At 66.6% G+C, this 230686-nt stretch carries 152 protein-coding genes and 11 pseudogenes (1 of these 163 cut by a window edge); 75 read left to right on the top strand and 88 right to left on the bottom strand.

The window, feature by feature from the left end:
• The 9 genes in view from HWX31_RS08785 to HWX31_RS08745 are tightly spaced (at most 53 nt apart) and all read left to right on the top strand, a layout consistent with a single transcriptional unit that may run on beyond the window.
• Positions 1-11283: the 3' portion of a non-ribosomal peptide synthetase/type I polyketide synthase gene (locus HWX31_RS08785; RefSeq protein ID WP_174959118.1), read on the top strand. The gene continues 2124 nt to the left of window position 1, outside the view; the window shows 11283 of its 13407 coding nt (coding positions 2125-13407); the start codon falls outside the window, past its left edge; its stop codon occupies positions 11281-11283.
• A gap of 10 nt (positions 11284-11293) precedes the next feature.
• Positions 11294-12910 carry an MBL fold metallo-hydrolase gene (locus HWX31_RS08780; RefSeq protein ID WP_174959121.1) on the top strand — a complete coding sequence of 539 codons (1617 nt, stop codon included), beginning with the start codon at positions 11294-11296 and terminating at the stop codon, positions 12908-12910.
• Positions 12898-16812, top strand: coding sequence for a non-ribosomal peptide synthetase (locus HWX31_RS08775; protein WP_174959123.1), 3915 nt, complete (start codon positions 12898-12900; stop codon positions 16810-16812). The genes HWX31_RS08780 and HWX31_RS08775 overlap by 13 nt, the downstream gene beginning before the upstream one ends.
• Positions 16809-25883, top strand: coding sequence for a non-ribosomal peptide synthetase (locus HWX31_RS08770; RefSeq protein ID WP_174959125.1), 9075 nt, complete (start codon positions 16809-16811; stop codon positions 25881-25883). The genes HWX31_RS08775 and HWX31_RS08770 overlap by 4 nt, the downstream gene beginning before the upstream one ends.
• Before the next feature lie 24 nt (positions 25884-25907).
• A complete protein-coding gene (locus HWX31_RS08765) occupies positions 25908-35402 on the top strand; it encodes a non-ribosomal peptide synthetase (protein WP_174959127.1) in 9495 nt (3164 codons plus the stop codon).
• A complete protein-coding gene (locus HWX31_RS08760) occupies positions 35399-36055 on the top strand; it encodes a glycosyltransferase family 25 protein (protein WP_059772559.1) in 657 nt (218 codons plus the stop codon). The genes HWX31_RS08765 and HWX31_RS08760 overlap by 4 nt, the downstream gene beginning before the upstream one ends.
• A gap of 53 nt (positions 36056-36108) precedes the next feature.
• On the top strand, positions 36109-36588 hold the full coding sequence (locus tag HWX31_RS08755) for a hypothetical protein (protein WP_244143689.1): 480 nt from the start codon (positions 36109-36111) through the stop codon (positions 36586-36588).
• A gap of 49 nt (positions 36589-36637) precedes the next feature.
• Positions 36638-37168 carry a YbaK/EbsC family protein gene (locus HWX31_RS08750; protein ID WP_174959131.1) on the top strand — a complete coding sequence of 177 codons (531 nt, stop codon included), beginning with the start codon at positions 36638-36640 and terminating at the stop codon, positions 37166-37168.
• A gap of 13 nt (positions 37169-37181) precedes the next feature.
• Positions 37182-38885 (top strand): cyclic peptide export ABC transporter, encoded by a 1704-nt coding sequence (locus HWX31_RS08745; RefSeq protein ID WP_174959133.1) that lies wholly within the window; start codon positions 37182-37184, stop codon positions 38883-38885.
• Positions 38886-38898: 13 nt separating this feature from the next.
• On the opposite strand, the gene HWX31_RS08740 is transcribed toward HWX31_RS08745, so the two are convergent.
• Positions 38899-39636, bottom strand: a complete 738-nt coding sequence (locus tag HWX31_RS08740) for a BON domain-containing protein (protein WP_174959136.1) — start codon at positions 39634-39636, stop codon at positions 38899-38901.
• A gap of 377 nt (positions 39637-40013) precedes the next feature.
• Here HWX31_RS08740 and HWX31_RS08735 point away from each other — a divergent pair, with 377 nt between their 5' ends.
• Complete coding sequence (locus tag HWX31_RS08735; protein WP_174959139.1) at positions 40014-40274, top strand: hypothetical protein; 261 nt, start codon at positions 40014-40016, stop codon at positions 40272-40274.
• A gap of 203 nt (positions 40275-40477) precedes the next feature.
• Here HWX31_RS08735 and HWX31_RS08730 read toward each other — a convergent pair whose 3' ends face one another.
• The gene (locus tag HWX31_RS08730; RefSeq protein ID WP_244143688.1) at positions 40478-41185 is read right to left on the bottom strand and encodes a hypothetical protein; all 708 of its coding nucleotides are present in this window, start codon (positions 41183-41185) and stop codon (positions 40478-40480) included.
• A gap of 428 nt (positions 41186-41613) precedes the next feature.
• On the opposite strand from HWX31_RS08730, the gene HWX31_RS08725 reads away from it, so the two are divergent.
• Positions 41614-41874 carry a hypothetical protein gene (locus HWX31_RS08725; RefSeq protein ID WP_174959145.1) on the top strand — a complete coding sequence of 87 codons (261 nt, stop codon included), beginning with the start codon at positions 41614-41616 and terminating at the stop codon, positions 41872-41874.
• A gap of 89 nt (positions 41875-41963) precedes the next feature.
• Here the strand turns inward: HWX31_RS08725 and HWX31_RS08720 are convergent, their stop codons facing one another.
• From HWX31_RS08720 to HWX31_RS08700, 5 genes are all read right to left on the bottom strand, one after another.
• Positions 41964-42128 carry a hypothetical protein gene (locus tag HWX31_RS08720; protein WP_174959148.1) on the bottom strand — a complete coding sequence of 55 codons (165 nt, stop codon included), beginning with the start codon at positions 42126-42128 and terminating at the stop codon, positions 41964-41966.
• 115 nt (positions 42129-42243) lie between these two features.
• On the bottom strand, positions 42244-43356 hold the full coding sequence (locus HWX31_RS08715; protein WP_174959151.1) for a Rieske 2Fe-2S domain-containing protein: 1113 nt from the start codon (positions 43354-43356) through the stop codon (positions 42244-42246).
• Between the two features lie 24 nt (positions 43357-43380).
• The gene (locus HWX31_RS08710; RefSeq protein ID WP_174959153.1) at positions 43381-45081 is read right to left on the bottom strand and encodes an NAD(P)/FAD-dependent oxidoreductase; all 1701 of its coding nucleotides are present in this window, start codon (positions 45079-45081) and stop codon (positions 43381-43383) included.
• Between the two features lie 57 nt (positions 45082-45138).
• Positions 45139-46224 (bottom strand): monodechloroaminopyrrolnitrin synthase PrnB family protein, encoded by a 1086-nt coding sequence (locus HWX31_RS08705; RefSeq protein ID WP_174959155.1) that lies wholly within the window; start codon positions 46222-46224, stop codon positions 45139-45141.
• Positions 46224-47840: a tryptophan halogenase family protein gene (locus HWX31_RS08700; RefSeq protein WP_174959156.1), complete on the bottom strand. Its 1617-nt coding sequence runs from the start codon at positions 47838-47840 to the stop codon at positions 46224-46226. The genes HWX31_RS08705 and HWX31_RS08700 overlap by 1 nt, the downstream gene beginning before the upstream one ends.
• A gap of 500 nt (positions 47841-48340) precedes the next feature.
• On the opposite strand from HWX31_RS08700, the pseudogene HWX31_RS08695 reads away from it, so the two are divergent.
• Positions 48341-48482 (top strand): annotated as a pseudogene (locus HWX31_RS08695) (IS5/IS1182 family transposase); the annotation flags it as partial.
• A gap of 76 nt (positions 48483-48558) precedes the next feature.
• Positions 48559-49506: a GlxA family transcriptional regulator gene (locus HWX31_RS08690; RefSeq protein ID WP_174959347.1), complete on the top strand. Its 948-nt coding sequence runs from the start codon at positions 48559-48561 to the stop codon at positions 49504-49506.
• A 63-nt stretch (positions 49507-49569) separates the two neighbouring features.
• Here the strand turns inward: HWX31_RS08690 and HWX31_RS08685 are convergent, their stop codons facing one another.
• The 3 genes from HWX31_RS08685 to HWX31_RS08675 form a co-directional block, all read right to left on the bottom strand.
• Complete coding sequence (locus HWX31_RS08685) at positions 49570-50052, bottom strand: YybH family protein (RefSeq protein ID WP_174959158.1); 483 nt, start codon at positions 50050-50052, stop codon at positions 49570-49572.
• Positions 50053-50099: 47 nt separating this feature from the next.
• Positions 50100-50954 carry a DJ-1/PfpI family protein gene (locus HWX31_RS08680; RefSeq protein WP_174959160.1) on the bottom strand — a complete coding sequence of 285 codons (855 nt, stop codon included), beginning with the start codon at positions 50952-50954 and terminating at the stop codon, positions 50100-50102.
• Between the two features lie 109 nt (positions 50955-51063).
• Complete coding sequence (locus HWX31_RS08675) at positions 51064-51810, bottom strand: SDR family oxidoreductase (protein ID WP_174959162.1); 747 nt, start codon at positions 51808-51810, stop codon at positions 51064-51066.
• 340 nt (positions 51811-52150) lie between these two features.
• Between HWX31_RS08675 and HWX31_RS08670 the strand changes: the two genes are divergently transcribed.
• Positions 52151-54535, top strand: a complete 2385-nt coding sequence (locus tag HWX31_RS08670) for a xanthine dehydrogenase family protein molybdopterin-binding subunit (RefSeq protein ID WP_174959164.1) — start codon at positions 52151-52153, stop codon at positions 54533-54535.
• Complete coding sequence (locus HWX31_RS08665) at positions 54463-54921, top strand: (2Fe-2S)-binding protein (RefSeq protein WP_174959166.1); 459 nt, start codon at positions 54463-54465, stop codon at positions 54919-54921. Before HWX31_RS08670 ends, HWX31_RS08665 begins: the two co-directional genes overlap by 73 nt.
• A gap of 19 nt (positions 54922-54940) precedes the next feature.
• Here the strand turns inward: HWX31_RS08665 and HWX31_RS08660 are convergent, their stop codons facing one another.
• The gene (locus HWX31_RS08660) at positions 54941-57031 is read right to left on the bottom strand and encodes a serine/threonine protein kinase (protein WP_174959168.1); all 2091 of its coding nucleotides are present in this window, start codon (positions 57029-57031) and stop codon (positions 54941-54943) included.
• A 296-nt stretch (positions 57032-57327) separates the two neighbouring features.
• Here HWX31_RS08660 and HWX31_RS08655 point away from each other — a divergent pair, with 296 nt between their 5' ends.
• Positions 57328-57546, top strand: coding sequence for a hypothetical protein (locus HWX31_RS08655; protein ID WP_174959069.1), 219 nt, complete (start codon positions 57328-57330; stop codon positions 57544-57546).
• Positions 57547-57576: 30 nt separating this feature from the next.
• Here HWX31_RS08655 and HWX31_RS08650 read toward each other — a convergent pair whose 3' ends face one another.
• Positions 57577-57819: a hypothetical protein gene (locus HWX31_RS08650; protein ID WP_059615470.1), complete on the bottom strand. Its 243-nt coding sequence runs from the start codon at positions 57817-57819 to the stop codon at positions 57577-57579.
• A 42-nt stretch (positions 57820-57861) separates the two neighbouring features.
• Entirely contained in the window at positions 57862-58332 is a 471-nt protein-coding gene (locus HWX31_RS08645; protein WP_174959170.1) for a lecithin retinol acyltransferase family protein, read from the bottom strand.
• Between the two features lie 555 nt (positions 58333-58887).
• Here HWX31_RS08645 and HWX31_RS08640 point away from each other — a divergent pair.
• Entirely contained in the window at positions 58888-59172 is a 285-nt protein-coding gene (locus tag HWX31_RS08640; RefSeq protein ID WP_042585400.1) for a hypothetical protein, read from the top strand.
• 34 nt (positions 59173-59206) lie between these two features.
• Positions 59207-59977: a PP2C family protein-serine/threonine phosphatase gene (locus HWX31_RS08635; protein WP_174959172.1), complete on the top strand. Its 771-nt coding sequence runs from the start codon at positions 59207-59209 to the stop codon at positions 59975-59977.
• Between the two features lie 25 nt (positions 59978-60002).
• Here HWX31_RS08635 and HWX31_RS08630 read toward each other — a convergent pair whose 3' ends face one another.
• The 8 genes from HWX31_RS08630 to HWX31_RS08595 form a co-directional block, all read right to left on the bottom strand.
• Positions 60003-61334: a sigma-54 interaction domain-containing protein gene (locus HWX31_RS08630; RefSeq protein WP_174959174.1), complete on the bottom strand. Its 1332-nt coding sequence runs from the start codon at positions 61332-61334 to the stop codon at positions 60003-60005.
• Positions 61331-64402, bottom strand: a complete 3072-nt coding sequence (locus HWX31_RS08625; protein ID WP_174959176.1) for a peptidase domain-containing ABC transporter — start codon at positions 64400-64402, stop codon at positions 61331-61333. Before HWX31_RS08625 ends, HWX31_RS08630 begins: the two co-directional genes overlap by 4 nt.
• 18 nt (positions 64403-64420) lie before the next feature.
• Positions 64421-65173: a peptidylprolyl isomerase gene (locus tag HWX31_RS08620; protein ID WP_059657389.1), complete on the bottom strand. Its 753-nt coding sequence runs from the start codon at positions 65171-65173 to the stop codon at positions 64421-64423.
• Positions 65174-65204: 31 nt separating this feature from the next.
• On the bottom strand, positions 65205-66614 hold the full coding sequence (locus HWX31_RS08615; RefSeq protein WP_244143687.1) for a beta-barrel domain-containing protein: 1410 nt from the start codon (positions 66612-66614) through the stop codon (positions 65205-65207).
• Entirely contained in the window at positions 66592-68460 is a 1869-nt protein-coding gene (locus HWX31_RS35155) for an FHA domain-containing protein (RefSeq protein WP_174959178.1), read from the bottom strand. Before HWX31_RS35155 ends, HWX31_RS08615 begins: the two co-directional genes overlap by 23 nt.
• 191 nt (positions 68461-68651) lie before the next feature.
• Positions 68652-70079, bottom strand: coding sequence for an efflux transporter outer membrane subunit (locus tag HWX31_RS08605; RefSeq protein ID WP_174959351.1), 1428 nt, complete (start codon positions 70077-70079; stop codon positions 68652-68654).
• Between the two features lie 326 nt (positions 70080-70405).
• Positions 70406-70831, bottom strand: coding sequence for a DUF4399 domain-containing protein (locus HWX31_RS08600; RefSeq protein WP_059657421.1), 426 nt, complete (start codon positions 70829-70831; stop codon positions 70406-70408).
• Positions 70832-70873: 42 nt separating this feature from the next.
• On the bottom strand, positions 70874-71302 hold the full coding sequence (locus HWX31_RS08595; protein WP_059615484.1) for a DUF4399 domain-containing protein: 429 nt from the start codon (positions 71300-71302) through the stop codon (positions 70874-70876).
• A gap of 253 nt (positions 71303-71555) precedes the next feature.
• Here HWX31_RS08595 and HWX31_RS35345 point away from each other — a divergent pair.
• Positions 71556-72266: pseudogene (locus HWX31_RS35345) on the top strand (caspase family protein); the annotation flags it as partial.
• 3 nt (positions 72267-72269) lie between these two features.
• Positions 72270-73511, top strand: coding sequence for a formylglycine-generating enzyme family protein (locus tag HWX31_RS08590; RefSeq protein WP_425129506.1), 1242 nt, complete (start codon positions 72270-72272; stop codon positions 73509-73511).
• Positions 73512-73556: 45 nt separating this feature from the next.
• Here the strand turns inward: HWX31_RS08590 and HWX31_RS08585 are convergent, their stop codons facing one another.
• The 8 genes from HWX31_RS08585 to HWX31_RS08550 all read right to left on the bottom strand — a co-directional run bounded on the left by HWX31_RS08585 (position 73557) and on the right by HWX31_RS08550 (position 81958).
• Positions 73557-74786: a hypothetical protein gene (locus HWX31_RS08585; RefSeq protein WP_174959182.1), complete on the bottom strand. Its 1230-nt coding sequence runs from the start codon at positions 74784-74786 to the stop codon at positions 73557-73559.
• A gap of 245 nt (positions 74787-75031) precedes the next feature.
• Complete coding sequence (locus HWX31_RS08580; protein WP_174959184.1) at positions 75032-76228, bottom strand: glycosyltransferase family 2 protein; 1197 nt, start codon at positions 76226-76228, stop codon at positions 75032-75034.
• A gap of 6 nt (positions 76229-76234) precedes the next feature.
• Positions 76235-76756 (bottom strand): phosphoribosyltransferase, encoded by a 522-nt coding sequence (locus HWX31_RS08575; protein ID WP_174959185.1) that lies wholly within the window; start codon positions 76754-76756, stop codon positions 76235-76237.
• Complete coding sequence (locus HWX31_RS08570; RefSeq protein ID WP_174959186.1) at positions 76753-77892, bottom strand: radical SAM protein; 1140 nt, start codon at positions 77890-77892, stop codon at positions 76753-76755. Before HWX31_RS08570 ends, HWX31_RS08575 begins: the two co-directional genes overlap by 4 nt.
• A gap of 385 nt (positions 77893-78277) precedes the next feature.
• Positions 78278-78670, bottom strand: a complete 393-nt coding sequence (locus tag HWX31_RS08565) for a GIY-YIG nuclease family protein (protein WP_174959187.1) — start codon at positions 78668-78670, stop codon at positions 78278-78280.
• Between the two features lie 228 nt (positions 78671-78898).
• Positions 78899-79753: a hypothetical protein gene (locus HWX31_RS08560; protein ID WP_174959353.1), complete on the bottom strand. Its 855-nt coding sequence runs from the start codon at positions 79751-79753 to the stop codon at positions 78899-78901.
• Between the two features lie 118 nt (positions 79754-79871).
• Entirely contained in the window at positions 79872-80195 is a 324-nt protein-coding gene (locus HWX31_RS08555) for a TfoX/Sxy family protein (protein WP_174959189.1), read from the bottom strand.
• Between the two features lie 59 nt (positions 80196-80254).
• On the bottom strand, positions 80255-81958 hold the full coding sequence (locus tag HWX31_RS08550; protein ID WP_174959191.1) for a site-specific integrase: 1704 nt from the start codon (positions 81956-81958) through the stop codon (positions 80255-80257).
• Positions 81959-82000: 42 nt separating this feature from the next.
• Here HWX31_RS08550 and HWX31_RS34890 point away from each other — a divergent pair.
• From HWX31_RS34890 to HWX31_RS08540, 3 genes and pseudogenes are all read left to right on the top strand, one after another.
• Positions 82001-82161: pseudogene (locus HWX31_RS34890) on the top strand (IS66 family transposase); the annotation flags it as partial.
• A 106-nt stretch (positions 82162-82267) separates the two neighbouring features.
• Positions 82268-82864, top strand: coding sequence for a flavin reductase family protein (locus tag HWX31_RS08545; RefSeq protein WP_059681604.1), 597 nt, complete (start codon positions 82268-82270; stop codon positions 82862-82864).
• 1022 nt (positions 82865-83886) lie between these two features.
• Complete coding sequence (locus HWX31_RS08540; RefSeq protein ID WP_174959355.1) at positions 83887-84360, top strand: sodium:proline symporter; 474 nt, start codon at positions 83887-83889, stop codon at positions 84358-84360.
• A 53-nt stretch (positions 84361-84413) separates the two neighbouring features.
• Here the strand turns inward: HWX31_RS08540 and HWX31_RS08535 are convergent.
• The 6 genes and pseudogenes from HWX31_RS08535 to HWX31_RS08515 all read right to left on the bottom strand — a co-directional run.
• Positions 84414-89933 (bottom strand): annotated as a pseudogene (locus HWX31_RS08535) (YadA-like family protein); the annotation flags it as partial.
• A 42-nt stretch (positions 89934-89975) separates the two neighbouring features.
• Positions 89976-90863, bottom strand: a pseudogene (locus HWX31_RS35340) (ESPR-type extended signal peptide-containing protein); the annotation flags it as partial.
• Positions 90864-91434: 571 nt separating this feature from the next.
• Positions 91435-91728: an H-NS histone family protein gene (locus HWX31_RS08530; protein WP_174959193.1), complete on the bottom strand. Its 294-nt coding sequence runs from the start codon at positions 91726-91728 to the stop codon at positions 91435-91437.
• Between the two features lie 31 nt (positions 91729-91759).
• On the bottom strand, positions 91760-92518 hold the full coding sequence (locus HWX31_RS08525; protein WP_174959195.1) for an IclR family transcriptional regulator: 759 nt from the start codon (positions 92516-92518) through the stop codon (positions 91760-91762).
• A gap of 73 nt (positions 92519-92591) precedes the next feature.
• A complete protein-coding gene (locus tag HWX31_RS08520) occupies positions 92592-92954 on the bottom strand; it encodes a hypothetical protein (protein ID WP_174959197.1) in 363 nt (120 codons plus the stop codon).
• 256 nt (positions 92955-93210) lie between these two features.
• Positions 93211-93579, bottom strand: a complete 369-nt coding sequence (locus tag HWX31_RS08515; RefSeq protein WP_174959199.1) for a hypothetical protein — start codon at positions 93577-93579, stop codon at positions 93211-93213.
• On the opposite strand from HWX31_RS08515, the gene HWX31_RS08510 reads away from it, so the two are divergent.
• Positions 93578-94048 carry a YbhB/YbcL family Raf kinase inhibitor-like protein gene (locus tag HWX31_RS08510; RefSeq protein ID WP_174959201.1) on the top strand — a complete coding sequence of 157 codons (471 nt, stop codon included), beginning with the start codon at positions 93578-93580 and terminating at the stop codon, positions 94046-94048. The genes HWX31_RS08515 and HWX31_RS08510 overlap by 2 nt on opposite strands.
• Before the next feature lie 96 nt (positions 94049-94144).
• Here the strand turns inward: HWX31_RS08510 and valS are convergent, their stop codons facing one another.
• Both valS and HWX31_RS08500 read right to left on the bottom strand, forming a co-directional pair.
• A complete protein-coding gene (gene valS / locus HWX31_RS08505) occupies positions 94145-96709 on the bottom strand; it encodes a valine--tRNA ligase (protein WP_174959203.1) in 2565 nt (854 codons plus the stop codon).
• A 108-nt stretch (positions 96710-96817) separates the two neighbouring features.
• A complete protein-coding gene (locus tag HWX31_RS08500) occupies positions 96818-97237 on the bottom strand; it encodes a hypothetical protein (RefSeq protein ID WP_174959205.1) in 420 nt (139 codons plus the stop codon).
• Positions 97238-97383: 146 nt separating this feature from the next.
• Here HWX31_RS08500 and HWX31_RS08495 point away from each other — a divergent pair, with 146 nt between their 5' ends.
• On the top strand, positions 97384-97863 hold the full coding sequence (locus HWX31_RS08495) for a RidA family protein (protein WP_059617558.1): 480 nt from the start codon (positions 97384-97386) through the stop codon (positions 97861-97863).
• Positions 97864-97910: 47 nt separating this feature from the next.
• On the opposite strand, the gene HWX31_RS08490 is transcribed toward HWX31_RS08495, so the two are convergent.
• Positions 97911-98837 carry an ATP adenylyltransferase family protein gene (locus HWX31_RS08490; protein ID WP_174959207.1) on the bottom strand — a complete coding sequence of 309 codons (927 nt, stop codon included), beginning with the start codon at positions 98835-98837 and terminating at the stop codon, positions 97911-97913.
• A gap of 235 nt (positions 98838-99072) precedes the next feature.
• Between HWX31_RS08490 and HWX31_RS08485 the strand changes: the two genes are divergently transcribed.
• Positions 99073-100260, top strand: a complete 1188-nt coding sequence (locus HWX31_RS08485) for a TIGR03118 family protein (RefSeq protein WP_174959210.1) — start codon at positions 99073-99075, stop codon at positions 100258-100260.
• 111 nt (positions 100261-100371) lie between these two features.
• On the opposite strand, the gene HWX31_RS08480 is transcribed toward HWX31_RS08485, so the two are convergent.
• The 4 genes and pseudogenes from HWX31_RS08480 to HWX31_RS08465 all read right to left on the bottom strand — a co-directional run.
• Entirely contained in the window at positions 100372-101631 is a 1260-nt protein-coding gene (locus HWX31_RS08480) for a porin (protein ID WP_244143686.1), read from the bottom strand.
• 288 nt (positions 101632-101919) lie between these two features.
• Positions 101920-102333, bottom strand: coding sequence for a DoxX family protein (locus HWX31_RS08475; protein WP_059592680.1), 414 nt, complete (start codon positions 102331-102333; stop codon positions 101920-101922).
• 266 nt (positions 102334-102599) lie between these two features.
• The gene (panE, locus tag HWX31_RS08470) at positions 102600-103544 is read right to left on the bottom strand and encodes a 2-dehydropantoate 2-reductase (RefSeq protein ID WP_174959212.1); all 945 of its coding nucleotides are present in this window, start codon (positions 103542-103544) and stop codon (positions 102600-102602) included.
• Positions 103545-103776: 232 nt separating this feature from the next.
• A pseudogene (locus tag HWX31_RS08465) lies at positions 103777-103977 on the bottom strand (multidrug transporter); the annotation flags it as partial.
• A 537-nt stretch (positions 103978-104514) separates the two neighbouring features.
• Here HWX31_RS08465 and HWX31_RS08460 point away from each other — a divergent pair.
• Positions 104515-105186: a T6SS immunity protein Tli3 family protein gene (locus HWX31_RS08460; protein WP_174959215.1), complete on the top strand. Its 672-nt coding sequence runs from the start codon at positions 104515-104517 to the stop codon at positions 105184-105186.
• 20 nt (positions 105187-105206) lie between these two features.
• A complete protein-coding gene (locus HWX31_RS08455) occupies positions 105207-107183 on the top strand; it encodes a T6SS effector phospholipase Tle3 domain-containing protein (RefSeq protein ID WP_174959217.1) in 1977 nt (658 codons plus the stop codon).
• Between the two features lie 113 nt (positions 107184-107296).
• Here the strand turns inward: HWX31_RS08455 and HWX31_RS08450 are convergent, their stop codons facing one another.
• Genes HWX31_RS08450 through HWX31_RS08440 form a run of 3 tightly spaced genes read right to left on the bottom strand, consistent with a single transcriptional unit; the run spans position 107297 to position 113241 of the window.
• The gene (locus HWX31_RS08450) at positions 107297-108835 is read right to left on the bottom strand and encodes an efflux transporter outer membrane subunit (RefSeq protein WP_174959220.1); all 1539 of its coding nucleotides are present in this window, start codon (positions 108833-108835) and stop codon (positions 107297-107299) included.
• Complete coding sequence (locus HWX31_RS08445; RefSeq protein ID WP_175933893.1) at positions 108835-112035, bottom strand: efflux RND transporter permease subunit; 3201 nt, start codon at positions 112033-112035, stop codon at positions 108835-108837. The genes HWX31_RS08450 and HWX31_RS08445 overlap by 1 nt, the downstream gene beginning before the upstream one ends.
• Positions 112036-112050: 15 nt before the next feature.
• Positions 112051-113241, bottom strand: coding sequence for an efflux RND transporter periplasmic adaptor subunit (locus HWX31_RS08440; RefSeq protein ID WP_174959224.1), 1191 nt, complete (start codon positions 113239-113241; stop codon positions 112051-112053).
• Positions 113242-113963: 722 nt separating this feature from the next.
• Between HWX31_RS08440 and HWX31_RS08435 the strand changes: the two genes are divergently transcribed.
• Positions 113964-116021: an insecticidal delta-endotoxin Cry8Ea1 family protein gene (locus HWX31_RS08435; protein WP_175933892.1), complete on the top strand. Its 2058-nt coding sequence runs from the start codon at positions 113964-113966 to the stop codon at positions 116019-116021.
• Between the two features lie 15 nt (positions 116022-116036).
• On the opposite strand, the gene HWX31_RS08430 is transcribed toward HWX31_RS08435, so the two are convergent.
• Positions 116037-116927 carry a LysR family transcriptional regulator gene (locus HWX31_RS08430; protein WP_059751345.1) on the bottom strand — a complete coding sequence of 297 codons (891 nt, stop codon included), beginning with the start codon at positions 116925-116927 and terminating at the stop codon, positions 116037-116039.
• A 128-nt stretch (positions 116928-117055) separates the two neighbouring features.
• On the opposite strand from HWX31_RS08430, the gene HWX31_RS08425 reads away from it, so the two are divergent.
• A complete protein-coding gene (locus tag HWX31_RS08425) occupies positions 117056-117781 on the top strand; it encodes a pirin family protein (protein ID WP_059491146.1) in 726 nt (241 codons plus the stop codon).
• 234 nt (positions 117782-118015) lie between these two features.
• Here the strand turns inward: HWX31_RS08425 and HWX31_RS08420 are convergent, their stop codons facing one another.
• Both HWX31_RS08420 and HWX31_RS08415 read right to left on the bottom strand, forming a co-directional pair.
• Positions 118016-118786, bottom strand: coding sequence for an SDR family NAD(P)-dependent oxidoreductase (locus HWX31_RS08420; protein ID WP_174959228.1), 771 nt, complete (start codon positions 118784-118786; stop codon positions 118016-118018).
• Positions 118787-118833: 47 nt separating this feature from the next.
• Positions 118834-120249, bottom strand: coding sequence for a CoA transferase (locus tag HWX31_RS08415; protein ID WP_174959230.1), 1416 nt, complete (start codon positions 120247-120249; stop codon positions 118834-118836).
• A gap of 1079 nt (positions 120250-121328) precedes the next feature.
• Between HWX31_RS08415 and HWX31_RS08410 the strand changes: the two genes are divergently transcribed.
• Positions 121329-122369, top strand: a complete 1041-nt coding sequence (locus HWX31_RS08410) for an iron-containing redox enzyme family protein (protein ID WP_174959232.1) — start codon at positions 121329-121331, stop codon at positions 122367-122369.
• Positions 122370-122408: 39 nt separating this feature from the next.
• Here the strand turns inward: HWX31_RS08410 and HWX31_RS08405 are convergent, their stop codons facing one another.
• From HWX31_RS08405 to HWX31_RS08390, 4 genes are all read right to left on the bottom strand, one after another.
• Entirely contained in the window at positions 122409-123158 is a 750-nt protein-coding gene (locus tag HWX31_RS08405; RefSeq protein WP_244143684.1) for a TetR/AcrR family transcriptional regulator, read from the bottom strand.
• Positions 123159-123169: 11 nt separating this feature from the next.
• On the bottom strand, positions 123170-123481 hold the full coding sequence (locus tag HWX31_RS08400; protein WP_174959234.1) for a hypothetical protein: 312 nt from the start codon (positions 123479-123481) through the stop codon (positions 123170-123172).
• A 185-nt stretch (positions 123482-123666) separates the two neighbouring features.
• Positions 123667-124326, bottom strand: coding sequence for an HAD family hydrolase (locus HWX31_RS08395; protein ID WP_174959236.1), 660 nt, complete (start codon positions 124324-124326; stop codon positions 123667-123669).
• Between the two features lie 46 nt (positions 124327-124372).
• Complete coding sequence (locus HWX31_RS08390; RefSeq protein WP_174959238.1) at positions 124373-124969, bottom strand: TetR/AcrR family transcriptional regulator; 597 nt, start codon at positions 124967-124969, stop codon at positions 124373-124375.
• A 108-nt stretch (positions 124970-125077) separates the two neighbouring features.
• Between HWX31_RS08390 and HWX31_RS08385 the strand changes: the two genes are divergently transcribed.
• From HWX31_RS08385 to HWX31_RS08375, 3 genes are all read left to right on the top strand, one after another.
• Positions 125078-126106, top strand: coding sequence for an alpha/beta hydrolase family protein (locus HWX31_RS08385; RefSeq protein ID WP_174959240.1), 1029 nt, complete (start codon positions 125078-125080; stop codon positions 126104-126106).
• 166 nt (positions 126107-126272) lie between these two features.
• Positions 126273-128117, top strand: coding sequence for an ABC transporter ATP-binding protein (locus HWX31_RS08380; protein ID WP_174959242.1), 1845 nt, complete (start codon positions 126273-126275; stop codon positions 128115-128117).
• Positions 128118-128269: 152 nt separating this feature from the next.
• Positions 128270-129445 carry a porin gene (locus HWX31_RS08375; protein WP_174959244.1) on the top strand — a complete coding sequence of 392 codons (1176 nt, stop codon included), beginning with the start codon at positions 128270-128272 and terminating at the stop codon, positions 129443-129445.
• A gap of 138 nt (positions 129446-129583) precedes the next feature.
• Here the strand turns inward: HWX31_RS08375 and HWX31_RS08370 are convergent, their stop codons facing one another.
• Complete coding sequence (locus HWX31_RS08370) at positions 129584-131869, bottom strand: NADP-dependent malic enzyme (RefSeq protein WP_174959246.1); 2286 nt, start codon at positions 131867-131869, stop codon at positions 129584-129586.
• 135 nt (positions 131870-132004) lie between these two features.
• Between HWX31_RS08370 and HWX31_RS08365 the strand changes: the two genes are divergently transcribed.
• The 15 genes and pseudogenes from HWX31_RS08365 to HWX31_RS08295 all read left to right on the top strand — a co-directional run bounded on the left by HWX31_RS08365 (position 132005) and on the right by HWX31_RS08295 (position 144157).
• Positions 132005-132973 (top strand): LysR family transcriptional regulator, encoded by a 969-nt coding sequence (locus HWX31_RS08365; RefSeq protein WP_059616710.1) that lies wholly within the window; start codon positions 132005-132007, stop codon positions 132971-132973.
• Between the two features lie 62 nt (positions 132974-133035).
• Positions 133036-133863, top strand: coding sequence for an AraC family transcriptional regulator (locus HWX31_RS08360; RefSeq protein WP_174959248.1), 828 nt, complete (start codon positions 133036-133038; stop codon positions 133861-133863).
• An 86-nt stretch (positions 133864-133949) separates the two neighbouring features.
• Positions 133950-134351 carry a cupin domain-containing protein gene (locus HWX31_RS08355; protein ID WP_174959251.1) on the top strand — a complete coding sequence of 134 codons (402 nt, stop codon included), beginning with the start codon at positions 133950-133952 and terminating at the stop codon, positions 134349-134351.
• An 8-nt stretch (positions 134352-134359) separates the two neighbouring features.
• Positions 134360-134836 carry a GNAT family N-acetyltransferase gene (locus HWX31_RS08350; RefSeq protein WP_174959363.1) on the top strand — a complete coding sequence of 159 codons (477 nt, stop codon included), beginning with the start codon at positions 134360-134362 and terminating at the stop codon, positions 134834-134836.
• Between the two features lie 171 nt (positions 134837-135007).
• Positions 135008-136717, top strand: a complete 1710-nt coding sequence (locus HWX31_RS08345) for a tetratricopeptide repeat protein (protein WP_244143683.1) — start codon at positions 135008-135010, stop codon at positions 136715-136717.
• A 73-nt stretch (positions 136718-136790) separates the two neighbouring features.
• Positions 136791-137087, top strand: a complete 297-nt coding sequence (locus HWX31_RS08340; protein ID WP_174959254.1) for a hypothetical protein — start codon at positions 136791-136793, stop codon at positions 137085-137087.
• A gap of 208 nt (positions 137088-137295) precedes the next feature.
• Positions 137296-137418 (top strand): annotated as a pseudogene (locus HWX31_RS34885) (MarR family transcriptional regulator); the annotation flags it as partial.
• Positions 137419-137447: 29 nt separating this feature from the next.
• A complete protein-coding gene (locus tag HWX31_RS08330) occupies positions 137448-139571 on the top strand; it encodes an FUSC family protein (protein ID WP_174959258.1) in 2124 nt (707 codons plus the stop codon).
• Positions 139572-139605: 34 nt separating this feature from the next.
• Positions 139606-139818: a DUF1656 domain-containing protein gene (locus HWX31_RS08325; RefSeq protein WP_059616722.1), complete on the top strand. Its 213-nt coding sequence runs from the start codon at positions 139606-139608 to the stop codon at positions 139816-139818.
• 1 nt (position 139819) lies between these two features.
• Positions 139820-140776 (top strand): efflux RND transporter periplasmic adaptor subunit, encoded by a 957-nt coding sequence (locus HWX31_RS08320; RefSeq protein ID WP_174959260.1) that lies wholly within the window; start codon positions 139820-139822, stop codon positions 140774-140776.
• Positions 140773-142272 carry an efflux transporter outer membrane subunit gene (locus HWX31_RS08315; protein WP_174959261.1) on the top strand — a complete coding sequence of 500 codons (1500 nt, stop codon included), beginning with the start codon at positions 140773-140775 and terminating at the stop codon, positions 142270-142272. The genes HWX31_RS08320 and HWX31_RS08315 overlap by 4 nt, the downstream gene beginning before the upstream one ends.
• A 167-nt stretch (positions 142273-142439) precedes the next feature.
• Positions 142440-142865: a TOBE domain-containing protein gene (locus HWX31_RS08310; RefSeq protein WP_174959262.1), complete on the top strand. Its 426-nt coding sequence runs from the start codon at positions 142440-142442 to the stop codon at positions 142863-142865.
• A gap of 125 nt (positions 142866-142990) precedes the next feature.
• Positions 142991-143116 (top strand): hypothetical protein, encoded by a 126-nt coding sequence (locus tag HWX31_RS35150; protein ID WP_279613143.1) that lies wholly within the window; start codon positions 142991-142993, stop codon positions 143114-143116.
• Positions 143116-143721: a nitrogen fixation protein NifQ gene (locus HWX31_RS08300; protein WP_415493178.1), complete on the top strand. Its 606-nt coding sequence runs from the start codon at positions 143116-143118 to the stop codon at positions 143719-143721. Before HWX31_RS35150 ends, HWX31_RS08300 begins: the two co-directional genes overlap by 1 nt.
• 112 nt (positions 143722-143833) lie before the next feature.
• Positions 143834-144157 carry a winged helix-turn-helix domain-containing protein gene (locus HWX31_RS08295; RefSeq protein WP_059619565.1) on the top strand — a complete coding sequence of 108 codons (324 nt, stop codon included), beginning with the start codon at positions 143834-143836 and terminating at the stop codon, positions 144155-144157.
• A gap of 15 nt (positions 144158-144172) precedes the next feature.
• Here HWX31_RS08295 and HWX31_RS08290 read toward each other — a convergent pair whose 3' ends face one another.
• Both HWX31_RS08290 and HWX31_RS08285 read right to left on the bottom strand, forming a co-directional pair.
• Positions 144173-145504, bottom strand: a complete 1332-nt coding sequence (locus HWX31_RS08290) for a DUF2325 domain-containing protein (protein WP_174959263.1) — start codon at positions 145502-145504, stop codon at positions 144173-144175.
• 24 nt (positions 145505-145528) lie between these two features.
• Entirely contained in the window at positions 145529-146056 is a 528-nt protein-coding gene (locus HWX31_RS08285; RefSeq protein WP_174959264.1) for a hypothetical protein, read from the bottom strand.
• Between the two features lie 307 nt (positions 146057-146363).
• On the opposite strand from HWX31_RS08285, the gene HWX31_RS08280 reads away from it, so the two are divergent.
• Entirely contained in the window at positions 146364-146780 is a 417-nt protein-coding gene (locus tag HWX31_RS08280; protein ID WP_174959265.1) for a plastocyanin/azurin family copper-binding protein, read from the top strand.
• Between the two features lie 40 nt (positions 146781-146820).
• Here HWX31_RS08280 and HWX31_RS08275 read toward each other — a convergent pair whose 3' ends face one another.
• On the bottom strand, positions 146821-147882 hold the full coding sequence (locus HWX31_RS08275) for a DMT family transporter (protein ID WP_174959267.1): 1062 nt from the start codon (positions 147880-147882) through the stop codon (positions 146821-146823).
• A 77-nt stretch (positions 147883-147959) separates the two neighbouring features.
• Between HWX31_RS08275 and HWX31_RS35335 the strand changes: the two are divergent.
• Together HWX31_RS35335 and HWX31_RS08270 are read left to right on the top strand one after the other, a co-directional pair.
• Positions 147960-148082: pseudogene (locus HWX31_RS35335) on the top strand (arsenical-resistance protein); the annotation flags it as partial.
• Positions 148083-148290: 208 nt separating this feature from the next.
• Positions 148291-148998: an SDR family NAD(P)-dependent oxidoreductase gene (locus tag HWX31_RS08270; RefSeq protein WP_174959269.1), complete on the top strand. Its 708-nt coding sequence runs from the start codon at positions 148291-148293 to the stop codon at positions 148996-148998.
• Positions 148999-149039: 41 nt separating this feature from the next.
• Here HWX31_RS08270 and HWX31_RS08265 read toward each other — a convergent pair whose 3' ends face one another.
• A complete protein-coding gene (locus HWX31_RS08265) occupies positions 149040-149975 on the bottom strand; it encodes a LysR family transcriptional regulator (protein ID WP_174959271.1) in 936 nt (311 codons plus the stop codon).
• 213 nt (positions 149976-150188) lie between these two features.
• Here HWX31_RS08265 and HWX31_RS08260 point away from each other — a divergent pair, with 213 nt between their 5' ends.
• A complete protein-coding gene (locus tag HWX31_RS08260) occupies positions 150189-150653 on the top strand; it encodes a RidA family protein (RefSeq protein WP_059663364.1) in 465 nt (154 codons plus the stop codon).
• 385 nt (positions 150654-151038) lie between these two features.
• On the opposite strand, the gene HWX31_RS08255 is transcribed toward HWX31_RS08260, so the two are convergent.
• The 3 genes from HWX31_RS08255 to HWX31_RS08245 form a co-directional block, all read right to left on the bottom strand.
• Positions 151039-152142 carry an NAD(P)H-dependent flavin oxidoreductase gene (locus tag HWX31_RS08255; protein WP_059663367.1) on the bottom strand — a complete coding sequence of 368 codons (1104 nt, stop codon included), beginning with the start codon at positions 152140-152142 and terminating at the stop codon, positions 151039-151041.
• Positions 152143-152308: 166 nt separating this feature from the next.
• Positions 152309-153565 (bottom strand): MFS transporter, encoded by a 1257-nt coding sequence (locus tag HWX31_RS08250; protein WP_174959273.1) that lies wholly within the window; start codon positions 153563-153565, stop codon positions 152309-152311.
• A 224-nt stretch (positions 153566-153789) separates the two neighbouring features.
• Positions 153790-154716: a LysR family transcriptional regulator gene (locus tag HWX31_RS08245; RefSeq protein WP_059616751.1), complete on the bottom strand. Its 927-nt coding sequence runs from the start codon at positions 154714-154716 to the stop codon at positions 153790-153792.
• A 355-nt stretch (positions 154717-155071) separates the two neighbouring features.
• Here HWX31_RS08245 and HWX31_RS08240 point away from each other — a divergent pair, with 355 nt between their 5' ends.
• The 3 genes and pseudogenes from HWX31_RS08240 to HWX31_RS08230 all read left to right on the top strand — a co-directional run.
• Positions 155072-155386 (top strand): hypothetical protein, encoded by a 315-nt coding sequence (locus HWX31_RS08240; protein ID WP_174959275.1) that lies wholly within the window; start codon positions 155072-155074, stop codon positions 155384-155386.
• Positions 155383-157587 carry a glucosidase family protein gene (locus HWX31_RS08235; protein ID WP_174959277.1) on the top strand — a complete coding sequence of 735 codons (2205 nt, stop codon included), beginning with the start codon at positions 155383-155385 and terminating at the stop codon, positions 157585-157587. Before HWX31_RS08240 ends, HWX31_RS08235 begins: the two co-directional genes overlap by 4 nt.
• Positions 157586-157840: pseudogene (locus HWX31_RS08230) on the top strand (ferritin-like domain-containing protein); the annotation flags it as partial. The gene HWX31_RS08235 and the pseudogene HWX31_RS08230, both read left to right, overlap by 2 nt.
• Here HWX31_RS08230 and HWX31_RS08225 read toward each other — a convergent pair.
• Positions 157753-159702, bottom strand: coding sequence for a TonB-dependent receptor (locus tag HWX31_RS08225; RefSeq protein WP_244143681.1), 1950 nt, complete (start codon positions 159700-159702; stop codon positions 157753-157755). The pseudogene HWX31_RS08230 and the gene HWX31_RS08225 sit on opposite strands and share 88 nt — an antisense overlap.
• Between HWX31_RS08225 and HWX31_RS34880 the strand changes: the two genes are divergently transcribed.
• A complete protein-coding gene (locus HWX31_RS34880; protein WP_232427644.1) occupies positions 159701-159982 on the top strand; it encodes a hypothetical protein in 282 nt (93 codons plus the stop codon). The two genes, HWX31_RS08225 and HWX31_RS34880, sit on opposite strands and share 2 nt — an antisense overlap.
• 163 nt (positions 159983-160145) lie before the next feature.
• Here the strand turns inward: HWX31_RS34880 and HWX31_RS08220 are convergent, their stop codons facing one another.
• From HWX31_RS08220 to HWX31_RS08195, 6 genes are all read right to left on the bottom strand, one after another.
• Positions 160146-160337 carry a DUF1289 domain-containing protein gene (locus HWX31_RS08220; protein WP_042585350.1) on the bottom strand — a complete coding sequence of 64 codons (192 nt, stop codon included), beginning with the start codon at positions 160335-160337 and terminating at the stop codon, positions 160146-160148.
• A gap of 3 nt (positions 160338-160340) precedes the next feature.
• Positions 160341-161396 carry a CDF family Co(II)/Ni(II) efflux transporter DmeF gene (gene dmeF, locus HWX31_RS08215; RefSeq protein ID WP_174959281.1) on the bottom strand — a complete coding sequence of 352 codons (1056 nt, stop codon included), beginning with the start codon at positions 161394-161396 and terminating at the stop codon, positions 160341-160343.
• A gap of 8 nt (positions 161397-161404) precedes the next feature.
• Positions 161405-161683, bottom strand: a complete 279-nt coding sequence (locus HWX31_RS08210) for a metal/formaldehyde-sensitive transcriptional repressor (RefSeq protein ID WP_059970674.1) — start codon at positions 161681-161683, stop codon at positions 161405-161407.
• Between the two features lie 538 nt (positions 161684-162221).
• Positions 162222-162920: a ProQ/FinO family protein gene (locus HWX31_RS08205; RefSeq protein WP_174959368.1), complete on the bottom strand. Its 699-nt coding sequence runs from the start codon at positions 162918-162920 to the stop codon at positions 162222-162224.
• Between the two features lie 388 nt (positions 162921-163308).
• Positions 163309-163800, bottom strand: a complete 492-nt coding sequence (locus tag HWX31_RS08200; protein WP_174959283.1) for a flavodoxin family protein — start codon at positions 163798-163800, stop codon at positions 163309-163311.
• Positions 163801-163962: 162 nt separating this feature from the next.
• On the bottom strand, positions 163963-164607 hold the full coding sequence (locus tag HWX31_RS08195) for a TetR/AcrR family transcriptional regulator (protein WP_174959285.1): 645 nt from the start codon (positions 164605-164607) through the stop codon (positions 163963-163965).
• An 81-nt stretch (positions 164608-164688) separates the two neighbouring features.
• Here HWX31_RS08195 and HWX31_RS08190 point away from each other — a divergent pair, with 81 nt between their 5' ends.
• The 3 genes from HWX31_RS08190 to HWX31_RS08180 all read left to right on the top strand — a co-directional run bounded on the left by HWX31_RS08190 (position 164689) and on the right by HWX31_RS08180 (position 169725).
• The gene (locus HWX31_RS08190; RefSeq protein ID WP_174959287.1) at positions 164689-165807 is read left to right on the top strand and encodes an MBL fold metallo-hydrolase; all 1119 of its coding nucleotides are present in this window, start codon (positions 164689-164691) and stop codon (positions 165805-165807) included.
• A 2204-nt stretch (positions 165808-168011) separates the two neighbouring features.
• The gene (locus HWX31_RS08185; RefSeq protein WP_059616760.1) at positions 168012-168707 is read left to right on the top strand and encodes a ParA family protein; all 696 of its coding nucleotides are present in this window, start codon (positions 168012-168014) and stop codon (positions 168705-168707) included.
• Positions 168700-169725, top strand: coding sequence for a ParB/RepB/Spo0J family partition protein (locus HWX31_RS08180; RefSeq protein WP_174959289.1), 1026 nt, complete (start codon positions 168700-168702; stop codon positions 169723-169725). The genes HWX31_RS08185 and HWX31_RS08180 overlap by 8 nt, the downstream gene beginning before the upstream one ends.
• A 45-nt stretch (positions 169726-169770) precedes the next feature.
• On the opposite strand, the gene HWX31_RS08175 is transcribed toward HWX31_RS08180, so the two are convergent.
• A complete protein-coding gene (locus tag HWX31_RS08175) occupies positions 169771-171087 on the bottom strand; it encodes a replication initiation protein (protein WP_059616764.1) in 1317 nt (438 codons plus the stop codon).
• Positions 171088-172927: 1840 nt separating this feature from the next.
• Here HWX31_RS08175 and HWX31_RS08170 point away from each other — a divergent pair.
• Complete coding sequence (locus HWX31_RS08170; RefSeq protein ID WP_059616766.1) at positions 172928-173251, top strand: hypothetical protein; 324 nt, start codon at positions 172928-172930, stop codon at positions 173249-173251.
• 111 nt (positions 173252-173362) lie between these two features.
• On the opposite strand, the gene gcvA is transcribed toward HWX31_RS08170, so the two are convergent.
• Positions 173363-174265 carry a transcriptional regulator GcvA gene (gcvA, locus tag HWX31_RS08165; protein WP_174959291.1) on the bottom strand — a complete coding sequence of 301 codons (903 nt, stop codon included), beginning with the start codon at positions 174263-174265 and terminating at the stop codon, positions 173363-173365.
• Between the two features lie 140 nt (positions 174266-174405).
• Here gcvA and HWX31_RS08160 point away from each other — a divergent pair, with 140 nt between their 5' ends.
• A complete protein-coding gene (locus HWX31_RS08160) occupies positions 174406-175704 on the top strand; it encodes an adenylosuccinate synthase (RefSeq protein WP_174959293.1) in 1299 nt (432 codons plus the stop codon).
• A gap of 365 nt (positions 175705-176069) precedes the next feature.
• Complete coding sequence (locus HWX31_RS08155; RefSeq protein ID WP_174959295.1) at positions 176070-177011, top strand: LysR family transcriptional regulator; 942 nt, start codon at positions 176070-176072, stop codon at positions 177009-177011.
• Positions 177012-177117: 106 nt separating this feature from the next.
• Here HWX31_RS08155 and HWX31_RS08150 read toward each other — a convergent pair whose 3' ends face one another.
• The gene (locus HWX31_RS08150) at positions 177118-177834 is read right to left on the bottom strand and encodes a dienelactone hydrolase family protein (RefSeq protein WP_174959297.1); all 717 of its coding nucleotides are present in this window, start codon (positions 177832-177834) and stop codon (positions 177118-177120) included.
• Positions 177835-178268: 434 nt separating this feature from the next.
• Positions 178269-178577 carry a DUF4148 domain-containing protein gene (locus HWX31_RS08145; RefSeq protein WP_174959299.1) on the bottom strand — a complete coding sequence of 103 codons (309 nt, stop codon included), beginning with the start codon at positions 178575-178577 and terminating at the stop codon, positions 178269-178271.
• A gap of 311 nt (positions 178578-178888) precedes the next feature.
• Between HWX31_RS08145 and parS the strand changes: the two genes are divergently transcribed.
• From parS to HWX31_RS08120, 5 genes are all read left to right on the top strand, one after another.
• Entirely contained in the window at positions 178889-179344 is a 456-nt protein-coding gene (gene parS, locus HWX31_RS08140; protein ID WP_059616777.1) for a type II RES/Xre toxin-antitoxin system antitoxin, read from the top strand.
• Positions 179341-179820 carry an RES family NAD+ phosphorylase gene (locus HWX31_RS08135; protein WP_059655672.1) on the top strand — a complete coding sequence of 160 codons (480 nt, stop codon included), beginning with the start codon at positions 179341-179343 and terminating at the stop codon, positions 179818-179820. Before parS ends, HWX31_RS08135 begins: the two co-directional genes overlap by 4 nt.
• A 209-nt stretch (positions 179821-180029) precedes the next feature.
• Positions 180030-183470, top strand: coding sequence for an adenylate/guanylate cyclase domain-containing protein (locus HWX31_RS08130; RefSeq protein ID WP_174959301.1), 3441 nt, complete (start codon positions 180030-180032; stop codon positions 183468-183470).
• Between the two features lie 52 nt (positions 183471-183522).
• The gene (locus HWX31_RS08125) at positions 183523-184572 is read left to right on the top strand and encodes a patatin-like phospholipase family protein (RefSeq protein ID WP_174959303.1); all 1050 of its coding nucleotides are present in this window, start codon (positions 183523-183525) and stop codon (positions 184570-184572) included.
• A 28-nt stretch (positions 184573-184600) separates the two neighbouring features.
• On the top strand, positions 184601-185212 hold the full coding sequence (locus HWX31_RS08120) for an HD domain-containing protein (RefSeq protein ID WP_059619539.1): 612 nt from the start codon (positions 184601-184603) through the stop codon (positions 185210-185212).
• A gap of 31 nt (positions 185213-185243) precedes the next feature.
• Here the strand turns inward: HWX31_RS08120 and HWX31_RS08115 are convergent, their stop codons facing one another.
• The gene (locus HWX31_RS08115) at positions 185244-186629 is read right to left on the bottom strand and encodes a GSCFA domain-containing protein (RefSeq protein WP_244143680.1); all 1386 of its coding nucleotides are present in this window, start codon (positions 186627-186629) and stop codon (positions 185244-185246) included.
• Between the two features lie 308 nt (positions 186630-186937).
• Here HWX31_RS08115 and HWX31_RS08110 point away from each other — a divergent pair, with 308 nt between their 5' ends.
• From HWX31_RS08110 to HWX31_RS08080, 7 genes are all read left to right on the top strand, one after another.
• Positions 186938-187702, top strand: a complete 765-nt coding sequence (locus HWX31_RS08110) for a hypothetical protein (protein ID WP_174959370.1) — start codon at positions 186938-186940, stop codon at positions 187700-187702.
• The gene (locus HWX31_RS08105; protein WP_174959307.1) at positions 187699-187854 is read left to right on the top strand and encodes a CbrC family protein; all 156 of its coding nucleotides are present in this window, start codon (positions 187699-187701) and stop codon (positions 187852-187854) included. The genes HWX31_RS08110 and HWX31_RS08105 overlap by 4 nt, the downstream gene beginning before the upstream one ends.
• A gap of 130 nt (positions 187855-187984) precedes the next feature.
• Positions 187985-189235 carry a metallophosphoesterase family protein gene (locus HWX31_RS08100; protein ID WP_174959309.1) on the top strand — a complete coding sequence of 417 codons (1251 nt, stop codon included), beginning with the start codon at positions 187985-187987 and terminating at the stop codon, positions 189233-189235.
• A 3-nt stretch (positions 189236-189238) separates the two neighbouring features.
• Positions 189239-192706, top strand: coding sequence for an ATP-binding protein (locus HWX31_RS08095; RefSeq protein WP_174959311.1), 3468 nt, complete (start codon positions 189239-189241; stop codon positions 192704-192706).
• A 31-nt stretch (positions 192707-192737) separates the two neighbouring features.
• Positions 192738-193262 (top strand): HD domain-containing protein, encoded by a 525-nt coding sequence (locus HWX31_RS08090; RefSeq protein WP_174959313.1) that lies wholly within the window; start codon positions 192738-192740, stop codon positions 193260-193262.
• Positions 193259-193909 carry a DUF429 domain-containing protein gene (locus HWX31_RS08085; RefSeq protein ID WP_174959315.1) on the top strand — a complete coding sequence of 217 codons (651 nt, stop codon included), beginning with the start codon at positions 193259-193261 and terminating at the stop codon, positions 193907-193909. Before HWX31_RS08090 ends, HWX31_RS08085 begins: the two co-directional genes overlap by 4 nt.
• Positions 193910-193947: 38 nt before the next feature.
• Positions 193948-194640, top strand: a complete 693-nt coding sequence (locus tag HWX31_RS08080) for a LuxR C-terminal-related transcriptional regulator (protein WP_174959318.1) — start codon at positions 193948-193950, stop codon at positions 194638-194640.
• A gap of 3 nt (positions 194641-194643) precedes the next feature.
• Here HWX31_RS08080 and HWX31_RS08075 read toward each other — a convergent pair whose 3' ends face one another.
• From HWX31_RS08075 to HWX31_RS08005, 16 genes and pseudogenes are all read right to left on the bottom strand, one after another.
• Positions 194644-195537, bottom strand: a complete 894-nt coding sequence (locus tag HWX31_RS08075) for an AEC family transporter (RefSeq protein WP_174959319.1) — start codon at positions 195535-195537, stop codon at positions 194644-194646.
• 160 nt (positions 195538-195697) lie between these two features.
• The gene (locus HWX31_RS08070; RefSeq protein ID WP_174959321.1) at positions 195698-197545 is read right to left on the bottom strand and encodes a fatty acyl-AMP ligase; all 1848 of its coding nucleotides are present in this window, start codon (positions 197543-197545) and stop codon (positions 195698-195700) included.
• Positions 197546-197561: 16 nt separating this feature from the next.
• Positions 197562-198452: an ACP S-malonyltransferase gene (gene fabD / locus HWX31_RS08065; protein WP_174959323.1), complete on the bottom strand. Its 891-nt coding sequence runs from the start codon at positions 198450-198452 to the stop codon at positions 197562-197564.
• 3 nt (positions 198453-198455) lie between these two features.
• Positions 198456-198887, bottom strand: coding sequence for a hypothetical protein (locus HWX31_RS08060; protein ID WP_174959325.1), 432 nt, complete (start codon positions 198885-198887; stop codon positions 198456-198458).
• A 10-nt stretch (positions 198888-198897) separates the two neighbouring features.
• The gene (locus HWX31_RS08055; protein WP_174959327.1) at positions 198898-200793 is read right to left on the bottom strand and encodes an AMP-binding protein; all 1896 of its coding nucleotides are present in this window, start codon (positions 200791-200793) and stop codon (positions 198898-198900) included.
• A gap of 29 nt (positions 200794-200822) precedes the next feature.
• Complete coding sequence (locus tag HWX31_RS08050; RefSeq protein ID WP_174959329.1) at positions 200823-202079, bottom strand: type III PLP-dependent enzyme domain-containing protein; 1257 nt, start codon at positions 202077-202079, stop codon at positions 200823-200825.
• Positions 202076-203299 (bottom strand): fkbH domain protein, encoded by a 1224-nt coding sequence (locus HWX31_RS08045; RefSeq protein WP_174959331.1) that lies wholly within the window; start codon positions 203297-203299, stop codon positions 202076-202078. Before HWX31_RS08045 ends, HWX31_RS08050 begins: the two co-directional genes overlap by 4 nt.
• The gene (locus tag HWX31_RS08040) at positions 203296-204357 is read right to left on the bottom strand and encodes an NAD(P)-binding domain-containing protein (RefSeq protein WP_174959333.1); all 1062 of its coding nucleotides are present in this window, start codon (positions 204355-204357) and stop codon (positions 203296-203298) included. The genes HWX31_RS08045 and HWX31_RS08040 overlap by 4 nt, the downstream gene beginning before the upstream one ends.
• A 5-nt stretch (positions 204358-204362) precedes the next feature.
• A pseudogene (locus HWX31_RS08035) lies at positions 204363-215684 on the bottom strand (thioester reductase domain-containing protein); the annotation flags it as partial.
• A 201-nt stretch (positions 215685-215885) separates the two neighbouring features.
• Positions 215886-216071, bottom strand: a pseudogene (locus tag HWX31_RS35330) (hypothetical protein); the annotation flags it as partial.
• Between the two features lie 56 nt (positions 216072-216127).
• The gene (locus HWX31_RS08030) at positions 216128-217540 is read right to left on the bottom strand and encodes a gamma-aminobutyraldehyde dehydrogenase (protein WP_174959337.1); all 1413 of its coding nucleotides are present in this window, start codon (positions 217538-217540) and stop codon (positions 216128-216130) included.
• Entirely contained in the window at positions 217534-218955 is a 1422-nt protein-coding gene (locus HWX31_RS08025) for an aminotransferase (protein WP_174959339.1), read from the bottom strand. The genes HWX31_RS08030 and HWX31_RS08025 overlap by 7 nt, the downstream gene beginning before the upstream one ends.
• 8 nt (positions 218956-218963) lie before the next feature.
• The gene (locus HWX31_RS08020; protein WP_174959341.1) at positions 218964-219989 is read right to left on the bottom strand and encodes a TauD/TfdA family dioxygenase; all 1026 of its coding nucleotides are present in this window, start codon (positions 219987-219989) and stop codon (positions 218964-218966) included.
• Positions 219990-220039: 50 nt separating this feature from the next.
• Positions 220040-220558, bottom strand: coding sequence for an SET domain-containing protein-lysine N-methyltransferase (locus HWX31_RS08015; protein WP_174959343.1), 519 nt, complete (start codon positions 220556-220558; stop codon positions 220040-220042).
• A gap of 98 nt (positions 220559-220656) precedes the next feature.
• Positions 220657-228672 (bottom strand): type I polyketide synthase, encoded by an 8016-nt coding sequence (locus HWX31_RS08010; protein ID WP_175933891.1) that lies wholly within the window; start codon positions 228670-228672, stop codon positions 220657-220659.
• Positions 228673-229794: 1122 nt separating this feature from the next.
• Complete coding sequence (locus HWX31_RS08005) at positions 229795-230232, bottom strand: ATPase (RefSeq protein WP_174966120.1); 438 nt, start codon at positions 230230-230232, stop codon at positions 229795-229797.
• Positions 230233-230686: the final 454 nt, after the last annotated feature.

Here is a 230686-nt window from a genome sequence, read left to right as displayed (position 1 = left end):
CTCGCGGCCCTGTACGTGCAGGGTTGGCAGTTCGACTGGAACGCGTTGTTCCCGGCGTCCGCCCAGCCCGCCACGACCTTGCCGAACTACCCGTTCGAGCGGCAGCGCTTCAGTCTCGATAAGACCCGGTCGCCCGTCGTCGGCATGGATGCCGGCAGCATCGAGGCAGCGTCGCGACGCCTCAGGACGTCCGGCAAGTATTCGGACGAGGTGCTGAACGCATTCCCGGAACTGCTTCAGGCCGCGTTCGCCCCCGCTGAAACCGCCGCCCCGAACGCGAACCCGCTCTATCACGTGGTGTGGGAGCAGCAAGCCGCGTTGCCGTCGGCCCCGATCGCCGCCGACGCGTCGCCGTGGCTGATCTTCGCGGACGAGAGCGGCGTCGGCGACCGGTTCGCCGCCCTGCTGCGCGCGCGCGGCGCATCCTGCGCGCTCGTCCGCGCCGGCCTCGACTATGCCGCACCCGCTGAAGCAGACGCAGCCTGGCAAGTCGCGCCCGAGCAGCCGGACCATTTCGTCCGCTTGCTGAAGGAAGCCGCCGCTCCCGGGCAGCGCATCGTCTTCTTGTGGGCGCTGGACGAAGCCGTCGGCGCGTCGCGCATGTCCACGGCGCTGCTGCATCTCGTGCGCGCGCTGGGCAGCGGCGAGCGCGACTGGGCGGCGTCGGCCCGGCCCAGGATCTGGGTGGTCACGCGCGACGCGGTGGAAGCCGGCGCAGCGCCCCGTGTGTCGGGACTCGCGCAGGCTGCGCTGGCGGGCCTGGCGCGGGGGGCGATGATCGAGCATCCGGAATGGTTCGGCACCGCGATCGATCTCGATCCGGCCGCGCCGGAGGACGAGACGCAGGCCCTGCTTCAGGAGGTGCTCGGCGAGAGCCGCGAAGAACAGGTGGCCTTGCGGCAAGGCGCGCGCTACGTCGCGCGCCTGAGCCCGCTCGCGCCAGCCGAAACGGCCGCGCTGCCGGTCGACCCGGATGCGGCCTACCTGATCACCGGCGGGTTCGGCGCGCTCGGGCTGCACACCGCCAGGTGGCTCGCGGCGCACGGCGCCGGCACGCTGATCCTGGTCGGCAGGCAAGGGGCCGCGAGCGAGGAAAGCCAGCAGGCGATCGCCGAGCTGCGCGACCGGAACGTGACCGTCCGTTGCGAGCGCCTCGACATCACCGATCCGGCGGCGGTCGCGGATTTCTTCGCCGCGCTCCGGCGCGAAGACGTGCCGCTGCGGGGCATCGTGCATGCGGCCGGCATCGTCGGCTACAAGCCGATCATGCAGGTCGAGCGCGGCGAGCTGGAAGCCGTCCTGCAACCCAAGGTCGCCGGCGCATGGCTGCTTCATCAGCATAGCGAACCGTTCCCGCTCGACTTCTTCATCCTGTTTTCGTCGATCGCGTCCGCGTGGGGCTCGCGCGACCAGGCGCACTACAGCGCCGCGAACCGCTTCCTCGACGCGCTCGCGCATCATCGCCGCCACCTGGGCCTGCCGGCCTCGAGCGTGAACTGGGGGCCGTGGGCGCAAGGCGGCATGACGTTCCCCGAGGCCGAAGCGCTGCTGCGGCGCGTCGGCATCCGGTCGCTGGCGGCGGAGCGCGCGCTCGACGTGCTCGATCATCTCCCCGCCGTGCCCCAGGTGGCGGTCGTCGACATCGACCTGGCGCTGTTCCAAGGCTCCTACGAGGCGCGCGGACCGAAGCCCTTCCTCGACCATGTGCGGGTTGACGCAACCCCGCCGAGCGCGCCGACGATGCCCGCGTTGAACGACAAATCGCCCCGCGAGCGCAAGCGCCTGCTGGCGGACACCATCGACCGCGCGGTTGCCCAGGTGCTCGGCTTCGGATCGGCGACGCCGGACCGCGACCGCGGGTTCTTCGAGATGGGCATGGATTCGCTGATGGCGGTGGACCTGCGCGCGCACCTCGAAAAAGCGCTCGGCGCGCCGTTGTCGGTCGCGCTGCTGTTCGATCATCCGACGGTCAACGCGCTCGCGGATTTCCTGGTGGAGCAGTCGTCCGCCACGGCGACGGACGCGCCCGCTGCACCCACGGCACCGGCGCAAGCCGCATCGCCGCGGCCGGCCGCGCCCGCCGTTGCGACACGCGAGGCGGGCACACCGGAGCCGATCGCGATCGTCGGCATGAGCTGCCGCTTTCCGGGCGCCGCGCACGATCTCGACGCCTATTGGCAGTTGCTGAACGACGGGGTGGACGCGATTTCCGAAGTGCCGCGCGAGCGCTGGGATATCGACGCGTACTACGATCCCGATCCGGAAGCGCCGGGCCGGATGTATTGCCGCTTCGGCGGCTTTCTCGACGGCGTCGACCAGTTCGATCCGGCGTTCTTCCGCATCACGCCGCGCGAAGCGGCCGCGATGGACCCGCAGCAGCGCCTGCTGCTCGAAGTCAGTCACGAAGCGCTGGAGCATGCCGGCATTCCCGTCGACAGCCTGAAGGGCAGCCGGACCGGCGTGTTCGTCGGCATCACCACCAACGATTACGCGAACCTGCAGCTTCGCAACGGCGGCGGCAGCGGCATCGACGGCTATTTCTTCACCGGCAATCCGCTCAACACGGCGGCCGGCCGCATCTCCTACGGGCTCGGTCTGCAAGGCCCGAGCATGGCGATCGACACCGCCTGCTCGTCGTCGCTCACCGCGATCCATACCGCCAGCCAGAACCTGCGCAGCGGCGAATGCGATCTCGCCATCGCGGGCGGCGTCAACCTGATTCTTTCGCCGGACAACTCGATCGCCGTGTCGCGCACGCGGGCGCTGGCCCCGGACGGCCGCTGCAAGACCTTCGACGCGGCGGCGGACGGCTTCGTGCGCAGCGAAGGCTGCGGCGCAATCGTGCTCAAGCGCCTGTCCGATGCGCTCGCCTCAGGCGATCGCGTGCTGGCCGTGCTGCGCGGTTCGGCCGTCAACCACGACGGTGCGTCGAGCGGCTTTACCGCGCCGAACGGACGCGCGCAGGAAGAAGTCATCCGCAACGCGTTGGGCGGGATTCCCGCTGCGTCCGTCGATTACGTGGAAGCGCACGGCACCGGCACCGCGCTCGGCGATCCGATCGAGGTGCAGGCGCTCGCGACGGTGTTCGGCGCCGGCCGCGACGCGGGCAGGCGGCTGCGCGTCGGCTCGGTGAAAACCAACATCGGCCACACGGAATCCGCCGCCGGCATCGCGGGGGTCATCAAGGTCGTGCTGTCGCTCAACCACGAGCGCATTCCCGCCCACCTGCATTTCCGCCACCCGAGCCCGCTGGTGCGCTGGAACGAGCTGCCCATCGAGATCTGCGCCGAGGCGAGCGCCTGGCCGCGCGGCGCGCAGCCGCGGCGAGCCGGCGTCAGCGCGTTCGGCGCGAGCGGCACCAACGCGCACCTGGTGCTGGAGGAAGCGCCCGCGCCGGCGCGGCAGGCGACGCCGTCGAAGCACAGCGTGCATCCGCTGGTCCTGTCGGCCAAGACGCCGGCGGCATTGCGCGAGCTTGGCCGACGCTATCAGCGGCGGCTCGAAGCCGAACCCGGTCTCGATATCGCGGCCGTGGCGTTTTCGGCATCGACCGGCCGCTCGCATTTCTCGCATCGGCTCGCGCTGCCGGTGTCGTCGCTCGAGGACGCCATCGAAAAGCTGCGCGCGTTCCACGCGAAAGAACCCGTCGGCGCGACGCAGCCCGCGCCCCGCGTGAAGATGGCGTTCCTGTTCACCGGCCAGGGTTCGCAATACGCGGGCATGGGCCGCCGCCTGTACGACGCCTATCCGGTGTTCCGCGACGCGATCGACCGCTGCCGCGCGGTGGCCGACCCGCTGCTCGACAAGCCATTGCTCGAAGTACTGTCCGCCCGCAACGAGGACATTCACCAGACCGGCTACAGCCAGCCGGCGCTGTTCTCGCTGCAGTACGCGCTCACCACGTTGCTGGCGTCGTTCGGCGTGACGCCCGACGCCGTGATGGGACACAGCGTCGGCGAATACGCGGCGGCCTGCGCGGCCGGCATCTTCTCGCCGGAAGACGGCTTGCGGCTGATCGCCGAACGCGGCCGGCTGATGCAGGCGCTGCCCCGCGACGGCGAGATGGCGGCCGTCTTCGCGGACCTCGCCACGGTCGAGCGCGCGATCGAAGCCTGTCCGCGCGAGGTGGCGGTGGCCGCCGTCAACGGCCCGGCCAGCATCGTGATCTCCGGCAAGCGCGAGCGCATCGCGCTGCTCGTCGACGCGTTCGCCGCGCAAGACATCCGCTCGGTGCCGCTCAATACGTCGCACGCGTTCCACTCGCCGCTGCTCGAACCGATGCTGGACGACTTCCAGGCCGCGGCGAAAGCGGTGCGCGCGGCGCGCCCGGCGATCCCGTTCTATTCCAATCTCACGGGCGCCGTGATGGACGAAGCGCCCACCGACGAATACTGGCGCCGTCACTGCCGGGAGCCGGTGCAGTTCGCGAGCAGCGTCGAGCGCCTTGCGGAAGCCGGGTTCAACCTGCTGGTCGAAATCGGCCCCAAGCCGGTGCTCGTCAACCTGGCCCGCGCCTGCTGCGCGCCGGACGCCGGCATCCAGTTCCTCGCCTTGCAGCGCCCGCAAGTGGAGCAGCAAGCCCTGGTCGAAGCGCTGTCGAGTCTTTACGCCCACGGCGTCGACGTCGATTGGGCCTCAACCGAAACACCCGCGCTCACGCGCGTCGCATTGCCGTCCTATCCCTTCCAACGCAGTCGTACCTGGTTCCAGAAAGCGGACACGTCCATGACCCAGACAAGCGCACTTCCCATCGCCGCCACGCCGACGCACAACCGTAGCGGCGAGGTTCTCGAATGGCTTCGCGGCAAGATCGGCGAATTGATCCAGGCCGATCCCTCCACCATCAACATCGACCTGCCCTTCCTGGAAATGGGCGCCGACTCGATCGTGCTGATCGAGGCGATCCGGCACATCGAGAAGCAGTACGGCGTGAAGCTGGTCATGCGCCGCTTCTTCGAAGACCTGGCGACGGTGCAGGCGCTGGCCGAGTACGTCGCCGACAACCTGCCGGTGGAGGCCGCGCCGGTCACGGCGGCGGCCGAACCGTCCGCAGCGGCAGCCGCGCCGCTCGTCACGGCGGTGCCTGCGCCGCTCGCCGCCGCCCCGGCGGCCCCGGCGGAATGGGTCGCGGTCGAAGGCGGCTCCACGGTCGAGCGGGTGTTGCGCGAACAGAATCAACTGCTGTCCCAAGTCATGAGCCAGCAGATGGAGCTGCTGCGCACGTCGCTGACCGGCCATGCCGACGTTCGGCAGACGGTCGCCGCGCAAGCCGTCGCGAGCGTCGCGCCGAAGGCCGCTGTCGCGATCCATGCAGTTGCGTCCGCAACCAAGCCGGCCCCTGCTGCCGCTACTGCGCCTGCGCCCGCCGCAGACAATCAGCCCCGCAAGCCGATGATGCCCTGGGGCAGCCCGGTCGAACAACGCGCGCGCGGGCTGTCCGCCGTGCAGCAGGAGCATCTCGAAGCGCTGATCGTGCGCTACACCACGCGCACCCGGAAATCGAAGGACTCGGTGCAGGCTTCGCGCCCGGTGCTGGCCGACAGCCGCGCCACGGTCGGCTTCCGCTTTTCGACCAAGGAGATGCTGTATCCGATCGTCGGCGATCGCGCGGCCGGTTCGCGGCTGTGGGATATCGACGGCAACGAGTACATCGATTTCACGATGGGCTTCGGCGTGCACCTGTTCGGCCACACGCCGGAGTTCATCCAGCAGCAGGTCACCCGCGAATGGCAGCGTCCGCTCGAACTGGGCGCGCGCTCCAGCCTCGTCGGCGAAGTGGCCGCGCGCTTCGCCCGCGTCACGGGCCTCGATCGCGTCGCGTTCTCGAACACCGGCACCGAGGCGGTGATGACCGCGATGCGGCTCGCGCGCGCCGTGACCGGGCGCGACAAGATCGTGATGTTCACGCATTCGTATCACGGCCATGCCGACGGCACGCTCGCCGCGGCGAACGCGGAAGGCGTGACGGAAGCGATGGCCCCCGGCGTGCCGTTCGGCTCGGTCGAGAACATGGTCCTGCTCGACTACGGCAGCGACGCCGCGCTCGAAGCCATCCGCGGCATGGCGTCGACGATCGCCGCCGTGCTGGTGGAGCCGGTGCAGAGCCGCAACCCGTCGCTGCAGCCCGTCGCATTTCTGAAGGAGCTGCGCCGCATCACCGAGGAGGCCGGGGCCGCGCTGATCTTCGACGAGATGATCACCGGCTTCCGCGTCCATCCGGGCGGCTCCCAGGCCATGTTCGGCATTCGGGCCGATCTCGCGACGTACGGCAAGATCATCGGCGGCGGCCTGCCGCTGGGCGTCATCGCCGGCACCCGACGCTTCATGGACGCCATCGACGGCGGCATGTGGACCTACGGCGACCACTCGTTCCCCGCCGCGGACCGCACCGCGTTCGGCGGCACCTTCTGCCAGTATCCGCTCGCCATGTCGGCCGCGCTGGCCGTGCTGGAGAAGATCGAGCAGGAAGGTCCGGCGCTGCAGGCCGCGCTCAACGAACGGACCGCGCAGATCGCCGCCACGCTGAATGCGTTCTTCGCGGAGGCCGAGGCGCCGATCAAGGTCACGTGGTTCGGCTCGATGTTCCGCTTCGAATTCACCGAGAACCTCGACCTGTTCTTCTATCACATGCTCGAAAAGGGCATCTACATCTGGGAATGGCGCACCTGCTTCCTGTCCACCGCGCATACGGACGCCGACGTCGACCGGTTCATCCGCGCGGTGAAGGACAGTGTCGCCGACCTGCGCCGGGGCGGTTTCATCCGGCCTCACTCGAAGCACGGCACGGTTGCCGCGCTGAGCGAAGCGCAACGGCAATTGTGGGTCCTGTCGGAAGTCGATCCTGAAGGGTCGCTGGCCTACAACGTCAACACCACGCTCGAACTGAACGGCCGGCTCGACGAGGCCGCGATGCGCGCGGCCGTCCAGGGCCTGGTCGACCGGCACGAGGCGCTGCGCACCACGCTGACGCCGGACGGGTCGGGCCAGATCGTGCATCCGTCGCTGACGCTCCAGATTCCATTGATCGACACGGACCAGGACGCGTGGCGCGACCAGGAAAGCCGCCAGCCGTTCGACCTCGTGAACGGCCCGCTCTTTCGCGCCGCGCTCGTGCGCCTGAGCAGCGAGCGGCACCTGCTGGTGATGACGGCCCATCACATCATCTGCGACGGCTCCACGTTCGGCATCCTGCTCGAGGATCTCGCGCGGGCTTATGCCGGCGCGGCGCCGGCCGCGGCGCCGCTGCAGTTCCGCGAGTACCTGAAGCAGATCGACGGCCAGCGCCACAGTCCGGAAGCGAAGGCGAATCGCGAGTACTGGCTCGCGCAATGCGCGGGCCACGCCGATCCGCTGAATCTTCCGGTGGACTATCCCCGGCCCGCGGTGAAGACGTTTCACGGCGAGCGCGTGTCGCTGCATCTGGATGCTGAGGAGGCCGCATCGCTGCGCACCGCCGCCCGTCAGAACGGCTGCACGCTCTACATGATGCTGCTCGCGGGCTTCAATCTGTTCCTGCACCGCATCGCCGGCCAGCAGGAGATCGTCACCGGCATCCCCGTGACCGGCCGCTCGGTGACCGGCAGCGACCGCCTCGCCGGCTACTGCACGCATCTGCTGCCGCTGCGCTCCACGCTGCCGGACGCGGCCACCGTGGCGAGCTTCCTGTCCGGCACCCGCCAGAACCTGCTCGACGCGCTCGAGCATCAGGATTTTCCGTTCGCCGAGCTGGTCCGCGAAATCGGTGCGCAGCGCGATCTCAACGCCGCCCCGCTGGTATCGGCGGTCTTCAATCTGGAACCCGTGTCGGCGCTGCCCGAACTGCCCGGCCTGAAGGTCGGCCTGGTCGCGCCGCTGATCCGCCATACCGCGTTCGATCTGAACGTCAACGTGCTCGACGCGGGGCAGGAACTCCTGATCGATTGCGACTACAACACCGATCTGTTCGACGAGAGCACGGTGCAGCGCTTCCTCGGGATCTACCGGAAACTGCTGACGAGTCTCGCGGGCGATGCATCGGCCGCCGTTGCCCGGCTGCCGCTGCTGAGCGATGCGGAGCGGGACACGCTGATCGTCGAGTGGAACCGGACCGACACGGATTTCGGCGCCGCCGCCGAACAGCCGCTGCACCGGCTGTTCGAGCAGCAGGCCGAGCGCACGCCCGACGCCGTCGCCGCCGTTTCTGACGACGCATCGCTCACCTACGCCGAACTCAACCTGCGCGCCAACCGCCTCGCCCACCACCTCATCGCGCTCGGCGTCGCACCCGATTCCCTCGTCGGCGTCGCCATGGAGCGCTCGCTCGACATGATCGTCGCGCTGCTCGCCATCCTCAAGGCCGGCGGCGCTTACGTCCCCGTCGATCCCGACTACCCCGCCGAGCGCGTGCGCTTCATGATCGACAACGCTCAGTTGCGCTGGCTCCTCACCCAGCAGCATCTGCTTGCCGCGCTGCCCGACACCGAAGCACGCCTGATCGCCGTCGATCGCGACGCCGACGACTTCGCCGCCGCGCCCGCGTCCAACCCCGCGCCTGCGCTGAACGGCGACAACCTCGCCTACATGATCTACACCTCCGGCTCGACCGGCAGGCCCAAGGGCGCGCTCAACACGCATCGCGCCGCGACCAACCGCATCCTCTGGATGCAGCAGGCCTACGCACTCGGCACTGACGACGCCGTCCTGCAGAAGACCCCGTTCAGCTTCGACGTCTCGGTCTGGGAATTCTTCTGGCCGCTCGTCACCGGCGCGCGCCTCGTGTTCGCCCGGCCCGGCGGACAGCGCGAGACCGACTACCTCGTCGATCTCATCGCGCGCGAAGGAATCACCACCGTCCATTTCGTGCCCTCGATGCTGCGCGCCTTCCTCGACCATCCGGACCTCGACGCGCACTGCGCGTCGCTGCGCCGCGTCGTGTGCAGCGGCGAGGCCCTGCCCTACGACCTGCAGCAGCGCTTCTTCGAGCGTCTGGACGCCAAGCTGTACAACCTCTACGGCCCGACCGAGGCCGCCGTCGACGTGACCGCCTGGGAATGCCGGCGCGACGACCCGCACCGCAACGTCCCGATCGGCCGGCCGATCGCCAATACCCGCCTCTATATCGTCGACGCGCAGATGCAGCCCGTGCCGGTCGGCGTGGCCGGCGAGCTGCTGATCGGCGGCACGCCGGTCGGACGCGGCTACCATGGCGAACCCGAACTGAGCGCCGAGAAGTTCATCGCCGATCCGTTCTCCGCCGATCCGAACGCTCGCCTCTACCGCACCGGCGATCTCGCGCGCTACCGTGCCGACGGCAACATCGAGTTCCTCGGCCGCATCGACCATCAGGTCAAGCTGCGCGGCCTGCGCATCGAACTCGGTGAAATCGAGGCCACGCTGGCATCGCACCCGTGGGTCGACGCAGCCGTCGTGGCGCTGCGCGGTGTGGACGATGGCGCGAGACTCGTCGCGTGGCTGCTTTCGTCGCACCCCGAAGCCGAACTGATCGAAGCGGTACGCGGGCACCTTCAGCAGCGGCTGCCGGATTACATGGTGCCGTCCGCGTTCGTCGTCCTGACCGCGTTCGCGCATCTGCCCAACGGCAAGCTCGATCGCGCCAGCCTGCCCGAACCCGGCGACGGCATGGACCACGTCGAGCCCGGCAACGCGCTCGAAGCGCAGCTGGCGGCCATCTGGCAGGAAGTGCTCGGCAAGAACCGGATCAGCACGACCGCCAATTTCTTCGAGCTGGGCGGCAATTCGCTGTCCGCGACGAAGGTCGCCGCGCGCATCCGCCGCGATCTGCAGGTGAAGCTGGAAATCCGCAGCCTGTTCTCGCACCCCACCATTTCGAGCCTCGCGAAACGCATCGCCGATACGCAGCCGATCGACTACGCGCCGGTGACGCCGCTGCCCGCGCAGCCGCAATACGAACTCTCTCCCGCGCAGACGCGGCTCTGGGTGCAGGATCGCCTCAATGCGTCGCAAGCCGGCGGGCCGCTGCCGACGTCGCTGCTGTTCGAGGGCGTGCTGGACGTGGATGCACTCGTGCGCGCGTTCCGGGCGTTGAGCGAACGTCACGAGATCCTGCGCACGCGCTTCGTGCCGGTCGGCAATCAGCCGTTCCAGCAAGTGCTGCCTCCCGGCGAAGCCGCGTTCCCGGTCGAGATCGTGGACCTGCAGGACGCCGACGACCGCGATGCGCAGGCCGCGTCGATCGAAGCCCGCGAACGGCTCGCGCCGATGGATCTCGCCGCCGGCCCGCTGTTCCGCGTCAAGCTGCTCAGGCTCTCCGAAGTCCGTCACGTCTGCATCTGCACGATGCATCACATCGTGACCGACGGCTGGTCCACGGAGGTGCTGCTCGACGACCTGTCGCAAATCTATAACGCGTTCATCGAGCGTCGCGACAATCCGCTGCCCGCGCTCGCGATCCAGTACAAGGATTACGCCGGCTGGCTGAACCGCCTGCTCGCCGGGCCGGAAGGCGCCCGCATGAAGGATTACTGGCTGAACAAGCTGGGCGGCGGCCTGCGCGCGCTGGCACTGCCGGGCGACGTCGAGCAGCCGGCCGCGCCGAGCTGGAACACCTGGCGCTTCGAACTGCCCGCCGCCGCGACGACGGCGCTGGAATCGCTCGGCAAGCGCCATGGCGCGACCTTGTTCATCGCGCTGCTGTCGGCCATCAAGGCGCTGTTCTACCGCCGTTCCGGCCAGGAGGACATCGTCGTCGGCACGCCGGTCGCGGGCCGCGAGCTTCCCGAGCTCGAATCGCAGGTCGGCCCCTATCTGAACGTGCTGGCGCTGCGCGACCGCGTCGCCGGCGACGATCGTTTCGACACGCTGCTGACCCGGGTGCGCGACACCACCATCGAAGCGTTCTCCCACCCGCTTTATCCGCTGGATCGCCTGCTCGACGAGCTGCACGTCAAACGCGTTCCGGGACGCAATCCGCTCTTCGACATCGGCCTGACGCTGCAGAACCAGCGGCAAGGCGCGATCGAACGCTATGCGGGGCAAGTGCGCATTTCGGAGCTGCCGGATCACAACCCGCAAGGCGCCGACGCGGAAGCCGCGACCGACTTCTGGTTCCTGGCCGAGCCGCGCGACGAGGGTCTCGCGATCAGCGTCGTCTATCACGCCGGGCGGTTCAGCGAAGCGCTGGTGCGAGGCCTCGCCGACGAACTGACGTCCGTGATCGGCGAGATTCTGGCCAACCCGGGCGTACGCATCCGGAACCTGACGCTGGGACAGCGCGCGCTGCGCGCCGACACCCGCCAGCCCGCCGTCGAACTCAGCGCATTCTAAGGAGCCTTCGTTGACTATCTCGTCCAGCACGCAAGTCTACCTGCGGCAAAACATTCAGTTCGAACCGCTGATCAACGGCTGGTACGCGTGGTTTCACACGCTTCCGCCGTTGACCGCCGCGCTCAACGTGGCCGAGCGGTTCCTGCCGATCATGAAGTCCTATGCCGCATCGCCGATGATGCACGTGGCCGCATGCAACGACCCGGCGATGCGCGGCGGCCCGTTCATCGACCTGGGCGGCCAGCGCGTCGACGAAATCCGCGCGCTGATCGCGCAGACCACCGCGCGCGCCACCCTGCAACTGGAACTGGCGAAGGCTTACAAGGCGTTCTCCACGCTGCTGCTGGAACAGGCGAAGGGGATGGCTTCGGACCCGATCTACGCCGAGATTCCGGAGGTGCTGAAAGGCTATGTCGAGATCTATTACGACCTGAATCACAACCCGTCCTTCCGGGTCTTCGAGAGCCTGCTGTACGCGAGCCCGTTCTACGCGCGCGACGCGCAGAGCATCGCGCTGTCGGCGATCGACGAGAACACGCCCCGGCCGTTCATTCTCAGCACGCCGCGGCTCAAGGACGAGCGCACGCTGTTCCGCAACATGGCCTTCGACGAGCCCGCGCTCGACACGCTGTTCCGCATGCGCGACACGCCGGGCAGCTACGCGAAAATCGTCGACCTGATGCGCGTGGAGGAGAAGGACGAGCCGCTGTTCCGCTCGTTCTTCGTCGAGGAGGCACCGGAGCCGAAGCCGGATCGTTCGTTCGACGGCGACGACATCCGCATCCGCTATTTCGGCCATGCCTGCCTGCTGATCCAGAGCCGGGGCGTGAGCATCCTGCTCGATCCGCTGATCAGCTACGGCTACGACACCAGCCTGCCGCGCTATACCTTCGCCGACCTGCCGGACCAGATCGACTACGTGCTGCTTACGCACAGCCATCACGATCACATCGTCCTCGAAACGCTGCTGCAGCTTCGCCACAAGATCAAGACCGTGGTGGTGGGCCGGAATTTCGACGGCTTTCCGCAAGATCCGTCGCTGGAGCTGGCATTGCGCAAGCTCGGCTTCGACGACGTGCTGGAAGTCAGGGATGCTCAGGAAATCAAGCTGCCCAACGGGGCCATCACCGCGATTCCGTTCCTCGGCGAACACAACGACCTGGCGATCCAGAGCAAGCAGGCGTTCATGATCCGCTTCGGCAATCGTTCGGTGCTGAGCGTGGCCGACTCGTGCAACCTGGACCCCGTCCTCTACGAGCACGTGTTCCGCCTCGCCGGCAAGCCGGACACCCTGTTCGTCGGGATGGAAACCGAGGGCGCGCCGCCGTCATGGGTGTATGGCCCGCTGTTTCCCAAGGCGCTGCCGCGCGACATCGACCAGTCGCGCCGCGCGCGCGGCTGCAAGATCGACGAGGCCGCGTCGCTGGTGGATCGCTTCGCCTTCAACGCGGCGTATGTCTATGCGATGGGTCAGGAGCCGTGGCTGAACCACCTGCTCGACAACACGTTCGACGAAAACTCGCCGAGCCACATCCAGTCCACCCAGTTTGTCGCGCACTGCAAGGCCAAGGGCATCACTTCCGAAGTGCTGTACGCAACGAAGGAGATCGTGCTTTGTCAGAACTGAATCTGAACGCGCTCTCGACCAGCGGCCAATACCAGGAGCATCTGGCGTTCTGGAATGACGCGCTCGGTCGCATCGACGAAGACTTCCGCCTTCAGCAGGCGTGGCAGGCGTATGCGCTGCCGCTCGGCCCCGCGCCGGTGCATGCGTTCGAGCTCGACGGCGACGCGGCGCGGGTGCTGGAGAAGCTCGCCGCCGGCAACGAGCTGGGCGCGTTCGTCGTGCTGCTCGCGGCCCTGTTCCGTGTCCTCGGGCGCTACGACGCCACGGCCGGGCTGTTCGTGGATTCGCCGCCGCTGATCGTCGAATCCGCGGCCGGCTCCGCCGGCCCCGTCCCGCTCATCGACGCCACCCGGCCCGGCGCGACGGTTCGCGAGTACCTGAACCAGGTTCGCGACACGGTGCAGCGAAGCTATTCGTTTCAGGACTTTCCGATCGCCGCCCTCGCGCACAAGCTGCATGGCGAAACCCGCGCGACCAACGTGGCCGTCCGCTTCGACGGGCTTCACGAAGCCTGGGCGTCGGCGGACTACGACCTGTCGATCGAGATCCGCCATCGCGAGCGCTACGAGATCGTGCTGACGGGCCGGCCGACGGTCTTCACGCTGCACTATCTCCAGCATGTCGCGCGGCACCTGCGCAACGTCGTGGCCGGCTTCGACGCGCTGCACGCGCCGCTCGACACGGTCTCGCTGCTCGACGACGACGAACGCGCGCGCCTTCGCGCGCATGCCGAGCCCGTTGCGGTGCATGGCACGTTCCTCGAGCAGTTCGCACAGCGCGCGGCGTCCGCGCCGGACAGCATCGCCGTCGCGACCGCCGAAGCGTCGCTGACCTATGCCGAACTGGACGATCAGTCGTCCCGGCTGGCGAGCTTCCTGCTCGCGGAATACGCGATCGAACGCGGCGACGTGGTGGGCGTGGTGGCCGACCGTTCCGAGCGCTGGATCGTCGGCATGCTCGGCGTGCTCAAGGCGGGCGCGGTGTATCTGCCGCTCGACCCGGAGTTTCCGCAGGAGCGCCTGCGCTTCATGATCGAGGACGCGAAAGTCAAGGCGCTGCTGACGCACTCGGAGCACCTGCCGCTGCTCGCCGATTTCTGGGCGATCCCGATGTTCGCGCTCGACTTCCAGCTCGACACGCTGGAGCCCGCATCCGCGTCCGCACAGGTCGAGGTCCGGCCGGACGACGCCGCGTACATCATCTACACGTCCGGCTCCACGGGCGCGCCGAAGGGCGTCGTGCTCGAGCACGCGGGCCTGCTGAACATGGCGCAATACCATGTGGACGCGTTCGGCTTCGATGCCGCCGACCGCTTCGTGCAGTTCTACTCGCCGGGCTTCGACGGCTCGATCATGGAGATTTTCGTCACGCTGCTCGCGGGCGCGCGCCTCGTGCTGGCGAAAACGTCGGTGATCCGCGATGCGCCGCGTTTCGTCGAATACCTCGCGCAGCAGGGCGTCACCACCATCAACGCGACGCCGGCCTATCTCGCCGCGCTCGACTGGGACGCGCTCGGCGCCGTGAAACGGGTCATCAGCGCGGGCGACAACGCCCGCGTGGCGGATCTCTGCAAGCTGGCGCGGACGCGCTCGTGCCACAACTCCTATGGCCCCACCGAGGCAACCGTCTGCATCACCGACTACGTGGTCGACGCCGCAACCGCGTACGGCGCCCGCCTGCCGGTCGGCCGCCCGATCCGCAATGCGCACCTGTACCTGCTCGACGAGCACGGGGCGCTGGCGCCCGAGGGCTGCACGGGCGAGATCTGCGTGTCCGGCATCGCACTCGCGCGCGGTTACGTCGGCCGCGACGACCTGACCGCCGCCGCGTTCGTCGCCCACCCGTTCGAGCCGGGCGAGCGCCTCTACCGCACCGGCGACCTCGGCGTCTGGCTGCCGGACGGCAATCTGGAAATCACCGGGCGCCGCGACACGCAGGTGAAGATTCGCGGCTATCGCATCGAGACGGGAGAAATCGAAGCGGCGCTCCGGCAGCACGCCGGCGTCACCGACGCGCTCGTGTTCGTGCGCGAAGACGCGCAGCAGCACAAGCAGCTGGTGGCCTGCGTCGCGACGGCGACGGCCAGCGTCGCGAGCCTGCGCGAACACCTGCAGGCGCGCCTGCCCGAGTTCATGGTGCCGGGGTCGATCGTGACGCTCGAACGCATGCCGCTGACGCCCAACGGCAAGCCGGACCGCAAGGCGCTCGCCGCGCTGGAACTGGCGCCGGCCCCGAGCGAAACCGTGTATACCGCGCCGACCAACGAGGTCGAGGCGCGCCTCGGCAAGATCTGGTGCGAGGTGCTGGGCCGCGAGCAGATCGGCATCCGCGACAATTTCTTCGAGCTGGGCGGCGACTCGATCCTGATCATCCAGGTGATGTCGCTCGCGCAGCAAGTCGGCCTCAAGTTCAGCGCCGATCAGTTCTTCGCGCATCCGACCATCGCCGAGCTCGCCCGGGTTGCCGTGCATGCGCCGTCGATGACGATCCCGCAGGAGCCGGCGGTCGGGCCCGCCCCGCTGACGCCGATCCAGCACTGGTTCTTCGCGCAGGACGTGGCGGACCCGCATCACTACAACCAGTCGACGATGATCGAGGTGCCCGCGTCGCTGCGGCCGGGCGTGATCGAGCAGGCGCTGGCGGCCGTCGCGACGCATCACGACGCGCTGCGGCTGAGTTTCGAGCGCGTCGACGGCGCGTGGCGGCAATCGCATGCGGCGCCGCCGCTGGCGATTCCGCTCGGCGTCACGTCGCTGGCCGGCGAGGCGCCCGCCGCCGGCCAAGCCGCGATGCTCGCGACCGCCACCCGCATGCAGGAAAGCTTCACGTTGTCCGCGCCGCCGCTGCTGCGCGCCCACCTGTTCCAGTTCGGCCCGGACGCGCCGCAGCGCCTGCTCGTGGTCGCGCATCATCTGGTGATCGACGGCGTCTCGTGGCGCATCCTGTTCGAAGACCTGTACACCGCGTGCCGCCAGATCGAAGCGGGCGAAGCGGTGCGGCTCCCGGCCAGGACGACCGCGTGGCGCGACTGGGCAAACCGTCTGGCCGAACTCGGCGCGTCCAGGCTCGACGGCCTGGACTATTGGCTCCAGGGGAACGCCGACGCGCAGGCGTGCTTCGACGACATGCCGGTCGGCACCGTCGCCGAAGCCGGGTCGGCGATCGTCGAGTTCGACGCGCAGCAGACGCAAGCGCTGCTGCAGGACGTGCCGCGCGCGTTCAACACGCAGATCAACGAAGTCCTGCTGACGGCCTTGCTGCTCGCGTTCGGCGACTGGACCGGCAACGCGTCGCTGGTCGTCGATCTCGAAGGCCATGGCCGCGAGGACATCTTCGACGGCGTCGACACGTCACGCACCATCGGCTGGTTCACGTCTCACTATCCGGTGTTCCTGAATGCCGGCGACGCCGCCGTGCCGGCCGACGCGCTGCGCAACGTCAAGGAGCAGTTGCGCGCGGTGCCGATGCGCGGGCTCGGCTACGGCATCGCCCGCTACCTCGGCAAGGACGCCCGCGTCGCGGCGGAACTGGAACGGCAGCCGCCGGCGCCGGTGCGCTTCAACTATCTCGGCCAGATCGATCGCGTGCTGACCGACGACACGGGCTGGAAGCCGGTGCTCGACTTCCAGAGCCCCGAACACAGTCCGCGCGCGCGGCGCGGCCATCTCTTCGAGATCGACGGGGTGGTGTTCGACGGACGCCTGCGCCTCACCTGGCACTACAACCGCGAAGCCTGCGCACCGGGCGTCATCGAGCGGCTGACGCAGTGCTACCGCAGCCGTCTGCTGTCGATCGTCGCGGCCAGCGGCGACGGCCAGCCGGGGCTGAGCCCGTCGGACTTCCCGGCTGCGCGCATCAGCCAGGAAGCGCTGGACGCCCTCGTCTCAAGGATCAAATCGTGACATCCGCCACCATTGCCGATATCTACGAGCTCTCCCCGATGCAGGAGGCGATGCTCTTTCATGCCGTGCACTCGCCCGGCGCGAGAAGCAGCTTCAACCAGCTCGGTTGCCGGATCGTCGGCAGCCTCGATCCCGCGCTGTTTCATGCCGCATGGCAGCAGCTCGTCGATCGGCATCCGGTGATGCGCACGTCGTTCCATTGGGAAGAGTTCGACAAGCCGATGCAGGTCGTGCACGCGCACGCCACGCTGCCGTGGGTGCAGGACGACTGGCGCGACCTGCCGGAAGACCAGCAGCGCGCGCGGTGGAGCGCGCATCTCGAAAGCGACCTGGCCGAGGGCTTCGCGCTCGATCGCGCGCCGCTCGTGCGCTGCCGCCTGGTGCGCGTCGCCGACGACGCGTACCTGTTCAGCTGGAGCCACCATCACATCCTGGCCGACGGCTGGTGCCTGTCGCTCGTGATCGAGGAAATCTTCCAGGTCTACGGCGCGCTCACGCGCGGCCTGCCGCCGGCGCTGCCGCCGGTGCGCCCGTATCGCGACTACATCCAGTGGCTGCAACAGCACGAACCGCAAGCCGCGCAGCAATACTGGACGCGCTACCTCGAAGGCTTCCGCACGCCGACCCCGCTGCCCACGGCCGCGCGCGCGCAGGCGGGCGAGCGCTTCGGCGAGGGCCTCGCGCAAGTCCAGGCCGACCTGTCGGCCGACCTGAGCGCGCGCCTGCGGCAATTCGCGGCCCGGCATCACGTGACCCTCAACACCCTCGCGCAAGCGGCCTGGGCGCTCGTGCTGTCGCGTTACAGCGGGGAAACCGACGTGGTGTTCGGCGCCGTCGTCTCCGGACGGGGCGCCAACCTGCCGGGGATCGAAACCATGCTCGGCCTGTTCATCAATACGGTGCCGGTGCGGGTGCGGGTCGACCCGAGGCAGCCGCTGGCGCCCTGGCTGAAGATGATCCAGGCGCGCGTGGCCGCCCGTGCGCCGTTCGAGCACACCCCGTTGCCCGACATCCAGCGCTGCAGCGAAGTCCCGCTCACGACGCCGCTGTTCGAAAGCAACATCACGTTCATGAACTACCCGCTGGACGAGTCGCTGACGCACGGCGCGCACGGCCTGGCGGTCGACGAGGTGCAGCTCTACAACCGCGCCGACATCCCGCTCGAATTCGTCGTGACGGCGCGCGACGACTGGAAGATGGAACTGTCGTTCGATCCGCGGCGCTTCGATGAAGACGCGATGCAGCGCATGCTGGGCCACGTGGCCGCGACGCTCGACGCGTTCACGGCCGATCCGAACCGGCTGCTCGGACGCATGCCGATTCTCCCCGAGGCCGAACGTCGTCTGCTGCTGGACACCTTCAACGACACCGCCGTGCCGTTCGACGCCGCGCTCACCGTCGTGCATCGCCTGGAGCAGGCCGCAGCGGAACACCCCGAGCGGCCGGCGGTCGAGTACCGCGACATCGTCCTGAGCGCGGGCGAACTGAATGCCCGCGCGAACCGCACCGCTCATCGCCTGCTGGCCGCCGCCGAGCTGAAGCCGGATGCGCTGGTCGCGATCTGCATGCACCGGTCGGAGCGCCTGATGGAGGCGATCTTCGCCGTCTGGAAGTGCGGCGCCGCCTATATCCCGATCGACCCCGACTTTCCGGCGGCCCGCATCCGCACCATTCTCGAGGATTCCGGCGCCGACCTCGTCATTACCTGCGACGGCCTCCTGCCCGCCGAGCTGGCTACGCTCGCGCCGGTCGTGTCGCTCGACGCCGCCACCGATATCGTCGACGACACCAATCCCGGCCGCCCCGTGTCGCCCGACAGCCTCGCCTACGTGATCTACACGTCCGGCTCCACCGGCAAGCCCAAGGGGGCGATGGTCGAGCACGCGGGCATGCTGAATCACATGCTCGCCGAGATCGACGAATTTTCGATCTCGGCGTCGTCGGTGATCGCGCAAACCGCACCGCATTGCTTCGATATTTCGGTCTGGCAATTTTTCACGGCGCCGCTCGTCGGCGGCAAGACCGTGATCGTCGACGACGACCGGATTCGCGATCCCGCATGTTTCCTGGAATACCTGGAATCCACCGGAATCAGCATCCTCGAACTGGTGCCGTCCTATCTGTCCGCGCTGCTCGACCGCGCGTCGGAACGGCCGGCGCTGGTGCGGCACCTGCGGCACCTGCTCGTCACCGGCGAGATGGTCAGCCCGGCGCTGGTGAAACAGTGGTTCGACGTGTTCCCGGACATCGCGGTGGTGAACGCCTATGGCCCGGCGGAAGCGTCCGACGATGTCGCGCAGTACCGCATGGCGCACGCGCCGACCACGCCTTACGTGCCGGTCGGCAAGCCGATCCGCAACGTGCGCATCTATGTCGTCGACCCGCAGATGAACCTGTGCCCGATCGGGATTCCCGGCGAGCTTTGCGTGTCCGGCGTCGCGGTCGGCCGCGGCTATCTCAACAACGAGGCCGGCACGCGGGAAGCCTTCGTCGAGGACCCGTTCCATCCGACTCGCGGCGTGCGCATGTACCGCACCCGCGACATCGGCTGCTATCTCCCCGACGGGACGCTCGTGCTCTACGGTCGCAAGGACCACCAACTGAAGATTCGCGGCTACCGCATCGAGCTCGGGGAGATCGACAACGCGCTGGCCGCCATTCCGGAAATCCGCCAGGCGGCCGCGCTCGATTATCGCGACGACGCCGGCCGCGCCGCGCTGTGCGCGTATGTCGCGTTCCGTGACGGCGCGTCGCTGAGCGACGCCGAAATTGCCGCCGCGTTGTCCGCCACGCTGCCGGCCTACATGGTGCCGGGCATCTACGTCGTGCTCGACGCGCTGCCGTTGAGCGGCAACGGCAAGATCGACCGCAAGGCCTTGCCCCCGCTGGACCGGTCGCGGCTGTCGGCCGCGGCTCAGGAGCCGGCGCTGCCCCGCACGCCCACCGAGACGCTGCTGTGCCGCATCTGGGGCGAAGCGCTGGGCATTCCGTCGCCCGGCATCCACGACAACATTTTCGCGCTGGGCGGCGATTCGATTCTCAGCATGCGCATCGTGGCGCTGGCCGCCAAGGCGGGCCTGAAGATCACCACCCGGCTCATCTTCCAGCATCCGACGGTCGCCGAGCTCGCCGCCGTGGCCACTCGCGGCGAAGCCAAGGCGGCGGAGTTCGTCGCGTCGTCCGGCCCGCTGCCGCTGACGCCGATCCAGAAGCGTTTCTTTTCGCAGCGCAAGGACGATCAGGACCAGTACAACCAGGCGGTGCTGCTCGAGGTTCCGCCGGACCTCGATCCGGTCGCGCTGCGCCAGGCGCTCCGGCACGCGGCCAAATGGCACGATGCGCTTCGGCTGCGCTTTCGAGCGGGCGCGTCCGGCTGGATTCAGGAAGTCGTCGACGATCCGGAGATCCCCGTCGGCATGCTCGACATCCGCGCCGATCAGCTCGCGCAGCACGTCGCGCAGGCGCATGCGAGCCTGAACCTGTCGGACGGCCCCGTGTTGCGCGCGGACCTGTTCCGCATCGACGAAGGAAGATCGCTGCGTCTGCTGCTGGTCGCTCATCATCTGGTGATCGACGGCGTGTCATGGGGCGCGCTGCTCGAAACCGTGTACGACGCCTATACCCGCCTGCGCAGCGGCAAAGCGCCCGAATTCGCGGGCGGCGGCGCGTCGTGGACCGCATGGACCCGGGCCCTGTCGAACTGGGCCGGCTCCGGCGCCGCCGACGCCGATCTCGCACATTGGCAGGCTCTCGCTCGTTCGACGCTGCCCGGCCTGCCGCTCGATCGCGCCGCGACGGCCGACGCCAATACCGTGTCGTCCGCCGAAGCGATCGTGGTCGAGCTGGGCGAATCCGCGACCGCTGCGTTGCTGGGCGCCGCGCCCCGCGCCTACGACGCCCAGATCAACGACCTGCTGCTGGCCGCGCTCGCGCGTGCGGTCAGCGACTGGAGCGGATGCGCCGACGTCCTGCTGGATCTCGAAGCGCACGGGCGCGAGGAAATCGTCGCGGACCTCGACGTCTCGCGCACGGTGGGCTGGTTTACGTCCCTGTTCCCGGTCCTGCTGAAGGTCAATGCCGGCCCGCACGATCCGGCGCGGCTGGTTGCGTCGGTCAAGGCGCAGCTGCGTGCCGTGCCGGCCGCGGGCATCAGCTACGGTCTGCTGCAAGACCGGCTCGACGGACCCGCTCCGCAGCCTCAACTGCTGTTCAACTACCTCGGTCAAATCGACCAGGTGTTCACCGCCGCACGCGACTGGAAGCAGGCCGCGGAGCCGAGCGGCGACGGCCGCAATGCGAACCAGCAGCGCGAGCATCTGCTCGACATCAACGCCTACGTGACCGGCAACCGCCTGCACGTTGCGTGGGAATTCAGCCGGGCCTGCCACGAAACGGACAGCATCCGGCGCGTCGCGCAGGCCTACATCGCGGCGCTCGAATCCCTCGTTGTCGATCATGTCGACGAATCCGCTTCGAGTCTGCCGCAGGCGCTGGCCTCGGTCATCCCGGACGAGATCGACGGCGTCTACGCGCTGACGCCGACCCAGCAGGGCATGCTGTTCCACGGCCTGTACGAACCGGCGTCGGATGCGTATTTCAGCAGCCTCGATTTCCGTATCGACGGCGCACTCGACGTCGAACGGTTCCGCCGCGCGTGGGACGCGGTGATGCACCGGCACGACATCCTGCGAACCTCGTTCCACTGGGAAGAACTCGAAAGCCCCGTGCAGGTCGTGCATCGCCGCATCGACCTGCCCTGGCACGAGGAAGATCTGAGCGCGGCTTCCGCCGACGAGGCGGAACGGCGTTGGGACGCCTACCTGACGCAAGACCGCGCGCGCGGCTTCGACTTTACCCGCGCGCCGCTGATGCGCATGGGGCTGTTCCGCGTGGGCCCGCAGGCATGGCGCTTCTATTGGAGCCATCACCACATCCTGCTCGACGGGTGGAGCTCCGCCCGGCTGCTGAGCGAAGTGGCCGCCGCCTATCAGGCCGTGCCGGCCGATGCCGCCGCGCAGCGGCCCGCGCCGCCGGCCTTCCGCGATTACGTGTGCTGGCTGGAGCGTCAGGACGCCGGGGCCGCGGAACGCTTCTGGAAGACGAAGCTCGAGGATTTCCCGACGACGACCCCGCTCGTGCTCGGACGCCCCGAACTCGACGGAACGGCCGCACCGGGCGCCTATCTGGAAGAGCAGCTTCTGCTTTCCGAGCGCGATACGCAGCGGCTCATCGCGTTCGCGCAAGCCGGCCGCATCACGCTCAACACGCTCGCGCAGGGCGCGTGGGCGCAGCTGCTGGGCCGCTATAGCGGCGAAGCGGACGTCGTGTTCGGCACGATCGTTTCCGGTCGCCCGGCGTCGCTGCCTGAGTCGGACGAGATGGTCGGGCTGTTCATCAACACGCTGCCGGTGCGGGTCCGCATCGACAAGCGCCCGACGGCCGCGTGGCTGGCCCGATTGCAGATGGATCTCGCGCAGCAGGAGGAATACGCGCACTATCCGCTGGCCGACATCCAGAAATTCGCGGGCCTGCCGCCCGGCGTGCCGCTCTTCGAAAGCCTGCTCATCTTCCAGAACTATCCGGTCGAGGAAGCGCTGGCCGATGCGCTTCCGGGTCTGCGCATCGGCGCATTCCACGTGTCCGATCCGAACAACTACCCGCTGACGCTGGTCGTGACGCCGGGCAAATGCCTGTCGTTGCAGGTGCTGTACGACGACGGCCGCTTCGACCGCGAAACGATCGTCCGCCTGCTGCGCCATGTCGAAACCCTGCTCGTCGGCCTTGCGTCCGAAGACGATCGCCCGAACGGCGGCCTTCCGCTCCTCACCGCGGCCGAGCGCGACGAGATCCTGCTGGACTGGAACGACACCTTCGCGCCGGTCCCGTCCGACCGCACGCTGCCCGAACTGATCGAGGCCGCCGCCGCCGCGCACCCCGAGCGCATCGCGGTCCGCTGCGGCGCAGTGGTCCGCACCTATCGGGACCTCGTCGAAGGCGCCGACCGGATCGCCCGGCATCTGCTGCAAGCCGCGCCGATTCAGCCGGACGACCGGATCGCCGTGTGGATGCCGCGCTCGCACCTGATGCTGGAAACGATCCTGGCGATCTGGAAGTGCGGCGCGGCGTACGTGCCCGTCGATCCGGCCTATCCGGCCCGGCGGGTCGAGGCCATCCTCGCGTCAGCCCGGCCGACGGTCATCGTCGCGACGGACTGCGTGCCGCCGCCGGCGCCGTCGTCGATCCCGACGCTCGATCCGTCGCGCCTGCCCGACGATCACGACGCCGGCGCGCTGGCGCCGTCGACGCCGCGTTGCCGGCCCGCGGACCTCGCCTACGTGATCTTCACGTCGGGCTCGACCGGCCAGCCCAAGGGCGCGATGGTCGAGCATCGCGGCATGCTCAACCACGTGCTCGCGATGGCGCGCAGGGTCGGGCTCGGCGCGCACAGCGCGGTCGCCCAGACCGCTTCGCACTGCTCCGACATTTCGGTCTGGCAATGCTTCGCGGCGCTGGTGTCGGGCGGCACGACGGTGATCTATCCCGATGCCGTCATCCTCGAGCCCGCGCTGCTGATCGACAGCCTGCACCGCGACCGCATCACGGCGATGCAATTCGTCCCGTCCTATCTGGCGACCTTCCTCGTCGAGCTGGAACGGCACGCGGCGCCGGCGTTCCCGCACCTCGACACGCTGCTGACCATCGGCGAAACCCTGCAGCCCGCGTCCGTGCGAACCTGGTTCCGCCTGAATCCGGCGGTCCGGCTCGTCAACGCCTACGGGCCGACCGAAGCTTCGGACTCCGTTGCGCATTACAGCATGGCGTGCGCGCCGGACCTGCCCGCGATTCCGATCGGCCGCCCGATCGAGAACCTGCGCCTCTACGTCGTGGACGCCGACATGAATCTCTGCCCGATCGGCGTCAAAGGCGAGATCTGCATCGGGGGGGCCGGCGTCGGGCGCGGCTATCTATTCGACGAACAGCGCACCCAGGCGGTGTTCCGCGACGATCCGTTCAATCCGGCACCGGGTGCGCGCCTTTATCACACCGGCGACATCGGCTGCTTCGGGCCGGACGGCAATCTTCACTTCTTCGGCCGCCGCGACTTCCAGGTCAAGGTCCGCGGCTATCGCATCGAGCTGGGGGAAATCGAAGCCGCGCTGACCGATCTCGACGGCATCTCCAACGCCGTCGTGGTCGCCCGCGACGCTGCGGATGCCGAAACGACCCTGTGCGCGTACGCGTCGGGAACCGGCTGGACGCCCGCCAGCTTGCGCCACGCGCTGCGCGAAAAACTGCCGGCCCATATGGTGCCCGACACCGTGATGCTGCTGCCGGCGCTTCCCGTCATGCCGAACGGCAAGATCAACCGCGCCGCGCTGCCGCTCCCGGATGCCGCGTCCGCGCCCGACGGCGTGCCGGCCGAACCGCGCACGCCCACCGAAGCGGCGCTGCTGCGCATCTTCGCCGAGGTGCTCGGCCGCCAGCCGAACGGTGTCGACGACAACTTCTTCGAGCACGGCGGCCAAAGCCTCAAGGCGATCCAGATGGTCAGCCGGATTCGCCGCGAACTGAAGCTGAACGTCGCGGTCGCCGATGTTTTCCATGCGCCGACGCCGCGCGAGCTCGCGAAGAAGCTGGTGTCCACCGCCACCGCCGGCGCGGAGGAAATCATTCCGGCACTGCCTGCGCAATCGTCGTACGCGGTGTCTCGCGCACAGAAGCGGATCTGGCTCGCGAGCCGCAGCGCGGACCCGTCCACGTACAACATGGCGGGTGCGCTGCAACTGGACGGCGCCATCGATACGGCGCGCCTCGTCCGCGCGTTCGACACGCTGGTCGATCGCCACGAGAGCCTGCGCACCGTGTTCGCGATGATCGAAGGCGATCTGCGGCAACGCATCCTCACTCGCGAAGCATCCGGATTCCGGGTCGAGCAGACGGAACTCGCGGAAAATGCCGGGCCGGACGCGATCGATGCGCTGATCCGCGCGGAAAGCGAGCAGCCCTTCGATCTCGCGTCGGGACCGCTGTTTCGCGTCAAGCTGGTCCGGCTCTCGCCGCAGAAGCATCTGCTGTTGCTGAACATGCACCACGTGATATCGGATGCGTGGTCGATCCGCGTGCTGACCGACGATCTGCATGCGCTTTATGCGGGACGCGACCTGCCGCCGCTTGCGATCCAGTACCGCGACTACGCCGCCTGGCACAACGCCTGCCTGGACGATTCGCGCGCCGCCGCGCATCGCGCGTACTGGCTCGAGCAACTGGCGCCGCCGGTGCCCCGCCTGCAACTCGCGCCGGACTACCCGCGCCCCGAGCGGCTCAGCCACGCCGGGCAGACGCTCGACGTGGAACTGCCGGACCTGCACGCGGCGGAGCTCGCGAAGCTGGCCCGCGCTCACCATACGTCGCTGTACGCGGTGATCCTGTCGTCGTTCTGCGTGCTGCTGCACCGCTATACGGGGCGTGAAGACATCGTGATCGGCAGCGTATCGGCCGGGCGCGACAGCGAGCAGCTCGAAGCGCAGATCGGGGTGTTCCTCAACACCGTCGTGCTCCGTGTCCCGCTGCGGAAATCCGCGACCGTGGACGAGGTGATCGACGCCGTGGCGAAAACCTCCACGCAAGCCCTGGAGCACGCGTCCTATCCGTTCGACCTGTTGCTCGAAGATCTCAAGATCCGCACCCCGGCGAATCATTTCCCGATCTTCGACATTCAAGCGAACTACATTTCGGTGCCCGCGCCGCAGCCCGGTCTTCACATCACGGACCTGTCGCAGGCGGACACCACGGCCAAGTTCGACCTGTCCTTCCAGATCGTCGAAAGCGAAGGCCGGCACCGCATCCAGTTCATCTACAACACCCGCCTGTTCCGCCCCGCGACCATCGCCGCGATGCGCGATCGGCTGCTCGAGATACTCGAAGTCTTCGTGCGTGATCCGGGCACGCCGGTCGATCGCATCCCGCTCTCCGGCAGTGCGCCCGCCGCCGGCCCGAAGGTGCGGGTCGGCCTTCGCCTGAAGACCGCGCCCGAACCCATTGCCGACGACGCCGTCGAGGAGAACACGTGAACCAAACGTCTCAAGGAGTTTCCTGTGCAAGACAATAACGTCCTGGTCACCGACCATCGCTATGCGCAGACCGCGAGCTTCTGGCGCGAATGTCTTTCGTCGGTCACCGGCGTCTACCGCATCGCCTCGCACGCCCCCGGCCCGCAGCCGGGCGGCCTGCTTTCCCGCACGGTGGCGCTCACGCCCGCGTCGCTCGACCTGCTGCGGCGCATCAGCGACGACGCGCTCGCCGAATTCGCGGTCACGGCCGCGGGCATCGCGTTCCTGCTGTGGAGGACCTTCCGGGTCCCGGTCACGGTGCTCGGCACGCCGGGGCTTGCCGGGCATCCGCCGGCCCGTGCGGCCACCATTCCGCTGATCATCGAGGTGCGTCCCGACGAGCGCGTCGAGGACTACCTGTCGCGCGTGGCCGGAATCGTGGAAGACAGCTACGCGGAGCACCGATTCCCGCTGGAAACGCTCGTGCGCAACGAGAAGGACCTGGATCTCGCGCAGCTCACCAAGGTCAGGCTGGTGGACGATCGGGTGCACCACGCGCTGTCCGGGCAGGACGACGACATGCAGTTGCACCTGAGTCTCGCGCGCGGCGAAATCGAGATCCGCTACTCAGGCGCCATCGAACCTTTCCTCATCGACGGTTTCGCAAGCAGCCTCGGCGCGGTCCTGCAGGAATTCGAACACCTCGACAAGACGGTCGGCGACATCGAATCGATTCCGGCGGACGAGCGGCGGATGCTGGCCGCCTTCAACGAAACCGCGGCGGTCGGACCCAGCCACCCGACGGTCGTCGGCATGTTCGAAGCCCAGGTCGCCCGCACGCCCGACGCGCCGGCGCTGGTCACCGACAGCTCGCTGATGACCTACGCCGACCTGAACGCGCGAGCCAACAGCCTCGCGGATCAGCTGGTCAACCATTACGGCGTCGGGCCGGAATCGCTGGTCGGCATCATGCTCGACCGGTCCGAAGCGATGATCGTCGCGATTCTCGGCGTATTGAAAGCGGGGGCGGCGTTCGTGCCGCTGGACACGGCGTACCCGGCCGAACGCATCAATCACATCCTCGGCGATACGGGCCTGTCGCTGCTGCTGACCCAATCCAGCCAGCTGGCGCAGTGGTATGAATACTCCGGCGTGACGCTGCTGCTCGATCAGGAGCTCCCCGGCTGGACGCCGCTGCCCGACAATCCGCCGTGCCGCGCGGTGCCGGAGCACCTCGCCTACGTCATCTACACGTCGGGCTCGACCGGAAAGCCGAAAGGCTGCCTGCTCGAACACCGGAACCTCGCCCACTACATCTCGTGGGCCGCCGGGTATTACTTTCCGGAAGACTCAACCGGCAGTTTCGGCCTGTACAGCTCGCTGTGCTTCGATTTCACGCTGACCAACGTGTTCTGCCCGCTGGTGCGCGGCAAATCGCTGCGCATCTATCCGCAGTCGGAAAGCATCGACACCATCCTGGCCAGGATGTTCCAGCCCGGCAGCGGCGTCGACACGCTCAAGCTCACGCCCACCCACATTCACCTGCTCGAATACATGAACCTCGGGCGCTCCGGCGTGCGCAAGGTGATCGTCGGCGGCGAGGAGCTGACGCCCCAGCACATCGCGACGCTGCGGAAAATCGATCCCGCGATCGAGATCTACAACGAGTACGGTCCCACCGAGGCGACGGTCGGCTGCATCGTCAAGCTCGTCGAGGACGAGCCGTCCACGGTGCTGATCGGCCGGCCCATCGCCAACACGCGGGTCTACATCGTCGACGAAGCGCTGCGCCCGGTGCCCATCGGCGTGCCCGGGGAAATCTGCATCGCCGGCCACGGCCTCGCGCGCGGCTACCACAAGCGGCCCGACGTCACCGCCGCGAAATTCGTCGAGCACCCGTTGCCCGGCGAGCAGCGCATCTATCGCACCGGCGACATCGGCCGATGGCTGCCCGACGGACAGATCCAGTGCTACGGACGCGTCGACGATCAGGTCAAGATCCGTGGCTACCGCGTCGAACTCGGCGAGATCGAGGCCGCGCTCACCGCGCACGACGACGTCGTCGGCGCGGCGGTCATGCTGCGCGAAACCGCCCATGGCGTGCGCAAGCTGGCGGCCTACGTCAAGGGTTCCGCGAGCCTGAGCGTGCCGGACCTCAGGGCCTATCTGGCCGGGAAGCTGCCCGACTACATGGTCCCGTCCGACATTTTCCCGATCGCCGAATTCCCGCTCAACGCCAACGGCAAGCTGGATCGCCCGGCGCTCGTCGCGATGGAGGCCGCCGCCGCGCCCGACGATGCCGCCGATCTCGACGCCACGCCGATCCAGCGCGAGCTGGTGCGCATCTGGCGCGACGTGCTCGACAATCCGGCCATCGATCTCGCCGGCCGCTTCTTCGACTACGGCGGGGATTCGCTGCAGGCGATGCAGCTGGTCTCGCGGATCTGGAGCAGCTTCTCCGTCGAGATCGGCATCGACGCGATCTTCGAACTCCAGACCATCAGCGCGGTTTCCGACCTGATCGAGGCGTCGTCGCCGCGATCCGGCTCGATGGCCGGCACCATCACGCCCAGATCGCGCGCGAACGACCTTCCGCTGTCCTTTCCGCAGCAGCGCCTGTGGTTCCTCGCGCAACTGGAAGGCCCGTCGGCGGCCTACAACATTTCGAGCGCGCTGCGTTTCGACGGCGACCTGGACATTCCACGTCTGCGGGCCGCCGTGTCCGAAATCAGCCGGCGTCACGAGATCCTGCGCACCACGTTTCCCGCCATCGACGGCCGCGGCGTTCAACGCATCGCGCCGCCGGCGCCGGTCGCGCTTGCCGTCGTCGACGTCGCCAGCGAATCCGCCGCACTCGCGCTGCTCGCCGACGAAACCGACCGCCCGTTCGATCTCGCCGTCGGGCCGCTCTACCGTGTCGTGCTGTATCGCGTGGATGAGCGCGTGCACGTCTTCGGCGTCGTGATGCATCACATCATTTCGGATGCCTGGTCATCGGGAACCCTCATCGGCGAACTGGCCGCGCTCTATGCGGGCCAACACCTGCCGGAGCTGGCTGTCCAGTACGCGGATTACGCCGTCTGGCAGCACGAGCGCCTGGCGTCCGCCGACACGCATCGGGAGCTGGCGCTGCTGAGCGCGTCGCTGGCGGACGCGCCGGACCAGATCGAGCTTCCCACCGACCGCCCCCGACCCGCCATCCAGCGTTTCGACGGCGCGGTGCTGCCGTTTCAGCTGAACGGCGCACTCGCCGACGGCGTGCGCGCGATCGCGCACGCGTCCGGCACGAGCACGTTCATGGTCGTGCTCGCCGCGTATGCGCTGCTCCTTTCGCGCTACAGCAACCAGCAGGACATCGTCATCGGCTCCCCGATCGCCAATCGGCGCTCCAGCATGACCGAGCCGCTGATCGGCTTCTTCGCGAACATGCTGGCGCTGCGCGTGGACCTGTCGGGCAATCCGGGCTTCGGCGAACTGCTGGCGCGCGTGAAGCGCGTCGCGCTGGACGGCTACAGCCGCCAGGAGATCCCGTTCGAGCAGGTGGTGGATGCCCTCAAGCTCGAACGCAATCTGAGCCGCACGCCCGTATTCCAGGTCGTGTTCGCTTACGAGAAGGCGTCGTCCCACGCGGTGAACTTCCCCGGTCTCACGGCCACGCCGGTATCGGTGGAGACCCACACCGCCAAGTTCGACCTCACGCTCCATGTGCAGGATGCCGACCACGGCCTCGCGGGCTCGCTGGAATACAACCTGGACCTGTTCGACGCCGTCACGATCGAGCGCATGGCGGAACACTTCCGCCATCTGCTCGAAGCCGTGATCGCCGATTCAAACCGGCCGCTCGGCGAGCTTTCGCTGCTGAGCGATGCGGAGCGGGACACGCTGACCGTCGAGTGGAACCGGACCGACACGGATTTCGGCGCAGACGCAGAACAACCACTGCACCGGCTGTTCGAGCAGCAGGCCGAGCGCACCCCCGACGCCGTCGCCGCCGTTCATGACGACGCGTCGCTCACCTACGCCGAACTCAACCTGCGCGCCAACCGCCTCGCCCACCACCTCATCGCGCTCGGCGTCGCACCCGACTCCCTCGTCGGCGTCGCCATGGAGCGCTCGCTCGACATGATCGTCGCCCTGCTCGCCATCCTCAAGGCCGGCGGCGCTTACGTCCCCGTCGATCCCGACTACCCCGCCGAGCGCGTGCGCTTCATGATCGACAACGCTCAGTTGCGCTGGCTCCTCACCCAGCAGCATCTGCTTGCCGCGCTGCCCGACACCGACGCACGCCTGATCGCCGTCGATCGCGACGCGCACGACTTCGCCGCCGCGCCCGCGTCCAACCCCGCGCCTGCGCTGAACGGCGACAACCTCGCCTACATGATCTACACCTCCGGCTCGACCGGCAGGCCCAAGGGCGCGCTCAACACGCATCGCGCCGCGACCAACCGCATCCTCTGGATGCAGCAGGCCTACGCGCTCGGCACTGACGATGCCGTCCTGCAGAAGACCCCGTTCAGCTTCGACGTCTCGGTCTGGGAATTCTTCTGGCCGCTCGTCACCGGCGCGCGCCTCGTGTTCGCCCGGCCCGGCGGCCAGCGCGAGACCGACTACCTCGTCGATCTCATTGCGCGCGAAGGAATCACCACCGTCCATTTCGTGCCGTCCATGCTGCGCGCGTTTCTCGACCATCCGGACCTCGACGCGCACTGCGCGTCGCTGCGTCGCGTCGTGTGCAGCGGCGAGGCGCTGCCCTACGATCTGCAGCAGCGCTTCTTCGAGCGTCTGGACGCCAGGCTGTACAACCTCTACGGCCCGACCGAGGCCGCCGTCGACGTGACCGCCTGGGAATGCCGGCGCGACGACCCGCATCGCAACGTCCCGATCGGCCGCCCGATCGCCAATACCCGCCTCTATATCGTCGACGCGCAGATGCAGCCCGTGCCGGTCGGCGTGGCGGGCGAACTGCTGATCGGCGGCACGCCGGTCGGGCGCGGCTACCATGGCGAGCCCGAACTGAGCGCCGAGAAGTTCATCGCCGATCCGTTCTCCGCCGATCCGAACGCTCGCCTCTATCGCACCGGCGATCTAGCGCGCTACCGTGCCGACGGCAACATCGAATTCCTCGGCCGCATCGATCATCAGGTCAAGCTGCGCGGCCTGCGCATCGAACTCGGCGAAATCGAGGCCACGCTGCGCGAGCATCCGTCGGTCGCCGACTGCGTCGTGATCGCGAAAACCGACAGCGCCCGGATCTTCCTGATCGCCTATGTCGCGACCGCGTCAGCGGACGTCGCCGAACTTCGCGGCTACCTGAGCGGCCGGCTTCCGGGCTACATGGTGCCGTCGCGATTCGTCGCGCTTCCGTCCTTGCCGCTGCTGCCCAACGGCAAGATCAACCGCAAGGCGCTGCCCGTCCCGGCGGACCCCGTCGACGAAGCGCGGCCCGACGCACCTGCCGTCACGCCCCGGGAAATTCTGCTCGCGTCGATCTGGAAAGACGTGCTGCAACTGCCCTCCATCGGCATCCACGACAATTTCTTCGAGCTGGGCGGCGACTCCATCCTGAGCATCCAGGTGATCTCGCGCGCCAATCAGGCGGGACTTCGCATTACCGCGAAACAGCTGTTCCAGTATCAGACGATCGCCCAGCTCGCCGCCGCGCCCGAAGAACAGGCAGCGCTCGCGTCGACCGTCAGCCCTGTGGGAGAGGCACCGCTCACGCCGGTCCAGCACTGGTTCTTCGATCAGGATGTCGATACACCTTCGCACTACAACCAAACGGTCCTGATCCAGGTGCCGGCGGACATCGACGAATCGAGGCTCGCAGACGCGATCCGGCAAGTCTACGAACATCACGACGCGTTGCGCCTGCGTTTCTCGCGCAGCGCGGGCCGCTGGACTCAGGAAGTCGTCGCCGTCGGCGATACGCCGGCGCTCTTCGCGAAGCAGGCGATAGCCGGCGACGCCGGCGAGCGCATCGCAGCCATGCGCGCCGCCGCCGCGGAAGCAGAACGCTGCATCGACATCACGCACGGCCCGTTGCTGGCGGCCCGTCTGTTCTGCTTTGACGACGAGCCGTTCGCCCGCCTGTTCGTGGCGGTTCATCACCTCGCGGTGGACGGCGTCTCATGGCGCGTGCTCGTCGAGGACCTGCATGCCGCCTACCACGGCCAGCCGTTGTCCGCGAAGACGACTTCGTTTCGCGAATGGGCCCTTCATCTGCAGCAACTGGCCCGGTCGCCGGCCATCGGCGACGAAGCCCCGCTCTGGCAAGCGCTCCTGTCGCAGCACGTCGAGCCGATGCCGGTCGATTACCCGGCCGCGGGCGCGGGCAACCATGTCGGCGACACGGCATCCGTTTCATTCGAACTGGACGAAGCCGACACCACGGCCCTGCTGCGCCGACTGCCCCGTGCCTACGACACGCGCATCAACGACGTGCTGCTCGTCGCGCTCGCGCAGGCTTGCAGCATGGTCACGGGCAACGCCCGCACCCGGATCGATCTCGAAAGCCACGGCCGCCACGTGTCGGATGCGCCGCTCGACCTCACCAGGACGGTGGGCTGGTTCACGTCGATTTACCCCGTCGTACTCGACGTCGACGCCCTGCAAGCGCCGGAGGACGCGCTGCGCGCCGCGCGGCAGCAACTGCGCGGCATTCCGGCCGACGGCCTCGGCTATTCGCTGCTCCGCTACCTGAGCCCCGACGACGCCGTGCGCGACAGTCTCGCCGGCCTGCCGAACGCCGACATCCTCTTCAACTATCACGGGCAGCTCGATACCGTGCTGCAGCGCTCCGACGGCTGGCGCCCGGCCGCCGAAGACCTCGGTTCGCTGCGCTCCGGGCGGTCGCTGCGCACGCACCTGTTCGAGATCGTTGCCGCCGTTTCCGACGGCAGGCTTCACGTGGACTGGAGCTACAGCGAGCGCATCCACGGGCGGCAGACGGTCGAGAACCTGGCCGCGCATTTCAAGGACCGGTTGCTCGACTTCGCGGCGTCGGTCCCCGACACGGGTTGGGACAACGTAGAGGACAGCTATCCGCTCTCGTCCCTGCAGCAGGGCATTCTGTTCCACACGCTGTACGACCTGGACCCTGCCGCCTATTTCCAGCAGTTCAGCTTCGTCGTCAACGGCCCGCTCCAGGTGCCGGCGCTCCGGCAAGCCTGGGCCAATGCGCTCGAGCGCCATGCCGTGTTGCGCACCGGGTTTGCGTGGACCGATCGCGATCATCCGGTCCAGACCGTCCTGCACCGGGTCGACCTGCCGTGGACGTTCGTCGACTGGCGGTCTCGCGATGCGTCCCGCCGCGCTCAGGACTTCGATGCATTCCTCGCCGACGACCGGAAGCGCGGCTTCGATCTTCAAAAGGCGCCGCTGTTCCGCTGCACGCTGATTCAGGAAGCGGAGGACCGCCATCGCTTTTGCTGGAGCGCGCACCACATCATCCTCGACGGCTGGAGCACCGCCATCCTGATGAAGGAGGTGTTCGACGACTACCTGTCGCTCGCCCGAACCGGCGTACCCGCACTCGCCGAGCCGGCGCCGGGATACCGCAAGTACATCGACTGGCTCGCGCGCCATCCTCGCGCGGCGGACGAAGCGTGGTGGCGCGCCGAGCTGGCGGGGTTCCGTGCCGCCACGCCGATCGTGGCCGATCCGGCCCGGCCAAGCGCCGGCGACGCCGCGCGGCAGGACAAGCGCAGGGAGCAGCGTTTCCTGCTGGATGAGGCGCTGACCGCGCGGCTGCAAGCGCTCATGCGAACCCATCGCCTCACCCTCAACGTGCTGATACGCGCGGTCTGGGCGCTGGTGCTGCGGCGCTACGCCAGAACGGACGACGTCGTGTTCGGCGTCACCGTGTCCGGTCGCCCGCCGCTGCTCGACGGCGTCGAATCGATCGTGGGGCTGTTCATCAATACGCTGCCGTTTCGCGTGCGCATCGCGCCGGAGCGCCCCTTCACCGAATGGCTGGCGGAGGTCCATACGGCCCAGACGGCCATGGAGCCGCATTCGTACAGTTCGCTGGTCGACATCCAGTCATGGAGCGAACTGCCCGCGCGCGACAGCCTGTTCGACAGCCTGCTCGTGTTCGAGAACTTCCCGGTTGCGGCCGCGCCCGATCTCGGGCCGGACGGCATCGACATCGTCGACACCCGCGCGTTCGCCGAATCGAATTACCCGCTGACCCTGACCGTGCACCCGGATACGCGCGTCGCCTTCCGTATCTCGCACGATGCGCACCGCTTCGCCCCCGACGTGGTGCGGCACATGCTGGGCGCCATCCGCGAGCTGCTCGAACGATTCGCCGAAGACCCGGCCCAGCTTACGGGCCAGCTCGCCGATGCACCGGCCCTGGCCGATAGCGCGGGCAGCCAGCAGAGCGCGACGGGCGGCGCGGCCGAACCCGCCGCCGTTCCGTCCACGACGGCACGCACCGTCGCGCCGACGGCGGACGAAAGTACGTTGCTGGAAATCTGGCAGCGGATCTTCAAAAGAGACGACATCAAGCTAAGCGACAATTATTTCGAGCTCGGCGGACACTCGATCATCGCCATCCAGTTGATGGCCAATGTCGAAAAGGCATTCGATCGCCGGCTGCCCATTTCCTGCCTGTTCGAGAATCCGACGATCGAAAAGCTGGCGGCGGCGCTCGCCACGAAAGAGCCGTCGGCCCCCGCCGGCGGACTCGTGCCGATCCGGGACGGCGGTCCCGCCGCGCCGCTGTTCCTCCTTCCGGGAGCCGGCGGCAACGTGGTCTACTTCCACCCGCTCGCGAACCATCTGGCGGAGACCCACGCGATTCACGGGCTGGAAGCGCTCGGCCTCGACGGCTCGTGCCTGCCGCTCAGCCGCGTGGAAGACATCGCGGCCCGCCATATCGAACGCATCTGGCCGCTGGTGGGCGCGGGCCCCTACTACCTGGCGGGCCACTCCTTCGGTGCGAAGGTGGCGCTCGAAATGAGCCGTCAGCTCGTCGCCAAGGGCGCCGCGGTGAAACTGCTGGCGATCTTCGACGCATCCGCGCCCGTCGACAGCTCAGCCGAGACCTACTGGCAAGACTGGGACGACACCGAGTGGCTGGTCGCGATCGCCCACGAAATCGGCACCTTCCTCGGGACCGACCTTCAGGTGACGCGGGCAGACCTCGTCGATCTCGATCCCGACGGCCAGGCCGGCCTGATCCTCGAGCGCATCGGCGACCGCGGCAGCTGGTTCGCGGATGCCGGGTCCGACCGCCTGCGCGCCTATCTGCGCGTCTATCAGGCCAACTTCAAATCGCGCTACGCGCCGGAAGCCGCCCCGCTTCCCGTGCCGATCGCGTTGTTCCGCAGCACCGAGCGAGATCCCGACGACTACGATCCGTCACCCGAGGTCGCGCAGCTCCGCCTGGACCCGACCTGGGGATGGTCCCGCTTCTCGGCGCTCCCCGTCCACGTGACGGACGTACCCGGCGACCATCTGACCATGCTGCTCGATCCGCACGCCGGCGTCCTCGCTACCCATGTCAATCAGTTCCTGGAGAAGAAGGGCTCATGAAATCAACACCGACGATCGACAACACGTTCGCACGCAAGGTCTGCATCAACCTGGACCGGCGTCCCGATCGCTGGGAAGCGATGCAAAGAAAATTCGCAGAGCAGAACATCCTCACGGTGGAGCGCCTGTCCGCCGTCGATGCGAAGCTGGTGAGCGTGCCCGAGCACTTGAGCCATATGCGCCCGCAGGACTACGGCTGCACCATGAGCCATCTCGCCGCCGTGAAGCAGGCCAAGGCCGCCGGCGCGAGCGAAGTCCTGATCTTCGAGGACGACGCGTTCTTCGACGCCGACTTCACCGCGCGCTTTCCCGAATTCATCGCGCAAGTGCCGGACGACTGGCACATGCTGTTCCTGGGCGCCTATCACTTCACCCAGCCGATTCCCGTCGCGCCCAACATCGTCAAGACCATCGAGACGCTCACCGCGCACGCGTACGTCGTCAGGGACTCGCTTTACGACGCATTCATCGAGATCAACGAGAACCCGCCGGCGATCATCGACCGCAACAACCTCGTGCTGCAGCAGACGTTCAATTGCTACTGCTTCGAACCCAACCTGGTCGGACAGGAGTCCGGCTACTCCGACATCATGGAAGAAGTCATGCCGGAAAAGCCGCTGACCTATTCGTTTCCGATTCCGGACGGCTGGTAACGCCTGCGGCCGGTGCTCGCCGCGATCAACATCTCGACAGGCCATTGAAGATCATGCAAATCACCACCGTTGACCGCGAAGAAGAGTTCGTACAGTCCGTGCTCGATTCGCTCCACCGTGATGGCAAGCTCGGCGAGGCCATCTCGCTGGCTTATGGAAAATGCGAATCGCCCGCCGGCGTGATGGACCTGATTTTCCCGTTGATCACGAAGAAATTGCGGATCGATTACGTTCTCTTGTGCAGCATAGAAAGCAATCCCCGCACCCTCCTGCAATTTCTTCGACTGGCCGAATCGCGGCTCGCACAGAACGACGGCTGGACCGTCGCGTCGGTCGACGCAGCGCTGCGTCACGTGGTCGACGCGTTGAATCTCGGCTGGGACCACGCGCAGCGCCTGCTGAAGTGCTGCATCCTGTTTTCCGATTCGCCGCTGGAGATCGTGGAAAGCATCGCGTGCCTGGGCAGGCACGAAACCTCGTTCAGGTTGAGATCGGCGGCCAAGAACATCGAGCTCAGCCACCTGATCAGCTGAGCCACCCCCGGCTCGACATCTGCAGCATGCGTGATCGCGGAGAGAAATCATGTCTCAAGCCAACGAAACCGAGATCGTTCCCTGGGTGCCCGGAGACGATCCGGGATTTTCCTTCAGGCGCATCATCGATTTTCTGATCGCCGAAAAAATCAATCACCGGGTCATGGTGCATCCCCCGGAAGGGCAAACCGTTGCCGCCAGCCTGCTGCGTGGACACAGCGTCGAACAGGCCGCGAAATGCATGGTGGTGGAGGTCAAGCACGACAACGGCGAGCTGTCCTATGCGTTGGCGGTCGTATCCGGACACCGGAGAGTGGCCTTGAAAAAGGTGGCCGACTGCTTCAGAGGGGTCAAGGCCAAGCTGGCGCCGAGCCACGTGGCGTCCCAGTTGACCCGGTGCATGATGGGCGCCGTGCCGCCCATCTCTTTCGACGACCGTCTTCAGGTGGTGGTCGATCGCGACTTGCTGCCCACCCCGGAAATCGTATTCAGCGCGGGACGGCTCGACGTATCGATCGGCGTCGACACCGGCATCTATCTGAATGCGATACGTCATCAAATCGGCAGTATCTCCGAATAGCGACTAGCGACACATGAACTCCGCTCAAAACAAATCGCCGCCGTGGCATTCGGCCGTCACCCTGATGTGGCGCAGTCATCCCTGGCTGATCCTGGGCACGGTCCTGACCGGCCTCATCAGCGGCATTGCATCGATCGTGGGCGTCGGATTGATCAGCAGGGTGCTTCATGACCAGTCTGATCGACAGACGCTGTTGCTGATATTCATCGCGGTGAACGGCATTGCGGTGTTCTGCCGGAGCGCGGCTGCCGCGATGCCGTCCTACGTCTGCATGAAAGTCATGACGAGACTGCGCGTCAACCTGTGCAAGCGGATTCTCGCGACCCCACTGGACGAAATCGACCGGCGGGGCGCGCCCAACGTCCTGACCATGCTGACGCAGGACATTCCGCAGCTGAGCCAGACACTGCTCACCATCCCGACGATCATCGTTCAATCCGTCGTCCTGATATGCAGCATCGTCTATCTCGCCTATCTCTCGTGGGTCGTGTTCGCTTCGACGATGATCCTGACGATCGCCGGCCTGGTGCTCTATCTGTCTTTCTATCGAAGGGCGGTCGATTTCACCGAAAGAGTGCGCGACGAGTTCGTCCAGTTCAATGAGTACACCCATAGCCTCGTGTTCGGCATCAAGGAACTCAAGCTCAACCGGGCCAGACAACGCTGGTTTACCAAGGCGGCGATCGAATTGTCGTCGCGGCGCGTGGCGGGGTACAACTACATCGAACGCTTCTGGTTCATGAGCGGCGACAGCATCGGTCAGATCACCGTGGCGGTCCTGCTCGGGTTTCTGCTGTTCGGCGTCCCGTCTCTCGGCGTCGTCGACCCCTCGGTACTCACGGCGAGCATTCTGGCCGTTCTTTACATGATGGGGCCGTTGACCATGCTGATCAATATTCTGCCGATCATGGCCGAAGGCAAGACCGCGCTTGCCCGACTGGCGGAGTTCGGCTTCCTGATCGACGACACGCAAGACTCGCCCAAAAAGCTGCACCATCCGGTCGCAAAGGAATCCTCATCGACGGAATCATGGCAACGCATCGAGTTGAAGAATGTGAAGATGAATTACCATGACCGCGAGTCGTCGTCCGACTTCGTGCTTGGCCCCATCAACATGACGATTCATGCGGGGGAGCTCGTCTATGTCATCGGCGGAAACGGCAGCGGCAAGAGCACGTTGGCCAAGATACTCAGCGGCCTCTATGCGCCGACCGAAGGCCATATTGCCCTTGACGGGAAAGTCATCGACGACGATGCGAGGGAACCGTACCGGAATCTGTTTTCCGCCGTATTTACAGACTTCCATCTGTTCAATCGCATCATCGGGCCGGACCAGAAAAATACGCGCATCGACCTTGCGCAAAAGTACCTTGAAACCCTGAAGCTGGCCGACAAGGTCGCGATTCACGGCAAAACCTACTCGACGACCAGGGCCTTATCGACAGGGCAGCGCAAAAGACTGGCGCTGCTTAGCGCGTACATCGAGGACCGTCCGATCTACATCCTGGACGAATGGGCCGCCGATCAAGACCCGGTGTTCAAGCGATTCTTCTATGAGGTGCTGGTTCCCGATCTGAAATCCCGTAGGAAATGCGTGATCATCATTACCCACGACGATCAGTATTTCAAACTGGCGGATCGCGTCATTCGCCTGGATAGCGGCCGCATTTACTCGGATACGGCCATGTACGACGTCCGATCGACAGTCGCGGGGTGAGCCGGCGGCCGCATCACGCCCTCACTTCGATGCGATTCACGACACCCGCGATCGCATCCAGGCACCAGGCGTCCTGTTCGGCCATCAGCCGTTCCGCATCGGTCGCGACCCAGCCTGCCAGCGTGATCTGGTGATTCTTCACGCTGACGGTGATCTGGTCGGCCCTCACCCGGGGGTCCGTCTCCAGCACGAGATGCATCACTTCGGAAATCTCCTCGTCGCCGTCGGCTTCGGCGGGCACCAGTTCCAGCAGGTTCTCCACATCGCGGCAGCCGCCTGTCCACCACGCGATCACGCCTGCAAGGCGCCGGTGCGACAGGCTGATCACCTGCCCCGTCAGCCTCACGACGCCGTTTTCGACCGTCACCTCGATCGCGCCGCTGCCCTCGTTGCCCGCCTGATCCATGGTGCCGCGCAGCACCTCGAGCTGCCCTTTGACACGGGCGCAAATCACGCAGTTGCGAAAATCGACCGCCTGCGCGAGCCGCTCGCCAATGCGCGTGCGCAGCTCGCCGTCGCCCATCGGCGGATTGGCCGCCACGCGGAGCTGATCCACCAGCGGCATCCCGCCGCCATACGTGTGGGTCAGCGCGAGCAGGCGCTTCTTCGATGCGATATCCGGCACCTCGCCCGACACGGTCAACGCGTGGCCGTCAAAACTCATGTGAATGGGATGATGGTGTAGCTTCAGGTGAGATTCGTGTTCAAAGGCCGCCATCACCTGCTTCAAGACCGTATCGCTGCGTTGCATGATCTCTGCCTCGCGCAAAGGTTGAATGAAGCAGCGCCGTCGGTCCCGGACTGAACGGGTGCCTGCTGCACCCGGCGAGCGCTGTATCGTCAATTATAGAAACCGTGCCGCCGGCGCCACGCGCCATTTCTCCTGTTGGGTGGAAGGAAACAGCCGCCGGGGAAATGGTTTGGGAAAACCAGACATCGTGATTCTTCAATCCTGCCCGGCGGGCCATGCGAAACGGCGGAAACAAGAATAAATTTCGTTTGTTTTCATGAGGTTACACGACACCCATGCGCGCGTGAGCCGGCCCTGGCACGCCCCATGCGTTTGTTGCTGCGAGCGCGACGAAAAGTGCTCTTTCCCCAACTGCAGCAAACTCAAGGAGATTTATCATGTCCGCACTGATGATCAACGACCTGTCCCGTGCCCACGAACTCAGCCGCAAGGAAATGGCTGCCGTCAGCGGTGGCAGCGTGTTCCAGAACTTCGGCGTCAACGCCATCGATACCGGCGGCGGATTCTCGTTCGCCAGCCCCAATACCATTACGGCTCCGGTCACGCAGGTCGATGCATCGACGCACCTGGATCTCACCAGCGTGACCAATACGATCAACAACCTCGGCGGCAAGGTCATCGGTAAGCTGGGCCTGTAAGTTCCACCCTGCTTCGTCGCCGTGGCAGCCGTATTCGATAGCGTTGCACCGAAGCTCTCCAGACCGCCGCGGGGTTGTCCTCGCGGCGCTCGAAGCCCGCCGGCCGTTCTCGGTTGGCGGGCTTTCTTGCATGGTCGGAGACGAAGCCGGCACCAACGGGGGGATTTATTGACGATCCGCCAGCAGCGCGACCCGGCGTACGCTCAGTTCGTGCCGCCGCGCGCCGCAACAGGCGCCTTGCACAGCGCCGCGTTGTGCAGGATCGCTTTCCCCGTCGACTGGTAGTTTTCCGCGTCGCAAGGGGGCAGGCCGAACGACGCGTCGCTCTCCTTGTCGCTGTCGTCGTGATTGCGCATCGCCGTCGTCTGCGAAAGCGTCGCGAGGCATTTTGCACTCGCGCCGAGATGGTATTGCGTCAGCGCGAGGTCGCTACGCACGCGATCGATCTCGATCCAGTCCATGTCACTCGCGCACGCTCCGATCAGCGACGTGAATGCCGCTTCGGCCGCCGCGTAGTGCTTCTTCGCATACTGAGCGCGTGCCTGCGTGAGTCGCGCAGCACGCGAGCGGTCCGTGCACGCGGCGGTCGGCTGCCGATACGCGCCGTCGAACATCGCGCGTGCGCCGCAAGACGAACGGCACGCATCGGCGCCGCCGGAATCGACCTTCAGCGTACCGTGGTCGCCCGTGATCGAGATGCGGCATGTTTCGCCGCCATCACTCGCCATACCCACGTTGCCTTTGAGCGTGCCCGTGAGCGAGCAGGTGTGGCAGTTGGCGCCCATCGTATCGATCGTGAACCGGCTTCCCTTCACGACGAGCGTGCCATGCGCGTGGCCGCCTTCGACGTAGAAATACTCACCGGGCTCGACAGCCGATGCGTCCGCAACGAACGCGCCTGCCAGTCCCATGAAACTGCAAGCGCTCGCAAGCCACAGCGCAACATGCCTACCTTTCCGTAGCGACATCTTCCTTTCACCTTCCAGCGTTGAGGCCATTTGCTCCGCCCGCATTCGCGGCTGCAGCGTAAGCATCAGGGCAAGTTGACGGCAAGCGTACTACAGTTGGCCGGTGTACGGCCGCCATGCCCCGTTCATGTTGGGCGAGAGAAAACAGCTGCCACCGAAATTGTTTGGGAGAACCAGACATCGCGGTTCTTCGATCCTGCTCGGCGGGCCATGTGAAATGGCGGCATGCAGATTGAATCGTGTTTGTTTTCATCAGGTTGGATGCTCCGCTGCGCACACGAGCCGGGGCTGGCACGTCCTGTGCGTTCGTAGCAGCGAGCGCAACGAAACGTGCTCTTTCCCCAACCGAAGCAAACTCAAGGAGATTTACCATGTCCGCACTGATGCTCAACGACCTGTCCCGCACCCACGAACTCAGCCGCAAGGAAATGGCCTCCGTCAGCGGTGGCAGCGTGTTCCAGAACATCGGGATCAACAATATCGCTGCCGGCAGCGGATTCTCGTTCGCCAGCCCCAATACGATCACGGCCCCGGTCACGCAGGTCGATGCATCGACGCACCAGAATCTCGCCAGCGTGACCAATTCGATCAACAACCTTGGCGGCGAAGTTATCGCGAAGCTGGGCCTGTAAGCGTTCGCCTTGCTTCGTCGCCGTGGTAGCCGTATTCGATAACGTTGTACGGAAGCCCCCCGACCGCCGCGGGCTTGTCCTCGCGGCGGTCAAAGCCCGCCAAGGCGTTCTCCGTTGGCGGGGATAAGAACGAAGCCGGCAATCCAGATCTGGAATTCGCAGCGATCCGTCATTTCCCTGGCTCTTATGCTTGCCGTTCGTACCATCACGCGAGATTCGGCAGCCGATTCAGTCGATGTTTTGCGCATCTTCATGGACGCGCCTTCGTACACTCATCCAGCCGAAGGTCGCCCACGCTGATCGAGGAAACGGCGCGAGGCTGCAACTGCTCGAAGACGCAGCCAGGGCCGCCGACTCACGCATCGCCGCTCACTCGCGGCGGCGCGGTCGAGCGGTCGCCTCGGCGACGAGGTCGACCCAGCCCCGGTAGAACGCGCGGTACTTGAGCACGAGCTTGTCGTACTTGCTGTACGCGCCGCCGCCGTCCGGCTTCATCCCGTTCCAGATTTTGACGTCGTACCCCGCGGCCTGTCTGGTCTGCAACCCGAACAGCACGTAGTCGGTCGCGCGGCGCAGCACGCCGCCCACCTTCTTGATCGAGATGAGCATGTGCATGATGTTCTTGCCGTCGCTCACCGGCGTCACGCACTGGAGCAGCTTGTATTTGGCGTCTCCGTCCAGGGCGACGGTCATGACGCACCCGCCGGGGTAGCCGTCGAAGTGCAGGTTCATCTGCGACATGCTCAGGCCGAGCGCGCGCGACAGCATGCCGAGAGGCCCGAAGTACCGGTCCACGGTGAAGTCGATCCCGGCGCCGAACCACGCGCCCGCCCGGGCCAGCGACTCGACCTCCGGCCACGGGCGCCAATCGTCGAAGAGCTTGAGCTCGAAGGCCGAGATCGGGAGCGCGTGCACGGGGGTCGCGTGCTGCGCGTCGTAGAAGTTCTCGACGATCCGCAAGACCGCCGTCGTCGTCTCGAACGCGATGTGCAGGTGCATGAAGTCGCCGTTGTCGACGTCGGCCGCGGCGATTTCGGGCAGCGGGTGCAGCGGCTGCGGGGAGCCGTACCAGACCCACACGTAGCCGTATCGCTCGGTGGTGACCAACGTCGGCTGGCGCGCCCCGCGCGGGACGGGCTCCAGCCGGCGCACCGCCGGGCTGTGGCCGGGGATGTGAACGCACTGGCCCTGCTCGTCGTACCGCCAGTGGTGAAACGGGCACTGGATGCACCCGTCCTTGACCTGCCCGTCGGCCAGGTTCGCGCCGAGGTGCGAGCAGTGGCGGTCCATCACCACGGCCCGCCCCGTCGCGCCGCGCCATGCCACGCACGGACGGCCGAAGAGCGTCAACTCCGTCGGCTTGTCCTTGAGGTCGTCCGAGCGCATCGCGACATACCAGCTCGCGGCCAGGCGCGTGGTCGCGTCGTACACCCCCGGGGGATGCTCCCTGGCGACCGCTTCATCCAATTGAACGTCGTTCATCGTTTTCGTGCAGGTGTCGGCCGGCTACTTCAGCGCCAGGCCGATGCGGGTCGTGACGTACGCCTTGAGCAGCGCGAACATCGGGTTGTAGTCGAAGTACCTTTTCACCTCCGCCGGTGCGCTGGTTTGCGTCCAGTGCAGCAGCTTCATCGCCGGCAGCAGGCTGTACTTCGAGTTGTTGAGCTGCGGCTTGGCCCCGGTGATGCAGTATCCGAAGCCGAACATCGGCCTGGCGAAGTCTCGTTCGTCGATGAGGGCGTGAATCCGCGCCGCGGCCTCCCCGGCCGGCTTGCGCCCGGCGCTCACGGCCTCGACCTCGGCTTTCGCGTCGTTGAACAACTGGTAGTACCCCTCCATGTCCGCGCACAGGTATCCGAGGTACGGGGGGTCGTTGTCGAGGTGATCGAGGTCGCCCTCGTCACGCGACGCGCGGAACCTCGCGTGGGCCTGCACGAGCCGGAACTGCCCGAGGATCGTGCCGACCGCCCACAGCCGGTGGAACGCGTCCCACAGGCGGAAGTCCGAGAACGCCGTGTAGCAGCAGCTGACGAAGTCGTCGTTGTGATCCAGAAGCTTCTGCTGCAGGCGCTCGATGTACTCGAAGCGCTCGGGGGAGAAGTCGTCGTCGCGCAGCGCCTTGATGAGGCGCGCCGCGAGCGCGTGGATGGTCACCGCGGTGTTCTCGAGCCCCCGGGAGAAGAGCGGGTCGATGAACCCGTTTGCGTGCAGCATCAGGCAGTAGCGGTCGCCGACGCAGGCGTTCGACGAGAATTGCAGGCGGTCGGTCTTGACCCAGTCGCGCACCGGCACGGCGTCCCGGAACTGCGCCCCGATGCTCGGGAACCGCGCGAGGAACTCGTCGAATTCCTGCTGCGCGGAGATGTCCGTTTTCGGGTAGACACGCGGGTCGAGCTGCAGGCCGACGCTCACGAGGTTGTTGGTCGACCGCGGGTGGTTGTTGAACGGAATCACCCAGAGCCAGCCGCCCGCGAACATGTGGTGCAAGGTCCCCTCGTGCCAGCGCCAGCGCTGCCCCTTGACCTTGAAGATGTCGTCGAACGGCTTGACCCCGAGCATGTGCGTGTAGAGGCTGCGCGAGTGCGTCTTGAAGCGGCACGGCTCTTCGCGGAGCTTGAACTTGGTCGCGAGCGGCGCGCGGGGTCCTCCGCAGTCGATCATGTACCGGCCGGTGAACCGTTCGCCCTGGGCGGTGGTCACCGCGACGCCGTCCTTGTCGGCGTGGTATTCGGTCACGTTCGTCTTCTGGCGGACCGTGCAGCCGTATTTGATGGCGGCTTGCAACAGGTAGGCGTCGACGTCTTGCCGGTAATAATGGCTCTCCGGACCCCACGGCAGCTCGGGAATGACGCACTGCGTGAACTCCTTCGGGTCGTGCTCCTGGCCGGGCTTGTGGAACACGAAGCCGAAGTTGCGCTTGATGCCCGTGCTCGACGCGACGTAACGCTGCGTCGCGTAGAACGACGTGATGCGGTCGAGCTCCGGAATGCCGTAGCGATCGGCGATGATGCGGTTCATGAGCGACGTCTCGGGGATCGACGATTCGCCGATCGTGAACCGCGGGTGCGACGACTCCTCGATGATCAGCACGCGAAACTGCTGGTTGGCCAGGATGGCCCCCATCTGGGTGCCGGACATGCCCGAGCCGAGGATGATCACGTCGAAGTGGTTGCTGTCGCGCCCGTTCGCGGGGCTCTTCTGAGTCATGGGGCACACTCTCCTTGTGAAATGGAACACATGGCCGCACGCGTCGAGCGTCAGGTGTCAGGGCTCGTCGAGCGCGGCGCGGAGGCGGGACCGCGCGGCACGCGTGAGCGTGAGTAGATCGCCGAGCATGCTGGGCGCGTACCCCCCGCTGCCGATCGTGGGGCCGCTTCGCCCGACTTCGTACGCCCGCTCCGCCAATTTGACGTGAGGCGCGCGAAAGCGCAGCAGGATCTCGAAGACCCGGTCGAGGGCCGCCAGCCCGGCCCCGACGGGCTCGCCCCGCGCGCCGGCCGCTTGCGCCTCGTCGAGCACCCGATCGACGAGCGCCGGCTCCCCGGCGAACCGGGCGTAGATCGCCCTGAACGCGGGAAGCACGTAGGGCAGGTACGTCTCCTTGAATTCTCGATACGCGTGGTGGTTCGATTGCGAGCCCCACAGCACGTGCTCCAGCACGAAGAGAGGCATTTCCACGGCACCGGGGCCGAGGTAGCTCCGGCCCCCGACCCGAATCGGTTCGTAGTAGGGGCGAAGCTCGTCGTAGAAGACCTGCACCGAGATATAGCGGTAGGCATAAACGATCGATTCGACCATTTTGTGGAGATAGTCCGCCAGCTCGTCGCACCCTTCGGCGAATGCCGGCGACCGCAGGGGCACGTCGTACAGCTCGACGGTCATCTCGATGGCCGCCTCGAGGGCCGCCATCGAGATGCGCACGCTCTCGAGCAGGTGCGCTTCGTCGCGCAGCCCGGTATAGCTCCGCTGCGCGTCGGCCGCCGCCGGGTTCCAGACCGTCACATGCAGGAGCGTCTCGCGCGGCGGCAGGTCGGTCGCGCGCGCCAGGTCGAGCAGCACCGGCTCGAGCCCGGGCACCGCGTCCGCGGGCTCGTGTCCGTGCCGCTTGAGCGACCCCAGGAAGAACCCGATGTCCCGCATCGCGGCGGCGGCTTCGACGAAACCCCAGCCGGTGGGCACGCCGCGCGCCGGAAGGAACTCGCGCAACAGGCCGACGATGCCGGGCACGTCCCTTTTACGGTTCAGGCCGGGCAGTTGCAGAACGAGTGCCCGTGCCCGCAGCGGATCGCAGGCCGCCACCGCGGCGTGCGTGGCCTCGAATGCGCCTACCCGGTCCAGGGTGCGCTCCACTACAGGATTTCCGGCGCCGCGAGCGTCGGCCCGGGCTGGCTGCGAGACAGCCCCGCGTCGCCCCCGCGCAGCGACCGCAGGTAGTCGTAGTTCGTCGGCAGGCTCGTCCGCAGACGCTCGGCCTCACGCCGGATGCGGGCGAACATCGCCTCGGCCTTGTCGATCGACTCCGGCCGGTGCCGCAAGAGCGGCAGCGACCGGTCGGGCAGCATGCCCAGGCCGGCAAAGATGCAGTAGTAGTTTCCGTTCAACCAGAAGTTCCTGAATTCGTAGTCGAACGTTTCGTAGTACGTGGAATCGTCGAACGACGTGGTGGTCAGCGGCAGCCCCGCCTTGTAGCGCTGAACCTTCTCCTTGATGGCGTCCGAGAGCCGCAGGTCGTGCCGGTTCGCGAGCCAGAACGGCGTGTCTTCGCGCGACGTGGTGAAATAGTGCGCCTGGACGAAATCCCGGCAGTCGTCGAACATGTAGACGATCTCGGCGTTGAATGCGTCGGTCAACCGCGGGTCGAACGAGGTATCGGGGAAGTGCTTCACGAGCTGGTAAAGCGCCGCGTAGATGAAGTAGATCCCCGTCGATTCCAGGGGCTCCAGAAAGCACGACGACAGCCCGATCGCGACGCAGTTGTTGACCCACGCCCGCCCGTTGCGCCCGACCCGGAACTTGATCTGGTTGAGCGGCTGCTTGTCCGAGAGGCCCCAGAGGTCGAGGAAGTCGGCGGTGGCCTGGTCGCGCGAGGTGAACTTGCTCGAGAAGACGTAGCCGCTGCCGAACCGGCCCAGCATCGGAATCTTCCAGGTCCATCCCGAATTCATGGCGATCGCGGAGGTGTACGGCTCGACCCCCACGCGCGCGTCGGCGTTGGGCACGGCGCTGGCGACCGCGCTGTCGCACAGCAGGTAGTCGGACATGTCGATGAAGGGCTCCTTCAGGGCCTGGTTGATCAGGAGCCCCCGCATACCGGAGCAGTCGATGAACAGATCCGCCTCCAGCGTCCGCCCCTCCTTGGTGGACAGGCTGGAGATGTAGCCGCGGTCGTTCAGGTGAACCTCCACGACCTCGTCGACCACCCGTTTCACCCCGCGTTCGACGGCCCAGCGCTTCAGGAAGTCGGCCACCAGGTGCGCGTCGAAGTGCCACGCGTGGGACATCTGGCGGGTGCCGTCGGGCAGGCACGGTGCGAGCTTGCCGTCGAGCGCCCCGGGCTGCGGGTAGCACGCGTACTCCATCGGCTGCTTGAAGCCCTGTTCGCGCTTGCGCAGCCAGTAGTGGGTAAGCGGCACGCCGTCGCAGTTCGGCACGCTGCCGAACAAATGGTAGAAGTGATCGTCACGCGAGCGCTCGGGAGACTTCCTCCAGTTCACGAACTTGATGGCGGCCTTGAACGCGCCGTTCACCTGGGGCATCCACTCACGCTCAGGTATCCCGAGGAAGTCGAAGAACACCTTCTGCAAACTCGGGATGGTCGCCTCGCCCACGCCGATCCGGGGGATCGCCGCAGACTCGATGAGCGTAATGTTCGTGTGCTGCTGGAGCGCCCGGACGAGGTACGAGGCGGCCATCCAGCCCGCGGTGCCGCCGCCCACGATGACGATATTCTTGATCGGGTTGCTCATGACACCCTTCCCATAGGATTTAAAACCTGAATGGATAGTGCCGCCTTATCGGGCTGAACTCGCAACTCGTCCGGTAAAGGCATAGTGAATCGCAGCGAAGTTCGGCAACTCGCCGTGAAAAGACCTTCCAACCGCCCCATGGATTCCGCATCAACAGATTGACTTGCCGATGCGGCAATCGCGATTAGCGCATCGAGATGCCAGGACAACGTTCAGCATTCCGATACACCTTAGCAGTGTTCACGATGGCACACCTCGCAAAATTTCATATCAACCTCAATTGATCCAGAGAAATACTCAATCCCGGCAAATATCGCAGAAATATTTTCCGGCAAACCATTCACCTTTCTTAAAAAAAGAAATCCACTTTTTAGTTTATGGCTCGCATAAAAATTCAAAATGAGCAACTGAATTCACAGGAAAGAAATAAAGTCGTCATTATTTCCGAAGCAAAGATGTCAACCTTGACGCATTTCGGCAGTCTTGACCTGCCCCCGCGACGCACATTGCAATCGACACCGGAATCCGGCGCGCGCCGGCTGCGACGGCGCGAAGCGCCGCAAGGGTTCGAAAGTGCATCTGGCGGTCGATACTCTCGGGCAGTTGCCGGCACGGCATGTGACACCGGCCAATGAGAAGGATCACGAACTTTAATGGCTCAATTCGAGGTTTTTCCGTAAAATACGCCTTTGTCAGGGTCTCAGCCAACGGGTTCGTCATGCATCGAATTGGATTCTTCGTCTGCCATGGGCACGATGTTCTTGATCTCGGCGGACCCATTTCGGCTTTTAATCAAGTGGCGACCGCCGCTGGCCATACCCCATATGATCTTCACGTCATCTCGCAGCCTGGAGGCCCGATTCTCGGCAATTCGGGCCTTCCGATCGAGACGAAGCCGATCGGGCGGCGCACGTTCGACACCGTTATTTTCGTGGGCGGTGATATAGATCCGATGCAGGCATCGGAGAACATTGCCGCTGCCAGGAAATTGAGTGCCAAAGCCTTGCGGGTGGCAAGCGTGTGTACAGGGGCATTCCTGCTTGCTGAAACCGGCTTGCTGGACGGCCGGCGAGCAACGACGCACTGGCTATACACGGCTCGATTCCAGTCGCGCTTCCCTCTCACCAAGGTCGAGGGCGATAGTATCTATATAGCGGACGGCCGCATTTGGACGTCCGCGGGCATCGCCTCCGGAATCGACCTGGCGCTCGCCATGATTGAAAGAGACATGGGACCGGAAATTGCGCGCGCTGTCTCCAGGCTTCTGGTCGTTCCGTATCGTCGACCAGGAGGTCAGTCCCAATTCTCTGCGATGTCGCAAATGGAGCCGGAATCGGATCGTATCCGCATCGCTCTGAACTTCGCCAGAGAACATCTGGCTGAAGCGCTGCCTGTCGAACGGCTCGCCGATGCGGCGAGATTAAGTCCGCGCCAATTTGGACGGGCATTTCGTCGAGAAACCGGTGAAACGCCTGCCAAGGCGGTCGAGCGTTTGCGAGTCGAAGCTGCGCGGCTGCGCCTGCAGGATGGCAGCGAACCCATCGAACAGATTGCGCTAGCCGTGGGATTCACGGATCCGGAGCGGATGCGGCGGGCATTCGTCAAATTGCACGGACACCCGCCGCAATCGATCCGACGCCAGAGCAGATTGAACGGCAAGAGCTGATCGATGAACGGCCCATCGGCCCACCCTTGTTCGGTACTCGATTATCGACTTCCCATCAGACGCTCACCTGCCGTCGGATTTCAGGGGAGCGTAATCATTCCAGATGTCTCGATGCAACTTCCAGGCACCGTCCTGTTTCAGGAAGATCAGGATCTGCTTGCCGCGGTATTTGAGCCTTCCACCGTGGTCGCGGATTTCCGCATCCGACACCTCCGTCACGGCCTGATCGTTACCGTAGAACTCGTAATTGCTGAACGATACGGTATGAGGCGCCGATCCGGCATATCCGTTGGTGAAGTACTCGGCGATCGCGCCGCCCCCCGTCACTTTGTCGCCACCGGGCGGCAAGAGGGTGCCATCGTTCGTATAGAGGCGGCCTATCGCGTCGTAGTCCCCTCGCCCGAAGGCTTCTGCCCATCGCGCGTTCTCGGCTTTGATGGCCGCGTCGGGCGGACGTTGAAGACCGCCGGCAGTTGCCGGCGCCGCAAAGGTCAAAAAGGAGGCGCAGACTGCAAGAACAGCAGTACAAAAACGGATCTGTTGCATCTTGTGACTTCCGATCGTGGCTTGAATTGAAGAGGGCTGCAAGCGTTTCAGCGAACGCCCGGAATTCGTGCAAGACCTCTGGATGCTCCGGGCAGGTCCTTGTCGACCATCGCGATTACCTCCGGCCGCGCATCTCTCGGATGACCGGAATGGAACGGCGGAGCGGGATCATATTCGATCACGAGTTGCGTGAATTCGGCAGACTGTCGGCCGCGCAGCTTCGCCGCAACGCGAAGTGCGAAATCGATGCCCGCCGTCACGCCGCCGCCGCTCATGAACCGGCCGTGGTCGTCCTCTACGAAGCGATCCGGAACGGCGATGGCGCCATATTCGGACAGCTTGTTGACGAACGCCCAATGACAGGCACTTCGCTTGCCTTTGAGAACGCCCGTTGCGGCGAGCACGAGCGATCCGTTGCAAACCGACGTAACATGTTTGGCGCTTTCAGCCAGACGCCGGATCTGGGCTTGATACTCCGGGCGCATCGGCACCGACAAATCGGACCCGCCGGGAACCAGGATCAGGTCGGTTTTCTCGATATCGGCCAACCGTTCGGTCTTGCCATAGACGACCCCGAATTCGAGCGTCACGTTGCCCCCATCGAGACTCGCGTAGCGAACGTTCGTATTCGGGAGCCGGTGAAAAATCTCGCTGGGGCCGGCGAAATCAAGAAGCGTGCCTCCGTCGTAATTCACGATCAGAATGTCGAGGGGATCACGCGGAGCCAGCTCCCCCTTGCTGTCTGCCTGCGCAAAAACGGGGGTGGCGTGACCAAGCAGGGCTCCGCCACCCATGACGGCGCCGAGCGTGGCGACGCTTCCAAGCTTGAGAACATCGCGGCGAGAATGACCTGCTTGGGTGAGTTTCTCGCTAGAGGCGTTGTTTTTTCTATGGTCGGTCAAGTTAACCTCTCCTTTCACTTAGGCTTCCTCTGCAAGCGAAACCAGGTTGGCCAGATTGAAAACACACCACGGCGAAAAGCGTGGCGGACATGAGATCAAGCTGTGGGGCTCAAAGCTGCGAAGCACCGCCATCGACGATCAGTTCGGTGCCGACGACGTAGGAGGATTCGTCGCTGGCGAGATAGAGTGCCGCGTAGGCAACGTCCTCGGCCTTGCCCATGTAGCCCACCGGAATGGCTTCGGCGAACTCGGCCTTACGGTCGCGAACCCATTCGTCGGACATGCCCCACTTGGTGATCAGCGGCGTGTTCATCGCACCGGGTGCGATCGCGTTGAAGCGGATTTTCCGGCCGAGAAACTCGTAGGACCAGCTACGGGCCAGCGATCGCACCGCGGCCTTCGCCGCCGCAGTCAACGAGATGCCATGCTTGCCGGTCTGCGCGACGAACGATGTATTGAGAATGACCGAGGCGCCCTCCCGCAAGTCCGGCAGCACCGCCTGAAGCGTGAACACCACGCCCTTGACGTTGATGTCCATGATCTCGTCATAGAGTTCGTCGTCGATGTCGTCGACCGGGGACGGGAAAGCCCAGCCGGCATTGGCGAACACGACATCCAGGCCGCCGAACTGCTCTTTTACCTGCGCGGCGATCGCCCGCATGTCCTTGATCGAACGTACGTCGCCCTTGAGAACGACCGCATTCTCGCCAAGCTCGGCCTTCACACGCTCGAACACGGCATCATCGCGACCCGTGACCGCCACTCGGGCGCCTTCCGCAATGAACAGCCTGGCGGTTGCAAGACCGATGCCACTGGTACCGCCCGTGATTAAAACTGTCTTGTTCTTGAGCCTCATCTTCCATTCCTTTCCAAGTCGTGATTGATCGGGCCGAAAGCTCAAAACGCAATCGCGTTTGTGCGCTGTTCCGTGCTTGATCTTCCACGCGAAGTATGGAACTTGAAGCGAATGGCTCAAAGGTCGTATATCCCTCAAAAAACGTCAACCTGTCCGGGATTGGCCGCGAGACGCTCGGCGCCGAGCGAGATCGGCATATTCACCCGGCCGCGGCAGGCCGGGTTTTCAGCATGTGTTTCAAACGCGCATCATATTCAGGTTCCCAGTCGCCGATGCCAGTGACTAATATTGGTGATTGCAGCTACAAGGACTCGATCGCCACATGTCGGCAGGCCACATCATGTTGAAGCGCAGAACCTTCCTGTTGGGCAGTGCGGGCGCCGCGGGCGTGCTGGCGATCGGCTGGGCATGGCGGCGTCCCGACGACCGGCTGGCGACACCCGCGCAGCTGGCGATGTCGCGCGTCGACGTGCCGCTGAACGGCTGGGTGATGATCAGTTCCGCTAACGACGTGACGATCGTCATGAGCAAAGCCGAAATGGGCCAGGGCGTCCATACCGGCGCGGCCATGCTGCTGGCGGAAGAGCTCGATGCGGACTGGTCCCGGGTCCGCATCGTCATGTCCCCGCTCGACACGATCTACAAGGACCGTGAAACGCTCGCCGAGGGCCTTCCGTTTCGCCCCGATGACGACGGCCTGCTCGCGCGCGGCATGGAGGCGCTGGCGCGCCGCGCAGCACGCTCTGCGGGTTCGATGGCGACGGGCGGATCGACGAGCATGATCGATCTGTGGCGGCCCATGCGCGAGGCGGGCGCCACGGCCCGCGTCATGCTGCGCGGCGCCGCGGCGAAGCTTTGGGGCGTGCCCGCCGCGGAATGCGAGACCCAAGCCGGCCGGGTGCTGCACCGATCGGGACGCTCGGCGACGTATGGCGAACTCGTCCAGCTCGCACGCGACGTGCCGCGCCCGACGCATGTCGACCTCAAGGACCCGAAGACGTTCACGCTCGTCGGCAAACGGCTGGGCCGCATCGAGGCGCGCTCGAAGCTCGACGGCAGTGCGCGTTTCGGCATCGATGCGCTTCCGGACCGGCTCCTGTATGCGAGCGTCACGATGTGTCCGACGCTTGGCGGAAGGGCGCTGGATTTCGACCAGTCGAGGGTCGCCAGCCTGAAAGGCGTGACCGGCATCTTCAGGATCGACCCATACCACGGCGGAACCGGAGGCGTTGCCGTCATCGCGGACAATCCGTTCATCGCGATGCGGACCTTGTGCCAGTTGTCGGTCACCTGGGACCATGGGCCGGCTGCCGACGTGAATTCCGCGGATGTCCGCGCGGCGTTGACGCGCGCTCTCGACGGCGACGCGGGCCGCTACGTCTTCTACGCCGCCGGCGACGCCGATGCCGTGCTGGGCCGCACGAAGCCGTTCGTCGCGCAGTACGAAGCGCCCTATCTCGCTCACGGGCCGCTGGAACCCATGAATTGCACGGTGCGGGTCGATGACGACACGGCAACGATCTGGGTCGGCACGCAGATTCCGATGCTGGCGCGCAAGGCTGTCGCGGCGCTGCTGGATCTGGACGAAGACAAGGTGGTCGTAAACCAGCAATTGATCGGCGGGGCATTCGGCCGCCGGCTCGAAGTCGACTTCATCGCGCAGGCCGCCGCCATCGCGCGCCACGCGAAGGGGCGCCCCGTGCAGACGATCTGGTCGCGCCCGCAGGACATGACGCACGACTTCTACCGCCCGGCCGGTGTGGCGAGATACAGCGGCGCGATCGATGCGAGCGGCCGGCTGATCGCATGGAAAGGCATATCGGCGAGCCAGTCGGTCAGCGCGCAGGCGATGCCCCGCACCTTCGGCATGCCGGGCATCGCCGCGAAGCTGCTGCCCGACGCCACCACGGCGGAAGGGGCATTCGACCAGCCCTATGAATGCGACAACGTTCACGTCCAGCACAATACGGTGGCGCTCCCGGTTCCCGTCGGCTACTGGCGCTCCGTCGGGCACTCGCATCAGGCATTCTTCGTCGAGAGCTTCATCGACGAGATGGCCGTGCTGGCGCGGAAAGACCCGATCCGGTTTCGCCTCGACATGCTGAAGCAGCCGGCGCACCAGCGCCATGCGGCCGTGCTGCGGGCGCTCGCCGCGCTGTCCGGCTGGCGTTCGCCGCCGGCGTGGCGCGACGAGACCGGCGCGCGGCGCGCACGCGGCATCGCGATGCACGAAGCGTTCGGCAGCGTGGTCGCGCAAGTCGCCGAAGTGCGGCAGGAAGGTGACGGCTTTCGCGTGACGCGCGTGTTCTGCGTGATCGACTGCGGGCTGGCCGTGAATCCGAACCTCGTCGAGCAGCAGATGGAAAGCGGGATCATCTTCGGATTGTCGGCCGCGCTGGAGCAGGCGATCACGATCGAGAACGGACAGGTCGCGCAGCATTATTTCGACAGCTACCCGCTGGTCAACATGGCAACGTGTCCCGAGATCGTCACGCAAGTCATGACAGGCGGGACCGAGCCGCACGGCGTCGGCGAAGCGGGCACGCCGCCGATTGCAGCGGCCGTGGCGAATGCGCTGTATGCGCTCACGGGCGTGCGCCACCGCACGCTGCCACTCGTCAAGCCGCCCCAGCCTCAGCAAGGAGACGACCGATGGTGTCAGTCCGTATCAACGGGGAGACCGCTCACGTCGATTCCGAGCCCGACACCCCGCTGCTCTGGGTGATTCGGTGCGAACGGAAGCTGACCGGCACGAAGTTCGGCTGCGGCGTCGGGATCTGCGGCGCCTGCACGGTGCTGCTGAACGATCAGGCCGTGCCGGCCTGCCAGATCCCGGTCGGCACGCTGAACGGCGCGCGCATCACGACCGTCGAAGGACTCGACAGCGTCGAAGCGCGAGCACTGAAGGACGCATGGATCGCCGTCGACGTCGTGCAATGCGGTTATTGCCAGAGCGCCCAGCTGGTCGCCGCCACGGCCCTGCTCATGCGGTGCCCGCGCCCCGACGACCGCCAGATCGACGAAGCGATGAAGAACGTCGCATGCCGGTGCGGCACGTTTCCCCGCATTCGCATGGCCATTCACAAGGCGGCCGAGTCGCTTGTCCGCTGACACGGACGAATCCGCTCGATCAATTGCCGCTGGGGTGCGTCGTGATCTGGACGAAATCGGCGGCGACGTGCTCCGCGCCGTACCTGGCCTCGAACTGTTTCAACTGCCGATCGACTGCCGCGAGATAGGCGGCGCGCGGCTCGGAGGGCGGGCGCATCCCGTCGAACAGCGGCGCCGGCGTGACGAGGAGCACGATCATCTCGGTGCCGAAAGGCTTGCCGATCACCCAGTCGCCCATGCTGCCGATCGTGGCGGAGTAATTCGGCGGCGCCTGGTTGTCGCGTGCGTGGCTGCTCGGCACGAGATGCACGACGCTCCCGTTCAGCACGTAATAATCGACGTTCACGTACGAGTCGTAAGCGGGTGTCGTGATGTCGATGACCAGTGGGTTGCCTTCCGCGAGACGCGCATCAGGCGGTCGCGTGCGGATCGACGCGGTGTGCGGCAACGCTCGATTCGATCGCCAGTACGGCGCGAGTGCGGTCACGACTTCGCAATTGTGGGCATCGATCGGACGCACGTCGAGATTCGCCGTCTGCCCGCCCGGCATGCCGCCGAGCGCAGTGCGCACCCGCGCGACACCGACACCGGATTCCGCATACCCCCGCACCTGCAGCACGTGATCCTGCACCGACGCATCCAGCGCCGAACACGGGATGCGCGCCAGCGCAGCCATCACGGATGCCGGCGAGATCGCCGGCGCCGGCGGTGGCGGCACGCTGGCAGCAGCAGGGACGGCGGCCGCGGGCGCGCTGCCGGCCGCGGCGCCCGTGTTCGCGGCATTCCCTCCGTTTGCAGGCGCCTGCGCGAGCGTGTCCGCCGCTGTGCGCCTTTCGCCGCTGCGCGAAAGCGCGTGGTAGCCGTACCAGAGCGCGGCGATCGCCGCCAGCGCGCAAGCGCCCACGGCCGCCCCGACGCGCGCGCCCGATGCCGGCGTGCGGCGCTTGAATACGCCCATCCCCTCCAGGAACGGGTTGACGCCGGGCGTGCGCGTCGCGCGGTCGAACGACAACGCCGCGCTCAAGGTTCGCCATTGCGCGCGATCGAGATTAGGCGGACGCGCGGGCCGCAAGTGGTCATGGCGCGCCTGGGTGGCCGACAGCCGATCGAACGGATGGCGTCCGGTCAGCAATTCGTAGGTGACGCACGCGAGCGCGTAGACGTCGTCGCGCGGGTCCGGTTCGAGATGCTCGAACATCTCCGGGCTCGCATAGGCCGGCGTGATGCCGCCGAGGCTCGCCGGGTCGAACACGGTCACGTCGGGGTCCTCGTCGCGCCGCTGGAATGCGCGGGCAATCCCGAAGTCGATCACCTTCACTTCGCCCCTGTCGGTGAGGAACACATTGGCGGGCTTGAAATCGCAGTGGACGAAGCCGCGTTCATGCGCATACGCCAGCGCCTGCCCCATGCCGGCGATGATCGGCAACGCGGCATCGAGCGGCATGCCCGCAAAGCCCGGCGCACGCAGCACCTTGCTGAGCGGCTTGCCCGACAGATACTCCATCGTGAGGTAGACGAGCGGGCCGTCCCGATCGAAGTCGTAGACGGTGACGATGTTGCGATGGGCGAGCGTCTGCGCTTTGCGGGCTTCACGCTGAAGCGCGATCAGCGACGTCGGCTGGCCGCGAAACTGCACGTTGAGCACCTTGATCGCGATGTGCGGCTTGCGATCCGACGCCTCCAGCTTGCGGAGGTCGAGCGCCTTGTACACGGTGCCCATCCCGCCGACACCGAGGCACTCCTCCAGCACGAAGCGCCCGTTCAGCGTATCGCCGATCCCTTTCACGCGCTCGCCGTCGACGAACATTGCACCGCTCGACGGCCCGGGCGGGGTGCCCGGACGCGCCTCCGCGTGAAGCGGGCTCTCCTGGATCCGGGTTGCGTCGCCGGCGGATGCCGTCTTGTCGCGATACCGTTCGATGCGCTTCAGCACTTCCGCATAGATCTCGTCCGACAGCGGCTGCGTGGTTTGCGTCTGGTCGAGCACTTCGCGCAGCTGCGCGCAATCGACCCGGTCGGTCGCCAGCACCCGGTCGATCTCCGAGAAGAACGCGTCCCGCGACAGCGCCCCGCTCTGGAAGGTTTGAATCAGCTGCGTAAAGCTCATCATTCGTATGCCGTCTACTCAGCCTCAGCTTGCCGACCCGCATCGGCGCCTCGCGGCGCCACCACGCCATCGTCAGACGAATTCGGCTGCGCGCCGCACCGGCCGCCGGCCTTCCGACAGGATGTCTAACAAATCATACTAGTCTGCGCCAATGCCTTGTGCAATCAGTGCCGGGACTAGATCGGCAGCGCGCACGCGACCGTGCCGCGAAACCTATACTGAACAGATTCCCGGCACGCCGGCGCATCGCAGGATGCCGCGCGGCGGCCCTTCTCCCTTCCGATTTCGCGGAGCCAACCATGGGCGTGCTCGTCATCAACGATCTTCCCGAAAGCGTCGACCTCGACCGGCAGGCGATGGCCGCCATCACGGGCGGCGCGATGGTCCGCGCGCATCAGACGATGCTCGCGCCGCGGACTTTCCCGTATCTGCACACCGATGCAAAAATAGCTGCATCGACGCCTGCACAGGTGGCCGAAGCAGCGACATCCAGCGCGCGTCCGACGCTGTTGCGTTGACCGACAATCCCCTGGGCTCGGCATGCACGGTCAGGCCGCTCGCGTCGTCATCGCGAGCCGCCGGTCGGCCGGCGGGAACACGCACCACGAGCCGTCGTCGTGACGAAAGAAGAAGATCGCGATCGTGCCGGCCGGATGCGCGGCCTCGACGCAGACATAGCGGCGCCGTTGCGCAGCCATCCGGCTGAAACGCACGACGCGTGCCGGCACGAACGCGCTCGGCGCGAGCCACTTGTCGACCTGCATGCGCAGGGATGATCCGGTTCCGTTCATTTGAGCCCCCTGGTGGCGATGTCGAACGCGTCGGGACGTCGCTCATGCGGCTGCGATCGCGGCCGCCGCACACCGTCCGCCCGCCCGCCGCGCCACGAGCAACGCGCGGCAGAAGGACAGCGCGAACCGAAGCGCCGTGCGCGGATGCATGACGCACGTGCGGACCTGCTCGCTGTGGCCCGTTCCTTCCACGCACCACGTGCAGAAGTGCTCGCAGTTGTTCGTCAGCAGGCGGTAGTGGTTTTCGCCAAGGCGGGAACGCGCGCGCAGCACCGTGGCATGCCCCGCGTAGGCCGCGTGCGGATGCGAAACGATGCGCACCGCGTGACCGGCGGCGAAGCGTTCGAGCGTGACTTCCTCGATCGGGCCGCGATGCAGCGACGCGCAAAGCCCCGCGTAGTGGACGACGCGCCCGTCGCCGACATAAATGCCGTGATGGCTGTATCCGGAGCGATCGGAAACCAGGTGCGCGCCGAGCGGCAGCGCCGCGTCGCCGACGGACGGCGCAGCCATTTGCGCGATCGCCTCCGCAGCACCAGCCGCCGTGCGGGACACTGCGCTGTTCACTGGTTGAAGGTCGCGTTCCATGACTGGCTCCGTCTGCGGGTTGGCGGCCGCCCGTGTTGCCGAAGGGTTAGCCGGTTGCCAACTAACCTGCATCAAGCGTGCCAATCGTCCGGAGCCCGTCGCGCCAGGCGTGACGGGAAACGCCCGGCGAGCCGAACGCCGCGCTGTCGTCGCGCGGCCAACCATTCGACGGGGATTTTGTTGGTGCGACAGCACCAGTCGGCGCGCCGGACAGCCGTCTGCGTCCGCCGGCGCAGGTGTCGGTTGCGCGGCTACGTCGGCGCGCGCAACTGTTGGCCCGCACACAACCATTGCGGGACAAGGCCGCGACGCACTAGCATGCAAGCAACGCGTGTCGATCACGCCGTGCCTTGCTGTGTGCGGCGCTCGCCGGATCGATGCACGCACTCGGGCAACGCATGCGGGTTGCGTCGCGCATGGCACGAGGTTTGCACGTATCGGGTACCGGTCCGTCGGCCAGCCCCCATTCGGAGACGCATCATGACCTCGCTCGCGATTACCGACCTTCACATGCAGCGCGACATCGATCGCAAGACGATGTCGTTCATCCGCGGCGCCGGCGCGCCGTGGGTATTCGGCTGGATCCAGCCCTACGCGCCGCCGGCTCCGGCGTTCGGGCCCGTCGTCAATCTCTATCAGACGTACAACACGTTCTACGCGAACCAGGTTCTCAACCAGATCCAGAACATCGACGTCACGAACTCGGCGGCCGGTTCGAACATCGTGGTCGGGGTCGGCGCGGACGGCAGGAACCGGCTCGCCTAGTGGCTGTTCACGCTAATGAAAGGAATGGCGCGCCGTGAGCGCAGAACTGCAATGGACTTCGGCGTCACGCACTGATGTGGGCCGGGTTCGCGAGATCAACGAAGACGACTGCCTCGCGTTGCCGCAGCGTGGCCTGTGGGCCGTTGCGGACGGCATGGGCGGCCATTCGGCCGGCGACCTCGCGAGCCGGACCATCGTGCGTGCACTGGAACGGCTCACCGCCCCGGCCACGCTGGCGGACTTCATCGACGCCGCACGCGCCGCGCTCGACACCGTCAACGCCGGCTTGCGCGAATCGGCCGCCCAGCGCGGCGTACGCATGATCGGCAGCACGGTGGCGGTGCTGCTGGCGAGCGGCCGTCAATGCGGCTGGCTCTGGGCCGGCGACAGCCGGATCTACCTGTACCGCGACGCGCGGCTGACGCAGCTCACGCTCGATCACAGCCACGTCGCGGAACTGCAGGCGCAGGGCCACCTGAGCGCCCAGCAGGCGCGCCATCATCCGTCACAGCACCTGATCACGCGCGCGGTCGGCGCCGCCGAGCGGCTGCATCTCGACGAGCGACGCATCGACGTGCGCGACGGCGACATGTTCCTGCTGTGCAGCGACGGTCTGAGCAACGAGATGGACGAAGCCGACATCTCGGCCGCGCTCGCGTGCGGCGACTGCGCGCGCGCCACGGACGCGCTCGTCGAGTTCGCGTTGCGCGCGGGCGGACGCGACAACGTCACCGCCGTCGTGATCCGCGCCGACGATCCCGATGCGTCGGACCACACGCTCGCCAATCCAGCCGTGCGAAGCTGAACCGACAAGCAGGCGCGCGCTGCGTTCACGCGTCCTTGTCGGGCGTCGTGCCGTCCGGATGACGAAACGCTTTCGAACGGATGCCGTGCTTCTTGAGCAGCATCTGCAGGTGCGACCGGTTCATCTCGCAACGGCGCGCCAGCTCGGCCACGGTTCCGCCGGTCTCCTGCAGCCCGCGTTCGAGAAACGCACGCTCCGCCTCGTCGCTCGCGGCGCGCTTCGCGTCGCTGAGCGACAGCGGCCTGCCCGGCGGCGTACCGTCTTCCGTCGCATGAACGAGCGCCGATGCGGCTTTCGGACGGATGTCCTCGGGCAGGTGCTCGATGTCCGCGACCTCGCCGGCCAGGCACGACAGACGGTAGACGAGGTTGCGCAGTTCGCGGATGTTGCCCGGATACGCGTAAGTCAGCAGAAAGTCGCGCAGCTTCGGCGTCGTCCTGATGGGCCTGCGCTTGAGCGCCCCCGCCGCCTCGTCGCCGAAGTACGCGAGCAGCAGCGGAATTTCGTCGCGACGCTCGCGCAGCGCCGGCAACGTCAGGTGAATGACGCTCAGGCGGTAGAACAGGTCCTCGCGAAACAGCCCCTGTTCGCTCAACTGCCGCAGGTTCTTGTTGGTGGCCGCGACGATGCGCGTATCGACGGAAATCGGCTCGTCCGAGCCGACCCGCTGGATCTCGTGCGATTCCAGCACGCGCAGCAGCTTGACCTGGCCCGACAGCGGCAGCTCGCCGATTTCGTCGAGGAAGATCGTGCCGGTGTGCGCGCTCTCGAACTTGCCCTTGCGATCGTTCGACGCGCCGGTGAACGCGCCGCGCCGATGCCCGAACAGCTCGGATTCGAGCAGGTTGTCGGGAATCGCGCCGCAGTTCACCGAGATGTACGGCCTGTCGGCGCGCGACCCGTTCGCGTGGATGACTTTCGCCATCAGTTCCTTGCCGGTGCCGCTCTCGCCGTCGATCAGCACGGGCAGGTCGGTCGGTGCGGCCTTTTCGGCGATTTCGAGCGCGGCGAGCAGCTTCGGGTTGTCGCCGAAGATCCCTTCGAAGATGAAACTGCGCTCGATCAGCGCCTGCCGCCGCCGGTGCGCCGCAGGCGCGGGCGGTTCCGTCGCGTCGGGCGCGTCGGATGCATCGGACGTCTGCGGCGCGGCCACCGCCGCCTCGACGAAGCGCTCCTTGCGCGACATCTGCATCACGTCGTCACGCAGCACGTTCGCCTGGTTGAGCAGCTTCTCGATGTCCGCGCGTTCGAGCCTGGGCGCCCAGCGCAGCATCGAGCGCAGGATCTCGATCTTCTCGAGCAGGCCGGCATACGAAATCGCGGAGTTGCCGAATCCGTGCGGGTCGAAGAGTTTCATGATGTGCCCAGCTGTTTCTGCACGAGCTGGTAATACATGCCCTTGAGGGCGACCAGCTCGTCGTGCGAGCCCTGTTCGACGATCGCGCCTTCGTACAGGACCAGGATCTTGTCGGCCCGCATGATGGTGCTGAGCCGGTGCGCAATGATCACCGCCGTGCGCCCTTGCAGGATCTCGTGCATGTTCGCGAGGATGTTGCTCTCCGACTGCGTGTCGAGCGACGAGGTCGCCTCGTCGAACACCAGCAGGCGCGGGTCGTGATACAGCGCGCGCGCGATGCAAAGCCGCTGGATCTGGCCGCCCGACAGGCCCACGCCGCGCTCGCCCACCACCTGCTCGTAGCCGAGCGGCAATTTGCTGATGAAGGCATGCGCGTCGGCCATCCGGGCCACCTCCTCCATGCGGCGCCAGTCGGGGCTCGCGTCGCCGCATGCGATGTTCTCGGCAATCGATCCGGAAAACACCAGGTTGGACTGCATCACGTAGCCGATCTGCGCGCGGTAGTAAGCCTTGTCGATCGCGCTCATGTCGTAGCCGTCCACCACGATCTTGCCGTCGGTCGGCGCATAAAAGCCGACGAGCAGCTTCGCCAGCGTGGTTTTCCCCGAGCCGCTGCGCCCGACGATCGCCACCATCTCGCCGCGCTTAATCGTGCAGTTGATGTTCTCGAGCACGTAAGGCGTCTCGTTGCCGCCATAGCGGAAGTACACGCCGTCGAAGCTGATGTCGCCCTGCAGGTCGGGCAGCAGCACGCGCGAAGCCAGTTCGGCCGGCCGTTGCTCGGGCTCGATGTCGAGCACGTCGCCGAGCCGCTCCATCGCCACCGCCGCGTCGTTCATCAGGCTCCACATGCCGACGAGCCCCATCAGCGGCGCCAGCACGCTGCCCATGAACGCATTGAAGGCGATCAGCTGCCCGATGCTGAGTTCATGCGCGAGCACGAGGTTCGCGCCGACCCACAGGATCACGATCGTGGTCGCCGCATTCAGCAGCTGGCCGCCGAGCGCCACCAGGATATTGAATGCCTGCGCGCGGTACTGCACGTCGAGCGCCTTCGCATACTTGCGCTCCCACTTCAGGCGCACCGACCGCTCGATGCCCATGCCCTTCACGGTTTCGACGCCGCCGAGCGTCTCCATCAGCAGCGATTTCGCATCGGTCGACGCGGCAAACACCTCGCGCGCATAGCCTTTCAGCTTCGGGGTCGCGAGCGCCGTGAGCGCCATGATCGGGATCACGAACGCGATCAGCACCAGCGTCATCTTCACGTTGTAGAGAAACATGATCGTGAAGTAGATGAAGATCATCAGGAGATTGAGCGCGGTGGTCACGGTGGACTCCGTCAGGAACGCCCGGATCGTCTGGTTTTCCTGGAAGCGCGCGAACACGTCCCCGCTCTTGCGGCGCGCAAAGAACGAATACGGCAGCGACATCGTGTGCTTGTAGAACTGCGACATCATCGCGAAGTCGAGACTGCGCACCATGAAGTTGGACAAATGGGCGCGGATCGTGGTCATGAGCTGGGTAAACACGTGCGAAATGACGAGCCCGGCAATCAGCAGGTGCAGCAGGCTGACGTTCTGGTGCACGATCACCCCGTCCAGCACGCTCTGGATGATCAGCGGCGGGATGACGCCCAGCACCTGGATCACGAACGTCGCCAGGAACAGGTGCGCGAGGATCTTCCTGTAAGGACGCAGGTAGCCGATGAAGCGCACCCATGGCGAACGCGACTCGACCGGCGCCGCGGCCGTCGCGCTCGCGGTGAACAGCAGGCAGGTGCCGCTCCAGCCGCGCTCGAACGCCTCGACGCTCAGCTTCCTGAAGCCGAGCGCCGGATCGGCGATCCGCACCCACGACTTCGACACGCCGTACACGACGACGTAGTGGTATCCCTCCCAGTGCACGATGAACGGCAGGTCGAACCCGAGCAGCGCCTCGTACGTGCACTGCACGCCGCGCGTCGCGAAGCCGACCGCCTCGCCGGTGCGCGCGAGGCTGTCGAGCGTCGCACCCTGCGTCGTCACGTTCGCGAGATCGCGCAGCTTGCCGAGCGTCATCGCGATGCCGTAGTGACGGCAGATCATCGCGAGGCACGCCGCCCCGCAATCCATTTCCTCCGCCTGCTCGACCAGCACGAAACGCTTGATCATGCGCTCGCCGAACGCGGCGTCGGCGCCGATGTCGATCTGCAGCGGGTGGCGCCGCCGCTCGGCGAGCTTCTTCTGCCGTTGCAGCTCCTGATCGACGAAACGGATGCGCTCCTCGAGCACCTCGCGCAGTTTCGGGTTGCGCTCGAGCATGAAGTGCACGGTCTTTTCCGGAATGACGAGCAGGCGCGTATCGGTGACGGCGGTGACGGTCGCCGCCTGCTCCTGCCGCAGCAGGCACGCGCGCTCGCCGAAGATCTCGCCTGCGCCGAGCGTCGCGAGCGGATAGTCGTTGCCGTCCTCGTGGCACGACACGCTCACCTCGCCCTGGCGCACCACATACAGCCGCAGGTCGCCGCCCGGCCCCTGCCGGACGATCTCCTTGCCGGCCGCGACGCGCTTCACGCCGACGCTCGACACGTACTCCTCGAGCTCGGCGCGCGTCAGCTTGCCGCGCAGGTCGAACAGCCGCGTCACGAAGCCGCCGGCCGAGCTGATCGCGACATAGCTCGTCACGAATGCCTGCGCGGCGGGGTTGTCGCGCAGCATCGGCTCGATCGCGCTGCGCGGGATGCACAGCACCTCGGTCTTCTTCGACGCGCGCACCGACACCTCGTGCCAGCAGTCGCGCAGCATCGCCATTTCGCCGAATACTTCGCCTTCCTTGCGCACGCCGACGCTGGTTTCCTTGCCGCGCTCGTCGGCGATCAGGCGCACGGCCCCGGATCGCAGCACATACAGGCCCTCGGCCGGATCGCCATGGTTGCAGACGGTGTCGCCGAACGCGTAGGTGCGCACCTGCGCATGCGCGGCCAGGCGATCGAGTTCGTCGCGCGAGAACAGCGACAGCGGCTCCACCGACGCGAGAAACTCCGCGAGCGACGGGGTGCTGGCCGGAGCGGGGGCTGGTGCGTCCATCGGTGCGGTTCTCCGTGTTCAGCGTGCCTCGATGATGTGTTCCTGCGCGCGCTCGGCGAGCCATTCCTCGCGCAGCAGGCGGCGCACCTCCGACGCGACGTCGGCGTCGAGCGCGGCCGGGTGTTTCGCGGTGACCGAGAAGATCTCGAAGAACGAGCCGTCGGGCGCCGCGAACGGCCCGAGCAGGTCGCCCACGTGCGCGTTGAACACCTTGGCCTCGATATCCGTCTTCAGCGAGCCGCGCAGCACCTTGCCGATCACGCCGCCGCGCTCGCTCGTGTCGGCGATCGAATGCTCGCGCGCCATGTCGCCGAAGCAGTCCGGGTCGTCCTCCAGGGTCGCCATCATCTCGCGCGCCTTGCCTTCCGAATCGAGCACGATGTGGCTGACCTCGATGCTGTCGAACTTCGGCGAATTGAGCTTGAAGTACGCTTCGACGGCCGCGTCGCTGCACACGGTGTCGAACGTTTTCTCCTGGTACAGCGTGTCCGTGATGAACCGTTCGAACTCGTCGAGACTGATGCCGAACACGTCCAGGTAGCGGTTCATGTCCGCGGCGCGGTGCAGGCCGCGCACGCGGCGGAACTGGTCGGCGCGCTCCTGGATTTCTGCCGGGCTCACCTGCATGCCCATCTTCCTCGCCGCGATCACCGTCAGCCGGTCGCGAACCTGCTGCTCGACGAGGCCCTCGAACTGCCCGCTGAGCTTCAGCACGCGGATGAAGTCGTCGGTGCCGATCACGTCGTCGTCGATACGCACTATTGCCGTCATCTCGTTCCCCTTGATCCCCTTCCCTTGTCCATCAGCCCGCGATCTGCCTGAACGGGTCCAGCGCGAACCCGATCAGCCGCCGCTCGCGCACCACGATTTCCGCCGTGGCCGTCATCCCGTAGCGCAGCGGGTACTTCGTGCCGGCGATCAGGTACGCGTCGCGCGCCAGCGCCACGCGGCCTTCGTAGACGGGTTCCTTCGTCTGCGCCTGCGGCTTCGTCGCCGGCGAGATGTATTCGAGCGTGCCGTCGATCACGCCGTAGCGCTGATACGGAAACGCGTTGAACTTGAGCTTCACCGGCAAGCCTTCGTGCAGGAACGCGCGGTCCTGCTCCGCGATTGCGACCTTCACCACCGGCCGCGCATCCGACGGCGCGATGCTGCCGAGCGGCGTGTTGGCGAGAATCTTGTCGCCGGGCTGCGTCGTGGTCACATCGGTGATCACGCCGGACGCGGGCGCCAGCACGAGCAGGAAATTGTCCTTGTCGATGTTCTCGAAGCGGATGCGCGCGGCGGCATCCGCGGCGAGGCGCGCCGTCTGCACCTGCAGGCGCAGCTTCTCCTCGGTGTTCGCGATGTCGCGCACCGTCGCGTCGTACTGGATGCGCAGCCCGGCCAGCGTCTCGCCGCTGCCTTCGAGCTGCGCCTTCGCCTGCGCGAACTCGTGGCTCTGCTGCGCCTCGAGCTGCGTGAGCCGCGCCTGCGCGACGCGGTAGCTGTCCTGGGCCTGCAGGTACGCGCTGCGCTTCTGCTCCACCTGGCTCTGCGACACGCCGCCGCCGCCCGGCAGCGCGAACAGGCGCGCGTACTTGTCCTGTTCGTCCTTCGCGAGATCGAGCGCGTGGCGCGCGTTGTCGATGTTGCTGCGCGCTTCGTCGATCTGCGCGCGCTGCGATTGCGCGAGCTTGCTCGTGCCTTCGGCAATGCGGTTCTGGTGCAGGTGCTCCTCGACCTCGATCTGCTGCTTCAGCGCGTCGGCCTTGCGCTCCATCAGCTGCTTCTTGTCCGGAAACTGCTTCCATTCGCGCTCCGCGTCGTCGAGCTTGAGCCGCGCATCGAGCGCATTCGTCGCCGCCTCGATCGCGCCGCGCGCGTTGATCCGGCCGATCACGTCGTTCTTCTCGACCGGCTGGCCTTCGGCGATGTAGATGTCCACCAGCTCGCCGTCGACGGGCGCGTAGATGCGGCGCACCTCGGATTCCGGCGCGAGCGCGCCCTGCGCGGTCACGATCACGTCGGCGCGGCCGACGAACGACCACAACAGCGCACACACGACGAGCCCCACCATCGCGATGATGGTCGCCTGCGTGAGCCGCCACGGCCGCGCCGTCAGGATCGCGATCCCTTCGGCGCTGTGATCCTCCAGCGCCTCGCCGAGCGAGCGCGGCGGCTCCGGCGGCGCCGCCTGCCGCGCGCGCTTAAGGAGACTGTCGAGCTTCACCGCGCCCTCCCGAGGAAGCGAGCCGTTCCAGCGTCGCGGCATGCGCGGCGAACGGCGGCGTCGCGAAGCGGAACTGCCTGAGGCGATCCAGCACGGCCGGCCCGCGCCCGGCCCGCGCGTCGCTTTCGAACTGCGTGTACTGCTGCAGGTCGGCCCGCACGGCGTCGAGGCCGCCGAGGCGCGGATAGCGCTGCTCGTAATCGGCGAGCTGCGCCGGGAGACCGTCGAGCCGGTCGTCGTCGAGCGCCGACGCGATCGCGCGCTGCAAGCGTTCGAGCGCGGCCACGTAGACGGAGTTGTCGCTTTGCAGCTTGCGCACCTGGCTGAGCGCGTCGGCATACGGCACGGCGAACGCGGGAACGTATGACGAAATCCGGTCGAGCAGCCGCTGATGCGCGCCCGGGTCGTCGTTCCAGCGGCCGGTCAAGGCCTTGATCGGCGCTTCGTCGCGGTAGATGCGGATCGGCGCGTCCGGCCCGCCGCGTCCGGCAACGAACGCCTGCAGCTCGCCGATCCACGCGACTTCGTCGACGAGCGGCCGTGCGTCGGGGTTGTGGCGCGCCAGCGTGCGCATGTCCTGCACGACGGCGCGGGCGCGCTCGAAGGCGCGCACGTTCATCGCGGCGATCCAGTCCGGCACGGTCGAGCGGACGAGCGCCTCGGTGCCCAGCGCGAGGAACGCCGTGTCGTCCGGATGGTTTGCGAGATAACGGTCGGCGAGCTGCGCCGCGTGCACGGTGTCGCCGCGCGCCAGCAGCGAACGCATGTCGCGCAGCGGCGCGTCCTGGAAATACAGCGTCGCGAGCAGCACGACGAGCGCGGCCAGCAGCGCGCCGCTCCACCAGCCGAGCCGGCGCAGGTTCACGTGCCCGCTGCCGCCGAACGCCTCGCTCAGCTCCGACAGGAAGACTTCGAACCTGCCGCGCCGGCGGCGCGCGTCATGCGCGGTTTCGGCGGCGCCATGCGCGGCATGCGGGTTGACTTCGTCGTCCTGCTGAACGGCCGGAACCGTGCAGAAGATGTCGAGGAACGAATGTGCGGTATCGACGAAGGTCGTCCGATCGGCGTCCACGGCGGCCGCATTCGCGCCGGCTCCGGGCGACGACGCGGCCGTCACGGTGGAGTCCGGCGCCGGCTCGCGCTGCACGCCGACGCGATAGACGAAGTGATCGCCGCCGAACGCGAGCAGCGCGCCGTCGCCGAGCGGCACCGCATGCTCGTCGAGCCGACGGCCGTCGACGAACGTGCCGTTCGTGCTGCCGAGGTCTTCGACGAAGACCTCGCCGTCCTGCATGTAGATATGCGCGTGACGGCGCGACAGGTAGTTCACCTGATGCGGATACGCGTTCCGGTAGCACGCGAACGTGTCGTCGGTCTTGCTCACGAGGAACGGGAACGCGGTAATGATGACCGGTTGCAGGCCGAGATCGCCGCGCTCCGGCGACAGCGTGACGACGGCCGGCCGCGCCGGCCGATGCGTCGCGCGCGGCACGAACGCGACGCGGTACGCCAGCGTGCCGGCAAAGCGCAGTTCGTCGCCGTCGCGCAGCAGGTGCGGCTTGTCGCCGACGTCGACGCCGTTGACGGCCGTCCCGTTCTTGCTGCCGAGATCGGCGACATAGGCCGCGCTGCCTTCGAAGAAGATGCGCGCATGCCGGCGCGACAGGTCGGCCACCAGCTCGGGCCGCGCGGACGCGAACGGCGTGTTGGTCCGCCCGACGGCGAACAGCGCGTTGTCGATCCGGATCTCGCTCAGCTCCGGATGGGAAGCCGGCTTGAGCACGATGTCGAACTGCCGATCGAGCGCGGCCTGTTTCTCGGCAATCGAAGCGGCGTCTGGAACCATGATTCGGCCAACGATCGACATGCGCCCGCCAATGGGCACGCGGCGCAGGAAACGCGACGCGCTTGCGAACCACCATAGTGAAGCCGCTCCGCCAACGCACATGGCAACAAGAGCGTGAAAAAAGTTTAGGCGACCGATGACGGTAGTCAATCGGCCGACGCCGATCGCGCGGCTACGCAGGGCTGGCGTGTTCATTGCATCGCGTGGCCGGCCGGCTCGCTGCTCGCATTCGAGATTTCGACCGCGCGCCAGCCGCCGCCGATCGCCTTGTAGAGCGTGACCGTGTCGCTCAGAATCTGCTGATGATTGGCGAGCAGCGCGAGCTCCGCGGACGCCACCGAACGTTCCGATTCGAGCACCTCGAGCTGCGAGACGAGCCCTTCCCTGAGCTGCGCCTCGACCTGTGCGGCGACGCTGCGCAGGCGCTCGCCCTGCTGCTGAAGCTGCACGCGCTGCCGCTTGTGCGCGTCGAGATCGACGAGTGCATTTTCCACCTCCTTGAACGCGGTGAACACGGTCTGCCGGTACTGCTGCTCGGCGACCTTGGTCTGCGCCTCGGTCGTCTTGATGTGCGCGCGCACGCCCGGGTCGAACATCGGCAGGTTGAGGCTCGGCAGGAAGCTGAACGTGAACGCCTTGAACAGGTCCGACAGCGCGAACGCCGCGGTGCCGCCGCGCCCGGTCAGGCTGATCGACGGCAGTTGCGCCAGCTTCGCCGCGCCCACTTCGTCATACGATTCGAGCACGCGAAACTGCGCGGCGACGACATCCGGCCGGCGCGCGAGCAGTTGCGCGGGCAGCCCCATCGGCACGTCCGGCAGCTTGACGCGCTGCCGGAGATGACCGGCAGGCATCGTGAATTCGCCGGCCGGCACGCCCAGCAGCGTCGCGAGCGCGTTCTCGGCGTTGTCGCGCGAACGGTGCAGCTCGATCAGCTCGTTCGCCAGCCCGTTGATCTCCGCACTCTGCCGCAGCACTTCCGTCTGCGGCGCGACGCCGTTCGCGAACATCGACTGGTAGATCGCGAGGATCTGCCGGTTCTTGTCGAGCGTGCGCTGCTCCTGCTCGATCTGGTCGTCGAACTGGAGGATCCGGAAGTACGTGCTCGACACGTCGGCGACGAGCGTCAGGTAGCCTGCGCGCCAGTCGGCCTCGGTCGCGTGGAATTCGGCCTTCTGCGCCTGCACGCCTTTCTCGACCTTGCCCCAGATGTCGATGTCCCAGTTCACCTGGCTGCCGAGGTTGTAGGTCTTCGACAGCTTCTGATGCGTGCTCTTCTCGAAGTCCGCGCCCGCGCCGAGGTCGACGCTCGGCAGCGCGCCCGCCTGGACTTCGCCGACCTGCGCGCCGGCCACGCCGATGCGGGCCGCCAGCACCTTGATGTCGACGTTGCCCGCGATGGCCTTGTCGATGAGCGCATCGAGAGTCGGATCGTCGAAGCTCTTCCACCATTCCGGATTGACCGCATCCGACGCGGATACCGGCCCGTGCGCGTGCGCCCACGTGGCCTTCGCCGGCATTTCCGGGCGCTGGTAGGCGGGTATGTTCAGATCCATGCAGCCGGACAGCAACGCCGCGCATGCACCGGCGGAACCGGCAAGGCGGGCCAGCGAACGCATGAGACCGCGGCGGTTGCGCGTGGCGGTCGGCGACAGGCGGGTGTTCACGGTCGACTCCTTCGGAGGAACGCGGCGCATCTCATCCTGCATAGGATGTGCCAGCCGCTCGCGGGATCGGCGGGAAGCATGCCGGGCGGCTGGCCGATGCGGGTCCGGGCGAGGAAGAAGGGGGTTGGGGCGATGCGTGGGCGGCACACGGATCAACGATGCGTGACGGGTCGCCGCCGACAGTTCCGGCTCGGCATGTCGGGAATGCACAGACACTCGCGCCGATCACGCAATGGGCGACAGCGTCGCCGCGCGATCGTCGCTCGACGTGCGCGACGTCACTTCACGTAGATCGTGATCTTCTTCGAATAGACGGGGGGATTTTGCGGCACGTGGTTGGCGTCGCCCATCAACAGCTGCAACGTGTGCTTGCCCGGCGGAAGCTCCAGCGTGGTTTCGGTCTCGCCCGCGCCGAAATGCAGGTGATTCCGGTCGGACGGAATCGGCTGGTCCATCGGCGGCAGGTCCGTATCGACCAGCAGGTGATGGTGGCCCGTGTTCGGAAACTGCACGTGCGACGGCGCGACGCCCATGTCCCGCAAGCCGAACCACACCCGGAACGGACGTCCGGCCGGCAGCACCTGGCCGTCGTTGGGCCATCCGATGTAGACGATGGCCTTCGCGGAATGCGCGCCGGTCTCGGCGGTCGTCGCACCCGTCCATAGCAGCACCACGGCAGCGGCGAAGAGGATGAGCTTGTTCATGGCGTCGGTTCCCGGTTCGTGCGGCGGGCGCGGCATGCCGCGCTACTTGACCGTGATCGTGATCTTCTTCGAATACACGGGCGGATCGTGCGGCACGTGATCGTGGTCGCCCATCAGCAGCTGCAGCGTGTGCTTGCCGGGCGGAAGCTCGATGCGCGCCTCGGTCTGACCGGCGCCGTAATGGAGGTGATTCCGGTCCGACGGTATCGGCTGGTCCAGCGGCGGGAGATCGGCATCGATGAGCAGATGATGATGGCCCACGTTGGGCCGCTCGATGCCTTTCGGGCAGATGCCCATGTTGCGCAGGCCCATGCGCACCCAGAACTTGCCGCCCGTGATCGTGGCACCGTCCGACGGCCAGATGATGTACGCCTCGGCGCCGGGCGGCGAAGGCGTGCGCCCCGCGGCAAATACGATCCTCGGCGCCAGGACGGTGGCGGCCATGACCAACAGCGTAGCCCTTCTTCGCATCGTATTGCTCCTCGCGTTGGTGGCGGCGCGCGGCGTCGGACAGTGGAGCGTGTCTAACAGCTTAGGATGTAATCGGCGGGAAGGCACAGATCGATGCGTGTGCGCGCATGTCTGTTTTTTTCACGAACCTCGGGTGGTTCCGGTGATCGCCGCCGAATGCGCGTGCTATCTTGAATGTGTCCTGGCCGTGCCCGCGCCCGCCGCAGGCCGGCATCGTGGCAACGCATGTGCGTTCCATATGTAAACAGACCCTATGGGGCTGAATATGTGGCGAATACTCTTGCCCGCATGCCTGTTTGCGTCGATCGCGGTGACATCGAGCGTCTGCTCCGGCGAGGACATGCATCCGTTTGCCACGCCGCCGGCAGCGTCCGCGCGCGCCCCGTCCGTCGAACCGCGTCGCGTCGCGCTCGTGATCGGCAACGGCGCCTATCGCAACCGTCCGCTCGCCAATCCGGTCCATGACGCCGATGCAATGCGCGATGCGTTGCAGGCCCTCGGCTTCGACGTCATCACGCTGCGCAACGCCACCCGGCAACAAATGCTCGACGGGCTTGCCGCGTACGAGCGCCGCGTTGCGGCCGACGGCGCGGGGCTGGTCTATTTTGCGGGCCACGGCGCCAGCGCCGGCGGCACGACGTGGCTCGCGCCGGTCGATGCCGACGTCCGCTCTCCGGCCGGCCTGTCGCGAACGGGCATCGACCTGCAAACCGTGTTCGATGCGACGTCGCGGCGGCACGGCGACCGGATTGATCTGATCATTCTGGATTCCTGCCTGAGTACGCCCCCGGGCGCCGGCGACACGGCGGCCCGCCAGCCGCCGCCGCATACGCTCGTCGCCTACGCGGCAGCGCCCGGCGCAAACGCGGCCGACGGTGCAACGCATGGTGTGTACACGGCGGCGCTGCTGCAGACGCTCGCGTCGCCGGGACTCGGCATCGCTCAGACGTTCGACCGTGCAGGCGCGATGGTCGAAAGCGCCACCGGGCATCGGCAGATGCCGTGGGTCGCCTCGTCCCTTTCCGCCCGTTCCGATGCGGCAACGACGTTGGCATTCCCCGGGGTCCGTCGCGCAGGAAACGGCGCGAGGCATTCGGGCGACGAAGTGCTGGCCGACGTCGGCGTCGTCGCGTTCGACAGCCGTGGCGTGATGCCGAAAGACAGCGCCGAGCAGTACGAAATCACGTTCTGGGAGTCGATCAAGGACAGCAAGGATGCGGGCGATTACGAAGCCTATCTGAAGACCTACCCGAACGGACGCTTCGCGTCGTTGGCGCAGGCCCGTCTTGCGCGACTGCGCGCGGCGGCGCCCAAGGCGCCCGCGGCGTCCGCGCCCGCACAGACGGCGAGCGCCGCGCCGGCCCCCGCCCCGGCGCCCGCATCAGCAGCGGCGGCACAGCCTGCGCACACGCCCGGCTCGCCGGCGAAAGCGCCGCCTCCCGCCGCAGCGACGGCCCCGTCGCCACCGCAGCAGAAAGGCGTCGCGACGGCCGCCAATGAAATCCGGGATTGCCCTGCATGCCCCCCGATGCTGGCGGTCAACCCGGGGACGTTCGCGATGGGCAGCAATTCGGGCGATCCGTCGGAAAAGCCCGCGCACCGCGTGACACTCGATCATTCCTTCGCGCTCGCGAAGTACGTGGTGACCGTCGCGCAGTGGAACACGTGCCGCGATGCCGGTGCCTGTCCGCGCCTGCCGAGCGACAGCAACACGGCGCCGAACGCGCCCGTGCGCGACCTGAGTTGGGACGACGCGCAACAGTACGTGAAGTGGCTGTCGAAGATCAGCGGCAAGTCGTACCGGCTGCCGACCGAGGCCGAATGGGAATTCGCGGCCCGCGGCGGCACCGCGACGCGCTACTGGTGGGGCAACGAGATGCGCCCGGGCAACGCGAACTGCAAGGACTGCGGCCAGCCGTGGCGCGCCGATGCGCCGGATAACGTCGGGTCGTTCGCGGCCAATCCGCTCGGCTTCTACGACATGGGTGGCGGCGTATGGGAATGGGTCAGCGATTGCTGGCACAACTCGTACAAGAATGCGCCTGCCGACGGCCGCTCGTGGGACGAGCCGAATTGCCAGGTACGCGTGATCCGCGGCGGCTCGTGGCGGGACGGGGCGAGCTACATGCCGGTCTCGACACGCTTCAAATACGACAGCAGCGTACGGTATTCGGCAAACGGGTTTCGCGTGGCCAGGGACATGAAGTAGGTATCGCCCTGGCCGTTCGGGCCTGCTGCGCCGCTGCCGGCAGCCTCACGCGCGGGTTCGTCCGACCGCGGCGACATGATCGATGAACGCAAAGAACGGGTCCACCGCATAGCCGGCCACGAATGCGATGGCGAGAGGCGATGCCGAAATGGACCCGTCCATGAACTTGTCGAACAGGCCAATCACGGTCCCTACGATCACGGCGACGATCATGCGCGTGCAGTAGGCACATTGCGCATGCGACGCGTGATACGTCTGGTTTCGAGTCCGGGTACACAAGTCCCGGAGAATGAAGGCCAACGTGCCGAGGACCGCATATAGCACCGGCAGCAGATAGACGGCGATCGCGCTCCAAAGAAAATCGCTCGTATGTTGGGCATTCTGTGCCATCGCCCGAATGTCCTGATACACCGCGAGTTTCTGAAGGCCATCGTCGATCGAGTGCTCGGGCCCTTGGGGCTTTTGATCGTCCTTGCCGCCGTCGCGCGAATGTTCGTGGCGCACGAGCATCGGCAGGGTCAGCTCGAGATTTTCTCGCTGGGTCGCCTTGTCCCGCATCCACGGCGATCCGTAGGGGTTCTCGCGACCGTGAAGCGAGAGCAGTTCCAGCCATCTCGTTTCCGCGTAGAGTTGGCGATTGTTGCGGGCGAAAACCTGGAGCTGCTCCTTTATCGCGAGCGCGGACGGCGTCAGCGCCTGTTCGTAGTCGATCTCGCGTCTTTCGTCGGCCACGGACACCATGCGTTGGCTGGCCGAGGCGTCCTGGTCAGGCTTGCCCCCTCGCACCCATAGCCTGTCCGCATCGTAGGCGCCGCGTCGCTTTTCGATCGAGACGATCAGGCTTCGCTGCGTCTGAAGTGCCTCGTGGAGAGGAATGGCGATCCTGTCGTTCGCTTCGACCAGCGCTTTCCCGCTCTCGGACAGCTTCGAGTCGACGAACATGACCATCGATGCGGGAACGATGAGCACCGCCAGGATGGATGTGAGCAAGAAGTAGCGTCGGGTCGCCTTCTTCGCATCTTCCGTCGATTTCGGATCAAGCGTCTCGGCGCTGACCGGCTTGATTGCACCGGCCAGACGGCTTTGCGCGCAATACAGTTGCCCCTCGAGTCTGGCCGTCAATTTTCCGCAAGCCACGGCTTCGCGAACCACCGCAATCGTTGCGGGTATATCCGGTTCGATCATTTTTCCGGCGCGAGCCGCGTATGTCAGCATCCTTTCGGAATCGTCCAGCAGATTTCCGACAGATGACCCGACAAAGTTGCCACTAGACATGATGCCCTCCAATTCAACCCATGTTGCCAAGGTTTACGACTTGGACGGCCATGCTCACGCATCTATCATGCCATCGCGCCAACACCGTTCTCCGGCGGACGCGCCGATCGCTTCGCTTGGTCTGGTGTGCGAAAGTGTTGATGCTCGGCCAACATTTTCTTGGTCAGGAGTCTGGCCGGCGAAGACAGCCATTCACGAGGACGAGGCCGTCATCCGGGCCCGATCCGTGGGACCGACATCAGCGTTCAGTCGCGCCGGAAAAGCGCTGACGTGCCGAAGAAGAAGCGCCGCGTTTTAAGCAGCAATATGACGGAGCCGATCAACGCAGCCGAGATCACCATTGGAAATACAAGGCAATGCAGTGCAATGCCGACAAGCGAGTTTCTGTAATCGTTGCGCGTCAGATAGACCGAGCGTGAAATCTGCAACGCATACAACGCGAGCGGCGCCAGAAAAAGGGGCCATAGGCGACCGGCAAACGGTGCCGCGAGTGTGGCCACCGCGATCACGTAGTGCTGGAACTCCCACATCACGTGATAGGAATTCACGAGAATCTTTCGTTTCAGTGTCGGCTGAGTTCGAGCGGTACGCATCTGCACGGGCAAATGCTGGATCGCCCCGATGGTCCAGCGCAGACGTTGCAGAAATAGTCCGCGGATCGTCTGTCTCTCGATCTCCCACGCCAGCACGCGCGGCAGAATCGGAATGGTCCCGCCCATCCTGAGTACCTGATAGGTTGCACTCAGATCTTCGAGAAAGCCATTTACAAGCAGTTCTCGATAACTGACAAAATCGACCAGTTGCAGGCCGCCTGGAAAGTTCGCGACCGAATACTCATTCTTGACCAGTTGCAGAACGCTTTGCCGGTAAAGACGGTTGTTGCATACGATATGTGAAGAGATTGTTTGCCTTCTGCCCGGCTCCTGGAGCGGATAGATCAGGCAGGAACCATACGGATTTGCCGATCGCGCACGAAATTCGAGAAGCTCCGGCAATGCGGTCGGTGCAAGCACGATGTCGGCGTCCAGCAGCAATACCGTTCGAGAGGCCAGGTATCGGCCTCCATGAAGGATCGCCGCAACTTTGCCGGCCTGGGGAGCCGGCAGCGAAACGATGCATAGAGGCGTTCCACATGCTGCAAACCGAGGCTCGAAGCTGCGCGCCAGTCGTTCGCTGCTGTCCGTGCAACGATCAAGCACGAGCACGATCTGCACAACCTGGCGGAGATCGTTCGACAGAATTCCTTCCAGGCAGCGCTCTATGGTCGACGCGGCGTTGAATAACGGAATCAGGATGGACACCGATTCCCGCCCGCTCGCCGCGTCCTCGATATCGCAATCGGGGCGCGGCGGCGGCAAGCAGGCCGACTGCACGAGATAGAAAGCCTGGAAGAATCCGATAACCAGGATGGCTGCCAGCAGCGCCGAGAACGGAAGAGTCATCGCTCCTCACTCACCCGGGCAAGCGGCCGCAATCTTTCTTTCCATCTCACCCAGCTCACGCTCGGACATCCATGGATAGAAGATCCAGTTGGTCGTTTCCTCAACGAAATAATCCGGCTTGAAGCGCGAATACGTCTTGACCTGCAACGTCGCGAGCTTGACCGCCAGCGCCCCTCGCCGTCGCACTTCGTCGACCACCAGCGCCGCGGTCTCGCCGGAATCCAGCACGTCGTCGACAACGAGTACACGCTTGCCGGCAAGGCTCACGTCGTTCAACGGTACCCGGATTTCGGCCTTCTCCGCCTCATAAGCCATTCCGACCTTGCCGACGCCGCTAGTCTGCCCGTTCTGGACGACTTTCATCCCCATCATCAGGTCGATGCCGAGTTCGTTGGCGAGAATCGCGCCCGGCACCGCACCACCGCGGAGCACGCACACCATCGCATCGAACGGCTCCTTGATGCTCCATGCGAGTCGTCTCGCCAGAAGGTCGACCGTTTCCCAGCTGTAGCGATCGATCTTCTTCATGCCACTGACTCCATATAGTGGTTATGGACTTCCCAGTCGATGGTGTTGCGCATACTGACATCGTAAATCGTGTGCGCCTTGGGGTACTTCCCGTACAGCTTTGCCTCCCATTCGGCAAGCGCGATGATGTCGGGCTCGGACGGTTGCGGATGCCTCGCCAAAACGGAGCCCGGGTCCGCATGAAACACGTTGGTCGCAAGGCCGATGCCGCGGGACAGGATTGCTTCCATGCCCTCCATGCTGCTCTGAATCGGTTCTACACCCCACACCAAACCGCAATAGACTTCGTATTCGCCGAAGACTTCCTTCGCATAGTCCAGCGCCTCCCACCAGCGATCGTAGCCGTAGTACTGATCCTTTCCCGGGCAGATGCGAGCGAAATCCTCGCGCCCATAGACTTCGAGGTTGAACGCAATCGAGGTAACGCCGGCCGCCTTGTATTCGTCGATCAGGCGGAAGTCATGGGGCGGGTGGGCGAGGACGTGCATACGAACGCCGGGCTCACGGGCATCGCGGATTGCCTGCAGCGGCTCGATAATCGCGCGGCGCGTCCCTTCGTCGTCGGGTGGCGTGCCGCAGGTATTGGTAATCATCGGGATATTCCAGCCGGATTTCTGGATTATGCGCGTCGTCTCCAGCATCCGTTCACGGCTGAACTCGGTGACGAGCGGCTTCCCTACCGTGCGGCGCGCCTTGCGCAGCGAGCAGAAGCCGCAAGGCTTGCCCTTGTCGAAGTAGTGGCAATCCGGATAGAGAAAGAACCCCGGCGTCACTGCCCCATATGCGGAGATCACATCGTCGGTTCTTGCACCGTCCTTAAGTGTTTTACCGAAGAACGGAAGTGCTTCCGGTAATTCGACGTCCTGATGAAACTCATTCTCGTGGTAGAGCGCGAGCCGCTCCCCCTCGAAGCGAAGACGCCAAGGCGAACCCTCGCGACGCAAAACGGAAACCACGAGATCATCACCCAGCAGCAGCACCTGCGGAATACGATGCTCGCGCTTTATGTTGCGGTTAGTGACGCAGTAGCCGTATGTGTTCTCGTAATAGCGCCGGCTGGTTGCGGCAAACATGTCGATGTCGAAGTCGATGCCGTTGGAAATCAGGGCAATTTTCGTTCTCAAGGAAGGTCGCATTGCTCTTATCACTCCATTGACAATGTGTGATCGATCGTAGCGCTGGTCACTGCGATACCGGAAACCCCCAGACTTCATGCGGCGCCTCCGCAGCGCGCCTGCCGTTCCGGATCGCTCCCAGCCTGCCCTTATCCAGTGAGTACGAGGCCACGATAGCCGAACGCCTGAAGTTCACAATCTGCGAGATTTGACAGGTGGATAAATTGAGCCGGGCGTGAAAGAATTTTCGATTGGACCAATTGATCTTCGTCGGGGCTTCGTCTGTATGAAGCGCTTGATTAAATCAATGAATTCAACCGGGGATAACTTCAGGACCCCGAAAAAACGTACACTTTCATGTAACTATCGTACTTTTAATTCCGGATTCCGAAGCCCCCCACGCGAATCAGCCGACCAGGATATAGAGCCAGTTCTTCGGTCGCGCACCGTCCAGATCGTTGTCGCATTCCAGCGCCACTTCTCCGGTTCCGGAATGCTTGATGCCGCCGCGGAAATTCATGATGGCCTCACGTTCCAAACGGTCGAAGGCGTTCCCGACGAGGTTGTGCGGCTCCCTGTAAATCGGGCACATCAATTTGAAAGAGGGCTTGTTGGCCTGATGAGAGGACAGCCGCTTGTTCAGATCACTAGTGATGCCGATATAGAACTTGCTGTACTCCGGATTTTTTTTGGCAAATATCTTCAACACCTGATGCAAATGCGAAATGACATCGCTGTGGCGAATGACGTCCACCTTCAGCATGTATTTGTCGTAAGGCACGATAAGCCGCAAGGTCATGGTTGATCTCCACGAGTTGTGAAGCTTCAATGGGTCGTATGAGTGGTTCATCCGGAGAAAATCCGGGCGACTGGAAGTCGCCAGATACGCGGGCTTCCAGTTAATCAGCCGGATGAACATTCAGAAGAATGCCCGACTCACGTTTTCCCGTCGACTGAAAATGGTCCGGTAAATCACTCGACATGGCCTTGACCTGCCTGATTCCCTCGGGCGCCCGGCCGGCGCCGCCTACCGCGCGCTCTGCTGCCGCTGGATTTCCTTCGCCTTCATCTGCAGGTAGTCCTGCCGGTCCAGCTCGTGGAGCTGCCGTGCGTACTGCTCGGTCGCGTCGAACCAGCGGGCAAGACGCTGGTCGAGCGGCTTGTCGAGCGTCCCGAGGTACGCGTCGATCGCGAGGTAATAGCGCATCGTGTTGCGCTCCAGCAGCCCGCGCACGCCGCCGATATATGCGGGCGGCGTCGCGGCGGGTGCGCTTGCAACGGTAAAGCCGACCTTGTCGCGCCCGATGGTCCCCAGATAGGCCTTCATCGCCATGCGGCCCATCGTGCCGAAGCCGTACGCGTACGTCAGGTGCAGGAACGTGCGCGTGTCGCCGACCGGGATCGCCTCCAGTGCGATGCGGTAGTCCTTCGTGCTCATCGGCCCGCTGTCGGCGTCGAGATTGACCTGGAAATAGCCCGGCGTCGCGGGCGCCGCACGGTAACGGAACGTCACGCGATAGGTGTCGTCCAGCTTCTGCTCGACCTTCCTGCCGAGGTTGACGTCGAGCGTCGCGCCGTCGCTGCCCGACGATGCGCGGCAGTACTTGACGTTGAGGTGCAGGATCAGGACGTCGCACCAGTTGGCCGGCCCCCGCGCGGAGTCGTTGAGCCTGCCGTTGACCACGGCGAACGGATAGTCGACGACGGCGTAGATGTCGCCCCGCAGCGTCGAATTTCCCTCCGACGACTCGAGGGTCAGCGGACGCCGGAACGGATTGTGCTTCAGTTGCTCCGACAGGTCGTGGTATCGGTCGAGCAGCGTTGCGGCGGCGTCCGCGCCGAACGACAGCGCGCTCCAGCACAGGCACCATGCGGCGAGCATGGCGCGGCATCCCGCCCGGAACAGTCGGAACGGTCGGTTCACTTCGGTATTTTCAGCGGTCGACATTGGCAGGCTCCGGCCGGCGGCACCGGTCTGAACAAGCTTACCCCTTTTTGCGTCAGCGCTTGCGCGGCTTGGGCGGCGGCAACTGCGCCGCCGTGATCCGGATCAGCCGGGACAACCACTCGCGCTCGTCCCACCGCTCGCCCGAAATGACGAAGCACGGCTTCGCGCCCGGATACGGCTGGCCTTCCTCGCATGCGCCGAGAAAGGCCTTGCCGTCGGGCGTCGGCTTGACGAACAGCTGGTCGTCGCAGACGAGCGCGACCATCTTTCCGTCGCAATAGATGCCGTATTCGCCGAACATCTTCCGCGCCGACACGGCGCCGGCCGCCGCCATCTGTTCGACGATGAAATCCACGGTGCTTTGGCTCGATGCCATGCGTTTCCTCGAAAAAAACAAGTCAGGTTGATGCGACGCGCGATGCGCTTGCGGCGCCGTCACTTTTCCGCCGAGAACGCGTCCGACAGCTGACGCGCCCGTTTCACGTCGTCGCCGTGCAGGTAGATCGACGTGGTCGAGATCGACGCGTGACGCAGATTATCCCGCACGGTCGTCAGCTCGGCGCCGCGCGCGAGCGCGTGGGTCGCGTGCGTGTGGCGCATCCAGTGCGGGCTGGCTTGCCGCAGCTTCGCGGCGAGCGCCGGGTTGTCCGCGTCGACGAGGCCGGCCGTCTGCCCGAAGAAGCGCTGCAGCACTTTCCAGAGCCGCACGCTGGTGATCGCGGCGTCGCCGTCCTCGGCCAGGCTCGGGATCAGCGGCGTATCGGGCCGCCAGCGGCTCGGCGTGACCGGCAGGCGGCGCACGACCAGATGGCGGTCGAGCGCCGCCCGGGCCAGCGGCGGCAACGCGACCCTGGCCGCCTTGCGCCCTTTCCCGACGACCTTGATCCACGGATCGCCGTGCGCGTCGGTCTCGATGTCGCCGAGTGTCGCGCCGACCAGTTCGCTCGCGCGCAATCCCGTCGCATAGCCGAAGTCCAGGATGAAGCGCAGCCGCTGCGCCGCCGCCGGCTCCCAGCCGTACGACCATTCGAGCCCGTCGGCGATCGTCCTGACGAGCAGCCATTCCCCTTCGGTGAACGCATGCGACGTGTCGAGCACGATCGACCGGCGCGTATCGCGCACCTTGACGCCCGCGAACGGATTCGCGAGCAGATAGCGCTGCTCGATCAGCCAGCGGAACAGCGCGCCGAGCACGGACAGCGTGTACGCGGCCGAGCGCGCCGACAGGCCGCCGGAGAACGGGCGCCAGTCGGCCGCGCCGCGCGGCCGCACCGGCCCGATCCAGCGTTCGGCCGGCGTCGGGCGGCGCAGGAATGCGCGGTACGCGACCGCATCCTCGGTGGTCAGCGACGACAGCGCGCGGCCGCGCTCGACGATCGCCCACAGGATCAGCCGCTCGGCCTCCTTCCGGTACGCGCGCCGGGTCGCCATGGATTCGTGCAGCGACAGCCACGTCTGCACCGCCTGGTAGTCGTTGTCCGCGTCGAGCGTGCAGGTGGCGCGCGGCGCGCGGAAAGTCCCGGCCGATCCGTCGACTTCGTGCGGCAGCCGCAGTTGCTCCCACGGCACGATGCCGCTCGGCGGCGACACCGCGACGAGCGCCCGCGCGCGTGCCGTCAGTTCCGGATGCGCGGCGAAGAATGCCTCGATGCGGCGCGCGCTGGCGAGGCCGAGCCCGGGAATCGCTTTCCACCACTGGCGACGGCGCGGAATCCGCACGGTGAGATCGGCCAGCGTCGCAATGCCGTGCGCCCGCAGCGCGGCGACCGCGCGGGCGGGCAGCCAGTCGTCGACGGCGTCGCCGATGTGCGGCGAAGGCGCGCGCGCATGCCGCAGGATCTCGATCGCTTCGGCGACTGCTTTTGCCTCCCGTAAACGCTCACCTTCGGGATGCGACAGCACGTGCGCGAGATCGGGCCGGCGCGCCGATTGCGCGGCGCGCACGAGGCAGCGGCGAATGCCGCCGAGCACGCCGCGCGCCGAGCGCCGCGCACCCAGCCGGTCCGGCAGATAGCGTTCCACCGCTTGACGGACCGTCATCCCGGCGTACCACGCGCGCAGCGCGGCAAGCTCGTCGGCATCGGGAAAGCCGGCGGGAGCGGGTTCGGTCGGGGGAGGCGGGGGTGGGAGCGGGTTCATGCTGTCAGTGTGACATGGGAGTGATGGCGCTGAGATAAGACGAGTTATCTCTGGGCGCAGATGACCGGTTCGGGTGCCCCTATCCGCTGCTTCACCTATACCCCGGGACGCGGCACCAAGCTTGCCGGCAAGCTGTTCACCGGAATCGGTACTTCGTCAAAGCGGTAGACAGCGTACCGAAGGCCGCTCGCACCCCCGATCTTCCCTGGAAAATATCTGCCGATATACATTGACGTTTCATGCATCACTGAAACGAAGTGGTCCAGATCACGTCGACAATGGGGGTGTGGAAACTCTCCTTCGAATATCATGGAAACCCGTAGCATCAGCCTCCCTGTTTTATATTTCGGCACACCGGTCGCCCTCGTTTCCAGCCTGAATCCGGACGGCACCACGAATCTTAGCCCGATCTCATCCTACTGGGCGCTGTCCGATACGTTTCTGATTGGTCTGAGCGAAACAGGTCAATGCCGTCGCAATCTGCAACGGTGCGAGGAATTGGTACTCAACTTGCCAGATGCGCCGCTGTGGCCGAACGTCGAGGCTATCGCAGCGACCTCCGGGTCTGAAGCCATGCCTGACACGAAGAGGCAGATGGGGTACAGATTCGAACGCGATAAATTCAAGTGCGCAGGCCTCACCAGGAAAGCAAGTGAATGCATCGCTCCAATGCGAGTAGCTGAATGCCCGATACAGATCGAAGCGAGCTTGGTCCGTATCCATCGGATAGGTAAAGAGGTCGACGCTATGATTGCCGCCGAACTTAAGGCACTACGGATACACGTACATGCCGAACTGCTTTCCCCCGCAGATCGAATCCAGCTTGAGCGATGGCACCCGCTGTACTACGTCTTTCGTCAGTACTTCTCACTTGGGCAGCACCTGGGAATGAATTTTAGAGCGTAGCCAGCGTCGTTTCGCCGAGACGCCACGCGATTCAGAGGGACGTCCTAGATGGATCGCGTACCATCGATCGCCGCACGGTAAAGCGTTTTGGCTGCATCGATATAGGCGGATGAGGCCCGCGTCACGTTTGACATACGGCCTCCCCGTCAGGATTCGGCGGATTGCTTGTTGATCATCGCTTGCAGTGCGTTGATGAGATCGACCGGATTGCCGCCAAAGTGCCGATGGGATCCAGCAGCGCCGCCCAATCCTCGTGCGCGTCGCGTTCATCTTCTTCTGCAACTTCGCGCGCGATGGGCCTGTCGTCGTCAATCGCGTTGTGACCGTGCGCACGATCGCGCACGACTGGAAGAGCTTCTGCCTCGGCAAGATGATAGGTGCAGCGTCTATCGTCCAGCCTTTGTAGGCCGCCATGCGCTTCATTGCACCCTCGACAGCCGCGTCGTCAGGTGCTCATGATAGGCAGTCAGGCCGAGATCTTCTTGTACCCAAGCAGTCGCGCAGGAACGGTTGCACGGTGGTAGCCTCATCGGCGCCACTTGTTTGACATCGTTACTTGATGACGCCCACAGCGTTGCCGTTGCTATCTTTCAGATCGATCTCGACAATTTGAAGCTTCACTGTTTTAAGTACTAAGCCAGTGTTTCTTGTCGTTGCTTCCGCTCCGTGAGCAAACGCATATACATCAGCCGATCGATTTGGTGGCACCGAGACGCCGCGCCGCTTTGGAGAAACGGCCCGATTCGACGACGGCCACGAACGTGCTCATGTCGGAGAATTTGTTCATGCGCTTGACATGGGTGACGGAGGCTGCCCGAACCCTGCGTCCGCGCGCACCAGCGCAGCATTCTAACAATGCTTTCACCAGAACAAATTTCGCCGTTCCCGCCGGCATTTTCGATCGGGACGCCCGGATTTCCGGATCTAAACACATGAGATGCCGACGGCCGGATGCGGCAGAATGGATCACCAGCGCGCAGCAGGCGCGACATGAATCAACCGACCGCCAACGCAGACGACAAATGAAACCGGGATTTTCATTCGGAATCCTCTGGGCAGCGTTGTGCGCCGCCGTCGGCTCGACATGGGTGGAGCTGCTGTTGTGGTGGCTCCACGGCGACGATGCCGTTCGGAACCTGTATCGCGACGCGCGCCTCACGGCCGCCATCGTCATGGGCCGACGCGTGCTTGGGCCGCCCGCCGGCTTCGAGCCGCTCGTCATGGGCATGGCGACGCTCGTGCATCTGTCTCTGTCGCTCGCCTATACCGCCGTGCTGGCGGTGGCGATCCATCGACTGTCGCTGCGGCCGGCGCTGCTCGTGGGGGCCGTGTTCGGGCTTCTTCTCTACGGGATCAACCTGTACGGTTTCACCGAGATCTTCCCGTGGTTCATTCCGGTTCGCGGCGCCATCACGCTGGCGGCCCATCTGGCATTCGGGATCACGGCGGCGGCGGCCTACCGGCTTGCCGGAAGGTCGACACGGCGGCGCTCGTGACGGGCCCCGGACGAGGACCGAACGGTCCTGCGCCCGGCGCGCTTGTTACCCCGCTACCACTGGTACGACACACCTCCGCCGTATGTGCTGCCCTGCCCGCTGATGCCGACGCCGAGCTTCGCCTTCAGGTTGTCGGAGAATCGAACGGACACACCGATTGCCGACGCCGAATAGCCTTGATAGCTGCCGGCGCCGATCCCGACCGCGATCGTCTTGCCGGGATCGACTTCCGGGATCATCGTCAATGCGGTGGCGGCCGCCACGCCCGAATAGGCACGGCGTGCAGCCTGGTCGACACTCGATTGCACGCCCCTGAGCTGATTCATGTTCGCCGCGTCGGTGCCGCCAATCCCCGGTGCGACGTTCGTGAGCCGGCGTTCATGGCCCGGCGAACCGAATGACACCGTGTTCGGCTCGGACGCCACCGAGTTCGCACCGATCGCCACCGAATTCGGCGCCGATGCCGTCGAATGGGCGCCCAGCGCGGTTGCGTTCGTACCGGAGGCGACCGCCCCCTGGCCGAATGCCGACGCTCCGTCTCCCGGCGCGCTCGCGCCCTGTCCTACCGCCGTGGAGCCGCTTCCGGACGCGCTCGACGCCTGCCCCAGCGCCGTCGAGTTGTCGCCCGATGCATTCGACGCCTGACCGAGCGCCGTTGCGTTGGCGCCCGAAGCCGACGCCGCGCCGCCCACCGCCGTGCTGTTGGCGCCCGACGCGTTCGCGCCCGGCCCCACCGATACGCCGCCCACGCTGTTGGCGTGGATTCCGCCGCTGGTTATCGCGGTCGACAGCGACGCGAGGCTGTCGTTCGTCTTGCTCAATCCCGTTGAAAGCGATGCAATCCCGCTCTGCGACGTGCTCAGGCCGGTCGACAGGGAACTCACGTTGCTGTTCGTCGAACTCAGCCCGGTCGACAACGAACTCAGGCCGCTTTGCGTCGTCGACAGTGCACTTGCCGTCGAGGTCGACAGCGACGCCAGCGCCTGGGTGACGGCGTTCATCTGCGACCCGTTCACGGCGTCGGTCGACGTCGCGGAAATCCGCCCCGCCGCGACGTTGATGATCTGCCGTTCGGCCCCCGGTGCGCCGACACTCACCACGCTTGTCGGCAGGCCACCCGCGAACGAATACGTCTGGCCGGCAATGGGGGCGCTGCCTACCGGGCTTGCGGTCGCGGTAACGCTGCCCGAGCCCAGCGCGACGTCATTGGCATTGCTCGCGATTGCATTGGCGCCCAACGCGATCGCGCCGCCCGCTGCCGCCGTCGAGGTATCGCCGAGGGCCAGCGAGCCCGTTCCCGTCGCAACGTTCGCGTTGCCGAGCGCCACGGCGCCCTGGCCGTTCGCCGAGTTGTTCGCGCCCAATGCGACCGCGCCGGTGCCCGTTGCGACGTTCGGATCGCCGATCGCCACCGCGCCGTCCCCGCTCGCCGTGTTTGCAACGCCGATCGACACCGATTGCCCGCCTGTCGCGACCGCGGTACGGCCGATCGCCACCGCGCCGCCTGTCGACGCGTTCGCGTTATCGCCCATCGCAATGCTGCTCGCGCCCGAGGCGGTGGCCGCCGGGCCGACGGCGATCGCGTTCGTCCCGAGCGCCTGGCTGTCGGGCTGCGTCGAGTTGGTGTGGAAGTACTTCGTTCCGCCGCCGTTGACTGCGGTCGACAGCGAACTCAACCCGGTGGACAGCGAAGAGATATTGCTGTTCGCGGTGCTCAGGCCCGTCGAGGTCGAGGTGGACAGTGATGCGACCGAGCTGGTGGTCGACGAGAGACCTGTCGACAGTGAGTTGATGCCGGTCGACGTGGAAGTCGACAGCGATGCGATCGAGCTGGTTGCGGAGCTGATGCCCGTCGAGGTCGAGGTGGACAACGACACGACCGCACTGTTGGTCGACGAGAGACCTGTCGACAGTGAGCCAAAGCCGGTCGAAGTCGAGGTCGACAGCGACGCGATCGAACTGTTCGCCGAACTGATGCCCGTCGAAGCCGACGTGGACAGCGATGCAACCGCGCTATTGGTTGACGAGAGACCTGTCGACAGTGAGCCAATGCCGGTCGACGTGGACGTCGACAACGACGCGATCGAGCTGTTCGCTGAACTGATGCCCGTCGAGGCCGACGTGGACAGCGATGCGACCGAGCTATTGGTCGACGAGAGACCGGTGGACAGCGAATTGACGCCGCTTTGCGCCGTGCTGATACCCGTCGACGTGGAAGATGACAACGACGAGATCGAGCTGTTCGCCGAGCTGATTCCGGTCGAGGCCGAGGTGGACAGCGATGTGACCGAGCTGTTGGTCGACGACAGGCCCGTCGACAACGAACTGATACCCGTCGACGTCGAAGTCGACAGCGACGCAACCGCGCTATCGGTCGACGACAGACCTGTCGACAGGGACGATATCGAAGTCGCAGCCGAATCAAGCTTCGACGCAACTGCGTACAGCTGGCTGCCGTTGATCGCGTCGGTACTGGCAGCCGTGACCTGACCGGCTGCGACGTTGGTGATCTGGCGTTCCGCACCCGGCGTGCCGACGCTCACGACCCCCACGGGCGCGCTGCCGGCGAATGCGCCGAACGTGGTCGAGCCGACCGCCGCACTGCCGGTCGGATTGGCCACGGCCGTTGCCGAGTTCGCGCCGAGCGCGACCGAGTCGTTGGTCGAGGCGGTCGCGCCCTTGCCGATCGCAACGGCGTCGGCGCCCGTCGCGACGCTGTCCGCGCCCGTCGAATTCGCGTGGACGTACTTGATGCCGTTCGCGTTGATGTTGTCGATCGCCGAGCCGACGCTGTTGTTCGTCGTCGTCGTGCCGTTCGCGTTGTACGTCGTGTACGACGGCGCGGAGATCGCGCCCGTCGCAGGGTTGTACGCCGCGCCGCCGCCGAGCGCCGCAGCGGTGCTGCTGCCGAGGTTGTTGGTCGTGGTCGCGATCGTCGACAGGCCAGTCGACAGCGAGTTGACGCCGCTTTGCGCCGTGCTGATACCCGTCGACGTGGAAGATGACAGCGACGCGATCGAGCTGTTTGCGGAGCTGATGCCCGTCGAGGCCGATGTGGACAGCGATGCAACGGAACTGTTGGTCGACGACAAACCGGTCGACAGCGAGTTGACACTGCTTTGTGCCGTGCTGATGCCCGTCGACGTGGAAGTCGACAGTGACGCGATCGAGCTGTTCGCCGAACTGATGCCTGTCGAAGCCGAGGTGGACAGCGACGCAACTGAACTGTTGGTCGACGACAGGCCGGTCGACAGCGAAGCAACCGTGCTATTGGTCGACGACAGGCCGGTCGACAGCGAGTTGACACCGCTTTGTGCCGTGCTGATGCCCGTCGACGTGGACGTCGACAACGACGAGATCGAGCTGTTCGCCGAACTGATGCCCGTCGAGGCCGATGTGGACAGCGATGCAACGGAACTGTTGGTCGACGACAAACCGGTGGACAGCGAGTTGACGCCGCTTTGTGCCGTGCTGATGCCCGTCGACGTGGACGTCGACAACGACGAGATCGAACTGTTCGCCGAACTGATACCGGTCGAGGCCGACGTGGACAGCGAAGCGACCGAACTGTTGGTCGACGACAGACCGGTGGACAGCGAATTGACGCCGCTTTGCGCCGTGCTGATGCCGGTCGACGCGGACGTCGACAACGACGAGATCGAGCTGTTCGCCGAGCTGATGCCCGTCGAAGCCGACGTGGACAACGATGCAACCGAACTATTGGTCGACGAGAGACCGGTGGACAGCGAATTGACGCCGCTTTGCGCCGTGCTGATGCCGGTCGACGCGGACGTCGACAGCGACGCAACCGTGCTATCGGTCGACGACAGACCTGTCGACAGCGACGATATCGAAGTCGTAGCCGAATCGAGCTTCGACGCGACCGCGTACAGCTGGCTGCCGTTGATTGCGTCGGTGCTGGCAGCCGTGACCTGACCGGCTGCGACGTTGGTGATCTGGCGTTCCGCACCCGGCGTGCCGACGCTCACGACCCCCACGGGCGCGCTGCCGGCGAATGCGCCGAACGTGGTCGAGCCGACCGCCGCACTGCCGGTCGGATTGGCCACGGCCGTTGCCGAGTTCGCGCCGAGCGCGACCGAGTCGTTGGTCGAGGCGGTCGCGCCCTTGCCGATCGCAACGGCGTCGGCGCCCGTCGCGACGCTGTCCGCGCCCGTCGAATTCGCGTGGACGTACTTGATGCCGTTCGCGTTGATGTTGTCGATCGCCGAGCCGACGCTGTTGTTCGTCGTCGTCGTGCCGTTCGCGTTGTACGTCGTGTACGACGGCGCGGAGATCGCGCCCGTCGCAGGGTTGTACGCCGCGCCGCCGCCGAGCGCCGCAGCGGTGCTGCTGCCGAGGTTGTTGGTCGTGGTCGTGATCGTCGACAGGCCAGTCGACAGCGAGCTGATGCCGGTCGACGTGGAAGTCGACAACGATGCGATCGAGCTGTTGGCCGAACTGATACCGGTCGAGGCCGACGTGGACAACGACGCTACTGAACTGTTCGTCGACGACAAACCGGTGGACAGCGAGTTGACGCCGCTTTGCGCCGTGCTGATACCCGTCGACGTGGAAGTCGACAGCGAAGCAACCGTGCTATTGGTCGACGACAGGCCGGTCGACAGCGAGTTGACACCGCTTTGCGCCGTGCTGATGCCGGTCGACGTGGAAGTCGACAGTGACGCGATCGAGTTGTTCGCCGAACTGATGCCTGTCGAAGCCGACGTGGACAGCGATGCAACTGAACTGTTGGTCGACGACAAACCGGTCGACAGCGAGTTGACACCGCTTTGCGCCGTGCTGATGCCGGTCGACGTGGACGTCGACAACGACGCAATCGAGCTGTTCGCCGAACTGATCCCCGTCGAAGCCGACGTGGACAGCGATGCAACGGAACTATTGGTCGACGACAAACCCGTCGACGTGGAAGTCGACAGCGTATTGATCGCCTGAACGGTTGCAAAAAGCTGCGAGCCGTTCACTGCGTCGGTGCTCGACGCCGTCAGGCTTCCGGCCGCAACGTTCGTGATCTGCCGCTCGGCTCCCGCGGCGCCGACGCTCACGACGCTGGCCGGCGCAGTGCCGGCGAACGTATAGGACGTTCCACCGATCGTTGCGCCCGGCGTCGCATTGGGCGCCGCGGTCACGGAGCTCGAACCCAGCGACACGTCATTCGCGTTATACGCCACTGCGCCGGCGCCGAGCGCCACACCGCCGTTGGCCACCGCGGTCGACGCATTGCCAAGCGCAATCGCGCCCGTGCCGGTTGCCATGTTCGAATTGCCGAGCGCGACCGCGCCCTGCCCGTTCGCCACGTTGTTGGCGCCGATCGCAACCGCCCCGGTCCCGGTTGCCGTGTTGGGATCGCCGATCGCAACCGCACCGTTGCCGCTCGCGGTCTGCTGGCTGCCGATCGCGACCGCGCCCGTGCCGCTACTGGCGCTCGACTGGTAGCCGATCGCGGTCGCACCCGTGCCTGCGGACGCAGCAACCACGTTCGAATCGCCGATCGCGACCGAAGACGACGCGCTGGCGGACGCACCCGATCCCAACGCGACCGCCTTGGTCGCCGAGTTCGCCGCCCCGCCGATCGCGATCGAGCCGGTGCCGTTCGCGACCGCCGCGTTGCCGACCGACACCGTGTTTTGGCCGCTCGCCGTCGCGGCATGCCCGAACGCCACGGCCGACTGCTCGGACGTCCCGGACGTGATGCCCGAATTGGCCGCCGATTGCGCGCCGATTGCAATGTCGCCCTGCCCGCTGGCTTTCGCAAGCGTGCCCACCGCGAAGGTGTCCATCGCCGACGCGACCGCGCCGATCCCGAACGCAACCGCACCTTGCCCCGACGCGGTCGCATACACGCCAACCGCGACCGCCCCGGCTCCACTCGCATTCGCGCCCCAGCCGAACGCCTGCGACGCCCAGCCGTTCGCATGCGCGTCGCAACCCATCGCCGTCGTTTGCAGCCCGTATGCAGTCGTGCCTGCAATTCCGTTGGCGCTCTGCTGAACATTGCCGGTCACGCTGTTGTTCGCGGTGTAGCCTTGCATTCCGGTCGTTTGTCCGGCACCTGCGTTCGTCGGCGTGTCGTAGCTCGTTGCGGCGTTCTGAACGCCGAAGCCGTAGATGCCGCCGGTGAAATTCGCCCCCGTACCGTAAACGCCGGCTACGGTGAATGGCCCTGAGGTCAGCCTGTTGCAATCCCCGTCGCCCACCATCGCGATCGAGTTTGCCGATGCCGTCGCGCCAAGCCCACCGGCACTTCCCCCCGCATGCGCGGTACCGGCACTGTTAGTCGAGACGCCGTTATCCGACACCGTAATCGCCGCGTAGGCGCTGGACGACAGCACCAGCGTCGCGAGCAGCGACACCATGCTCCCGACGGCCGCCACCAGGCCGGTTCCCCGCGACGCGCTGCCAGGCGAGTTTCCGGATGACCGTTCGGAAACGACCACAATCTGGCCCCGCGACCTGTTCCAGACTTTTCGATATATCTTGTTCATAATCAGTCACCCATCAAAGCAACGATACGCAGTCCAAATTAAACGGTAAACGACATTTCTTCTGATTTATATATTTAGGCGGAACCAGATTCCCGGAACATCAACAACGGACCGGCGCACGCTATCCGCAGATTTCTTCGAACGAAGAACGCCGCGAAATGAATGCCAAATGAGTCAGATCAATCTCATCGTATTTTTCTGGATAGAGACTGACCGAGAATCGCCATGACAAAAAATCAGCGATCGACCGACACACATCACCAACCGGTTCACACAGTTTATATTCGATTCAAAAAAAATGATTCGAATCAACACTACTTCAGTGTTAAATTTATATAAATCGACATCACCAGATAAAACACGGCATAAATTTTTTATCCAATAAAACAAGCCCGTAAATTCATATGACCATCCGTATTGGCAAATAAAACATCTCGCCCTGCGAAACCGAATGATTGAAATGCAGACGTCTTTCCGGAAGTGTTTTCGCAGGATCGTGTCGGCCGTCCAATTGACGACATCCACGTCGAAGTTTCCGGCCTCACGCGACGCGCGTGCGTGCGCGCATCCGCTACTGCTCTTCGTCCTGGCTCGGAATCAGAAAATGACGCAGATCCTGGCCAACCAGCCACTTGGGCACACGCCCCCGTCCCGACCACGTCGCGCCCGTGTGCGGATTCCAGTATTTCGGTGAAACTTTTCGCCCGCGGGGCGGCGACTTCGCCATTTCCCGAACGTCCACGCCGCTTTCGGCCAACAGTTCGAGCACTCGCCGGGCGATGCGTTGAGCCTCGTGCTCCCTCGCGATTTCGATCTCTTTCTTCAGTAGATCGAATTGCATCATGAGTTCGCTATACGTCTTCATCACGTTCCTCTGCTCGTCGAATCGAAGCCCATTACGTCACGGCGCGCGTCGAGACCCGGCCGAGTTCGACGGCGATCGCATTGCTGCAGGCCTGCAGCCGCGCGAGATAGTCGTGAACGTCGGCACGGCTGATCCGTACCTCCGGCCCCGTCACGCTGAGGGACGCGATCGCCGTGCCCGCCCGGTCGCAAACCGGCACCGCAATCGCGACGACTCCCGCCGTCACTTCGCCGACGCTCACCGCGTAGCCTTTGCGCGCGACCGCGTCGAGTTCCTCGGCAAGCTTGAACGGATCGCCCTGCCCCGTTCTTCGCACTTTCGCGAAATAGGTGTCGCGCACCTCGCCGGGCGCGAACGCGAGCAGCACCTTGCCCGACGCGCCGAGGCTGACCGGCCGCCGATTGCCGACGGCGCCGATCGTCCGGATCTCGCGGGACGTCTCGCAGCGCATGATGCAGACCGTTTCGAGCCCGTCTCGCACGCGCAGCACGACGGTCTCGTTGATCGCCTGGCTGAGCGCAAGCATGTGGCACTGTGCGGCGTGCACGAGCGCGGTCTGCCGCAACGCGGCGACACCGATCACGAACGCCTGCGTTCCAAGCGCATAAGTCGACGTGCGCTCGTCCTGCACGACGAAGCGATGGATCTCGAGCGTGCAAAGCATGCGATACGCGCGCGATTTGTTGATGCCGAGCTTCAACGCAAGCCGGGTCACGCCGAGATGTGGATGCTCGGCCACGCAGTTCAAAAGCTTCAGCGCGCTGTCAACCGCTTCGACGATGTAGTTCATTACAGCCCCCCACCCTGGGCAACGCAGATAATCTCGAATGCGTGGCTGGCTGCCTCGCACCGCACTCATGCGCTCAGCACGAGCCCCTCAAGTCCGCGCCGTGTTTAATGCCGATATGGCGCAGGCTTTCCAGCTGGTCGCTCGTCCATTTTGAATTCCCGACCGGACAGAGCGGCGACATCGACGATATTTCCACCAAGTCGTAATAGCTCAACGCGACAGACGATCCATAAATACTCTTCGCCTGCACATCCCCCGGTGTGATTTCATTGGATGCGCAGCGCTCGATGATCGTATTGCCACGCAGCACGCACCGCTGCGCCCAGACGACGGAAGGAAGATATTGATCGATCGGAAGCGGGCAATTTGCAAGCAGCCACAGACATAACCGTGGCGTCCGCCAACGTTCCGGCAGCCAACGCAGAATGCTCACCATAATCCCCGATCCCCGAATCGATGCCGGCAATACCGCTATCCCCTGACGCCCTGCGAATATGTTATTTCGGCGCGAGACATATACTTCCATCACACAAATTCGCAGCCTTGTTTTATTAGGCGACACACGAACGGCATCACATATCATCACACAATTAATCGATCGCACATCATTATTGCGGAACGCAGTCTAACTCGACTCCATATTTATTTACCAATGGAAATGACACGAATTTGTTAAATTTGGACAAGCTGTTTTACCTATCGAAAATCCCTTCGTTTTGTTTTTCCTGCTGAAACACAAGAATGGATTTCCGCCGATCATGTATCGACAGGCAAAACATCTCGCCCGGGCACCGGTCAACCCGCCGCCCGCCATGCAATTCGTCCGACGAGACGATCGCGTCCGCCCCTTCGCACGCCGCGTGTTGAATTTGGCCTCGGCCTGCACTAGCTTTTTTAAATGCCCGCATGATGCTGCGACGCCTCGCCGGCCGCGAATCGACGATCGTCGCAGCGCAATCCGATGGAGCACCTGCGATGCGTTGCCGCGCAGCATCCCTGTTGATCCCGCTGATCTGCGCCGCCGGATTGGCGGCGCAGAGCGTCGCCGAGGAGCACGCCATGACCTTGACCCTGACTTCGTCGGCCTTTCGCGAAGGGGGCGAGATTCCCCGCCGCCACACCTGCATGGGCGCGGACGTGTCGCCGGCGCTCGCGTGGTCCGGGGTGCCCGCCAATGCAAAGAGCCTCGCGCTGATCGTCGACGACCCTGACGCGCCGGACCCGTCCGCACCGCAGATGACCTGGGTCCACTGGGTCCTGTACAACATCCCGCCCACGGCGCCCGGGCTGCAGGAAGCGCTCTCCGGCAGCGCGCTGCCGCCGGGCACGCTCGAAGGCACCAACGACTTCCGGCGCGCCGCGTATGGCGGCCCCTGCCCGCCTGTCGGCCGCCATCGCTATTTCCACAAGCTGTATGCGCTCGATACGGTGCTGCCCGATCTCCACAAGCCGACCAAGGCGGCGCTGGAAAAGGCGATGCAAGGGCATGTGGTTGCGCACGCGGAACTGCTCGGCACGTTCCGGAAGTAACCGAGCATGGCAGGCCGGAAAACCCGGCCGCGATGAAAAAAATCGCGCGACCGGAACGCAGGGCCAAGCCTGCGTGAACCGATCGCGCGAGTCGCTTCACTCAAGCGTCACGTCGACGCGAAACCGCTCCGACTCGACCATGTCGAGCTCGCCGATATGCCCGGCGTCGCACAGATCGCCTTGCGCTTGCCGCAGCAGCGCAAGGCGCTGCGCCGCATCGCCGACCGTCACGATCGAGGCTGCCGCCTTCATCGACACCTTCGCCTCCGACTTTGCGCGGCGAATCTCGCGCAGCACATCGGAAACGACGACGCTCATCGCACCGTCCGCATCCGCTCCGGCAAGCATCCTCAGCGATGCGGCGTCGGGCCACGCCGAACGATGGATCGATCCCGTTTGCCACCATGACCAGCACTCTTCCGCGGCGAACGGCAGGAACGGCGCGAACAAGCGCTGCAACACGGACAGGGACGCGGCCAGCGCGCGGTGCGCGGAGAAGGCGCGCGCATCGCTCCCCCGCGCGCGGTTTTTCACCAATTCCACGTAGTCGTCGCAATACCACCAGAAAAACGCCTCGATATGCTCGATCGCTTTGCTGTAGTCGAGCGCGTCGAATGCCGTGGTCGCCAGCGTCACGACCTGCGCGAGACGCGCGATCATCGCGCGATCGAGCGCCTCGCGAAGCGGCGCGGCGGGCGGTTGCGCAAAGCCGAGCGCGAGCTTCGACACGTTCAGCAGTTTCAGTGCAAGCCGGCGACCGTTGCGCATCTGCGTTTCGTCGAAGGCCGTGTCCATGCCCGGGCGTCCGAGCGCCGCCCAATAGCGCACGCCGTCCGAGCCGTGCGTGTCCAGCAATGCGGCGGGCGTCACCACGTTGCCTTTCGATTTGGACATCTTCTTGCGGTCCGGATCGAGAATCCAGCCGGACAGCATCGCGTGCGTCCACGGCAGGCACGCGCTCTCCAGATGCGAACGCGCGACCGTCGAGAACAGCCATGTGCGGATGATGTCGTGGCCCTGCGGGCGCAGGTCCATCGGGAACACGCGCTCGCAGCATTCGTCCGGCTCGCCCCATGCGGCGGCGATCTGCGGCGTCAGCGAACTGGTCGCCCAGGTGTCCATGATGTCGCTTTCGCCGATGAAGCCGCCGGGCTTGCCGCGCTGCGCCTCGCCATAGCCGGGCGGAACGTCGGTTTGCGGATCGACGGGCAGCGCCGTTTCGTCGGGCTGGATCGGCGTGCGGTAATCGGGCTGCCCAGCGGCGTCGAGCGGGTACCACAGCGGAATCGGCACGCCGAAAATCCGCTGACGGCTGATCAGCCAGTCGCCGTTCAGGCCGTCCACCCAGTTCGCGTATCGGCTGCCCATGAATGGCGGATGCCAATGGAGCTCGGCGCCGCGCGTCAGCAATGCGTCGCGCAGCGCCGGATCGCGCCCGCCGTTACGCAGATACCATTGGCGCGTCGCGACGATTTCCAGCGGCCGCTCGCCCTTTTCGAAAAACTTGACGGCGTGACGGGTCGGCCGGGGCGCACCCGTCAGCGCGCCGGCCGATGCGAGTTGCGCGACGACCTCGCGGCGCGCGTCGGGTAGCGGCTTTCCTGCAATGCGCGCATAAGCGGTTCTGCTTTCGTCCGACCGGAGCCATTCGGGCATCTCCTCGCGCAAGCGGCCGTCCCTGCTGACGATCGCGCGCGTCGGCAGTTCGAGTTCGCGCCACCAGATCACGTCGGTCAGATCGCCGAACGTGCAGATCATCGCGATGCCCGTCCCCTTGCCGGGGTCGGCAAGCGCATGCGTCATCACCGGAATCTCGACGTCGTACAGCGGGCAGCGCACGCGCTTGCCTGCGCGTGCGTGAAACCGCGCATCGTCGGGATGGACGACGAGCGCCACGCATGCGGCAAGCAGTTCGGGCCTCGTCGTGGACACGATCACGTCGTTTCCCGCGTCATCCAGGAAGCGGAGATCGTGCCATGCACCGTCGATCTCGCGGTCTTCGAGTTCGGCCTGGGCGACCGCGGTCTGGAACGTGACGTCCCACAGGCAAGGCGCTTCCTGCTGGTAGAGCTCCCCGCGCCGCAGGTTGCGGAGCAACGCCCGTTGGCTGATGCGCTGCGCGCGTGCGCCGATGGTCGCGTAGTTGAGGTCCCAGTCGACCGAGATGCCGAGCCGCACGAACAATTCGCGAAACGCGGTTTCGTCGATGGCCGTCAACCGATGACACAACTCGACGAAATTGCGGCGGCTGATCCGCTTGAACGACGCGCGCTGCGTCGGCACCACGTCCGGCACGCGAAAGCCGGGATCGTAGGGCGAGTGAGGATCGCAGACGACGCCATAAAAATTCTCCACGCGACGCTCGGTCGGCAGGCCGTTGTCGTCCCAGCCCATCGGATAGAAAACCGTCTTTCCCGTCATGCGCTGATAGCGGGCGATGATGTCCGCGTGCGTGTAGCTGAACACGTGCCCGACGTGCAGCGAGCCGGAGACGGTCGGCGGCGGCGTGTCGATCGAGTACACCGCGTCGCGCGCGGCGGCGCGGTCGAAAGCGTAGATACGCTGCGTTTCCCATCGCGTGCTCCATTTCGCTTCGAGTCCGTCGAGTCCGGGTTTCTCCGGGATGGAGCGGTGGATGGGCTGTGTCGTTGGTTGAGACATGGTGGCGCTTCCCTGTCGTCGTCTTGATGTGGGAACCGGATGGCGTGGAACGAGCGCGAGCGCGGTCCGTCCGCGGGCCATGCGGATGCTTGATGAGAATCGCCGCGTTCAACGGCGATGCTGGCGGCTGGATGAGGCGTCGCGGCGACTGCCCGATGGGCGCGCGAGACGGAGCCGGTTTCCTCGCAGGTCGTCGGGGTCCGGCGGCGTGGGGACGCGCCATCCGAGCGGACGGACTACGTCGAATCCGGGAATGCGTTCGGGGGAGACGTGACGCGGGTGCGCGCAATGGCGCAAGCGCTCGAGGCGGGAGACAGCGATTGAACGGGTTGCCGTGGCGGCGATCAGCGCGGCGTTACGTTTAACGGTGACATAGCTTCCTCCATGGATAAGGGGAATGGGATTCCGGGCGCGTAGCCCGGACAGCAATTTATAGACGAATATCGGAGCGCTCGCAATACCTGCCTGGAGGTTCGAACGAGAGCCGGCACGGCGGATCGCGAACTGCCGGTCGTTCAACGGAAACACGCATGGCTCGTCCTGTGCCGATGGCGTATTTTGAGCGTGGACGCAACCTTTCCGACGGGTCACTTCCCGTTGATCCGACGCGTATCGGCGACACCATGGTTACGGTATCGACACATCGTGCAACTCGATGATTCAAGGAGAGTGTGATGCGAACTCGTCTCATTGCCTGCGGCCTGGTGATTTCCGGCTTGATGCTCGGCGGCGCGGCGAAGGCTCAGCAACCGGCAGCCGACACCCGCACGTCGATCGAATACATCCGTCCGGGCGGGCAGTTCGTCAACCCCGCGCCGTACTCGCCGGCCGTCAAAGCCGGCCATCTGCTATTCGTCGCAGGCACCCCCGCCTTCGACAAAAACGGAAAGGTCGCCGTCAACGACTTCACCGCGCAGATGAATCAGGTCATGGAAAACATCGGCGGTGTGCTGAAGGCTGCGGGTGTGGGCTGGGATCGTGTCGTCAAGGTGACCGTATTGCTCGTGCGGCGCGAGGATTTCAAGGAGATGAACCGCATCTATGCGACGCATTTCGCGCCGGGGAAATATCCGGCCCGCACCACGGCGATCGTGAGTTCGTTGCCGAATCCGGACTTCCTGCTGGAAATCGATTGCGAAGCAGTCGTTGAATAGCCGGGAAGTCGACGTCGGCTTCGGCATCGTGTGACGGATACGATCCGTCATGCCGCGGCGCGCGCCCCCGCGACGCGCCGCAGTACCGTCATCGGGCCGAGCGTTCTGATGACCTGCATCTGCGCGGCGTCGCGCACGAAGAGCGATCCCGCAAAGCCCAGCGCGTTGATCGAAATGCCGTCGACGCACTCCATGGATCTCGGAACGAGCAGCATGCCTTGCGGCATGACGAGCAGGTTGTAGGCCGAGGATTGATGCGCTACGCCGTCGACATCGACCGCACGCAGCCCCGTCGCGTCCAGCAGATCGCGATAGACGCCGAGCGCGCGCTGCGCGCAGTCGCTCGGCGGCGTGCCGGGCGGCAACGCCAGCCTTGCGAACGCGTGGGGAAACGCGAGCCCCTCAATGGTGCAGACGGAACCGTCGTCGCGCGCGGAGGCGAGAAGCGGCGCGATCGGCGGCATGGGTTCGCCTTGCGCAAACGGCAGTGGAACGATCTGCAGATGCTTGTGCGGCTGGCTCGCACCGGCCGCCGCCCCGCCGTTGTAGAAACCGAGGCCCTGGAATTCGGCCATGCAGGTGAACAACGCGGTGAAGTCCGCCGCGTTCAACAGCGCTTCCTGCGGCTCGAAGCGACGCGTGACGACCAGCAGATGATGATCGATCACGTTGAACTTGTTGAGCAACGCGAGATGGGTGTCCGTGATGTCGGCAACGAAGAGGTTCGGATCGCAAGGCAGAAACGGATCGATCGATGCGCGTTCCGGAGGCTGTCCGGCTTCCCGCTTCCGCCTCTCTTCATCCTTGCGCACGAGGCTCGAAACCTGGCGCACGAGAAAGCGTACGCCGCCGTCTTCGATCGTCGTCCGAGTCGTTTCGACCGGGCGCAGTGCGCCACAGGCCAATGCGTGTTCGGTCTGGCGCAGGACGGCAGGCCAGAGCATGCCGGGCTGAAGACGCACGGAGTCGCACATGGGAAAGCCTCGAACGTTCACGGTGCTTACCGCCACATACTAGCCTCTTCGGCATGCATTCGTCGTACTCGCGCGTCATCGCGCTTCGACGCCACCTCTGATGGTCGAACCCGTCGTGCAGCCGTGCCTTGAATATTCGAGGACCGCAGGAATATTCGAGATCGCGCGAACGTTTAGCTTCCTCGGGCGCTCACGCACGGAGCGATTTCTCACCAGTCAGACTGAGGAGGACACCATGTCCCAGGTCTCGTGGGGTCTCAAGGCGGCGACCGTCATCGTCCTCGCCGCCGGTTTCACCATTGCGCATGCCGCTGACAATGACGCTTACGTCGTCACGCCGCTCGTGTCCAATCTGGTCGGCTCGGCCCCGAAGGTCGACCCCGTGCTGCAGAACGCATGGGGGGTTGCCTTCAGTCCGGCAGGAAGTCCGTTCTGGGTCAACGACAATGCCACCGGCTGCGCCACGCTGTATGACGGCCAGGGAGCCAAGGTCGCGCTGCAGGTTTCCATCCCGCTGCCGGGCAACGTGATACCGGCCAGCGCCTGTCATCCCGTCTCTTCCATCAATCCGCCGAATCCCGCGCCCGCGGCGCCGACCGGAATCGTGTGGAATCCGTCGTCGGCATTTCTCGTGCCCGGCACCAAGCTTCAGGCCGCCTTCATCTTCGCGACCGAGGACGGCACGCTTTCCGCCTGGGCCGGCGGCCTGAATCCGGCGGACCGCGCCGTGCTCGCGGCCGATAACTCGTCCACGCCATCCGCGGGTAACGGCGCCGTCTACAAGGGTCTCGTCTTCGGCGTGAACGCGAAAGGCCCCTTCCTGTTTGCGACGAACTTCCGTGCGGGACGAATCGATGTATTCGGGCCGAACGGCACGAACGGCATGTTCACGCCCGCGACGACGGACGGCGGCTTCGTCGACCGGCGCATTCCGGCCGGCTACGCGCCGTTTGGCATCGCCAACATCGATGGCGACCTTTTCGTCACCTATTCGCAGCAGGACGATCAGAAGCATGACGACGTTGCCGGCAACGGTCATGGATTCGTCGACGTATTCGATACGGACGGCCACCTGCTGCGCCGCTTCGCCAGCCACGGCACGCTCGACTCCCCGTGGGGCATCACGCGCGCTTCGTTTGCATTCGGCCGCTTCAGCGGCAAGATCCTGGTCGGCAACTTCGGCGACGGGCGAATCAGTGTCTTCGACGACAACGGCAGGTTTGTCGAGCAGCTGGAGAACGCGGCCGGCAATCCGCTGTCGATCGACGGCCTGTGGACGCTGACACTCGGCGGCGGACGCAACTCGAGCCCGGACACGCTGTATTTCACCGCGGGTCCGAACAAGGAGACCAATGGCCTGTTCGGCACCATCGCGCCAATGAATGGCTCCAGGGCGCACAGGTCCGATCAGAACGAGCAATAACCGGCAGTCGCACGTGGCCGGCGGCGTGGTCCGCCGGCCCGGCCACGCATGTCGCCGAGCATGCGGCGATATGCGGCGATATGCGGCGATATGCGGCCGGTTGCCCGCGCGTTAGAACCGATGCCGCAGCCCCAGCGCGACGATCACCTGGTTGTCGTTCGCGGACGGCGCCAGCGTCCATACCGTCGCGTTGAATGCCGGATTGCCCCGACCTCCGCTCACGCTCTGGTAAACGCCTTCGAGATACACGTCCGTGCGCTTCGTGAACGCGTAATCGGCCTGCGCGACCACCTGATTCCACTTCGGCCGGGTTTCGCCCGAACGCGATTCGAAGCGGCCCATCGTGTACGTATACGCGGCGGCGAGACTGAACGCCCGCGTGACGAAGTAGCGCCCGTCGATCGAGAAGTTGTCGAACACCAGCGAATTGCCCTTGAGCGCGGCGATGCTGCCGCCCTGCAGCACGCCGGTCACGCCGTCGGTCGCCGAATGCGACCACCCGAGGCCGACCGAATGCAGGCCGAACGCGTAGCGTCCCGCGACGGACCAGATCTGCTGGCTGCCGCCGGTGATCGTCGCCGAGCCGTCCACCGTGCTCAGTGCGCCGTTCGGGTTGGCCAGGTTGCGGTCCCGGTTGATCTTCAGATACCCCGCGCCGAGCTTGAACGGCCCGTTCGCATAGGACACCCCCGCGCTCCACGCCGCGTTGTTGCCGAACTGGCCGGCCGTGTTCGAGAAGCCGTACATCAGGCCGAAGGTCAGCCCGTGGTACGTCGGGCTCGTGTACTTGACCGAGTTGTTGATGCGGATGTTGCGGTTGGAATCGTCGTTGTCGTACGGATGGACCGCGAGGTTGCCGCCCCAGCCGGGCCCCGACGCGCCCAGCGGCGTCACGAAATCCAGGATGAGGTCGTACTGGCGGCCGAACGTGAGCGCCCCGGCCGTCTTCGAATTCAGCCCGACCCACGCCTGACGGCCGAACATGTCGACGCCCTTCTGCGACAGCGCGCCGGTGGTGCCCGAAAAGCCGTTCTCGAGCGCGAAGATCGCCGACATCCCGCCGCCGAGGTTCTCGGTGCCGCGGATTCCCCAGCGCGACGCGTTCTGTGCGCCGCTCGTCATCGACCAGCTGCTGCTGCCCGGCGAACCTGCGCCGTGCGTGCGCTGGTTGTTCGCATAGGTGATCGACGTGTCGATCAGGCCGTACAGCGTCACGCTGCTTTGCGCGTGGGCCGCGCCCGCGCCGAAGCCCGCGAGGCAGGCCGCGACGACGGTCCCGGCGAGCCCGGACACCCGCCGGCCGCCGAAAGTTGCTCGATGCGCGCTGGCGCGGGTCTTGTCGCGCGTGTTCTTGTTTCTATCGCAGTACATATATTATTTTTTCAGGTTGCTTTGGCGAGAACGCCGGCGTGTCACCGCGGTGGATCGACCGACGGATCGGCGGCCATTATTGGAGATGGCGCGACAGTCGATTAACGCGCTGCACAGAAAAGGTCTTCTGCAAAATCCGGGCTAATCGCGCGATGTCGCGGCTCGGCCCGCCTCCTTCAAGGTTGCATTCACAACTTTCATCGCACTGTGCGCCGCCCCCCAAAACGACAAAGCCCGGTGCGCATCCGCGCACCGGGCTCGTCACATCGCCGACGACGCGGCGAGACCTTACTTCCTGTCGAGCGAATACTTGCCCGGCCCAGTCAGCGCGAGCAGCAGCAGGCCGCCCACGATGCTGACGTTCTTGTAGAAGTTGATCATCGCGATGTACTGATCCATCCCGTGCGCCGCCCAGTAGCGATGCCCGATGAACGCGGTGGCTACCGTATAGGCCGCGAACAGCAACGCGAGCGGCCGCGTGTAGAAGCCGATTGCGATCAGCAGGCCGCCGGCCAGCTCGACCGCGACCGCGATCACCGCCGACAGCTCGGGCGACGGCGCCCCGGTCGACGCCATGTAGGCGACGGTGCCCGAGAAGCCGGTCAGCTTCTGCCATCCGAACAGGATGAACAGCACCATCATCAGCACGCGGGCGGCGAGCAGCAGCCCATCCTTCTTCGATTCCAGTGATACGTATCGCATGGCAAGCCTCTTTCAATTGACGGGTCGATGCGTCCGTCGGCGGCCGCGTCCCGATGCGGCGGGACACTTGGACGGCGGACTGCTTCTTCGCTCGATCGACCGGCAAACCGGAGCGGATCTCGCGAAGCACAGGTGCAGTTTACTGTCTCGCCATGATTCATCAATCGCCTGAAATCGGATTTGCCGTCACATTCTGGTGGACAATAGGCGCGCACCAAACCGTGACCAGGGCCCGCTGGCTCACCGCCGAGAGGCCGCCGGCAGCCCTACGCCGTGCCGGCCTCGCGCGCCGAGCGCGCTTCGTAAGTCTTCAGATGGTTGTATGCGACGCGCAGCAGCGAGATCCCGGCATTCGCCGCCGGCGCGTCGCCACCGCGCGCGAGCAGATCGCCGATCACGTGGTCCGCTTCCACACGCGCGCCCTGCTCGACGTCGCGCAGCATCGACGCCGTCAGGCTGGACGGCGTGAACAGCGTCTTCTGCGCGCGGGCGTCGAATTCGCCGCTCGGCGCGTAGCCGTTGTGCCGGGCGATCGCCACGCATTCGCCCAGCAGGGTTTCGAGCAGGAGCCTGCCGTCCGGCGCGGCCAGAATGTCGCCCACCGAGCCGCGAAACAGCGACGTGCCCGCCGCGAGCGTGGCCAGAAACACCCATTTCTCCCACATGCGCGCAATGATCGCGTCGCTCAGCGTGACGTCGAAGCCGGCGTCGTCGAGCACGTCGAAAACCGCCTGCGTGCGGGCGGACACGCCGCCGCCCAGCTCGCCGAACGACACGCTGTGCGCGTCGTTCAGGTGCACGACGTGCTGCTGCGCATCGAGCGTCGCGGCGATCATGCACAACCCGCCCAGCACGCGCGACGGCCCGAACTTCGCCTCCAGCACGTCGAGGTGGCGCATCCCGTTGAGCACCGGAAGAATCATCGTGGCCGGGCCGACGAACGGCGCGATGGCAGCGATCGCGTCATCGAGGCCGTACGCCTTGCAGCTGAGGAAAATCAGGTCGAACGGCTCGGCCGGATCGCTCGCGCTGACGGTATTCACGTCGGAAAGCGTCAGATCGCCACGCGGGCTGCGGATCACCAGGCCGTCGCGGTCGAGCGTCCGCGCGCGGGAATCGCGCACCAGAAACGTCACGTCGCGCCCGGCCGCCGCGAGGCGACCGCCGAAATAGCCGCCCGTTGCCCCTGCTCCAAGTATCAGGATTCTCATAGTCGCCTCAATCTCTCCGTGTCGTCATCGCATCGGCGAATGCCGATATCACGATGCATGTGAGCGAAAAGGTAGCGCAAATTGCGATGGCGTGCCGGCGGCGCGGCGCGAGATGCGCACAGTTGCACTGTGACACCGGCCGCCTCGTCAATGTCTTCGAGCAACGCAGCGCCATCTCCGCATGCTGCGATCAGTTTGCTCTTGTCTGCAGGGCCGCCTTGCCGTAGTCGACCGACACCTCGCGGAACGCCCATTGGATCGCCTTCTCGTAGTTCGGGATCTCGATGCGCTTCTGCACGTGCGCGAGATCGAGATTCGTGAGGTTCGTGCCGGCCTTGAACAGCCCGCCGAGCGTCGGCCTCGCGGTGCCGAACGCGCCCGTCAGCGAAATCTTCGGGAAGAACGCTGCGCGCGCCGCGCCCATGTTCGCGGATATGAATAGATCGAAAAGTTTTTTATTCACCTGATGCCTGTCAGATTTTTTATCGAATAAGACGGACATCGAAATAGGACAATTTCAATGAAAGCTTGCGCTCATTGCAGCTGAATTGAGTCGCCCCTGAGTTAATGAAATGCGACACATAACACGCCATCCATCTCATAAAAATATGAATCATGAAAAATTGTCACAATTCGATCATAAACAACAATTCGCCAGAATAAGGAGAGTTTTTACTTCTCAAGTCCGGGCCCGCAAGGTTATTGTTCAATGCGCTATTCGTGTGTCACGTCAGGGTACAGGTCATGTCGACGAAGATGACGCGCGCTGCTAATCGGAAACAGGGATGAAGAGCAACATGACGGGCCTGTTTTGACGGTACCGGACGCTACGCATCGTAACTTCACGGCGATATCGAGGCGACGGGCACACGTAATCGAGGTGTCCGGCACCGACAGCGCGGTCACGTCGTCAGTCGTGTCCGTTGAGGCGCTGGGCCGGTAATGACCCGGAAACCGTGAGGTACAGCCGATGTGGAAGAGGCCGATTCGTTTGATAATTATTTTAGCGTCTATCTTTCTGGTCGCGTGCATCAATACCGCGCACCCCGTAAGGGAAACGTTGCGCGAGGAGGATTGGAACGAGTACGTGGTTTATCGTATCGACGATTATCGCCACATCAGCATTCGAAGTCCGCAGAAGTGCGATGGTCATCTTGACGGGAATATCTACTATAACGACACGCGTTCGGGAGTTCGCACGTTCGTTTCGTTTACCGGGCCAATGCGAAACGGTCTCTATCGAGGGTACTATGCTATCCACTCCGACAAACCCTATATAGCCATTCCCGCAATCGCATTTTCTCAAACCAGAGGAATGCTGCTCCGCATCTATTATTCTTACGACAGCGGAAAAACTTTTCAGTGGTTCTTGGCTGGAGAGGAGAATTCGAATCTGGCAATCATAGTTAATGAGAATAAGTTATACCTAACAGCCGCAAATTTGCATGACGGGAAGGACTACACAGGTGGGTCGGGCGTCATTTTTGATATTTCAAAAGATATGGATTGGAGAATTTCTCATTACGACTCACCGATTTCAGCATTTGACAAATATGCAAAAAAAGTTTATGAGATTCCACGCAATCTGAAGTCCCCGTCCGGACACACTCACTGGGGATGTCCATCTATTTTAAAAAAATAAATAGAATTTACAGATAAAACATGGGGAATATAAAAACGAAATTCATTGCCGAGTCGGTATGCGTTCCAGGCGACTGCAATGTAACGAATGTGCCGGTTCCCCGCCCAATGCCATGTGTCGTTATCTTTGTACATGGAGTTAATTCAGAGGGAGAATGGTACAACATCGCGGAAAATTCTCTTGTAAATGGAATAAATGAACGCCTTGGAAGAATGGATCTCGCATCGAACGGCTGCAAGTATGGTGATAGCGTTCGCACAGACAGGAGGCCACTCAAAAGCTTGGAACTAGAAAATAGTCCAATAATCCGATTTTATTGGGGCTACCGTGCAGCCAAGGACGAGACCAACGATGCAAAATTCCCTTGGCGGATTCCACTAAAAACGCGTTTCGCTCGACCCGAGGGGAGGCGCGATGACCCCTCGTACACGCCTTATTCGTACCCGAGCTACTCCTACAAAGCCTCTGTAAAGGACATCAAAGGCAGCACGTACTACTGGGGCGGAGGTCCGTTCCAGAACGGCACGTCGGCCTTGAGCATGTCATGGTATGACGGTTTTAATCCGGTCGTCTGGGGCATCAACATTGGCAGTCCGACGATCAACCCTGAGCGGAACCGCCCGCTCAACGCGTGCCCCAAGCGAACCTATTACGTGAACGCATCGAAGCGGCTCGCGAAGCTCATCGATACGATCTACGAGCGATACCCGAACGATACGATTGCGGTGGTCAGCCACAGTCAGGGGACGATGATCGCATCGCTCGCGATGTTTTACGTCGAGAAGGTTCCGGATACGCTGTTTCTATGCAACTCGCCGTATCGGTTGAGCGAAACCGTGCTGGACGATTTCCAGATGGGTTCTAAAGCGCCGACGACCAAGGCGCGTGTGAACACGTTCTTCAACATGCTTGATCGCTTCAAGGCGGCCCAGGCCGATACCCCGTCCAAGGTATCGGCGGAGCAACTGGTAGGCGTGGGCGGTTGGTTTGACGCAGCGGTGCTGGCGAAATACGAGAACGCAACTGCGCTTTCCGCAGGCGTTGAACGGGAGAGCGTCGAGGACGACGATTTTTTTGCGGAGGAAGCCCCTCCGGTGCGATGGAGCCCGTCGATCCCGATGGAGGATCCGGTCCCCGGCAAGGAAGAACTGAGTCATCACAACCATGGCAGGGTGTTCGTTTATTTTTCGCCGCACGATCGCGTGATGGGGGCGACACCGCTCGAAAGCATTGGCTGGAAGGGTGTCGACGACAAGCTTCCCGACCCGGCAAACCCGAAATCGTTCGCGAAGGTCGAGCCGTTCGACAAATACCGGGGCGTGCTTTTTCAGCGCCAGTTCATGCGCTCACATGCAGTCGGCGGCGCACCCAATCCCAAAACACCCCGCTGTCCGAGTGATGGTGAGCCATGGAATCCGCCATCCCCGGCAATCTTGGGCCCTGTCAAGGAACACGCGTCGATAGCCCGTGATGCGACGGTCAACGTCAACGGTCCAGCCGTGCCTCGACCGATCTTGGCCGAAGAAATGAAGACGTTCGACGACGATACGGCCAAGAAAAATAACGAGATGCTCGCGGATGACAACGATTACCTGTACTACGAAGAACTGTATATGGACAAGCCGAAGTGGGTGCGGGAGGACGCTCCGCCCTACGACGGCTCGAACCAGGTGCGCTATCGTCGCCAGATACCGGAAGAGATTGCCGAGGAATTCCGATCAACGATCGCCACGCCGACCAATCACAGCACGATTTTGATGTACGAACAAGGAATGCTGGTCGAGCGCGTGCTGGCCTACGACCTGCCGATCGGTCGGGCCGACAGTTTTTCGGATCGTGCGTTCTGGAAGAAGCTGCTGAAGATGGCCGATTGGCTCGAGGAGGATCCGGATTACGAACAGGGCGGCGATTACCAATTGGCCGGAGAACCGCCACCCGGTGTTGACTGCGAAACCAACGGCATGGCCAATGAGCGCTCTATCTACAAGGGCTCCTAAGCCGACCTGTTTTTTAGTGCCTCATGTAGAAGAAACGCCACGGACTTCCGTGGCGTTTGTCTTTCGCGGGACATCGGCAGTTGCCCGCCCAGCATCGCGCCGACCGGCGGCGCTTACCCCTTCGCGGCAGCGGCCGATGCCGCCACCGGCGCAGCCACCTTGCCGTAGTCGACCGGCTGGTCGGCCGGGCGCGGCGTCTCGCCGGCCCGCTCGATCCAGCCGCCGCCCAGTGCGCGGTACAGGTCGACGAGGCTGGTCCAGCGCGCGAGCCGCGCGGTGATCAGCGTCTGCTGCGCCGCGTACAGGTCGGTCTGCGCGGTCAGCACCGACAAGTAGCTGTCCACGCCGTTCTTGTAGCGCAGGTCCGACAGGTCGTAGCGGCGCTGCTGCGCGTGCTCGTTTCGTTCGAGCGCGCCGATCTGCTGGTCGTATGTGCCGCGCGCCGCAAGCCCGTCCGCCACTTCGCGGAACGCCGACTGGATCGCCTTCTCGTAGTTCGCGATCTCGATGCGCTTCTGCACGTTCGCGAGATCGAGATTGGCGAGGTTCGCGCCGCCCTCGAAGATCGGCATCGCGATCTGCGGCGCAAACGACCACGCCGCCGTGCCGGCCTTGAACAGCCCGCCGAGCGTCGGGCTCGCGGTGCCGAACGCGCCCGTCAGCGAGATGCGCGGGAAGAACGCCGCCCGTGCCGCGCCGATGTTCGCATTGGCCGCGAGCAGGTTCTGCTCGGCTTCCATGATGTCCGGACGACGCGTCAGCAGATCCGACGGCAACCCGGCCGGGATGTCGGTCAGGAAGTTCTGCGCGTCGAGCGGCATGCCCGCCGGCAGGTCGTCCGGCAGCGGCTCGCCGACGAGCAGCACCAGCGCGTTGAGCGCCTGCGCGCGCAGGCGCGCCTGCGACTGCTGATTCGCCTGCGCGGTCTCGACGATCGTCTGCGCCTGGCGCAGGTCGAGTTCCGAGCCCGTGCCGTTGTCGAACTTCAGTTTCGTCAGGTCGTACGACGCCTGCGCGGTCTTCAGCGTATCGTCCGTCACCTTCAGCAGGTCGTCGTACGCGAGCACCGTCAGATACTGGTCGGCGACCTGCGACACCAGCAGGATCTCCGACGCCTTGCGTGCCTGCGCGGTCGCGAAGTACTTCGCGAGCGCCTGGTCCTTCAGGCTCTGGAGCCGGCCGAACAGGTCGAGCTCCCACGATGCCTGCAGCCCGACGTTGTAGGCCGTCGAGATGTTGCGCCCCGGGATGGCCGTGAGCGCATTCGGCGTGCGCGTGCGATTGCCGGTGCCGACCGCGTCGAGCGTCGGCATCAGGTCCGCACGCGTGATCTGATATTGCGCACGCGCCGCCGCGACGTTCAGCACCGCGACCCGCAGGTCGCGGTTGTTCTTCAGCGCGATGTCGATCAGCCGCTGCAGGCGCGGATCGACGAAGAATTCGCGCCAGCCGATGTCGGTCGCCGCCTGGCCGTTCGCGCTGCGCGCGCCGGCCGCCGCGGCCGGCTGCGTCGCATAGACGCCGCCGGACGGGAACGCCTGCGAAACGGGCGCATCGGGCCGCGTGTAATGCGGCGCCATCGTGCAGCCCGTGGCGAAGAGCGCGGCGGCCAGTGCGACTGCGCTTGCAGTCAAAACGTGTTTTTGCATCATCACTGTCCCTTCTTCTCGTCGTCGCCGTGGTCGCCCTTCTCTGCCTGGTGCATGTGATCCTGCGCGAGGCGCAGCGCGACATCGGCATCCTCCTGCTCGCCGCTGAAGATCTGGCGTACCTTCACGAAGAACATCGGGATCATGAAGATCGCGAGGAACGTCGCGGTGATCATCCCGCCGATCACGCCGGTGCCGATCGCGTGCTGGCTCGCCGAGCCCGCGCCGTTGCTGATCGCGAGCGGCAGCACGCCGAGAATGAACGCGAGCGACGTCATCATGATCGGCCGCAGCCGCAGGCGCGCCGCTTCCAGCGCGGCCTCGATCGGCCCCATCTTCTCCGTTACCTGCAGCTCGCGCGCGAACTCGACGATCAGGATCGCATTCTTTGCGGACAGGCCCACCGTGGTCAGCAGGCCGACCTGGAAGAACACGTCGTTCTCGAGGCCGCGCAGCGTCGTCGCGAGCAATGCGCCGATCACGCCGAGCGGCACGACCATGATCACCGAGAACGGAATCGACCAGCTTTCATACAGCGCCGCGAGACACAGGAACACGACGAGGATCGAGATCGCATACAGGATCGGCGCCTGCGAGCCCGACTGGATTTCCTGGTACGACAGCCCCGTCCACGAGTAGCCGACGCCTTCCGGCAGCTTCTTCGCGAGCGCTTCCATCGCCGCCATCGCCTGGCCGGTCGACTTGCCCGGCGACGCCTGCCCCAGAATCTCGAACGACGAGACGCCGTTGTAGCGCTCCAGCTTCGGCGAGCCGTAGGTCCAGTGGCCGGTCGCGAACGCGCTGAACGGCACCATCCCGCCCGCGCCGTTGCGCACGTACCAGACGTTCAGGTCTTCCGGCGTCGTCCGGAACGGCGCGTCGGACTGCACGTAGACCTTCTTGATCCGGCCGTCGGTGTCGAGGAAGTTGTTCACGTACTTCGACGCCCACGCGATCGAGAACGTCTGGTCGATCGCATCCGGCGTCACGCCGAGCGCATCCGCCTTCTCGCGGTCGATGTCCACCTTGTACTGCGGCGTGTCGTTCAGGCCGTTCGGGCGCACCAGCGCGAGCAGCGGGTCCTTCGACGCCATCTCGAGCAACTGGTTGCGTGCTGCAATCAGCGCATCGTGGCCGAGACCGCCGTTGTCGGTCAGCTGGAAGTCGAAGCCGGACGCGTTGCCGAGCTCCCGAATCGACGGCGGATTGAACGGAATCACCATCGCATCCTTGTACTTCGCGTAATGCGCGGCGGTCCTTCGCAGCAGCGCCTGCACCTTCTGATCCGAACGCTGGCGCGCCGAGAAGTCCTTCAGCTTCACGAACACGAGGCCCGAGTTCTGGCCGCGACCCGCAAAGCTGAAGCCGTTCACGGTGAACACCGCGCCGACCACGTCCTTTTCCTGGGTCGTCAGGTAGTCGTTGATGTTCGCGAGCGTCTTCGCGGTCGTTTCCTGCGTCGAGCCGGACGGCGTCTGCACGATCACGAACATGTACCCCTGGTCCTCATCCGGCAGGAACGACTTCGGCAGGCGCGCGAACAGCAGGCCGACCGCGATGAGCACGGCCAGATAGATGACGAGCCAGCGCCCCGAGCGCTTGATCACGTGGTGCACGCCGACGTGGTACTGGTCGCGACTCTTGTCGAAGGTCCGGTTGAACCAGCCGAAGAAGCCCTTCTTCTCTTCGTGGTGGCCCTTCGGGATCGGCTTGAGGATCGTCGCGCACAGCGCCGGCGTCAGGATCAGCGCGACGAGCACCGACAGCACCATCGCCGATACGATCGTCAGCGAGAACTGACGATAGATCGCGCCGACCGAGCCGCCCGAGAACGCCACCGGCACGAACACCGCCGACAGCACGAGCGCGACGCCGACCAGCGCGCCGGTGATCTGGCCCATCGCCTTCTTGGTCGCCTCCTTCGGCGACAAGCCTTCCTCGACCATCACCCGCTCGACGTTCTCCACCACCACGATCGCATCGTCGACCAGGAGGCCGATCGCCAGCACGAGGCCGAACATCGACAGCGTATTGATCGAGAAGCCGACCGCCGCCATGATCGCGAACGTGCCGAGCAGCACGACCGGCACCGCGATCGTCGGAATGATCGTCGCCCGCAGGTTCTGCAGGAACAGGTACATCACGAGGAACACCAGCACGATGCCTTCGAGCAGCGTCTTGACCACTTCCTCGATCGACAGGCGCACGAACGGCGTCGTGTCGAACGGATAGTGGACGACGAGCCCGTGCGGGAAGTATCGCGACAGCTCCGCCACCTTCGCCTGGATCGCGTTCACGGTCGCCAGCGCGTTGGCGCCGGTCGCGAGCTGGATGCCGAGCCCGGCCGTGGGTTGCCCCATGTACTTCGTGTCGAAGTTGTAGTTTTCCGTCCCCAGCGACACCTTGGCGACATCCTTGACCCGCACCTGCGAGCCGTCCGGGTTGACCTTCAGCAGGATGTTGCCGAACTGCTCGGGCGTGCGCAGCAGCGTCGCCTCGGTGATGGTCGCCTGCAGCACGGTGCCGGGCTTCGCCGGCGTGCCGCCGAGCTGGCCGCCCGCGACCTGCACGTTCTGCGCGAGGATCGCGGCCGTGACGTCGGACGGCGTGAGGCCGTAGTTCGTCAGCTTGGTCGCATCGAGCCACACGCGCATCGCATATTGCGAACCGAGCAGCAGCGTCTGGCCGACGCCGTTGATGCGGCTGATCGGATCGAGCACGTGCGACGCGACGTAGTTCGTCAGGTCGTCCTTCGACATGCTGCCGTCTTCGGAATTGAACGCAATCCACAGCAGCCAGTTGCTGCTCGACTTCGTCACCGACATGCCGAGCTGCTGCACGACCTGCGGCAGGTTCGGCGTCGCGAGCGACAGCTTGTTCTGCACCTGCACCTGCGCGATGTCCGGGTTCGTGCCCGGCGCGAACGTGATCGTGATGGTCGCGTTGCCCGAGTCGTCGCTGGTCGACGACATGTACAGGAAGTTGTCGAGACCGCTCATCTGCTGCTCGATCACCTGCGTCACCGTGTCTTCCACGGTCTTCGCGGAAGCGCCCGGATAGTTCGCGGTGATCTGCACGGCCGGCGGCGCGATCGTCGGATACTGCGCGATCGGCAGCGTGAAGATCGACGCGACGCCGGCCAGCATCAGCACGATGGCGATCACCCATGCAAAGATCGGGCGATCGATGAAAAACTTGGCCATGAAACGGACTCCCTGTTAATGCGCGCTCGTTGCGGCCGCCGCGCTCGCGGCTGCGGCGCCCTGCGCCTGCGCAAGCTGGGCCGCAACGGTCTTCACGGTCGCGCCCGGACGCACCTTGTCGATGCCCTGCACGATCACCCGGTCGCCCGCCTGCAGGCCGCCTTCGACGACCCAGTTCTGCCCCTGCATGCCCGTCGTCGTCAGCGGACGCGGCGCGACCTTGTTGTCCGCGCCCACCACCAGCGCGACCGCCTGCCCCTTCTGGTCATGCGTGACGCCGATCTGCGGCACCAGGAACGCGTTCTCGTTCACGCCTTCCTCGATGCGCGCGCGCACGAACATCCCCGGCAGCAGCACGCGGTCCTTGTTCGGGAAGATCGCGCGGATCGTCACCGAGCCCGTCGCCTGATCCACCGTCACGTCCGAGAACTGCAGCTTGCCCGGCTCCGTGTACGTCTTGCCGTCCTCCAGGATCAGCGACACCTTCGCCGCCCCCGGGCCGCTCGTCTTGATCCGCCCGCTCTGCACGTCCTGGCGCAGCTTCAGTCCGTCGAGGCTCGACTGCGTCAGGTCCACGTACACCGGATCGAGCTGCTGCACCGTCGACATCAGCGTCGCCTGGCTCGCCTGCACGTACGCGCCCGGCGTGACCTGCGAGATGCCGACGCGGCCGGTGATCGGCGAAACCACGTCCGTATAGCCGAGGTTGATCTGCGCGGTGTCCACCGCCGCCTTGCCGGCCGCGACGTCCGCCGCCGCCTGCCCCTGCGCGGCGACCGCGTTGTCGTAGTCCTGCTTGCTGATCGCGTTCGCGCCCACCAGCACCTTGTAGCGCGCCACCAGTGCGTTCTGCGTCGCGAGGTTCGCCTGCGCCTTCGCGAGCGACGCCTTCGCGCTGTTCAGTTGCGCGAGGTACGGCGCCGGGTCGATCTTGTAGAGGCGCTGGCCGGCCTTGACGTCGGTGCCTTCGGTGAATTCACGGCGCAGCACGATGCCGTCGACCCGCGCGCGCACCTGCGCAACGAGGAACGCGTTGGTGCGGCCCGGCAGTTCGGTGAAGACCGGCACGGTTTCCGGCTGGACGGTGACGACGCCGACTTCCGGCGTTTGCGGCGGCGGTGCCGATTCTTTTTTCCCGCACGCGGCCAGGAAAACGGCGGCCGTCGCGACAGTGATTAAGCGGTATGGAACCCGTTCGACGCGCATGGAGCGACCTCTCACTAACAATGAATAACAACCAATCGGTTCTGGTTTTTCTTCAACAACGCCTGTGCCTGCCGGTTCCGTCCGGAACCCTGCATGCGAATTTCCCTCTGGTACATCCCTTTCCGGAGCGCATTGCTCACGCGACTCGGCCAATTCCTTCGCGGAATCGCGCAAGTCCGATAACGTCACTTATGTTTTTAGTAATCCTGATGTAATATTCAGCGTCGGTTCAGTTGCTTGACTCACGAGCATTCGTTCATCGGAGTCGACGCGTTTCGATATCGGCGTATGGATCAGCCGTCGCGTGTCGTTGCCCGGGCACCGGGCCTTCGCGTGATCGCCTCTGCTTCGTCAGGTTGCACCGCAGCATTCTGACCGATGCAGGCCGATCGATAAATGGGAAAACGCTGAGAACAGAATTCAGCAAAAGCGAACAATTCATCTGAAATCGCTCAGCCCGCAGCTTCCCGGAATCAGAAAAATCAACGAATCCCGCAACGCAGCGGAAATTGACGTTCCCGAAACGACGGTGCTACAGTTGCCACTCCTCGAAAGGACGCAACACGAGACGTCCTCACACCCATCACACAGGCAGCGCCCGAACTGCCGCTCCCCGCATCCGTTCCCGTTGCCCGGCACGCCGGGTATCCGCACGTCGCCCGGCCGACGCATCGACACCCGCGCCGGCCGCACGTTGCACCGTCACTTTCCACGGAGACGCGATGACACGCCGAATCGACCGACGAGCTTTCCTGATGTATGGCGCCTGCAGCGCAGTGCTGCCGCTCCTTGCCGCCTGCGGCGACGACACCGGCGCACCCGTAGCAGGACCGCGCGCCTCGGCAGCGCGGCTCGCGAAAAGCATCTCGCCGCCTCACACGTTCGACGAAAACGATCTGCTGATCCCCGGCTTCAAATTGAAGCTCGGCGACCTCATCGCGCAAATCGAGCAGTACCAGCCGGCCACGATCGTGAACATCGTCAGTGCGGCGCTGTCGGCGGATACGCTGCCGGGGCTCATCGCATTCGGCGAAGTCACGGTCAAGGCGCTCGCATCGTTCATTCCGATCGCCGGCCCGCTCGTCGGCGAAGTGCTGAACCTGCTGTTCAGCCGGCTCAACACGCTGTTCGAACACGCGCCGGACGAAGACGCGATGATCCGGCGCATCGCGACGCAAGAGATTTCGAAAAACAACGTCGAGATCATGCGGCAGGTTCTGACGGGCATCAATCGCGTCCTGCAGGACCTCACCGCATTCGCGCGAAGCGCGACGCCGCCCTATTCCACATCGATGATCGACAACATCACGGCGAAGTTCGAAGCGTTCGCGAGCATCTGCACCGCGCAGATTCCGATGTTCCTGATCAAGGGCTCCGAGTATCAGGGGCTGACGATGCACTCGCTCGCGGCGAGCGCGCAATTGTCGATGTACAGCGCGTACCTGTCGATGCGCCGCGAGCTCGCGCTCGCGCCCGACACGATCACCGCGCTGCTGCGCGAAATGCACGCGAAGATCTTCCAGTATCAGAACGACATGCAGGCGGTGCTCGCGAAGCATCTGGACACGCTGTCCGATCCGGCGAAGAAGAACGATTACGTTCGCAATTTCTATACGCTCGGCCATGCGAAATTTCTCGCGGCGGCGAAAACCTATTTCACGACGCTTCACGAGACGAAGATCGACTTTCGCAACTCGATGGAGATCTACACGAACGACGTCGTTCGAAAAACAGCCGACGCGACGCTCCCGTCACGCACGTCGTACCTGACCGACCTGCTTGCAATGTGCCACTGCGGCTACGGCGGCGATCCGCTCGTCGTCCGACTGAATCAGGCCTTCGTCGATGGCGACGGACGCGTGACGCACATCGACACGCAAGGCTGCACGGGCGGCTTCGACGGCGTGTCGGGCAAATTGCGCACGATTCAGCGCTCGTTCGCCGCGAATCAATCGAAGGGAGAATTGACGGACGGCCGCGGCTGCATCTGGAAGGCGGCGACCCGCGATACGCGCAACCTGTTTCTCACGATACAGATGCTCGGCGCGCTGCAAGTGCAGGACGGCACCGGCGCACGCTACTCGGCCGCCACCGACGGATATGGCAACGCGCTCGATCTGATCGACGATTCGAACGCGAACCAATCGTACTCGCCCGGCAATGCCGCGAAGCTCGAGCCCGGTTATTTCGTCTCGGCGTTCCTGACCCAGCCAGGCACGCATTCCGGCAAGACCTGCCGCGAAGATTCGGGCTACGGGTTTCCGTACGGCGGCATGGCGTTGCGCCACTACACGTCGGCCGCGCAGCTTGCGGAATTGCGCAGCGCCGATGTCGGTCTCGAACTCGACCTGACCTGCGGCTTCAGCCTGTCGGATTCCTCGACGCTCGGCGCACCGACAGGCTATGCGGACGTCATGATCGGCAAATCGATCCTCGTCGGCAAGAGCCTCACGTTCGTCGTGACGAACCGGACCACCGCCCCCATCGCATGCCGCTTGATTCCATTGCTCGCAGACGTCAAGACGGCCTCGGACGCGTTCGTCACGCTGACGCTGCTCGCGCAAGACAAAGCGCAGGTGCTCGGCTCGACGACGCTCGCCGCGCGCGACGGCGAGCCCGTGCTGCTGGGCGAAGACGGCCGCGCGTTCGCTTACTACGAAACCGCCGACGTCTTTTCGTTTGCGCCCGGCGTGAACTACGTGCGCGTCGCACGCAACGCGGATCTCGGCGACAACGCCTTTCGATTCGCGAGCCTGCTGGTCGTGCCGACGCGCACGTGACGAACGCGCGACGCCCTAGCCCGACGCGCGCGGCCCCAGCCGTTCGGCGAGAAACGCGACGAACGTGCGCAGCGTGACGAACCCTTCGCGGTGCTGCGGAAAGATCGCATTCAGTTGCAGCGCAGGCGGCGCGTAAGCGTCGAGCACCGGCACCAGCGCGCCGCTGTCGAGCGCCGCGCCGACGATGAAGTGCGGCAGCAGCGCGATGCCGAGCCCGGCGATGGCCGCGTCGCGCACGACTTCGCCGTTGTTCGCGACGAGCGGCCCCTGCACGTCGAAGGTCCGCGCCGAGCCGTCGACCCGGAACTCCCAGCCGACCCGCCGTTCGCGCCCGTACAGCAGGCACACGTGCTCGCCCAGGTCCGCCGGCGTCGCCGGCGCGCCGCGACGGCGCAGGTAGGCCGGGCTGCAGCACGCGATCATCCGCGACTGCCCGAGCGGGCGGGCAATCAGCGTCGAATCCTCGAGCGGGCCGATGCGCAGCGCGACGTCGAAGCCTTCGCCGATCAGGTCGACGCGCCGGTCGGTCAGGTCGAGATTGAGCCGCACGGCCGGATGCGCGGCCAGGAACTCGGCGATCAGCGGCGACAGGTGCGTGATCCCGAACGACAGCGGCGCGCTGATCTTCAGCGAGCCGTGCAGCTCGGTGCTGCGCGCCACCATCGCCTGCTCGGCGTCCGCCACTTCGGCGAGGATGCGCTGCGCGCGTTCATAGAACTCGTGCCCCGATTCGGTCACGGCCAGGTTGCGCGTGTTGCGGTGAAGCAGGCGCACGCCGAGCGCCGCCTCGAGCGCCATCGTCCGCCGGCTGACGAACTGCTTCGACAGCATCAGCTGGTCGGCGGCCGCGGTGAAGCTGCCCGCATCGACCGTCGCCACAAAAATCCGGAGATCGCCCAGTTCCATATTGTCCACCTGAATGTGACAGTCATTATCTCCAATGCGATTTATTTGTCAATTCGATTGACTTAAGATTCATCTCAACGATCGACCGAGCCCACTTCCGCGGTTCGGCGACTTTGAGGACAAGCAAAATGATTGAGATCCGAGCAGCAAACCAACGCGGCCGCGCCGAACATGGCTGGCTCAGTTCCCGTCACACGTTCTCGTTTGCGAATTACTACGATCCGCAGCAAGTCGGCTTCTCGGACCTGCTCGTGATCAACGACGACCGCGTGATGCCGGGCCACGGTTTCGGCACGCATCCGCACCGCGACATGGAGATCCTGTCGTACGTGCTCGACGGTGCGCTCGAGCACAAGGACTCGATGGGCACGGGCTCGGTGATCGTGCCGGGCGACGTGCAGCTGATGAGTGCGGGAACGGGCGTGCGCCACAGCGAGTTCAACCACTCGCGTGAAGCGCAGGTGCACTTCCTGCAGATCTGGGTCGGGCCGTCGGAGAAGGGCGCGCAGCCGCGCTATCAGCAGACGAACCTGCCGGCCGAAGACAAGCGCGGCAGGCTCGTGCTGGTCGTGTCGCCGGATGGCGCCGCCGGGTCGCTGAAGATCCGGCAGGACACGCGGATCTACGCCGGCCTGTTCGACGGCGACGAACGCGCGACGCTCGCGCTGCCGCCTGACCGGTTTGCGTACGTGCACGTCGCACGCGGCAGCGTGACGGTCAACGGCGTGACGCTCGGCGAAGGCGACGGTGCGCGCGTGCGCGGCGAAGAAGCGCTGACGTTCGCGGACGGCAAGGACGCCGAGGTGCTGGTGTTCGACCTGCGTCCGGTCGAAGTGACGGCCGAATGGGCGTGATGGCGTGATGCGCCGGAGGCAGGATTCCGGCGAAGGCCCCGCAGCGATGCGGGGCCTTTTGTTTTGACACGAACGTGAACGCCCGCGCTACGCCGCGAAGCGGTACCCGAAGATAACCGACAGGTTGGTGACAGTCGCACCCGGCAGAATCTGCCCGATGCCAAGCAATTGGCGCGGTCCATGTGCGCTTTGCGGGAAAGGGACGCCTCTGGAAAAAGCGCCCTCGGTCGCCGGTCAGCGGCTACGTTCCGCGCCGCCGTTGACCTGAATCACCTGCCCCGTGACATGCAGCGCGTCGGGCGACGCAAGCCAGCCGATCGTGTTCGCAATATCGTCCGGCGTGCCCGCGCGGCCGTTCAGCGCTTCCGCCACCTTGTCCTTGCGCTGCGCATCGGACAACGTCGCGCCGAAGAACTCCGTGTCCGCGACGAAGCCGGGCGCCACCGTGTTCACGGTCACGCCTTTGGGCCCCAGCGCCTTCGCGAGATCGGCGGTATACGGATGCAGCGCGGCCTTCGACGCGCCGTAGCAACCGACGCCCGAGCCGCGAAACGCGGCGATCGAACTCAGGAACACGATGCGCCCGCCCGGTTGGCGCAGATGCGGCAGCAGCGCTTCCGTCAGCAGCACCGCCGACAACGTGTTCTTGCGGAAGTTGTCGGTCCAGCGGCGCGCGACGCCCGCGAGGCCGTCCGCATAGGTGTCGGGCGGAGAATGCCGCAGCACGTGCCCGCCTGCCGCGTTGACGATCGCGTCGACCGTCGGGAATCGCGCGGTCAGCGTGCGCACGATCGCTTCCACCTGCTCCGGCATAGCAAGGTCCGCGACCAGCGGCACCACGCCCGGCGCATCCGGAAATGCCGTGCCGATCTGTTCGGCTGCGTGCGAGAGCACGTCGGCGCGACGCCCGACGATCGCCACCTGCGCGCCACGTTGCGCGAAATGGCGTGCGGTCGCGAAACCGATGCCGGTACCGCCGCCGCTGACTACGACTACCTGACTCATGTTCATTCCCCGTGTTGAAAGTAAGTGATCCGTATCGATCGATGCGGTTACCACGTCGCGGTGGAAAAACCCAGTGCGCGCGCCGGGTGCGCCCAGCGCATCGGTGCGCCGTCGACCCGCGCCGGCGCCCGCACGCGTTGCGCACTGCCCCAGCTCGTCTCCTCGATCCATGCGTCCAGGTCACCCGGCTCCTCGGGGGCGAGCAGCACGCGCTCCGGCGCCTGCAGGCCGCCCGACGACAGCAGCAGCGCCGTTCTCGCCAGCGATCCACGCGTTCGCGTGCCCACGTTGGTTGCCAGTCGGCGCGTCAGCCCGCGAAGCGCCGCGGCGGCGAGCAAATAACCGGTGCCGTGATCGAGCGCCTGCACGGGAAGCGGAACGGGACGATCCGCGCCCTTCACGCGCATCGCCGTCTCGACCAGGCCCGTGCTCGTCTGCACCAGGCTGTCGAAGCCCCTGCGCCCACGCCACGGCCCGCTCCAGCCATACGCGTCGAGCGACACGTCGACGAGCCCCGGATTGATCCGCCGCCGCTCGTCGGCGTCGAAGCCGAGGCGATCGAGCGCATCGGGCCGGTAGCCGTGAACCATCACGTCGGCGTCGCGAATCAGGCGCCGCAGCACCGCGCGCCCGTCTCCCGATTTCAGGTCGACGCGCGCGGAGCGCTTGCCTAGCACGACTTCGGGAACCGTGTTCGGTTCGTCCCAGTCGATCGGATCGATACGCAGCACGTCCGCGCCGAAGCCCGCGAGAAAGCGCGTCGCGACCGGCCCCGCGAGAATGCGCGTCAGGTCGAGCACGCGCACGCCCTGCAGCGGCCGCGCGGCCGGCACGGTCCACAGCGGCCGCGGCCCTTCGACACTCACCGCGTCGTGAATCAGCAAGGGCTCGGCCCGCACCGCGAGCCCCTGCGGATGCCGGGCCCATTCGTCCTGCGTGTGCATCGCCGCCGCACAGCCGCCCTGCTCGACCACCGCGGCCTCGAGTTCGTCTTTGCGCCAGCGCGCGACCGCCTGCGCGACGGCCGTCTTGTCGAGCGGCGTGCGCAGTACCGCAAGCACGGCGTCGCGATGGTGCGGTGCATTGGTATGCAGCCGGATCCAGCCGTCGGATGCACGGTAGTCGCCCGCGATCACGTCCCACTGCGGCGGCATTTCCCAGCCGCGCGGACGCAAGGACGTGCCGAACCACAGCGACACATAGCGCCGGTCGACTTCGACGGCGGGCAACGCGCCGTGTGCCCGCTGCACGAGCTCCGCGAGCGCGACGCTCGCCGCGCCGACCGCGGCCGACGCGAAATCGGTGACGGGAAAGACGGACGGCAACACGCCCGTGCCGGTGAACGTCAGGATGTTCAGACGATCGGCATCTCCGTTCAGCGCCTGCCAGACGTCACGTAGATAGGCGTCCGTGCATGCGCTGCCGGCCTGTTCGAGTGCCGATGTCGAAGCGTGTTCAGACATGACTCGTCCTGATTCGTATATGGGGTAAAAAAAGTCTATTCGTCGGCAACTTCGAGCGTCAATCTTGATTCAGCGAATCAAGATATCTTTTTACGCAACGGCCATTTTCAAGCAATGGCGGACCGGCAAGTCGACAAATCTCCGTGACTTTGCATAGCGCATCGCCCTTCGGATCAATCAGACAATGAGACCGCTTGGTATCTATTCAAAAATACCAAACGGAATCCGTAATACACATTCAATCGAATCGGCTTGCATCACCCCGCCGCGTACCGGCCAACGCGCAGACCTGTTCGACATTAGTAGACCCCATCTACTCGCTGAAACGCGAATCACCGCCGCCGCGCGCATCGACCACCGGCCATCGGACGCCATGTCCCGGAGCGCATGCCCGCGCATCGTCCTGCCGATCGCCTGACCGCTTGACAAGCCACGCGGGTTCGACGATTATTTGCGTGATACTCATCCGTATCATTTAAATACACAAAATTCTGTCTGCGTGCGCATCCCCGATTACTCGCCTTTTCGGCCGCATTTCCGACGGCCCGGGAAGGCAGGCAACGAATGCTTCGTAAGCAGCCACATCGCAGGGCCCGTGAGAACCTGAGAGAAGACGCAAGACCGGGCAGCGTCAGGGGCGAGGCAACACAACAACAGGGCACAGCCCAAGTCAGCAATGACAGCCTCGCCCCCTGCCGGCGTCGAATCCCGCCGCGCCGGCGCCAACCACTCCACGTCAGCCCCCTGCGCCGCCAGCAGCGCGAGATGATCGACCAAGGAGTCGATCCGGATTCCGCGCGCATCCTTCTGCATTACTTATGATGCGCAGCCCCCCCCGATACTTCGCCACCCCTTTTTATTTCATTACGACGCATCGTGTAAGATCGGCCCGCTTCATATCAGATCGACAATTACAAAAATCAATCAAATAAATTACAATCATAATATCCGCTGTAAAATCAGTAATTAAAAAGAAATTTACGGACGAGCACACCATGCAAGAGGAAATTGTGGTATCGCGTACCGCTGCCGGATCGGCATGCGAAGACGCATGTCGAGGAAATGTGCTGGACGCCGCATTGACGCTTCCGCTTCATCAGGCGATTTCGCTGCTTTGCGACACCGTGGACCTCGACGAGCGCGTCGATGCCCATCCTGACTGGAGCCAGCGCCTGCTGTCCCGGGTTCGATCCGAACTCGGCAAGGCGCTCGAGCAGCGCGACGAGCAAGCGCTGGCGGAAGTCCACGGGGCGCTGTTTGCGCTTTACGACCTGCACACGTGCGACGGAACGGAACCGCGTGCGATCAACCAGTTCAACCCGACGCTCACGCAAGTGCGACGCCATATCGAACGCGCATGGCTCGACAGCGAAGGCCGGCGCCTGGCTGTCGCCGCCCCTGCCGCGCCCGACGGCCGTTCGATCGTCGAGGCGATCAAGCGCATGTGGTCGCAGCACGCGGTCGTGTCGCATCCTCTGTTCGACTTCCTCGAAAAAGAGGCGTCGCGCGAGCAGATCGTCGCGTTCTTTCGGAGCGACAGCGCGCTCAACCTGCGCTTCTTCGACCTGCTCCTCTATGCCATGATCGGCGCGCGCAGCGAGGCCCGCACCGAACTGGCGCAGAACATTTGGGACGAAGCGGGGCGCGGCGATGCGGTACAAAGCCACGTGAACCTGTTCCAGCATCTGCTGAACGTCGTCGGCGTCGGGCCGGCCGACGACAACCACGCGAGCGTGTTGGGATGGGAAGGGCTCGCGGGCCACAATCAGTTCATGCTGGCCTGCGTCAATCGCGCCCATTACTTCAAGCTGCTGGGTGTGATGGCGATCACCGAGCTGCTCGACCCCGCGCAGTATGAAAAACTCGTCAACGGGTGCAGGCGGGTCGGGCTGGGCAGCGAAGGCGAATTGAGCTACTACGACGAGCACATCACGATCGACGTCGTTCACGGCGACGGCTGGCTGACCAACGTGATCACGCCGATCGTCGACCAGTCGCCGGCGATCGCCGGCGACATCCTGTTCGGCGCCGCGTGGCGGCTGTCGAGCTGCGACGCCTACTACAGCGCGCTGCACGCGAGATTGCTGGCACTGCCGATGCTGCACGGCCAGGCTGCCTGACGACGTACCGCGCATGCGCCACCGGGCGCACGGCCTCGCTCAGGCGCGCCGTGCGCCGCGCGGCTTCGACGCCGCGCCGCCGTGCTCCTCGATCAGCTTCTTCGCGACCTCCCACGCATCCTGCGCGGCGTGATCGCGATCCCCGGCCACCGCCGCGATGGTCGCCCCGTCGAGGAGCATCACGATCTGCCGGGCCACGCGCTCCGCGGCGGCCGGCTCGACGAGGTCGATCATCAGGCCCTGGACGAACAGGCGCAAGTTCGCCTTCTGTGCGACCGAGATGCGGATGATCTCGCCCGAGTCGGAATGAAATTCGGATAACGCACCAACGAACATGCACCCCGCGAAATCACGCGCCCTGAACCAGCGGCCATGCCAGTCGAACAGTTCCTGCAAGCGCTCGATCGGCGTTCCCCTGGTGCTGACCGCCTGCGTCATGGAGGCCAGCGCCTGATGCGCCCGCTGCGTCAGGACTTCGGAAATGAGGTCGTTCTTGGTCGGGAAATTGCGGAACAGCGTCATCTTCGCGACGCCCGACTCCTTGATGATCCGGTCGGTGCCGACGGCGTGGTAGCCATGTTCTGCAAATAGGCGTGTCGCCGTATCGATGATGTCCTGTCGCTTGGTGCTCATGGGTGTGACCTTTCCGCTGGGCCGACGGCGAGAGAGTCCGGACCCAGGATCGCCGCGATTATAAATGGATCGGTCTGCCCGCCGCCACGCTGCGGCAATTCGCGCGAGACGTCGATGACGATGCGCGATGCGCTGCGCGACACGCGTGCCGCGCAACGCGGCGGCCGCTACTGCCCCGGCGACGGCGCGGCGCCGTTGGTGGCCTTGGCGCCGTCCGCCTTGCCTGCGCCGTTTTGCGGGCTCTGCGGATAGGTCAGCCGATAGCCGTCCTTCTCGATGGCGCCCAGATCCTGGTTGCGCTTTTCCCGAGCGGCCTTGCGCGCCGCCTTGCGCTGCGCCTTGCTGACTTCCTTGGGCGTCGGCTTGGCCATCGGTGCGGCTTCCGTCGCCGCATCCTGCGCAAACGCGATCGGCGCGCCCGCCAGCGCAAGGCCGATCGATGCCGCCATTGCCACCGAGACAATGCGAATCCTGTTCATGCTCGAAACTCCTTGACGATAGTCGATCGTCGCTCGAACGCCGCTGCGGATGCAAACGGCGGGCGGCGATACGCGTGTCTTCTTTTATACAAGCCGCGCAGACGCGGCGCAATTGTCCGGCGAACATACACCCGGCCCGCCGTCATCGTGCAGCGCGCACATTCTCCGACAGATCCGCCCGCAAGTCAGGACGCCCGCCTGCGGACGATGTCGGCCAGCTCGCCAAGGTCGCGCCGGACCGCGTCCTTGCCCAGGCTCGACCACGCGTCGAACGACGTCGTTCCGCTCACCGCGCCGACAAAGCCGGTGCCGGCCCGTTCGGCGGCTTGCGCGTCGACTGCGTGGTCGCCGACATAAAGCGCCGACGACGCCGGCACCGCGAGCCGCGACAGCGCCAGCACGAGCCCCTCCGGGTCCGGCTTGTGACGTTGCACGTCCTCGCCGCCGACGATCACGTCGATCGACGCGCGCAAGTCCGCGACATCGAGGATCGCTTCGATGCGGTAGCGAAACTTGCTCGAAACGATCGCGGTCGCCACGCCGCGCTCGCGCAGCCGCGCGAGCAGGCCGGGCACCTCCGGGTAGATCTTCGTCGACGCAACCATGACCTCGTCCGCCCGCGCCACGAACCGGCGCGCGAACTCGTCTGCCGGCTCCGGCCGGTCGTCCGCGGTCAACGCATGGAACATCGCCTGCAACGGCAGGCCGATCACCGGACGGATCTGCTCGCTCGCCGCGGCGTCGTGCCCGAGCTCGCGCAGCGCATGCTGCGTGCAGTCGATGATGCCTGCGGACGAGTCGGCCAAGGTCAGGTCGAAATCAAAGATGACGGCATCGATATCCATGCGTGAACTCCGGATCATGTGTGCGCGAGGGTGGAAGTTGTGCGGTTCATTGCGGCTGCAGCATCCGCCGGATGATCAGCCTGAGCATCTGCGTGTTCGCCTTCATCTTGAAGCCGGGCTCGGACGCCACGCGCATGAACGCGCCTTCCGTGAGCGCGAGCAGCCAGGTGGCGGTCAGGTCCGGCTTCAGGGTCCGGTCGATGCGCCCTTGGGCGATGCCGCGCTTGACCAGCGCGGCCAGCCGGCCCTTCACGAGCGACTCGTTCGCGGCGAACAGCGCCGCGATGTCCTCGTTGCGCGTCGCCTCGACGCTGATTTCGACGGTGATGCGCACATGGACGGGGTCGCTCGCGAGCTGCATGAACTCGAGCGCGATTTCCTCGATCGCGGTGACCGCGTCTTCCGTGTCGAACCATTTCGCGAAGATGTCGACCGCGATGCGCTGGTCCTCCAGCGCAATCGCCTCGATGATCGACGCCTTGGTCGGGAAGTAGTGGAACAGGTTGCCGGGGCTCATGCCCGCGGCCGAGCAGATCGATGCCGTCGACGTGCCGTGAAAGCCGTTGCGCGCGAAACACTCGATCGCGGCATCCAGGATCTGACGCCGCTTCGCTTCGGCTTTTTCCGGATCGATCTTTCTCAAAGTGAACTCCCTGCTGGACGTTGGCTCGAATCTTTAATAGACTGACTACTCGATCTATTATCAAACGACGGCGGACACGCGTCAAGCCGCCGATCCGAGGGCGAAAAATTGAAACGACCGACCGTCATCCGCATCGTGGTCGCCGTGGTTCTGGTGCCGCTCGTCGCGTTCGGCGCCTGCGCGCTGCGCGGCCTGTCCGACTTCGAACTGAAGCAGGACGCGCGCGCGTCGACGTTGACGTTCCGTTCGGGCAGCGCCGAGCTGGCGGGCACGCTGGTACTGCCGGCCCGCGTGCCCGACGCGCCGATCGCGCTGCTGATCCATGGCGACGGGCCGCGCGACCGCTTCTCGGAAGACGCGTACCTGCCGCTCGTCAACAGCCTGCTCGACGCCGGCATCGGCGTGTTCACGTGGGACAAGCAGGGCATCGGCAAGAGCGGCGGCGACTGGCTCGCGCAATCGATGCAGGACCGGGCCGCCGAAACGATCGCCGCGATGGCGCGCGTGCGCGCTGCGGTCGGCCCTGCGCCCCGGATCGGCCTGCTCGGCTTCTCGCAGGGCGGCTGGGTGATCCCGCGCGTCGCGAACGAAATCCGTCCCGCGTTCTCGGTGATCGTCGGCGGCGCCGTCAACTGGCGCCGGCAAGGCGTCTACCTGACCCGGCAGCGCATGCAGCGCGAAGGCGCGGCGCCGGACCGGATCGACGCGCACGTCGCCGCCGAACTGAAGTCGAACGACGCGATCTTCGGCCGCCCGGGCGTGCGCGCCGACCCGCGCGCGCGCCCCGACATCGAACCGCGCCGCTTCGGCTTCATCGCGCGCAATTACGCGGAAGACGCGTCGCGCGCGCTCGCGACGATGCAGGGCCCCGTGCTCGCCGTGTGGGGCGGGCAGGACCGCAACGTCGATCCGGTCGACGACGCGAACGCGTACGGCCGTGCGTTCGGCAGTCGCACCGACCGGCGAATCGTGATGGTGCCCGACGCGACGCACGCGCTGCTGCGCGCGCGCTGGTTCGACTATCAGCTCGAATCCGACTGGCCGGCATGGAAGAAGCTCCTGTTCATGGGTCTCGGGCGCCGCGCGTACGAGCCCGGCGCGCTCGACACGATCGCCGGCTGGATCAACGCGCAGTGAACCCGCGGCGGCTTGCATGCGCGCCGGCCGACAACCGGGCAACGGACCGGCGCCTTCTGCAGTACTCTGCTCACTTCCCGCACGGTGTCGCTCACGAAGCGCGCCGGCGCTTTTCCCCATCCGCGGCTCCGGCATACGCACCGGCGCCGCGCCAAGGAGATACTGGATGTTTTCGTGGTTCGAACGGCGCTTGCCGACCTTTCCTCTCGAGGACCCCGTCACCCCGCCCAAGGGGTTTTTCGCGTTCGTCTGGGCGTGCACGCGAGGTGCGCGCGGCTGGGTGTTCCTGATCGCGCTGACGTCGGCCGCGCTGGCCGCGTACGAAGCGGCGCTCTTCGCGATGATGGGACACGTGGTGGACTGGCTGTCGTCCCCGACGCCCGCCGATTTCCGCAACCGGCATCTCGGCACGCTGCTCGCGTATGCCGGCGTCCTGCTCGGCAGCGTGCCGCTGATCGGCCTGCACACGATGGCGAAGCACCAGGCACTGGCGATCAATTTCCCGATGCGGCTGCGCTGGCTGTTTCACCGGCTGATGCTCGACCAGAGCCTGTCGTTCTACGCGAACGAATTCGCGGGCCGCGTCACGACCAAGATCATGCAGACCGCGCTGGCGGTTCGCGATGCGCTGTTCATGACGGTGGACGTGCTCGTCGGCGTGGCCGCCTACCTGATCGGCATCCTGCTGTTGGCCGCCAGCTTCGAGTGGCGGCTGATGATTCCGTTCGCCGTCTGGGCGATCGGCTACGCCGCCGCGTGCTGGTACTTCGTGCCGCGCCTCGGCCAGGTCGGCAGCGAGCAGGCCGATGCGCGCGCGATGATGACGGGCCGCATCACCGATGCGTATTCCAACATCGCGACCGTGAAGCTGTTCGCGCACACGCGGCGCGAGGCCGACCACGCGCGACACGCGATGGAGGCGTTCAAGGCCACCGGCAATGCGCAGATGCGTCTCGTCAGCGCGTTCGAGGTCACCAATCACGTGATGACCACCGCGCTGCTGGTCGGCTCGACCGGTCTCGCACTCCATCTGTGGGCGCAGGGCGAGGCGAGCGCGGGCGTGGTCGCGGCGGTGATCGCGATGGCGCTGCGGCTGTCCAGCTATTCGCATTGGGTGATGTGGGAGATGACCGAGCTGTTCGAGAACGTCGGCACGATCCAGGACGGCATCACGACGCTGACGAAGGTGCGCGCCGTCGTCGACCGGCCGGACGCGCGGCCGCTCGTCGTACGGCGCGGCGAGATCGTGTTCGACACCGTGCGCTTCTCGCACGAGGACAACGGCAAGCCGGTATTCGACGGCCTGACGCTCACGATCCGGCCCGGCGAGCGCATCGGCCTGATCGGCCGTTCGGGCGCGGGCAAGTCGACGCTCGTCAACCTGCTGCTGCGCTTTTACGACGTGGGCGGCGGCCGCATCCTCATCGACGGGCAGGACATCGCCCACGTGACGCAGGACAGCCTGCGCAGCGCGATCGGCATGGTCACGCAGGACACGTCGCTGCTGCACCGAACGATGCGGGAGAACATTCTCTACGGCCGCCCGGACGCGAGCGAAAACGACATGCGGGACGCGGCGGCGCGGGCCGAAGCGGCGGACTTCATCGAACGGCTGGGCGATCGCCACGGGCGCAAGGGCTACGACGTCGAGGTCGGCGAGCGCGGCGTGAAGCTGTCCGGCGGTCAGCGCCAACGGGTCGCCATCGCGCGCGTGATGCTCAAGGACGCGCCGATCCTCGTGCTCGACGAGGCGACCAGCGCGCTCGACTCCGAGGTCGAAGCCGCGATCCAGCACAGCCTCGGCAGCCTGATGGGCGGCAAGACCGTGATCGCGATCGCGCACCGCCTGTCCACCATCGCGGCGATGGACCGGCTGATCGTGCTCGACGAAGGCCGCATCGTCGAGGAAGGCACGCACCAGCAGCTGCTGCAGGCGGGCGGCATCTATGCGGCGCTGTGGGCGCATCAGAGCGGCGGGTTCCTGGGTGAAACGGCGGAGGCGGTGCAGTAGCCGGCGCGCCCTGCCGGTCTTCCATTCACGCGGCGATCGCAACGGTCGCCGCGCTTCATATCCATTCGAGAAATGATTGGTTTCCTTGATGGTCCGTGGTCCGTATCGTTCAGCGATTCGTCACACCAATCGACCACGGGGGTAACCAGAAGATGCAATCATTCAAGCGACTCGCCCTTCTCGCGCTGCCGGCCGCGCTCGCCGCCACCGGCGCCCATGCGCAGAGCAGCGTCACGTTGTACGGCATCGTCGACGCGGGCATCGCGTACGTGCACAACGCACAGGACGCCAACGGGCGGAACGCGTCGAGTCTCGTCAAGTTCGGCAGCGGCAACCTGTCGGGCAACCGCTGGGGGCTGCGCGGCATCGAGGATCTCGGCGGCGGCCTGTCCGCGCTGTTCCAGCTGGAGAACGGCTTCAACATCGGCACCGGCGCGCTCGGCCAGGGCCAGCGCGAATTCGGCCGCAAGGCGATCGTCGGGCTCGCGAGCAACAGGTGGGGCACCGTGACGCTCGGCCGCCAGTACGATCCGGTCGTCGATCTCGTGCAGGGCCTGACCGAGGACGGCTACTTCGGCGGCGTGTTCTCGACGCCGGGCGACCTCGACAACTACGACAACAGCCTGCGCGTCAGCAATTCGGTGAAGTACACGAGCCCGCTGATCTCCGGCTTCCAGTTCGCCGCGCTGTACGGCTTCGGCGGCGTCGCCGGCGCGACCGGCAGCGGCCGCACCTACAGCTTCGGCCTGAGCTACGCGAACGGCCCGCTGTCGCTCGGCGCCGGCTACTTGTTCGCGAACGGCGGCACGACGACGGACAAGAGCGGCGCACGCACGTGGACGAGCAGCTCGGACACGCTCTTCAATACCGTGATCAATCAGGGCTTCGCGAGCGCGAAGTCGATTCAGATCGTGCGCGTCGCCGGCCAGTACGTGCTCGGCGCGGCGACCTTCGGCCTCGCATACTCGAACACGCAGTACGGCGCGGACACGCTGTCGGCGTTCAGCCAGACCGCGAAGTTCAACAACGGCTCGGCGTACTTCAACTGGCAGTTCTCGTCGGCGCTGCGTGCGGGCGTCGGCTACAACTACACGTCGCTGACGGGCCCGACCTCCGCGCACTACAACCAGGTCAACCTCGGCGCGAACTACTCGCTGTCGAAGCGCACCGACCTGTACGCGCTGTTCGGCTACCAGAAGGCGAGCGGCAATACGCTGAACGCGAGCGGCGCGATCGTGAAGGCCGCGGCGACGGTCGGCTCGTACGGCGTGAACTCCGGCACGGATTCGCAGGAGCTCGCGGTCGTCGGCATCCGCCACAAGTTCTGACGCATCGACGGCGGCCGGCGCGCGCGAACTGCACGCACCGGCCGCATTGCCGAACGATGTTGTGATACCGCCGGCCCGCCGAATCGGGCGGGCGCCGGCGGGCTAGACCGTTAGTTGCACATCGGGCGTTCCGCGCGATCAATCCCGGTTTGCCTGCAACACCGTCAACGCGGCCATGTTCACGATCCGCCGCACCGTCGAGCTCGACGTCAGGATGTTGACCGGCGCATCGACGCCCAGCAGGAACGGCCCGACCGCAACGTTGCTGCCCGCGCCCGTCTTCAGCAGGTTGTACGCGATATTCCCCGCGTCGACGTTCGGACACACCAGCAGGTTCGCCGCGCCCTTCAGCCGCGACGTCGGCAGGATGCGCAGCCGCAGCGCTTCGTCCAGCGCGCAATCGCCATGCATTTCGCCGTCGATTTCGAGATCCGGCGCCTGCTCGCTGACGCGTTCGAGCACCTCGCGCATCTTCGCGCCCGACGCCGAACTGCCGGAGCCGAAATTCGAGCGCGACAGCAGCGCCACCTTCGGCGTCAGGTTCAGCCACGCCATCTGCGCCGCCGCCGCGATCGTGAACTCGGCAATCTGCTCGGCGGTGGGGTTGTCGTTGACGTGCGTATCGACGAGCGCGAGCGTGCGCCGGTCGAGCAGCAGGATGTTCATCGCCGCGTAGACGTGCGCGCCGCGCCGCTTGCCGATCGCCTCGTCGACGAAACGCAGGTGGTCATGAAAAGCGCCGACGGTGCCGCACACCATGCCGTCCGCGTCGCCGAGCCGCACCATCATCGCGCCGATCAGCGTCAGCCTGCGCCGCATCTCGACGCGCGCCATCTCCTTCGTGATGCCGTCGCGGCAGCGCAGCTCCCAGTACGTCGTCCAGTACTGGTGAAAGCGCTCGTCGTATTCCGGATTGGTGACCTCGACGTCCTCGCCGAGCCTCAATCGCAGTCCGAATTTCTCGATGCGGGCGAGCAGCACTTCCGGGCGGCCGACCAGGATCGGTCGCGCGAGCTTCTCGTCGACGATCACCTGCACCGCGCGCAGCACCCGCTCCTCCTCGCCTTCGGCGAACACGATGCGCGCCTTGCCGCCGTCGCGCACGAACTGCTTCGCCGCCGCGAACAGCGGCTTCATGAACGCGCCGGAGTGGTAGACGAACTGCTGAAGCTGATCCGCATACGCGGCGAAATCGTCGATCGGGCGCGTGGCGACGCCGTCCTCCATCGCGGCCTTCGCGACGGCGGGCGCGATCCGCACGATCAGGCGGGAATCGAACGGCTTCGGAATCAGGTATTTCGGGCCGAACGCCAGATCGTACGCGCCATAGGCCGCGGCGACCGAGTCGTTCGGCTCCTCCTTCGCGAGCCCCGCGATCGCATGGACGGCCGCGATCTCCATCCTGCGCGTGATCGAGGTGGCGCCGACGTCGAGCGCGCCGCGGAAGATGTACGGAAAGCACAGCACGTTGTTGACCTGGTTCGGATAGTCCGAACGGCCCGTCGCGATCACGACGTCGTCGCGCACCGCGCACGCCGCTTCCGGAAAGATCTCGGGCGTCGGGTTGGCCAGCGCGAGAATCAGCGGGCGCGGCCCCATCTTCGCGAGCATCGGCGCGCTCAGCACGCCGCCGGCGGACAGCCCGAGGAACACGTCGGCGCCCTCGATCACGTCGGACAGCGTGCGCGCCGACGTCTCCTGCGCAAAGCGGGCCTTGTCCGGGTCCATCGCGACCGTGCGCCCGGCATGGACGACGCCCTCGATGTCGGTCGCCCAGATGTTCTCCAGCGGCAAGCCGAGATCGACCATCAGGTCCAGGCACGCGAGCGCGGCCGCGCCGGCGCCGGACGTCACCACCTTCACTTGCTTGATGTCCTTGCCCACCACCGCCAGCCCGTTGATGAACGCCGCGCACACCGTGATCGCGGTGCCGTGCTGGTCGTCGTGGAACACCGGGATCTTCATCCGCTCGCGCAGCTTGCGCTCGACCGTGAAGCACTCGGGCGCCTTGATGTCCTCGAGGTTGATCCCGCCGAAGGTCGCCTCGAGGCTCGCGATGATGTCGACCAGCTTGTCGGGATCGGTCTCGGTGATCTCGATGTCGAACACGTCGATGCCCGCGAACTTCTTGAACAGCACGGCCTTGCCTTCCATCACCGGCTTCGACGCGAGCGGGCCGATGTTGCCGAGGCCCAGCACCGCGGTGCCGTTCGTGATCACCCCGACCAGGTTGCCGCGGCTCGTATAGCGGAACGCCTGGGCCGGATCGGCGGCGATTTCCTCGCAGGTGACCGCGACGCCCGGCGTATAGGCGAGCGCGAGATCGCGCTGCGTCACGAGCGGCTTGCTCGCGGTCACGGCAATCTTGCCCGGGGTCGGAAATTCGTGATATTCCAGGGCGGCCTGGCGTTCGGTCTTGTTCATGTGTCGTCTCGCATCCACGCGCCGGGCCCGTCCCGGCGACCATCGAAGCACGTCATTCTAGGCAGCCGTCCCGGGCGCGCCATTTTGAATTAGTATGCGTCCATCATGTTTTCGTGATGGTCAGGTCTGTAAGTCGTGCGATTCGATATCGAGGAAGTGAGCCGGCGCCTGAGCGCCCGCCTGAAAATGCGGCATCTCGTGCTGCTGCTGCAGATCCGGCAGCACGGCTCGCTGACGCGCGCGGCCGAGCATCTCGCGAGCAGCCAGCCGGCGGTCACCAATGCGCTGGCGGAGCTGGAAAGCATGTTCGGCGGGCCGCTGTTCGACCGCTCGCCGCGCGGCATGGTGCCCACCGCGCTCGGCAACGTCGTGCTCGAACGCGCGCAGGCGATGCTGCACGACCTCGACCATCTCACCCGCGATATCGAAGCGCTCGTCGCCGGCCATGCGATGCGGCTGCACATCGGCGTCATTCCGTTCATCTCGGGCCGCACGCTGGCGGCGGCGATCCGGCGCACGCAATCGCAGGTGCCGCAGCGGCTCACGATGACGATCCACGAAGGCACCAGCGATGCGCTGATGGCGCAGCTGAGCGACCACACGCTCGACATCGTGATCGGACGCGCGTCGTCGACCGTCGATCTCGCGCAGCTGCGCTTCGAAGTGCTGCATCAGCAGAAGCCGCGCCTGATCGCGAGCCGCCGGCTCGCCGCGCGTCTGGCGCGCAGCCGGCCCAACTGGCGCAAGCTCGCGGAGCTCGACTGGATTCTCGGCCCGCCGCACACGCCGATCCGCGAGCAGATCGCCGACCTGTTCCTGCACGCCGGCGTCGCACCGCCCGTGCCGATCGTCGAAAGCTACTCGTCGCGCCTGATCGGCGAAGTGATCGTGGCCAACGAAGACGCCGTGTCGATCGTCCCCGCCGATATCGCGGAGGAGCTTGTGCGCATCGCCGGCGTCGCGATCGTGCCGTACACGCTCGACTGGACGCTGCCGCCGGTTGCCGCGTTCACGCGCGCGGGCGTGGCGCGCGAGATCGATACGATCTTCGCGCAGATCCTCCGCACGCTGTATCAGGAAGCGGACGCGGGCCGGGCCGGCTGACGCCCGCTCGCGCAGCGAATTCGCAAGGAAACCGAAGCATCAGGTAAAGCCGGGAGAGCGCAATGACAGGCAGTACGAGGCAGACCCGATCCGACTGGATTTCCCGCTCGGAAGCCGCGCACGGCATCGAGCGCATCGAAGCCTATTTCCGCGGCAACGCGTACTCGATGCACCGGCACGACACCTACGCGATCGGCCTGACCCTCGCCGGCGTCCAGTGCTTCCACTATCGGCGCAGCCTGCGCAGCAGCGTGCCGGGGCAAACGATGGTCCTGCATCCCGACGAGGCGCATGACGGCCAGGCCGGCACGCACGAAGGATTCCGCTATCAGATGATCTACGTGCAGCCCGCCGCGATCCAGGCCGTGCTGGGCGGCAAGCCGCTGCCGTTCATCGACGGCGGCGTGACGACCGACCCGCGCCTGTTCGACGCGACCCGCGCCGCGCTGCGCCGGATGCGCGACGGCGCGGAGCCGCTCGAACGCGACGACGCGATCGTCGACCTCGCGCTCGCGCTGGATATCGCCTCCGGCGCCCGGCCGACGCGCAAGCCCGCGGATTTCGCCGCGGTGCAGCGAGCGCGCGAGTATCTGCAGGACGCATGCACGGGGCCCGTCACGCTGGACACGCTCGCCGCCGTCAGCGGACGGGACCGCTGGAGCCTGTCGCGGGATTTCCGCACCTTCTACGGAACGAGCCCGTATCGCTACCTGACCATGCGCCGGCTCGAAGCGGCGCGCGCGATGATGCTGCGCGGCGTGCCCCTCGCGGACGCCGCGGTCGCCGCGGGCTTTTCCGATCAGAGCCACATGACGCGGCATTTCCGCAGCGCATACGGGATCTCGCCCGCGCGCTGGCTGGCGATGACGGGCCAGCCGCGCGCCGACTGACGGCGGCCGGCACGCACAATCGTTCAAGACTGCCCGCCGGCGGCCGGCCTAAGCTCCGTTTACGTCATCACCGTAACGGAGCCGACATGTCCCACCCTACTCTCCAGGCGCCCGCGCATCGCGGCCAGCGCCGGACGATCGACCTGCTCGACAAGATTCGCCGCATCGACGGCCACTGGCAGCCGCGCGTCGTCGCCGAAATGAACGACTACCAGTTCAAGGTCGTGAAGATCATCGGCGATTTCATCTGGCACCATCACGCCGACACCGACGAGACGTTCATCGTGCTCGAAGGCCGCTTGCGCATCGACTTCCGCGACGGCGCCGTGGAGCTGGGCCCGGGCGAGATGGCCGTGGTGCCGAAGGGGGTCGAACACAAGCCGTATGCGGCGTCCGAAGTGAAGCTGCTGTTGATCGAGCCGCGCGGCGTCGTCAACACGGGCGACACGGCCAGCGAAAGAACGGTCGAAAACGACCTGTGGACCTGACTGCCGCGATGCCGACGCACATGCCCGTCATCCGCGAAGCCGCGTTCCCCGCGGATACCGTCGCGCTCGTTGCCGTGATCCGCGAATACGTTCGCTGGCTCGACATGGACCTGTCCTACCGCGGCTTCGATGCCGAGATGGACGCGTTCGAGCGAATCTATACGCTGCCGTCCGGCATGTTCTTCGTCGCGGAGGTCGATCGCGAGATCGCCGGTTGCGCGGGGCTGCTGCGCCATTCCAGCGAAATCGCGGAACTCAAGCGGCTCTATGTCCGCGACGCATGGCGAGGCTTGTCGCTCGGCGAAAAGCTCGTCACGTCGGTGGTCGCGCGCGCGAAAGGCCTGGGGTTCTCCTCGCTGGTTCTCGACGCCGTTGCGCAAACCCGTTTCGCCCAGCGCCTGTACGAGCGATTGGGGTTCGCGGAAATCGCGCCGTTCTACGAGAACCCGGTCGAAGGCACGCGATTCATGGCGCTCGAGCTTTAAGGCGGCAGTCGATCGACGTGCCGTGCCACCGGGGGCCGGTATTCACTAGAATCAATACACATGGTCGCATCGCAGCTCTCCGGGCGAAGCGATGCGCCGCGCAACGCTGTCCCGGTGATCCTGCGGACCTGACTGGAAATGAGTGCTGGCAAGACGCTGTCCGGCATCGCGATGGCCGCGCTGTCCACGGCATGTGCCGCTGCGGGGGTGGCTGGAGCCTGTTTGCCGTCGTTCTCCGAAGTCGACGTCACGCATGGACTCGAAGTGCGGAACCGCTGCACTGTCTCCGCACCTGCGCTCGCCGGCGTCACCGAACGCCTGAACCGCGCGGTGCAGAGCGACGGACTCTCCGCCGAGCAACGGGTTGCGCTGGCGAAAGCGGCCAACGTGATGCTGTACGCGGTCTTCTCCCGGTCAGGCCACGGCGAACCGACCGACGACGCCGCGTTCGTCAACCTCGAAACCCTCCTCGAAAGCCTCGCATCGCAGATCAGGACCCGCGCCGATATCGACCCTGCGGCCGAAGCGTCGAAATGGAACACACGCTATGGCGATCTGCTGCGCAGGTTGTCGATCACGCGCAGCGCGGACCCCGCCGAACTGCAACTCGACGCGGCAGCGAAGCGCCTCGACCTGAATGCCGCGTCTGCGCTGACCACACAGCTCGCGGCCAAAGTACCCGGCACCGCCCAGCTGTCCGCGGCGCGCAGCTATGAAGCGGCCAGCATTGAACTGCTTCGCTTCATGCCATGGAACGCGCTGCCGTACCTGGAGAAAGCCCATGCACTGCAGCCCGATGATGCGACCATCGCCACCGCCTACGCCGACACACTGCTCGTGCAGCACGAGCCCGAGCGTGCGGAGCCGGTATATCGTGCGCTGCTGATCCAGTATCGCGCGCTTGCGCAGCAGAAGCCTGCCGCGTGGCAACCCGCCGTCGCGCGTACGCTCGGCCAGCTCGGCAGTCTGTATGTGATGCAGCAGCAGAAAAACGAAGCCGAAGCCGCATGGCTGCACGCGCTCGAAATCTACTGGGCGCTCAAACGCGTCAACGCTTCGGCCTACGATCCCGCCCTGGCGCAAACCTTCGACAACCTTGCAACGTTGTACCGCGACACGCAGCGCCTGCGGGAAGCGGCGGACGCGTGGCGCGAAGCCCTCGCCCTCGACCGCGCGCTGGCCCGACAGGACCCGGCCATGTACCGGCCCGCGATCGCGACGACGCTCAACGATCTCGGCATCCTCTACGGTGCGACTCAGCGCATGCATGACGCAGAACTCGCCTATCGCGAAGCGCTCGGCATCCAGCGCGCACTCGCACATGACAATCCAGCCGCGTGGCGGCCGGCGCTTGCGCGCACGCTGAACAACCTCGGCAACTTCTATGTCGCAAACGAGCGGCTGCCGGAAGCGGAACGTGCCTACCGGGAAGCGCTGACGATCCGCCGGCAGCTCGCCCGCGAAAGCCCCGCGCTTTACCAGCCCGACCTGGCGCGTACGCTGGGCAATCTGGGCGTGCTGTACCGCATTGAACGGCGGCCGGCCAACGCACTGCAGGCGTATCGGCAGGCACTGCAGATCGTTCACGCGCTCTCGCACGATGCGCCTGCCGAGTACCAGCCCGACGAGGCGAGAATACTGAACAATCTGGGCGTGCTCTACAGCCGCACCGGCAAGCCGCGCGAAGCGGAAGACGCGTGGCGCCGTGCGCTGGATCTGTACCGCAAGCTCGCATACGGCGATCCGCTGACCTGGCGGCAGGATCAAGCTCGCACCTTGCAGAATCTGGGCACACTGCTCCGCCAAACCGGACGTTCGGCCGAAGCCGACGAAATGAAGCGCGAGGCCGACGCACTGACCGACTCGACGCGGGCGCAATAGATCGCGGGGCAATCATGCAGCGACGAACTCGTCACCGGTCATTTTGTCGAACCAACGTAATGGAACGCATCCCATGAAGCTTCTTCGCTCCACCATTGCCCTGGTCGTGCTCGTTGCCGGCTGCTCATCGGTGCCCGCCACCAGGCCGATCGCCCGGCAGACCCCGCCGGTGGCGCACACCTGCGCGTCGCGCGCCGCCCCCTGCGCGACGCGCACTGACGCCACGTCAAAACCGCCGGTGCTCAGCGTCGGCGTCAGCGATCCCGATACGCAGTTGATTCTGCCCTGGTTCCTCACCGACATCATCAACGCCGTGAACACGCACGAATCCTCCGGCGACTTCCTGCGCGCGATAAGAAGCGGCTTCTGACCCAATGGTCGAGCGGCCCGGCGCCGCTCACCCATCCATTACGTCAGACGAATATCCGGCTGTCCGTGCGGCCGGCGCTCGACGGGCGCCTTGACCATTTCCCGATTCCCACCCTACATTGCCGTTTGCAGGCCCGCGCCCGCCCGGCGTACTCATGACCCAAACCGATAGTTTGCTATCGAATCTGCTTGCCACCAGCATCCCGGCCATGACCAATCTGCGCGATCTCCGTCTCGCCGTCAGCAGCAAGCCCGTGCTCGCCGCCCGCACATGGCGCCGGACGAGCGGCGGCGTGCCGGACGCGTACAACGCCTCCGATGCCACCGCATCGCGCCACGCCCCGCCGCCCGATCTCGCGCCATGACATATCCGAGCGTTCGCGACTGGCTGTTCTCGACCAAGACGTTCGCGGCGTCGATGCTGGCGCTGTACCTCGGCCTGTTCTTCCAGCTGCCGCGCCCGTACTGGGCGATGGCGAGCGTCTACATCGTGTCGAACCCGTTCGTCGGCGCGACGCGCTCGAAGGCGCTGTACCGCGCGCTCGGCACCGCGCTCGGCGCCGCGGCCGCGATCTTCTTCGTGCCGCCGTTCGTCGAGACGCCGTACCTGTTCAGCCTGATCGTCGGCGCGTGGTGCGGCACGCTGCTCTACCTCGCGATTTCCGACCGCACCGCGCGCAGCTACGTGTTCATGCTCGCCGGCTATTCGATGCCGCTGATCGCGCTGCCGACCGTGACCGACCCCACCACGGTGTTCGACGTCGCGATCGCGCGCACCGAGGAGATCGTGCTCGGCATCGTCTGCGCGAGCGTGGTCGGCAGCACGATCTTTCCGAGCCGGCTCGCGCCGACGCTGATCGAGCGCACGGACGCATGGTTCAAGGATGCCGCGTTCTACGGGCGCGAGACGCTGTCCGGGCACATCGCCGGCAAGGCGCTGTCCGCGTGCCGGCAGCGTCTCGCGGCGACGATCACGGGGCTCGAATTCCTGCTGAGCCAGCTGAGCTACGACCACGCGCATCCGCGCATCTTGTCGCGCGCGCAGGCATTGAGCGGCCGGATGCAGCTGTTCCTGCCGCTGACCTCGTCGCTCGCCGATCCGCTGATCGCGCTGATGCGCGACCTGCACCTGCGCCCGCCCGGGCTCGACGCGCTGCTGGCCGACGCGGCCAGATGGTTCGATGCGCCGCTGCCGTCGATCCGGGGCGACAGCGCCGGCAGCGTCGACGATCCGGTCGCGGACCGGCTGCGCGAGCGCATCGCCGCGCTGCAGCCGCCGGACAGCGCGCTCGCGACCTGGGACGGCGCGCTGCTGTCGAACGCGCTGTGGCGGCTGCGCCAGGTGATCGACGTATGGCAGGACTGCCGCTCGCTGCGCGCGCTGATCGCGCACGAGTCGGGCGTCTGGCAGCCGCGCTACCGGCACTGGCGGCTCGGCGGCACCGAGCGCTACTTCGATCGCGGGATGATGCTGTTCTCGACGCTCACGGCGGTCGGCGCGATCGTCGTCGCGTGCGCGCTGTGGATCAGCTCCGGCTGGCAAGACGGCGCAGCCGCCGTCACGCTCGTCGCCGTGTCGTGCAGCTTCTTCGCGGCGCTCGACGAGCCGGCGCCGATGGTGTTCCGGTTCTTCCTCGCGACCTGCGCGAGCGTCGTGATCGCCGGCCTGTACCTGTTCGTCGTGCTGCCGCACGTGCACGACTTCGCGATGCTCGTGCTGATGTTCGCCGGCCCCTTCATCCTGGTCGGCACGCTGCTGCCGCGCCCGCAGTTCAATATGGTGACGATGCTCGTCGCGGTCAACACGGCGACCTTCATCAGCATCCAGAGCGCCTACGAAGCCGATTTCTTCGTGTTCCTGAACAGCAACCTCGCGGGCGTCGCCGGGCTGCTGTTCGCGTTCGTCTGGACCCGCGCGACCCGGCCGTTCGGCGCGGAACTCGCCGTGCGGCGGCTGTTGCGCTCGGGCTGGGAGGACGTCGCGCGGTCCGCGTCGACGCAGCCGCTCGACGACCAGCGCAACCACGCGTCGCGGATGCTCGACCGCGTGACGCAGCTGCTGCCGCGCCTCGGCGCGTCCGACGACCATCGGCACCCGTCGATCGAAAGCTTCCGCGACCTGCGCATCGCGCTGAACGCGCTCGACCTGCGCCGCTCGCGCCGCAAGCTCGACGGCGACGTGCCCGACGCGATCGACCGCGTGCTGGCCGGCGTCACCGCGCACTTCACGCGCTGCGCCGAAGCGAACGCGCGCCAGCCGGCGCCGCCCGCGCTGCTCGCGACGATCGACGACGCGCTGCGCCGCGTGGCCGACCGCACGCTGCCGGCGGGCGCAGCGGCGGGCGACACGGCCGCGCCGCGGGCCGCACCGCTCGTGCATCGCCGGCTGCGCGACACGCTGCATGCGCTCGTCGGCCTGCGGCTGTCGCTGTATCCCTCGGCGGCGGGGCAGGCGCCCCAGGCGTCCGGAGCAGCGCAGCCATGACCTGTTTCCCTTCAACGCAACGGCCATCGCGACCATGATCGGCGAAATCGACATCTTCGGCGTCTTCGTGCCGGCCCCGCTCGTGCTGATGCTGATCGCGTACCTGATCAACGTCGTGATCCGCGCCGGGCTCGCGCGCGTCGGCTTCTATCGCCTCGTCTGGCACCGTTCGATCTTCGATCTCGGCATCTACGTGTTCGTGCTCGCCGCCGTCGTGATCGTGTCCCACCATCTCGTGGCTACCTAACGTGAAAAAAACCTGGTTCTCCGCAGCACAGATCCTGCTGACGCTGATCGTCGTCGTCGTGGCCGCCCTCGTGCTGTGGCGGATCGTCAACTACTACATGTTCTCGCCGTGGACGCGCGACGGCCACGTGCGCGCCGACGTGATCCAGGTCGCGCCCGACGTGTCCGGCCTCATCACGTCGGTGCAGGTCGTCGACAACCAGCCGGTCAAGCGCGGCCAGGTGCTGTTCGTGATCGACCAGGCACGCTATGCGCTGGCCGAACGCCTCGCGCGGGCGACGCTCGACCAGCGCCGCGCGACGCTCGCGCAGGCGAAGCGCGAATACGCGCGCAACCTGAAGCTCGGCAACCTCGTCGCCAGCGAGCAGGTCGAGGAAAGCCGCACCCGCGTCGAGCAGGGCGAGGCCGCCGTTGAGGATGCGCAGGTGTCGCTCGACACCGCGCGCCTGAACCTGCAGCGCACGACGATCGCGAGCCCGGTCGACGGCTACCTGAACGACCGCGCGCCGCGCGTCGGCGAATACGTGCCGGCCGGGCGCGCGGTGCTGTCGGTCGTCGATCAGCACTCGTTCCGCGTCGACGGCTACTTCGAGGAAACCAAGCTGCGCGGCATCCATATCGGCCAGGCCGTCGACATCACGGTGATGGGCGAGCCGCATCCGTTGCGCGGCCATGTGCAGAGCATCGTCGCGGCGATCGAGGATCGCGACCGCACGCAAAGCGCGAACCTGCTGCCGAACGTGAACCCGGCATTCAGCTGGGTGCGGCTCGCGCAGCGCGTGCCGGTGCGCGTCGCGCTCGACGACGTGCCGGACGATTTCCGGATGATCGCGGGCCGCACCGCGACCGTGTCGGTGCGCACGGCGGACCCGCGCCGCGACGGCAACGCGAAGCCGGGCGCGGCCGGCGCGCAATCGGCGTCCGGCGCGGCCGCCCGCGCGGCGGGGGCATCGCAATGAAGCAGCGCGGCCTCCATCTCGCGGCGGCGCTCGCGCCGCTCGCGTTCACACTCGGCGCGTGCAAGTCCGTCGGCCCCGACTACCACCTGCCGCAGCAGGCGTACGTCAACGCGCCCCTCGCGAACGGGGCGCTCGACGGCGCGGGCGGCACGCTCGTGTCGCACGACGCGCTGCCCGGCAACTGGTGGCAGCTCTACGACGACCCCGTGCTGAACGGGCTCGTCCGGGATGCGCTGAAGTCGAACACCGACCTGCGCGTCGCGGCCGCGAACCTCGCGCGCTCGCGCGCGGCGCTGGACGTCGCCAACGCGCAGGGCGGGTTTTCCGGCAGCGCGGAGGCCGGCGTGCAGCGCGCGCAGGAATCGGCCGAGCAGTTCCTGCTCGACAAGAAGCTGCCGGTCGTGAACGAAGGCTCGCTCGGCATCAGCGTGTCGTACGAGATCGACCTGTTCGGCAAGCTGCGGCGCGGCGTCGAAGCCGCGCGCGCGGACAGCGAAGCCGTCGAGGCGGCCGGCGATCTCGCGCGCATCACGGTCGTCGCGGACGTCGTGCGCGCGTACGTCGAAGCATGCTCGGCCGGTGACGAGCTCGCGGTCGCGAAGCAGTCGCTCGCGCTGCAGAGGCAGCGGGTCGCGCTGTCGCAGCGCTTGCGCGACGCGGGACGCGGCAACCAGACCGATGTGACGCGCGGCGTGACGCAGGTGCGCACGCTCGCCGCGGACATCCCGCGCTTCGAGGGACGCCGCAAGGTCGCGCAGTATCAGCTCGCCGCGCTGCTCGCGCGTGCGCCGGCCGACCTGCCGAAGGCGGTGGGCACGTGCGAACGCGTGCCGAAGCTGCGCCAGCCGATTCCGGTCGGCGACGGCGCCGCGCTGCTGCGGCGCCGGCCGGACATCCGCGAGGCCGAGCGGCAGCTTGCCGCCGCCACCGCGCGGATCGGCGTCGCGATCGGCGCGCTGTATCCGTCGATCAGCATCGGCGCGACGGCCGGCACGACCGGCCTCGCCGGCGACCTGTTCTCGCCGGTCACCAATCGCTGGGCGTTCGGACCGCTGATCAGCTGGACCTTCCCGGTCAACGGCCAGCGCGCGCGCGTGCGCGACGCCGAAGCGGCGAGCGCCGGCGCGCTCGCGCATTTCGACGGCGTCGTACTGAACGCGCTGCGCGAAACGCAATCGAGCCTCGCGACCTACGCGGCCGATACGCAGCGCGCGGATGCGTTGCTGACGGCGTTTGAATCGGCGCGAAGCTCAGCCGACGAAACGCACCGGCTGTACCTGGCCGGCCGCGAGTCGTTCATCTCCGATCTCGACGCGACCCGCACGCTGACGAGCGTGCGCGCGCAGGTCGCGGCGGCCGAAGGGCAGGTCGCGGCCGATCAGGTTCGGCTGTTCCTCGCGCTCGGCGGCGGCTGGGAAGCGGACGCGGCGCCGGCCGCGCAAGGCGCCGTACGGCCGGCCGCAAGCGCGTCGGCCAAACCGGCGACGCAGGAATGACTCCCACGTCGCGTCACGGCGGCCGGGCCATCGCGGCCACACGGATGCGTGATCCGCACCATAGCGACCGGATGTCGCCGGCCGTTCGCGTCGGCGGTAAACTGTCCGGCGCATCCCTTCCATCCTTTGCTGCCCGCCGGGCAGCGACCCCCATTCCGGAGACTCACATGCGAACCAGCGCCCGTAATCACTTCGCCGGACAGGTCGCCGCCGTCAAGGCCGGCGCAGTCAACGACGAAATCACGCTCCGCACGCAGGACGGCCTCGACATCGTCGCCGTCATCACGCACGGCAGCGCCGCGTCGCTGGGCCTTGCCCCCGGCTCAGCGGCATTCGCGCTGGTCAAGGCGTCGTCGGTCGTCGTGATGGTCGACGTCGACAGCAGCAAGGTATCGGCCCGCAACTGCATCGCGGGCACGGTGTCGTCCGTCACGAAGGGCGCGGTCAATGCGGAAGTGGCGATCGCCGCGCCGGGCGGCGCGCAGATCGTCGCGATCGTGACCAACGACAGCGTCGAGCGTCTCGGGCTCGCCAGCGGCAAGGCCGCCGCCGCGATCTTCAAGGCGTCGAGCGTGATCGTCGGCGTCGAGTGACGCCCTCGCGATGGCGGCCGCCGCGCATCGAACCTGCGCCGTGGATTTGCACGGGTCGCCATCGTGATATACGCTCCGCACTATTGCTCGGGCGACCGCCCGGGCATCGATCTGGAGGCCGAAGCATGGGGACCGCGGAGATCCTGACCGCCATCGCCGCGCCGGTGCTGTTTTCCGGCGCCGACGTGTTTGCCGCGCCCCGCCACATCAATCGGCTCGCGCGGATCATCGTCCGCGTGCTGGCGCCATGATGTCCGCATCCGACGGAACCGATCCGTCAAACCTGCCGCTCGCCTGCGAGCAGCAGCGGCGCATGCTGCTGGCCGGCGCGGCCGATCCCGATGCGCCGGACGCCCGTCTGTTCGCGACGCTCATCGCGGCACGCGGCGGACGCGGCGAGCTCGCGCTGCTCGGCCTATCGCAGGCGCAGTTCGCCGCGCTGCTGGCCCGCCACTTTCCGCACTTGCCGCCGGCTGCGATCGCCGCGCCGCCTGCCCGGATCGCGCTCTGGAACAGCGTGCATGCGGACTTCGTCGCAACGCTCGGCGCACTGCTGTTGCGCGATGCCAGTCGCGCGGTTCGCCACGACGACGCCGAATGCGTCGCCGCGATCGTCGCTCACGCGTGCCTGCGTCCCGATCATTTGTGGCGGGACCTCGGGCTCGACGGACGCGACGCGGTATCCGGCATGCTGGCGCGCTATTTCCCCGCGCTGGCGGCGCGCAACGTCGCGCATCTGCGCTGGAAGAAGTTTCTTGCACGCGAAATCGCGGCCGACCTCGGCGTGCCGCCCGCCCCCGCGCCGGGATGCCCCGGTTGCGAGGACTACGCCCATTGCTTTCCGCGCACGCAATAGCAGCCGCGCAGCCGTCGCGCGCCCAAGCCGTTCGTGTATCCTGTCGCGCATGACCAAGCCCTCCACCGCCGCGAAGCGGCCCGCAGCCGATGAACCCAGCGTGAGTTTCCGCATGCGCATCCGCAAGGGCGACACGGTCGCGCTCGGCCCGGGCAAAGTCGCGCTGCTCGAAGCGGTGCGCGAACACGGTTCGATTTCGGCGGCCGCACGCAGCCTCGGCATGTCGTACCGCCGGGCGTGGCTGCTGATCGACGAACTGAACCGCTCGCTGACGTCGCCCGCCACCGTGTCGGAGCAAGGCGGGCACAGCGGCGGCGGCTGCACGCTTACGCCGGTCGGCGAGGAAATCGTCCGCCTCTATCGCTCGATCGAGCTGCAGGCGCAAAAGCATTGCGCGAAACAGATCGCGGCCCTCACCGACCTCATGCAGTCCTGACGACCGGATGCGGCGCTAACCGTGCCGCAGGCAGAACGCCGATACACGGCCGCAGCGGGACGATTGCGCCGTATCGTCGTGGTCGTCCGTCATCAGATCGACGAAACTGGCGACGCTCGCGGTCCTGAGCGGGTGATAGGCAATCCGGTGTCGCTCGCACAGACGCTTGAGCGTGTTCATCGAATCGTGATCGACGCAGTCGACCGGGAACACGACCAGGTCGGCGCCCGGAATCGACGCCGCCAGCTTGCCCTTGCGGTCTTCGATGCCGCCGTCGTGAACCGTCAGCGAGCCGCCTGCCGATTCGACGAGCCGCCTGATCGCCGCATGCGCGCCGGGGCGACCGCCGACGTATACGATGCGCTTGCCCTGCAAGCGTGCGAGCGCGGCCGGCTCGCTCCCGGCTTCGGCAAGCGTTCGCTGTACCGTCTGCTCGATCGCATGCGCTTCGCGCTTCATCGTCTCGATCGTGTCGCGCATCTCGTCGAGTTGCGCGCGCATCGCCTGTACCCGCAGCTGTTCCTCCTGCAGCCGATCCTCGGCAGCGCCGCGGCGGCTCGCGTGCAGCGCGACGACGGCATCGCGCCCGCTCACCGCGTCACGCAGCCGTGCGAGTTCCACATGCAGGCCGTCGCCGGCCGGCTCGGCACGGCGGCTCGCCGCCGCGCTCAGCGATTCGATCGTCGCCCGCAGTCCGCGCACCTCGGCGTCGCGTTCGACGGCGAAGGTCTGCAGCCTGTGCTGCTGGCGCTCGATCTTGCTCCGGAGCGTCACGTTCTCGTCTTCGAGCGCGACGAGTCGCCGGATGTCGGCCCGGTTGGCCGCGCCCACCAGATGCGACAGCATGTGCACGTCGCCGAACGCAAGCTGGCGCAGTTCCGGCGTGCTGGCCGGATGCGTGATGACGGCCCAGTATGCGGGCGGCACGTCGCCGGTCTTCAACCCATCGGCCCACAGCGCACGCAATGCGTCGGCATCCGTCGCGGCGCCGAAGCGCTTGACCGCAAGCGCGTAACGCTGATCGAGCGCCTTGTGCAGCGCCTTTGCGCCTTCGCCGCCCTGCGTCGCGAGCTCAACCGCCGCATGATGGATCTGCAGGTCGGTGGCCTGCTCGCGATCAACGTCGGCATGGCGAGGCACGAGCTTGCGCAGTTCCGCCGTCGTCAGGCAGGTGCCGATCACCGAGCAGTGGAAGTGCGGATCGAGTTCGGCGAGGCGCGCCCGGCGGTTCGCCGTCGCGCGGGTGACGGGCGCAGGCCCGCAGCAGCGGTCCTGCGATGGATGCAACGGTTTCGCATCGGGTTGGCCGGGCGCCAGTCGGGACAGTCGAAACGGGGGCATCTCCATCGCGGACCTCGATCAATTGGCGATTCAGGCGGAGCGCTCGCGCCCGCTGCGCGGCATCGACGCCGCATCAGGCGGCAACAGGTGCTCGGCGCGACCCGCGAGCACGTGCGCGACGCACAGCCCGACGAGCTCGGCGTCGAGCAGCTCCAGCACCGTGGCGGCATCGCGGAGCTCGGCATCGCTCGCCGGCGGCGAATGTAAAAAGATCACGTCGCGGTATCGTTCCGCCGCCCCGACGCGTTCGATGCAGCGCTGCAGCTCGGGCAAGCGACGAAATTCCGCACGTTCGGCACTGGACGCGAGCGACTGCAGCAGCGCATCGAAACGCCGCGCGTCGGGTGCGCCGGCGTTCGGCGCATCCGCGTCTTGCCGCTCGTCGAGCATCGCGATGAAACGCAACACGCTGCCGCGCAATCGCGCGAACGCATCGGCCACGTGCGCGATCCGCTCCGCACGCTGCCCGTCCTCGCGCCGCCTCAGCGGCACGATTCTCGCGGACTGCGCGCCGCGTGCAACGCCGTCGTCCTGACCCTGCTGCACCAGTTCATCCATCCCGCCCTCGCTGCAACCAAACGCGCGTCACTCGACGGTGCGTCGCTTCTCCATGGCCTCGTAATATACAGCAGAATATAGCGAGTGCGGATTCGCTCCGCGACTGTGCGGCTCCGCATGACGCGATCGCGCCCGCCGGAAAACGATGCCCGCCCCCAGGAATAAGCCGTCCGGGCCGAACGTTTACTGCACGTACTTCGCGCATCGGAACAGAGACGCACCGTCGCCCCGGCTTGCCCGTTCTTGCCGCCGGACAGGTTGCGCCCGTTTCGACAGGCGCCAGGTTTCACCGCGCAGGGAGGCAACCATGAACCCCGCTTGTCGTGCCGCGCTCGTCGCCGGCATGGCTGCGCTCGGCATCGCGTCGCAGGCGTGCCACGCGCAGCAGACCGTCAAGGCGACGCTGCGCTCGGACTCGATCCAGCTCGAACCGCATGACGTGAAAGCCGGCAAGATCACGTTCGACGTCGTGAATTCAGCGGACAGCGACATGACGCACGAGCTCGTCGTGCTGAAGACGAAACTCGCCGACGGCGCGCTGCCCGTCCGCAAAGGACAGGTGCTGGAACAGCGTCTGCACAAGGTCGGCGAAATCGAGGATATCGCGCCGGGCAAGCGCAGGCGTCTCGCGCTGACGCTTGCACCCGGCCACTACGCGCTGATCTGCAACAAGCCCGGCCACTATTCGGCCGGCATGCACGTGGCGCTGGTCGTCACGCGCTGAACGATTCCGCGTGAATGGAAAGGAGGCGACCGAACGCGTGCTAATGCCGGTGACGGTGATGGATATCCGGGAAATGCGCGTGCGAGTGCGTGATCGGCAAGTGCACGTGCGGGTGCGTATGCGGCTCGTCGCCTTCGTACGGAAAGTCGTGCGTGTGCTGATGATGCGCGTCGTGGCGATGCCGGTGCGTATGCTCCAGCCGTTCGTGCGTATGCTCGTGATCGTGTCGTTCGCGCACGTGCAGCCAGATGCCGAGCGCCATCAGCGCGGCGGCGATCCAGAACGCGACGGACGGCAGCTCCGGCCAGATCAGCAGCGACAGCGCGACGCCGAACAGCGGCGCAACCGAGAAATAGGCGCCCGTGCGCGCCGTGCCGAGATCGCGCAGCGCGACGACGAACAGCACGAGGCTGACACCGTAGCCGGCCAGGCCCGTCAGCATCGCGGCCGCCGTCGTCGCGGCGGCGGGCCAGGCCGCGCCTGCCGCGACGGCGACCGCGATATTGACGGGGCCGGCGACCAGCCCTTTCATGCATGCGATGACCATCGCGTCGTTCGCCGACACCTTGCGCGTGAGATTGTTGTCGATCGCCCAGCACAGGCAGGCGCCGACGATCAGCAGCGCGCCCGTCGGCACGCCCGCCGCACCCGGCTTCCACGACAGCAGCATGCCGCCGGCGACGATCGCCACCATGCCGAGGAACACCTGCAGGTCGACGTTCTCGCGAAATACCACCCACGCGATCACTGCAGTCAGCACGCCTTCCAGATTGAGCAATAGCGCGCTCGTGGCGGCCGGCGTGCTCGCCAGGCCGAGCATCAGCAGCGCCGGCCCGGCGACGCCGCCCGCTGCGATCGCACCGGCCAGCCAGGGAAGCTCCGATTTCTTCAGCGCGTGACCTGTGTCGGCGTGCGCGGCGGGCCGTCGCAACCGGCGGATCACGATGCCGGCGCCCAGGCCGAGCCCGCTTCCCAGGTAGAACAGGCCGGCCACCATGAACGGCGACATCGCGCCAAGGAGCGCCTTGGCCAGCGGCGTGGCGGCGCCGAACAGGGCAGCCGCGGTCAGTGCGACGACGATCGCGTTGAATCTCGAGTGCATGGGATCGGGGAATGTAGGTTGCGCAGCGCTTGCGGCGACGTGCGCAGAGTATCTCACCTGCTTGACGGCCTGACGTCATTTCAAACGTTGCACCTCCCGGAAAAGCCGTCGCGAAGCCCGCCATCAACTTCTTCGAATGCTATCTGATGGTCCCGGTTGCCCTGTGCATCGTCGCCTCGATGACGTCCCTGGGTTGGGTGTTCATTCGCTGCCTGTTCGCGCCCGGAGATTCAAAACCCTGGTGCATGTCAATCACCGCCGCTGCCCCGCATTTGTTCCCGCGACGCAAGACTGTTGGTCCACGGTGGGTGTTCGAACTCCGGCCCGACGCGCCTAGAGTCTGGTCCATCGGATTCATCGATCCGGTCGGCACCGAAGCCGAAAACCAGTCACCTGTCGAGGCATATCATGAGCACGTCCAAAGTCATCATCGTCACCGGCGCATCGCAAGGCATCGGCGCGGAAACGGTCAACGCATTCCGCGCCCAGGGTCATCGCGTCGTCGCGACATCCCGGTCGATCCGGCCGTCGAACGATTCCGATCTCGTCACCGTTGCAGGCGACATCGGCGATCCGGCCGTCGCGCAACGCGTGGTCGACACCGCAATCGAGCACTTCGGCCGGGTCGACACGCTCGTCAACAACGCCGGCGTATTTATCGCGAAGCCGTTCACGCAATACACCGCGGACGACTATGCAGCCATCACCCGCGTGAACCTGGACGGCTTCTTCCACATCACGCAGCGCGCGATCGCGGCAATGCAGCAGCACGGCGTCGGGCACGTGGTCAGCATTACAACGAGCCTCGTCGACCACGCGAACAGCAACGTGCCGTCGGTGCTGGCGTCGCTGACGAAAGGCGGGCTGAATGCGGCGACGAAATCGCTCGCGATCGAGTACGCGAAGGCCGGCATCCGTGTGAACGCTGTATCGCCGGGCATCATCAAGTCGCCGATGCATGCGCCCGACATGCACGCGACGCTCGCATCGCTGCATCCGGTCGGCCGGATGGGCGAAATGAGCGACATCGTCGGCGCGATCCTGTATCTCGATTCGGCACCGTTCGTCACCGGCGAGATCCTGCATGTGGACGGCGGCCAGAGTGCCGGACATTGAGCGGCAACGTTGTCGGCACGCGGCGGCGCGGCCGGATACGGCTAGCGCCGCGCCCGCTTGCCGGGAGCCTGCTGCAAATGTTCGACGAGAAAGTCGACGAATACGCGCACGCGCGACGACAGATATCGTGCATGCGGATACAGCAGCAAGAACGGCCGTGACCGGCCGCCCTGGCCGGACAGCACCTCCGCAAGCGTTCCCTCCGTCAGATCCCGTTCGACGATGAAGCGATAGGTCTGGAACAGGCCCGCGCCGCTGCGCGCGAGCGTGACGCCGGCGAGAACATCGCCCGACGTGCCGTAGCCGCCGGCCGTCGCGACGTCGATTTCCTCCGATCCGTCATTGAACAGCCACGGAATTAGCCGGCCACTGCTCGGGAGCTCGAACTGGATGCATTCGTGTTTATGCAGGTCGTCGATGGCGCGCGGCACGCCGGCGCGCTTCAGATAGCCGGGCGTCGCGACGACGACGAGTTCGGCGTCCTCCAGCTTGCGCGCGACCAGGCTCGAATCCGCCGGCGCGCGGCCGCGGATCGCAAGGTCGAAACCTTCCTCGGCGAAGTCGATGTTGCGGTTGCTCAGGTGGGTTTCGACGCGCACGTCCGGATAGCGTTCGCGAAACGCAGGCAGCAGAGGCAGCACACGATAGTGCCCGTACGGCGTCGGCATGCTGATCCGGAGCACGCCGGCGGGCGTCGCCTGCTCGCCGGTCACTTCGCGCTCCGCGTCGACGAGTTGCGACAGCGCATCGCGGCATTGCTCGAAATAGCGCCGGCCGGAATCGGTCAGGCGAATCTGCCGCGTCGTGCGCACGAACAGCCGCACGCCGAGACGCTCCTCGAGCCGCGCCACCGAGCGGCTGACCGCGGCCGGCGTGACGCTCGCCGCGGTTGCCGCCAGCGTGAAGCTGCCGAGTTCGGCCGCGAGACAGAACAGCTCGATGCTGCCCAGCAGCAAGTCGTCGAATTTTCGTTGCATGGGGCGTTCCTGCCATCTCCGGTATGGGGCGCGCGGTGAAGCAACGAGTGTGCACGAATATCGCGCGGGAAACCAGCGCGCGGCGCGACGCGATTCGTTACATCGTGTCCCGAATCAATTGCGCCGCCGGCATTTACCGGCTGCGGCCGCACAACTAGAGTACCTGACAGGCAACACCGATCTCCCGATCCAATTTCCCTCAAGGAGAACGACATGAACGTCGAACAGAAGCTGGCCGAACTCGGCCTCGCGTTACCCGAACCGCCGAACCCGCTCGGCAACTATACGGCCGTCAGCGAAGCCGGCAACCTGATGTTCGTGTCGGGGCAACTGCCGCTCGTCGACGGCAGGCTCGCCTATACCGGCCGTGTCGGCGAGCAGCTAAGCGTCGACGCAGGCCGCGACGCCGCCCGGCTCGCGGCTCTGAATGTGCTCGCACAAATCCACCGGCATTTGCGCGGGTTCGATCGCCTGCGCAAGATCGTGCGCATCGAAGGGCACGTGAGTTCGGCCGACGGCTTTTTCGGGCAGCCGGCGGTGATCGACGGCGCGTCGGATCTGTTCGCGGCCGTGCTCGGCGGCAAGGCGGGACACGCGCGTTCGGCATTTTCACAGCGCCAGTTGCCGGGCGACGCGGCCGTCATTCTTGTCGTGATCGCGGAGATCGATCCGGCTTGACGTTCCGGATACGTTGAAATACACGATATCGCATTCGGTCTGATCGCATCTGATAAAACACTGCCAACTGACGGCGCCGGTCATGGCAGCGACGCCGTCGCGGCCACGCAGTCGGGCAGCCGGCACGCGACGCGCATCGCCGGGCGCTCGCTTTATCTCGGTCATCGAGCGTGGCGTGACGGAATCGGTCGTCAATGTTCACCAAATAAAGCGCATGCGATGTAATCACGTGCGCTTTTCAACTTCGAGCGACCGGATTTATGCGCGTTGCGGCTTCCGGCGGTCATTGCGCCGTTCGCCGCGATTGCCGACATGAGCCCTGCATCGTTCGACGCTTTATGTGAGCTGATCGCCGGCACGTGCCTGCAGCCCGCGGATCGCACGATCAGGAGTCCAGTGCATGCTGCAAACGGTCGATCGCAGCCCGTGTTTCGCGTTCGAGCGTCGCGAACAGCTCAGCGGCCGGCAGCGAGCGCACCAGCGGCGCCGCCTGCCCCGCCCACTGCGCGCCGTAGCCGAATTCGCCCTTCGCCTTCGCGGCCGCATGCAGCGTCTTGCCCGCGTCATACGCGATCGGATATGCGGGCACGGACGGCGCATGCGGATCGTCGCCGAGCGCGGTCAGCCGGTTCACGATGCCGCGAGCGATCCGGCCCGAGATCGCGGACGTAAACGTCGTGCGGCGCGCGGCGTCGCCGAGAATCGCGCGGCGATAGCCGTCGTCGATCGACGTCTCAGGGCACGCGACGAACGCCGTGCCGAGTTGCGCGGCTTGCGCGCCGAGCGCAAGCGCGGCGGCGATGCCTTCGCCGTCCATGATGCCGCCGGCGGCAATCACCGGCAGCGGGCATTCACGCACGATCAGGCGCGTCAGGGCGAATGTGCCGTAGCGATCGTCGTGGGCGGTCGAATCGAACACGCCGCGGTGCCCGCCGGCTTCGATGCCTTGCGCGACGATAGCGTCGATGCCGGCGGCGGCGATCTGTCGTGCTTCGTCGAGATTCGTCGCGGCCGCGAACAGCGTAATGCCCGCGCGCTTCAGCGCGGCGATCACGTCCGCGGACGGCAGCCCGAAGTGGAAGCTGACGACCGCCGGTTTTTCTTCGACGAGCATCGCCTGCATTGCACCGTCCTCGACGAAGCTCGTATAGATCTCCGACAGCGATGCGGGCGGCGTCGCGCCGTATTCGCGGAAGGCCGGCGCGAGCCAGTCGAGCCACGCGCGTTCGACGGCTGCGTCGCCTCGGGCCGGACGATGACAGAACACGTTGATGTTGAACGGCCGGTCGGTAAGCGCGCGCGTGTCGCGGATCATCTTGCGCGCGCCGTCGGCGTTCGTCGCGCCGACGCCGAGCGAGCCGAGCCCGCCCGCGTTCGACACCGCGGCGGCGAGCGCCGGTGTGCTGACGCCGGCCATCGGCGCCTGGACGATCGGCACGCGAATGCCGAGCGTGCGCAACAGCGTCCGGTTTTCGGTCGAATCATTCATGCCGGTTGCCTCCTGCAATACTCACATCGAAATGCTTCTGCCGTAAGCGGCCCTCTGTTTCGAAAACGTCGCGCAACCATGCGATGAATTGTCCGTGTCTCCGCTTCCGGCCAACGCATTCGCAACTGCCCCCATCCTACGCCAGGCCGCGGTCCGCAACCCATCGCTATCGGCCGCGCGCCCAGTGCACGAGTGCCGCACAGGCGGCCAGCAGCGCACCCGTCACGAAGAACACCGAATGCAGGCCGAGCGCGACGCCGATTTGCCCGCCGATCACGGGGCCGACCACCTGCCCGCTGAACTGGGCGGACTGCAGGTAGCCGAGCATCTGCCCCGTCGCGCGCTCGTCGACCGACTGCCGGACGAGCTTGCCGATCGACGGCAGCAACCCCGCGAGCGTCATGCCCATCAGCACGCGCAGCGCGGCGAGCTGCCACCAGTGCGTGACGAACGCCTGCGGCACCATCGCGAGCGCGGTCAGCAGCAGACAGCCGATGATCACGTTCCAGCTGCCGATCCGGTCGGCCAGCGCGCCGAGCCGCGCGGCGGTCAGCATGCTGCCGAGCGCCGAACATGCCATCACGACTCCTGCAACACGTGCGAGGCGATCGCCGCCTACGCCGAGGTCGCCGATATAGACCGTGATGATCGGTTCGATCGACATGTTCGCGAGCAACACCATCATCGCCGACACCAGCAGCGCGGCGACCGCGGCGCGATTCGTGCGGTGCGCGGTGCTCGCGGCGGCAGCGGCGATGCGCGTTTTCGCGTCGGAGTTCGCGTTGAAGTCTTCCTTCACGACGAAGATCGTCAGCAGCGCGGCGACGGCGATCATCGCGCCGCCGACGAAGAACGTGCCGCGGATACCGATCCAGCCCGGCAGCAAACCGCCGACGAGCGGCCCGACGAGATTGCCCGCAAGCGCGCCGGTCGACAGGATGCCGAGCGCCCAGCCCGCGCGCTCGCGCGGCGCCTGCGTGCCGACCATCACGGTGGATGCCGACGCGTAGCCGCCGACGAGCCCCGCGATCAGCCGCAGCGCGACGAGTTCGACCACGTTGTGCGCGATACCGATCAGCGACATCACGACGGCCATCCCGATCGCCGCGCGCACGAGCATCGGCTTGCGGCCGAAGCGGTCCGCGAGGCGGCCCCACAGCGGCGCGGTGACCGCCGTGCCGAGAAACGTCGCGCCGAACGCGATGCCCGACCACTGGATCACGGCCGACTGCGCGTCGACGCCGAGTTGCCGCACGTACAGCGGCAGAAACGGCAGCAGCATGCTCAGGCTGACGAGCGTCGTGAACGACCCGAACACGCAGACGGCGAGATTGCGTCGCCAGTAGCGCGCATTGCGTTCGGCATAACTGGCGCCGGGCCGTTCGGCGAGCTGCCCGGCGAGCGCGTGTACGGTCGTGCTCATTGCGCCCTCGGCAGGGTAAGCGGATCGGCCGGGCCGACGGTGAACACCGTGCCGCGCGATACGTTGAATGCATGCGCACTCGGCTGGTACAGCAGCGCTCGATGCATGGCGACCTCCATTCGCTGGACGGGCGCACGGTGCGCCCGTCGGTTGAAGGCAGTCTAGATTGAGCCGGCTGCCGAGAGAATCGCCGTCACGTGAAAGCCATTCTTCCGCGATCCGGTTCAGTGGTCGTCGGTAATGGCCGCCAGCCGCGCGAAGTGCTCGCGCAGGCGCGGCGCCGCGAAATCGACGAACGCGCGCACCTTCGGAACCGACAGCCTCCCGTAAGGTGTGACGAGATGAATGGGCAGCGGCGCATGTTCGCTGTCGCGCAGCACGATCCGCAGCAAGCCGTCCCGTACGTGCTCGGCAACGTGATATGAAAAAAGTCGTGTGACACCGTGGCCCGCGACGGCCGACGCGATCGCGCCACGGATCGTGTTGACGATGAAGCGCGGCGCGAACTGGACGACTTGCGGAAGCGCCGATGAGCCGGATGGCGGAAAGCTCCAGGAGTCGAGCCCGAAGTGCGTCATCGAGATGATCCGGTGCTGCGCGAGATCGGCCGGCGTATCGATCGCCGGATGCTTGGCCAGGTAGTCGGGCGATGCTACAACGACACGCCGAACTGCGCCGATCGGAATCGCAACGAGCGTGGAATCGGCCAGGTGCGCGATGCGCAGCGCGACGTCCATCCCTTCGTCGATCAGGCTGACGGGACGGTCGAGCAGTTGCAGGCGGATCGACACGGCCGGATGACGTTCGATGAATTCGTCGAGGAGCGCGCGCAGCACGTCCTCGCCCGCGGCAACCGGTGCGGTGACCGTCAGCATGCCGCGCGGCGCCGAGCGTTCGTCGGCGATCAGCATGTCGGCTTCCTCGAGATCGGACAGGATGCGGCGGCACGCGGCAGCGTAGCGTTCGCCGGCTTCGCTCAGCCGAATCGTCCGGGTGGTCCGGTACAGCAGCGCGGTGCCCGTGTGCTCCTCGAGGAACGCGATTGCGCGGCTGACCGCCGCCGGCGACCGGCCGAGCCGCCGGCTCGCGCCCGCAAGGCTGCCTTCGTCCAGTATGGCGACGAACACCTTCATCGCATCGATTCGATCCATGGCGTATGTGGGCGCAAGCGGTCCGTGTGAGTGGCGGCGGGCAAGCGAGCGTGCAGTCTACCGCAGCGGGAAAGCGACGTCCGCCGACGCTCGATCGTGCATCGAAGGGCCGAGTATGCACGCCGGGAAAGCCGCGGCGGCCTGGAGAAGACGCGTAAGCCGAAACGGCGGCCGCGGCGGCGAACAGCTCGATGATCATCGGCGTTCAAGGTAAGCATCGACATGCCGATCACCGGCCCGCCGCTGTTGATTCACGCCCCATTCGTGTGACGAATGGTTTAGCATGCAATCGTGCTGATGAACCACACCTGCGTGTGGGAGCGAGCGCGCAGCACGCGACGTAGCCGAAGTCCAAATGTTTCCGCCGATACGCGACAGGCTCGCGCCGCACTCGGCGAGCGTGGTGCGCATCGGCGCGCCGCGCGTCATCCGCATTCCACCCGGCTCGCATCCGGCAGCAGCAACGGCTTGCCGGCCCAGGCGGCTACGGCTACACGCGCAACGCGCACAGCAACCACGCGTTGCCGCGTCGGCACGCGATCCGCATCACGATCCCGCGAGCATCCCGATTCAAGCGTCATTCAGCAGTGCCTTCGCCGCCAGGCGACGCCCGTTCATCGGGCTCTTCGACACGATTTCCCTTGCCCACGAGCAAATGGAGGAGATATGAAGGCGCGTCTTGATACGAGGAAAATCTTCAGCTATTTATTCGCCTTTTTCATTGCCTTTCTCGCGAGCTGTTCCGATCACGACGACATTTCCGGCGATGGTGATCCGCCCGCATCCGCGCTCGCGTTCCGGCTCGACCGCGGCGGACAGATCAACGCGTTCTATCGGCAGGACAAGATCGCCGCACATCTGCTGATGCGCGCATCGACGAAGCCGCGCCTGCTCGTCGTGTTTCCGGCCGGCAACAGCGGCACGGGCCTCTGGTTCGACGACACGGCGCAGCCCGTCAACTGGCGCCAGGACACGCCGATTTCACCCGCGACCACGCAGGACGCGTCGGGCCGGACGCTGTACGGCATCCGCGTCGACGTATCGGCCGATACGAACCACCTGTCGATCCGGCAGGCGCTGCTCAGCTCCGTGCGCTTCCTGCGCGACTACAACGGCGGCGCGACCGTGCCGACCGACATCGTCGCGCAGCCGTCCGTGTCCGGCAACGTCGCGCTCTGGCAGCGCAATCGCGTCGACGGTGCGCCGGGCTACGCGCTGCGCGTCACGGCGATCGACGGCAATGCGATCGCCGCTGACGGCGCCGGCAAGCTGCTGCTGCAATCGCCGTCCGGCGTGCCGGTGCTGCGGCTGCGAATCGAGGCGTTCAGCGGCGAGACGCCGCTGCAGCCGATCACGCACGCGAATCTGTTCACGTCGGCGGTCAATCCCGATCCGTTGAGCCAGAACGTATTCGAATTCCTGAGCTTCAGCGACAAGCTGCTCGCGGGCTCGTGGCAGTACGACACCTACTTCGGCCGCGACACGCTGATCTCGGTACGCATGCTGATGCCGGTGCTGCAGCCCGACGTGATCGAGGCCGGGCTCGGCTCGGTGCTGAGCCGCCTGTCGCCGGACGGCAAGGTCGCGCACGAGGAAGGCATCGGCGAATTCGCGCTGATAGACAACCGGAAGCACGGCCGCCCGAACGATCCGACGCCGGCCTACGACTACAAGATGATCGACGGCGACTACATGCTCGCGCCGATCATGGAGGACTGGCTGATCGAGGATCCGCGCGGGCAGGCGCGTGCCGCCGCGTATCTCGCGCAAAAGGGCGGCGATGGCGTGACGAACGGCAGCCGCTTCGTCGCCAATCTGCTGCGCGTCGCGCAGACCGCGCAGCCGTTCGCGCAGCAGGCGCTCGCTGCGAACCTGATCCATCTGCGTCCCGGCGAAATCGTCGGCAACTGGCGCGACAGCACCGACGGCATCGGCGGCGGCGTCTACCCGTACGACGTGAATGTCGCGCTCGTGCCGGCCGCGCTGCGCGCGACGAGCAACTTCCTCGCACGCGGGCTGCTCGACCCGTACCTGAGCGCCGACCAGCGTGCCGTGCTCGCGAACGCGGGCGCGGCGGCCGATGTCTGGGAGCGCGCCGCGCCGCCGTACTTCCAGGTGGCCGTTACACCGAACGACGCGCGCGCGAAGCTCGCCGCGTATGCGCCGCAGGCGGGCGTGCCGGTCGCCGTGGTGCCGAACACGGCGTTGCAGTTCGACGCGATCGCGCTCGACGCGAGCGGCAACCCGATTCCGATCATGCACTCGGACGGCGGCTTCGTGCTGCTGTTCGGCAATCCGTCGCCCGCGCTGCTCGCGCGCATCGTCACCGACGTGATGCAGCCGTTCCCGGTCGGTCTCGTGACCGACGTCGGCATGCTGATCGCGAATCCGGCGTACGCGGACCCGACGCTGTGGCCGCGCTTCACGAGCTCCGCGTATCACGGCACGGTGATCTGGTCGTGGCAGCAGGCGATGTGGGTCGCGGGCCTCGACCGTCAGCTCGCGCGCACCGATTTGCCGAGCGACGTGCGCACGCTGCTCGCGGAGGCACGCCAGCAGATCTGGCAGGTGATCGCGAACGCGAAGGACATGCGCTCGACCGAGATGTGGTCGTGGTCGTACGCGAACGGGCAATACCAGACGGAGGCGTTCGGCACGCGCAGTGCCGACGTGACGGAGGCGAACGCCGCGCAACTGTGGAGCACGACATATCTGGCGATCCAGGATCCGCAATTGCGCGCGGGCAAGTACTGGTGGGAAGCGCGCGCGGCCGGCGGCGACACGCCGCGGCGCGGCTCGACGGAGGCGGCGGCAGGGGATGCCGCCAATGCCGTGAAAGGCGCGGCGCAGCGGCCGCCTCGCGCCATATGACCTGAAGCGCGAACGGGCGTCGCAGGCCACCTGCAAGGAGGCGATCGCGTATTGCGAATCGGCGCAGGACTACGTGTCGCGAGAAATCCGCGAGCACATTCTCGACGACACGGAGAAACACATCGACTGGCTCGAGACGCGGCCCGACTGCGTGCGGCACGTGCGTTACATGTGCCACTTGACCGTGGCGGTCAGCGTGCGCGGCGCGCCCGGCATGTTGTACATGTCGGCATTGCCGTGCGCGGAGATGTAGTAGCGGCGGCCGAACAGGTTGTCGAGCGTCAGCGTCACATCGACCTTCTTGCTGCGATAGCCGGCGCCGAGGTTGAACACCGTAAACGACGGCAGCGTGACGAGATCGCTCGCGGACGTGTAGCGCGCCGACTGGAACTGCACGCCGGACGCTGCGTAGAAACCATACGGCAGCTCGCGCTTCAACCACAGGTTCGCGCTATGGCGCGGCATCAGCCCGGGCGTGTTGCTGGACAGCGCCAGCCCGGCCGACGTCGCCTGCGGCGAGCCGTCCACCGTGCCGTTCAGATACGCATAGCCGGCGTACACCGACCACTTCGGCGCGATCTCGCCGGAGAAGCCCAGTTCCATCCCGCGCACGTGCTGCGTGCCGATCGGCAGCGCATAGCCGGGATGCGCCGGATCGCCGATCTGCTGGTTCGTCTGGCGCATGTCGAACAGCGCGATGCTCGCCAGCGCCTTGCCGCCGAGATCGAACTTCGAACCGATTTCGTACGCGGTGGTTTTCTGCGGCGCCAGCGCCGCGCCGTTCGCGAACGCGCCGGAACTGATCAGCGTATCGGCGAGCGGCGAGAACGACTGGCTGAACGACCCGTACAGCGTGAGCCAGTCGAGCGGCTCGTAGATCAGGCCGACGCGCGGGCTCCATGCGCGATCGGTGCGGTCGAGGTTGACGTTCGATGGCGTGTAGTCGTGGCGGATCTGGTTCAGGTAGTCGAAACGCAAGCCGGCGAGCACCTTCCAGTGCTCCGTCAGCGAGATCAGGTCCTGCGCGTAGACGCCGACGAGGCCGGTGACGGTCGACGCATTCGTCCGCGCGGGCGTGCCGGCCGGCACGCCGGGCAGATTCACGAGCTGCGGATGGTAGAGATCGTAGGTTGCCACCTTCGACGCGTTGTAGATCGTGTCGAACTTCTGCTGCTGCGACAGCTCGAGCCCGTACAGCAGCTCGTGGCGCATGCCGAACAGCGCCGTCTTCTGCGTCAGCTCGAATACGCCGTCGACGCCGTGATCGGTGCGCTGCCGCGTCGACTGGTCGAGCGTCACGGTCGGACGCGCGGCGGTCCTGATCGGCTGGAACGTCACGTAGTTCTTCCGCTCGAGCGAGAAATCGTACGCACGGATCGCGCCGTGGAACGACAGCGAATCGCTGAAGCGATGATCGAGCGACACGGTCGCACTCTTCGCCGACACATCGTTGTACGAACTGTTTGCCGCATCGGCCGAGCCGTAGTACGTGTTGATCGGCACGTCGACCGGCCGGCCAAGATACGCGGGGATCCCCTGGTCGGCGGTGCGCCGGTCGTGCAGGTAGTCGAACTCGACGTTGAGCACCGTGTCCGGGCTCAGCTTGAACTGCGCGGACGGCGCGATTGCCTGACGGTTCAGCTGGAACTGATCGCGGAAGCTGTTCGAGTTCTCCACCGCGCCGGTGATGCGAAAGCGCGCCGCGTCGTTCGCATTCCAGCCGAGGTCGAAGTCGCTGCGCCGCTCGCCGCGCGTGCCGAGCGTCACGCCGACGTCGCGCACCGGGTTCGCCTGCGGCCGCTTCAGCACGCGGTTGACTATGCCGCCCGCCGAGCCGCGGCCATACAGCACGGCAGCCGGCCCCTTCAGCACTTCGACGCGCTCGACGTTCGACAGGTCGCGGTAGTACAGCGCGTCGTCGCGAATCCCGTCGACGTACTGGTCGGTGATGCTGTTGAAGCCGCGAATCGTGATCTGGTCGCGCTGGCCGTCGCCGACCGAGAAGCCGACGCCCGGCACGTTGCGCAACGCGTCCTGCATCGACGTCGCATTCTGGTCCTCGATCACCGCGTGCGGCACCACGTTCACCGTCTGCGGCACGTCCATCAGCGACATGTCGGTCTTGGTCGCCGAACGCGAGCGACTCGCATCGTATGCCGCGCGTTCGGCGGCGGCGTTGACGGAAATCGTCGGCAGCGTGGCCGGCGTGTCGCTTGTCTGGGCAAACGACGTTTTTGCGCCGGCGAGCGATGTCGCGATCAGGAGCGCGCGGCAGGCATTCTTGTTGAGTTTCATCGGATACGAAAGAAAAACGGTCGACGGATCGGCTTCTGCAGACATGAAAAAGGCCGCGGCGTCCGACCCGCGGCCTGTAATATCTCGAAATATTAAATGATAATGATTCGCGTTTTTAATCAATATCCCGATCTGTCGCCTGCCTGCAACAAGCCATGCGTCAGACGGTGCGTTTCATCGCACCGGCATTTCCGATTTCTGACAATTTGCTTTCGCCAAAGGTGTTTCCGATGATGCGGTCACGAACGCGCGGCCGGATTGCGCTACTGTCCGGCCGGCCCGCCGCGCTTGAGTTTCGCTTGCCGCCGCGCACGGTCATTGACGATCTGATGCCGCCGATGGTCGGTCATCTTCTTCCACGCGCGCGCTTCTTCGAGCGTGCGAAAGCAGCCGACGCAGAAGCCCGTGCTGCGGTCGAACGAGCAGACGTCGATGCAAGGTGACTTGACCGCCATCGCCTACGCCGCCGAATGCGGATGCACGACTTCGACGGTCAGGTGCGAAAGGCCTGCAACGTGATCGAGAAGGTCATGGTAGAAACGCGCATCGCGGCCGCCGTCAAGTGTGGTCACCGACACGACCGCGCTCATGTGGCCCGGCCCGAGACGCCAGGCGTGCAGGTCCGTCACCCGGTCTCCGCCGTCTTCGATCAGGCTGCGCACACGCTGCGCGAATCGCGGATCCGATTCCATGTCGAGCAGGATGCGGCCCGTGTCGCGCATCAGCCCGTACGACCAGTTCGCGATCACCAGCGCGCCGACGATGCCGGCCAGCGGGTCCATCCAGACCCAGCCGAATGCGCGTGCGAGCACGAGGCCGGCGATTGCGAGCACCGATACCGCCGCGTCCGCCATCACGTGAGCGTATGCCGAGCGGATGTTGTGATCGCGCGTCGTGGCCGCGTGCGGGTGCGCGTCGCCATGATCGTGATCGTGCTCGACGCATGCGGTTTTCGATGCATCGTCGTGCGCGTGTTCGTCATGAGCGTGGCCATGCGCGTGATCGTGATGATGCCCGTGGCCATGATGATGGTCGTGCCCATGGCCGTGATGGTCGCCGCCCAGCAGCCACACGCTTGCGAGATTGACGAGCAGGCCGAGCACCGCAATCGGAATCGCTTCGCCGAAACGAATCGGCACCGGCGACAGAAAACGCGACACCGCCTCGTATCCGATCAGCAACGCGATCATTGCAAGCACGATCGCGCTCGTGAATCCCGCGAGGTCGCCGAGCTTGCCGGTGCCGAATACGAACCGCCGGTCGCCCGCATGCTTGCGCGCATACGTATAGGCCAGCGCCGCGATCAGCATCGCCCCCGCGTGCGTGGACATGTGCAGGCCGTCGGCGACGAGCGCCAGCGAGCCGAACATGCTTCCGCCAACGATTTCCGCGACCATCATCACGCTGCACAGCGCAATCACCGCCCACGTCCTGCGTTCGTTCTGCTCGTGCGCCGCGCCCAGGAAAATGTGGTCGTGTCCCGCGCCGAATGCCGCATCCTTGAAATCGCTCATGTCGTGTCTCACTTGAAGTAGCTGTGCACGACTTCGATCAGTTGCTCGGTCGCGCTGCCCTCGTCATGACCGCCGTCGTGCTCGGCATCGACGAGGTGCGTGCGAATGTGATCCTCGAGCACGACGGCCAGCAGCCCGTTCATCGCGCCACGACAGCTCGTGATCTGCTGCAGGACCTCGTTGCAGCCGCGCTCTTCCTCGAGCGCGCGCTCGATCGCCTCAATCTGCCCCTTGATGCGGCGGACCCGATTGAGCAGCTTCTGTTTTTCGCGGACGGTGTGACTCATCATTGGCCTCCATATAGGGAGGGGGAGTATACCTCATAGGCTCAAAACAATATAGGGTACAGGGGTATATCATCTGGAACGCGTGGCATCACGCGATTGCGGGCCGAATAGTCTCTTCGTCATCCGAATCGTCCAGGTCGATCCACACGCTACCCCGGCGTGGCGAGCGGCATCTCCGGGCAGCGCACCACCTGCGGCGCGCTGCCCGTGCCGACTATGGATTCCGCCGGACAGACGAGCACCCGGCGCATCGCCAGCGTCGGGAAATCTCCACGATCAATCAGGATAACGAAACGGAAGCCGCAAGCGAAGTCGTCGGCGCGTCGACTGTCCGGGGCTCATTGAGCGGGTATTCGAACCCGCCGTCGCACGGTCGCGACGGCATTCGCGCAAACCAACTGAAGATGACGGGGAATGTGCACGCTGGGATCGCGTGATAGGGACAAGTCCGGAAGTGCCGCACATTGCCCCCGGAGAACCCTGCTTGCGCCGCCGACGGTCCAGGACACGCCGGCGGTCGCGGTATCGCGTCGGCGCGTTACTCGGTTTTCGCTGCTTGCGGCTCGACCGGCGCCGCTTGCGTCGCGGTGTCCGTCGTTTGCGGCTCGGCGGTTTCGGCCTGCTGAGCCTGAGCCTCGGCCTTTTCCGGCTGCGCATCCGCCTTCGCGGCTTGTGCGGGCCCCTTCCTCTTCGGGCCGCGCGCCTTTAGCCGTCGCGCGCGCGCCGCGTCGTCCTTCGACACCCGCCCGGCTTCGTTGCCTTGCAGATCGACACGCACCGCATCCTCGACCAGGCAGGACCAGTAACGGTTGCCGCGGCACCAGGTCGACATTGCGTCGCGCAGCTCGGCTTCGGTCAGCCCCACTGCCTGCGCCTGGCCGGCGAGATCCGCCCAGATGCCGACCTTCAGCGGCACCTTCGGCGCCGGATTCTTCGGGAACGCCAGCGGGAAGCGTTTCTGCAGCTTGCCGATCGCTACGACGACCGGATCGACCGGCGCCGACGGCTTGCCGCCGGACGACGGTCTTGCGCCCGAAGGCGCTTTCGCACCGGACGACGCCTTCACGCCCGAAGCCGCCTTCGCACCGGACGGTGACTTGGCCCCCGAAGCCGGCTTGCCGCCGGACGACGGCTTGGTTCCGGAATCCGGCTGCGCCTTCGCGCGCTTCGTATTCCGCTCCTGCTTGGCCTTCGCCGCGAGTTGATCCCGCAGAGCGGCAAGTTGTTCAAAACCCATAAATTCAATCCACCAGGAATATTGAGCGTGGCTTCCACCGCGCAAACCGCGCGAGCCCGCGCCGTGCATCGCGCAACGGATCTGGATGGCGGCTTTCGGCCACTCCGTCACCGACACGGAAGATACGGCATGAGCAGCATGTCACACGCATCTGTTCGGGCACCCGGCCTCGCTGCCGGATGGAACGCAGGACAGGAGTATACCGCGCGCGTCACGTCTGACGGACTGGCGAATCTCTTTCGTTGCACGGTCAGGCATTGCCGGCGTGATGGCAAGCTATGCGGCCGAAGTCGCGGCCGCGGCTGCTTCGGCGCGCAACGTAGCCGTTTATGGGAGTACGAGGCCCGCGCCGGCTTCGCCCCGGTCCGCCGGGACTTGCGTCTCTTCGTCAAAACACGCCGAGCGCTAGACCAGCCGCGAGGCCGGCGCCGAGTTCGGCGCAGCGCGCGAGATCTTCCGCGCCGATCGTCTTCGGTGCGAGGATGCGCTCGGTCGTCTGTGCATGGGTGCACACGATCAGGCCCGGCGCCACATTATTGAGACGCCAGCCGGTCGCGATGCGATCGATCTGGCGCAATGCGTTCTGCCCGTCGCTGCCGGCGCAGATCATCGCCGCGTACGGGCGCCCGTTCACGCGGTCGAGCGCCGCGTAATAGCAGCGATCGAAGAAATCCTTCATCAACCCTGACATCGCGGCGAGATTCTCAGGCGTCGCGAACAGATATGCATCGGCCGCCAGCACGTCGTCCGGGCTCGTCTCGTCCGCGCGCTGCAGCCTGACCGACACGCCGGCCTGTTCGCGCGCCGCGCTCGCGGCCGCCTCGGCCATCTGCTGCGTGCCTCCGGTCATCGTGTGATAGACGATCAGCAGCGTTTTCATCGATGTTCGTGTGCCTCCCGCCCGATGCACGGCGCCGGCCATTTCGCGGCGACGCGATGCGGCACTCGCTCGCGCGATCCGTGCGGCATCGGTATCAGCATCGGCGCGCTTTCAATGTAGATCAAACGTCGGGTTCTCGAGATGGCGCGGTTCCACATATCTTCAACGATCGTTCCCGTCGTCGCCCCGCTTGCGCTCGTAATACGCGAGAAACATGTCGGCTGCGGACTCGGCTACCCGCTTCTGTGCCGCTTCGTCGAGCGGCGGCTGGCCCATTGTCACCTGCGGCCAGAATGCGAACGCCTTTATCGCACCCAGTAACTGAAGCGACGCGAAGGCCGGGTCCGGCGCCGTGAGCCGGCCGGCCGCGGCAGCCGCGCGAATCCATACCGTCACGTCTTCCTCCCGCTCGCCGAAACGCTCGACCATGTCGCGCGCGCGCTCGGGTGAATGAATGGCGGCGCCGATCGCGACCCGTGCGAGTGCAATGAAAGACGCATCGTTGAGGAGGCGCAGCTTGCGCGCCAGCAATTCGAGCAGTTGCCCGCGCAACGGCGCGTCGCCGCAATAGGCGGGCAGGCTGCCTGTCTGGCATGCGTCCCAGAGCTGGTGCAGGATCGCGGCAAACAGCGCGTCCTTGCTCGGAAAGTGGTTGTAGACCGTGCGCTTCGAGACATCCGCGCGTGCCGCGATGCGGTCCATGCTGGTCGCGTCGTAGCCGGCCGCAAGAAATTCCTCGATCGCGGCGCTGATGATGGCCGCCCGCTTTCGATCGGTCAGACGTTGATGAGTGGCACTCGTATTCATTTCCGAATTTTACACCCATCAGTTTACTTTCTCCGAAGATAAACTACACTGTGCAGTGTATTTTCAATTCGGATGGCTTCCATGACATCGTTCCCCGATTTCGTTCATCGCACGCTGGGCTTCTCCGCCGCGAAACGCGGCCGCATATCGTCCGCTGGGTCGCCGCAACACGACGGCGAACGCTTCCTCAATGTTGCGCCGCGTCCGGCCGAAGGACTCGGAAAGATGCTCGGCATCATGTGGAACATGCTGTTCAACAAGCCGCGCGGCGCGGTGCCGGCGGGCGCCCTTCCGGTCGATACGCTCACCCGCGCGCATCTCGACGCGGCGCCCGACCGCAGTCTGTACCGGCTCGGCCATTCGACGCTGTTGCTCAAGCTGCGCGGCCAGTTCTGGCTGACCGATCCCGTGTTCGCCGAGCGTGCGTCGCCATTCCGGCGCCTCGGCCCCAAGCGGTTCCATGCGCCGCCGATCGCGCTCGCCGACCTGCCGCCGCTACGCGGCGTGATCCTGTCGCATGATCACTACGACCACCTGGACCGCGACACGGTGCTCGCGCTGGCCGCGACGACCGGCGTGTTCCTGACACCGCTCGGCGTCGGCGATCGCCTGATCGAATGGGGCATCGACGCGGCGAAGGTGCACCAGCTCGACTGGTGGCAAAACGCGGAGATCGACGGCCTGACACTGACCGCGACGCCTGCGCAGCATTTCTCCGGTCGTAGCCTGTTCGACGGCAACAGCACGCTGTGGGCGTCGTGGGTCATCGTCGACGACGATCTGCGCGTGTTCTTCAGCGGCGACACCGGCTACTTCGATGGCTTCAGGACCATCGGCGAACGCCTCGGGCCGTTCGACGTGACGCTGATCGAAACGGGTGCGTACGACGCGCAATGGCCGTATGTCCACATGCAACCCGAAGAGACCGTGCAGGCACATATGGATCTGCGCGGCCGCTGGCTGGTGCCGATTCACAATGGCACGTTCGATCTGGCGATGCACCGCTGGCACGAGCCGTTCGAGCGCGTGACGGCGCTGGCGGCAGCACGCGGCGTCGAACTGTCGACGCCGCGCATGGGCGAACGTCTGACACTGGCTGCGCCGCATCGCGGCGAGCGGTGGTGGCGCAGCGTCGACGAGAAAGTCGAAGCGGCGAAGTCGCTGAGGCTGGCGATTTGTGCGTCGCGGGCGGCCAGGTGAGCGTTGCTTGTTCGGGCGTGTTAGTCCACGCGTCGTACATTTACCGGGGAACGGCTTGGCGGCGCTGGACGGCCGCGCGTGCTCGCCCCGACGACCGCACTCCTCGGGGCAAACGATCGTGGCGACGGACATTCTCGTTCGTCGTTTGAAATACCGGATTTCGCGGGAGGCAGAGACTGAGCTGCGAGGCGTTTCAGGCGGGCGATTCTTGTTAGGCACCGGAGCATTCAGCACGTCTACTGGCTGCCTCCACATCGCCCTACCTCTCGCATTCCACGTTTCATTTCGTCGCGGCGAGATAGCGACTTAGCGCGCTAATCAAGTGCTTGGGTGTGAGTGCGGCCCGGCTCCCGACGTCACGCGAAAAACAAATCCTTCGATATTCGTCCTTCGTGTGGTCGCCTGCAAAGTGCGGACTCGGACACGAGCACAACTTCGCGCAGGGCAACGCGGTTGTGCTCGAATGGCAGGGCGACTCACAACTGCTCAATCGAAATAGCCATCTGCATCAATTCAAACGAAGCGGGAATTCAGGCGTGGATGTTTGTCGAGGTATCGGCCGTCCTGCTGCCCGAATCGCAATACAAGCGGCAAGTTCGATATGCAAACCGCGTAGTCCTCTGCCCTGCTCTATCCAATGGCTCGAGTTCCCGGAGCGCTTCTTTTCCAAACGCGCATCGACAATAGCGACATTGCTATCGGCCCTCCTTCGTTCGCGCCTTCGTCAAGCATCGCTGTTTTTTCCGAGCGTGATGAGGAACGGGATATCGCGTTGTCACGTGACAACTCACTCGCCGCGCATCCGCCTCGAGATACGCTATCGCATCGCATTCAAGTCAGGATTTTGGATTCATCGGCCAAATATGTATCGATAACTACGAAATACGTTGCAATTGAAATGAAAAACAGCAATTTGCCAAGGAGATGACGCGCGCACCTCACGGATCGTCATTTGCCCCTGTTTTCGGCAGCGAATCCACCGAATATGCGTGAAACAACATGAAGAATCGCCCCGAAACCCTTGCCAGTCATGGGTTTGCGAGCATACCCCTATTTCGCACAGATGTTTCACGATGTGGATTGACGCCTATCCGATACCTGCGTCCGGCCATCTCGGATGACCTCTGTGGGCCCAATAACATTCCGGATCGAGCAACTGACGCTCCAACTACCTGAGCCACACGCAAGTTCAATCGTTCGGCATGGGAGTGCTCGATACTGCACCATATGCGTCAAGAAGCCGTTTGATCAACTTCGTGGATAAGCCCATCATTAATGGGGCCATATCATAGCGAGAGGACTCGCTTCCGGGTGCCCCTGCGAACTGCGCCCCGCTTTGAAAAGGCCTGCGCCCTGACTCGTGGAAGGGAATACACAACTCTCACGAAAAGCGCGCGCATCGAGGCCGTTGCAACGCAATGGCTTGAACCCAATGACGCCATTGAATCTAGACGCTGCCGCAGATCGTCAACGCAGACTGTCAATCTACCTCTGCGGGTCCGGCAACCTGCCGATCCCTGCTGCCACCCCTCAACCTGCTGCCACCCCTCAAACAAGAGCAAATCCTCGATACAGTCGCCTGTTGTCACGTGACAACTCGTCGGCAAGCGATGAGTACTGGTCCATCGCAAGTTCTCCTGTCGTTCATCCTTAGAGATATCTCGCCTCCCCTGCATGATCCAATTTCGATCGGCACGAAGCTTGTTGACGCTCACCACCGCAATTGTCACGTGACAACTCGCTATTTGGTCGCCACACCAATCATCAAATCGATCGCTACGATTTGGAATTAAGCAACTCGCCGATGAGTGATCAACTTGTCCACCCCGGGTCGTCCATCTCCATGGCAAATTGTCACGTGACAACTGCATATCTTCCGGCCGGCCATCATGCGATTGAACAAGGCACCGCATTGTTATAGACACTCGCAAAAGATCAATCGAGTGAGATTCCAAAATCTAGTTGTGGGCATCCGTTTTGAATCATCTCGTTGATCGTCCGCTCCGTTGAGAAGATGAAGTCAGCCAAAATTGCTATTGGTTCTAGATGCATGGCTTGTATCGGGTGCTCTCCAGAACGTTGGCCGTTCTGCCACTTGTCACGTGACAACAACATCGCTCGTCTGCGTTTCTCAAAAGGAACATCTTGTCTGGACATTTCTCCAAAAAATGCATATATTGCGCAAAACTCCTTGGAGGAATTTAATGGCTTTCAAGATCGCCGTCAGCAATCAAAAGGGTGGTACTGGAAAGACAACCATCTCCGTCAACATCGCCGCAGCCTTCGAGGCGGGCGGAAACAAAGTTGCGCTCATCGACGCCGATCCCCAGGGAACATCCGTCAGATGGGTCACAAGCGGCGAGAACACACTCCCGATGACCGTTCTTTCGCTCGCCCCGGCCGGTCGAGGAATCGGTGGGGAGATCAAGAAGCAGGACGCACATTTCGACGTGATCGTCGTCGACTGCCCCGGCAACCTCGAGGATCCGCGCATCGCATCGGTGCTCGAAGTCGCCGACTTCTGCCTCGTACCGCTGTCGCCATCGCCCGCGGATCTGTACAGCACCGTCGCCATGATTCGCATGATCGAATCCATGCGAGCGGTACGTAACCCTAGTCTTTCTTCCGCGCTGATGCTCAATAGCGTCAATGGAAAAACTAAAATGCGTGAAGAGATTTTAAAAATTCTAAAAGCAGAAGAAATAGGGGAGCATCTGCTGGACAGCCAGATCGCCCAACGCGAGGTCTACCGACAGACCTTCGCGCTCGGCACCACCATCCACCATCACAATCGGTACCTGAAAGGCCTCAAGGAGGCCCGTGCGGAGATCGAGAAGCTGGTCACCGAAATGGCCCAATACATCGCGTCGACGCGCGCTACCGGAACCGCTCATGGCTAAAGACACATCGAAAGAAAAGAAGGCGACGGGCAATCTCCATCTCGCGGCCGGTCTGCTGCGCGGGCTTGCGCAGGAAAACGCGGCGCTGGAGACGCGGCTGCCCGAACCGCCCGTCACGCCGTTGACCGCTGTCGCGACGCCTGCGGTCAAAGCGGTCGTGACGCTGCCCGCCGATGCGGAGGATCTCGGCGCCCCGCAAAAGGTTGCCGTGAAGGACTGCATTCCGAACCCGTTCAATCCGCGGGTGTTCTATTCGGAATCGAGCCTGCACGAGCTCGCGCTGACGTTGAAACGGGAAGGGCAGATCGAGCCGATCAAGGTGACACGGCTACCGGAGTTCCCCGGCAAGCTGGTCGTGATCGACGGGCAGCGCCGGCTGCGCGCCACGAGCATCAACGGCGACGAAACCATCAACGCCACCTTCCGCACGGATCACACGCCCGAGCAGCTCTACACGATCGCCTATCGCGCGAACCACGATCACGAGCGCCAGACGATCTTCGACGATGCAGTCGCATGGAAGCGCCTTCTCGACGAGAAGGTGTTCCCCGACCAGAACACGCTGGCGGAAAAGATCGGCAAGGACAAGGCGACCATCAGCAAGACGCTGTCGCTCAATGCCCTGACCACCACGCTCCTCGAGCGGATGGCCGCCGCAAACGACGTGGTCGGCCTGCAGGCCGCCTATTTCCTGAAGCTGATCTTCGAGCGGCTGGGCGAACCGACCGCGGACCGCCTGCTCTCTGCCGTCATCGACCGGAAAAAGTCCGTGCGCGACCTCGAGAACTTCCTGCGTGCGCAGAACGACGGGAACAAAAAGGCGGGACGGACTCGGTACAGCGTGCGCCACGATTTCGCAGTCGAATCGCGGACGATCGGGCAGTTGAAGACGTATCCCGACGGACGTGTCGACCTGCAGCTCAAAGGCGTCGACACCACTCATCAGGAAGCGCTCGCCGACAAGCTCAAAGCCGTGATCGACGCCTACGTCGCCGAGCTGCCCACCGCACAAAAGTAAGCTGCCCAAATAAAAAACCTCGCAGGGAAGCTGCGAGGTTTTTTATCAGTTTGCTGCGAGACTGCTTCTGAGCAGGAATTCCAGCAGGTCGTCCGAAGTCGGTTCGCCCCAGGTATCCAGCGCCAGCCATCTGAAGAAGCTGGTTTGCGCAAGCTTGCTCGCCTTCTTCTTCGGCGACAACGTCAGGTCCTTCGAACCGGTCACCGTCTCGTTGTAGCGCTCGATAAGCTTGGTCTGGTCATCGATTTCCAGTTCGCGGAAATACGCGCCCGCCTCATCGATCTTGGCGGCGAGATACTTGTCGCGGATCTGCTCCTGCTTGCTCTGCGCCGTCTCTTTCGCCGGCGTCGCCGTCTCCGTCGCCAGGCCGTCCGACAACGTGTAACCGTGCGTCAACGCCTTGCGAAAATACGCGCCGACATTATCGATCGGCGCCGCGTTCTTTTTCGTAGTCCGATTGAGCGTGTAGGCAATCGCGGCCTTGATGCGTTGCACGCCGTACTGGGAAATCAGCCGACGAGCCTCCGAACGCGGGACCCCGAACTTGGCCACTTCCTCGACGAGCGCTTCGTTCTTGACGTCGCCGTCCTCCACGGTATCCGCGCTCTGCTTGCGCGTCACCTTGAACTGGACCGCCTCCACACTGCGTCCGGACTTGTGCTCGATCAGCTCGAGCGTGTGGTCCGATACTTCGTTGACCTCCTGAATGCACGGCACCAGGACCTTGCTCTTGAACAGCTTGTATTCCTTGTACGACTGCGACGCCTTGTCCTGCCCCAGGATGAGGTCGCGGAATTTCGGCAACGGAATCTTCGCGGTAATGCCGATTCCTTCGTAGCGCACCGTGTTTTCCCACAGCGCGAGCGAATGCGAGCGCCGGAACTCGCGCGCGATCCGCATATCGATGAGCGCGTAGATCTCCGGATTGAGCAGTTCGCTGCGAATCTGGTCCGAAAAGCTGTACTTCAGCACCGATTGCTCGAGTTCCGCGCCGGCCAGCAGGCCCGACGCCTTCCAGACGGTCGAGCGGTCCCCGGCCAGATAGTCCCAGTTGACGACGGTGCTGATGAGCGAGTTCACCGTGTCCTTCACGTACTTCGTGTTGTTGCTGTTCAGTCCGCTTTCGTGCGAGAGCGCGGCAATCGAGATCGAAAAGCTCGTGCGGCCCGGCTCGAACGCTTCCTGCCGAAGCGCGTTCTTGATCAGCGAACTGAACATCTTGCGCTGCTGCAGACCGATCTTTCCCGACTTGGGTGCAATGTGAATCGCTTGAACCGCCTTGCGCAGCAAGTCGGGAGGCTCGGGCGTCTGGAACAGCGAGACCTGTTTGTCGGAGCCTTTGCTTGCGGGCTTTCGCGGCATCGTGGTGTCCGGATAAGGTGACCTTGTTGAGGGCGGAATTTATACCTTTTCGCCGCCGCCGGCAATGTCCCAGCTCGCAGGTCACATGCACAATCGTGGCTAACTCATCAAGCACAAAGGAGATTTTTTTGCGAGGCAATGCTCGCAAGCCCCCATAAGCATCTACCTTTTCGCGGAGTCCCTTCCCAAAAGCAGCTACCTTTGGCGGGTTGCGACCGAAGCGAGCCGGGCTTGAGCCTCATCGAAGGTAACCTTTTATGGGAATCAGACGGGCGGAACCACGATCGGCCGCCGGATTCGTGGTGCCATGCAGCAGCTCGGCATTTTTCTCCCATAACTTGCAACCTTGACGGTTTCCCATGAATGGGTACCTTTCGATCCTCGTGTATTTCGATGTTCGCGCGGCTCAGGTCGTAACGCCTCCGGATCGATCCCATAGCTGGCAACCTTTTAAAGCCCCCATAAAAGGCTCCCTTTCCGTCGAAGCGATCCTGTTTATGGGAAGGCAGGACCCGCCAGGTATCCGAATCCTGTTCGGCACACGTTGGCCCAACTCCCATAAACGGATACCTTCAAAGAGCCCCACAAATGGCTACCCAAGATGATCCTTGTGGACATTCGTCGCGCGACAGCGTGTCCGAATCCCCCCATAGACGGGTACCATTGGTGCTTCCCATAGACGGCTACCAGCGGCATTCCACCGTCAAATTCCCATAAACGGGAACCCTCCCACCATATCCACAGCCCCGATTCCCCATCCCGAGGTACCCAATTCCCCAAATCCACAGACCTGAGACCCCAAACCCTTCTACCTTCCCTCCCACAAATGGGTACCGAACACCGCTCAAACCCTTGTCAGGCAAGCCTGTGAGGCTTCTAAAAGTAGTTAAAGAAGTAAACGTTGCTTTCTAAAGATGTAAACACACTGTGTGCTTCTGGAAAAAAGCCACCCCATAAACCGCTACCAGACGACCTGCCAACGCGCAATCAAGCGCCGCTCTTCGAGGGTTCGTGCCGATCCGACACGCGCATCGCACCGTCTGGCGGGCCTTTCCGCATAGAAGAGGTCATTTCGACGTGAGTACATACTCACATTCATCGAAACGTATAAAGCTATGGGAACGAATCGAAGGGAAATGCCGTTTTTCTGTCGATAGGTTCCCGTCTATGGTGCGCTGTGTCGTTAGCCGCCGGGACACGTCGACGTTTGCCCGAGGCTACCAGCCCTGTGTTCCGGCAGCTGACGCAACGCACAGTAGCTCCTGTGTCGACGTCCTGTGGCAATGCGACGGGTTCCACGAGACGTCGCACCCGGCAACCCGATGAAACAGGGCGATCTGTGGATAAGGCTGCATGAGCACGTTCACGCACAACGGATCTGCGAGAAGGTCACCGCAAATTTCTACCTTTGCATCTCCGAAATCCATTCTCGACACGTCCACCCATCAGCCGGGCAACGCGGCGCCCAACGTGAACCCGAAGGCACGTCCTTGGCTCACCACAGGCGATCCTGCTCGCAGCTCCCGAAAATCCTCACCATTCCCGTGTCCTGGGCCCCGTGGCACTCACGAATGTCGCGATACGGACGGACAGGCCGGACGCGCAATCGTCCCGAAGCTTTGGGTGGTCGTTTATGGGAAGACGTCAATCGAGGGAACGTGACCGCGATCAACGATGTCGTTACACCGCGACGCATGCGCCGTGCGGCGGTTTCCATATCGCCACTGGTGCGGCGACGCAGTTATGATTCACAGGCCCCGATCGACGTATCCACCGTTCGGTCGCAGGGGGTATCTCGACGTACTTCAATCTGTAATCAATCAGAAGAAGGAGTTCACTGATGCGTATCCAAACCAGAAGGCTCACGCTCGTCGCTGCCGCTGCGGCGCTCCTGATCGGCGGCGTGGCACCGGCGTATGCCCAGGCGCCGGCCAGCGAACCCGCGGCGCAGGCGCAGGATGCCAAGGCGGCAAAGGCGCAGGCACGCAAGGAAGCTCGCGCGAAACACAAGGCCGAGCGCAAGGCTGCGCGCGCGAAGAACAACGCCGAGCTGAAGAAACTCGAAGACGCGGGATACAAGCCCGCGGCCAATGATCCGAATTATCCGAAGAACCTGCAGGACGCAGAGAAGAAGGCAGGGGCCGCTGCCGGCGCGAGCCAGTAAGCGTTCTCCGGGCGCGTGCGCCGTGCGATGACGGCACGGTGCGCCGCTTGCCCCCGCCATGCGAGGTCGGAGCGTGACTCCGTCCGCGCATGGCCGTGCGTCATCTCTCCGTCAGGCGTCGCGCGGAGCTGACGCGCTGCCCGCCAGTTTCAGCCAATCCATGAAAGCGCGCACCGCGCCGTCTTCCGCGCGCGCCGCGGCCACATAGATGAAATAGCGCCACGGCGGCAGCACGGGCGCATCGAACGGCTGCACGAGCCGGCCTTCGGCAATATCGTCCGCGACGAGCGCGATCGGGCCCATCGCGACGCCGAGCCCGTCGAGCGCGCCCTGCAGCGTCAGGTAGAAGTGCTCGAGCGTGAGCGAATGCCGCGGTACGAGATGCGGGTGCCCGGCCGCCGCGAGCCATTCCGGCCACATGCCCGGATAGGTCGCCGAATGCAGCAGCGTGAAGTGCGCGAGATCCGCGGGTTGCCTGAGCGGCCTTCCGTCGAGAAGCCGCGGCGCACACACGGGCAGGCGCACCTCGGAGAGAAACTCCTCGGCCACATAGCCTTCGATCGTCTGCGGGCCGCCGCGAATGATCACGTCCACGACGTCGCGAAGCTTGTCGATCGGCTCGTTCGACGTCGAGAGCCGCACCTCGATGTGCGGATGGGCGACCTGGAACGATGACAGCCTCGGCACCAGCCAGCGCAGCGAGAAGGTCGCCGGCGCGCTGACGCGCAGCACCCCATGGCGTCCTCGCTGAAGCTGCTGCGCGGTGGCAAGCGCGATGCGGTCGAACGACGCGCCGACTTCAGCCAGGTAGACCCGTCCGGCCTCCGTCAGCTCGACCCGCCGGTTGTACCGCTCGAACAGCGCCTGCCCCAGCCAGGCCTCCAGTTGCTGGACGTGGCGGCTGATCGCGCCATGCGTGACGCACAGCTCGTCGGCGGCCAGCGTGAAGCTGCCGAGCCGGGCGGCGGCTTCGAACGCCCGCAGCGAATTCAGGGGAGGAAGGGTTCGGCGCATTGCATCAGTTCGCGTGAGTTTATGTCACGCAGTATCTCAGGTTTAATCGTTTGATCGTCAAATGCTGCTCCGCCAATATGCGATGCGGGCGGCTCGCGGAGACCGCCAAGTGTCGAAATTTCTCACATGGAGATCGAAGCATGTCGAACGTGGTGGTGGTGGGCGCGCAGTGGGGCGACGAGGGCAAGGGGCGTCTGGTGGACTGGCTCGCGGGGCAGGCCGACATCGTCGCGCGGTACAACGGCGGCCACAACGCGGGACATACGCTGGTCGTCGACGGGAAGACCTACAAGCTTGCGCTGTTGCCGAGCGGGCTGGTGCGCGGCAAGCCGGGCGTGATCGGCAACGGCGTCGCGCTCGACCCGCAAGCGCTGCTCGCCGAGATCGCGCGCATGGCGGAGCTCGGGGTCGCGGTGACGCCGGACAACCTGTCGATCGCCGAGAACGCCACGCTGGTCCTGCCGATTCACCGGGCCGTCGATCGCGCACAGGAGCAATTGCGCCGCGAACCGATCGGCACGACGCTGCGCGGGATCGGCCCCGCCTATGAAGACAAGGTCGGCCGCCGGGGGCTGCGGGTCTGCGATCTCGCCGATCCGGACGGACTCGCGCACAAGCTCGACGCACTGCTCGATCATCACAATGCGTGGTTTCGTGGCCTGGGCCTCGACACGTGGTCACGCGACGCGATGCTGCCGATGCTCGTTGACCTCGCGCCCAAGGTGCTGCCGTTCGTGCGGCCGGTGTGGGCCGACCTCAACGACGCGCACGACCAGGGCAGGAAGATCCTGTTCGAAGGCTCGCAAGCCGTGATGCTGGACATCGACTGGGGCACGTATCCGTTCGTGACCTCGTCGGGCACGGTCGCGTCGGCGGCGGCGGCCGGCACCGGTCTCGGCGCATCGAAGCTCGGCCACGTGCTGGGCGTGACCAAGGCCTATGCGACCCGCGTCGGCGGTGGGCCATTCGTCACCGAGCTTGCCGACGAGGCCGGCGAGCGGCTGCGGGAGCGCGGGCGCGAGTACGGCGTCAATACCGGCCGGCCGCGCCGCTGCGGGTGGCTCGACGCCGTCCAGCTGCGCCAGGCCGTCAAGGTGTCCGGCATCGATTCGCTGGCGCTGACCAAGCTCGACGTGCTGGACGGGTTCGACGTGATCCGGCTCGGCGTCGGCTACGAGCTCGACGGAAATCGCATCGATCATCTGCCCGCGAGCCTCGCTGCGCTGGCCCGCGCGAAGCCGGTCTACGAGCAGTTCGACGGGTGGGCCGGCACGGTCGCCGGAAAGCGGCGGATCGGCGACCTGCCGCAAGCGGCGCGCCGCTTCGTCGAACGCGTCGAGGCGATCGCGGGCGTGCCGGTTTCGCTGATCACGACCGGGCCGGAGCGCGACGACACCATCGTGTTGCGGAGTCCGTTCGATTCGTCCGCGCGCGCATAGCGCGCCGCAGGCAACCCGGTCGCCCACGTTGGCCGCCCACGCCGGTCGCACCGTCAGGAGTCCGGCCGAGCGGGCGTGTGACGGCATCGGCGATGCGTCGTCCGGAAGCGTCGGTTTGACCACCGCGGTCGGGATCATGCCGAACTGGACACGCCCTGAACGCTCCTGTACTGTTCCGCACCATTCGTGCCGAAGCGGAATGCGCATGCGTGTGCGTGCGTGGATGTCCCGCTTCGGAGCGACGCCGTCGGCAGCGTGCGCAGCAACGCTCGCGCGGCGGCGATACAGGCTCGGCCCCGGCCTCGCGCATCGCGACGCGCCCGGGCCGCATGGCGCGAGGCGATCTCATTCCCGGGGGCTTGTCGATGGACACGCTGCAGATGATGCGCATTTTTGTCCGCGTCGCGGAGGAGGGCAGCTTCACGAGCGCTGCCCAGCGCCTGGACATCACGACCGCCTACGCATCGCGTTCGGTTGCGCAACTGGAAACGCATCTGCGCACGCGCCTCCTCAATCGCAGCACGCGCCGCATTGCGCTCACCGATGCGGGGCAGCGCTATCTGGATCGCTGCCAGCGGGTGCTCGCCTACATCGACGAGGCCGAGGCGGAAGCGGCGGACGCGCAGGCCAAGCCGTCGGGCCGTCTGCACGTGCACGCGACGACGAGCTTCGGCCAGGCGTACGTGGTGCCGGCGGTCGTGCGCTACCGCGAGCGCTATCCGTCGGTGGCGGTCGAGCTGACGCTGTCGCAGCATGTGCCCGACATCATCGACGAAGGCTACGACGTGTCGCTGCAATTGAGCACGACGGAGCTGCCCGATTCCGGGCTCGTGTCGCAGCGGCTCGGCACCGTGCACAGCGTGCTGTGCGCGTCGCCCGCGTATCTGCGCGAACGCGGCACGCCGCAGACGATCAAGGACCTCGAGGCGCACGCCTGCCTGCAGATCGTTACGCCGGTGTTTCCGCGCGACCGCTGGCATCTCGACGGCCCTGACGGCCGAGAGACCTTCGAGCTTCCGCTGCCCGACTTTCAGGTGAATGTTGCCGATGCGCTCGGCGCCGCGCTGCGCGCCGGTCTCGGCATCGGCTCGCTGCCGATGTCGACCGCGGTGCCGGCACTGCGCAGCGGCGCGCTGGTCCGCGTGCTGCCCGAATACCGGCTGCAGAAGCTGACGGTCTACACGCTGTATCCGTCGCGGCAGTATCTCGACGCGAAGATCCGCACGTTCGTCGAGTTCCTGCGCGAATGCGTGCCCGAGATGCTGGCTGCCGACGAGGCGGCGCTGTGCGGTTCCGGTCGGCCTTGAACCGGCGCGGCGCCGCCGTGAAGGCGTAACGCGCGCCTTTGCTGCCATCGTCCGCCGGCCGCATGCGCCCGGCCGGCAGACGACGATCACGCGTATCGCAACACGCTTACTTCGGCTCGGTCGTCCACAGCGTGCGGCCGAGGAACGTGAGCGTCCGGTCCCATGCGATCTGCGACCATGCCGGATCGTATTGCGTGCCCGGCAGGCGGCCGGCGCCGACGGCGGTCTCGTTCGCGAACGCGTGATGCGCGAGGTAGCGATGGAACGTGAAGTCGACGTTCGCGGCGCCCAGCTTCTGTTCCAGCGCGTCCACCTGATCGATCGCAAAGAACGCATCCTGCGTTGCCCAGTGGCCCATCACCGGCACCTTGATCTTCGATGCGTCGATGTAGTCGAGCGGGGGGAAGCCGTACCACGCGACGCCGGCCGCCACGTCGGCGTTCTGCAGCGCGAGCAGGGTCAGTGCGCCGCCCATGCAGAAGCCGGTGACGGCGATGCGCGCGGCACGCGTCTTCAGATACTGCACCGCGCCGGGAATGTCCTGCGACGCCGCGTCGCCGAAGTCGAGCGCGCTCATCAGGTGGTGCGCTTCTTCCGCCTCGACCGTCGATTTGCCGCGGTACAGGTCGGGAACGAGCGCGAAGTACCCGGCCCGGGCGAGCCGGTCCGCGACGCCGCGGATCTGGTCATTCAGGCCCCACCATTCCTGGATGACGACGACCGCGGGCGCACCGTCGGTCTTTTCCGGCGTAGCCAGATAGCCCTGCAGTTCCTGGCCGTCCGGGCGGCGAAAGGTGATCATGGATCCGGATGATTGAGACATGAAACCGCTCCTTTTGAAAAAATGCGCATGGGTACCGCTTCAGAACAGCCGACGAGCGCGGCAGCGACCGGGATCTTCCCGGCGGTCTTCACGACCTGCCCGCAGCCGCTTCGGCCGGCTCCGTACTCGCCGGAATTCTATGCTCAAACGTGCCGGGTCTGCGCTCGTGATGATGGCGGCCGGCCGGCCCGGAACGTGGCCGTCGTCGGGGGCGCGAGGTGCGGCCGCCGTGATGGCGCAGACTTTCGCCGCTGCGCGCCGACCGGCCAGAATTCAAGCATTCCTGATTATTTCGAGTGGAAACGGCTTTGCGTGTCATGGGCCGTTCGCGGCGACCATGCGCGGCCGAATGTGAAAACACCACGCCCCCGGCGATCGGGGGCGTGGTGTTCCGTCGGTCGACCGCGCTCGCGATGCGCGAGCGACGGGCGGGCTCAATGACCGAAGTAGACCGAGCCGGGGCCGCTCTGCGTGACCGTCACGACGTGGCCCGCACGAACGCCGGCGGCTGCCTGCGCGCCATAGCCGGTTTCGTCGGCGTGGGTGACCCGCGTTTGCGCGGCCTGCAGCGCCTGCGGGTAATGGACGTCGGACACTTCCGGCTTGTACCCGGCCTGCTCGAGCTGGACCAGTTCCGCGCGAACCTGCGCACGCGTCGGCGTCGGCTGGCTCGATTGGGCGAACGCGCCATACGATGCGGACAGGGCAGTGGCTGCGACCACGGCGTAGATGAGCGATTTCATGTCGACCTCCGGTTTCGTTGATTTCGCGCTTCACTGGTTGTGCCGAGCGGTTGACTGCATCGTAGCGATCGCGATACCGGCCGGAAATACCGATTGCGGCGAAAAATTATTGCAATTGGGTTAACGATCCGCGATGGAGTCCGAGCTTTTCGGGTGATTGTTGGAAAGGCGTGGAATGATCGGGTTGTTACGTGACAAAGTCGGAATCGGCCGGCCGATCGTTTCCCGCCGATCCGGCCACACGCTATCCCTCATCGCCCATGGATTGGCAAAACGCCTATAATGGTTGGGCAAATTGCCGAGGAGGGCTCATGGCAACCATCGCTTTCCATCCGTCCGGCGTCGCGCATCCGCGCCAGGCCGAGTTCGCGATTCTCGAACAGTTGCTGGCAACCCGCGTCCGGTCGGGCGCGGATCTCGCCGAGCTGGCGAGCGCGCGCGTCGACGTCGCGGTCATCGACCGGCTGTCGGAGCGCGGGCTCAAGTCGGACGAGCTGGCTTTCATCATTCCGCGACGGACGCTGAGCCACCGCCGCCAGGCGCATGAGCGCCTGTCTCCCGAAGAGTCCGACAAGGCGATCCGTCTCGCGCGGATCGTCGCGCAGGCGACCGCCACCTTCGGCGACCCGGACAAGGCGATGGCATGGTTGCGCAGCGGGCTCCAGCGCTTCGGCGGCCGGACCTCGCTCGACATGGCCAGCACCGAGCATGGTGCGCGGCTCGTCGAAGAGGCGCTCACGCAGATCGACGAAGGGTACTTCGCTTGACGACGCTGTGGCGGATCAGCAATTACGCCGACCTGAAGGGCATCGGCGGATTGCGTGCCGGCGGCCGCTGGCATTTTGCGGGGCAGCCGGTCGTATATCTCGCCGAGCATCCGGCGCTGGCGCTGCTCGAGACGCTCGTCCATCTGGAGATCGCCTCCGTCGCGCAACTGCCGAACGGCTACCAGCTGCTGCGGGTCGAGGTGCCCGACTCGGTTGCGGTGGCCGAGATCGCCGAGCACGACGCGCCGGCCGACTGGCGCACGAATCCCGACTGGACGAAGAGCGCGGGCACCGAGTGGCTGCAGACGAAGCCGAGCGCGTTGCTGCGCGTGCCGAGCGCGGTCGTGCCGCATGCGCATAACTTCCTGCTCAATCCTCTTCACCCGGCCGTTGGCGAGATCCGCATCGCGGAGATCGTGCAAGCGCCGTACGACAGCCGGATCCTGCGGCTGATCCAGCCGAAGCCGCAGGCGTGACCCCGCACGCGCCGCGCGGCATGCCCGCCGGCTCGCGTGAAACCGGCATCGCATCGGCTGGCCGCTCGACGACGCGGACGATGCCGCACGCACGGCGCGCATGGCCGTTGGCCGGAACCGAGGGAATGCCATATCCCGTCGCCGCTTGCCGCATGCAGGTGCGGCACTAGAATGTGTAGGAGCAGGTTCCGGGCAGGGGAAGCGATCGTATGCGCTGCGCACATTGCGGATTCGACAACCCCGCCGGGGCCGGCTTCTGCGAGACCTGCGGGGCCGTGTTGACGCGCACCTGCCCGCGCTGCGGCCACGAGTCGGGCGCGTCCGCGAAGTTCTGCAGCGAATGCGGCGCGCCGCTGGCCGATGCGGGTCCATCGCCGCGTCCACGGCCGGCCGCCGGGCCTGCCGGTCCGTCCACGGCGCCGATCCATTACACGCCGCAGCACCTCGCCGAGCGCATCCTCGCGGAACAGGCGGCGATGGAAGCGCGCGGCGGAACCGCCGGCGAGCGCAAGACCGTCACCGCGCTGTTCGCGGACATGGCCGGCTCCACCGCGCTGATCCACGACCTCGATCCGGAAGAAGCGCATCGGCTGATCGAGCCGGTCGTCGCGCTGATGATGGAAGCCGTCCACTACTACGAAGGCTACGTCGCGAAATCGCTCGGCGACGGCATCCTCGCGCTGTTCGGCGCGCCGATCGCCCACGAGGATCATCCGCAGCGCGCGCTGTTCGCGGCGCTGCGCATGCAGCAGGCGATGCGCCGTCACAGCGACCGGATTCGTCTGGAGAAAGGCATCCCGCTGCAGATTCGTGTCGGCGTGCATACCGGCGAAGTCGTCGTGCGCTCGATCCGCACCGACGACCTGCACACCGACTACGATCCGGTCGGGCACACGATCCACATCGCGTCGCGGATGGAGGGCATCGCGACGCCGTCGTCGATCCTCGTCAGCGAGTCGACCCATCGGCTGGCCGAAGGCTATTTCGAATTCAAGGCGCTCGGCGCCACTCAGGTCAAGGGTGTTCCGGAGCCGCTGCCGGTGTACGAGGTGCTGGGGCTCGGCGCGCTGCGCACGCGGCTGCAACTGGCCGCGCATCGCGGCCTCGCCAGGTTCGTCGGCCGCGAAGCCGAACTCGACCACCTGCACGGCGCGCTGCAGCAGGCCGGCGCGGGGCGCGGGCAGGTCGTCGCGGTGGTCGGCGAGGCCGGCGTCGGCAAATCGCGGCTGTTCCACGAGTTCAAGGAGCGCTCGCGGCGCGGCTGTCTCGTGCTGGAAACGTTTTCGGTGTCGCACGGCAAGGCCTTCGCGTATCTGCCGCTGATCGAGCTGCTGAAGAACTATTTCCAGATCACCGCGCAGGACGACGAGCGCCGCTGCCGCGAAAAGGTGATGGGCAAGGTGCTGGCGCTCGAACGCGGCTTCGAGGATCTCGTGCCCTATCTGCTCTACCTGCTCGGCATCGGCGAGCCCGGCGCGGCGCTCGCGGAGATGGACCCGCAGATCCGGCGCGAGCGCACCTTCGACGCGATCATCCGGCTGCTGGCGCGCGAGAGCCGCGACCAGCCGGTCGAGCTGCTGTTCGAGGACCTGCAATGGCTCGATCGGGAGACCGAAGCATTTCTCGCCTGCCTGATCGAGCGCGTCGAGCGCACGCGGATCCTGCTGCTCGTGAACTACCGGCCCGAATATCTGCCGGTCTGGGAAGGCGCGGCGCATCGCACGCAATTGCGGCTCGAACCGCTGGGCCCGGCCGAGGCCCAGGGGCTGCTCGCCGCGCTGCTCGGCGACGATCCCACCCTCGCGCCTCTCAAGCAGCTGATCCTCGAAAACACGGAGGGCAATCCGTTCTTCATGGAGGAAGTGGTCCAGACGCTCGTCGAGGAACACGCGCTGCTCGGCGAACCGGGGCGCTACCGGATCGAGCGGATTCCGGCCGCGCTGCATATTCCGACCACCGTGCAGGGTGTGCTGGCCGCCCGCATCGACCGGCTCGCGATCGACGAGAAGGAGTTGCTGCAGACGCTCGCGGTGATCGGCAAGGAGTTTCCGTTCAGCCTGATCCGCCGCATCTGCGACGGCCAGGCCGCGCGGACGGACGACGATCTGCGCCGTCTGCTGGCACGGCTGGAGGCTGCGGAATTCATTTACGAGCGGCCCGCGTTCCCTGAGGTCGAGTATTCGTTCAAGCATGCGCTGACGCAGGAAGTCGCCGGGCACTCGCTGCTCACCGAGCGGCGCAGCGCGCTGCACGAGCGCACCGCGCAGGCGATCGAGGCGCTGTTCCCGACCCGCATCGCGGATTACTGCAGCGAACTCGCGCACCACTACCGGCTGAGCGGCAACGTGCCGAAAGCCGTCGAGTACCTGTACCGCACCGGGCAGCAGGCGCTCCAGCATTCCGCGCAGCCGGACGCGATGCGTCATCTCGGCGCGGCGCTGGAACTGCTCGAGCGCCTGCCCGATACGCCCGAGCGCGCGCATCAGGAACTGACGCTGCGGATCGCGCTGGGACCGGCGTTGATGGCGGTCCGCGGCTACGGCTCGCCGGACGTCGCGGCGAACTACACGCGCGCGCTGGCGCTGTGCGAGCAGATCGGCGAGATCTCCCAGCTCTTTTTGGTGCAGCTCGGGCTGAGGACGCATTACCACTTGCGCGCGGAGTACGCGACTGCCCGCGAGATCGGCGACCGGATGTTGCGCATGGCGCGCCAGGCGAAGCATCCGGGGCTGCTCGTGGAGGCGCATCTCGCGCTGTCGGCCGGCCTGTTCTTCGAAGGCGAGCTCACGCGCGCCCGGGCACACGGGGAACGGGCGCTGGCGTTGCTCGATGCCGAACCGCGTACCGGGCCCGTGTTCGCCGGCACGATCGATCCGGGCATCCGCAGCCTGAATTTCCTCGCGTGGACCCTGTGGCATCAGGGCTGCGCGGACCAGGCGAACCTGCGCTGCCGGCAGGCGCTCGCGCGGGCCCGGCAGGTCGCTCACGTTCCGACGCTGGCGCTGACGCTCGCGTACGCGGCGCAGTTTCGTCAGTTCCGGCGCGAAGCCGACGCGGCGCGCGAGCACGCCGAAGCGCTGATGACGCTCGCGACCGAGCAGGGGCTGCCGTTCTGGCATGCGTGGGGCGCGGTCCTGCGAGGCTGGGCGCTGAGCGAGCAAGGCGACCTCGCGAACGGGATCGCGCAGATGCGCGCGGGCCTCGACGGCTACCGCGCGACCGGCGCCGCGATGGGCTGCACGCACTTCCTCGCGCTGCTCGCGGAGAGCTGCGCACGCGCCGGCGCTCCGGCGGCGGGCCTCGCTGCGATCGACGAAGCGATGGCGCTGGCGGCGCGCACCGGCGAGCGCTGCTACGAGGCCGAGCTGCATCGACTCAAGGCGTCGCTGCTGCTCGGCGCGGCGGGCAGTGCGGATGACGCCGAAGACTGTCTTCGTCGTGCGATCGACGTCGCGCGTCACCAGCACGCCCGTTCGTTCGAGCTGCGCGCGGTGCTGAGCCTCGCGCGCGTGTGGCAAGGCCAGGGCCGGGCGGCCGACGCGCGGCGGATGCTGTCCGACGCGTACGGCGGATTTACGGAAGGTTTCGATACGGCCGACTTGCGCGAGGCCGCCGCGCTGCTCGACCAGCTGGCTTCGAACGGCGGGTGAGCCGCATGCGCGTGCGGCCGGCGCAAACCGGCATCATGACGGGAGACCGAAGATGGCCACGACGAGCGAAGGGCACCGCGAACGTGACGAACGCAAGCCGGTCGCGCTGGCGTTGCAGGGCGGCGGCATGCACGGCGCGTTCACGTGGGGCGTGCTGGATCGCCTGCTCGAGGACGGCCGGCTGTCCATCGAAGGCGTCAGCGCGACCAGCGCCGGCGCGATGAATGCCGCCGTGCTCGCGCATGGCCTGCTGCAGGGCGGCGAGGCCGCCGCTCGCGGCGCGCTGCACGATTTCTGGCGCGCGGTCGCGGAGTCGGCCGAGCAATACAATCCGCTGCGCTGGATGCCCTGGCTGAAGGGCACGCACAGCTTCGGGCTCGACCACTCGCCGCTGTATGCGTTCGCGGACATGGTGCTGCGGATCTTCTCGCCGTACCAGTTCAATCCGCACAACCTGAACCCGCTGCGCGAGGTGCTGGAGCGGCACGTCGATTTCGACGGGCTGAGAAAGCGCTGCCCGATCTGCCTCTACCTGAGCGCGACCAACGTCGAGACCGGCAAGATACGGATCTTCTCGGGCGACGACGTCTGCGCGGAAGCCGTGCTGGCGTCGGCCTGCGTGCCGACCCTGTTCCATGCGATCACGATCGACGGCCAGCATTATTGGGACGGCGGCTACATGGGCAATCCCGCGATCTATCCGCTGATCTACCACTGCGACACGCAGGACGTCGTGATCGTGCACATCAACCCGCTCGTTCGCCCAGGGGTGCCGGTGACGGCGGCGGACATCCTCAACCGCATCAACGAGATCAGCTTCAATTCGTCGCTGATGCGCGAGATGCGCGCGATCGCGTTCGTCACCGAACTGATCCAGCAAGGCAAGCTCGCCCGCGGCGAGATGAAGGAAATGCGGATTCACTCGATCCGCTCCGACGAAGCGATGTGCGCGCTCAGCGTCTCCAGCAAGTACAACGCGGACTGGGATTTCCTGTGCGGACTGCGCGACAACGGGCGGCGCGAAGCGGACGCGTGGCTCGCGCAGAACTACCGGCATGTCGGCGAGCGGTCGAGCATCGACATCCGCAAGGAATTTCTTTGAGCGGGCGCGGTGACGCGAGGGAACCGGGATGAGCCAGACGCAGGCGCGCTTCGTCGCATTGTGGACCCGTAGCGGCGGCCTCGATGCCGAAGCCGTCTATGCGGACCTTGCACGGCGCTATGGCGAAGCGGCGCGTCACTATCACACGCTGCGCCATATCCGCCGCTGCCTGCGCGATCTCGACCGGGCGCGCGGCGTGGTGCCGCATCCCGACAGCGTGGAGCTCGCGCTGTGGTGCCACGACGTGATCTATCGGCCCGGCGCCCGCGACAACGAGGCGCGTAGCGCCGACTGGTTCCGGCACTGGGCGGCGGGGCGCATCGCGGCGGGCGAGCGCATACGCGACATGATCCTGGCGACGCAGCACCACGTCGTGCCGGCGGAGCAGGATGTGCGCTTCGTGGTGGACATCGATCTCGCGGTGCTGGGCGCGACGCGCAGCCGTTTTCGCGAAGACGGGCTGCGGCTGCGCGCCGAGCGCCCGGACCTCGACGATCGCACGTACGACCGTCAGGTCCGCGCGATCCTCGGCGATCTGCTGGCGCGTCCGCGGATCTATCATACCGATCTGTTCCACGCGTGCTGCGAAGCGCGCGCGCGCCGCAACCTGACGTGGCGGCTCGGTTGGCCGCCGCCTTGAGACGGCCGGCCGGGCGGCGCGCCGGGCCCGGTCAGGAATAGTGTTCGATGAACAGGTCGGTGATGGCCTTGACCACGTCGTCGCCGACGTGAAGGGCGGCATCGTCGTCATTGCCGTAGAACGGGCCGACATGCCCGCCGAGCCAGCGCACGACCTCGAAGCTCGGCCAGTAGACGACGTCCGGATGCTTCGTGACGAACTCGTGGGCGACGACGCGCAGCGTCGATTTCGAAATGCAGTCCGCCTGCATCGCCGACTTGAATTCGAACGTGGTCTTCAGCGGCACCGGGCTCACGGTAATCACGATCTTCACGTTCGGGTTCAACGTGCGCATGTACGACGCGATGTACTCGAGATTCTCCAGGTTCTCCTGCACCGTCGTAGTCCGGAAGTCGTACATTTCCGCGAAGGCGCGCGACGCGAACGTCGAGCTCGACGGCATCACGAACTCGCCGGATTGCCTGTCGAAAAACGCCGGCGCCACGCCGAGCGTGTAGATGAACACGTTCGCCGCGGCCCAGCGCGAGCGCAATCCGTCCGGCGTGATATTCAGGGATGCGAACAGCTCGTCGAGGCGCTCGCGGCTCTGGCCGTGGCATTTTCCCTGCGCCCAGTCGACCATGCTCCGGTTCGCGAAGCTCGAATTGATGTGCTCGACGACTTCGAAGAAGTCGGCCCGATAGCCGCGCTCGATCAAGCGCGTGGCGATCTCCCGCGCGAAGCACGAGCCGAGCGTGAAGAACCGCGTGTCTGCGCCGACGAAGCGCTGCTTCGGCAAATCCTTGAGCAGGGTCGAACGGATGGCGCTCGCGAGGTCGCCGCGCATCTCCTTCGTGGTCGGGTATTTCGCGCGGGCGATCGGTGCGCGCCGCTCCCCGGCCGACAGCACCTTGCGCGACAGCGCGAGATCGTTGCGGTTCGCGATGTTCGGGCTGAGCGACTGCGCCTTGTCCAGCAGCGCGGCGGCCTCGTCCAGGTCGTCATCGGCGCGGATCTGCGAGAGATTTGCGTAATGCCCGGCATTGCCGGGATCGATCCGGATCAGCCAGCGATACGCGAATTCCGCATCGTCCTGCGGGCCGACGTAGCTGGCCGCCGTCGCGAGCATTTCGAGGCAAAGCTTGAGCTGCGGCCATTGTGCCGCGTTCGGCGAGTTTTCGACCAGGCCGAGCGCCTGCCGGGCGTGATCGCGCCGCACTGCCCAGCTCTTGTGGAAGCCGGGAATCTGCAGTGCGCGAAAGCAGCCGAGGAAGAAGATCGTGTCCGGATTCTGCGGATTGTGCGACGCGGACCTGTCCAGGAACTTGACCGCGTTGCCGAGATCGCGCGCCTGCCCGTAGAGGATGCCGAGGAGCATGTTGGCTTCCCAGTCCGTCTCGTCGGGTTCGCGCTCGAGCAGCGCGATGGCTTCATGCATGCCGCCTGTCCCGGCGAGGGTTCGCTGGGCGTGTTCCTTCCAACTCGTAATGTCCATGGGGATCCGGTGTCGCTTGGTGTACAAGACTTGCCGACGGTTAACGGCAGCCCGCGCGTCGAACTTTAGGGCGGCCGGCGTCGCGCCGCGCGCGCCATGTTTAAATAGCGGAGCCGATCGCAACCGGCGGCCGGCCTGGCTGCTCCCGTTGCCGATGGCGGCCCGTCCGATCGACATCGTGACGGCATTTGACACGAAAATGCCGCGCCCGGGCCCCGGCGCGGCCGATAACATTCCGAGAATCGATGACCATGACCGTCCTGTTCCGTCTGCTTGCGCTTGTCTGCGCGCTCTGGCTTGCCGCCTGCAGTTCGTCGTTCCCGCCGCCCGCCGCCACGGCCTCTTCCGCCGCGCCGGACGCCGGCGAGCGTCGCGGGCTCGGCACCGCATGGGGCGAGGCGGTGCGCTCCGAGACGCGCCGCGTCGATTTCGAGCGTGCGAACCCGACCGCGCCGACCGACGTGGCGTCGGTCTACTACAACGACGCGCTGCCCGGACGTCCGGCCGCCGCAACGGCGCGTACGCTGCCGACGCGGGTCGCGCTCGCGAACGGCGACGTCGCGCTGTCCTTCGCGGACGAGCGCGGCGCGCCGCTGCGCGTCGCGCGCAGCGACGGCCGCTGGCACATGGCGGGCGTCGAGGGCGCACGCTACGTGATCGTGCTGCGCAACCAGGGGCGCCGCACGTTCGAGGTCGTGTCGACGGTCGACGGGCTCGACGTGCTGTCCGGGCGCCCGGGCAGCTACACGAACGGCGGCTACGTGCTCTATCCGGGCCGCACGCTGACGATCGAAGGCTTCCGCAAGAGCCAGGACGAGGTCGCGGCATTCCGGTTCGCGTCGGTGCCGGACAGCTATGTCGCGAACGCGAAGTTCGGCGATACGGCGAACGTCGGCGTGATCGGCGTCGCGCTGTTCGCGCAGAAGGACGACGAAGACGCGTTGCGCCGCAAGGCGAATCCGTTCCCGGGCAACGACGATCGCTATGCGCCGCCGCCCGCGCCGCGCGGCGAATGACCGGCGCGGCGATCCGGCATTCGACCGGATTGCCGGAAGGATCCGAATGGAATCGCCTCCTTGCCGCGCTCGACAAGGACGGATCGCCGACGGCGTATGTGTTCCGGCGCAGGCATTGCGGCGCGCCGGGCGGCTATCAGGACTTCGACTGACGGCCGGGCCTTGCGTGCCGCAGCGAATTGGCCACTACAATCTGCCGGTTGACGCCGGTTCGGCGCGCTGCCGCCGCACCCGGCGGCAGCGCGCACCGGCCGTTCCCCGCTACGCATCAAAGGAATCGTCGTGAAGTTCATCCACGCGGCAGACATTCACCTGGACAGCCCGCTGCACGGCCTGAGCGCCTACCCCGATGCGCCGGCCGCGCAGCTGCGCAACGCGTCGCGCGACGCGCTGCGGCAGCTCGTGGACCGCGCGATCGAGGAGGAGGTGGCCTTTCTCGTCATTGCCGGCGATCTCTACGACGGCGACTGGAAGGATCACAACACGGGCATCTTCTTCGGCCAGCAGATGGGGCGCCTGCGCAAGGCGGGCATCCGCGCGTTCGTGCTGTGGGGCAACCACGACGCCGAGAGCGAGATGACCAGGAAGCTCACGCTGCCGGACAACGTCACGGTGTTCAGCCACCGCAAGCCGGAAGTCCATCGCCTGCCCGAATTCAACGTGGCGCTGCACGGGCAGAGCTTCAAGGACAAGGCGGTCGTCGAGAATCTCGCGCTCGGCTATCCGGAACCCGTGCCCGGCTGCTACAACATCGGCGTGCTGCATACGGCGCTCGAGGGCTACACGGCGCATGCGAGCTACGCGCCCTGCACGCTCGCGGAGCTGCACGCGAAAGGCTACGACTACTGGGCGCTCGGGCACGTCCACGAGTTCCAGCAATGGTCGGGGCCGTCGACGATCGTGTTTCCGGGGAACCTGCAGGGCCGGCACATCCGCGAGACGGGCCGGCGCGGCGCGGTGCTCGTGACGGTCGAGGGCGGCGAGACGCGCGTCGAGCGCCTGTATCTCGACGTGCTGCGCTGGGAGGCCGTCGCGGTCGATGCGGCCGATTGCGTCACGATCGCCGATCTCGCGCGGAAGATCGGCCAGTCGCTGGAAGCGCTGCTGACGGTCGACGGCCACGTGCCGCGCGCGGTGCGCGTGACGGTCACGGGCCGCACGCCCGCGCACGGCCTGTTCTTCGGGCGCGCGACGCAGCTGCGCGCGGAAGTGCTGAACCAGATCGGCATCATCGGCAACGAGCGGTTGTGGCTAGAGAAGGTCAAGGTCGCGACGTCCGCGATGGACCTGTCGCATGGCGAGACCGAGCAGCTCGAGGCGCTGGAGGATCTGAAGCAGATCCTCGCGGACGCCGCGCACGATCCGGAATTTCTCGCGCTGCTCGAACGCGACCTGAAGCCGTTCGTCGGCAAGGTGCGCAGCGAGGTGAAGGAGGAGGTGCCGCTGCTGTCGCTGGCGCGCTCCGGCGAGCTGACGGCACTGGTGCAGCAGGTCGGCCCCGCGTTGCTGGCGCGCCTGGCCCAGGGGGAGTGAACGATGCGCATCAAGCGACTCGACCTGATCAAGTACGGCAAATTCACCGACGCGGCGCTCGGCTTTCCGCGCGCGGACCACGATTTTCATGTGATCGTCGGGCCCAACGAGGCCGGCAAGTCGACGATCCGGACCGCCGTGTCGGAGCTGCTGTTCGGAATGAAGCTGCAGACGCCGCTCGATTTCCTCCACAGCACGCCGGAGCTGCGGATCGGCGGCGTGCTCGAAGGCGCGGCCGGCGAGATGGCGTTCCATCGCGCGAGGGGCCGCACGCCGCTGCGCACGCCGGCCGACGAGCGGCTGCCGGACGACTATCTGGCGGCCGTCCTCGACGGCGCGAGCAAGGAATTCTTCGAGCAGATGTTCGGGCTCGATCACGGGCGGCTGGTCGAGGGCGGCAGGAGCATTCTCGATGCGTCCGACAAGCTCGGCCAGGTGCTGTTCGAATCGGCGGCGGGCGTCGGCAGTCTCGGGCCGGTGCGCGAGGAGCTGGAAGCGCGCTCGGGCGAGCTGTGGGCGCCGCGGCGCAGCGGCAGCGCGTTCGCGGTGGCCGAGACGTCCTTCAACGAAGCGGTGGGCGAACTGAAGGCGGTGCAGGTGCGCACGCGGGACTGGGTCGACCGCAAGGAGGCCCGCGAAGCCGTCGATCAGGAGATCGAACGGGCGCGCGCCGAGCAGCGCCGGCTCGAATCGCTGCGCTCGAAGCTCGAGCGCGTGCGGCGGCTCGCGCCGTATCTGAAGGAGCTGACGGTCAAGGAAGCCGCGCTGGCCGAGCTCGGCCCGGTCGTCGAGCTGCCGCCGACCGCCCAAGCGGATCTGCTGAAGGCGCAGGGCGATCTCGCGGCGGAGCGGAAGGTGCTGGAAGAGCGGCGCACCGATCTCGCCGCCAAGCGGCACGCGCGCGATGCGATCGTCGCGGACGGCGACGCGCTCGCGCTGTCCGCCGACATCGACGCGCTCGACCGGCTGCGCAGCGCGTGCGCGAATCATCCGCAGGATCTGCTGCTGCGCGACGCGGAAGTCGAGCGCCATCTGCTGGCCGCGTTCGGCGCCGCGGCGCAGCTCGGCTGGCCCGCGGACGAAGCGGCGCTGCGCGCGGCGCTGCCGAAGGCGCTGTCGCTGAAGACGGTCACCAACCTGCTGCGCGAACACGGCGCACTGCATCAGGCGCTGATCGGCGCGCGCGAATCGCTCGACGAGAAGGTGCGCGAGCTTGCGCAACTGCAGGACCAGCTCGACCGGCTGTCGACGGTCGAGGCGCCCGAGGCGCTGCGCATCGCGCTCGCCGACGCGCAGGGCTTCAGGAACAGCGCATCGCGGGAGCAGGCGCTCGAGCGCGAGGTCGCGCTGGCGGAACGCGCGCTGACGGACGCGCTCGACGGGCTCGGGCAGTGGCGCAAGCCCGTGGCGGCGCTGCGCACGCTCGACCTGCCGTCGACGGCGCGGCTCGTCGCGTGGCAAAAGGACGACAACGAGCATGCGGGCGCGGTCGCGGCGGCGCGTGACGCGCTGGATCATGCTCGCGAGGAGCTCGAGCGGCTCGAATTGCAGGAAAAGCACTTCGCCGAAAACCACAAGGTCGTCACGACCGCGGACGTGCTGGCGGCGCGCGCGCGCCGCGACGGCGCGTGGGGCGACATCAAGCGCGGCGCGGTCGGTCTCGACGCGGGCGCGCCGGCGGTCGACGACGCGATCCGGCTCGCGGACGAGCTCGTCGATTCCCGGCTCGGCACGACGCAGGCGGCGGCGACGCTGCAGTCGCTGCGGCAGCAGGTCGAGTCCGCCCGTACCGGCGTGACGCGCAGGCAGGCCGCAGTGGGCGAACGCGAGCAGGAACTGTCCGCGCACCGGGACGCGTGGACGCGGCTCGCGACGGCCGCCGGCGTGCCGGGCATGCCGCTGGCCGACATGAACGACTGGCTGGCGAAGCGCGAAATGGTGTTTGCCGCGCAAGCCGAATACGAGCGTCAGGCGCACGAGCTCGAATCGACGCGCGCCGCGCGCGTGGCGGCCGAGGCGGCGCTGCAGTCCGCGTTGCGGGCGGTGTCGCGCGGCAGCGACGACGGGCTCGCGGCGCTCGTCGCTGCCGCGGAGTCGTTCGTGCAGTCGGCGGAGAAATCGATCGCGCAGCAGGGCAGCCTGGAGGATCAGGTGCGACAGGTCGAGCGCGCGCGTGCGGGCGCACAGGCGAAAGCCGATCACGCGCAGGTGGCCTATGACGCGTGGCAGGCGCAATGGCGGGAGGCGCTGGCGGACGCGCGGCTCACCACGAGCGCGGTGACGCTTGCGGCGGCGGAGGGCGCGGTCGAGCTGGCGAACGCCGTCGCCGCGGAACTGGCCGCCGCGGACGCGCCGCGCAGCCGCATCGCCGCGATCCGCGCCGACCTGGCCGCGCTGGAGCGCGACGCGCGGCGGCTGGCCGAAGTGCTCGATCCCGAGCTGCTGGCCGCCGGCAACTGGCCGGAAGTCGCGCGCCGGCTGACGGCGCGGCTCGCGGCCGCGACGGAGACCGCGAAAGCGATCGAACGGGCCGACGACGCGATCCGGCACGCCGAGGGCAAGGTTGCCGATGCCGTTGCCGCGGTTGCGGGCGCGAACGCCAGGATTCAGCCGCTCCTCGAGATGGCCGGCGTGGAGGCGATCGACGCGGCGCTGCCGCTCGCCGAGCGCTCCGATCGGCATCGTCAGCTGCGGCAGTCGGTCGATGCGGCGCAGGAGGCGCTCGTGCGTGATGGCGACGGCTTTTCGCAGGAAGCGATCGAGGCCGAGATCGCGGAACAGGACCTCGCCGACGTGCCGGCGCTGCTCGAGTCGGCGAAGCAGGCGCTGGGCGATGTCGGCAGGCGCCTGAACGAGCTGGCGCAGAAGCAGGTGGTCGCGGAGCAGGCGTTCGGCGCGATCGACGGCCAGGCGAATGCGGCCGTCGCCGAGGCGAAGCGGCAGGAAGCGCTGGCCGCGATGGGCGACGCCGCCGAGCAGTATCTGGAGGCCGCGACGGCGAGCCGGCTGCTGAAGTGGGCGACGGATCGCTATCGCGACCAGAAGCAGGGGCCGATGCTCAAGCGCGCCGGGGAAATCTTCGCGGGGCTCACGCTGGGCGAGTTTGCGCGGCTGACGGTCGATACCGAGCGCACACCGCCCGCGCTCCATGCGAAGCGGACGAAGGGCGCGTCGGTCGAGGTGACGGGCATGAGCGAAGGGACGCGCGACCAGCTGTTCCTGGCGTTGCGGATCGCCGCGCTCGAACTGCAGCTGCGCAACCGGACCGCGCTGCCGTTCGTTGCCGACGACCTGTTCATCAACTTCGACGACGCGCGCGCGAAGGCGGGGCTCGAGGCGCTGCGCGACCTGTCGACGCGCACGCAGGTGCTGTTCCTCACGCACCACGACCATCTGCTGCCGCTGGTGAAGGCGGTGTTCGGCGAACGGGTCAACGTGGTGGCGCTGCAGCGCGAGCCGGCGGCCGCGTAAGTTCGTACTTCTGGGCACTTTGGAGGTAATCATGAGTAAGCTGGTGGCAGCCATCGCGTTCGCGGCGGACAAGCATCGCAATCAGCGGCGTAAAGACGACGAAGCGTCGCCGTACATCAATCATCCGATCGCACTGGCCGACGTGCTGGCCAACGAGGCCGGCATCGAGGACGAGCGCGTGATCGTCGCGGCGGTGCTGCACGACACGGTCGAGGATACGGAGACGAACGAGCAGGAGTTGCTGCGCCTGTTCGGCAAGGACGTCGCGGATATCGTGATGGAAGTAACGGACGACAAGTCGCTGCCGAAGGACGAGCGCAAGCGCCTGCAGATCGAACACGCGGCGCACATCAGCCGCCGCGCGAAGCTGGTCAAGCTGGCCGACAAGATCTGCAACGTGCGCGATGTCGCGCGGCATCCGCCCGCGGACTGGCCGCTCGAACGCAGGCAGGCGTATTTCGACTGGGCCAAGGCCGTGGTCGACCGCATGCGCGGCGTGCATCCGGGGCTCGAAGCCATCTTCGACGCCGCGTACGACGCGCGGCCGTCGGCGTGACCGTGCGCGCGAAGCGATCGGCTTGCGTCGCCGGCGTCGACGTGGGCGGCAACCGGAAGCAATGCGATCTCGTGATCCTGTGCGGCACGTCGGTCGTGTATCGCGCCGACGGCGTCGCGCCGGAAGCGCTGCCGTCGCTGTGTCTCGAGCACGAGGTCGTGGCCGTCGGTGTCGATTCGCCGTGCCGATGGTGGGCCGGCGAAGGCCATCGGCCGGCCGAGCGTGCGCTGGTGCGTGAACGGATTTCGTTGTTCTCGACGCCGACGCGCGAGCGCGCGCTGGCCAACACTACCGGCTTCTACGACTGGATGTTCGTCGGCGAACGGGTCTATCGGGCGCTTGCCGACGCGTACCCGCTGCTGACCGCGCCGCACTACGCGGGCGGGCGCGTCAGCTTCGAGACCTATCCGCATGCGATCGCGTGCGCGCTGCTGGGCAAGGACGTTGCATCCGCGAAGCAGAAGCGCGTTCAGCGCAGGCAGTTGCTGGAAAGGATGGGAATCGACGCCGCGACGCTGACTTCCGTCGATGCGAGAGACGCCGCGCTGTGCGCGCTGACCGCGCGATTCGTGATCGAAGGATGCGCCGACGTTTATGGGGATGCCGAAGGCGGATACATCCGGGTGCCCATGACGCGTGCGCCGTAGTTGCGCCGACTTCCGCGCGGGCGCGTTCGCTTGCGCGTATGCCGGTTCGCGTCGCGCGTCGTCCTGCGCCGGTGACGCGTTATTTTTCCGGCATGACGCTAGACCTTATTGTTGCGGACGACCAGCCGATATTTGCGTTGGGTGTGGAGCGCGTGGTCGCGAGTCATGGCATCGGCTCCGTGACGCATCGCGTGTCGGACAGCGCGACGCTGATCGCGATACTGCACTCGGACGCGTGTGACGTGCTGGTGACCAGCTTCATGTTCGAAGGCGACAGGCAGGGGGGCGGATTGCGTATGCTGGGGTACGTGCGACGCAATTTCCCTGCACTGCCGATCGTGGTCTTCACCGTCGCGGAAAATTGCGCCATCTATCGGGAGATCTGGCGCCTGGGTGTCGCCGCGCTCGTCAGCAAGGCCGACCCGCCGGGTGAGCTGCTGCTGGCAATACGGTCGGCCGCTTCGGGGCGGCGTTATCGCTCCGCGATGATACGAAGATGCCTCGAAAGCGCGCCCTGCCTTCGGGGTGCGAGCCACCTGTCGCCTCGGGAAGTCGAAATCCTGCTGCTGTTCGTGACGGGGTTGTCCGCTGCCGAGGTGGCCGAGCGCCTCAAGCGCAGTGTCAAGACGGTCAGTCGACACAAACGTTCCGGTATGGAAAAACTCGGCGTGTCGACTGATTGCGAGTTGTTCGACTACATGAGGACGTTGGGTGGTGGGCGTGTCGATTGATGGTTAGGTCAATTGAAACCATAGCCACGCGGCGGCGATCGACGCGGGTACGCCGAGCGTCATCAGCGCGCCCGCGAGCGGCGGATCGAGCTTCTTGTCGATGGCGATGAGCCCCGCGATGATCATCGGCGGCATCGCCGCCTGCACTAGCGCGACGGCGAGCGGCACGCCCCGCTGCGAGAACACGTAGAGCCCGCAGGCGAGCACGATCGCCGGCACGACGAGCAGCTTGAGGCCGATGCCGACCATGAAATTGCGTGCGGCGTCGCGCGCGCTGCGCAGGCTGAAGCTCGCGCCGACCGAGATCATCGCGATCGGCGTGAGGGTGGCGCCGAGCGCGGTCAGCACGTCCTCGACCACGGGCGGGAACGGTACCGGCCGCAGCAGCAGCGCCAGCACCATCGCCTGGATCGGCCGATAGCCGGCGAGTTGCCGCGCGACGCCGCGCCAGCTCATCGTGCCGCCTGCGTACAGGTCGGCGACGATGAGGCCCGCCGTGCACATCACGATGAAGTTCGCCTGGTCGACGACGAGCGCATGGCCGATCGCGGCGCTCCCGATCAGCGCCTGCACGACCGGCACGCCGACGATCGACGTGTTGCTCGTGCCGCAGACGAGCGTCAGGCAGCCGACCGTGGCCTTGTCGAGGCGCAGCAGCGCGCCCGCGGCGAGCGCGAGCGCGGCGGTCGCCGCGAACACGATCGCGGGCGTCGCGAACAGCCATAGCACGTCCGCGCCGAACGCGATCTTGTGCAGATGCTGCAGCACGAGCGCGGGCAGCGAAATCTGGATCGCGAAGAAATTGAGGCTGGCCGGGAAGTTGGCCGGCAGGCGCTTGCTGCGCGCGAGCGCGGCGCCTGCGACGAGGCAGGCGAGAACGAGAATCAACGAAGCCATCGAGCGGCGTTTGAACGAATCGGATGCCGGAAGGCCCGGCGGGCCACCCGTGCGGGTGGGTGTCGAAAGCCGGCGCGGGACCCCGCCGGAGGCGACGGACCGGGCGCGCGCCCCGCCGGACTATACCCCGGCAGCGCGCGCGATGCGAGGATGCGCCGGATCAGAGCGCGGCCGACGCGCACCGTTCGATCACGGGCGCGAGCCATGCCTGCGCGGCGTCGTGCAGATACGCATCCTCGATCGTGTACGTGCCGTCCGCGAGCATTTTCGCGCAGGTCGCACGCTGGATCTTGCCGCTCGACGTCGTGTGGATCTCGCCCTTCTTCACGCGGATGACGCCGCTCAGCGTCAACTGGCACGCGTCCCATACTTCGCGGCTGATTTCCGGCGCGAGCGCGGCGAGGTCGAACTGGCCGATCGCCTCGAGCACGACGACGACGCCCGCCTGCCCGTCGCGCTCGACCATGATCGCCGCGAGCCGGTTCGGGCGAATCTGGTCGGACACGTTCAGCACCGCGCCTTCGATGTCCTGCGGATAGTAGTTCACGCCGTTCAGGATAAGCAGGTCCTTGATCCGCCCGGCGATGAACAGGTGGCCGCGATCGTCGACGAAGCCGAGGTCGCCCGTGCGCAGCATGCCATGCGGAAACGCGTCGGAGCGGTATGCGCGGAACGTCGCGTCGGTCGCGTCCGGGCGGCCGAAGTAGCCGTGGCAGACGCTGTCGCTCGCGACGCAGATCTCGCCGATCCTGGCCGCAGGCTGCGTATCGCCCGTCGCCGGATCGACGATGAGGAACGTCTGGTCCGCATCCGCGAGCGCGCCGACCGACACGACGTCGATCGACCGGCCGTCGCCCTGGTGCGGCTCGAAGCGTCCGTCGGCGAGCGCCGCGTGGTCCGCGCGCCGGATCACGACGGGCGCGCCGATCTGCGTCGACGTTGCGACGAGCGTCAGCTCCGCGAGCCCGTAGCACGGCGCGAACGCGTCGTAGCGAAAGCCGGCGGACGCGAACGCGTCGGCAAATTTGCGCATGATCCGCGGCTGTACCGGCTCCGCACCGTTGAAAGCGCACGCCCACGTAGAGAGATCGAGCGCGCCGACATCCATGCGATCCGCGCGTCGTTGGCAAAGATCGTACGCAAAGCTCGGTGCGCCGCTGCAGGTCGCGCCGTACTCGGAGACCGCATGCAGCCAGCGCGTCGGCCGTTGCAGGAAATCCTGCGGCGACATGAACACAGCGGGCCGCCCCGCATAGATCGGCTGCAGGATCCCGAGGATCAGCCCCATGTCGTGATAATGCGGCAGCCACGACACGCCCAGCCAGCGCGCGCGGTCGCCGCCGAAGTGCCGGTACAGCAGCCGCGAATTCGCGAGCAGGTTGTCGTGGCCGACCATCACGCCCTTCGGATCGGACGTCGAGCCGGACGTGTACTGGAGGAACGCGATGCTGTCCGGCGCGACGGCGGGCAGCGCGGGCGCGGCGTCGCCGAGGTTGCCGGCGTCGACGTTGTCGCCGGGAATCGCGCCCACTTCACGGCACGGCGGCGCGACGATGCCCGCCGCGCTCAGCTCGGCGCGCACTGTGTCCATCTCGCCGTTGCCGCAGATCGCGAACGACGGCGCGCAGTCGCGCGCGATCGAGATCAGCCGGCGGCGTTCCTTCTCGGTGCGCGGCGGCAGCGCCGGCACGGCCATGCGGCCCGCGTACAGGCAGCCGAAGAACGCTTCGATGAAATCGGCGGCGGACGGGAAGATCAGCAGCACGGGATCGCCCGGCCGGCCGTGCGCGACGATTTCGCGCGCGATCGCGAGCGCGCGGCGATGGATGTCGCCGTAGCGCATCACGCGATCCGGCATGCGGCCGAAGCCGAGGTAGCCGTACGCGAATTCGTCGGGCGTCGTCTCGGCGCGAAAGCGCAGCACGTCGGCGAAATTCGCCGCGGGCGCGAGCGGCGGCGGCGCGGTCAGCGAGCGACAGGCGGCGAGGGCGGACTGAATGGATGACATGTCGGATCGAGCCTCTTCAAAGGGGAGCGGGTTGCAACGCGGCGGGCCGCTCGGCGGGTTCGCGCCGGATCGCTTCGACCAGACGCGTGAGAATCCGGCGGCCGGGGCCGAGCTCGACCCATTCGTCGACGCCCGCGCGCAGCATGGCGCGGACGCTGTCGCGCCAGCGCACCGGCTGGTCGAGCTGCTCGACGAGATAGTCGGCGGGCGTGCCGGGCGGCTGGTAGGGGCGCGCGGTCACGTTCGACACGACGGGCCGCGCGGGCTGGGCGAGCGCGAAGCGCGCGATGAACGCTTCGAACGCCGGCTTGAGCGGCGTCATGCAGCGCGAGTGAAAGGCGCCGCTCACCTTCAACGGAAGCACGGTGACGTCGCCGCACGCATCGAGCCTGCGCGCGGCGGCGTCGACCGACGCGGCCGGACCCGCGATCACGGTCTGCTCGGCGCTGTTGAAGTTCGCGAGATCGACGTCGTCGAGGCCGGCGTCGCGCAACCGGCGACCGAGCTCGGCGGCGGTGACGCCGACGATGGCCGCCATCGCACCGCCGCTTACCGATGCGAACAGCTCGCCGCGCCGCTTGACGATCTCGAGCCCGGTGCGGAAGTCGAACGTACCTGCGGCGAGAAGCGCGCTGTATTCGCCGAGGCTGTGGCCGGCGAGCCAGACGTCGGCGTCGTCGTGCGCGTCGCGCCATGCGGCGAGGTGCAGCGCGTTGACGACGAAGATCGCGGGCTGCGCATAGCGGGTGTCGGCGAGCAGGCCGTCCGGATCATCGAGGCAAAGCCGCTCGACCGACAGGCCCATCACATCGTCCGCCGTTTCGACGAGTTCCGGATAACGCTCGAAGAGGCCCTCGCCCATGCCCGCCGCCTGCGCGCCCTGGCCGGGAAAAATCAATGCCTTCATGTGTCAGGCTCCTGCGAACATGTAGCCGCCGATGCCGAGCGCGGCGAGCATCGCGGTCGCGACGATCCCGCCGAGCTTGTGCTGCACGCGATCGATGCGCTCCCACGCGGCATAGTCGTCGCGCGCCGCGTAGTGGCGGCGCCGGACGACGATCCACACGCATACGGCGTTCAATGCGATCGCGAGCGTGCCGAACGCGACCTTCGTCAGCAGCAGCGGCGTCGGCGTGCGATGCGCGAGCAGGATCGCGCCCGTGACGAGCACGATCGTGAATGCCGGGATCTCGACATACTTGTCGGTCGCCCAGTGCAGGTTCGAGATGAACGATCGCTGCTCCGGACTCCGATCGATCGCGTGTTCGAAGATGCCTTCGACGATCACGCAGCTCATCCATGCGGCGACGAACACCAGGTGCAGGAACAGTACGAGCTTCATGGCGTCTCCTTCATGGCCGGTCGACGTCGTGGGACAACGCCTGCTCCCGTTCGCGCAGCGTCGCGAAATGCTCGAGCAGCTTGCGGCGGAGAATCTTGCGCGTCGGGCCCTTCGGCAGCTCGGGCAGATCGTCGAGCCCGTTCAGCAGCACGACGTGCCGCGGGCACTTGTAATGCGCGATGCGGCCTTCGCACAGGCGGCGAACGTCGTCCTGGCCGAGCGTCGACGATGCGCGCAGCTTCACGTACACGCACACGTCCTGCCCGAGGATCGGATCGGGCACGCCGAGCGCCGCGCATTCGACGACGTCGTCGCAGCCGTGCAGCACGTTCTCGATCTCGGCCGGGTAGATGTTTTCGCCGCCCTTGACGATGAGGTCGTCGACGCGCGTCGCGAAGAAGTAGTTGCCCTCGTCGTCGCAGTAGCCGTAGTCGCCGGTATGCAGCCAGCCGTCGCGAAAGCGCTCGGCGCTCAGCTCGGCGCGCGCGTGGTAGCGCGTCGCGACGTTGTCGCCGCGGATCAGGATCTCGCCGGTTTCGCCCGCCGCTGCCTCGCGGCCGTCCGCATCGACGATCCGCAGCGCGTTGCACGGCAGCGCGACGCCGATCGAGCCGAAGCGGCGGCGCTCGGCGGGATGGCGGTTCATCGTCGCGAACGACGTCGTCTCGGTGAGCCCGAAGCCTTCGAACACCGGCACGCGGTATTCGCTCTCGAAGCGGTTGCGCACTTCGTCGAGTAGCACCTGGCCGCCGCAGACGATACCGCGCAGTGTGTCGTCGGTGCGCTTCAGCCCGTATTCGAGGAACGCGGACAAAAAGGCGGGCATCACGCTCGTCCAGTTCACGCGATACGTGTCGACCAGCTTCCAGAACGAAGGCAGCGCCGACTTGCCTTCGAGGATCACCGAGCTGCCGCCCGCGATCAGCGGCGACAGCAGCGTGATCACCTGGCCGTTGTTGTGGAACAGCGGCAGGATGCACATCGTCCGCGTGCCGGGCTCGAACGCGAACCAGTCGACGAGCGCGCGCGCGTCGGACAGGAGGTTGCGGTGCGACAGCACGACGCCCTTCGGGTGGCCCGTCGTGCCGGACGTATAGAGGATGCTCGCGTCGTCGTCGGCCGCGAGATCGGGATCGGGCGCGATCGACGCATGCGCGGCCGCGGCCGCGAGCGCTTCGAGACCGAAGCCGGAAGCGGCGTCCGCGCTGGCGACGCGCGCGACGCTATCGTCGCCATTGCCGCAGCCGAGCTCGGCGCGCACTGCATCGCGCAGATTGGCCATGCGCCGGTCGAACACGACGAGCTTCGCGCCGCTGTTGCGGACGATGTACGCGCACTCGGCTGCGCTCAACGCCGGATTGACCGGCACCGACACGACGCCGAGCAGATGTGCGCCGAAGTAGTACGCGAGGAACTCCGGGCCGTTCGGCAACACGACCGACAGGCGATCGCCGCGCCGCAGCCCGTGCTCGCGCAGTGTTTCGGCGGCCGCGCGTGCAAGCCCGTAAAACGCGCGATACGTGTAGCTGCGATCGTCGGCGGGGAAAAACAGGAACGGCTGGTCGGGCAGCGTGTCGGCGCGCGCGCGCAGCAGCGCGCCGATCGTGTCGGGCTCCGCGCCGGCCGGGCCGGCCGCCGCGTCCGGCGTCGCGGATGCTTGCGGCGCGTCGCCGCCCGGCCCGCGCTGCCGCTCGATGTACTGCAGCAGCCGCTCGAAGCTGTCGAGCCGATAGGCTTCTTCGATGTCGATGTCGACGCCGAACTCGGCGGCAACCCTGCCGAGCAGCTGGACGTGCGCGAGCGACGACCATTCGGCGAGATTCTGCATCGACACGCCGGGGCCGAACGGCGCGCTCGTGAAGATCCGGCTGCCGAGAGCGCTCAATTGTGTTGATAACGAGGACACGCTGGGGTTCCTTGTCGTTGGGATGAGAATTAGTGCGGTGCGGCGTCGAACAGCGCGAGCTCGCGAAACTGTCCGCGCAGGCAATGGTTCGAGCTCATCGACGACGCATAGCCGCCCGCGTTCAGCAACGCGACGAAGTCGCCCGGCTCGACGGGCGGCAGGCTCACGTCGTTGCTCCACAGATCGAGCGCTTCGTTGATGTTGCCGGCGAGACACACCGATTGCGCGGCGCCCGGCCGCCGCACGCACGGGACGGGTTCGCACGGCAGGTCGTAGAACGCGGGCTCGATCGCGAGATTGAAGCCGCCGTTCAGCCCGACGAAGCGGCGGTCGCGCTTGAGCTCGACGTAGGCGACGCGCAGCACGAGCATGCCGCCGTCCTTCGCGATGAAGTCGCCGGGCTCGATCGCGAGCGCGAGCGGCCGCGTGCCGAAGCGCGCGTGCACGGCTGCGCGCCAGCGTTCGAGGTCGAGCGGCCGGTCGGTCGCGCGATGCGGCAGGCCGAGCCCGCCGCCGAGATTGATGCCGCGCAGCCCCGGCACGCGCGCGACGAACGCGTCGAGCGCATCGAGCACGCGCTCGAACGATGCGAGCTGCGGATCGAGATAGCCGCAGCCCGCGTGGCAATGCAGCCACGTCACGTTCAGGCCGTGCCGCGCGGCGAGTTCGAGCGCCGCGCCGAACTGCTCCGCGTAGATGCCGAACTTCGTGACGGTCGGGCCCGCATAGCTCAGGCGCTCGCTGTCGCCGTAGCCGATGCCGACGCCGGGGTTCACGCGAATGCCGATCTCGCGTCCGGGCGAGCGGCTGCCGAGCAGCGCGATCGCGCTCAGCGTGTCGCAGTTCACGTGCACGTCCGGCAGCGCGGCGAGGAGCTCGGCCTCGTCCGGCATCATCCCGTGCGCGGTGTACGAGATGCGCGCCGGTGCAAAGCCGCACGCGAGCGCCTCGCGCAGCTCCTCGGGCGAACATACGTCGATGCCGAAGACCGGCGAGCGCCGCAGCTCCGACAGCAGCGGGCGGAAACGGTTCGCCTTCATCGCGTAATGGATGCGGAAGTCGCCGCGTTGCAGGCCGCCGAGCGCGTGTTGCAGGCGCGCGACGTTGTCGACCGCGCGCTGCGGGTCGTACAGGAACACCGGTTCGGCGAACGCGGCCGCGAGCTCGGCGACGTTGCGGCCGCAGAAATGCAGCACGCCGTCGCGATAGTGCAGCCGGTCGCGCGCCCACCAGTCGGCGGTCGGCGCAGTGTCGGCGGGTGTGAAGGCGTCGAGGTTCGCGTTCATCGATGGGCGGCCAGGGAAGCGGTTGAGCGGGAGAAGAGCGGCGCCAGATCGAGTGCCTGCGCGGTCGCCGCGAGCGCTTGCGGCGCCTTGGCGCACGCGATCACCGCATCGGCGAGCGCGGCCGGTGCGATGCGCAGCCGCGCACGCGGGCCGCTTCGATCGATCGTGATGCCCGCTTGCGCGGCGAGCGCGTCGATGAAGTCGACGGCCGGCTGGTTGCCGTCCGTGCGGATCGTGTCGAGCGCGACGGCAGGCAACGCGGCGCGCTGCGCCGCGTGCGCGAGCGCGAGCAGCACGGCGTGCTCGACCTGCTTGCCGAGCACCGTGCAGCTCAGCACGAATTCGGCGAGCACGGGCAGGCCGGCGTCGGTGCGCACGAGCGCAAAGCCGCTGCAGCCGTATTGGCCGAAGCGGTCGGCGACGGTCAGCGCGAGTCCGCACGCGTCGCGCGAAGTCGCATCGAGCAGGTCGGCTTCGAGATACGCGTGGCCGCTCAGGTGGAACGTCGCGGCCGTATGGCTCAGGCGCGCGCTTTTTGCGAGCGCTGCCTCGTCGTCGAGCGGGACGCTCGCGATGCGCAGTTGCAGGCGCTCGAAGAAGCGGGCGAGCGACGGCGTGGGCGTCGCGGGCGCTGGGGCGCCGGTCGACGTGCCGACGGCGCCGGCTTCGCTGCGCAAGCGCTCGGCGAGCCATCGCGCGAACGCCGCGAAGCCGTCGATCGTCAGCGGCACGTGGCCGAGCTTGTCCGCGACCGGATCGAACGGCTGCGCGATCGCGCTCGACGCGACGAAGTCGGCCCAATCGAGCACGCGCAAGCCGGGCAGGTCGCGCAGCGCGCGTTCGAGCCGGCGGCACGCGTCGGCGAGCGCCGCGCCGCGCGCGTCGAGCGTGGGCGACGGCAGCACGACGAGGCGAGGTGGCGTCGCCCGGCCGGCGGCGAACGATGCGAGCGCAGTGAGCCACGCATCCGCGCGTTGCGCGAGCAGCGCGGCGAGCGCGTCCGGCGCTTGCGCGCGGTCGTTCGCTTCGTGCCGCACGAAGTCGGCGAGCCGCACGAGCAGCAGTGTCGCGTCGTCCGCGTGCTGCGGATCGGGCGCGAGCAGCGCTTGCAGCAGCTGGTTGTAACGCGTGAACGCGACCTCGTCGAAGCCTTGCGCGCGCAGCAGCGGATCGAGCGGCGACGCGGTGAACGTCGCGCCGACATAGAGGCGGGCGCTCATCGCGCGGCCTCCGGTTCGGCGTCGGCGGCCTCGGTCGACGCCTGGTAGAGCCCGCCCGCGGCCTCGGTCGGGAACCGGAACGCCGCGCGGACTTCCGCGTGCGCGACGTTGAGCGGCCGCGTCAGCACCGCGCGGCGCGCTTCGTCGAGCGACGCGTAGTCGTTCGCCGCATGCTCTTTCAGATACGCGGAGAAGTCGCCGCTGTCGATCTGGTCGAGCACGCGCGCGGCCAGCTCGCGCACGGCGGCGGGCAGCGTGCGGCCGCGCCAGCGGTGATAGCCGACCTGGCAGGTCGGCGAGCCTTGCAGCGCGACGACTTCGTCGAGCCCGATGTCCGCGCCGTCGAGCATCATCTTGCCCATTTCGCCCGAGCCGTAGACTTCGAGCAGCGCGGCCTTCGGGTTGAAGCCGCGCTCGACGAGCACCTGGAAGCCCGTCTCGACGAGATCGACGAGCGCGGGCGCGAGGAACTGCTCCTGGAACAGGTCGAGGAACGTCTCCTGCCGGTAGCTCAGCGCCATCACGCCCGCGCGCGTGAAGCCGACCGCGCGCGCGATCGCGAGCACCTTGTCGCGCGCGCGGCCGGTGTGGTCCGCGACGATGTCGAAGTACGCGGGCGCGCCCTGCCCGGCGAGGTAGTAGCGGCGGATCGGGTCGCCGTACATGCGCGGCGCGAGCATCGCGAGGTCGCGTCCGGCGAGCGGGCGCACTTCGCCCTGCACGAGCGAGTGCCCGTGCGCGACGCACAGCAGCGCGCCTTCGCGCAGGTTCGGCGCGATGTCGGCGTCGAACACCGCGCCGTGCGCTTCGTCCGGGATCAGCAGCAGCACGATGTCCGCGTGAGCGACCGCTTCGGCGATGCCCGTCACGCGATGGCCTTCGGCACGTGCGAGTTCGAAGTAACGGTCGTCGATGTTGCCGACGCGCACCGATATGCCGCTGTCGCGCAGATTCGCGGCGAACGCGCGGCCCTGGATGCCGTAGCCGATCACGCTCACGGTGAGACCTTCGAGCGGCTGCAGCGAGGCATGTTCGTCTTGATAGATGAGATCGTTCATGGATGTCACGTGTGGGAGTGAAGGGGAGAAGCGCGCTCGCCGTCGTCCGGCCGGGCGGCGGGCGCGCGCAGGTCCGCGTCGTCGTCGAACATGCCGCGCAGGTATCGCTGCAGCAGTGCGTCGTCGAACACGGGCACGACGATGCCGGCTTCCGCGAGCTCGCGATGCGTCGCCGTGCAGTCGTAGATGAACGTCGTTTCCTCGCGCTCGCGCGCGAGCTTCACGAGCTCCGCGTCGCTCATGTTCATCATCCATTGCACGACGGGCACGATCGATTGCACGTCGCCGCGCCGGTAGCGCACGCGCAGCTCGTCGATCCACGCGCGGTGCGTGAGCATGCGCATCGGCGTCGGCAGGTGCACGTTCATCATCTCGAACACCGTGCGCATCGGCGTGACCTGCATCGTCGACAGATGGAATACGCCGCCGCCGCGCGGATGCTTCGCGCCGAGATGCGCGAGCGCGCGCGCGACGTAGTCGACCGGCGTGATCACGAGGTCGTAGCGGAAATCGTCGAACGCGGCGCCCATCAGCACGCAGCTCTTGAGCAGCCGGTAGTACGCCTGCTGCTCGTCGTAATGGCCGTGCCGCACGTCGCCCGTCACGAGGCCGAGGCGGAACACGTTGCAGGGCACGCCGCGCGCGGCCGCGAGGTGCGTCAGCTGCTCGCCGACCCATTTGCTGGTCGTGTAGCCCTGGTCGGACGGATGCCGTTCGGCGTCGATCGGCGCGGATTCGGCGAACACGTGCGTGCCGGTGCGCTCGCGCATGCTGAACACCGCGAGCGTCGACACGTAGTTGAACGTCTTCGGCCGGCCTTGCGTTGCGATCCGCAGCAGCTCGATCACGCCGTCGACGTTTGCCGCGCGCGCCATCTCGAACGATTCGAGATGGTTCATGCTGGTGCCGTTGTGATAGATCGCGTCGACCTCGGCGACGAGCCGCGCGCGATCGGGTTCCGACAGGCCGATGCGCGGTCGGCCGAGATCGCCCGGCACCGCGATCACGCGCGCGTCGTCGCCGTCGCGCCACAGCGACCATCGTTCGAGCGTCGCGCGGATTCGTGCGAGGCCCTGCGCAGCGTCCGTCGCGCGCACGAGGCAGTAGATCGTCGCGTCGGTGCGGTCGATCAGCTCGCGCAGCAGATGGCGGCCGACGAAGCCCGTCGCGCCTGTCAGCAGCAGCGCGCGCGGCGTGTCGGCGGCCGGTGCGGGCAGCGGCGAGACGTCGTCGGGCAGCACCGCCGCGCTCACGAGGTCGACGTACTCCGGGCCGTCCGGCGCGTCGCGCATCCGCTCGGCAAGGCGGCGCACGGTCGGCGCCATGAAGATGTCCGCGACCGACAGCGACGTGCCGAATGCCTCGTTGATCTGGTAGACGACGCCGATCGCGAGAATCGAGTGGCCGCCGCAGTCGAAGAAGTTGTCGTCGATGCCGAGCGCGTCGAGCTTCAGCGCGGCCGCGAAGATCGGCACGAGTGACGCTTCCACGTCGTTCGTCGGCGGCGCGTACGGTGCACGGCGCGCGTGCGCGTCGTCGGCCGGCGCGGCGAACAGGTGCTCGGCATCGTCGCGGATGTGCGCGGCGAGCCGGTTCCATGCGTCGTCGAGCGGCACCGACGCGTGCTGGAACGCGACGCGCGCGATGTAGCTCGCGAGCGCCGCGTAGTACTCGCTCGTGAACGGCACGTGGCCCGCGGCGTCCGCGTGCGGATCGAACACGTCGGCGACCGGATAGATCGCGGCGACGTCGCGCCAGTGCGCAACCGTGATCGACGGCCGGTCCGCGAGTGCGGCAGCGAGCGTGAGGTAGGGGGCGAGCGACGAGTCCATCGCAGGGGCGCCGTCGTGCTCGTCGGTGCGTTCATCGCGCGCAGCGAGCGACGCAGCATCGTCCGGCAGCACCAGCACGAGGACCGGCACCGCGAGCGACGGCGCCGCGTCGCCCAGCGCGTCGGCGAGTTCGTCGACGTGGCGCGCGATTCGTCCGGCTGCCGCGCCGGCGTCGCCGGCGGCTTCGGCATCGTCCGCCTCGTCGTAGCGCAGCCAGTCGCGCGGTCGAACGAGCACGACGTTCATGCCGTGACGATTCGCGTGGAACGGCGTCGACGGGTCGTAGAGCGTCTGGAACAGCTGGCCGTACGGCGCGAAGTTCGGCTCGATCGGCTGGCCGGTCGCCGTGCCCCAGTAACGCAGCGTGCCGGCGAGCGGTCGGTCGGTGAACGTCGAGGCGATTTCGATGCGCAGCGGCGGCACCGCGTCGGCAATCGTCCGTTCGAGTGCGAGCTCGGCGGGCGACGCGAGACCGGCGAGCGGCAGCGACGGATGCGCGAGCAGCGTGCGCAGCAGTTCGACGTAATACGTGGCGATGGCTTCGGCGGTCGTTCGATCGAAGAGGTCGGCGCTGAATTGCAGCACGCCCTCGATCGCGCGATCCGATGCGCGCAGCCGCACGAACAGATCGTAGTCGAGCCAGCCGGAATCGACTTCGACGGGCTCGACGCCGTCGGGCAGCGCCGGCATCGGGATCACGTTGAACATGATCTGGTAGAGCGGATTCGCGCCGCCGTGCCGCGCCGGTTTCAGCGCCTCGACGAGCCGCGGATACGGGACGCCGAGATGATCGAACGCGCCATGCACGGTGCGCCGCACGAGCGAGACGGCGTCGGCGAACGTCTCGGCCTCGCCGAGTCGCGTGCGCAGCACGAGCGCGTACGCGAGGCTGCCGATCATGTCGGCCGTGTCGTCGTCGGCGCGATTCGCGTAGGGGCTGCCGACGACGACGTCGTCGCGACCCGACAGCACGCGCAGCGCGACCTTGAACGCGGCGAGCATCACGACGAAGCGCGACAGCCGGTTCGCCTTGCAATATGCGTCGAGCCGAGCGGTCAGTTCCGGCGGGAACGCGAGCGGCACGCTCTGCCCGCGATAGCTCGGCACGGAGGGGCGTGCGCGGTCGCACGGCAGCGGCAATGGCGGCGGCACGTCGCGCAGGCGCTCGAGCCAGTATGGGAGTTCGCGCTCGACCGTCGCCGGCAATGCCTCGCGTTCGCGCGCGGCCCATTCCGCATATTGCGGCTGCGCGGCGTTCGTCGCGCACGCTTGCCCCGTCAGCGCGGCGCGCGCGAGCGCGTCGAGCAGCACGACGACGGATACCGCATCGCCGACGATGTGATGCAGGTTCAGCAGGATCACATGGTCGTCGTCGCGCAATTCGAGCACCGTCAGCCGGCTGGGTTCGCACTGGTCGAGCGCGAAGCCTTCGCGGCTCGATTCGGTCAGGCACTCGGCGATGCGTGCGGCCTGATGCTTCGGCAGGAGCGCCGACAGATCGTGACGACGGATCGTCGCCGCGCGGTGCGGCGCGACTTCCGCGCACGGCTCGCCGCCGCGCACGACGAAGCGGGTGCGCAGCACGTCGTGCGAATCGACGAGCGCCTGATACGCGGCTTCGAGCGCGTCGCCATGCCATTCGCCGCGCACGCGCAGCGCGCCCGGCAGGTTGAACGCCGGGTTCGCGGGGTTCAGGCGGTCGAGGAAGAAGAACTGCTGCTGATTCGACGACAGCGTGTGCACGCGCGGGCGTGCGTCGTGCGGCGCGGGGGCCGGGCGCGGCTGCGGTGCGGATGCTCGCGTGGACGCGCCGGCGCTCGGCATGCCGCTTGAAGGCGCGCTGTTCGACGAGATGCCAGTTGCGGTCGAGCGTCCCTTCTCCGTCAGCAACGCATCGATCGCTTGCGCGCATTCGGCGAGCGTCTGCGCTTCCAGCATCAGGCTCAGCGGGATCTTCACGTCGAGCGATTGTTGCAGCAACCGGTGCACGCGCGCCGCGCGGATCGAGTCGCCGCCGAGCGACAGGAACGACTCGCTCATATCGACGTCCGCATAGCCGAGCAACTGCGCGACCGTTCGGCGCACGAGCGTCGCGACATCGGTCGTCGACGTGTCCGGCACGGCGGCGGATGCGCCATGCGATGCAAGCGCGCTGTCGGTCGTCGATTCGCGCACGGGTTCGACCGCGAGCGTCGCGTCGTCGCGGAGCCAGTAGCGCGGGCCGTCGAACGGATAGGCAGGCAGATGCACGCGCCGGCGCGCGCGGCCGCGATGCAGCGCCGACCAGTCGACGCCGAGCCCCTGGCACCAGAGCGCCACGAGCTTGTCGAGCTTGCCGGTCGCGATGCATTGATCGACGAGCGACGCGCGCAGCTCGGGATCGGCATCGAGCTCGGCGAGGCCGTGGCGGTCGCCGGCGAGCCGATGCGCGTGCCAGCCGCGCGATGCGTCGCCTTCGACGAACGCGGCGAGCGCCGCTTGCAGCTCGACGAGCGACCCGACGACGCAGCCGAAACGCGACGCCATCGCGTCACGCCCGACCTGCAGCGTGTAGGCGAGATCGTGCAGGTGTTCGGCATCCACTTCGCCGTCGGCGAGCACCGCGTGCAATTGCTGCGCGCGGCGGCGCAGCGCGTCGTCGGTCGCGGCGGACAGCACGACGATCGCAGGTCCGGCGTGGTCGTCGCCGGTCGCGACGCGCGTGTCGACGAACTCTTCGAGCACGACGTGCGCGTTCGCGCCGCCCGCGCCGAACGACGACACACCCGCGATCCGCGGCCAGCCGTCGAGATCCGGCTTCGGCCACGGCGCGAGCGTGCGTTGCAGCACGAACGGCGATTGCGCGAAATCGAGATCGGGATTCGGCTCGTCCGCGTGCAGCGTCGGCACGAGCTCGCGATGCTTCATCTGCAGCAGCACCTTCGTAACGCCCGCGATGCCTGCCGCGCTCTCGCAATGGCCGATGTTCGACTTGACCGAGCCGAGCGCGCAAAAGCCGCGATCGGCGGTCGCGTCGGCAAATGCGCGCGTGAGGCCCGTGAGCTCGATCGGATCGCCGAGCGCGGTGCCGGTGCCGTGCGCCTCGACGTAGCCGACCGCGCGCGCGGGCACGCCGCTGCGCACGAGCGCCGCGCCGACGACCGCCTGCTGCGCGCGCGGGTTCGGCACCGTGAGGCCGTGCGTCTTGCCGCCCGCGTTGATCATGCTGCCGCGGATGATGCCGTGGATCGCATCGCCGTCGGCGAGCGCGCGCGACAGCGGCTTCAGCACGAGCACGCCGACGCCTTCGCCGTCGACGAAGCCGTCCGCGCCCGCACCGAACGCACGGCACGCGTCGCCTGCCGACAGCATCGTCAGCGACGACAGCCCGACCAGATGCCGCGGATGCTGAATCAGATTGACGCCGCCCACGAGCGCGCAGTCGCAGCTGCCGCCGCGCAGGCTGTCGAGCGCGAGATGGATCGCGGTCAGCGACGACGAGCACGCGGTGTCGACGGCGAGGCTCGGCCCGTGCAGGTCGAGCGCGTGCGACACGCGGTTCGCGATGCTCCAGAACTGCGCGCCCGTCGGGTAGTCGCCGTTCATCGCGCCGACGAATACGCCGACCTGGCGGCTCGCGCTGAGCGTCGCGGGCGTGTAGCCGGCGTCCTCGATCGCGGCCCACGATTCCTCGAGGAACAGCCGGCCTTGCGGATCGATCTGCGCCGCGTCGCTCGGCGCGATCCGGAAGAACGCGGCGTCGAAGCGGTCGATCTGCTTCAGGAAGCCGCCCCAGCGGCTGTACGTGCGGCCGGGTGTGCCTTTCTCCGCGTCGAAGTGCGTGCGCCAGTCCCAGCGCTCGGCGGGCACTTCGGTGATGCAGTGGCGGCCTGCGCGGAGGTTCGCCCAGAACTCGCGCAGGTTGTCCGCCTGCGCGTAGCGGCCGGACATGCCGATCACGGCGATGGCGGTGTCGTCGGCGCTCGAGGGTGTCGCGGGGCGCGCGTGCGGGGGCGTCGCGTCCGGTTGCACGACCGCGCGTTCCGCCGGCGACGCATTCGCGGCGGCCGCCGCGTCGCCGCCGAGCACGCGCTCGCATGCGGCGCGATGCTCGGCGACGAAGAAGTCGGCGAGCGCGTTCAGCGTCGCGTGCTCGAACAGCGTCGCGTTCGACAGCGCGACGCCGAGCGATTCCCGCAGCGTCTTCGTCAGGCCGATCACGAGAATCGAGTCGACGCCGTAATGGCCGAGCGGCTGATCCGGCGCGAGCTTGCCGGCCGGCATCTTCAGCGTTCGCGCGACGAGCTGCGTGAGCCACTGGACACAGCGCTCGCGCAGGTTCGCGCCGGTCGGCGCAGCCGCGGGCGCGCGCGTGACCGGCGTGGCCGGGGGCGCGGCGTTTGCGTGCGAGTCGGCGTCGTCGCGTGCGTCGTCGGTCACGGGCTGCACGATCACGCCGTCGCTGATCGCGACGATCACGCCCTGGCCCGCCGGCGCAGCGTCGGCCGCGTCGCCGTCGAGCACCGCGAAGCCGGCTTCGCGCAATGCATGCGTCCAGCCGTCGCGCGACAGCAGCGGGCTGCCCGGCAGCCGGCGCGCGCTGTCGCGATGCCGCCACCAGCCCGGCAGCAGGCCGAACGTCGCGTGCGCGAAGCCGTGCGTGTCGAGCAGTTCGTTGACGATCAGGCGGCCGCCCGCCCTCAGCAGCGCCTTCGCGTTGCGCAGCGTGACGCCGATGTCCTGCGTCGCGTGCAGCACGTTGGTGGCGATCACGATGTCGTAGCCGCCGGCATCGAGCGCCTGCCCGGCGACGGGCCGCTCGACGTCGAACAGCCGGTAGCGCAGCACGTCGCGGCCGCGGCCGAACGTCTGCTCGGCGTTCAGCAGGAACGCCTTCGAGATGTCGGTGAAGTCGTAGCGGCCGAGCCGCGCACCGCTCGCGTCGAGCGCCGCGAGGAGCGGCACGGTCGTGCCGCCGGTGCCCGCGCCGATCTCGGCGAGCGCCGCCGGCTGCGCGGCCGGCGGGCGGCCGACCAGGTGCAGCACCGCAGCGGCGAGCGCACGATTGCAGCGGTCCGCCTGCTCGTTGCGCTGATAGACGGCTTCGACGCGGCTCAGGTCGCCGTCCGGGAACAGGACCGACGTCGCAGGCACGCTGCCTTGCAGGATCGCGGGCAGCGCGTCGAGCGTCGCATCGACGAGCGCGAGGTGGGCGTCGAGCAGCGCGGTGCGTTCGAGTTCGGCACGCGCATTGGTCCAGTCGGTGCGCGCGATGTCCGGCGACGGCGGGGCGTCGGTGATGCGGCCCGTGCGACCGTCCCATGCGATGTGGCCGTGTTGCGCGATCAGCGTCAGCGCATGCGCGAGCCAGCGTCGGTACGCGGGCGCGATGCGGCCGGCGCGCAGTGCGGTGTCGAGGTCGAACGCGGTGTCGCCCGACCTGTCGCCGTCGCCGAACACATGCAGCGCGCCGAGTTCCGCGAACAGGCGGCGCGCAATCGCGCGATCGAGCAACGTAAGCGCGTGCTGCCACTGCGGGCTGTCGCCCGTCGCGTCGACGCGCGGCAGCGGCGTATCGGCGAGCGCTTCCGTGTGCGGCGCGATGCGCGCGGCGAATGCGGGTGCGAGTGTCGGCACCGCGGCGCGGGCGAGGGTCTTCAGATAACCGACCTGGTCGACGCTCGCGCCGAGCAGCGCATCGACGACCGCCATCGCGGCCGCCGGCTCGATCGAGCCGATGCCGAGCGCGGCCATGCGCCGGCGGTACGCGTCGGACGCGACGACGCCCGTCTGCCCCCAGTAGCCCCAGTTCACGACCTTGACCGCGCATCGCACCTGCGTACGCAGCCAGTCGGCGAACGCGTCGCGGAACGTGCAGCCTGCCGCGTAATTGCTCTGGCCGGCCGCGACGAACGCACTTTGCAGCGACGAGAAGAACAGGATGAAGTCGAGCGTGTCGTCGCCGAACACGCGCGCGAGGTTCGCGGTCGTCGCGACCTGCGCGTTCAGCGCCGCGCTGAACTGTGCGTCGTCGAGCTGCGCGAGGCCGCCGTCCTGCAGCACGATCGCCGTGTGCACGACGCCGTCGATCCGGCCGAAGCGCGCGAGCACCGCGTCGCGCGCGGCGCGCAGGCTGCCGGCGTCGCTCGCGTCGGCGCTCAGATAGGACGGGCGCGGCCCGAGCGCGGCGAGCGCGTCGCAGTGTGCGTCGATCCGTGCGTCGAGCGGCCGTCGGCCGATCCACACGACTTGCGCGCCGCATGCGCGGATCGCATGTTCGGTCCACACGCGGCCGATGCCGCCGGCACCCCCGATCGCGACGTAGACGCCGCCCGGCCGGTACGGCGGCTCGGCGGGCGACGGCAGCGCCGCGAGCGGCACGAGCCGGCGCGCGAACCATTGGCCGTGGCGGCGCAGCAGCAGCGGATGGCCGCCTTCGGCGTCCTGCGTGTGCCAGTCGGCCGGCAGTGCGTCGGCGCCGGACAGATCGATGAGCCGCACCCGCCAATGCGGATATTCGTTCGCGAGCGATCCGCACAGTCCTGCGAGATCCGCGTGCGCGGGGAACGCGGGTGCGTCGCCCGGCATCGTCCACGTGCGGACGGTCAGTACCGTCAGCTCGAACGCGCGATCGCCGACGCCGAGCGCGAGCAGCCGCTTGACGAGACGCAAGCCGTCGAGGCCTGCGCATCGTGCGAGCGGCGCGTTCGCATCCGCTTCCGCCGGCGTGGGCGGCAGCCAGACCAGATGATCGATATGCGCGTCGAGTTCGGCGAGGTCGTCGATCACGCGCGGCGGCGTCGGGTGCGTGGCCGCGAGCGCGGCGTGCTGGGCCGGCGTGCCGCCGAATATCGCCAACGTGCCGGTGCGCCGGGACGGCGTGCCAGTGCTCGTCGTATTCGTCGTGGAGGGCAGCCATTGCGGCGCGAGCAGATGATCGCCCGGCGTCGCGATGCACGGCGTTTCGCGCGAGGTCCGGCTTCGTGCCGACGCCAGTGCGAAGCCGCGCAGCGATGCGCACGATTCGCCGCTCGCGGTCACGAGATCGAGATCGAACGTGCGACGGCCGGTTTCGTTCGGCACTTCGCGAATCCACGCGTAACTGCTGTCCGCAACCGGCCCGGTCAGTTCGATGCGCGCGAGCGCCGCGGGCAGGCGCGCACCGTCGATGCGCCCCGCGTCCGCGAGCTGCAGGCCTGCGATCGCCTGGAACGCGCCGTCGAGCAGCGCGACGATGCGCGCGTCGCCCGACGTGCCCGCGAGCGCCGTCGCGTCGAATTCGGCGAGCGCCTCGTCGCGGCCGACCGCGATCGTGCGAAGCGGGCGGAAGGTCGGGCCGTAATCGATGCCGATTGCGGCGAACGCGTCGTAGCAGGCCGCGGCCGGGATCGGTTGCGTGCAGCGTGCGCGGATCGCTTCGAGGTCGAGCGCAGACGCGCCGGCTGGCGCGCTTGCGATCCGTGTCGCGCGGCCGTGGCCAAGCGGCGTATCGATGGCCGGGGAGACGGCGATCGCGAAGCGTGCGTCGTCGTTGATGCCTTCGTCGCGAGCAAGCGTGACGCGCAGATCGGTCGGCGCGCCGATTGCGATCGGCGCGAGCCATTCGATGTCGTGCAGCGCGACGTTCGTGTCCGCGTCGAACGCGCCCGCTTCGAACGCGCGCCACGCGATCACGATCTGCGCGGCGGCGGCGAGCACGGGCTCGCCCGCGAGCCGATGGTCGGCGACGAGCGGCGCGTCGGGCGCGATCGACAGCCGATATGCGCCGTCGCCGTCGGGCGCGAGCGCGAAGCGCGTCGGCGCGGCTTCGTCGGTCGGCCAGTGCCGCTCGCCTTCGAACGGATAGACGGGCAACCGGATACGCGGCGTCGCGTCGTCCCATGCGGCCGGCAGCGGCTCGGACCCGCCCGCGACCCACGCCGCGTGTGCGCTTGCGGGCGGCCGCAGGCGCGCGTCGTCGCGCACGAGCGCATCGGCAGGGCCGTCCAGCGCGATCGCGAGCTGCGCGCGCAGGTCGTCGAGCGACGCGCACGTGATGCCGAAGCGGCATGCCATCGGCTCGCGGCCGACCGACAATGTTTTCGCGAGCGCGGGCAGCCATGCGTCGTCGGCAGGCTCGATGTCGAGCCAGCTTGCGAGTTGCGCGGCGCGCGCGCGCAACGCCGTATCGGTGCGCGCTGAAAGCGGGATGAACCATGCGAGCGAGCCAGCCGCGTCGGATGGGCTCGCCGGCGCGACCGGTTGCGCATCCACGGATTGCAGCACGATGTGCGCGTTCGAGCCGCCGAAGCCGAACGAGCTGACGCCCGCGCGCAGCGGCGTCGGCGTCGCTGCGTCCGGCCACGGCGTCGGTTCCGTGACGACGTGGTAGCGGCTGTCGTCGAGTTTCAGATACGGATTCAGCGCGCGGCAATGCAGGCTCGGCGGCAGCATGCGCCGATTCATCGCGAGCACGACCTTGACGACGCCCGCGAGGCCCGCCGCTGCTTCGAGGTGTCCGATGTTGGTCTTGACCGAACCGAGGCCGCAGCGCGCCGGCGCGTGCGCATCGGCGCACTCGCGCGCATACGCGTCGAAGCCCTGGCGCAGCGCCTGCACTTCGATCGGATCGCCGAGCGACGTGCCGGTGCCGTGTGCTTCAACGTACGAAACGGTTGCCGGGTCGACGCCCGCATCGCGATACGCGGCCGCGATCAGCGCGGCCTGCGCGTTCACGTCGGGCGCGGTCAGGAACGCTGCGCGGCCACCGTGGTTCACTGCGCTGCCCTTGATCACCGCGCGCACCGGATGCCCGCCCGCGCGTGCGCGGTCGAGCGGCATCAGCACGAGCGCCGCGACGCCTTCGCCGCGCACATAGCCGTTCGCCGATGCGTCGAAGGTCTTGCAGCGTCCGTCGGGGCTCAGCATGCCGGCGGCGGCGAGCGCGCGATGCAGCCGCGTCGTCAGCATCACGTTGACGCCGCCGACGATCGCGACGCCGCTCTCGCTGCGTCGCAGCGCGCGCACCGCACGGTGCAGCGCGACGAGCGAGCTCGAGCATGCGGTGTCGACGGCCTCGCTCGGGCCGTGCGTGCCGAGCAGGTGCGACAGCCGGTTCGGCAGCATCGCGTGCGCGTTGCCGACCGCGAGATGGCCGTCCGCGCCGGGCAGCAGCGCCATGTAGTCGGACGTGCTGACGCCGACGAACACCGCCGCGTCGCTGCCCATCAGGTCGGACGGGCGGACCGCCGCGTCTTCGAGCGCGGCCCACGCGGTCTGCATCAGCAGGCGCTGCTGCGGGTCCATCTGCTCGGCTTCGCGCGGCGAGATGCCGAAGAACGCGGCGTCGAAATATTCGATCCGCGGAATGAAGCCGCCCCAGCGCGACGCGGGCTCGCCGTCGGCCGCGCGCCAGTCCCAGCGTGACGGCGGCGTTTCGGCGATCAGGTCGTCGCCCGCGGCGAGATGCCGCCAGAATTCGTCGAGGTCGGCCGACTGCGGGAAGATGCCAGCCATGCCGACGATCGCGACGTCGCCTTCCGCATCGTCATGCGTATCGTCGGATTCCGCACGACTGCCGGGCGCAGCGGCGGATGCGCCGGCCGCCGCGTTCGCATCGCTCTCGCCCTCGATCGCGAAGCCGTGCTTGCGCGCGACCTCGGCCGCGTGCCGCGCGAGCAGATGCGCGGCGATCGAGCGGGGGGCGTGCACCTTGAAGAACACGGTCGGATCGAGATCGAGGCCGTAGTAGTCGTTCAGGCATCCGGACAATTCGACGAGCTGCACCGAATCGAAGCCCTGCGTGTGCAGAGGACGCTCCGCGGCCGACGCGTCGAACGTGCGGCCGGCGACGTCGCCGGCGAGCGACAGGACTGCCGCTTCGACGGCCGCGGCGAGGTCGCGGGAAGGAAGGGATGGGGTCATGGGAATCGTCTGGGTCGGGTTCTGAGAGTCACGCGTCGCGCGATGCGCCGTGCGCGTCAATGCCGCCACATCACATGGCGCGGCTGCGTGTAGTCGGCGAGGCCGAGCGTCGACAGATCGGAGCCGTAGCCGGACTGCTTGGTCCCGCCGTGCGGCATGTCGGACGTGTAGGTGAAATGCGCGTTCACCCACGTGACGCCCGCCTCGATGCATGCGGCGAGCCGCATGCCGCGCGCCGCGTCGCGCGTCCACACCGACGACGCCAGTCCGTATTCGGAATCGTTCGCCCACCGCAGCGCCTGCGATTCGGTGTCGAACGGCGTCAGCGTGACGACCGGGCCGAACGCTTCGCGGCGCATCGGCGCGTCTTCGTGCCGCACGCCGGCGATCACCGTCGGCGCGTAGTAGCAGCCGGGGCCGTCGAGCGGCGTGCCGCCGCACAGCACGGTTGCGTGCGGCAGCGCGGCCGCTTCCTGCACGAAGCGCTCGACGCGCGCGCGATGCGCGGCGCTGACGAGCGGGCCCATCTCGACGTCCGCGCGATCGGGTGCGCCGACGCGCAGCGAGAGCGCCGCGTCGGCGAGCCGCCGCGCGAGCGCGTCGTAGATGCCGCGCTGCGCGTAGATCCGCGTCGCGGCGGTGCAGTCCTGCCCGGCGTTGTAGAAGCCCGCGTAGCGGATGCCGGCGACGACCGCGTCGAGATCGGCGTCGTCGAACACGAGGACGGGCGCCTTGCCGCCGAGTTCGAGATGCGTGCGCTTCAGGTTGCCGGCCGCCGCGGCGAGCACGGACTTGCCGGCTTCGACCGAGCCCGTCAGCGAGATCATCCGCACGCGCGGATGCGTCGCGAGCGCGCGGCCGACCGTCGCGCCGTCGCCGGGCACGACGTTGACGACACCCGCGGGAAGGAGGCGCGCGAGCGTCGCTTCGAGTGCGACGATCGACAGCGGCGTCCATTCCGACGGCTTGAACACGACCGTATTGCCGGCCGCGAGCGCAGGCGCGAGCTTCCACGCAGCCATCATCAGCGGGTAGTTCCACGGCGCGATCTGCGCGACGACCCCGACGGGATCGCGCCGCACCATGCTCGTGTGGCCCGCGACGTACTCGCCCGCGGACGGCCCGCTCGCGGTGCGCGCCGCACCCGCATAGAAGCGGAAGCAGTCGGCGACGGCGGGCAGCTCGTCCTGCACGACGAGATGGAGCGGCTTGCCGGTGTTGCGGCTTTCGATGCGCGCGAGCGTGTCCGCCTGCCGCTCGATCTCGTCGGCGAGCGCGAGCAGCAGGCTCGCGCGCGTCTGCGGCGTCGTCGCGCGCCAGGCGGGGAATGCCGCTTCGGCCGCCGCGACGGCGCGCTCGACGTCGGCGACGCTCGCGGCGGCGGGCGACGCGAGCGGCTCGCCCGTCGCCGGATCGACGAGCGAAAGGGGCGCGCCGCTTCCTTCGATGCAGATGCCGTCGATCAGCATGTCTCGCTTTCCTCGCGAACGGGGGCGCATTCCGCGAGCTCGCGCTGCGTGCGCTCGAGCGCCGTCGCGAGAATCGCGCAGATCTCGTCGATGTCGGCGCGGGTCACGGTGAGGGGCGGCGACAGGATGCACATGCTCTCGTACGGGCGCACGAGGAGGCCCATCTCTTCGCAATGGCGATCGACGCGCTGGGCGATCGCGATGTCCGCCGGCGTCGGCAGCGCGCCCGTCGCGCCTGCGTTGCTCGTGCATTCGATGCATGCCATCAGGTGGTCGCCGCGCACGTCGCCGACGACGGGGAAGCGCCGCAGCGTTTCGAGCTGGCGAATGAAGTACGGGCCGACGTCGCGCACGTGCTCGCAGATCCGCTCGCGCTCCATCAGCTCGATGTTCGCGAGCGCGGCCGCGCAGGCGACCGGATGACCCGAATAGGTGAAGCCGTTCGTGAACACGCCGTTGCCGTACGCGTGCTCGCCGGACACCGCATCGACGAGCCGCTCCGAGATCAGCACCGCGCCGAGCGGCTGATAGCCGGACGTGAGCCCCTTCGCGACGACGATCATGTCGGGCTCGATGCCGAAATGCGCGTGCGACGCGAAGAAGTGGCCGACGCGGCCGAAGCCCGTGACGACTTCGTCGGAGATGTACAGGATGTCGTGCCGCCGGCAGCGCTCGCGCATTGCCGCGAGGTAGCCGGGCGGCGGCACGATCACGCCGCCCGACGCGAGGATCGGCTCGGCGATGAAGCAGGCGATGCGATCGGCGCCGAGCGTTGCGACCAGCGTGTCGAACTCGTCGACGAGCATCGCGCAGAACGCGTCGACGCTCATGCCGGCCGGCCGCCGGTACGGATTCGGCGACGACAGGTGATGGACGATCGTGTCGTCGTAATGGAAGCACGTGCGGTCCCACGCCTTGCCGGACACCGACGCGGCGAGATACGTGCTGCCGTGGTACGCGTCGCCGCGCGTGACGATGTGGCGCTTCTGCGGGCGGCCGGTCGCGCCGAAGTAGTAGTGCGCGAAGCGCAGCGCCGATTCGACCGCGGTCGAGCCGCAGGTGGTCAGATGCACGCGCTTCAGGTCGCCCGGCGCGAGTTCGGCGAGCCGCGCGCCGAGCGCGGCGGCCGGCTCGTTCGTCATCGCGCCGAATGGCGTATAGAACGGCATGCGCAGCGCCTGATCGCGGATCGCGTCCGCGATCTCGCGCCGGCCGTAGCCGACCGTCACGCACCACATGCCGCCGATCGCGTCGAGATAGGTACGGCCTTCGGCGTCGGTCACGCGCGTACCGTGCGCGTCGACGATGACGGTCGGCGTCTCGCGGCCGAGCGCGGCCAGGTCGGCCCACGGGTGCAGCAGGTGGCGCGTGTCCTGCTGCGCGCTCGTGACGGAAGAATCGATTCGGTATGCCATCTGAAACCTCAGTCGGTCAGGCTGACGAGATGCAGCCGCGGCCCGGAGAATGCGAAGCGGCCGTGCTGCACGTAGATGTTGTCGAGCACCAGCACGTCGCCCGGCCGCATCGCGACCGCGCGCGACGTGCGCCACAGTGCCGCGCGCAGCTCGGTGACGAGCTCGGGGTCGATCGGCTCGCCGTCGCCGTACGTGGTCGTCGCCGGATAGCGCGTGTCGTCCCAGTCGGACGGGAACAGCGGATGGCTGCGCCAGTACGACGCGTTCAGCTCCGTCACCTGGTTGAACCACAGCGGCGCGCTGCCCGCGGGGTCGTCGAGGAACGCGTCGTGCACGTAGCCGTAGCTGAGCCCGGCGTCGTCGAGCCAGCGGTGGTCGTGGCCCTTGTCGCGCATCAGCGCGTCGACCGCGTCGCGGTCGCGCACGCCGAACGTGTCCATCCAGCCGATTTGCGTCGGCGTCGATTCGCGCGGCAGATAGCGGTGATAGCCGATCCGCCTGCGCTCGAACCGCGCGAGAATCTCGTCGGGGATCTGCCCGGCGGCGAGCCGGATGTCGTTGATCGGCACTTCGCCGCCTTCGTCTGCCGCGGCCGCGCAGAAGAAGAACACCTTGCGCGGCGGATTCGGCAGATAGGCCATCTCGTTGTGCGGCGCCATCGTGATGCGCGGATCCTCCTGGCTCGCGAGGAGTGCGTAGCCCGCGTCGCGCGCGCGCACCGCGATGCCGCCGTCGTAGCTGTGCGGCGCGTAGCCGAGCGCCTGCATGAACGCGTCGAAGCCGGCGCGGTCCGCGATCGGAAGCCCGCGGAACAGCAGCGCGCCCGTGTCGGGCAGGCGTGCGTCGATCGCGTCGCGGCAGAGCGCGGCCGCTTCGGCCGGCGTGTCGACGGCATGCGCGAGCCCGAGCGCCAGATCGTTCGCGATCGGAATCGTCACCGGCACGCGCGGGCTGTCGGCGCCGGCGAGGTAGGCGCGGCCGCGGACGGGCACCTGACGCCGGTCGTTTTCTTGCAGTTCGATGAAGCCATCCATAACGCGTTTCCTCATTCTGTTGATGAAGCGGGCGCGGCGGCGCACGCCGCTCAAACGAGCGTGTGCGTCTGCAAGCCGGTCAGGAACACTTGCCCGGTTTCATTCGGCAGCTCCTTCGCGCCCGTGATCCAGCGCCGGCAGTTCGGCGCGCCGCAGTGGCATTCGAACTGGCGCATCAGCACGTCCTCGGTCGACGCGTAGTCCATCGTCAGCATCTCGCCCGCCGCGATGTCGCGCAGCGACCAGAGCTCGAAGCCGGCCATGTCGAGGCGCACGTTCGGATCGCACGAATGCAGCAGCAAGCCGCTGAAATGCGGGTCGTACAGGTGCGTGTGGGCGTTGATCTGCAGCGTGTGCAGCCGGCAGAACGCGGTGATTTGCCCGGACACGCGCGCCATCCGCCGGCCGCGCGCGAACGCCTTCAGCGCGCGGACGCCTGCGCCTCGGCCGTCCTGCGTCTGGATGATCTGGAATGTGTCGGTCGACGGGTAGCCGTCTTCGACCATCAGGTCGGGCGACGGATAGATCCCCGTGCATTGCTGGACGGGCTCGATGAGGGTGATGGTCATGCTGCTCTCCTTGACTGGATGGGTATGCCGGGCAGGAGCGCCCGGCGACCTCTTCATTGCGGCCGCGTCTGAATGCGCGGTTCACGGGAAGGACGGATCTATTCGTCCGCGATACCGGCGACGTTCCGCATCCGGCGGGCCAGCTCGCCGATCTGCAGCGTCGGCGAGGCGAGCGTCGAAAGCGGGATCTGCACACCGAATTTCTTGAAAAAACCGTTGCGCATCTGCGCGAGATCGAGTGAATCGAGCCCGAGCGTCGCGAGATCGAGTCGCTCGTCCCAGCGGCTCACGTAGTCTTCGAGGAACGTTCGCACGGGGTCGCGTGCGCTTGGCGGGCGCGCGGGTTCGCTCGCCGGCTGTAGCGAGCGTGCCGGGTCCGTTCCGCCGTCGATGCGAACGGCGGCCGCTGTGCGCGGCGCGCTCGCGCTCGCCGTCGCGAGGACGGACGCATCGCCGCGCGCGATCTCGGCGACGATCGGCGCGTCGCGCCACGGCGAGCGCGGCCAGTCGACGTCGCACACCGCGTACTGGCGTCCTGCCGTCGCGCCGCCCAGCGCGTCGGCGAGCAGCGCGCCGAGCGCGGCGAAAGCGGCATCGGGCGTGAGCGGGCGCTCGCCGTCCTGAATCGCGCGACGCAACGCCCGGTCGTTGCGCGCGCTCATCCCGACTTCGGCCCAGCTGCCCCACTGGATGCTCAGCACGGGCGGCTGGCCGGCCGTTCCGGGCTGCGGGGGCCAGCAGGCGAGCTGGTCGAGCCAAGCGTTCGCGGCCGCGTAATTGGCCTGGCCCGGCACGCCGAGCAGCGCGCTCGTGGACGAAAACGCGACCGTCCAGCGCGTGCGCCAGCGCGGCGCGTGCGCGAGCAGTGCGGCGAGGCTCTGCTTCGGCGCGAGCACGCGGCGCAGCCGCGCGTCGTCGAGATTCGCGATGAGGCCGTCGTCGAGCACGCCGGCGAGATGGAAGATGCCTTCGACTTCGTCGATCGATTCGAGCGCGGCGTCGAGCGCGCGCGCGTCGTCGAGATCGACCGATACGGCGCGCACGCCGCGCGGCGCGCACGCGCCGTTGCGGCACAGCGCGACGATCCGGTCCGGCGGCACCTGCTGCTCGTCGATCAGCCAGTCGACGAGCGCGCGGCCGACGCCGCCGGTCGCGCCGGTGACCAGATACGGGCCGCCCGCCGCGCCGAGCGCGCCGGCAGGCAACGCCGGCGCCGCGTGCGGCAGCAGGCGCGGCACGCAGATCCGGCCGGCGCGGCGCAGCAGCCACGGTTCGTTCGCGATGCGCGCGGCGTCGCGCGCGAGTTCGGCGGCCCAGCGCGCATCGGCGGCGCGCGGTGCGAGATCCGGATGATCGTCGGCGAGCACGAGCCGCACGCGCAGTGCCGCATGCTCGGCGCTCGCGACGCGCGCCGCGCCGACGAGCGGGCCGCTTCCCGCGCAGGCCGGCAGCACGAGCGTCAGCGTGCCCGCGCATTCGCGCGCGGCGAGCGCCTGCCACAGCCTGACGAAGCCCGCGCATTGCGCGACGCCGAGCGGATCGTCGGCCGCGCCGATGCACAGCAGCGCCGCGTGGCCGTCGCTCGCGCGCAGGCGCGGCGCGAGCCATTCGAACGCGTCGGCTTCGCGGCCCGTCGTGTAGACCGCGCACTCGGGCAGCGATGCGGCGTTCGTCGCATCCACGACGCTTGGCGCGATCGCGCTCGGCTGCCAATGCAGCGCGAACGTCGGCGCGGGCGGTGTCGTGCGCGTATCGCGCTGCGGCCGCAGCCACGCGGCCACGCGCGCGACGATCTCGGCTTCGCATCGCATCATGAAGTCGTGGCCGCCCGGATACGCGTGCCGGCCCGCGAGGGGCGCGGACGAGATCCGCGCCCAGTCGCCGGCGAGCCGCCAGTCGAACGCCGGATCGTGTTCGCCGCCGTGAATCTGCAACGGAATCGTCAGCAGCGGCTGCCGGCCGCCGTCGCGCCAGCGCTGCGCGATCCGGTGCGCGGTGCGCGTATCGGCGTCGAGGTCGGCTTCGAGCACCGGCCGGAAGATTTCCTGCCACAGCGGATCGTTGCGCAGCGCATCGGGGACGAGCAGGAAGCTGTCCGCGGGCGCATCGATCGCGGGCTGCTCGAGGAGCGGCGCACGGCCGACGACGACGAGCCCCTTCACCTGGCCGCTCGCCGCCCATGCGCGCAGCGGCCCGGCCAGCAGCTCGGACGCGGCCGCGCCGCCGTAGCTCAGTCCGCAGAACGCGACGGGCAGGTCGCCCGCATCCGCGACGATCGCGGCGGCGATCGCGTCGCGCGCGGCGAGGTCAGCGGCGTCGTCGTGCGCGGGCGATTCGTCGGCGCGCGCGTTGCGGCCGGGCCATTCGACTGCGACGATGTCGAGCCAATCGGGCGCGGTGCGCGCCCAGCCGTCGAAGCTGCGGCTGCTGCCGCCCGCGTAGGGGAAGCAATACAGCTTCATGCGCGGCCGGTTGCGCGGCCTGGGTCGCGCCAGCCAGCGCGATGCGCGGGCGTGCGGCGGGTCGATGAGGGAAGCACACGCGCATTCACCGGAGCATGTGCCCGTCGCCGCTTCTGTTTCGACCGGAGCAGGCGCCGCGTCGACGTAGATCGACGCCTCCGGCCTGGTCCAATAGCTGTCCCGTTCGAACGAGTACGCGGGCAGCGGCGCGCGCGCGAGCGCGCGGCCGGGCGACGCGGCCTCGTGTGCGTGATACGCACGCCAGTCGATCGGCACGCCCGCGCTCCACAATTCGCCGATCACGTTGCAGAAGTGCTCGGCATCGTTCGCTTCGCTGCGCGCGGCGGGCAGCGACGACAGCACGCGCGGTGTGAGCGCTCCGGTGTCGGCGCCCGCCGTGAGATGCTTGCCGATCAGGCTGCACAGCACGGCGCCGGGGCCGATTTCGAGCACGACGTCGGGCTGCCAGCGCAGCAGGGCGGCGACGTTGTCCGACCAGCGCACCGGCTCGAGCAGATGGCGCGCCCAGTAGTCGGCCGATCCCGCGTCGGCGCCGAGCCAGCCGCCCGACACGTTGCACGTCATCGGAATTCGCGGCGTCGCACCGTCGATGCGCTGTGCGGCGAGCGCATCGGCGACGGGCTGCATCAGCGGCGTATGGAACGGGTGGGATACCGGCACCGGCCGGCATCGGCAATCGAGCGCGGCGAGCGCGCGTGCGGCGTCGGCGAGCGCCGGTTCGGCGCCCGCGAGCACGAGCGTGCCTGGCGCGTTGCGCACCGCGATCCAGAGATCGGCGCGCTGCGCGGCCCATTGCTCGATGCGCGCCTCGTCGCCCGTCACGGCGAGCATGCCGCCGCGCGTGTGCGTGCCGTCGGCGGCGGCGAACGTCGTCAACGCGTCGGTCGCGCTCGCGCGCGCCGCGACGAGCGCGGCCGCCTGATCGAGCGCGAGCGCCTCGGCGGCGACGGCGGCCGCGTACTGGCCGATGCTGTGTCCCGCGACCGCGACGGGCCGCACGCCATACTCGCCGAGCACTGCCGCAAGCGCGTGTTCGACCGCGAACAGCCCGCATTGCGTGACGAGCGGGCGGCGCATCGTGTCGTCGTCGGCGTTCAGGATCGCGTCCGCGATCGGCGCGCCGAGCGCGCGTTCGAGCGCCGCGCACGCGGCGTCGAAGTGGTGGCGAAAGCGCCCGGCTTCCGCATTCGATCGATACAGCTCGCGCGCCATGCCCGGATGCTGCGAGCCCTGGCCGGAGAAGCAGAACGCGACGTTCGCGCCGGGCTTGGCGCGAACGGGGGCGCCGGGCGCGTCGGAAAGCGCTTCGTCGAGCGCGCCGGCGCGTTCCCGGAGCGCGGCGGCCGCTTCGGCCGGCTGCGCGGGCACGGCGACCGCGACCCGCAGCGGATGCGCTTCGCGCGCGACGTGCAGCGTATACGCCGCGCATCCGAGCTCGGGCGCGTCCGTCGTCGCGATGCGCTCGGCGAGCGCGCGCAGGTTACGGGCGAGCGCGCCCGGCGTGCGTGCGGACGCGGTCATCAGGTGGCGCGCACGCGGCACGCCGTCGGCAGGCGCGGCGGCGCGCGCGGGCGCTTCCTCGACGATCACGTGCGCGTTCGTGCCGCCGATTCCGAAGCTCGACACGCCGGCGCGCCGCGGCAATTGCGTCGACGGATCGGCGACCGCCCAGTCGTCGACGACACGCTGCACGACGAACGGCGACGCATCGTGCCCGACGAACGGCACGAGCTTCGGGTTGAGCGTGTCGAAATGCACGGTCGGCACGCGCTGCCGGTGCTGAAGCTGCAGCACGGTCTTGATGAGCCCGGTGATGCCGGCTGCGCAGTTCGCGTGGCCGATGTTGCCTTTCACGCAGCCGATCGCGCAACTGCCCGCCACGGGCGCGTCGTCACCGCGCGTCTGCGCGAACGCGTCGGACAGTCCCTTCAGCTCGATCGCGTCGCCGATCAGTGTCGCGGTCGCATGGCATTCGACGTAGGAGATCTGCTCGGAGCGCACGCCCGCCATGTCGAGCGCGTCGACGATGCAGCGCCGCTGCGCGTCCGCATTCGGCGCGGTGTAGGCCGCTTTCATCCTGCCGTCGTTCGACAGCCCGACGCCCGAGATCACCGCGAGGATCGGATCGCCGTCCGCTTCGGCGAGATCGAGGCGCTTCAGCACGACCGCGCCGACGGCGTCGCCGAACAGCGTGCCGCTTGCGCGCGTGTCGAGCGGCCGCACGTGGCCGTCGGCGCTGCCGACGAGGCCGTCCTCGTGGCAGAAGCCGAAATTCGGGAACGACAGCGCGGACGCACCCGCGATCGCCATCTCGCATTGGCCGGCGCGGATCGCCTGCACCGCCTGCGCGACCGCGACGAGCGCGCTGCTGCAGGCGGCGCCGACCGACACCGCGGGCCCGCCGAGATCGAGCTGGTACGCGACGCGCGTCGCGATGTAGTCCTTCTCGTTGCCGATCTCGGTGAGCATCAGGCGGCCCGGATCGAGCGGCGTGAGCAGACCGCCGCCTTGCAGGTGATGGACGAGATAGCCGTCGATCCCGCAGCTCGCGAACACGGCGGTGCGCGTGCGATAGCGGTTGTCGCTGCGCGCGTAGCCCGCCTGTTCGAGCGCGGTCCACGCGACTTCCATGAAGAGCCGGTGCTGCGGGTCCATCAGCACCGCTTCGCGCGGGCCGATGCCGAAGAACAGCGCGTCGAACTTGTCCGCGTCGCCGACCACCTGCGCGGCCGACACCCAGTCCGGATGATCGAGCTGCGTGGCGTCGACGCCCTTCGCGAGCAGCTGTTCGCGCGTGAAGCGCGACAGGCTGTCGACGCCTTCCGTCAGGTTGCGCCAGAACGCGTCGACCGAGTTCGCGCCGGGGAAGCGTCCGGCCATGCCGACGATCGCGACTTTCGGCGCGTCGGCGGCCGATGCTGCGCGCTCGGCGTGCGGCGTGCGGGTGTCGTCCGCGCGCGGGCGCGCGGCGGCGTCTCGGGAGCGGCGGCAGTAGTCGGCGAGATCCCGCAGCCGGCTGTGCTGATACAGGTCGACGACGGCGAGCGTCAGCCCGAGCCGCTCGCCGAGCAGGCCGACTGCTTTCGCGGCGCTCAGCGAATTGCCGCCGAGCTCGAAGAAGTGATCGTCGCGCGCGACCGACGCGACGCCGAGCACGTCGCGCCAGATGTCCGCGAGCCGCGCCTCGAGCCCGTCGCCCGCGACGGGGGCCGCGGCGTCGTGCGGGGCGGTCGTCGTGACGGTCGGCGCGGGCAGCGCGTGCTTGTCGAGCTTGCGCGACGTCCCCGCGCGCAGCGGAAACGCGTCGAGGCCGATGAAATGCGCGGGCACCGCGTATTCGGGCAGCTTCGCGCGCGCTTGCTGGCGCAGCCGCGCGAGCGTCGTGTCGGACGGCGCGCCGTCGACGCCGACGACATAGGCGGCAAGCGTTGCCGGTTGCCGCGTGTGCGGATCGTCGATCGGTACGACGAGCGACTTGCTGACGCCGTCGACCGCGTCGAGCACGTTCTCGATCGCGTGCAGCAGCACCTTGAAGCCGCGGATCTTCACCGTGTTGTCGATGCGGCCGAGGATCGCGATCTGGCCGTCCGGCAGCAGCCGCGCGCGGTCGCCCGTCCGGTAGACGGGCGCGTCGTGGCCGCGCTCGGCGAGCGCGCGTACGGACGGCAGGAATTTCTCGGCGGTGCGGGCGGCATCGTCGAGATAGCCGGGGCCGAGGCCGGGCGACGCGATGTAAAGCTCGCCCGTCTCGCCCGCCGGCACCGCGCGTCCCGCTTCGTCGAGCACCGCGAGCGCACAGCCGGGCAGCGGCCGGCCGATCGGCACGCGCTGGCTGCCGGCGTCGGCGCGCGACGGCAGCAGATCGGCGTAGCAGACGTCGAGGCTTTCCCACGTGCTGTACGCGTTGACGAGCCGCACCGACGGCGGAAACGCCGCGCGCGCCTTGTCGACGACGCGCTGCGGCACGACCTCTCCCATCAGGAACCATGCGGACATGTGCGCGAGTGCGTCGCGCAGTTGCGCGGCGATGCCGGGGAAATCGAGCACGCTTTCGAGCAGCGACGGCGTGACGACGAGCCGCGTGATGCGTTCCTCGCGCAGCAGCGCGACGAGCCTGGGCGGATCGAAGATCACGTCGTCGCCGATGACGACGGCCGGGCGGCCGAACATCAGCGGACGCAGGCATTCCCACGCGAGAAACACGTTGAGGCCTTCGCGTTCGCCGTCGGCGTAGGGGTACAGTGCGTCGCGCGCGTGGAAGCAGTAGCTCGTGCCGATGTGCGTCGTGAGGACGGCTTTCGGCTTGCCGGTCGAGCCGCTGGTCAGCGACACGAACGCGATGTCGTCGCGGCGCGCCGCGACGGGCGTCCATTCGCGATCCGCGTGCGGCGGCCGGGCGCTGACGAGCGTGCAGCGCGCGTCGGGCAGATGCCGGGTTGCGCGCGCGAGCAGCGCGGGGATCGTCGCGATCTGCGCGACGCGGCAGCTCGCGACGAATTCGCCGACGAGCGAATCCGGCCAGCTCTTCTCGAGCAGGCACACCGACGCGCCGATCGACCACGCGGCGACGATCGTCAGCACGTACTCGGCGCCGTGCGGCAGCAAGACGCCGACGACGTCCTGCCGGCCGACGCCCGCCGCGCGAAACGCGTCGGCGAGCTCGACCGCATGCGACGCGAGTTGGCGGTAGGTCCACGTGCGCTCGCCGTCCTTCAACGCGAGCGCATCGGGTGTGTGCACGACGTGCTCGCGAATCGCGGCGAGCACCGAATGCGCATTGCCCCAATCGTCGACCGCGCCCAGGCACGCGGCGACGCGCGTGTTCGCGTCGGGCGCAGCCGCGACGATCGACGCGGGGCGCGCGGCGAGCCACTGCTCGATGTGGCCGGCGACGCTCGCGCACAGCGCCGCGCGGGATGACGGATCCAGAAAATAGAAGTGATTGCCGTCGAACGATTCGACCGGGCAGGCATGGTGCGGCGAAACGTGCGCGCGCCATGCGCGCAGGTCGTCGACGGTCGTGCCCGGATCGGCCGCGCCGCCATAGATCGCGCAGGGCGCGCGCAGCTCGCTGCCGTGCGCGTGCCGATAGGTTTCCGCGAGGCGCAGGTCGGCCCGCAGCGGCGGGAGAACATAGCGGGCGACATCGGCATCGTCGAGCACGGCGTCCGGGAAGAAGCCCCAGCGCCGCACGGCTTCGACGAAGCCGGCGTCGGGCAGCGCGTGCGTCTGCTGGCGCCACGCGTCGGTTGCGCGCTCGCGCGACGGCGCGGGATGGCCGGACAGGAAGACGCCGGCCGGCTGTGCGCCGCCGCGTTGCTCGAGCTCGCGTGCGACTTCGTAGGCGAGCAGTGCGCCGAGGCTGTGGCCGAACAGGAACAGCGGCGCCCCGTCGTCGAGCCGCGCGATCTCGGTCGCGAGATCGTCGACGAGAGACGGCCAGTCGTCGTAGAACGGGATGTGCTGGGTCGCGCCGCGACCGGGCAGGCTGAGCGTCGTGAAAGCGAATGCGTCGCCCAGTTCGCGCGCGATGTCGGCGTAGCTGGCGTCGCTGCCGCCCGCGAACGGGAACGCCACGATCCGGGCCCGGCTATCGAGAGAGCCGTTGCTCGTTGAAACTATTTGCTTCATGAGAACCACTCCAAATGAGCGCCGTCAACCTTGTATCTTTAACCTCAACACCAATCGACGAAGCTCGACCAATGGCAAATCGAAAATACTGGCTATAGTGAAATGCAGCTCGCGGCATTGATTGAAATGCGCGCAGGGTGGCCATTGCTCGGAAATGGCGGTGCGAAATTTGAACCACCCGACAGGATGGTTGCAAGAACATAACAAATTTATGCGATTTTAAATCTGAGATTTTTCTCAGTTTTTGCTGGATGTCGTCTCATTTGATCCTGGTCATGCTAAATCACGCATTTACTTCGCATGTATTTTTATACGCACTGGCGCGGTCCCGCGTATTTCGGAGTGCGACGACTCCCTGATATGGCGAGCGGTCTTGCGGCTATCGCTATCCGGCGTCGAGCGCGGGTGTCGGCCGTAAAGGCCGGCGCATTGGCCGTGCCGGGGTCGGGTTTGTGATCGGGCGAGCTTGCTGTCCTTATCAGGTTACCGAAATGTGTATATGTTGGACGCGATTCTATTCGCCTCGATATTGAATCGGCAACGATTCTTGAACGTGTGTCCCTGTAAAGGGGGACATCGAATTGATGTAAGTCAATTTGTTTTTGTCTATATGTCGTCGCGCGATAAGATGCAATCATCAGCACGTTACCCCGTATTGACAATCTCATGATTCGTCGAGGTGGTTAATATGAGGGTGAGTTTTGCTGCCGGTGCACGGGTGTCGGTGCGATTGACCGGTATGAAATTGACCATTTTTCCGCGGCACTGACGGTTGCTGCGCTTGTTATTACGACCGAAATCAATCTCGGGTGGCCGCGGTAAATTTGACGCGTGCAGATGTTTATGCGCCTACCTGATACTGCCGCTTTTGAGGAGTCGGTCGGATTAGACGCCGGCTTACAGCGTCAGTCCCGATTGATGCGCGCGAGGTGAGCTTTTACGGGAAGTGGGCAGGGGAGCGAGCGGATGTGCGTCAGGCTAACCGTGCTGTCGATCCTGATGGGATCGAGCAAGGGCGGTGGCTGCTTCTGATATGGAGGGGGCGGTGCGGACTGCATTGCCGATCGGAGCAGTGAGCCGGTTTGCATGGGCTCACTGCTTGTGGCCGGTATTCCCGGCTGTTCAATCGTCGAGCAGGGATGGCGGCACGTCGGCGGGATTGGTTTCCTGCGCCATACCGTAATGCATGTCCGCATCGTCGATCATCACCGTCGCGACGTCGATCAGTTCATCGAGGCGCTGCAACAGCGCATCGCGCCACTCCGCGTCCTCGTCACGTTCGGGCGTCTTGTCCAGCTGTTCGACGATCGATTCCGCCGTCTGCAGGAAGGGGATCGCCTGCTGGTAGTTCTCGATGGCCACCAGTGCGGCGTTGCGCGCGCCGACCAGCAGTTCCCGGTAATCATCCGCCGGCTCGGATTGTCCCCCGATACGAGGCAACACGTCTGAAATGCGTTGCAGGAGCGGCGGGACCTGTTCCTCCAGCATGGTGGCGCGTTGGTGCAGTGCTGCGTATTCGGCGCGGAGATCGGCTTCGTCGGATTGAGTGGAGCGGTCCATCGTTGGTCATTGTGCGTGGTGCGATCGCGGCATGATACTCGACGGCGCATTCGACCTTCATCCCATAAATGGGATCCTGTATGGAGGCGTGGTCGGGGAGGTCGGCCAGGCGAGGGCAAGCCCGATCGGGTTTGCTGCGCGCGTCCCGTTGAGGCACTCGACGTTTCGTCTATATATAGAGACGTGCGTTATCGGGCGCCGTGCTTTACGTGGACCAAGGACGTTGAGATACATGGTTCATCAACTCATCAACGTAAAAGCCCCCGTGCGCGGCAGCGCACGGGGGCTTTTACGTTTATTTCGCGAAACCCCTTGCGCTTGGCGCGAGACGTGCCTAGAATCACGCCTCTTTCGCGCTGACGGCAACGCGGCGCGGAAGGGGAAGCGGAGCTGGTGGGAGGTCCTGTTGGGGCGCCCGGTCAGCGAAGGAAGATGAACCCCGCAGTCGCAACGA

This window comes from Burkholderia ubonensis (assembly GCF_902833085.1).
GTDB classification, from domain to species: Bacteria; Pseudomonadota; Gammaproteobacteria; order Burkholderiales; family Burkholderiaceae; genus Burkholderia; species Burkholderia ubonensis.
The sequence above is the reverse complement of the archived record's forward strand: the minus strand, read 5'-3'. Positions and strand labels throughout refer to the sequence as shown.

What these genes read in the sequence shown, in the direction of transcription:
- HWX31_RS08315 (WP_174959261.1), top strand. Translation starts at nt 140,773, where the DNA reads ATGAAGCAGCGCGGCCTCCATCTCGCGGCGGCGCTCGCGCCGCTCGCG.
- HWX31_RS08150 (WP_174959297.1), bottom strand. Translation starts at nt 177,834, where the DNA reads ATGTCTCAATCATCCGGATCCATGATCACCTTTCGCCGCCCGGACGGC.
- HWX31_RS08025 (WP_174959339.1), bottom strand. Translation starts at nt 218,955, where the DNA reads ATGGCATACCGAATCGATTCTTCCGTCACGAGCGCGCAGCAGGACACG.
- HWX31_RS08360 (WP_174959248.1), top strand. Translation starts at nt 133,036, where the DNA reads ATGACAGGCAGTACGAGGCAGACCCGATCCGACTGGATTTCCCGCTCG.
- HWX31_RS08585 (WP_174959182.1), bottom strand. Translation starts at nt 74,786, where the DNA reads ATGTCTAGTGGCAACTTTGTCGGGTCATCTGTCGGAAATCTGCTGGAC.
- HWX31_RS08220 (WP_042585350.1), bottom strand. Translation starts at nt 160,337, where the DNA reads ATGGCGGTCAAGTCACCTTGCATCGACGTCTGCTCGTTCGACCGCAGC.
- HWX31_RS08210 (WP_059970674.1), bottom strand. Translation starts at nt 161,683, where the DNA reads ATGAGTCACACCGTCCGCGAAAAACAGAAGCTGCTCAATCGGGTCCGC.
- HWX31_RS08675 (WP_174959162.1), bottom strand. Translation starts at nt 51,810, where the DNA reads ATGAGGCTCAAGAACAAGACAGTTTTAATCACGGGCGGTACCAGTGGC.
- HWX31_RS08550 (WP_174959191.1), bottom strand. Translation starts at nt 81,958, where the DNA reads ATGAACCCGCTCCCACCCCCGCCTCCCCCGACCGAACCCGCTCCCGCC.
- HWX31_RS08415 (WP_174959230.1), bottom strand. Translation starts at nt 120,249, where the DNA reads ATGTCTGAACACGCTTCGACATCGGCACTCGAACAGGCCGGCAGCGCA.
- HWX31_RS08735 (WP_174959139.1), top strand. Translation starts at nt 40,014, where the DNA reads ATGTCCGCACTGATGATCAACGACCTGTCCCGTGCCCACGAACTCAGC.
- HWX31_RS08290 (WP_174959263.1), bottom strand. Translation starts at nt 145,504, where the DNA reads ATGGAGATGCCCCCGTTTCGACTGTCCCGACTGGCGCCCGGCCAACCC.
- HWX31_RS08225 (WP_244143681.1), bottom strand. Translation starts at nt 159,702, where the DNA reads ATGTCGCTGATGGACGTGCCGCAGACGGTGAACGTGGTGCCGCACGCG.
- HWX31_RS08045 (WP_174959331.1), bottom strand. Translation starts at nt 203,299, where the DNA reads ATGAGCGCCCGCCTCTATGTCGGCGCGACGTTCACCGCGTCGCCGCTC.
- HWX31_RS08250 (WP_174959273.1), bottom strand. Translation starts at nt 153,565, where the DNA reads ATGAGCACGACCGTACACGCGCTCGCCGGGCAGCTCGCCGAACGGCCC.
- HWX31_RS08160 (WP_174959293.1), top strand. Translation starts at nt 174,406, where the DNA reads ATGTCGAACGTGGTGGTGGTGGGCGCGCAGTGGGGCGACGAGGGCAAG.
- HWX31_RS08485 (WP_174959210.1), top strand. Translation starts at nt 99,073, where the DNA reads ATGTCCCAGGTCTCGTGGGGTCTCAAGGCGGCGACCGTCATCGTCCTC.
- dmeF (WP_174959281.1), bottom strand. Translation starts at nt 161,396, where the DNA reads ATGAGCGATTTCAAGGATGCGGCATTCGGCGCGGGACACGACCACATT.
- HWX31_RS08300 (WP_415493178.1), top strand. Translation starts at nt 143,116, where the DNA reads ATGTCCGCATCCGACGGAACCGATCCGTCAAACCTGCCGCTCGCCTGC.
- HWX31_RS08645 (WP_174959170.1), bottom strand. Translation starts at nt 58,332, where the DNA reads ATGGCTGCGCCGTCCGTCGGCGACGCGGCGCTGCCGCTCGGCGCGCAC.
- HWX31_RS08190 (WP_174959287.1), top strand. Translation starts at nt 164,689, where the DNA reads ATGACATCGTTCCCCGATTTCGTTCATCGCACGCTGGGCTTCTCCGCC.
- HWX31_RS08430 (WP_059751345.1), bottom strand. Translation starts at nt 116,927, where the DNA reads ATGGAACTGGGCGATCTCCGGATTTTTGTGGCGACGGTCGATGCGGGC.
- HWX31_RS08525 (WP_174959195.1), bottom strand. Translation starts at nt 92,518, where the DNA reads ATGAACTACATCGTCGAAGCGGTTGACAGCGCGCTGAAGCTTTTGAAC.
- HWX31_RS08685 (WP_174959158.1), bottom strand. Translation starts at nt 50,052, where the DNA reads ATGCAACAGATCCGTTTTTGTACTGCTGTTCTTGCAGTCTGCGCCTCC.
- HWX31_RS08240 (WP_174959275.1), top strand. Translation starts at nt 155,072, where the DNA reads ATGTTTCCGCCGATACGCGACAGGCTCGCGCCGCACTCGGCGAGCGTG.
- HWX31_RS08755 (WP_244143689.1), top strand. Translation starts at nt 36,109, where the DNA reads ATGCAAATCACCACCGTTGACCGCGAAGAAGAGTTCGTACAGTCCGTG.
- HWX31_RS08380 (WP_174959242.1), top strand. Translation starts at nt 126,273, where the DNA reads ATGTTTTCGTGGTTCGAACGGCGCTTGCCGACCTTTCCTCTCGAGGAC.
- HWX31_RS08740 (WP_174959136.1), bottom strand. Translation starts at nt 39,636, where the DNA reads ATGCAACGCAGCGATACGGTCTTGAAGCAGGTGATGGCGGCCTTTGAA.
- HWX31_RS34880 (WP_232427644.1), top strand. Translation starts at nt 159,701, where the DNA reads ATGTCGGTCTTGGTCGCCGAACGCGAGCGACTCGCATCGTATGCCGCG.
- fabD (WP_174959323.1), bottom strand. Translation starts at nt 198,452, where the DNA reads ATGAAGGCATTGATTTTTCCCGGCCAGGGCGCGCAGGCGGCGGGCATG.
- HWX31_RS08090 (WP_174959313.1), top strand. Translation starts at nt 192,738, where the DNA reads ATGAGTAAGCTGGTGGCAGCCATCGCGTTCGCGGCGGACAAGCATCGC.
- HWX31_RS08205 (WP_174959368.1), bottom strand. Translation starts at nt 162,920, where the DNA reads ATGGGTTTTGAACAACTTGCCGCTCTGCGGGATCAACTCGCGGCGAAG.
- HWX31_RS08555 (WP_174959189.1), bottom strand. Translation starts at nt 80,195, where the DNA reads ATGGCATCGAGCCAAAGCACCGTGGATTTCATCGTCGAACAGATGGCG.
- HWX31_RS08575 (WP_174959185.1), bottom strand. Translation starts at nt 76,756, where the DNA reads ATGAAGAAGATCGATCGCTACAGCTGGGAAACGGTCGACCTTCTGGCG.
- HWX31_RS08260 (WP_059663364.1), top strand. Translation starts at nt 150,189, where the DNA reads ATGAACGTCGAACAGAAGCTGGCCGAACTCGGCCTCGCGTTACCCGAA.
- HWX31_RS08665 (WP_174959166.1), top strand. Translation starts at nt 54,463, where the DNA reads ATGGTGTCAGTCCGTATCAACGGGGAGACCGCTCACGTCGATTCCGAG.
- HWX31_RS08060 (WP_174959325.1), bottom strand. Translation starts at nt 198,887, where the DNA reads ATGAAGCTCGTACTGTTCCTGCACCTGGTGTTCGTCGCCGCATGGATG.
- HWX31_RS08130 (WP_174959301.1), top strand. Translation starts at nt 180,030, where the DNA reads ATGCGCTGCGCACATTGCGGATTCGACAACCCCGCCGGGGCCGGCTTC.
- HWX31_RS08515 (WP_174959199.1), bottom strand. Translation starts at nt 93,579, where the DNA reads ATGGCGTGCTCCTCGGCGACGCTCTGCGCCGCCAATCCGGCGGCGCAG.
- HWX31_RS08670 (WP_174959164.1), top strand. Translation starts at nt 52,151, where the DNA reads ATGTTGAAGCGCAGAACCTTCCTGTTGGGCAGTGCGGGCGCCGCGGGC.
- HWX31_RS08460 (WP_174959215.1), top strand. Translation starts at nt 104,515, where the DNA reads ATGTGGAAGAGGCCGATTCGTTTGATAATTATTTTAGCGTCTATCTTT.
- HWX31_RS08375 (WP_174959244.1), top strand. Translation starts at nt 128,270, where the DNA reads ATGCAATCATTCAAGCGACTCGCCCTTCTCGCGCTGCCGGCCGCGCTC.
- HWX31_RS08285 (WP_174959264.1), bottom strand. Translation starts at nt 146,056, where the DNA reads ATGGATGAACTGGTGCAGCAGGGTCAGGACGACGGCGTTGCACGCGGC.
- HWX31_RS08720 (WP_174959148.1), bottom strand. Translation starts at nt 42,128, where the DNA reads ATGAAGATGCGCAAAACATCGACTGAATCGGCTGCCGAATCTCGCGTG.
- HWX31_RS08015 (WP_174959343.1), bottom strand. Translation starts at nt 220,558, where the DNA reads ATGACCATCACCCTCATCGAGCCCGTCCAGCAATGCACGGGGATCTAT.
- HWX31_RS08445 (WP_175933893.1), bottom strand. Translation starts at nt 112,035, where the DNA reads ATGGCCAAGTTTTTCATCGATCGCCCGATCTTTGCATGGGTGATCGCC.
- HWX31_RS08330 (WP_174959258.1), top strand. Translation starts at nt 137,448, where the DNA reads ATGACATATCCGAGCGTTCGCGACTGGCTGTTCTCGACCAAGACGTTC.
- HWX31_RS08115 (WP_244143680.1), bottom strand. Translation starts at nt 186,629, where the DNA reads ATGCATGAAGCCATCGCGCTGCTCGAGCGCGAACCCGACGAGACGGAC.
- HWX31_RS08490 (WP_174959207.1), bottom strand. Translation starts at nt 98,837, where the DNA reads ATGTGCGACTCCGTGCGTCTTCAGCCCGGCATGCTCTGGCCTGCCGTC.
- HWX31_RS08350 (WP_174959363.1), top strand. Translation starts at nt 134,360, where the DNA reads ATGCCGACGCACATGCCCGTCATCCGCGAAGCCGCGTTCCCCGCGGAT.
- HWX31_RS08245 (WP_059616751.1), bottom strand. Translation starts at nt 154,716, where the DNA reads ATGGATCGAATCGATGCGATGAAGGTGTTCGTCGCCATACTGGACGAA.
- HWX31_RS08040 (WP_174959333.1), bottom strand. Translation starts at nt 204,357, where the DNA reads ATGAACGATCTCATCTATCAAGACGAACATGCCTCGCTGCAGCCGCTC.
- HWX31_RS08570 (WP_174959186.1), bottom strand. Translation starts at nt 77,892, where the DNA reads ATGCGACCTTCCTTGAGAACGAAAATTGCCCTGATTTCCAACGGCATC.
- HWX31_RS08700 (WP_174959156.1), bottom strand. Translation starts at nt 47,840, where the DNA reads ATGAGCAACCCGATCAAGAATATCGTCATCGTGGGCGGCGGCACCGCG.
- HWX31_RS08110 (WP_174959370.1), top strand. Translation starts at nt 186,938, where the DNA reads ATGACCGTCCTGTTCCGTCTGCTTGCGCTTGTCTGCGCGCTCTGGCTT.
- HWX31_RS08730 (WP_244143688.1), bottom strand. Translation starts at nt 41,185, where the DNA reads ATGGGACTGGCAGGCGCGTTCGTTGCGGACGCATCGGCTGTCGAGCCC.
- HWX31_RS08420 (WP_174959228.1), bottom strand. Translation starts at nt 118,786, where the DNA reads ATGAGTCAGGTAGTCGTAGTCAGCGGCGGCGGTACCGGCATCGGTTTC.
- valS (WP_174959203.1), bottom strand. Translation starts at nt 96,709, where the DNA reads ATGTCTCAACCAACGACACAGCCCATCCACCGCTCCATCCCGGAGAAA.
- HWX31_RS08195 (WP_174959285.1), bottom strand. Translation starts at nt 164,607, where the DNA reads ATGAATACGAGTGCCACTCATCAACGTCTGACCGATCGAAAGCGGGCG.
- HWX31_RS08750 (WP_174959131.1), top strand. Translation starts at nt 36,638, where the DNA reads ATGTCTCAAGCCAACGAAACCGAGATCGTTCCCTGGGTGCCCGGAGAC.
- HWX31_RS08265 (WP_174959271.1), bottom strand. Translation starts at nt 149,975, where the DNA reads ATGCAACGAAAATTCGACGACTTGCTGCTGGGCAGCATCGAGCTGTTC.
- HWX31_RS08625 (WP_174959176.1), bottom strand. Translation starts at nt 64,402, where the DNA reads ATGGACGCACCAGCCCCCGCTCCGGCCAGCACCCCGTCGCTCGCGGAG.
- HWX31_RS08080 (WP_174959318.1), top strand. Translation starts at nt 193,948, where the DNA reads ATGCCGGTTCGCGTCGCGCGTCGTCCTGCGCCGGTGACGCGTTATTTT.
- HWX31_RS08530 (WP_174959193.1), bottom strand. Translation starts at nt 91,728, where the DNA reads ATGAAGACGTATAGCGAACTCATGATGCAATTCGATCTACTGAAGAAA.
- HWX31_RS08155 (WP_174959295.1), top strand. Translation starts at nt 176,070, where the DNA reads ATGGACACGCTGCAGATGATGCGCATTTTTGTCCGCGTCGCGGAGGAG.
- HWX31_RS08180 (WP_174959289.1), top strand. Translation starts at nt 168,700, where the DNA reads ATGGCTAAAGACACATCGAAAGAAAAGAAGGCGACGGGCAATCTCCAT.
- HWX31_RS35150 (WP_279613143.1), top strand. Translation starts at nt 142,991, where the DNA reads ATGGGGACCGCGGAGATCCTGACCGCCATCGCCGCGCCGGTGCTGTTT.
- HWX31_RS08275 (WP_174959267.1), bottom strand. Translation starts at nt 147,882, where the DNA reads ATGCACTCGAGATTCAACGCGATCGTCGTCGCACTGACCGCGGCTGCC.
- HWX31_RS08650 (WP_059615470.1), bottom strand. Translation starts at nt 57,819, where the DNA reads ATGAACGGAACCGGATCATCCCTGCGCATGCAGGTCGACAAGTGGCTC.
- HWX31_RS08760 (WP_059772559.1), top strand. Translation starts at nt 35,399, where the DNA reads ATGAAATCAACACCGACGATCGACAACACGTTCGCACGCAAGGTCTGC.
- HWX31_RS08545 (WP_059681604.1), top strand. Translation starts at nt 82,268, where the DNA reads ATGGAAACCCGTAGCATCAGCCTCCCTGTTTTATATTTCGGCACACCG.
- HWX31_RS08255 (WP_059663367.1), bottom strand. Translation starts at nt 152,142, where the DNA reads ATGAATGATTCGACCGAAAACCGGACGCTGTTGCGCACGCTCGGCATT.
- HWX31_RS08200 (WP_174959283.1), bottom strand. Translation starts at nt 163,800, where the DNA reads ATGAAAACGCTGCTGATCGTCTATCACACGATGACCGGAGGCACGCAG.
- HWX31_RS08710 (WP_174959153.1), bottom strand. Translation starts at nt 45,081, where the DNA reads ATGACTCAGAAGAGCCCCGCGAACGGGCGCGACAGCAACCACTTCGAC.
- HWX31_RS08450 (WP_174959220.1), bottom strand. Translation starts at nt 108,835, where the DNA reads ATGATGCAAAAACACGTTTTGACTGCAAGCGCAGTCGCACTGGCCGCC.
- HWX31_RS08020 (WP_174959341.1), bottom strand. Translation starts at nt 219,989, where the DNA reads ATGGATGGCTTCATCGAACTGCAAGAAAACGACCGGCGTCAGGTGCCC.
- HWX31_RS08395 (WP_174959236.1), bottom strand. Translation starts at nt 124,326, where the DNA reads ATGGATATCGATGCCGTCATCTTTGATTTCGACCTGACCTTGGCCGAC.
- HWX31_RS08715 (WP_174959151.1), bottom strand. Translation starts at nt 43,356, where the DNA reads ATGAACGACGTTCAATTGGATGAAGCGGTCGCCAGGGAGCATCCCCCG.
- HWX31_RS08120 (WP_059619539.1), top strand. Translation starts at nt 184,601, where the DNA reads ATGAGCCAGACGCAGGCGCGCTTCGTCGCATTGTGGACCCGTAGCGGC.
- HWX31_RS08185 (WP_059616760.1), top strand. Translation starts at nt 168,012, where the DNA reads ATGGCTTTCAAGATCGCCGTCAGCAATCAAAAGGGTGGTACTGGAAAG.
- HWX31_RS08475 (WP_059592680.1), bottom strand. Translation starts at nt 102,333, where the DNA reads ATGCGATACGTATCACTGGAATCGAAGAAGGATGGGCTGCTGCTCGCC.
- HWX31_RS08640 (WP_042585400.1), top strand. Translation starts at nt 58,888, where the DNA reads ATGACCTCGCTCGCGATTACCGACCTTCACATGCAGCGCGACATCGAT.
- HWX31_RS08370 (WP_174959246.1), bottom strand. Translation starts at nt 131,869, where the DNA reads ATGAACAAGACCGAACGCCAGGCCGCCCTGGAATATCACGAATTTCCG.
- panE (WP_174959212.1), bottom strand. Translation starts at nt 103,544, where the DNA reads ATGAGAATCCTGATACTTGGAGCAGGGGCAACGGGCGGCTATTTCGGC.
- HWX31_RS08425 (WP_059491146.1), top strand. Translation starts at nt 117,056, where the DNA reads ATGATTGAGATCCGAGCAGCAAACCAACGCGGCCGCGCCGAACATGGC.
- HWX31_RS08050 (WP_174959329.1), bottom strand. Translation starts at nt 202,079, where the DNA reads ATGAACGCGAACCTCGACGCCTTCACACCCGCCGACACTGCGCCGACC.
- HWX31_RS08655 (WP_174959069.1), top strand. Translation starts at nt 57,328, where the DNA reads ATGGGCGTGCTCGTCATCAACGATCTTCCCGAAAGCGTCGACCTCGAC.
- HWX31_RS08630 (WP_174959174.1), bottom strand. Translation starts at nt 61,334, where the DNA reads ATGAAACTCTTCGACCCGCACGGATTCGGCAACTCCGCGATTTCGTAT.
- HWX31_RS08480 (WP_244143686.1), bottom strand. Translation starts at nt 101,631, where the DNA reads ATGTACTGCGATAGAAACAAGAACACGCGCGACAAGACCCGCGCCAGC.
- HWX31_RS08355 (WP_174959251.1), top strand. Translation starts at nt 133,950, where the DNA reads ATGTCCCACCCTACTCTCCAGGCGCCCGCGCATCGCGGCCAGCGCCGG.
- HWX31_RS08400 (WP_174959234.1), bottom strand. Translation starts at nt 123,481, where the DNA reads ATGAACAGGATTCGCATTGTCTCGGTGGCAATGGCGGCATCGATCGGC.
- HWX31_RS08745 (WP_174959133.1), top strand. Translation starts at nt 37,182, where the DNA reads ATGAACTCCGCTCAAAACAAATCGCCGCCGTGGCATTCGGCCGTCACC.
- HWX31_RS08030 (WP_174959337.1), bottom strand. Translation starts at nt 217,540, where the DNA reads ATGCTGATCGACGGCATCTGCATCGAAGGAAGCGGCGCGCCCCTTTCG.
- HWX31_RS08095 (WP_174959311.1), top strand. Translation starts at nt 189,239, where the DNA reads ATGCGCATCAAGCGACTCGACCTGATCAAGTACGGCAAATTCACCGAC.
- HWX31_RS08175 (WP_059616764.1), bottom strand. Translation starts at nt 171,087, where the DNA reads ATGCCGCGAAAGCCCGCAAGCAAAGGCTCCGACAAACAGGTCTCGCTG.
- HWX31_RS08605 (WP_174959351.1), bottom strand. Translation starts at nt 70,079, where the DNA reads ATGCGTTCGCTGGCCCGCCTTGCCGGTTCCGCCGGTGCATGCGCGGCG.
- HWX31_RS08075 (WP_174959319.1), bottom strand. Translation starts at nt 195,537, where the DNA reads ATGGCTTCGTTGATTCTCGTTCTCGCCTGCCTCGTCGCAGGCGCCGCG.
- HWX31_RS08600 (WP_059657421.1), bottom strand. Translation starts at nt 70,831, where the DNA reads ATGAACAAGCTCATCCTCTTCGCCGCTGCCGTGGTGCTGCTATGGACG.
- HWX31_RS08690 (WP_174959347.1), top strand. Translation starts at nt 48,559, where the DNA reads ATGCATCGAATTGGATTCTTCGTCTGCCATGGGCACGATGTTCTTGAT.
- HWX31_RS08235 (WP_174959277.1), top strand. Translation starts at nt 155,383, where the DNA reads ATGAAGGCGCGTCTTGATACGAGGAAAATCTTCAGCTATTTATTCGCC.
- HWX31_RS08280 (WP_174959265.1), top strand. Translation starts at nt 146,364, where the DNA reads ATGAACCCCGCTTGTCGTGCCGCGCTCGTCGCCGGCATGGCTGCGCTC.
- HWX31_RS08725 (WP_174959145.1), top strand. Translation starts at nt 41,614, where the DNA reads ATGTCCGCACTGATGCTCAACGACCTGTCCCGCACCCACGAACTCAGC.
- HWX31_RS08590 (WP_425129506.1), top strand. Translation starts at nt 72,270, where the DNA reads ATGGTCGAAAGCGCCACCGGGCATCGGCAGATGCCGTGGGTCGCCTCG.
- HWX31_RS08595 (WP_059615484.1), bottom strand. Translation starts at nt 71,302, where the DNA reads ATGCGAAGAAGGGCTACGCTGTTGGTCATGGCCGCCACCGTCCTGGCG.
- HWX31_RS08495 (WP_059617558.1), top strand. Translation starts at nt 97,384, where the DNA reads ATGCGAACTCGTCTCATTGCCTGCGGCCTGGTGATTTCCGGCTTGATG.
- HWX31_RS08295 (WP_059619565.1), top strand. Translation starts at nt 143,834, where the DNA reads ATGCGCATCCGCAAGGGCGACACGGTCGCGCTCGGCCCGGGCAAAGTC.
- HWX31_RS08560 (WP_174959353.1), bottom strand. Translation starts at nt 79,753, where the DNA reads ATGCTCGCCGCATGGTGCCTGTGCTGGAGCGCGCTGTCGTTCGGCGCG.
- HWX31_RS08170 (WP_059616766.1), top strand. Translation starts at nt 172,928, where the DNA reads ATGCGTATCCAAACCAGAAGGCTCACGCTCGTCGCTGCCGCTGCGGCG.
- HWX31_RS08565 (WP_174959187.1), bottom strand. Translation starts at nt 78,670, where the DNA reads ATGACCTTGCGGCTTATCGTGCCTTACGACAAATACATGCTGAAGGTG.
- HWX31_RS08620 (WP_059657389.1), bottom strand. Translation starts at nt 65,173, where the DNA reads ATGACGGCAATAGTGCGTATCGACGACGACGTGATCGGCACCGACGAC.
- HWX31_RS08310 (WP_174959262.1), top strand. Translation starts at nt 142,440, where the DNA reads ATGCGAACCAGCGCCCGTAATCACTTCGCCGGACAGGTCGCCGCCGTC.
- HWX31_RS08455 (WP_174959217.1), top strand. Translation starts at nt 105,207, where the DNA reads ATGGGGAATATAAAAACGAAATTCATTGCCGAGTCGGTATGCGTTCCA.
- HWX31_RS08325 (WP_059616722.1), top strand. Translation starts at nt 139,606, where the DNA reads ATGATCGGCGAAATCGACATCTTCGGCGTCTTCGTGCCGGCCCCGCTC.
- HWX31_RS08435 (WP_175933892.1), top strand. Translation starts at nt 113,964, where the DNA reads ATGACACGCCGAATCGACCGACGAGCTTTCCTGATGTATGGCGCCTGC.
- HWX31_RS08510 (WP_174959201.1), top strand. Translation starts at nt 93,578, where the DNA reads ATGACCTTGACCCTGACTTCGTCGGCCTTTCGCGAAGGGGGCGAGATT.
- HWX31_RS08010 (WP_175933891.1), bottom strand. Translation starts at nt 228,672, where the DNA reads ATGAAGCAAATAGTTTCAACGAGCAACGGCTCTCTCGATAGCCGGGCC.
- HWX31_RS08440 (WP_174959224.1), bottom strand. Translation starts at nt 113,241, where the DNA reads ATGCGCGTCGAACGGGTTCCATACCGCTTAATCACTGTCGCGACGGCC.
- HWX31_RS08345 (WP_244143683.1), top strand. Translation starts at nt 135,008, where the DNA reads ATGGCCGCGCTGTCCACGGCATGTGCCGCTGCGGGGGTGGCTGGAGCC.
- HWX31_RS08540 (WP_174959355.1), top strand. Translation starts at nt 83,887, where the DNA reads ATGAAACCGGGATTTTCATTCGGAATCCTCTGGGCAGCGTTGTGCGCC.
- HWX31_RS08145 (WP_174959299.1), bottom strand. Translation starts at nt 178,577, where the DNA reads ATGAAATCGCTCATCTACGCCGTGGTCGCAGCCACTGCCCTGTCCGCA.
- HWX31_RS08070 (WP_174959321.1), bottom strand. Translation starts at nt 197,545, where the DNA reads ATGTCATCCATTCAGTCCGCCCTCGCCGCCTGTCGCTCGCTGACCGCG.
- gcvA (WP_174959291.1), bottom strand. Translation starts at nt 174,265, where the DNA reads ATGCGCCGAACCCTTCCTCCCCTGAATTCGCTGCGGGCGTTCGAAGCC.
- HWX31_RS08270 (WP_174959269.1), top strand. Translation starts at nt 148,291, where the DNA reads ATGAGCACGTCCAAAGTCATCATCGTCACCGGCGCATCGCAAGGCATC.
- HWX31_RS35155 (WP_174959178.1), bottom strand. Translation starts at nt 68,460, where the DNA reads ATGGTTCCAGACGCCGCTTCGATTGCCGAGAAACAGGCCGCGCTCGAT.
- HWX31_RS08005 (WP_174966120.1), bottom strand. Translation starts at nt 230,232, where the DNA reads ATGGACCGCTCCACTCAATCCGACGAAGCCGATCTCCGCGCCGAATAC.
- HWX31_RS08125 (WP_174959303.1), top strand. Translation starts at nt 183,523, where the DNA reads ATGGCCACGACGAGCGAAGGGCACCGCGAACGTGACGAACGCAAGCCG.
- HWX31_RS08660 (WP_174959168.1), bottom strand. Translation starts at nt 57,031, where the DNA reads ATGATGAGCTTTACGCAGCTGATTCAAACCTTCCAGAGCGGGGCGCTG.
- parS (WP_059616777.1), top strand. Translation starts at nt 178,889, where the DNA reads ATGGCAACCATCGCTTTCCATCCGTCCGGCGTCGCGCATCCGCGCCAG.
- HWX31_RS08520 (WP_174959197.1), bottom strand. Translation starts at nt 92,954, where the DNA reads ATGGTGAGCATTCTGCGTTGGCTGCCGGAACGTTGGCGGACGCCACGG.
- HWX31_RS08340 (WP_174959254.1), top strand. Translation starts at nt 136,791, where the DNA reads ATGAAGCTTCTTCGCTCCACCATTGCCCTGGTCGTGCTCGTTGCCGGC.
- HWX31_RS08580 (WP_174959184.1), bottom strand. Translation starts at nt 76,228, where the DNA reads ATGACTCTTCCGTTCTCGGCGCTGCTGGCAGCCATCCTGGTTATCGGA.
- HWX31_RS08105 (WP_174959307.1), top strand. Translation starts at nt 187,699, where the DNA reads ATGACCGGCGCGGCGATCCGGCATTCGACCGGATTGCCGGAAGGATCC.